184 protein-coding genes (1 of these 184 cut by a window edge) are annotated in these 230686 nt (G+C 45.4%); 83 read left to right on the top strand and 101 right to left on the bottom strand.

The annotated features are described in order from the left end of the window. Positions 1-780, top strand: partial view of a LacI family DNA-binding transcriptional regulator gene (locus L0659_RS09110; RefSeq protein ID WP_235125565.1) — the 3' portion only. Its footprint begins 282 nt before the window's first position; the window shows 780 of its 1062 coding nt (coding positions 283-1062); the start codon falls outside the window, past its left edge; it ends in the stop codon at positions 778-780. A 23-nt stretch (positions 781-803) separates the two neighbouring features. Here L0659_RS09110 and L0659_RS09105 read toward each other — a convergent pair whose 3' ends face one another. Genes L0659_RS09105 through rbfA form a run of 3 tightly spaced genes read right to left on the bottom strand, consistent with a single transcriptional unit; the run spans position 804 to position 5098 of the window. After that, entirely contained in the window at positions 804-3428 is a 2625-nt protein-coding gene (locus tag L0659_RS09105; protein ID WP_235125563.1) for a M1 family metallopeptidase, read from the bottom strand. A gap of 43 nt (positions 3429-3471) precedes the next feature. Beyond that, positions 3472-4698: an FtsX-like permease family protein gene (locus L0659_RS09100; RefSeq protein ID WP_235125561.1), complete on the bottom strand. Its 1227-nt coding sequence runs from the start codon at positions 4696-4698 to the stop codon at positions 3472-3474. A gap of 16 nt (positions 4699-4714) precedes the next feature. Further along, the gene (gene rbfA, locus L0659_RS09095; protein WP_026632313.1) at positions 4715-5098 is read right to left on the bottom strand and encodes a 30S ribosome-binding factor RbfA; all 384 of its coding nucleotides are present in this window, start codon (positions 5096-5098) and stop codon (positions 4715-4717) included. A 101-nt stretch (positions 5099-5199) separates the two neighbouring features. Here rbfA and L0659_RS09090 point away from each other — a divergent pair, with 101 nt between their 5' ends. After that, entirely contained in the window at positions 5200-6612 is a 1413-nt protein-coding gene (locus tag L0659_RS09090) for a hypothetical protein (protein ID WP_235125559.1), read from the top strand. Here L0659_RS09090 and rpiB read toward each other — a convergent pair. Beyond that, complete coding sequence (rpiB, locus tag L0659_RS09085) at positions 6609-7040, bottom strand: ribose 5-phosphate isomerase B (RefSeq protein WP_234607969.1); 432 nt, start codon at positions 7038-7040, stop codon at positions 6609-6611. The genes L0659_RS09090 and rpiB overlap by 4 nt on opposite strands. A gap of 129 nt (positions 7041-7169) precedes the next feature. On the opposite strand from rpiB, the gene L0659_RS09080 reads away from it, so the two are divergent. Next, positions 7170-7940 (top strand): TIGR00730 family Rossman fold protein, encoded by a 771-nt coding sequence (locus tag L0659_RS09080; RefSeq protein WP_409018883.1) that lies wholly within the window; start codon positions 7170-7172, stop codon positions 7938-7940. Between the two features lie 38 nt (positions 7941-7978). On the opposite strand, the gene L0659_RS09075 is transcribed toward L0659_RS09080, so the two are convergent. Both L0659_RS09075 and L0659_RS09070 read right to left on the bottom strand, forming a co-directional pair. Further along, a complete protein-coding gene (locus L0659_RS09075; protein WP_235125557.1) occupies positions 7979-8956 on the bottom strand; it encodes a helix-hairpin-helix domain-containing protein in 978 nt (325 codons plus the stop codon). Between the two features lie 105 nt (positions 8957-9061). Continuing rightward, complete coding sequence (locus L0659_RS09070) at positions 9062-10105, bottom strand: DUF4097 domain-containing protein (RefSeq protein ID WP_235125555.1); 1044 nt, start codon at positions 10103-10105, stop codon at positions 9062-9064. Positions 10106-10208: 103 nt separating this feature from the next. On the opposite strand from L0659_RS09070, the gene L0659_RS09065 reads away from it, so the two are divergent. After that, positions 10209-10439 (top strand): hypothetical protein, encoded by a 231-nt coding sequence (locus tag L0659_RS09065; RefSeq protein ID WP_235125554.1) that lies wholly within the window; start codon positions 10209-10211, stop codon positions 10437-10439. Here L0659_RS09065 and L0659_RS09060 read toward each other — a convergent pair. The 3 genes from L0659_RS09060 to L0659_RS09050 form a co-directional block, all read right to left on the bottom strand. Next, entirely contained in the window at positions 10429-11817 is a 1389-nt protein-coding gene (locus L0659_RS09060; protein WP_235125553.1) for a GH1 family beta-glucosidase, read from the bottom strand. The genes L0659_RS09065 and L0659_RS09060 overlap by 11 nt on opposite strands. Positions 11818-11918: 101 nt before the next feature. Then, positions 11919-13898 carry a T9SS type A sorting domain-containing protein gene (locus tag L0659_RS09055; RefSeq protein WP_235125551.1) on the bottom strand — a complete coding sequence of 660 codons (1980 nt, stop codon included), beginning with the start codon at positions 13896-13898 and terminating at the stop codon, positions 11919-11921. A gap of 891 nt (positions 13899-14789) precedes the next feature. Beyond that, on the bottom strand, positions 14790-15359 hold the full coding sequence (locus L0659_RS09050; protein WP_235125549.1) for an RNA polymerase sigma factor: 570 nt from the start codon (positions 15357-15359) through the stop codon (positions 14790-14792). 144 nt (positions 15360-15503) lie between these two features. Between L0659_RS09050 and L0659_RS09045 the strand changes: the two genes are divergently transcribed. From L0659_RS09045 to L0659_RS09035, 3 genes are read left to right on the top strand one after another with little or no spacing between them, the layout of a single operon-like run. Then, positions 15504-16826, top strand: a complete 1323-nt coding sequence (locus L0659_RS09045) for a hypothetical protein (RefSeq protein WP_235125547.1) — start codon at positions 15504-15506, stop codon at positions 16824-16826. A gap of 5 nt (positions 16827-16831) precedes the next feature. Further along, entirely contained in the window at positions 16832-17668 is an 837-nt protein-coding gene (locus L0659_RS09040) for a carbohydrate-binding family 9-like protein (protein WP_235125545.1), read from the top strand. Then, the gene (locus tag L0659_RS09035) at positions 17665-18591 is read left to right on the top strand and encodes a serine hydrolase (RefSeq protein WP_235125543.1); all 927 of its coding nucleotides are present in this window, start codon (positions 17665-17667) and stop codon (positions 18589-18591) included. The genes L0659_RS09040 and L0659_RS09035 overlap by 4 nt, the downstream gene beginning before the upstream one ends. 40 nt (positions 18592-18631) lie before the next feature. Here L0659_RS09035 and L0659_RS09030 read toward each other — a convergent pair whose 3' ends face one another. From L0659_RS09030 to L0659_RS08940, 19 genes are all read right to left on the bottom strand, one after another. Beyond that, positions 18632-19840, bottom strand: coding sequence for a hypothetical protein (locus L0659_RS09030; RefSeq protein WP_235125541.1), 1209 nt, complete (start codon positions 19838-19840; stop codon positions 18632-18634). Positions 19841-19944: 104 nt separating this feature from the next. Next, positions 19945-20232 carry a hypothetical protein gene (locus L0659_RS09025; RefSeq protein ID WP_082213557.1) on the bottom strand — a complete coding sequence of 96 codons (288 nt, stop codon included), beginning with the start codon at positions 20230-20232 and terminating at the stop codon, positions 19945-19947. A 57-nt stretch (positions 20233-20289) separates the two neighbouring features. After that, positions 20290-22689: an ABC transporter permease gene (locus L0659_RS09020; RefSeq protein ID WP_235125538.1), complete on the bottom strand. Its 2400-nt coding sequence runs from the start codon at positions 22687-22689 to the stop codon at positions 20290-20292. A 150-nt stretch (positions 22690-22839) separates the two neighbouring features. Next, positions 22840-24342 (bottom strand): capsule assembly Wzi family protein, encoded by a 1503-nt coding sequence (locus L0659_RS09015; RefSeq protein WP_235125537.1) that lies wholly within the window; start codon positions 24340-24342, stop codon positions 22840-22842. 100 nt (positions 24343-24442) lie between these two features. Then, complete coding sequence (locus L0659_RS09010) at positions 24443-26827, bottom strand: FtsX-like permease family protein (RefSeq protein ID WP_235125535.1); 2385 nt, start codon at positions 26825-26827, stop codon at positions 24443-24445. 45 nt (positions 26828-26872) lie between these two features. Beyond that, positions 26873-29254: an ABC transporter permease gene (locus L0659_RS09005; protein WP_235125534.1), complete on the bottom strand. Its 2382-nt coding sequence runs from the start codon at positions 29252-29254 to the stop codon at positions 26873-26875. Between the two features lie 182 nt (positions 29255-29436). Further along, positions 29437-29847: a hypothetical protein gene (locus L0659_RS09000; protein ID WP_235125533.1), complete on the bottom strand. Its 411-nt coding sequence runs from the start codon at positions 29845-29847 to the stop codon at positions 29437-29439. A gap of 118 nt (positions 29848-29965) precedes the next feature. Then, entirely contained in the window at positions 29966-32398 is a 2433-nt protein-coding gene (locus L0659_RS08995; RefSeq protein ID WP_235125532.1) for an ABC transporter permease, read from the bottom strand. Positions 32399-32425: 27 nt separating this feature from the next. Then, positions 32426-34837 (bottom strand): ABC transporter permease, encoded by a 2412-nt coding sequence (locus L0659_RS08990; protein ID WP_235125531.1) that lies wholly within the window; start codon positions 34835-34837, stop codon positions 32426-32428. Positions 34838-34861: 24 nt separating this feature from the next. Further along, the gene (locus L0659_RS08985; RefSeq protein WP_235125530.1) at positions 34862-37264 is read right to left on the bottom strand and encodes an ABC transporter permease; all 2403 of its coding nucleotides are present in this window, start codon (positions 37262-37264) and stop codon (positions 34862-34864) included. A 175-nt stretch (positions 37265-37439) separates the two neighbouring features. Further along, on the bottom strand, positions 37440-39875 hold the full coding sequence (locus L0659_RS08980; protein WP_235125529.1) for an outer membrane beta-barrel protein: 2436 nt from the start codon (positions 39873-39875) through the stop codon (positions 37440-37442). A 289-nt stretch (positions 39876-40164) separates the two neighbouring features. Then, positions 40165-40536 carry a hypothetical protein gene (locus L0659_RS08975; protein ID WP_235125528.1) on the bottom strand — a complete coding sequence of 124 codons (372 nt, stop codon included), beginning with the start codon at positions 40534-40536 and terminating at the stop codon, positions 40165-40167. Positions 40537-40834: 298 nt separating this feature from the next. Then, on the bottom strand, positions 40835-43213 hold the full coding sequence (locus L0659_RS08970; RefSeq protein ID WP_235125526.1) for an ABC transporter permease: 2379 nt from the start codon (positions 43211-43213) through the stop codon (positions 40835-40837). A 25-nt stretch (positions 43214-43238) separates the two neighbouring features. Next, entirely contained in the window at positions 43239-45653 is a 2415-nt protein-coding gene (locus L0659_RS08965; RefSeq protein WP_235125524.1) for an ABC transporter permease, read from the bottom strand. Positions 45654-45824: 171 nt separating this feature from the next. Beyond that, positions 45825-46376: a hypothetical protein gene (locus tag L0659_RS08960; protein WP_235125523.1), complete on the bottom strand. Its 552-nt coding sequence runs from the start codon at positions 46374-46376 to the stop codon at positions 45825-45827. Beyond that, positions 46376-46546 carry a hypothetical protein gene (locus tag L0659_RS08955; protein WP_235125522.1) on the bottom strand — a complete coding sequence of 57 codons (171 nt, stop codon included), beginning with the start codon at positions 46544-46546 and terminating at the stop codon, positions 46376-46378. Before L0659_RS08955 ends, L0659_RS08960 begins: the two co-directional genes overlap by 1 nt. Before the next feature lie 112 nt (positions 46547-46658). Next, entirely contained in the window at positions 46659-49079 is a 2421-nt protein-coding gene (locus L0659_RS08950; protein WP_235125521.1) for an ABC transporter permease, read from the bottom strand. 23 nt (positions 49080-49102) lie between these two features. Next, positions 49103-51559, bottom strand: coding sequence for an ABC transporter permease (locus L0659_RS08945; protein WP_235125520.1), 2457 nt, complete (start codon positions 51557-51559; stop codon positions 49103-49105). Between the two features lie 287 nt (positions 51560-51846). Beyond that, positions 51847-52257: an ABC transporter permease gene (locus L0659_RS08940; protein WP_235125519.1), complete on the bottom strand. Its 411-nt coding sequence runs from the start codon at positions 52255-52257 to the stop codon at positions 51847-51849. A gap of 76 nt (positions 52258-52333) precedes the next feature. On the opposite strand from L0659_RS08940, the gene L0659_RS08935 reads away from it, so the two are divergent. Then, the gene (locus L0659_RS08935) at positions 52334-52582 is read left to right on the top strand and encodes a hypothetical protein (protein WP_235125518.1); all 249 of its coding nucleotides are present in this window, start codon (positions 52334-52336) and stop codon (positions 52580-52582) included. Beyond that, entirely contained in the window at positions 52575-52976 is a 402-nt protein-coding gene (locus L0659_RS08930) for a PIN domain-containing protein (protein ID WP_235125516.1), read from the top strand. Before L0659_RS08935 ends, L0659_RS08930 begins: the two co-directional genes overlap by 8 nt. A gap of 10 nt (positions 52977-52986) precedes the next feature. Here the strand turns inward: L0659_RS08930 and L0659_RS08925 are convergent, their stop codons facing one another. From L0659_RS08925 to L0659_RS08910, 4 genes are all read right to left on the bottom strand, one after another. Then, complete coding sequence (locus L0659_RS08925) at positions 52987-55416, bottom strand: ABC transporter permease (protein ID WP_235125514.1); 2430 nt, start codon at positions 55414-55416, stop codon at positions 52987-52989. A 21-nt stretch (positions 55417-55437) separates the two neighbouring features. Beyond that, on the bottom strand, positions 55438-55866 hold the full coding sequence (locus tag L0659_RS08920; protein WP_235125513.1) for a DUF1129 domain-containing protein: 429 nt from the start codon (positions 55864-55866) through the stop codon (positions 55438-55440). Between the two features lie 30 nt (positions 55867-55896). Then, positions 55897-56574, bottom strand: coding sequence for an ABC transporter ATP-binding protein (locus tag L0659_RS08915; protein ID WP_026632278.1), 678 nt, complete (start codon positions 56572-56574; stop codon positions 55897-55899). An 86-nt stretch (positions 56575-56660) separates the two neighbouring features. Then, entirely contained in the window at positions 56661-57908 is a 1248-nt protein-coding gene (locus L0659_RS08910; RefSeq protein ID WP_235126832.1) for an efflux RND transporter periplasmic adaptor subunit, read from the bottom strand. 361 nt (positions 57909-58269) lie between these two features. Here L0659_RS08910 and L0659_RS08905 point away from each other — a divergent pair, with 361 nt between their 5' ends. Together L0659_RS08905 and L0659_RS08900 are read left to right on the top strand one after the other, a co-directional pair. Next, positions 58270-59637 (top strand): sigma-54 dependent transcriptional regulator, encoded by a 1368-nt coding sequence (locus L0659_RS08905; RefSeq protein ID WP_235125512.1) that lies wholly within the window; start codon positions 58270-58272, stop codon positions 59635-59637. 63 nt (positions 59638-59700) lie between these two features. Further along, positions 59701-61650, top strand: coding sequence for a glycoside hydrolase family 127 protein (locus L0659_RS08900; RefSeq protein ID WP_235125511.1), 1950 nt, complete (start codon positions 59701-59703; stop codon positions 61648-61650). Positions 61651-61693: 43 nt separating this feature from the next. Here L0659_RS08900 and L0659_RS08895 read toward each other — a convergent pair whose 3' ends face one another. Continuing rightward, the gene (locus L0659_RS08895; protein WP_235125510.1) at positions 61694-62617 is read right to left on the bottom strand and encodes an LEA type 2 family protein; all 924 of its coding nucleotides are present in this window, start codon (positions 62615-62617) and stop codon (positions 61694-61696) included. A 253-nt stretch (positions 62618-62870) separates the two neighbouring features. Here L0659_RS08895 and L0659_RS08890 point away from each other — a divergent pair, with 253 nt between their 5' ends. Next, positions 62871-63410, top strand: a complete 540-nt coding sequence (locus L0659_RS08890) for a ferritin-like domain-containing protein (RefSeq protein ID WP_235125509.1) — start codon at positions 62871-62873, stop codon at positions 63408-63410. Between the two features lie 81 nt (positions 63411-63491). Here the strand turns inward: L0659_RS08890 and L0659_RS08885 are convergent, their stop codons facing one another. From L0659_RS08885 to thiD, 4 genes are all read right to left on the bottom strand, one after another. Beyond that, entirely contained in the window at positions 63492-63992 is a 501-nt protein-coding gene (locus L0659_RS08885; protein WP_235125508.1) for a pyridoxamine 5'-phosphate oxidase family protein, read from the bottom strand. 66 nt (positions 63993-64058) lie between these two features. Then, positions 64059-64334 carry a 2TM domain-containing protein gene (locus L0659_RS08880; protein ID WP_235125506.1) on the bottom strand — a complete coding sequence of 92 codons (276 nt, stop codon included), beginning with the start codon at positions 64332-64334 and terminating at the stop codon, positions 64059-64061. A 161-nt stretch (positions 64335-64495) separates the two neighbouring features. Beyond that, positions 64496-66814 (bottom strand): TonB-dependent receptor, encoded by a 2319-nt coding sequence (locus L0659_RS08875; protein ID WP_235125504.1) that lies wholly within the window; start codon positions 66812-66814, stop codon positions 64496-64498. A 67-nt stretch (positions 66815-66881) separates the two neighbouring features. Then, positions 66882-67703, bottom strand: a complete 822-nt coding sequence (gene thiD / locus L0659_RS08870) for a bifunctional hydroxymethylpyrimidine kinase/phosphomethylpyrimidine kinase (RefSeq protein ID WP_235125503.1) — start codon at positions 67701-67703, stop codon at positions 66882-66884. 79 nt (positions 67704-67782) lie between these two features. Between thiD and hxpB the strand changes: the two genes are divergently transcribed. Both hxpB and L0659_RS08860 read left to right on the top strand, forming a co-directional pair. Next, positions 67783-68457 carry a hexitol phosphatase HxpB gene (gene hxpB, locus L0659_RS08865; RefSeq protein ID WP_235125501.1) on the top strand — a complete coding sequence of 225 codons (675 nt, stop codon included), beginning with the start codon at positions 67783-67785 and terminating at the stop codon, positions 68455-68457. Between the two features lie 28 nt (positions 68458-68485). Next, complete coding sequence (locus L0659_RS08860) at positions 68486-69826, top strand: PAS domain-containing sensor histidine kinase (RefSeq protein ID WP_235125499.1); 1341 nt, start codon at positions 68486-68488, stop codon at positions 69824-69826. Here the strand turns inward: L0659_RS08860 and L0659_RS08855 are convergent. Further along, on the bottom strand, positions 69823-71508 hold the full coding sequence (locus L0659_RS08855) for an amino acid permease (RefSeq protein WP_235125498.1): 1686 nt from the start codon (positions 71506-71508) through the stop codon (positions 69823-69825). The two genes, L0659_RS08860 and L0659_RS08855, sit on opposite strands and share 4 nt — an antisense overlap. Before the next feature lie 206 nt (positions 71509-71714). On the opposite strand from L0659_RS08855, the gene L0659_RS08850 reads away from it, so the two are divergent. The 7 genes from L0659_RS08850 to L0659_RS08820 all read left to right on the top strand — a co-directional run bounded on the left by L0659_RS08850 (position 71715) and on the right by L0659_RS08820 (position 78208). Next, positions 71715-72500, top strand: coding sequence for a phosphatidylinositol-specific phospholipase C/glycerophosphodiester phosphodiesterase family protein (locus tag L0659_RS08850; protein WP_235125496.1), 786 nt, complete (start codon positions 71715-71717; stop codon positions 72498-72500). Positions 72501-72609: 109 nt separating this feature from the next. Continuing rightward, positions 72610-73959 carry an ethanolamine permease gene (eat, locus tag L0659_RS08845; protein WP_235125495.1) on the top strand — a complete coding sequence of 450 codons (1350 nt, stop codon included), beginning with the start codon at positions 72610-72612 and terminating at the stop codon, positions 73957-73959. 193 nt (positions 73960-74152) lie between these two features. After that, entirely contained in the window at positions 74153-74887 is a 735-nt protein-coding gene (locus L0659_RS08840; protein ID WP_235125494.1) for a LytTR family DNA-binding domain-containing protein, read from the top strand. 428 nt (positions 74888-75315) lie between these two features. Next, the gene (locus tag L0659_RS08835; protein WP_235125493.1) at positions 75316-75804 is read left to right on the top strand and encodes a hypothetical protein; all 489 of its coding nucleotides are present in this window, start codon (positions 75316-75318) and stop codon (positions 75802-75804) included. Next, positions 75792-76493 carry an NRDE family protein gene (locus L0659_RS08830; RefSeq protein ID WP_235125492.1) on the top strand — a complete coding sequence of 234 codons (702 nt, stop codon included), beginning with the start codon at positions 75792-75794 and terminating at the stop codon, positions 76491-76493. The genes L0659_RS08835 and L0659_RS08830 overlap by 13 nt, the downstream gene beginning before the upstream one ends. Positions 76494-76511: 18 nt before the next feature. Continuing rightward, complete coding sequence (locus L0659_RS08825; protein ID WP_235125491.1) at positions 76512-77555, top strand: hypothetical protein; 1044 nt, start codon at positions 76512-76514, stop codon at positions 77553-77555. A 5-nt stretch (positions 77556-77560) separates the two neighbouring features. After that, entirely contained in the window at positions 77561-78208 is a 648-nt protein-coding gene (locus tag L0659_RS08820; RefSeq protein WP_235125490.1) for a hypothetical protein, read from the top strand. Here L0659_RS08820 and L0659_RS08815 read toward each other — a convergent pair. Genes L0659_RS08815 through greA form a run of 5 tightly spaced genes read right to left on the bottom strand, consistent with a single transcriptional unit; the run spans position 78199 to position 82632 of the window. Then, a complete protein-coding gene (locus L0659_RS08815) occupies positions 78199-79467 on the bottom strand; it encodes an exo-beta-N-acetylmuramidase NamZ domain-containing protein (protein ID WP_235125488.1) in 1269 nt (422 codons plus the stop codon). The genes L0659_RS08820 and L0659_RS08815 overlap by 10 nt on opposite strands. A 17-nt stretch (positions 79468-79484) precedes the next feature. Next, complete coding sequence (locus L0659_RS08810) at positions 79485-80537, bottom strand: PA0069 family radical SAM protein (RefSeq protein ID WP_235125486.1); 1053 nt, start codon at positions 80535-80537, stop codon at positions 79485-79487. Positions 80538-80594: 57 nt separating this feature from the next. Further along, positions 80595-81665, bottom strand: a complete 1071-nt coding sequence (locus tag L0659_RS08805; RefSeq protein ID WP_235125484.1) for a M42 family metallopeptidase — start codon at positions 81663-81665, stop codon at positions 80595-80597. A 47-nt stretch (positions 81666-81712) separates the two neighbouring features. Further along, positions 81713-82129: a hypothetical protein gene (locus L0659_RS08800; protein WP_310590692.1), complete on the bottom strand. Its 417-nt coding sequence runs from the start codon at positions 82127-82129 to the stop codon at positions 81713-81715. Positions 82130-82149: 20 nt separating this feature from the next. Next, positions 82150-82632: a transcription elongation factor GreA gene (gene greA, locus L0659_RS08795; protein ID WP_235125482.1), complete on the bottom strand. Its 483-nt coding sequence runs from the start codon at positions 82630-82632 to the stop codon at positions 82150-82152. Positions 82633-82890: 258 nt separating this feature from the next. Between greA and fmt the strand changes: the two genes are divergently transcribed. From fmt to L0659_RS08780, 3 genes are read left to right on the top strand one after another with little or no spacing between them, the layout of a single operon-like run. Beyond that, positions 82891-83784 carry a methionyl-tRNA formyltransferase gene (gene fmt / locus L0659_RS08790; RefSeq protein ID WP_235125480.1) on the top strand — a complete coding sequence of 298 codons (894 nt, stop codon included), beginning with the start codon at positions 82891-82893 and terminating at the stop codon, positions 83782-83784. A gap of 20 nt (positions 83785-83804) precedes the next feature. Next, positions 83805-84302, top strand: coding sequence for a dihydrofolate reductase (locus tag L0659_RS08785; protein WP_235125479.1), 498 nt, complete (start codon positions 83805-83807; stop codon positions 84300-84302). Positions 84303-84343: 41 nt separating this feature from the next. Continuing rightward, positions 84344-85132: an alpha/beta hydrolase gene (locus L0659_RS08780; RefSeq protein WP_235125478.1), complete on the top strand. Its 789-nt coding sequence runs from the start codon at positions 84344-84346 to the stop codon at positions 85130-85132. A 77-nt stretch (positions 85133-85209) separates the two neighbouring features. On the opposite strand, the gene hslU is transcribed toward L0659_RS08780, so the two are convergent. Continuing rightward, positions 85210-86607, bottom strand: coding sequence for an ATP-dependent protease ATPase subunit HslU (gene hslU, locus L0659_RS08775; RefSeq protein WP_235125477.1), 1398 nt, complete (start codon positions 86605-86607; stop codon positions 85210-85212). Between the two features lie 202 nt (positions 86608-86809). Here hslU and L0659_RS08770 point away from each other — a divergent pair, with 202 nt between their 5' ends. The 5 genes from L0659_RS08770 (at position 86810) to L0659_RS08750 (ending at position 94445) form a co-directional block, all read left to right on the top strand. Next, a complete protein-coding gene (locus L0659_RS08770) occupies positions 86810-89092 on the top strand; it encodes a GH92 family glycosyl hydrolase (protein WP_235125476.1) in 2283 nt (760 codons plus the stop codon). Between the two features lie 127 nt (positions 89093-89219). After that, complete coding sequence (locus L0659_RS08765) at positions 89220-90215, top strand: aldo/keto reductase (protein ID WP_235125475.1); 996 nt, start codon at positions 89220-89222, stop codon at positions 90213-90215. Between the two features lie 83 nt (positions 90216-90298). Continuing rightward, on the top strand, positions 90299-91465 hold the full coding sequence (locus L0659_RS08760; protein WP_235125474.1) for a PQQ-dependent sugar dehydrogenase: 1167 nt from the start codon (positions 90299-90301) through the stop codon (positions 91463-91465). Further along, positions 91465-91872, top strand: coding sequence for a cytochrome c (locus L0659_RS08755; RefSeq protein WP_235125473.1), 408 nt, complete (start codon positions 91465-91467; stop codon positions 91870-91872). The genes L0659_RS08760 and L0659_RS08755 overlap by 1 nt, the downstream gene beginning before the upstream one ends. Positions 91873-92066: 194 nt before the next feature. After that, entirely contained in the window at positions 92067-94445 is a 2379-nt protein-coding gene (locus L0659_RS08750; protein WP_235125472.1) for a TonB-dependent siderophore receptor, read from the top strand. Positions 94446-94507: 62 nt separating this feature from the next. Here L0659_RS08750 and L0659_RS08745 read toward each other — a convergent pair whose 3' ends face one another. Next, positions 94508-95968, bottom strand: a complete 1461-nt coding sequence (locus L0659_RS08745; RefSeq protein ID WP_235125471.1) for a gluconokinase — start codon at positions 95966-95968, stop codon at positions 94508-94510. 157 nt (positions 95969-96125) lie between these two features. Here L0659_RS08745 and L0659_RS08740 point away from each other — a divergent pair, with 157 nt between their 5' ends. Then, positions 96126-96317, top strand: coding sequence for a hypothetical protein (locus L0659_RS08740; protein ID WP_235125469.1), 192 nt, complete (start codon positions 96126-96128; stop codon positions 96315-96317). A gap of 30 nt (positions 96318-96347) precedes the next feature. Here the strand turns inward: L0659_RS08740 and L0659_RS08735 are convergent, their stop codons facing one another. Continuing rightward, the gene (locus tag L0659_RS08735; RefSeq protein ID WP_235125467.1) at positions 96348-97577 is read right to left on the bottom strand and encodes a metallophosphoesterase; all 1230 of its coding nucleotides are present in this window, start codon (positions 97575-97577) and stop codon (positions 96348-96350) included. Between the two features lie 94 nt (positions 97578-97671). On the opposite strand from L0659_RS08735, the gene L0659_RS08730 reads away from it, so the two are divergent. Further along, positions 97672-98187 (top strand): DinB family protein, encoded by a 516-nt coding sequence (locus L0659_RS08730; RefSeq protein ID WP_235125466.1) that lies wholly within the window; start codon positions 97672-97674, stop codon positions 98185-98187. A 35-nt stretch (positions 98188-98222) separates the two neighbouring features. Here the strand turns inward: L0659_RS08730 and L0659_RS08725 are convergent, their stop codons facing one another. After that, a complete protein-coding gene (locus L0659_RS08725) occupies positions 98223-99209 on the bottom strand; it encodes a glycosyltransferase family 2 protein (RefSeq protein ID WP_235125465.1) in 987 nt (328 codons plus the stop codon). Positions 99210-99420: 211 nt separating this feature from the next. Here L0659_RS08725 and pgeF point away from each other — a divergent pair, with 211 nt between their 5' ends. Then, a complete protein-coding gene (pgeF, locus tag L0659_RS08720; RefSeq protein WP_235125464.1) occupies positions 99421-100197 on the top strand; it encodes a peptidoglycan editing factor PgeF in 777 nt (258 codons plus the stop codon). 53 nt (positions 100198-100250) lie between these two features. On the opposite strand, the gene L0659_RS08715 is transcribed toward pgeF, so the two are convergent. From L0659_RS08715 to L0659_RS08700, 4 genes are all read right to left on the bottom strand, one after another. Further along, positions 100251-100676 (bottom strand): histone H1/H5 family protein, HCT subfamily, encoded by a 426-nt coding sequence (locus L0659_RS08715; protein WP_235125463.1) that lies wholly within the window; start codon positions 100674-100676, stop codon positions 100251-100253. A 132-nt stretch (positions 100677-100808) separates the two neighbouring features. Continuing rightward, positions 100809-101345: an RNA methyltransferase gene (locus L0659_RS08710; protein ID WP_235125462.1), complete on the bottom strand. Its 537-nt coding sequence runs from the start codon at positions 101343-101345 to the stop codon at positions 100809-100811. Between the two features lie 92 nt (positions 101346-101437). Next, on the bottom strand, positions 101438-105760 hold the full coding sequence (locus tag L0659_RS08705) for an FG-GAP-like repeat-containing protein (protein ID WP_235125461.1): 4323 nt from the start codon (positions 105758-105760) through the stop codon (positions 101438-101440). 205 nt (positions 105761-105965) lie between these two features. After that, entirely contained in the window at positions 105966-106586 is a 621-nt protein-coding gene (locus tag L0659_RS08700; protein ID WP_233795532.1) for a response regulator transcription factor, read from the bottom strand. A gap of 338 nt (positions 106587-106924) precedes the next feature. Here L0659_RS08700 and L0659_RS08695 point away from each other — a divergent pair, with 338 nt between their 5' ends. Then, positions 106925-107785 carry a GNAT family N-acetyltransferase gene (locus tag L0659_RS08695; RefSeq protein ID WP_235125460.1) on the top strand — a complete coding sequence of 287 codons (861 nt, stop codon included), beginning with the start codon at positions 106925-106927 and terminating at the stop codon, positions 107783-107785. Here the strand turns inward: L0659_RS08695 and L0659_RS08690 are convergent, their stop codons facing one another. Continuing rightward, positions 107786-108430 carry an FkbM family methyltransferase gene (locus L0659_RS08690; protein ID WP_235125459.1) on the bottom strand — a complete coding sequence of 215 codons (645 nt, stop codon included), beginning with the start codon at positions 108428-108430 and terminating at the stop codon, positions 107786-107788. It abuts the gene before it with no gap. Then, a complete protein-coding gene (gene wecB, locus L0659_RS08685) occupies positions 108430-109563 on the bottom strand; it encodes a non-hydrolyzing UDP-N-acetylglucosamine 2-epimerase (protein WP_310590706.1) in 1134 nt (377 codons plus the stop codon). The genes L0659_RS08690 and wecB overlap by 1 nt, the downstream gene beginning before the upstream one ends. A 130-nt stretch (positions 109564-109693) precedes the next feature. Here wecB and L0659_RS08680 point away from each other — a divergent pair, with 130 nt between their 5' ends. The 5 genes from L0659_RS08680 (at position 109694) to L0659_RS08660 (ending at position 114253) form a co-directional block, all read left to right on the top strand. Beyond that, complete coding sequence (locus tag L0659_RS08680) at positions 109694-111214, top strand: lipopolysaccharide biosynthesis protein (RefSeq protein WP_235125457.1); 1521 nt, start codon at positions 109694-109696, stop codon at positions 111212-111214. A 41-nt stretch (positions 111215-111255) separates the two neighbouring features. Beyond that, positions 111256-111870, top strand: coding sequence for a methyltransferase domain-containing protein (locus L0659_RS08675; RefSeq protein ID WP_235125456.1), 615 nt, complete (start codon positions 111256-111258; stop codon positions 111868-111870). Then, complete coding sequence (locus tag L0659_RS08670; RefSeq protein ID WP_235125455.1) at positions 111870-112772, top strand: glycosyltransferase; 903 nt, start codon at positions 111870-111872, stop codon at positions 112770-112772. Before L0659_RS08675 ends, L0659_RS08670 begins: the two co-directional genes overlap by 1 nt. An 84-nt stretch (positions 112773-112856) precedes the next feature. Continuing rightward, positions 112857-113594, top strand: coding sequence for an FkbM family methyltransferase (locus tag L0659_RS08665; protein ID WP_310590691.1), 738 nt, complete (start codon positions 112857-112859; stop codon positions 113592-113594). A 158-nt stretch (positions 113595-113752) separates the two neighbouring features. After that, positions 113753-114253 (top strand): ORF6N domain-containing protein, encoded by a 501-nt coding sequence (locus L0659_RS08660; protein ID WP_235125453.1) that lies wholly within the window; start codon positions 113753-113755, stop codon positions 114251-114253. A 5-nt stretch (positions 114254-114258) separates the two neighbouring features. Here L0659_RS08660 and L0659_RS08655 read toward each other — a convergent pair whose 3' ends face one another. Continuing rightward, positions 114259-115167, bottom strand: a complete 909-nt coding sequence (locus tag L0659_RS08655) for a class I SAM-dependent methyltransferase (RefSeq protein ID WP_235125452.1) — start codon at positions 115165-115167, stop codon at positions 114259-114261. 135 nt (positions 115168-115302) lie between these two features. Here L0659_RS08655 and L0659_RS08650 point away from each other — a divergent pair, with 135 nt between their 5' ends. From L0659_RS08650 to L0659_RS08635, 4 genes are all read left to right on the top strand, one after another. After that, a complete protein-coding gene (locus tag L0659_RS08650) occupies positions 115303-116556 on the top strand; it encodes a glycosyltransferase family 4 protein (protein WP_235125451.1) in 1254 nt (417 codons plus the stop codon). Beyond that, on the top strand, positions 116549-117325 hold the full coding sequence (locus L0659_RS08645; protein ID WP_235125450.1) for a glycosyltransferase family 2 protein: 777 nt from the start codon (positions 116549-116551) through the stop codon (positions 117323-117325). Before L0659_RS08650 ends, L0659_RS08645 begins: the two co-directional genes overlap by 8 nt. Before the next feature lie 215 nt (positions 117326-117540). Further along, positions 117541-120630 (top strand): TonB-dependent receptor, encoded by a 3090-nt coding sequence (locus L0659_RS08640; RefSeq protein WP_235125449.1) that lies wholly within the window; start codon positions 117541-117543, stop codon positions 120628-120630. Positions 120631-120660: 30 nt separating this feature from the next. Continuing rightward, positions 120661-122034: a RagB/SusD family nutrient uptake outer membrane protein gene (locus tag L0659_RS08635; RefSeq protein ID WP_235125448.1), complete on the top strand. Its 1374-nt coding sequence runs from the start codon at positions 120661-120663 to the stop codon at positions 122032-122034. Positions 122035-122134: 100 nt separating this feature from the next. Here L0659_RS08635 and L0659_RS08630 read toward each other — a convergent pair whose 3' ends face one another. From L0659_RS08630 to L0659_RS08610, 5 genes are all read right to left on the bottom strand, one after another. Next, positions 122135-123439 (bottom strand): DUF4302 domain-containing protein, encoded by a 1305-nt coding sequence (locus tag L0659_RS08630; RefSeq protein ID WP_235125445.1) that lies wholly within the window; start codon positions 123437-123439, stop codon positions 122135-122137. Between the two features lie 22 nt (positions 123440-123461). Continuing rightward, positions 123462-124388 (bottom strand): putative zinc-binding metallopeptidase, encoded by a 927-nt coding sequence (locus L0659_RS08625; RefSeq protein ID WP_235125443.1) that lies wholly within the window; start codon positions 124386-124388, stop codon positions 123462-123464. A gap of 18 nt (positions 124389-124406) precedes the next feature. Continuing rightward, a complete protein-coding gene (locus L0659_RS08620; protein ID WP_235125441.1) occupies positions 124407-125927 on the bottom strand; it encodes a RagB/SusD family nutrient uptake outer membrane protein in 1521 nt (506 codons plus the stop codon). Further along, entirely contained in the window at positions 125924-129280 is a 3357-nt protein-coding gene (locus L0659_RS08615) for a SusC/RagA family TonB-linked outer membrane protein (protein WP_235125440.1), read from the bottom strand. The genes L0659_RS08620 and L0659_RS08615 overlap by 4 nt, the downstream gene beginning before the upstream one ends. Positions 129281-129464: 184 nt before the next feature. Next, positions 129465-130043 carry a bifunctional precorrin-2 dehydrogenase/sirohydrochlorin ferrochelatase gene (locus tag L0659_RS08610; protein WP_235125439.1) on the bottom strand — a complete coding sequence of 193 codons (579 nt, stop codon included), beginning with the start codon at positions 130041-130043 and terminating at the stop codon, positions 129465-129467. Positions 130044-130152: 109 nt separating this feature from the next. Between L0659_RS08610 and L0659_RS08605 the strand changes: the two genes are divergently transcribed. Continuing rightward, entirely contained in the window at positions 130153-132108 is a 1956-nt protein-coding gene (locus L0659_RS08605) for an ABC-F family ATP-binding cassette domain-containing protein (protein WP_235125438.1), read from the top strand. A gap of 53 nt (positions 132109-132161) precedes the next feature. Here the strand turns inward: L0659_RS08605 and L0659_RS08600 are convergent, their stop codons facing one another. Continuing rightward, the gene (locus L0659_RS08600; RefSeq protein WP_235125437.1) at positions 132162-132749 is read right to left on the bottom strand and encodes a Uma2 family endonuclease; all 588 of its coding nucleotides are present in this window, start codon (positions 132747-132749) and stop codon (positions 132162-132164) included. Between the two features lie 104 nt (positions 132750-132853). On the opposite strand from L0659_RS08600, the gene L0659_RS08595 reads away from it, so the two are divergent. Further along, on the top strand, positions 132854-134137 hold the full coding sequence (locus tag L0659_RS08595) for a DUF5103 domain-containing protein (protein WP_235125436.1): 1284 nt from the start codon (positions 132854-132856) through the stop codon (positions 134135-134137). A gap of 57 nt (positions 134138-134194) precedes the next feature. Here the strand turns inward: L0659_RS08595 and ychF are convergent, their stop codons facing one another. Both ychF and L0659_RS08585 read right to left on the bottom strand, forming a co-directional pair. After that, a complete protein-coding gene (gene ychF, locus L0659_RS08590; protein ID WP_235125434.1) occupies positions 134195-135295 on the bottom strand; it encodes a redox-regulated ATPase YchF in 1101 nt (366 codons plus the stop codon). A gap of 158 nt (positions 135296-135453) precedes the next feature. Next, entirely contained in the window at positions 135454-135801 is a 348-nt protein-coding gene (locus L0659_RS08585) for a DUF3276 family protein (protein WP_082213641.1), read from the bottom strand. Between the two features lie 239 nt (positions 135802-136040). Here L0659_RS08585 and L0659_RS08580 point away from each other — a divergent pair, with 239 nt between their 5' ends. The 3 genes from L0659_RS08580 to L0659_RS08570 are packed head-to-tail and all read left to right on the top strand — an operon-like array spanning position 136041 to position 138616. After that, positions 136041-136493, top strand: a complete 453-nt coding sequence (locus L0659_RS08580) for a septal ring lytic transglycosylase RlpA family protein (RefSeq protein ID WP_235125433.1) — start codon at positions 136041-136043, stop codon at positions 136491-136493. Between the two features lie 12 nt (positions 136494-136505). Then, entirely contained in the window at positions 136506-137420 is a 915-nt protein-coding gene (locus L0659_RS08575; RefSeq protein ID WP_235125432.1) for a DUF58 domain-containing protein, read from the top strand. Positions 137421-137467: 47 nt separating this feature from the next. After that, entirely contained in the window at positions 137468-138616 is a 1149-nt protein-coding gene (locus L0659_RS08570; protein WP_235125431.1) for a hypothetical protein, read from the top strand. Between the two features lie 16 nt (positions 138617-138632). Here L0659_RS08570 and radA read toward each other — a convergent pair whose 3' ends face one another. Then, positions 138633-140006 carry a DNA repair protein RadA gene (gene radA, locus L0659_RS08565; RefSeq protein WP_082213645.1) on the bottom strand — a complete coding sequence of 458 codons (1374 nt, stop codon included), beginning with the start codon at positions 140004-140006 and terminating at the stop codon, positions 138633-138635. 167 nt (positions 140007-140173) lie between these two features. Here radA and L0659_RS08560 point away from each other — a divergent pair, with 167 nt between their 5' ends. Further along, the gene (locus L0659_RS08560) at positions 140174-140893 is read left to right on the top strand and encodes a porin family protein (RefSeq protein ID WP_235125430.1); all 720 of its coding nucleotides are present in this window, start codon (positions 140174-140176) and stop codon (positions 140891-140893) included. Between the two features lie 173 nt (positions 140894-141066). Here L0659_RS08560 and L0659_RS08555 read toward each other — a convergent pair whose 3' ends face one another. Beyond that, on the bottom strand, positions 141067-141465 hold the full coding sequence (locus L0659_RS08555; RefSeq protein WP_235125429.1) for a LytTR family DNA-binding domain-containing protein: 399 nt from the start codon (positions 141463-141465) through the stop codon (positions 141067-141069). Positions 141466-141762: 297 nt separating this feature from the next. Between L0659_RS08555 and pheS the strand changes: the two genes are divergently transcribed. Beyond that, on the top strand, positions 141763-142803 hold the full coding sequence (pheS, locus tag L0659_RS08550) for a phenylalanine--tRNA ligase subunit alpha (protein WP_235125428.1): 1041 nt from the start codon (positions 141763-141765) through the stop codon (positions 142801-142803). Between the two features lie 74 nt (positions 142804-142877). On the opposite strand, the gene L0659_RS08545 is transcribed toward pheS, so the two are convergent. After that, positions 142878-143609, bottom strand: a complete 732-nt coding sequence (locus tag L0659_RS08545) for an esterase family protein (protein ID WP_235125426.1) — start codon at positions 143607-143609, stop codon at positions 142878-142880. A 116-nt stretch (positions 143610-143725) separates the two neighbouring features. Further along, positions 143726-145156, bottom strand: coding sequence for a circularly permuted type 2 ATP-grasp protein (locus L0659_RS08540; protein WP_235125424.1), 1431 nt, complete (start codon positions 145154-145156; stop codon positions 143726-143728). Positions 145157-145390: 234 nt separating this feature from the next. Here L0659_RS08540 and L0659_RS08535 point away from each other — a divergent pair, with 234 nt between their 5' ends. The 3 genes from L0659_RS08535 to L0659_RS08525 all read left to right on the top strand — a co-directional run bounded on the left by L0659_RS08535 (position 145391) and on the right by L0659_RS08525 (position 150047). After that, complete coding sequence (locus L0659_RS08535; RefSeq protein ID WP_235125423.1) at positions 145391-146938, top strand: DUF5723 family protein; 1548 nt, start codon at positions 145391-145393, stop codon at positions 146936-146938. Positions 146939-147013: 75 nt separating this feature from the next. Next, positions 147014-147406 (top strand): peptide-methionine (R)-S-oxide reductase MsrB, encoded by a 393-nt coding sequence (gene msrB, locus L0659_RS08530; protein WP_235125422.1) that lies wholly within the window; start codon positions 147014-147016, stop codon positions 147404-147406. Between the two features lie 82 nt (positions 147407-147488). Continuing rightward, the gene (locus L0659_RS08525) at positions 147489-150047 is read left to right on the top strand and encodes a penicillin-binding protein 1A (RefSeq protein ID WP_235125421.1); all 2559 of its coding nucleotides are present in this window, start codon (positions 147489-147491) and stop codon (positions 150045-150047) included. Between the two features lie 43 nt (positions 150048-150090). Here L0659_RS08525 and L0659_RS08520 read toward each other — a convergent pair whose 3' ends face one another. Then, positions 150091-151869, bottom strand: a complete 1779-nt coding sequence (locus L0659_RS08520; RefSeq protein WP_235125420.1) for an ABC transporter ATP-binding protein — start codon at positions 151867-151869, stop codon at positions 150091-150093. Positions 151870-152037: 168 nt separating this feature from the next. Between L0659_RS08520 and L0659_RS08515 the strand changes: the two genes are divergently transcribed. The 12 genes from L0659_RS08515 to L0659_RS08460 all read left to right on the top strand — a co-directional run bounded on the left by L0659_RS08515 (position 152038) and on the right by L0659_RS08460 (position 162735). Then, a complete protein-coding gene (locus tag L0659_RS08515; RefSeq protein ID WP_235125419.1) occupies positions 152038-152961 on the top strand; it encodes an AraC family transcriptional regulator in 924 nt (307 codons plus the stop codon). Positions 152962-153053: 92 nt separating this feature from the next. Continuing rightward, positions 153054-154436, top strand: coding sequence for a glycosyl hydrolase (locus L0659_RS08510; protein WP_235125418.1), 1383 nt, complete (start codon positions 153054-153056; stop codon positions 154434-154436). Continuing rightward, the gene (locus L0659_RS08505) at positions 154433-155266 is read left to right on the top strand and encodes a sugar phosphate isomerase/epimerase (protein ID WP_235125417.1); all 834 of its coding nucleotides are present in this window, start codon (positions 154433-154435) and stop codon (positions 155264-155266) included. The genes L0659_RS08510 and L0659_RS08505 overlap by 4 nt, the downstream gene beginning before the upstream one ends. A 10-nt stretch (positions 155267-155276) precedes the next feature. Then, positions 155277-156422 (top strand): Gfo/Idh/MocA family protein, encoded by a 1146-nt coding sequence (locus tag L0659_RS08500; RefSeq protein WP_235125416.1) that lies wholly within the window; start codon positions 155277-155279, stop codon positions 156420-156422. Continuing rightward, positions 156419-157189 (top strand): 3-ketoacyl-ACP reductase, encoded by a 771-nt coding sequence (locus tag L0659_RS08495; protein WP_235125415.1) that lies wholly within the window; start codon positions 156419-156421, stop codon positions 157187-157189. The genes L0659_RS08500 and L0659_RS08495 overlap by 4 nt, the downstream gene beginning before the upstream one ends. A 24-nt stretch (positions 157190-157213) precedes the next feature. Next, positions 157214-158455 (top strand): MFS transporter, encoded by a 1242-nt coding sequence (locus L0659_RS08490; RefSeq protein ID WP_235125413.1) that lies wholly within the window; start codon positions 157214-157216, stop codon positions 158453-158455. 284 nt (positions 158456-158739) lie between these two features. After that, positions 158740-159120 (top strand): hypothetical protein, encoded by a 381-nt coding sequence (locus tag L0659_RS08485; RefSeq protein WP_235125411.1) that lies wholly within the window; start codon positions 158740-158742, stop codon positions 159118-159120. A 162-nt stretch (positions 159121-159282) separates the two neighbouring features. Continuing rightward, positions 159283-159621: a type II toxin-antitoxin system HigB family toxin gene (locus tag L0659_RS08480; protein ID WP_235125409.1), complete on the top strand. Its 339-nt coding sequence runs from the start codon at positions 159283-159285 to the stop codon at positions 159619-159621. Then, complete coding sequence (locus L0659_RS08475) at positions 159594-160193, top strand: transcriptional regulator (RefSeq protein WP_235125407.1); 600 nt, start codon at positions 159594-159596, stop codon at positions 160191-160193. Before L0659_RS08480 ends, L0659_RS08475 begins: the two co-directional genes overlap by 28 nt. 26 nt (positions 160194-160219) lie before the next feature. Next, positions 160220-161332: a Gfo/Idh/MocA family protein gene (locus L0659_RS08470; protein WP_235125406.1), complete on the top strand. Its 1113-nt coding sequence runs from the start codon at positions 160220-160222 to the stop codon at positions 161330-161332. 21 nt (positions 161333-161353) lie between these two features. After that, positions 161354-162349, top strand: a complete 996-nt coding sequence (locus tag L0659_RS08465; RefSeq protein ID WP_235125405.1) for a glycosyl hydrolase family 18 protein — start codon at positions 161354-161356, stop codon at positions 162347-162349. A gap of 32 nt (positions 162350-162381) precedes the next feature. Beyond that, positions 162382-162735 (top strand): hypothetical protein, encoded by a 354-nt coding sequence (locus tag L0659_RS08460; protein WP_235125404.1) that lies wholly within the window; start codon positions 162382-162384, stop codon positions 162733-162735. A 348-nt stretch (positions 162736-163083) separates the two neighbouring features. Here the strand turns inward: L0659_RS08460 and L0659_RS08455 are convergent, their stop codons facing one another. Then, positions 163084-163299 carry a helix-turn-helix transcriptional regulator gene (locus L0659_RS08455; protein WP_235125403.1) on the bottom strand — a complete coding sequence of 72 codons (216 nt, stop codon included), beginning with the start codon at positions 163297-163299 and terminating at the stop codon, positions 163084-163086. 104 nt (positions 163300-163403) lie between these two features. On the opposite strand from L0659_RS08455, the gene L0659_RS08450 reads away from it, so the two are divergent. The 11 genes from L0659_RS08450 (at position 163404) to L0659_RS08400 (ending at position 173447) form a co-directional block, all read left to right on the top strand. Next, entirely contained in the window at positions 163404-163637 is a 234-nt protein-coding gene (locus L0659_RS08450) for a SymE family type I addiction module toxin (protein ID WP_235125402.1), read from the top strand. A 17-nt stretch (positions 163638-163654) separates the two neighbouring features. Then, a complete protein-coding gene (locus L0659_RS08445; RefSeq protein WP_235125401.1) occupies positions 163655-164113 on the top strand; it encodes a DUF433 domain-containing protein in 459 nt (152 codons plus the stop codon). Between the two features lie 15 nt (positions 164114-164128). After that, positions 164129-164359, top strand: a complete 231-nt coding sequence (locus L0659_RS08440) for a hypothetical protein (RefSeq protein WP_235125400.1) — start codon at positions 164129-164131, stop codon at positions 164357-164359. Beyond that, positions 164341-164733, top strand: a complete 393-nt coding sequence (locus tag L0659_RS08435) for a type II toxin-antitoxin system VapC family toxin (protein ID WP_235125399.1) — start codon at positions 164341-164343, stop codon at positions 164731-164733. The genes L0659_RS08440 and L0659_RS08435 overlap by 19 nt, the downstream gene beginning before the upstream one ends. A 127-nt stretch (positions 164734-164860) precedes the next feature. After that, positions 164861-165781, top strand: coding sequence for an SMP-30/gluconolactonase/LRE family protein (locus tag L0659_RS08430; protein WP_235125397.1), 921 nt, complete (start codon positions 164861-164863; stop codon positions 165779-165781). 70 nt (positions 165782-165851) lie between these two features. Next, entirely contained in the window at positions 165852-167906 is a 2055-nt protein-coding gene (locus L0659_RS08425; RefSeq protein WP_235125396.1) for a M3 family metallopeptidase, read from the top strand. A gap of 141 nt (positions 167907-168047) precedes the next feature. Then, entirely contained in the window at positions 168048-170456 is a 2409-nt protein-coding gene (locus L0659_RS08420; RefSeq protein WP_235126830.1) for a TonB-dependent receptor, read from the top strand. Positions 170457-170466: 10 nt separating this feature from the next. Beyond that, complete coding sequence (locus L0659_RS08415; RefSeq protein ID WP_235125394.1) at positions 170467-171417, top strand: DUF4249 domain-containing protein; 951 nt, start codon at positions 170467-170469, stop codon at positions 171415-171417. A gap of 303 nt (positions 171418-171720) precedes the next feature. Continuing rightward, on the top strand, positions 171721-172134 hold the full coding sequence (locus tag L0659_RS08410) for a hypothetical protein (RefSeq protein ID WP_235125392.1): 414 nt from the start codon (positions 171721-171723) through the stop codon (positions 172132-172134). A gap of 149 nt (positions 172135-172283) precedes the next feature. After that, complete coding sequence (locus L0659_RS08405) at positions 172284-172976, top strand: DUF421 domain-containing protein (RefSeq protein ID WP_235125391.1); 693 nt, start codon at positions 172284-172286, stop codon at positions 172974-172976. Between the two features lie 69 nt (positions 172977-173045). After that, positions 173046-173447 (top strand): DUF1398 family protein, encoded by a 402-nt coding sequence (locus L0659_RS08400; RefSeq protein WP_235125390.1) that lies wholly within the window; start codon positions 173046-173048, stop codon positions 173445-173447. Here the strand turns inward: L0659_RS08400 and L0659_RS08395 are convergent. Beyond that, the gene (locus L0659_RS08395) at positions 173444-174463 is read right to left on the bottom strand and encodes a low specificity L-threonine aldolase (protein ID WP_235125389.1); all 1020 of its coding nucleotides are present in this window, start codon (positions 174461-174463) and stop codon (positions 173444-173446) included. The genes L0659_RS08400 and L0659_RS08395 overlap by 4 nt on opposite strands. A 64-nt stretch (positions 174464-174527) precedes the next feature. On the opposite strand from L0659_RS08395, the gene L0659_RS08390 reads away from it, so the two are divergent. Next, positions 174528-174725, top strand: coding sequence for a hypothetical protein (locus L0659_RS08390; RefSeq protein ID WP_235125388.1), 198 nt, complete (start codon positions 174528-174530; stop codon positions 174723-174725). Here the strand turns inward: L0659_RS08390 and L0659_RS08385 are convergent, their stop codons facing one another. Next, the gene (locus L0659_RS08385; RefSeq protein ID WP_235125386.1) at positions 174726-175874 is read right to left on the bottom strand and encodes an FAD-dependent oxidoreductase; all 1149 of its coding nucleotides are present in this window, start codon (positions 175872-175874) and stop codon (positions 174726-174728) included. 216 nt (positions 175875-176090) lie between these two features. Here L0659_RS08385 and L0659_RS08380 point away from each other — a divergent pair, with 216 nt between their 5' ends. Both L0659_RS08380 and L0659_RS08375 read left to right on the top strand, forming a co-directional pair. Further along, the gene (locus L0659_RS08380) at positions 176091-176936 is read left to right on the top strand and encodes an MBL fold metallo-hydrolase (RefSeq protein ID WP_235125385.1); all 846 of its coding nucleotides are present in this window, start codon (positions 176091-176093) and stop codon (positions 176934-176936) included. Between the two features lie 3 nt (positions 176937-176939). Beyond that, positions 176940-177707, top strand: a complete 768-nt coding sequence (locus L0659_RS08375; RefSeq protein WP_235125384.1) for a patatin-like phospholipase family protein — start codon at positions 176940-176942, stop codon at positions 177705-177707. A gap of 19 nt (positions 177708-177726) precedes the next feature. Here the strand turns inward: L0659_RS08375 and L0659_RS08370 are convergent, their stop codons facing one another. From L0659_RS08370 to L0659_RS08355, 4 genes are all read right to left on the bottom strand, one after another. Further along, positions 177727-179031, bottom strand: a complete 1305-nt coding sequence (locus L0659_RS08370; protein ID WP_235125383.1) for a vanadium-dependent haloperoxidase — start codon at positions 179029-179031, stop codon at positions 177727-177729. Next, positions 179015-182401 (bottom strand): VCBS repeat-containing protein, encoded by a 3387-nt coding sequence (locus tag L0659_RS08365; RefSeq protein ID WP_235125382.1) that lies wholly within the window; start codon positions 182399-182401, stop codon positions 179015-179017. The genes L0659_RS08370 and L0659_RS08365 overlap by 17 nt, the downstream gene beginning before the upstream one ends. 94 nt (positions 182402-182495) lie before the next feature. Further along, positions 182496-184370 (bottom strand): RagB/SusD family nutrient uptake outer membrane protein, encoded by a 1875-nt coding sequence (locus tag L0659_RS08360; protein ID WP_235125381.1) that lies wholly within the window; start codon positions 184368-184370, stop codon positions 182496-182498. A gap of 11 nt (positions 184371-184381) precedes the next feature. Further along, positions 184382-187639 carry a TonB-dependent receptor gene (locus L0659_RS08355; protein ID WP_235125380.1) on the bottom strand — a complete coding sequence of 1086 codons (3258 nt, stop codon included), beginning with the start codon at positions 187637-187639 and terminating at the stop codon, positions 184382-184384. Between the two features lie 485 nt (positions 187640-188124). Between L0659_RS08355 and L0659_RS08350 the strand changes: the two genes are divergently transcribed. Continuing rightward, complete coding sequence (locus L0659_RS08350) at positions 188125-189474, top strand: vanadium-dependent haloperoxidase (protein WP_235125379.1); 1350 nt, start codon at positions 188125-188127, stop codon at positions 189472-189474. Positions 189475-189540: 66 nt separating this feature from the next. On the opposite strand, the gene nadB is transcribed toward L0659_RS08350, so the two are convergent. The 6 genes from nadB to L0659_RS08320 all read right to left on the bottom strand — a co-directional run bounded on the left by nadB (position 189541) and on the right by L0659_RS08320 (position 196080). Further along, positions 189541-191118, bottom strand: coding sequence for an L-aspartate oxidase (gene nadB / locus L0659_RS08345; protein ID WP_235125377.1), 1578 nt, complete (start codon positions 191116-191118; stop codon positions 189541-189543). 79 nt (positions 191119-191197) lie between these two features. Further along, on the bottom strand, positions 191198-192193 hold the full coding sequence (gene nadA / locus L0659_RS08340) for a quinolinate synthase NadA (RefSeq protein ID WP_235125374.1): 996 nt from the start codon (positions 192191-192193) through the stop codon (positions 191198-191200). A gap of 169 nt (positions 192194-192362) precedes the next feature. Beyond that, positions 192363-193784, bottom strand: a complete 1422-nt coding sequence (locus tag L0659_RS08335) for an inorganic phosphate transporter (protein ID WP_235125373.1) — start codon at positions 193782-193784, stop codon at positions 192363-192365. Positions 193785-193888: 104 nt separating this feature from the next. Next, positions 193889-194941, bottom strand: a complete 1053-nt coding sequence (rlmN, locus tag L0659_RS08330; RefSeq protein WP_235125372.1) for a 23S rRNA (adenine(2503)-C(2))-methyltransferase RlmN — start codon at positions 194939-194941, stop codon at positions 193889-193891. A 129-nt stretch (positions 194942-195070) separates the two neighbouring features. Next, positions 195071-195634, bottom strand: coding sequence for a CvpA family protein (locus L0659_RS08325; protein ID WP_235125371.1), 564 nt, complete (start codon positions 195632-195634; stop codon positions 195071-195073). Beyond that, on the bottom strand, positions 195631-196080 hold the full coding sequence (locus L0659_RS08320; RefSeq protein ID WP_235125370.1) for a GatB/YqeY domain-containing protein: 450 nt from the start codon (positions 196078-196080) through the stop codon (positions 195631-195633). The genes L0659_RS08325 and L0659_RS08320 overlap by 4 nt, the downstream gene beginning before the upstream one ends. 216 nt (positions 196081-196296) lie before the next feature. Here L0659_RS08320 and L0659_RS08315 point away from each other — a divergent pair, with 216 nt between their 5' ends. Continuing rightward, positions 196297-197016 carry a pyridoxine 5'-phosphate synthase gene (locus L0659_RS08315; protein ID WP_235125369.1) on the top strand — a complete coding sequence of 240 codons (720 nt, stop codon included), beginning with the start codon at positions 196297-196299 and terminating at the stop codon, positions 197014-197016. Here L0659_RS08315 and L0659_RS08310 read toward each other — a convergent pair. The 3 genes from L0659_RS08310 to L0659_RS08300 all read right to left on the bottom strand — a co-directional run bounded on the left by L0659_RS08310 (position 196962) and on the right by L0659_RS08300 (position 199052). Continuing rightward, positions 196962-197201 (bottom strand): hypothetical protein, encoded by a 240-nt coding sequence (locus tag L0659_RS08310; RefSeq protein ID WP_235125368.1) that lies wholly within the window; start codon positions 197199-197201, stop codon positions 196962-196964. The two genes, L0659_RS08315 and L0659_RS08310, sit on opposite strands and share 55 nt — an antisense overlap. 19 nt (positions 197202-197220) lie before the next feature. Then, the gene (locus L0659_RS08305) at positions 197221-198675 is read right to left on the bottom strand and encodes a Gfo/Idh/MocA family protein (RefSeq protein WP_235125367.1); all 1455 of its coding nucleotides are present in this window, start codon (positions 198673-198675) and stop codon (positions 197221-197223) included. Positions 198676-198749: 74 nt separating this feature from the next. After that, positions 198750-199052 (bottom strand): SCP2 sterol-binding domain-containing protein, encoded by a 303-nt coding sequence (locus tag L0659_RS08300; RefSeq protein WP_235125366.1) that lies wholly within the window; start codon positions 199050-199052, stop codon positions 198750-198752. A gap of 214 nt (positions 199053-199266) precedes the next feature. Between L0659_RS08300 and L0659_RS08295 the strand changes: the two genes are divergently transcribed. The 3 genes from L0659_RS08295 (at position 199267) to xylA (ending at position 203346) form a co-directional block, all read left to right on the top strand. Beyond that, complete coding sequence (locus tag L0659_RS08295) at positions 199267-199698, top strand: hypothetical protein (RefSeq protein WP_235125364.1); 432 nt, start codon at positions 199267-199269, stop codon at positions 199696-199698. A 57-nt stretch (positions 199699-199755) separates the two neighbouring features. Continuing rightward, positions 199756-201873, top strand: coding sequence for a SurA N-terminal domain-containing protein (locus L0659_RS08290; RefSeq protein WP_235125363.1), 2118 nt, complete (start codon positions 199756-199758; stop codon positions 201871-201873). A 144-nt stretch (positions 201874-202017) separates the two neighbouring features. After that, positions 202018-203346, top strand: a complete 1329-nt coding sequence (gene xylA / locus L0659_RS08285) for a xylose isomerase (RefSeq protein ID WP_235125362.1) — start codon at positions 202018-202020, stop codon at positions 203344-203346. Between the two features lie 115 nt (positions 203347-203461). Here xylA and L0659_RS08280 read toward each other — a convergent pair whose 3' ends face one another. The 18 genes from L0659_RS08280 to L0659_RS08195 form a co-directional block, all read right to left on the bottom strand. Next, complete coding sequence (locus L0659_RS08280; RefSeq protein WP_235125361.1) at positions 203462-203962, bottom strand: hypothetical protein; 501 nt, start codon at positions 203960-203962, stop codon at positions 203462-203464. Between the two features lie 144 nt (positions 203963-204106). Further along, on the bottom strand, positions 204107-205612 hold the full coding sequence (locus L0659_RS08275) for a RagB/SusD family nutrient uptake outer membrane protein (protein WP_235125360.1): 1506 nt from the start codon (positions 205610-205612) through the stop codon (positions 204107-204109). Between the two features lie 29 nt (positions 205613-205641). Next, positions 205642-209112 carry a TonB-dependent receptor gene (locus tag L0659_RS08270; protein ID WP_235125359.1) on the bottom strand — a complete coding sequence of 1157 codons (3471 nt, stop codon included), beginning with the start codon at positions 209110-209112 and terminating at the stop codon, positions 205642-205644. 19 nt (positions 209113-209131) lie between these two features. Next, positions 209132-210142, bottom strand: a complete 1011-nt coding sequence (locus L0659_RS08265) for a FecR family protein (protein WP_235125358.1) — start codon at positions 210140-210142, stop codon at positions 209132-209134. 57 nt (positions 210143-210199) lie between these two features. Beyond that, positions 210200-210865, bottom strand: coding sequence for an RNA polymerase sigma-70 factor (locus L0659_RS08260; protein WP_235125357.1), 666 nt, complete (start codon positions 210863-210865; stop codon positions 210200-210202). Between the two features lie 166 nt (positions 210866-211031). Further along, complete coding sequence (locus tag L0659_RS08255) at positions 211032-212744, bottom strand: GMC oxidoreductase (protein ID WP_235125356.1); 1713 nt, start codon at positions 212742-212744, stop codon at positions 211032-211034. Between the two features lie 29 nt (positions 212745-212773). Then, complete coding sequence (locus tag L0659_RS08250) at positions 212774-213295, bottom strand: gluconate 2-dehydrogenase subunit 3 family protein (protein WP_235125355.1); 522 nt, start codon at positions 213293-213295, stop codon at positions 212774-212776. Positions 213296-213336: 41 nt separating this feature from the next. Then, positions 213337-214578, bottom strand: coding sequence for an MFS transporter (locus L0659_RS08245; protein ID WP_235125354.1), 1242 nt, complete (start codon positions 214576-214578; stop codon positions 213337-213339). 120 nt (positions 214579-214698) lie between these two features. Then, positions 214699-216360, bottom strand: coding sequence for an FAD-dependent oxidoreductase (locus tag L0659_RS08240; protein WP_235125353.1), 1662 nt, complete (start codon positions 216358-216360; stop codon positions 214699-214701). Positions 216361-216392: 32 nt separating this feature from the next. Further along, a complete protein-coding gene (locus L0659_RS08235) occupies positions 216393-217832 on the bottom strand; it encodes a RagB/SusD family nutrient uptake outer membrane protein (protein ID WP_235125352.1) in 1440 nt (479 codons plus the stop codon). A gap of 26 nt (positions 217833-217858) precedes the next feature. Beyond that, positions 217859-221170, bottom strand: a complete 3312-nt coding sequence (locus tag L0659_RS08230) for a TonB-dependent receptor (protein WP_235125351.1) — start codon at positions 221168-221170, stop codon at positions 217859-217861. 212 nt (positions 221171-221382) lie between these two features. Next, positions 221383-222507, bottom strand: coding sequence for a FecR family protein (locus L0659_RS08225; RefSeq protein ID WP_235125350.1), 1125 nt, complete (start codon positions 222505-222507; stop codon positions 221383-221385). A 116-nt stretch (positions 222508-222623) separates the two neighbouring features. Beyond that, positions 222624-223232 (bottom strand): RNA polymerase sigma factor, encoded by a 609-nt coding sequence (locus tag L0659_RS08220; RefSeq protein WP_235125348.1) that lies wholly within the window; start codon positions 223230-223232, stop codon positions 222624-222626. 110 nt (positions 223233-223342) lie between these two features. Then, on the bottom strand, positions 223343-224377 hold the full coding sequence (locus L0659_RS08215; protein WP_235125347.1) for a T9SS type A sorting domain-containing protein: 1035 nt from the start codon (positions 224375-224377) through the stop codon (positions 223343-223345). A gap of 68 nt (positions 224378-224445) precedes the next feature. Further along, the gene (locus L0659_RS08210; protein WP_235125346.1) at positions 224446-225987 is read right to left on the bottom strand and encodes an arylsulfatase; all 1542 of its coding nucleotides are present in this window, start codon (positions 225985-225987) and stop codon (positions 224446-224448) included. A gap of 385 nt (positions 225988-226372) precedes the next feature. Beyond that, positions 226373-227530 (bottom strand): cellulase family glycosylhydrolase, encoded by a 1158-nt coding sequence (locus tag L0659_RS08205; RefSeq protein ID WP_235125345.1) that lies wholly within the window; start codon positions 227528-227530, stop codon positions 226373-226375. A gap of 85 nt (positions 227531-227615) precedes the next feature. Next, the gene (locus L0659_RS08200; RefSeq protein ID WP_235125344.1) at positions 227616-229694 is read right to left on the bottom strand and encodes a hypothetical protein; all 2079 of its coding nucleotides are present in this window, start codon (positions 229692-229694) and stop codon (positions 227616-227618) included. Between the two features lie 8 nt (positions 229695-229702). Continuing rightward, a partial coding sequence (locus tag L0659_RS08195) for a sugar phosphate isomerase/epimerase (protein ID WP_235125343.1) occupies positions 229703-230686 on the bottom strand: 984 nt, incomplete at its 5' end.

Genomic DNA, 230686 nt, shown 5'->3' with positions numbered 1-230686 from the left:
CAATATGGTGTGTACATTACCCTCTTCATTTTCAATTCGCATGAGGAACAGTCATTTATCGCCAAGGCTAAGGAAGTTTCAAAGGAGCATCCTGACGGGCTTTTGATCGCGCCGGTTTTTTACAAAGAAGCATTGCCGTTTTTCGACGAATGGTCAAATCTGAACATTCCTTATGTGCTTTTTAACACGCAAATCGAGCACGTCAATCCGCTTTGTTACATTGGACAAGACTCTTACAGAAGTGGTTCGTTGGCGGCAAAAATCCTGAGTTTCGGTTTGCAATCACCGGGGACCGTTTTGGTGGCGCACGTGAATGAAGATATTTCCAATTCTGCGCATTTGATTACCAAAGAGGCTGGTTTCAGGGATTATTTCAAGACTAATGACGAAGCGACTTACAAAGTGATCAGCAGGGAGATCAATTTCCCGGATGGCGAAACGCCCGATGACCAGCTGGATGCGATCTTAAAAGAAGAACCTGAATTGAAGGCCGTTTATGTGACCAATTCCAAAGCATTTGAAGTGGCTTCCTATTTGGAAAAAAACGCTTTAAAACACATTAAATTGGTGGGTTATGACTTGTTGAAGCCTAACCTGAACTTCCTGGAAAAAGAGATCATTAACTTTCTGATCAACCAAAACCCGCTCGGGCAAGGTTACTGGGGAATTCACCAGCTGGCGAACTTCCTGGTTTTCAAAAAGGACATTCAGCCAATCAAATTCCTGCCTTTGGACATTATAACCAAGGAAAACCTGGATTATTACCTGGATCCGCAATAAGGGTTTTTGTAAAACAATGTTGTCTATAAATCGCCGAACTGGCTGTACATTTCTTTCAGCTTAGGCTCTGTTTCTTTTGCGCGAATATCTTTCCGCAAAGCAGCCACACCCTGAATGTCGGTTAGTAAGCCCAAAGCCTGGAATGCGCCGAATCTTACGAAATACGAAGGATTTTCACGCGCTAATCCTTCCAAAACCGGAATGCTTTTACGCTGCACATCTTGCTTGGATTTGATCAGATACTTCCCAAAAACCTGCAAGAAATTATATTTTTCGGTAGGTTTCATCGATTTCATCTTATCTAGAAACCAATCAAAACGCTCGGGCTGGGCGAGTCCGGCGTAGTAATTTCCAACTGATGTGACGATAGCATCATTGGGGCTGTTTTCGAATTGGGCGGCAATTTCATTGGCATCGGTCGGTTGCGCCATCAGGTATTTCTCAATGGCCACGGAAACGACCTGGTAGGAACTGTCACTCAATGCTTCCCGGAAAATGGAATCGCTGTTGTTGTCTCCAAAAGAAGCCAATGTGATCATTGCCTCCGAGCGAACTTGCGGATGCGCATCCTGCCTTGCAGCACTTTGGATCACCTTTTCAATGTCTGCAAAACCATCACCATCATATTCAGAAAAATTACTGATCGCCATCTGGCGGAATTTCCAGAATGGATCCGTCATGGCTTTTACCAAAATGCCACGTGCCAATGTATCCGTAAGGTTTCCTTCAAGAGACGCCAGCGCTTCATATTTGTGTAAAAAACGATCGCTATGCGTGTATTGGAATTCCATTTCCCGCCTGTTCTTTTCGTGCTCTACAATGCCCAACAATTGCGCTTCTGCATCGAAAACAACCAGGTCGGGCTTTTTGGCGGCCGGGAATTCAAGTGTCTGGTTTGCCTTGTCGACCAACACATTATACTGACTTTTCTTACCGTTAACCCAGACATCCACTTTTAGCGGAAGCCTGTAAACCGTTGTGGCCAGCGTGTCCTGTGTTTGCTTTAATTTCAAAAGCACCTTACCCGTAGCAGCCGCATATTCCTGCTGGATTTTAATGGTCGGATGTCCCGGCTTGTGAAACCACTGATCAAAAAACCAATTCAGATCTTCTCCTGTCACTTTTTCAAATGACATTCTCAAATCATCGATCTCAGCCGTTCCGAAAGCGTGGCTTTTCAAATAATGCTGAAGCGAAGCAAAAAAAGCATCGTCACCCACGTAATTGCGCAGCATATGCAAGATACGTCCGCCTTTCGCGTAGGAATGGCTGTCAAACATATTTTCCCGATCCTTATAAAAATAGCGGATCATAGGCACTTGCTTTGTCTCGGATTCGGCCAGATAAGCTTTCATTTCCTGCAAATTCTGCCAGTCCGCCTCGTATTTTCCGTTGTTATATTCACTCCACAGATACTCCGAATAGTTTGCAAAAGATTCATTTAAAGGAAGTTGCCCCCACTCTTCTGCCGTTACATAATCCCCGAACCAATGGTGCGCCAACTCATGGGCGATCACGGCATCCGAGTTTCCATCCACCAGCGAGCGCGCATCATTCTGTACGCCTTCCTCGTGAACCGTTGCAGTGGTGTTTTCCATTGCGCCTGCTACAAAGTCCCTTACCGCAATTTGCGCGTATTTTTCCCATGGATATTCTATTCCAAAAACATTGGCAAAAAAGCCCATCATTTCGGGTGTACGGCCAAAAATCGCATGCGCATCCTGTCCGTATTTAGGCTCTACATAATAACTAAGCTCCAAACCGTTTGGCATCATGTCCTTGGCAACGACAAAGTCGCCAACCGCCAACATCGTAAGGTAAGGTGCATGCGGAAGCGTTTGTTTCCAATGGTCGATCCTCAAACCTTTTTTGCCTTCATTCTGGGCAACTAAGAGACCGTTGGACAGCGTTTTATAAGTGCTGTCAACGGTAATATAAATGTCCTGGGTGAATTTTTGATTAGGTGCGTCAATGGTAGGAAACCAGCAGCTGCTTCCTTCGGTCTCACCCTGCGTCCAGATCTGCTTGGGCTTGCCTTCATCCATGCCATCGGCATTAATAAAGTAAAGGCCTTTGTCAGATGCGCTGTCGCCGGGCTTATCACGCGGAACGTCGTTCGGACGTGCTACGTAATCTATTTTAACAAAAACCGTGTCTTTTCTGGTGTAACTCTGATCCAGCTTGATCAGCAATTTCCGCTTGTCGTAAGTGTATTCCAGCTTCTTTTTGACTTTCCCCTGAATCTCCTCTGTTGACAGTGACCCGTAATCGCCCACTGTGTCCATTAATGCAATGCCTTTGATCTCAAAGCCTTTGGCATCCAGCTCCAATGTATTTTGCGGATAAAAATGCGGCTTGAACATTAAAACGGCTGACGCGGGAACCTGTTGCTTTTCCCAGTCGAATGCCACATCCAGGCGTGTATACAGAATATCACTTTTCCTTGGCTGCTCGGGGCGATAATTGCCTTGGGAAGAAACTGCTCCCGGGTTCCTTCTTCTCAGCGTATCAGCCAACTCGGCAGCCTGCGAAGGAACAGAAAACAATAGCAATACTGTGCTGATAACAAAGATCAAACGGCCCAAAAAAAGCCCCCTATTGTGGCCGGAGACGTCTATTTTCAAGTTGATTGTGTGGATGTATGTCAAAATGATTTTGTTAGTATTTTTCGTTCTTCTCTTAAAATAAATATCAAGTCGGCAGGATCCTTCCTGCTTCTGCTGCTCTCCTGGCAGGGATATATGACACCAGCATTGTTATGATAACGACAATAATGCCTGTATAGAGTATATCTTCCCATATTAATTTAACGGGATAGGCGTCCACCAGGGATGTGGCCATTCCCATCGAAACGAATCCATATTTCAGCTGCAACAGGCAAAGCAAAATTCCACCGCCAAGCCCCGCTAAGGCACCAGAAAAAGCAACAATTGCGCCTTCTGCCAGGAAAATCCTGCGGATCAGCCCGGGCGTTGCGCCTAATGCGTAAAGCATGGACACGTCCTTCTTTTTCTCAATGGCCAGCATGCTGAGCGAAAAGAAAATGTTGATCGCAGCTACTAAAATAATGAAAGACAAGGTTATAGCTACAAAAAGTTTTTCCAGACGGATAGCCCTAAGCAAGTCCGAATTAAGCGAATCGCGATCTCTGACCACAAAACGGGCACCCAATTGCTCTGCAATTCTCCTGCTCACTCTTCCTTCTTTATAACCCGGCATGATTTGCACTTCCAGCGACGACCTTTCGCCTTCATATCCCATCAGTTTTTCAACCACTGCGATCGGAGCAATCACATAATCGTCGTAGCGTGTCTCTATAAAAAATATGCCGCCGGGCCGCAGCAGAAGATGGTTGAATGCTTCTGAGGAAGTCAGGTTCAGTGTCTTGGGACCTGTTTTAGGATACATTAACTGTAATGGCGTGAGAATATCTTCCAGGGAAATGGAGAGCGCATTTCTGACGCCTTCCGCGATGATGCCATACGGTGTGCCGCCCCGGCCGTAAAGCTTCAATGAGCCTTCAATGATAGCCGTATCCAGCTGGCCCTGGCGCTCGAATGTGCTGTCGACACCTTTCAGCCGTATAATGATCTGCTGGTTTCCATATTGGGCGAGCGCATTGTCTTCCACAACCTGCGTAACGAGCCTGACGCCTTCAACGGATTTGATCTTTTGAATAAATGCAGGGTCCACTTTGAACCGCTTGCCTTCTGCCGGAGTAACTTTTACGTCCGCATCAAAGGTTTTGAAGATCTTCCGGTTCAGGTCTTCCATTCCGTTGAACACAGACAGTACAACGACCATTGCCATGGTTCCAACGGCCACACCAGCCATAGCGATGCGGGCTATGACGCTGATGAAGCTGCGTTTGTTCCGGGAAAAAAAATAGCGGACAGCGATCCTGTACGAAAGATGCATTAGGCAGGAGCTTTAATCAATTGGATTCGTCGTCCTCGTCCGGTTGAGCTGGTGGAATAACAATATCCGAAAATAACAGGTCCATTTTGGCCGCATATTCGGCAGTATCGTCCATATAAAACTGTAAATGAGGCACGATCCGAAGCTGGTGACGCACCCTTTCGCCTAATTTCTGGCGTATAAATTTGGTGTTTTCCTGGATCGTTTCCAGTAAGATCGATTTATTTTTATCGGGCAAAAAACTCAGGTATGCTCTTGCAATGCTCAGGTCGGGCGTAACACGCACGGCTGTAATGGTAACAAAAGAGCCATTCGTCAAATGATGTGCGTCCTTTTGAAATATCTCCCCAAGATCCTTCTGAATCTGCCTCCCTACTTTTTGTTGTCTTTTAGATTCCATGTTTCAAAAGTACAAATATCCGGACTTATTTTGTTTTTGTAGAATGCGGAGTTGTAATTTCGTGAAAGTTATTCTGATAAGATATATAATCCGCATACTTCTTGTTAAGTTTTTTTCGCGTCAACGCACGGTATCAGAGCATCAGTCTGGTCGTATTTTTCCTGCTGCTCCGGCTTCCATTTTTCCTGGGTGGTGCGCCGCTGCTTATCCCGGAACTGAGCTGGATGCTGGTGGGCGAGCAAATGGGGCGCGGCTTTATGCTTTACCGGGATGTATGGGATAATGTGAGCCCCTTTTCAGGCCTTACTTACTGGCTTATAGACACGCTTTTCGGCCGCACGCAATGGGTTTATCAGCTCGCCGCGATCACCGTTTCCGTCGTTCAGATCCTTTATTTTAACTATGTGATACATTCCCGGGAAGTGTTCCCCGAGCGCACATTCCTGCCCGGCGCTTTATATGCATTATTCCTGAACATTTCTTTTGATATGGGCACGCTTTCGCCCATGCTGATGGCGAATACATTTTTGCTTTTTGCATTCGGCGCCATTGTTAAGATCCTCGTCAGAAGGGAAGTAACGCCGCAGGTTTTTGAAATGGGACTGTATATCGGAATTGCGACATTGTTTTATTTGCCGGCTTCATTGTTCATGATCTGGGCATTTCTGGCGTTGCTTTTTTATACGGGCTCAACGGTGCGCCACCATTTGTTGGGATTGTTCGGTTCTGTGTTTCCATTATTAATGGTCGTACTGTTCTTTTATATGAACAATGGCATCGAAAGCCTCAACAGAAACCTGCTAACCTCTGTTTTTCAGGTTAAACAATATAATCTGAATGATTTTGCGTCGCTGATCGCGTCCCTATTGCTCCCGCTGGGCTTTGGGGTGATGGGTTTTATGCGCATTTTCACCACGTTACGCTTCGTCAATTATCAAACGCGGATCCAGCAGGTGATGGCGCTCTGGTTTATTCTTGCGGTGTTCACCATTCCACTGATGCAGTTTATGGCGCCCATGCAGTTTGTGATTTTCATCCCTCCTGCTGCATTTTTTGCAACACATTATTTCCAGAGTTTCAGAAAAAAAAGCTGGGCTGACGAATTTCAGTTTATCACCATGGGGGCTGTGATCCTGATGATCCAATATCAGGGTTTACGCGGCATTATACCCGGATTATCTATGGGTAAGCTTGAAAATTTACGCGCGAAGCAAGCGGCGCTTCCCGAACAGATCCAGAACAAGCGCGTGCTGGTGCTTGGGCAGCATTCAGGAGAATATATCAATAATTATACAGCCACGCCTTACCTCAACTGGGAGCTTGCCAGCTACGATTTGCGCAACCTCGACAATTTCGACAGCGTGATCCATGTCTATGACAACTTCAAAAAAGACCCGCCGGATTACGTCATCGACAAAGTGAACATTATGCCGAAACTGCTTTACCGCGTTCCGGCATTGAGAAATCAATACGAACCAAGCCCCTGGAAAGGGATTTATCAGCGTAAGATCTAGCAGGCAATTTTATCAACGCGCGTTTGATGACGGCCGCCTTCAAATTCCGTTGCCAGAAATGCGCCTACGCTTGCCAGTGCCGTTTCCAGTTCAATAAACCGAACGGGTAAGCAAATAATATTTGCATCGTTATGCTGGCGTGCTAATGCTGCTAATGGCAGGTCCCAAACAAGCGCTGCACGGATTCCCTGATGCTTGTTGGCCGTAATGCAAACGCCCTGGCCGCTGCCGCAAAGCAACACGCCTTTTTCAAATTCACCGCTTTCAACACCACTCGCCACCGGATGGGCAAAATCTGCATAATCAGCAGAATCGGCGCTGTATGTGCCGAAATCCTTCACTTCAAAACCGTTTGTCGTTAACCAGTTAATGACTGGCTCCTTATATGGAAAACCCGCGTGATCCGAACCGATAGCAATTTTTCTCATTACTTTTTTGTTAATTGTAACCATCCGCTTTATCATCAGCGGCGGTTAAAGTTAATATTTTATATTTTTAATGATGCAGTAAGCAAAGTTACAATTATCTACTTCAACAACTAAATTGAACACCCTAATATGAGTGAAGAAGCAAAACCGACGAATGCTGAACTAATAGATGTTTCCCTCATGAACCCCGCAGTTCCCGAAGATGAAAAGCGGATCAAAGAGGCTTTTGAAGACCGGAACTGGAATGAAATAAAAAGTGCCGATTCCTGGGTTGTATTTAAAGTAATGGCCGAATTTGTGGAAGGTTTTGACAAGCTGGCTAAAATTGGCCCTTGCGTTTCAATCTTCGGATCGGCGCGGACGCTTTCTGATAATCCGCATTATAAAACAGCCGAAGATATTGCGGCAAAGCTTGTCAGGCATGGATACGGCGTGATCACAGGCGGTGGGCCCGGGATTATGGAGGCGGGTAACAAAGGTGCGCGTGAGCAAGGCGGAAAGTCAGTTGGATTAAACATCAAACTCCCTTTTGAGCAGCATAGCAACATTTACATTGACCCGGACAAGAACATCAATTTCGATTTTTTCTTTGTACGGAAAGTGATGTTCGTGAAATATTCACAGGGCTTCATCGTCATGCCGGGCGGATTTGGAACTTTGGATGAAATGTTTGAAGCGATGACATTAATCCAGACCAAAAAGATCGGCCGCTTCCCTATCGTGCTGGTAGGAAGCAGTTACTGGGTAGGTTTGCTTGACTGGATCAAGGGAACCATGCTCACAGAAGGCAACATTAATCCGGAAGATCTCAAACTGATCAGCATTGTAGACACGCCGGATGAAGCCGTGAAAGTGATCGACAATTTCTATAATAAATATATGTTGAAGCCAAACTTCTAAGCATTGAAGCGATCCTCAACATTAAACAGAGCCGTATCTCAATCAAAACGAAGATATGGCTCTATTTTTTTGATCATTGCATCATTCACAACCCGAACTTTCCGAAGCTCGTCCATGGTCCGGAAAGGCCCGTGCTGGTTGCGGTAATTGATGATAGTAGACGTAATTTGTTTGTTTTTGAAATACGGATGTTTTCCTAAATCCTCAACATTCACGCTGTTCAGGTTGATTTTCTTCACAGCGCTGTTAATCTTTCCATACCGGTAAAGTTCTCCCAGTGCAAGGGAATCCAGCCCAAAAATCTCCGCATATTGATCCGTAGAATGAAATCCGCCCAAAGCATCCCGAAATTTCAGGATGCGGATGGAAAGCTTGCTTCCTATCCCACGCAATTTTACGAGTTCGGTTGTATCTGCCGTGTTAATGTCAAATGCTGTTAAAACCGATTTTGCGGGTTTACTGAATGCTGGATGCGGTGGTTTATCTTTCCCAATGTTTTTTTCCATTTTACCAACGCTTTTTTCTGATGTTTCCGGGGAGGCAAAGACGATGTGTTTTTCCAGCTTATGGAACAGTTCGGACGGAAAATCGTAAATATTCAGCAAATCGTTTTTCTTTCGGAATTTTCCTCCTTTGCTGCGAAACTTATCAATTCTGTTGGCAATAAATGCAGGAATGCCGAGGGTTTCCAGCTGGTCCACAGAAGCCGAGTTAGGATCAAAATCAAACAATCTGACCGGCCTTGCGGGCTTTTTTGGAAATGTTTTTTTAGCAAATGGTTTGAATTTCCGGGTTTTGGACTGATTCGCCTTTTCCAGTTCAGCGGCCAGACTGTCAAGCATTCTTATATTAACCGGCCGCTCCTCAATGGGCAGATTGGGCAAGAGATACCTTCTAAAAAAGAATGGTAACCATAACAAAAGCAAACAAAGCACCATGAGCACCAGCGCGCCCCTTGCTTCCTTTTTTGAAATACCAAAATACGATTGCAGCAATTCTGCGATTTTCCGAAACATTTGCTAAGACATTGATTTGCCTTTGGACGCAGGTTTCAGGTTTTGGTCACAAAAAAAACTGCGAAGACGTTTTCACACCTTCGCAGCCAGATATTTAGTCAATAATTACTGATTCACAGAAACGCTTCCGCTGCTGGCTGACAGTGTTACCGGAATGCCGCCGCCATTCATTTTACCTCGAACACGGTCTTTTGCTGCCTCGCCATCAAAGTTTTTGAGTGCAATGTTGACCTTGTTGCCTTTCAGGTCCAGATCCACACCCTTATCCATCGGCATGGTGACACGCACGCTTCCTGCTGAGCTTGACAGGTCCACATATTCGCCCAGCTTAGCGATTTCCACCTCAATGCTTCCTGCACTTGTGCTCGCCCGCAAACTTCCCGAAACATTGGCCAGCCTTACCGAACCGCCCGATGTGCCCGTATTCAATGTGCCTTTTATATCCTCACCTTTTACGCTCCCGCCGCTCGTGCGTGCTTCAATGTCGCCTTCAAGACCGTTCAGCGCAATGCTGCCGCCGGAAGTTTTGAGCTGGATTTTTCCGGTTAATTCGGTTGCCTTAATGCTTCCGCCGCTGGTGTGCAGGTCAATGTCTTTTCTGCAATTCATCACATCAATGCTGCCTCCGGAAGTCCTTCCGCGGATTATGCCGTCGAGGTCGTTCACTTTAAGGCTTCCACCGCTGGTTTCAAAATTCTGCTCACCGCTCAGCGATGCAATGTGAATGCTTCCGCCGCTTGTTTTCAGGTATGTTTGTGTATTTCTTGGCGCCGACACTTTGAACCCGATGGAAATGCTTTTTTTATCATTCCATTTTACATTGTTTTTCCGCTTGGCTGTTGCCACGACCCGGTCTCCTTCTGTTCCAATGAGTATGTCGTAGTCTTCCAGGCGGTCTTCAATTTCTTCCTTGTTCAGGTCACTTTTCCCGTTCCAATTGTTAGGTCTGACATACATTTCCACCTGGAACCCGCTGTTTTGGCCGCCATCCACCGTGATGGAGCCGCCGGACGTTTCAACATTGAGTTCTTTCAGGTTTGCGCTGTTGAATTTTTTGGTAACATAAGGCTTATCGCTATCCACCTGGGCAGAAACGGCCCCTGCTGTGAAAAGCGTAAACATCAATAAAAGTAGTTTTCTGTTTCTCATGTCTAATATGATTAGGTTTTGCTGAATGATGCCAGATTTGGCTGCGAGGTTGCATGGTCGGTACGATTTTTGAAATAATATTCTCAAATACAAAAAGACAACTATGAAAACCTTTCACATTGAAGTGGCGAATGATTCGGAAGAGGAACTGATCACTAAAATCCTTGAAAATCTGCAACAAAAAGGAATGATCCATTTTAGCGAAGTACAAGCACACGAGGGCGAAGGAAAGCGCGTGCCAGCTTCCGAAGAACAAGTCCAGGAAATCATTGACGAAGCCGAGCTTGGGCCCTACTATTCTGACAAAGAAGCCAAGGACATTCTTAATTTATAAGTTTTTGCGACTCAACCCGGGTCGCATTTTCGTTTTTCAGGAAAGATGAAAACCATTTCCCTGAATCCTTAATCGTGCGTTTCTGCGTCGTGAAATCTACATGTACCAGCCCAAATCTGGCAGAGTAACCTTCTGCCCATTCGAAATTGTCCATCAACGTCCAGGCCAGGTAGCCTTTTACTTTTACACCTTCATTTTTGGCTTTTAAAATTGCGGCCAGATATTCCTGATAGAATGATCTGCGTTCAGGATCATGAATCTTTTCTCCTTCCACATTGTCGTCGAAAGCTGCCCCGTTTTCTGATACAATGATCTCGCGGATCCCGTCATAAGCATCAAATTGTTTGAGGATGTCATACATTCCCTTACCGCTTACCTCCCAGCCCATTGCCGTCACCGGCACATTTCGGAGCTTTGCGGGCACATCTTTGAGCCATACCACCGGCGCAAAATAGGAATGCTTCACCACTACGCTGAAATAGTTTTGTATACCAATAAAATCAAAATCAAATTTCAACCGTTCGGCATCACCAGCCTGCATGTAACGCTTCATGTTTCCTAAAAAACTGAATGCATCCTTCGGGTAACCCAGACCCAATGCCGGCTCGATAAAAAGCCGGTTCATCAATGCGTCGGCACGCTTTGCAGCGCGTACATCCCTAATGCTTGTGCTCGCTGCGTGTACATATGAACATGAAATGGCCGTTCCTATATAAGCATTGGCAACATTGCGCCTGATCACTTCACCGCCAATGGCCTGGCACATGGCCAGATGATGCACAACGGGCAAGAAGTTGCTGATACTTTTCCGGCCCGGCGCGTGCAATCCCGTGGTGTAGCCCAGTCCCGCAACGGCCATCGGCTCGTTCAGCACGATCCATTTTTTAACCCTGTCACCAAATGCATTTGCACAAATGGCTGCATAGGACGCGAACCAGTCGAGAATTTTACGGTTCTTCCAGCCGCCCAGGTCTTCAAGCGCCTGTGGAAGGTCCCAATGATAGAGCGTGATCCAGGGAACGATATTGAGTGAAAGGCATTTGTCAATCAGTTTATTATAAAATAAAATCCCGGCCTCATTGACGTCACCGGATCCTTTGGGCAAAATGCGTGACCACGAAATCGAGAACCTGAATTCCTTAAAACCCAATGCGTGGACCAGCTCAATATCCGCTTCATAGCGGTTATAAAAATCACAGGCAATGCGTGCATCGTCGCCATTCCTGATCTTTCCTTTGACCAAAGCAAACTTATCCCAAACACACGGACCACGGCCGTCCATATCCACCGCTCCTTCGATCTGGTAAGCTGCCGTAGCAACTCCCCAGCTGAAATCATCCCCAAAATCCTGCTTGCTCAATCGAATGTCCGTAGTCACTGCTGCCCTTTTATAAGCCGGAAAGTTAAAAACATATTGCAAAAGAAAAGCCCTTCATCCGATAATTACGGATGAAGGGCTTTCAAAATGATACGCAACTTTTATCTTACGATAAGGATTTTGCGCGTCAGGGTTCCGTCGTTGATTTTAACGAAATATGTTCCCTGGCTTAATTTCGTGACGTCGATCGCGTTCGATGCGTCGGGCAATGCGTTCATAACCAGCACACCTCTCTGGTCGTAAAACTTAACACTTGAAATGGCCTGGCTGCTGTTCAGTACGATGCGATCCGTCGTAGGGTTTGGATAAACGCTTAATTGAGCATCACCATCAAACTTCAAGCTTTTGATCGTACTAAATGCAAATGTGCCGTCCAGATCAACCATTCTTAACCGGTAAAGGTTAGAAGCCAAAGGATTAGTGTGGGTATAGCTGTATGGAACCAATGATTTGCTTTCGCCTTGCGCTGCCACAATATCAAGCACTTCCCATTTCTTGCCGTCACCGCTGTGCTGCACTTCAAAGTGATCCGAGTTCGTTTCCGAAGTTGTTGACCAGGATAATGTTGCAACAGTTCCTTCTTTCTTTACATTGAAAGCCGACAATGTTACTGGAAGCGGAGGGCCTGAGAATGTCAGACAGCCACCGTCAACCGCCAGGTAATCTTCTGATCCTGAGCCTTTGATGCGGATAATTTTAGTCGTTACAGGGATTGAACCTGCAATAATGTATTTCTGCATACCCCATGGATCGCTGCTTATCAATTTGTCGATCTGTTGTGTTAATGTTCCAAGCACTTTATTAGAACCATCCAGGAAGATCACTTCGATTTTCTGATCTCTGTTTTCTTTCACTGCTGCGAAAATGTTCAATGTAACCGCATTTCCAAGTGACGATTCAAATGCAAAATCCTGAGTAAATGAACCATTACCAGCCAGGATCAGGCTTTTGGAACCACATACAGCAATGGTAGCATCTGCAAATACGTTTCCTACGGTTGTCCAGTCTCCTACTCCATTTTCAAAGCTGCCGTTAACCAGTTTATTGTCGGTACAAGTTTCGCATGGCGGGGTTGTAGGCGGGGTTAACGTCATACATACCACATCTACTTTGAAAAAATTACCACCAGAGATTACGCTAATACGCACTTTGGTTGCACCAAGAGGAGCTCTTTCTGACAAGTTGTATTGTTGTAATTTGTGCTCCTGTGTTACCTTATAATTCATTTGAACCAGGTTTTGAGGCGTTTCAGCAACCGGGATCAAAGCACCTGCGCTCGAATAGAATTCAAGCTTGAACTGATGGTTTTGGCCAGTGTCATGCGTTCCACCGTAAACGCTTACGTTCACTGTTGTACCGGATGTCAGGCTCGCTTCCTGGTAAATTGTTCCTGCGCCTTCGATCAAACCATTTTTCTTACCGCAAATGCTATATGGATCATCTTGTCTGAAATTCGTACCCTGCGTTTTCACCCAGTAGTTCGTTCCGTCTTCGAAACTTCCGTTTTTCAGGGAATTTTCCGAATCCTTGCAGCAATCTGCTGTTGTAGGAGGAGGAGTTATTGACATACACGCCACGTCGATTTTGAAATAACCACCGCTGGCAGAAAATCTGAATTGAACCTTAACCGCATTGGCTGGAACCGAAGCCTTTGATAATGTGAATTTTTTCAACCTGCCATTTCCAGTCACTTGATAATCCATATCAACAGTCACGCGCTCGTTCTCGATTTCGTAACCGTTCCTATCATAAAAGCGAAGCGAAAATTTGTGGCTCTTGCTGACATCATGGGTACCACCATATACAGACATATTAATGGCGCTTCCGCCAGTGATCGCTACTTCCTGGTACACGTAACCCGATTGATCAATCAAACCATTGTAGCGACCGCATTGGTTATACGCTTCATCCAAGCGGAAGTGAGTGCCGTCCGCTTTTTTCCAATAATCCAATGATTCAAAATTTCCGTTTTTAAGCGCATTCTCTGAATCCTTGCAGCCACAATCGTCTGTGGCATTGGCCGTTCCGGCAAATCCTAAGGTTAAGAGTAAGAAACAGATGAGTAAAGTAAAGTTTTTCATAACATAATTGATTTGTAATTAATTAGCTGTAAGAGCAAGACGTTTAAGTAAAATCTACGATGCAAATGTATGGTTCAGATCAACTAAAAATATCACTTTTTTTATATTACATTATGACCAAACTTATATCTATTGCAAATTTTAAAGTAATTTTACATTTCAATTATAAAGTATTATTACAGCAAAAATTTTATTAATTCACTTTTTATGAGTGAGTTAATTTTGTCTCGTTCTGGTAACTGGTTGGAACATCACCACGGGCAAGACAAAAACCAATATATAACTATTTCAATCCAGGCCTTAGTCAAACGCTAATAGCTACACGTTGGAAGATGCAGTAAAATGATTGGTGCACGAAATGTGTATAAGGGTTACAACCACTGCGAAAGCCATTTATTAAATCAAATAGAACTGAGGCCATCAGATAAGTGATCTGCGTTTGATAAGCGAACCGTTTCTACAACTGGCATAAACGGTCGTGTGAAAAATTTCGAAGAAAAGCCTTTGCAAGCTCGTTTAAGCTTGTTTTGACAATGATGTTAAAAGTGTAGCAGAACCTTAAAATGCATTGAGAAAATTCGACAAAAAAAATTTTGATCTTTTTTCGGGTTCTACAAATTTTCCAGCGGTTTTCTGGTGTGTAGAATATAGTTTGGCCGGTAATCCCGCAGATAAGCCGATATGCCGTTAAAAAAGTGGTAAGAAAGATAAACAGAAGATTATGAACCGAGTGCGTTTAACTTATTAACCGCAGGCTCATTTTTAAGGACACACAAAGATTGTGATAAAACATCGCCAAATGCTCAAAACGGTCTATTCACAAACCGCACTCGTGTTCAGCGAGTTAAAAGTATAAAGTGGGATAATGTAGAAATACTGTGAGGGCAGGCATCAGGCGAAGATGGGTTTCGGCGTATAAACTTCAAAAACCTCCCGCAGCTCCTGCAATGCTTTCCTGATTCTGGATTTAACAGTTCCCAAAGGCAAACTTAGCCTTTCCGAAACTTCTTCATGCGTATAGCCCTGGAAATAGACCATTTCAATAAGCAATTTGCGCTCGGGAAGCAGGCGCTCCACGATTGAGCGAATATCCATTGTAGCAGGGAGCGGATTAAAAATAGACGAGGAAACAAGATCACCGTCTCGGACAAGTTCAAGCTGGATAACCCGCTCTTTCTTCATTTCCACACGCAGCTTGTCTATGGCTGTGTTACGGGCAATGTTCAAAATCCAGGTAAAAAGCGTCCCTTTCTCAGGATTGTAGTGACCAATATTTTTCCAGATTTTCAGAAAAGTATCTTGCATAGTGTCACAGGCACGCTCCTCATCTTTCACAATCTTGACAATAATACCATACAACGCCGAAGAGTAGTTATCGTACAAATATTCAAAGGCACTACGATCGTTGGATTTCAGAAGAGATACAAGCGTTGCTTCTGTGTAGGTATACTTGGCAGTCATGTAGGTCGCTATTTGTCTGGGTTTTTGATCCGGCTGTATCCGGCTTTTCTAATTTTATTAATATTGTTCCAGTTCGGTTTACAATCAATCTGTGTAATTTACACCCAATGTGGGGATCGGCATTTTACCTAATCATTCATTAAAATGACCTCTAAAAGCATTTTCGTTTACATTTTTGTGTGGATTTTATTCGCCTGCTCGTCGGATCATCAGTCATCCGGTGATGCGGAAAAATTGAAACAGATCGGGCGGGAATACGTGACCCTTGGCCTGACCATTGGTCAATACGACCCCGACTTCGTAGATGCATTCTATGGGCCAGATTCACTGCGCCCGGCGCCAGTGAAAGACTCTGCCGATTTCCCGAAAGACAGTCTGATCCTCAGGATTTCAGAGCTTAAAAAAGAGGTTACCGAACTGCTTGCCACGGAAAAAAACGATACAATCCGCCACCGTGCTGCGTGGCTGGGATCACAGCTTACGGCTTTTGAACGCCGGGTGAAAATTGTTGCCGGCGAGCGCGAGGCATTTGATACAGAATCCCGCGATCTGTTTGATGCCGTTGCGCCGGTTTATGGTGAAAAACATTTCCAAGACCTGATTGCAAAAATGGACGGCATATTGCCGGGCACCGGCCCGCTTCCGGGCCGTTTTCAGCGATTAGCGTCCAGGTTTTTAATCCCAAAAAATAAGATTGACACCGTCTTCCAGGTTGCGATTGCAGAGGCCAGACGACGAACAAAAGAACATTATACATTGCCGTCCGGGGAAAATTTCAAGCTTGAATATGTGACTGACAAACCCTGGTCGGGATATAACTGGTATAAGGGCAATTACCAAAGCCTGATCCAGATCAACATTAGTCAGCCTATTTTTATTCAGAGGGCAATTGACCTGGCTTGCCATGAAGGTTATCCGGGGCATCACGTGTTTAATGTGCTTTTGGAAAAAAATATTTACCACGACAAAGGTTCACAGGAAATTTCGCTGTATCCGCTTTTCAGTCCGCAGTCGCTGATTGCCGAGGGAAGTGCCAATTATGGCATTTCAATTGCTTTCCCTGGCGACGCTCAGGAGCAATATTGCAAGCAAGTCCTGATGCCTTTGGCGGGTATAGATACGACCGGCGCGCATCTTTATTTTGAAGCGCTTAAAATCAGCTCGGCGCTCAACTATGCACGGAATGAAGTAGCCAGAGGCCTTATCAATAAATCCATGGATGACAAGGAAGCATTGCGCTGGCTGACAGACTATTGCCTGCTGACAGAAAAAGGCGCTACGGACTATCTCAGATTCATAAAAAAATATGGAAGTTATGTGATCAACTACAATTACGGACAAGACCTGGTCAAAAATTACATTGAAAAAACGTTCGGCCAGGATCCGGATAAACGCTGGAAAGCATTTGAGAAATTATTAAGTAATCCAATGAAAGCCAGCGACCTGCTGGCGACCGACAAAAAATAATCCAAGTGAAATCAAATTACCTAAACCTAACAACCTTAATTCTTCTCACCCACTTAATCACTCCCAACAAAGGATTTGCCCAAACCCAAAACCCGAAAAAATACATTTGTCAAAAGACACACAGCCCGATAGAAATCGATGGCAAGCTCGACGAACGTGTTTGGGCAAAAGCGCTGTGGACTTCCCGGTTCGTTGACATTGAGGGAGACGTAAAACCGCTTCCCTACCAGCATACGCAGGCAAAAATGCTTTGGGATGACAAAAATTTATACATCGCCGCGATCATCGAGGAAGAGCACATTTGGGCATATCAGCAAAAGAAAGATCAGATCGTTTACCTCGAAAATGACTTTGAAGTGTTCATCGATCCCGATGGCGACGGTGAGAATTACTATGAACTTGAAATAAATGCCATCAACAATACATTCGATCTGTTCCTGCCGAGAACTTACAAAAATGGCGGTCGCGCGCAACTTAAATGGGACATTAAGGACCTGAAATCGGCAGTGAACATTGACGGGACTCTGAATGATGCCAGAGACAAGGATAAGCGCTGGATCCTTGAAATAGCGATTCCGTTTGCATCGCTTTCCCATGAGAACGTGCCTGCCATCATGCCCGAAAGCGGTTCTGAGTGGCGGATCAATTTCTCCCGCGTGAACTGGCAGCATGAAATCTCGGACGACGGCAAATATGCGAGAAAGAGAAATCCTGAAACCGGCAAAGTTTTACCCGAATACAACTGGGTATGGTCGCCACAGGGAATCATTAACATGCATTTCCCTGAATACTGGGGTTACCTTCAATTTGTTGACTCAAAAGAAAAGAAGAATAAAAAATGAAAAATTATCTGCTTTCACTCCTGATCATTGCCACGACATTCGTTCACGCACAGCCCGCGGCGGTTGGCAAAACTGCTGTGGATCATAAACTTGTAAAAAAGCTGGAAGCTGCAATGGTGGGCTTCAACGGACAAGCCGGCATTTATGTCAGAAACCTGAAAACAAACCACATAGCCGAGGTGAATGCAGATTCGATATTTCCTACCGCAAGCATGGTGAAGGTGCCGATCCTGTGCGGGATTTTTGATAAAATCAACCGGGGCGAAATCGCATTTACGCAGGAACTGGTTTATCGCGATTCTCTGAAATACGACAATGGAATCGTTGGATCATTCAGGGACAGTACGAAAATCGCTTTGCCGAAAATCATACATTTGATGATCTCGCAGAGTGATAACACAGGCAGTTTATGGCTGCAAGCGATGGCGGGCGGCGGTGCGGCGATCAACCAATGGCTGGATTTGAATGGATTTGCCAACATTCGCGTGAATTCCCGCACGCCTGGAAGGAAGGAATATCAGGCTAAATATGGCTGGGGACAGACCACGCCGCGGGAAATGGCTGAGCTGGTGGCAATGATCCGTAATGGTAAGGCAATTTCTCCTGCCGCGAGCGAGCGCATGTATCGCTATCTGGGCATGCAGTTTTGGGACGGAGAATCAATTTCCCAGGTCCCGCCGCATGTTAAAGTGGCTGCTAAAACGGGCGCTGTGAATCAGGCACGGTCGGAAGTGATGGTTGTCCACGCGCCGCACGGAGATTATGTGGTTTGCGTGGCGACAAAAAATCAGAAGGACGAATCGTGGCAAAAAAGCAATGAAGGCTTTGTGCTCCTCCGCACGCTCTCGGCCATCATCTGGAACCATTTCGAACCTAAAAGTGACTGGAAACCACTGCCTGAATCCGACAAATTCTGGTTTTAAAACCTTCCGGACCATTCAGGTCCGAAAGGTTTTGTCATGGCTAATGACTTTCGTCTGACTCAATGCCCAGCACACTCAAACGATATGGTGTAGCTGAAACTTTGATTTTTTCAACTTTTGAAAAATCGTCGGTGCTGATCCGCAGCAATTCTCCGCTTTTAGGTTGGGTAATGTAGATAAACCGTGTGGTTGCTTCCAACTGCGGTTTTTGTGTTTCATCTTTGGCGGTTGCAGGAATGACCGATCCGGTTTTCTTGGCTTCATTAGTTTTCAAATCAAAGATCCGCACTTCACCGCTATGCATCAGAACAACCAGGTTGTTGCCCGCATAATCTACTTTGACCTGCATAATGTCAGCATTGGCAAAAACCGGTGTCACTGTATTTGCGGTTATATCAATCAGGTAAGCGCCTTTTGCAGCGGTGTAGCCAATGAATTTACCAGCTCCTTTCGCTTCCAGTATTGAACCAAACCACGCATCGCCGAAGTCAGCAGGATGTGCGATAAGCCTTTGTTTTCCGCTCGGTTCCACAACCAAGATCCCGCTGGAAGAACCGAACAGGGAAACCGAACCGTTTGTAGCATTGCCGTGAATGCCCTTTGTTTGAAGCGAAGAAGCAAAAAGCGTTTTGCCGGAGGCGTCGATAATTTTCACGCGCTCGGGCAAAGAGCCTGCTACCGACCCGTCTTTTTCTGTAATAGCGTAAGTGCCGTTATCAAACTTGGTCATTGCGCCGTGATGGGCAACCTTTCCTGCATTAATAATCGTCATTTTTGCTCCTGCTGTGTGGAATTCCGCTTCCTTGGCGATGGCCAGCGTTCCGTCCCCATCATTGAAAGTGATAATTTCATCGCCTTTGCTCTTAAAATGCGTTGGCTTGTTTCCGGTTCCTGTTAATGCGCCGAATTTTGGAGTCCCTTTCACGTCAACATGGTCGCCGTGGCCTTCAAAACCTGTATCAAAAAGTTGGACAAAATTATTCGCACCATTAACCAATGCACCGAAACGTCCCGCCTGCGTTCCATATAATGCTGATTTCGGAAACTGCGCTTCGAATTTTTCAACTGTCAGCTTAACAGGATCAACCAGCGAGATTTCCCTGCTCAGCTCATCATTGACCAGGATCCGGATGAATTTGAATTCGCTTTGTGCTACCGGGTTAACAGGGTTGTCGTCATCCTTATCGCAGGAAGCGAGCGCGAAAACCAGTCCGAGTGTCAAAAGTGTTTTGGATAAATGCTTTTTCATAAAAAAATCTTTAAATGCAACATTGATGCAAATATAAAATCATATGATTCAATAATGCAACAATGATGCAAATAAAGATTTTTCCGGGATGCTGATTCTCGAAGCTAAGCGATCGCCTCTCTAAGCAGATTTCGGCTTTCTTTTTTCACAAATGTGATGGGTACGAAATCGTCATTTGGCGCGCCTATGTAGTAAACCGTCCATTCCGGGTCGTGATGCGACAGCATTTCGCTGATGCAATCGGCACGATGCGCGACCGGATTTGAGCAGTCTTCCCAATAAAAAAGCTCAACACGGTAAAACAAATTTTGTTTGATACCATTGATTGTTACTTCAACTTTAATCTCCTGCTTTCCTTGAAGCGGCGGGATTGGGATGGCGATATGGCTCATGGTTTTAAAGATTAGAAATGCGACATAGCGGACGTTTTAGTAATGAAATACAGATTTTTACTCGCTTCGTAACGACTTGACGGGATTTGTTAATGCAGCCTTAATGCTCTGAAAACTAATGGTAAGCAATGCCACCACAACCGACAGTGCGCCAGCCAGCAGGAAAATCCACCATTCAATGTCGATGCGATAGGCAAAATCTTTAAGCCAGGTGCTTACGGCCCACCAGGCAATGGGAGAAGCGATGAGGATGGAGGCGATGACAAGTTTCAAAAAATCCTTTGATAGCAATGCGACAATGCCTGCAACCGAAGCGCCCATCACTTTTCGCACGCCGATCTCCTTGAAACGGCGCTCCGCGGAATAAGAAGCGAGTCCGAACAAACCCAGGCAAGAAACGAAAATAGCCAGCGCGGCCAGTATGCCAACGATTTCACTAACCTGACTGTCGGCCTTATAAAGCGTAGCAAAATGATCGTCCAGGAATGAATACTTAAATTCCTGCTGCGGTACAATGTTATTCCAGACAGCCTGAATGCCTGCGATCGCCCGCTTGGCATCATTGCCTTTTATACGCACCGACATTTCCTCGTAACCCCAGTCCTTTTGGTTAAAAAGGCAAAGCGTTTCAATTTTATGGTGCAGCGAATTGAAGTTAAAATCCTTTGCTACACCCACAATTACGCCCGCCGAATCCATCCCGGAGAAGCCAAAATGCTTCCCTACCAATGTTTGGAGCGTTAATTTGGGCTGATCTTTCAAAAGCTCTTTCGCCAGGGACTCATTAACAATGTAAGCCTTAGCATTATCCGCTTCATCATCCCGGAAATTCCTTCCGGCGATGATCTTGATTTTATATAACGACAAATAATCGGGATCGACAACCACTTGCGACGACGCAATCTGTTTCTGAGGCCCGTCGCCATGAAATGTCACGCCGGTCTGGTGTAAGTTATTGCCCAGGCGCTGCTGCGAACCAGTTACGCCGGACACAAATGAGCTGGACAACAACTCTTGTTTAAGCGACTGATATTTAGGCCCTGACTTGGAATCCAACGGGATGATCACAACCTGCTCCCGCTCAAAACCCGGATCCTTTTGCTCCATATAACGCAGCTGCTTAACTGCAAAACCGGTCGCAATGATGAGGAAGACGGCGCTCGAAAACTGTGCAATGACAAGCAGATTTCTGAAATTTGCCTTTCCGGTTTTCAATGTGCCTTTCAAAACCGCGATAGGCTGGAACGCGGATAAGAATACTGCGGGATACAATCCGGAAAATACGCCGATCAGGACCGTTCCGAGCAAAATGCTGCCCAGCAGTGAAGGATTGGTAAAAAATGCAAAGTCAAGATCACGCTGACTGAAATTGCTCACAACCGGAATTAAAAGCTTCACCATCACGATTGCCAGCACCAGCGCTACAAATGATAGCAGAACGGATTCTCCGATAAACTGTCCCGCAAGCTGAAAACGCTGTGCCCCAATAGACTTCCTGATCCCAACCTCCTTCGCCCGGCCTGTGGAACGCGCTGTGGACAAGTTCATAAAGTTGACGCAAGCGATAACCAGCACAATAATGCCGATCACAGAAAAGATGTAAGTATAACTCCGGTCGAACTTTTGATAGTTGATATAGTCGTGCGTGATTTCTGTGGATTTGGCATGGACATCGGCGAGTGGCTGCAAGAAGAGTTCGTAATAGCTGGCGCCTTCTTTGCTCATATGCCTGCCCAGGTAGGCAGGGAATTTCTTTTCCAATGCGGCTATATTGGCACCAGGAGCGACTTCCAGGTAGGTTACCAGCCAGTTGCCGCCCCAATTATCCATGTAATCCGGTCGCGTGACGGTGCTAAATGAAAACAATGCATCAAATTGCAAATGGGAAGTGGCCAGAACATTTTTGAGGATCCCGGTTACTTTGAATGTTAATGTATCATCGCCATAATGAATGACCGATTTCCCGATCGGGTTTTGTGCTCCGAATAGGCTGGCAGCACTTTTTTCCGAAAGCACCACTGTATTAGGCTCTTTCAGCACGCTTTGCTTTTGCCCTTCAAGTAGTTTAAAATCAAACATTTCCAGGAAATTCGGATCTACCCAAAGCGCCTTCGCAAGCTCAGATTTTTTTTCCTCATAAAGCAACGGGACATTGTCAAACTTCCTGATGCGGACAAAGTCCTTTATTTCCGGAAATTCATTTTTAAGCGTCGGCCCCATCGGAAACATGGAAAGGGCCACTTTTTGAGGGGCCACCATGCCTTTGAACTTCTGGACTTCGTCAAGCCGGTAAATGTTTTTAGAATGGATTTTGTCAAAACTAATTTCGTAAAAAACAAAAACCATAATGAGGATACAGGCAGCCATCCCGATCGCGAGGCCGACAATGTTGATTCCGGAAAACACCTTGTTTTTCCAGATATTGCGAAAAGCAATTTTCAGGTAGTTTTTGAGCATAGCAGAGATAGGGATAAGATCTCTGTCACCAACAAACTTATGCCACGGAAATCAAGATATTGATTATCAGATTCTTATATAGCAAAAAACGAACAAAATTGTTCGAAATCGGACAATTTTGTTCGCCTTTGAACAGCCTAAAATAAAGCCTTACCAAGTTCTCTTAATGCCGAAATAGCCACCGGCAGAATTCACGAAAAGATCACCGTTGTCCAGTCCGAATTTTGCTATCAAACTGGTTTTTTTCAAATGCGGAAATACATATTCGCCAGCTAAATAAGTGGATAACTGACCACGAACGGGATTAAAATTCTCTCCCGGCATCCCGAAGTTCTGGCTGTATGAGACCTTCAATGTCAGCGCAAGAACATTTCGCCAGCCCCCCTGTAACCCTGCGTACCAGACATTGACGCGGTTACCAGGGAAATAACGTTTGCTGGTCGGCTTTGACTGGTCCATATCCTTCCCTGGGACAATAAACGGCGTACCCACTGTTCGGTCGAAATATGACCAGCCTTTCGAATATTGAGAATGATTGAAATAGTTATCAGCACCCTGATACGTGCTTCCGGGAATGTAGAATGTTGATCCCGACTGGTCTTTTGTAGACAGGAATTCCAGTGTTAACCGGGTCAGGCCAAAGCCAGCGCGATTTTGTAATGGATTCATTTTAAGATTAATACCAAACAATCCATCCGGCACATTCTTGAAAAGCATACTGGAAACGTCTTCGAACGGATGCTGATGATAAATAAACAGCTGCTTATCACCCACTTTTGTTTCAAATCCGAAATCGTAGCTTCCCAAGTGATTGCCTAAACGATAACTGTCAAAAGAACCATAGCCATTTTTAGTGAACCAATTTTTAGAAGTGTAAGCCAGTACAACGTTGGGGTAGAATTTCCAGGATGATGGCAATTCGCCATTTAATGCCAATTCAGGATGGTTTTTGAGCTCTTCTGAATGTCCTGCCCAAAGCACATTATGATTCAGGCCCAAATAAAATTTATTTTTTGACTTGACCTTACCCAATCGGAAATACAAAAATTTCTGATGGAGCCGGACGCCTTTTATATAATCCGTATCGAACCAGCCATGTGCGAAACCTGCGTGTACGGCGAGAAAATTGTGTGTAAATTTTAAAGGGACAAAGGTTACAGTTCCAATCTGCACCTTTGGGATCGGCAGCGCATTGCCCGAGCCTGCATAAAACCCGGAAGACAATGTTGTATCACCCAAGCCCATCACCTCGCGCCTTCTTCCCGCATAAATTTCGAGCATTTTGAACCTTGCCTTCAAATGCGCTTCCGGCAACAGCACCTGAAACTGATTCTGATCATTATACGTAAGGACCGGATTCACTGCAAATCCCCAGTCAGTTTTCTGCGGACGATTGGAGAGGCTGTCAAAGAACACGTAATCTTTTCTAAGCGTGGCTTGCATTTGTCCTGCGGGTCCGGTCTTCGGCACAATGCCGAATTGGTTGGTACGCAGCCAAAAAGGTGTGGTTTCAGGAGACGAAATGTATGCACCAGCTTCAAGTCCTGCTTTCAAACCTAAGGGCAAAGCATTCCTGTCTTGCGCATTAACAAGCAGACATTGAAATATCAAAAGGCAGGTAGCGGTGTAAAAAACGAGTTTAAACCTGAGCATAACGCACTTATATGAAGGATTACCTTGCAAGATAAAGACGTTTGCACGAAAATTTTCTACCTGGAAATTAATTCAATGTTATTAAACGGTGCGGCCTACCCTACTCGGTTTTCAATGTTTTCACAGGATTCGCAAGCGCGGCCTTGACGGACTGATAGCCAACGGTAAGGCAAGCGATGGCGATTGCAAGGAGGGCGGAAACGGCAAAAATCCACCATTCAATGTCGATCCTGAATGCAAAATCCTGCAACCATTTGTTCATAAAAAAATAGGAAACCGGGCTCGCTATAATGATCGCTATGGCAACGAGCCGCAAGAAATCCATTGATAATAATGTAGTTATACTGGCAATGGAAGCCCCTAAAACTTTGCGAATGCCAATTTCCTTGGTGCGTTGCTCGATGGAAAACAGCGCCAGACCGAAAAGGCCAAGACAGGACAGAAATACAGATAAAAGCGCAAACATGGAGGTAAGATTGGAAGCCAACTCTTCCCTTTTGTAAAATCCGGCGATCTCCTCGTCGTAAAAACTATATTGGAACACATATTCCGGAAAGTGTTTCTGCCAAACCTTCATAATGTCCGGAATCGTAGAAGCGCTGAGGTTTTGCAGCTTAATCCCGGCGCTGCGATAATGCTTCTTTGATGCATAAATGACCGTCGGTTCGATGGTGGAGTAAAGATCCGCATTGTTGAAATCTGACAAAACACCCACAATCACGCCTGTCTTGTTATCCATGTCACCGACCACCAGACGCTTATTCAATGCTTCCTCAGGCGATTTCAACCCTAAGGATTTAGCTAACTTATTGTTAATCAATAACTCATGAAGTGTATCTGACTGAACAGCATTGCGCCCGGCAATGAGTTTCAATCCATAAGTGGCTATATAATGGTTGTCTGCAACCCTGGACCGGGCTACAAACTTTTCCCAATCGCGGTTTTCAAATTTAATGCTGCCGCCGTTTCCTGCCTGTGAAGAAGGTGGGTTTCTGAAAAATGAAATGCTGGCGACTTCTTTAATTCCTGGAATCTCATTGCTCAGCGCTTCAATTTTTGCGGTTTCAGTTTCCGGCAAACCTACATGCAGGATCAAGTCTTTATTCAAGCCCAGATCTTTGTTTTTCAGATATCTGGATTGGAGGATGATCACCATTGAAACAGCGATTAAAACAAACGAAATGCTGAATTGCGCTACTACAAGGCCTTTTCTAACTGAAAACGAGCCGCCGTCATTGGCGAGTGTCATACCCTTGATCGCCCGGATTGGATTCAAATTTGAAATAACCAATGCAGGATAAATGCCCGCCACGCACACGACAAAAAACAACAGCAAAAAGCTGAATGCAAGCAGGGTGAAATCAGTAAAAATGTTCACTTCCACAATGATTTCCAGCCAGTTACTAATTACAGGAGCCAGCAGTTTGGAAAGCAAAATTGATAAAACGAACGACATGCCCGAGAAAAGAGCGGCTTCGTAAATAAAAAGCCAGAACACCTGCCATTGCGAAACGCCCAGCACTTTTCTGATCCCCACTTCCTTGCTCCTCTTAAATGACTGCGCCGTGGAAATGTTGATAAAATTGAAACAGGCTATGAGTATCAGCAGCAAACCGACCGTCGCCAGCATTACGATGGTGTAATATTTGATCTTTCCCCCATAATTCATGTTGAAATGAATGTCCGAAAGCGGTTGCAAATGATAATGGAATACATTGCTGTCGGCACCGTGAATCTTCTTAGCAAACGCAACGAGCTGATTTTCCAATGCCGCCTTATCCTCTTCCGAACGCAGGCTCACAAAAGTTTCCCTATTACTGTCGATCCAGCCCCAATCCTCATATCCATACTCAGGAATCAGCTTTTTTAATGTTGGAAGCGAAACGAAAACGTCTTTTTTAAAATCGGTTTGCTCCGGAAAATCTTTGATAACACCTGCAACAGTCACATTTTCGGCATTATTAAGCCGGATCAGGCGGCCCATTGGATTCGATTTTCCGAAATATTTTTGGGCATAACGCTCCGTAATAACAATGTGCCCCGGCACATTCAGAACCGCCGCATTACCCGCTAAAAATTGATAATCAAATATTTTAAAGAACTCCGAATCTGTAAATGCTGCCGATGATTTTTCGAAAAATTTTTTTGAATTATTGGCTTGTTCTATGCTGATAGTCAATTCGCGCTCGGCCAGGTAAGCGGCATGTGAAACATTTGCAAACTCCTTCCTGAGCGCCGTATGCAAGGCAAAAGCCGAGCCCTTCTCATGCTCGACAGAGCCATCTTCCAAATGCAGATCCACCACCATACGGAAGATCTTATCCGCCTGCGCATGATGCTTATCAACACCCAAATGGTAAGAAACCAGCTGGAAAATAATGATCGCCCCAGCCATACCAATGCCCAAACCGGCCACATTAATAGCCGAGTAAACCTTGTTCCTCACCAAATTCCGCCAGGCAACCCTAAGATAATTCCGGAGCATAAAAAGAGATTTATTGACGCATTCATCGCAGAGGCGACCGCTCACTCATTCACTCCTAAGACTCTTCACCGGATTCATCAACGCTGCCCGGATACTTTGAAAACTCACTGTCGCGAATGCAATAGCGGCTGATAAGAAGGCTGCAACTGCGAAGATCCACCAGTAAATGTCGGTCTTATAAGCGAAGTTTTCGAGCCAGCGATACATTCCATAGTATGCTATCGGTGAAGCTATTACAAATGCAATGAGCACCAGTTTCAGGAAATCTTTGGATAGTAGTCCTACAATGCTGCCCGTTGATGCGCCCATCACTTTCCTTACGCCAATTTCCTTTGTGCGCTGCATTGTGCTGTAAGAAGCCAGGCCGAGTAATCCGAGACATGAAATGAAAATGGCGAGGATAGCGAAATTGAAGAATAGCTTTTCAAAACGCTCTTCACTTCTGTACTGCCGGTCAAAGAACTCGTCCATAAAATAGTAACTAAACGGCCGGTTTGGCATGACCGTCCTCCATTTTTGCTCTACAGCCGCAACAGTTTCTTTAATGTTACCGCCGTCGATTTTGATGGAAACCAGCTCGCTGCCGCCAGGCTCAATGCGCATGGTCAGCGGCTTAATGGTTTCCTGCAACGACCGGAAGTGAAAATCTTTAATCACACCAACGATCTTCCCTTCGCGGCCCCATTGCTTAAACCTGCGGCCTATGGCTTCTTCCGGCGAGCTGTAACCAAACAACTTTACAGCGGCTTCGTTCATCACCATTGCCTGCGTTGTATCCGTTCCGAATTCCCGTGAAAAAGGACGTCCGGCAGCCATTTTCAAGCCAAATTGCTGGATATAATCAAAGTCAACAAAATACAAATCCAGGTTTGCAATCTGTAAATCCCCGCTTTTGTTTTCAATTTCTGAATATGCTCCGGGATTACCACTGCCCGGCACGCTGGATGATGTTGCCGTTGACTTTACGCCCGTCAGGTCCGCCAGGGACTGCTTGAATGCGTCTTTTTTGGGATCACCCTGCGAGTTAACGATCATCATCTGGTCTTTACTAAAACCAAGATCGCGGTTCCGCATGAAATCCATTTGAATGTAAACCACAATGGTCGCAATGATCAGCGCAATCGAAATGGCAAATTGAATGGTTACCAATGACTTTCTTAACAAAATCCCTTTCACACTGGTCGTAAAGCGCCCTTTCAAAACAACTACGGGTTCAAATGAAGACAACACCAATGCAGGATAAATACCCGCCAATATGCCAATAAGGATAGCGGCAATGAACATTCCGGCCACAAAAGGCAGGTTATCCATAATTCCGGTGCTGATAACTTTGCCTGAAAGGTTATTAAAAAGGGGAATCAATGCAGTTGAAAGCACGACGGCAAACACAAATGCGATCAAACACAAAAGAATGGACTCACTGATAAATTGCCGCGCAACGAGCATCTTAGGCGCACCAACAACTTTCCGGATCCCCACTTCCTTGGCCCGTTCTACTGATCTTGCAGTAGTAAGGTTTATAAAATTAATGCAGGCGATCAGCAGAATGAATATGGCTACAACCGAGAATACATACACGTTATTCATGCTTCCGGATTCGGCCGTATCTCTGGTCGATTTTAAATAAACATCCCGCAATGGCTCCAAGAAGAGCTTATAATACATTTGCGATTCCTTCATTGTTTTGCCCGCACGCCTTTCAAGAAATGCCGGAAACTTGTTTTCAAGTGCCGTTTTGGTGGTTCCGGGAGTGAGAAGTAAATATGTTGTAGCGCCAAAATTGCCCCATTGATCGTCCAGTCCTTTGTTGAACCGCTGCGTCATGGTGGTCATCGAGACGAACATATCGCCTTTGATCTGGGAATTTTCAGGAATGTCCTGCATTACGCCTGTCACTTTCGCCGGTAAACCATCGCCCGAAAGCAGCAATGTTTGCCCTACCGGATCCGCATCACCAAAATATTTCTTAGCAGCCTTTTCCGTAAAAACAATGCTTAATTGATCCTTTAATGCTGTTTTCGGATCCCCTTTAATGAGTTTGAAATCAAAAACCTGAAAGAGCGTCGAATCAGCAAAAACCGTTTTGTCTTCCTGGAATTTGATGTCGCCCTTTCTGACCAGAAAACTCCCCCCGCTAACACGGGTGAAAGCCTCAACTTCGGGAAAATCACTTTTAATGCTTGGTGCAAAAGCCCAGGAAGTTATACCCGCATTAATGGTTTCAGAAGGTGTCTTAATATCGGTTACCAGCCTGTAAATGCGGTCAGACTTGGTGTGGAACGCGTCATAACTCAACTCAAAATTCACATAAAGAAATATCAGAAAACAGGCCGACATCCCGACAGTCAGTCCCATAATGTTGATAAAAGAAAAAACTTTGTGCTTCCACAAGTTCCGAAGGGCAATTTTAAGATAGTTTTTCAGCATGGTTATCGGTCGAAGGATTGTTGTTGCAGCGCGGGCTGAGCGCTCTGTGCACTTTCAAAACATATGTGCCAATTTTGCGATCACTTATAATTTTCTCATTATCAAACATTTGTATTTTAAAACAAAAAATCAGCTGTCCGAAATCGAACAGCTGATTTTTTAGTCTGGACAGTAAGACAGCCCTAATTATAGTTGAAAGCTATCTCGTTTCCGTAAACGACGGAGTTATCTTCCATGATAGCATAAGCTCGATAATATACATTGCCTCCGCAAATCTCACCGGATTGCTTGTGTTTAGGGCCGGGTAAAAACGGCAGCGGGAAAACTTCTTTCACATCATTTTCTACGACAGGATTGCCCACACGCGGATTTCCAACTCCGATTGTCGTGTAAACGATTCCGTATTCCTTCACAGTCTTCGTCCCGACGTCCTTAATGTCCAAATGCAAAGTGTAACTACACTTCCAACCGTTGCCGGAAGTCCATTTCAGCGTTTCCAATTGAGGCGGATTTCCAGGCAGCTGATGATCCACACAGGCTTGCGCAAAAAGCATGAATGCAAAAATCAGGGAATAATAGAGCGTACGGCGCATATAAATAGTAGTTTGAGGTAGTTAAATATGACCATATAAACTACAAATATTACTAAATATTCCGATTAATTTCAATAGATCTATCCTTTGAAATTACTAATCGGTCTGCAATATACGTTTAGTCACTCTTCAACGACTTAACCGGGTTCATCAATGCGGCCTTAATGCTCTGGAAACTTACGGTTGTGAACGCAATTAAGATCGCCGTTACCGCACTCACAGCGAACATCCACCAACTAATCGTAATCTTATACTCAAAGTCTTGCAGCCATTTATTCATGAAATACCAGGCCAGCGGCGATGCCAGCACAATTGCGATAAACACCAGCAGCAAGAAGTCCCGGGAAAGCAACCCGACAATGCTTGTTACCGACGCTCCAAGCACTTTTCTTACACCAATTTCCTTCATGCGCTGCTGCGCCATGAATGTGGCAAGCCCAAATAAACCCAGGCAGGCGATAAAGATGGAAAGTCCGGCAAAAATTTGATACAGTAAGCTCAGCTGACGGTCCTGATTATAAAACTCCTCAATGCTCTGATCGAAAAACTTTCCTTGTAATGTCACCTCCGGAAATACGCGCGCATATATTTTCTCAATCTCACCTACGGCACGTGACACGTTTTTAGTTTCGATTTTTATTCCCGCCAGCCAGTAATATTTTGGCATAGGCATGATCATAATCGGCTTGGCTGCGTCCCTTGCTGAGTTCGCCTTGAAATCCTTCACGACACCCACAATAGGCTGCCAGTCGCCGCCGCCCATCCGGAGGTTTTTACCAATGGCCTGTTGCGGATCTTTGATCCCCACCTTTTGCAGAAATGTTTCATTTACGACACAGGATCCAATGGAATCCCCGGCCTGATAGGGGCCGCCAGCAGCAAACTCCAAACCATAAGCCTGGAAATAATGATGATCGGCGAATTTGTTAAAAAGCTGAAAATCTTCGTCTTTTCCTTTGTTATCAAAAGCAAAATTGCCGGACCAATTATCATCGGACGAGGGAACATCGGATGAAAAGCTGACGGAAGAAATGTCAGGACTTTGCAGAAGTTCATTTCTTAATGTTTCAAAACGCGTCTGGTAGGCCTCATCCAGATTCACGGAATAGACGCCTTCTTTGACAAAACCCAGATCAAGGTTACCAATGTATTTCATTTGTGCAATGGTCACAATGGTACCCACAACGAGAATTTGAGAAATGCCGAATTGAACGATAATAAGCGTTTTTTGTAAAGAAACACCCCCCAATGACCGGTTCGCGATCTTGCTTTTAATCGCCTCAATCGGCCGGAAGCCTGACATTACGACTGCTGGATAAAACCCTGCGACAAAGCTTACTATAATAGCCAGCGCACCAATAAAAAACCACAGCTGCGGATTTTGAACGACCGGAAGCTCTGCGGGAACACGCGAAATTTTGCCAAGCAAAGGCATGCTGAGCATGGCAATCACCACCCCAAGAACAACTGCAAATCCAACGATGAGCACAGTTTCACTCAAAAACTGCCGCATTAGCTCCGACCGGCCGCTTCCAAGCACTTTCCGCACACCCACTTCCTTCGAGCGACGGACTGATTGAACAGTGGCGAGGTTAATGAAATTAATGCAAGCCATTGAAATGATCAGAATTCCGATCACTACCAGGGTCCAAAGCACGTTTTTACTAATGATATGGTCGGAATAGTTGGGATAACGGTCGTCGTAATGCTGATCGGCCAGCGGGCTTAAAAAGTGTTTGATCTTGAAATTGTCTTTCTTGTTGTTATAATGTTTGGCAACAAATTTTCCCAACAACCGATCAATGGTTGCTGGCGCAACATGTTCGGGCAGAAGCACAAATAACTGATCATTGCTGCTCGTGCCGCCCCAACTTTCAAAACCTCCAAAGCCAAATAGCAACGGTTGCTGCCGCTTGGATTCGTACGAAACGACGATATCGACCGGAAAATCTGTATTGACCGGCGGATTGGCCAGGATCCCGCCCACTTTCATCACCGTTTTGTTATTGATTTTAATAAACTGCCCTACGGCCTCCTGCCAGTTCCCGAAATATTTTTCAGCCCTTCTCTGCGAAAGCACAATGACATTAGGGTCTTTCAGAACGGATTTAGAGCCAGCTAAAAATGGAAAATCGAAAATATCAAAGAACTCAGGGACAGTGAGTAAGCCGTCATTATCTTCATAAAATTTCTTGTCGGACGCTTGATTGTTCGCATCTTTTCCCAGAATTGTTACCTGTGGTTCCAGCGTGCCATAAATCGGCACCAGCTTTTCAAACTGGGGGATATCCACTTTCAAAGCCGCGAAAAATGGCAGCGGGCTCCCGGGTGTGAAATCAGTTTGCCCTGTCGCGTAGTCCGTTTGCTTTACTATGCGGTAAATGCGGTTGTACTTGCTGTGAAATTTGTCAAACCCTGACTCATAGGAATATACGACGTAAAGCAGCAAACAAGCGGCTACGCCCACAGACAGGCCTAATACATTCAGGATGGTGTAATTGCGATATCGGAGAATGGTCCGCAGCGCAACTTTGAGATGATTTTTAAGCATAAGTTCAGGTTTTTGGCCTAGGCCTGCTCATTCATTTTTTAAAGACTCAACCGGGTTCATCAACGCGGCTTTAATGCTTTGGAAACTAATTGTAAATAAGGCAATTGCAATTGCTCCAAGTCCGACATATATGAAGGTAATAGGACTGATTTTAATCTGATATGCAAAGTCGGAGAGCCATTTGTTCATGCCATACCAGGCTGCCGGAACAGCAATAGCGATCGCGATCAGCATGAGTTTCACAAAATCTTTTGAAAGCAGCAGGACAATGCTTGCTATCGAAGCTCCCAACACTTTCCTGACACCGATTTCTTTCGTTCTCTGCTCTGAAATAAATGCGATCAATGCGAATAATCCCAGGCAGGATATAAAGATTGTTATGCCGGAAAACAGCCCAAGGATGGATGAAACGCGGGTTTCGGCCTTATACATATCGTCAAATTCCTGATCCAGAAAATGATACTCGAACGGCCGCATCGGAAAGTTTTCTTTCCAGCTCTTTTTCAGCAGCTCTACTGCTTGTGCACTTTCGTTGGCGCCAATTTTCACCATCACCTTTCCAAAATAATTGTATTCGGGAATGATTGCAATCGGGCCTATTTTCTCGTGCATTGATCTGAAATGAAAATCCCTTGCAACTGCTTTCACTGCCCCTTCCCGACCATTCATATTTACCAATTTCCCTATGGCAGTTTCCGGAGTCCAGCCCAACGCCTTCACAGCTGATTCGTTTAGTATGAATGCAAATTTTCGCAATGCAGCGGAATCGGTGGTTGCCTGTAAAATATCCGTATTGCTGAAATTTTGGCCTGCAACTAGTTCCATCCCGAGTGTTTGGACAAAATCCTTTTCCACCGGGATTGCGGTGATATTCAGCTGGAAATTCTGCGGCTTGTCGCTCGCTGAAATGGTATAACCGCCTTGCACATTCACTGGCGAATCGTAAGATGCGGTCACCGACTTTACGATTGGATGGCTCAGCAAATCATTCTTGATCGCCGCAAGTTTTCCGGCGGAAATGCCCGAGCTGATGTCCATTACAATGATTTGTGACGGATTCAAACCGAGATTTTTATTTTGAATGAATTGAAGTTGCTGATTGGCAATAATCGTCCCAATGATAAAAAGGATTGAAGTGGTAAACTGAAAAACGACCAGCGAGCTGCGCAAACCGCTTCCTCCCTTCGTGGCAAGCACTTTTCCTTTTAAAACTTTGATCGGCTCAAACCTGGAAAGCACCGCAGCCGGGTAAAGCCCTGACAGCAATGTTACGCCAATGCCCAGCGAGAACAGTAGCAGGATCACATAAACGGCCGGCCATATCTTAAAGCCAAGCGCGTTTCCGGAAATATTGCTAATGATGGGAAAGCCCAGAAGAGCAATGAGCAGCCCCACCAAAATGGCACCAAGCGTAATGAGGCCACATTCAAAGAGATACTGACGAAAAACTTGCGTCCTGGCCGCGCCCATCACTTTGCGCACGCCTACTTCACGTGCCCGGACTGCGGAACGGGCAGTGACCAGATTAATGAAATTGATGCAGGCGATGATCAGGATAAGTAACCCGACACCGGATAGAATGTAAACGTATTTGTAGTTGCCGGAAGCCTCCAAGCCAGCGGAAACATTGGAATAGAGGTGAATGCGGTTAAATGCTTCGAGATCCAATTTCACTTTCGTGGACCGATCCTGCGGATTATTCAGGTTTTTGGCAGCGAATTTATCGACTTTTGCTTGTAATGTCCCGATTTTCGCCTCCGGTTGCAACAGCAGATAAGTGTAGTCGTTTGCCGAGTCAAATGCTTCGGTTTTGGAACGGGGCAATGTGCTGTAACTGCCTAGCCAGTTGAATTTTATATGCGAATAAGACGGAATATCGGAGATCACGCCCGTCACTTGCATTCTCAGGTTCTCATTCATCGTCACCGACTTCCCTATCGCGCTTTCCTGTCCGAAATATTTCCGGGCAGTGGTTTCGTCTATAACTACGGAATTAGGCTGTGCCAATGCCGTTGCCTGATCGCCTTCAATAAATTGAGTTGGAAAAATTTTGAAAAATGATGCATCTGCGAAAAGGACCTTTTTCTCGTTGAACAGCGCTTCATTGTATTTCACGGCAACCGGTCCCCCGGCGCTAAAAGGATAAATCCGGACGGCTTCTTTGATTTCAGCAAATTCACGGGCAAAAGCAGGCCCCACCGCAGTGGGTGTAACAGCAATATGGACCGGTTCACTATCACCGGATTGGTAGAAAAAGTTGACCCTTACAATGTGGTCGCTATTGACCTGGAAGCGGTCATAACGAACTTCATGAAGCACATAGGTGGCTAATAACAGCAAACAACCAATTCCCAGGGCAAGCCCCATGATGCTGATAAAAGAATTGGTTTTGTACTTCCAGAGGTTACGGACGGCAATTTTAAAATAATTTTTAAGCATGTGTTATGGTTTTATTGTAAATCTTTATTCACTTTTTAGGGACTTCACCGGATTCATCAGCGCAGCTTTAATGCTTTGGAAACTGATTGTAAATAAGGCGATTGCAATGGAAATGAATGCGGCAAACATGAATACGCCCCAATTAATGTTTGTATGGTAGGCAAAGTTTTGAAGCCAGTTGTTCATAGCATACCAAGCTATGGGTGAGGCAACTATAATCGCTATAATCACCAGTTTAAGAAAATCATTGGATAGCATGATCACAAGGCTGGCGATGGATGCGCCAAGCACTTTCCTTACGCCTATTTCTTTGGTGCGGATCTCAGCCACGAAAATCGACAATCCAAGTAAACCCATGCAGGAAATAAAGATCGCTATGCCCGAAAAAATGCCGAACAGCAGCTGCTGGGTTTGTTCTGTGGCATACAAAACGCCGAATTTTTGATCCAGGAACTCATATTCAAATGGTCTGTCAGGAAATTGTCTTTGCCAAACCGATTCAATGTGCGCCAGGGCTTCTTTAATATTCCCACCCGAAATGTGCACCGACATCCAGCCCAACCGGTCTGTTTGCGCAAACATCGCGATAGGAGCCACTTTCTGATGCAATGATTCGAAATGATAATCCTTTGTCACACCCACGATCTGGCCGCGGATCTCGCCATAACCAAATCGAGCGCCGATGGCGTCGCCCGGATTTTTCCAGCCCAGCTGCTTCACAGCGGTTTCATTCAGGATGAACCCATTGGTTTTATCCGTTGAAAAAGCCTTCGAAAAATTCCGGCCGGCGGCCATTTCAATTTGATATGCGGGAATAAAATCTTCGTCCACCGACAATGATTTTACACCAATATCAGCCGGTGCCATTGAGTCCCCTTTCATGACATAAGCTTCCCAGGAATCCAGCAACCTGCCCGAAGGAACGCGCGACGACCTTCCTACTTCAACAATGTTGCTGTTTGCCTTCAACTGCTGCTTAATGCTCTCGTAGTTGATGACCGAATCACTTCCTGCACGCAAAAGCACCATTTGATCTTTGGAAAAACCAAGCTTATAATTTTTCACATACTTCATTTGATTGTAAACCACAGCCGTACAAATGATGAGCACAACCGCGATCGCAAATTGCGTTACCACAAGCCCCTGACGCAACTTTCCATTCTTCAATGCTGACGCGACCCGGCCCTTAAATACACTCAATGGCTGAAAAGATGTCATAAAAAACGCCGGATAACTTCCTGCGATCACGCCCGTGAACAACGTGATTGCCAGCACAATGCTCAGGAATAAGGGATCCAGTAAAGCATTGAAAGAAAGTTGTTTCTGGGTAAAGTCATTCAAGAAAGGAAGGCATATCACCACGAGCACAATGGCAAAAAACAACGAGACAACGACCAGCAAAATAGATTCACTCAAAAACTGCCGGATCAGCTGATGCCTTACCGCGCCGATCACTTTGCGCATTCCCACTTCTTTGGCCCGCGTGGCAGAACGCGCGGTGGCCAGGTTCATATAGTTAATGCATGCAATAACCAGAATGAAAATTGCGATGGCTGAGAACAGGTAAACATATTGGATATCACCATTAGACTCAATTTCCGAATCAAGATGTGAGTGTAAATGTATATCTGTAAGTTTGGTAAGATTAAGGACCGAATATGTTGATGCATTGGTATCAATATGGCGGTTCTGAAATGCGGGAAACGCTTTGACCAGCTTTTGCGGATCGTAATTTTTAGGTAAAAGTAAAAATGTTGAGAACGAATTGTTCCCCCAGTTTGACCTCAAACCTTCGGCTCCATAAACACGGCCGTCATTTAATGTGGAGAAGGAGATCAAAGCTTCCGGATGAAAATGCGATTGGGACGGCAAAGACTCAAAAACGCCTGTTACGGTGCAATCAAAGTGATTTTCCAGCTTAACAGTCTTTCCGATCGGGTTTTCTTTTCCAAAATATTTTTCCGCCATCTTTTTTGAAAACATGATGGAGAATGGGTTTTCCAGCGCTTTGTCGGGGTTACCCTGGATTACTTTAAAGGAGAAAAGCTTGAAAATATTAGCCTCGGCTGCGAACACATTACCTTCATTATAAATATTTTCACCATACTCAATGAGACCACCCATTTCCAGCATACGCACAACCTGCTCAACCTCAGGAAAATCCTGCTTTACCAACGGTCCAAAAGGCGGTGCCGCATGTCCCAAACGAAGCGATTCTGTGCCGTCTTTGGATAGGAATGTCCGGTTCAAACGATAAATGCGCTCAGCATTTGCATGAAACCGGTCATAGCTGAGCTCGTCTTTGACATAAAGGGATAAAAGCAAAAAACAAGCAAGACCAATAGCAACTCCGGATATATTGATGAAGCTGAATGTCTTGTGTTTCAGCAAGTTCCTTACTGCAATTTTGAGATAGTTTTGAAACATGGCTATTGAGGCTTTTGGTTTTCAGGACAACAAAGTTATGCCATCACCACAAACAACTGAATGTCAGCGTTTTGTAATGATGGCAATTGTTCGATACCGGACATGCATGTTCGCCTGTGCGTTAAGAATCCTTCTCGTGTATTAGCGACTTTGGAAGGAATCTTAACCCAGCAAATCAATTTTGAACATCGTCATTTCTGATGCTGCGCTTGTTTTTCTTGATGGCTTCTTTCAACCGCCCAAATTTGTAATTTAAGCTCATATTGAAATATCGGAAGTAATCTCTCCTGTCATTAAAGGATGTAAAATTCGGCCCGGACGTTTCCGTATGGTATTTTCTGAATTTGGTAAAAGGGTTATTAGCGGCTGCCGAAAACGAAAGTTTATCCCTTATAATGTCCTTGTTTACACTGAAAGACTGGCTGATCATCGAATTGGAGGTGCCTTGCAAATTCACGCTCGGCCCCATGCTAACCAGATTTGCATTGATACGCCAGTCGTTTTCCAGTTTGTAGCCCGTAGAAGCAGACAATTGATACATTACGCCGCTATTAGTGATTGTCGCGCCGTTCACAATGCCGGTAACTTTTCCGTGTGCAATGCGCAGGTTTGCACTGAAATTCCATTTTTTCGTGATTGGATAATTCGCATTTAGATTTCCATTAATGAGCCTGGCTTTCCCTGTGTTTCCGTATGATGTGCGCGTAATTTCGGTCTCCGGATTGTAAACCGCAACGGCAAAAATCAGGTCTTTGAACTGTGTAAAGCCTACACCAAAATTAATAGAGCCCTTTTTTGACTTGCTATAACCCAATTGTAAATCGTGCACAAACGCAGGCCGCAGATCAGGGTTACCGGTTCTTTCAAAACTTGGATTGGTGCGGTCGATGAATGGATTGAGCTGGTAAATTCCGGGACGCTGAATGCGTTGGGTATAACCAAAATTGAGGCCAGCATTATCTTTGAATTTCCTGTTAATTGAAACCGACGGGATGACATTGAAGTAATTTTGCCTCACTTCTGAGTCCGTAGAAACAAAATCGGCATCAATCACAGTTTGCTCAATCCTTGCACCCGCCTTAACGCCCCAGTTTTTGAAGTTGTATTGATAAGTGTTGTATGCGCCAAACACATTCTGTGTGTTATTGAACATATTACTCATATCGGAATTTACTATAAACGTCTTGCTTTCTGCATCATACGTGCTGTATTGGAAATCACTTTTGTTATTCCGCATAATGCCTTTTAAGCCAGCTTCAATGTTCAGTTTTTTGACTGGATACACATAATCCACCTGAAAAGTCTGCTCAGAAAAACTTTGGTCGTTGATTTGCCTGTAATCGGGCGTGTCGTAATTGATCCGCTCTGAGATCAGCAGATTGCTATTTTGGTTGTTATCAAAACCATAGTAACGGTAAGAGAATGTCAAAAGCCTGTTTTTGTCTGCTTTAAAACCTTTCTGATAATTCAATGCAGCATCCATTCCATTGCCGTGACCATCGTTATTATTTCTGACACGGTAACCCTCCACGACTGCGTCATCTACATTAATTACCGAAGTCTGGTTACCCGAACCATCGGATTTGCTTCCGTTAAAATTCACCTGTGCACTCAACAAATTGAGGCTATCCACTTCATAACTAACCTCATAGCCGACGTATCCGTTCCTGTTTCCCGATCTTGCAAAACTTTCCTGAAATAATTCCGAAGGTTCTGTTCCCAATGCAGTCCGTCCCACCTGAGTGCGTGTCAGCGGCGTGTCGTAAATGCTGCCGCCAGCCAGCGCCGTCATCCCGAATTTTCCCAGCTTTGCCGAAAATGTCCCGCCAAAACCTGGTCCGCCTACCCGGAAACGCTCGCTTACATTCAATGTGCCGTTGTAGCCGTTATCCACTTTTTTGTTGGTAATAATGTTGATAATGCCCGCCAAACCTTCGGCGTCATATTTTGCTGGCGGCGTTGTGATTACTTCAATGCGTTCGATGGAAGAAGCCGGCATGCTCCGCAAAACCTCCTTGTAACTGCGCTCGACCATGCTGGAAGGTTTTCCATTGATCAGGATCTTGAAATCCGCATTGCCTTTCAGGTAAATGTTCTCATCACCATCCACAGACAGAAAAGGCACTTTGCGCATCATTTCGAGCACACTGTAAACCTTGCTTTCCGGATCGGCCTGCAGATCGTAAGTAATGCGGTCAATCTCATGTTTTACAATAGGTTTGAAAGCAGTTACTGTGACTTCCTTCAAGCCAACAATAGATGGACTAATGTAAATTGCGCCCAAGTCGACTGTGTTTTTTAAGCTGTCTGAAAGATCCGCGTTAATGGTTTTTGAAAGATAACCCACGCCCACGATCACCACTGAATATTTCCCGGGTTTCAGTTTTTCAAAAGAAAAGGAGCCATTGGTTTTCGTAAAATCAGCTTTCACAGCACCATTTCCGAGCATGAGATTAACGGTCACAAAATCAAGCGGTTTATTGCTCGCAGAGTCAATTACTATCCCTGAAATTTTACTTCCTGATGATAAAGATTGACCAACAGCAGCGGAACTCATGCAGACCAGCCCGGAAATCAGGGCCGCAAGAATAGTTAAGAATAAAGTTTTCATGGCTAACATTTTTATGGCTAATAGATTTAAAAAGCATAGGAATTCCCGCAAGAGTTTTCACTCTTTTAAAATTTTCCGGATCCAAATTTTTGAGAATATTACCTGCGACACGAACAATTATGCACCCCAGCAGTAACGCAACAAATGTATTGAAAGGTACTTTGCGATGCAAGGTACTATGCTAAATTATTTTAAATCTTTATGCTATCAGCTTTCTTATAAAATAAAAAGACTTGCCAAGCCCCGAGGACCTAGCAAGTCTGATAAAATGCAATTGAAATTCCCTTAATTATCCTCTGCGATTGTAACGTCCGTTATTGTAGTTGTTTTGGTAAGCAAACAAACGTTGACGTTGAACCGGTGTCAGCACTTCCAGAATGTCATTTTGTTTTGCTTTTTCCAACTTTTTTGTATTCTGGAAACTGCCATATCTTCTGTTAGACATTAATTGGTCGTAGTGGTTTTCGATCTTTTTGATCTTATTTTCCTGTTTCCGCGTCAGCTTTACAATTTGGTCTAGCTTGTTGATCTGGTATTCTTCAAAAGCATTGTCGCTGCGTGAGTTGTTAACAGCTGGAACCTCATGGCGGTAACGTTGCGCGAAGGCATTTCCAATGGTTAATGTTACTATGGTTGCGATTGCTAAGATGGTCTTTCTCATGGTTTCTAATAATTAAATTGTTTGTTTTATGTAGGTTAGAGGCCCTTTTCGGACAAACGTTTAACGCACTAGAAAAGCAATCTGCAAACTGTAACAATTACCAGATCATCTGCCAATCCGCACCGATGAAATGCTTTATATATACAGAAGCCGGGTTGAAACCCGGCGCCAGGAAATCTTTCGTGCCTGACGGCACTCGTCCTGACAAGTGCCGTCAGGCACGTATATTTTTAACCCCGGGTTTCAACCCGGGGAGGGGGAGGGAGACCGAGTGAGCGAGAGAGGGATAGATAGAGCACTACTCACTCCTAAGCGACTTCACTGGGTTCATTAGTGCTGCCTTAATCGCCTGGAAGCTGACGGTCATTAATGTGATCAGGATGGCGGTGATGGCTGAGATGGCGAAGACTACCCAGCTTAATTCAATGTGATATTCGTATTTATTCAGCCAGTCGCTCAGGAAATAGAGTGCGATGGGCGATGCGATCGCGCAAGAGACGATGACGAGATAGACAAATTCTTTTGAGAGCATAGCCCACATTTGCGCGACACTGGCGCCCAGGGCCTTCCTGATACCGATTTCCTTCGTTCTTTGTTCAGCCGTGTAAGCGGCAAGTCCGAATAACCCAAGGCAGGATATAAACACTGCTAGCACCGCGAAAACCCGGGCCAACTTACCAATCCGCTCCTCAGCCCGGAATTTAGCTTCATATTCCTCATCCGCAAACTTGAATTCAAACGGAGAATCAGGATCGTGTTTCCTGAAAATCGCTTCAACTTTTTTTAGTGACTTTTCCACAGGAGTGCCAGGCAATAGCTTAACATTGATCAGGTTAGCCCATTCATAGTCCATCAAGAAAACTGTCGGAACGGCGGGCTCATATGGAGATTGCATGACCATGTCTTTGACAACACCAACAACTTGTCTGGGTTTTCCGTTGAAGCGGATCGTTTTACCGATAATGTCCTTTATACCCGTCAGTTTTACAGCCGATTCATTCAAAACAAATGCTGCCGTGTCGGTCGAGAATTCCCTTGAAAAGTCACGTCCTTCGACAATTTTCCAACCAATTGTTTTACCAAAATCGTGCGTACAGGCAATTGTCCCGAACAAAGGAAGAGAACCTGCTTCCATTCCGTCCCATTCAAAACCGATCTGATTGGAATAAATGCCGGTTGTCGGACTGGACGATTCGCTCATTTCATACACCACGCCCGATTTGAGCAAATCGTCACGCAGCGGATAATATTTACCAAAAAGATTCGGGGAAATGTTGATTTGTAAAAGCCCTTGCCTGTCATAGCCCACGGGCCGGTTTTTGGCATGCTGGATTTGCTGGAAAACAATGATCGTTCCGATAATCAAGGTGATCGAAACCGTAAACTGCATGACAACCATCACTTTACGCGGCACAGCCGACCATTTACCCACTTTAAATGTTCCTTTCAACACAGAAAGCGGATTAAATGATGACAAATAAAATGCCGGGTAACTTCCTGATATTAAGCCTGTAAACAATGAGAAGACAACCAGCATTAACCAGAATTGAATATACTGCCAAGGAAAGCTCACGTGCTTGCCCGACAGATTATTGAAAGCAGGAAGCGAAACCAAAACAATGATTATAGCAAGAATCAACGCGAAGGAGACAACCAAAAACGATTCGCTAAGGAATTGAAATATCAGCTGACTGCGCAGTGATCCGATCGATTTCCTGATACCAACCTCTTTGGCGCGCTTTTCAGAACGGGCGGTGCTGAGGTTCATGAAATTGATGCAAGCCAGCAGCAAAACGAAAACCCCGATAATGCTGAATAGCCAGACAAACTGAATGCCTCCGCCCACATTTTTGCCATTCTTAAAATCGGAATACAAATGCCAGCGGCTCATCGGATGCAGAAAATATTGCGGCTTGTCCGTTTTTGAAAAAGCATGCGGCAATTCAACATCCCGAATTTTTAATGATACTTTTTCTATATCAGCATGGTCGGCAACCTGCGCGTAAAACTGGAAAGAATGGTTACCCCATTGCGTTTGCGCTTCTTTTACCCAATTCTCGGCCAGCAGATAATCATTCCAGGTCAGGAGCAGATTCAGCTCATTGAACTCGGAATTGAATGGAATGTCTTCATAAACGCCCGTCACTTTTACATCTTTCTTAATGTCCAGTTTGAGGGTTTTATTCAAAGGATCTTCATTACCAAAAAGTGCCTTGGCAACCGATTCGGAGATGACGACCGAGCCGGACTCTTTCAATGCTGTTTTCAAATCACCTTTCAGCATTTTCAAAGAAAGCATTTCGGGAAGGGCGGGTTGCGCCCACATGCCTGGCTTGTTGATTTTTTTATCACCATTGGCCAGCAAATGCCCGAAATTCCATGATGCCATGGAAGTGTTTTTAAAATCGGCCGAGTATTTATTGGCCATTTCTGCCACAGCCGGAAGCGACACCGCCCTTCCGCTGCCGGTTTGACCATTGAAAGTCTGGCTAATGTACGCCTGCGTGAGCCGGTCGTAGTTTTTGTGATATTTATTAAAAGAAAGCTCGTCCCACACCCAAAGTCCGATCAGCATGGCAACCGCGATTCCTACGGCCAGTCCGGCAATGTTAATGAAAGAATAGATCTTGTTTTTTAGGAGATTTCGGAATGCGATTTTGAAATAATTCTGGATCATGGCTGTGCAGTTTTGGGGTGAATTGTTACTCGCTTCTTAAAGATGTAACTGGATTCACAAAAGCTGCTTTAATGCTCTGAAAACTTATTGTAACCAGCGCAATAATGACTGCTCCAATGCCTGCAACCACATATAACCAGGCACTGATTTCTACCTGATAAGTAAAATCTTCCAACCAGCCCTTCATAACATACCACGCAATAGGAGACGCAATCACCAACGCGATCACGACCAGTTTAATGAAATCGACCGAAAACAAACTGAAAATATTAAACGCCGACGCCCCTATCGCTTTGCGAATGCCCATTTCCTTGGTACGCGATTCGGCCATAAAAGCAACAACGCCATACAGTCCAAGGCAGCCAATGAAAATGGCGATTCCAGTCAATATTTTAAACAAATCAAATAGTTTAGACTCCTTTTCGTAAAAGCTGTTGAGCGTCTGATCCAGGAATGTGTAGCTGAATAAATAATCGGGGAATGTTGCAGACCATGCCTTTTCGATCCTCTCAATTTGCTTACTATCCGCATTTGCAGCCAGCTTAATGCCTAATGTGCCATAATTGCCGCGCTCGGTGGTAAGTACGCATGGGATAATTTCACGGTGCAGGCTATATGTATTGAAATTTTTAACCACGCCCACGATCGGCAGCTTATACTCCGATCCACCAATGGTAAGCCGCTTCCCGATTGCGTCGGCCGGGTTTTTGAAACCTAACTTTTTTACAAACGCCTCATTAACAACATATTCCCGCATAGTATCTGCGGGCAAATACATGCGACCGGCCACCAGCTTCAAACCATAAGTTCTTACATAAGCCGTATCCGCAGGGCGCATCACAATCTCGTAATCAAGAAACTCAGCATCATTTTCATACTTGAAGCCCGTTTGCCAATTGCTCCTCGACATGGGTGTAAATGCACTAAAACTCATGGATTTAATGCCCGGCTCGTTCACCAATTTGGCATATAAACCTTCCAAAACACCCGGATCCTGATTTGGGATCTGCATACTAATGATCTCATCTTTCTGAAAACCAAGGTCCAGCGTGCGGAAATATTTCATCTGGCTGGAAGCGATCAATGTCCCGATAAGCACAATCTGAGAAATCGTAAACTGCAGCACGATCAACCCGGAACGTAAATTTGCCTGCCCGCTTCCACTAGTCCGCATTTTTCCTTTTAATGCTAGAATTGGCTGATAACCCGACACCACCATTGCGGGATAAAAACCAGCAAGAATGGTCGTAACGATTGTCAGTACAGCCAGGAAAGCCATAACCGAAGCGTCCGTTACAAAAACGACGCCCTCTGCCTTAATGTTCAGAATGTTGGCAACACTTGGGAGCACAACTTGCGCCACAATCAATGCGAGAATAACTGATAGAATGGTAATGACAGCCGTTTCAGAAAAATATTGTCTTAATAACTGCCCCCGCGTGCTGCCCAGTACTTTTCTGACACCTACTTCCCTGGCGCGCCGGAGTGCCTGTGCCGTTGCAAGATTCACGAAGTTTACGCAAGCAGTAATTAAAATAAACAGCCCTACCAAAACCATTGCCCAGATCATCCCTTTGCTGATCGTCCGGCCTGTATAATTGGAAGTTTTTGTATCAAAATGAATGTCGCTGACGGGTTGCAAAATGAACTCTTCCACCGCCGCTTCCTTCGGCTCTCTGTATTTTTTGACAAAAGAAACCAATTCCTCTTCCATTTTTTCTTCACTTACATTTTCCAGCAGCATCATATACATTTGTCCGCCGCCGTAAGTGCTCTGCCAGTCGTCCCAATTCGTAAACGAGCCGTAATCTTTCAGCGAGGCAAACGAGAGCATGGTTGTAAACGGGAAGTTTGTCGTCGCAGGCGGATCCTGGATGATGCCGGTAACAATGAAATTTTTATGGTTTTCAACCCGGATTGTTTTTCCCATCGGATCAGCATTTCCAAAATACTTTTTGGCCTGGCTCTCGGAAAGCACCACAGCGCCCGGATTGTTCAGCGAAGTGGCGGCAGAACCTTTTATCCACTTGTAGTCGAAGAGTTTGAAATATTCGGGATCAATAAATGAAACCGCATTATTTTGTTCAACATGTTTTTTTCGGTTTGGCCCTTCGCCGATCGTAACCAGCGCGCCGCGCAATGCATAGGTGCAGGAAACCTGATTCTTTATTTCCGGAAAATCATTCCGCAAGGCAGCCAAAGCCGGAAGCGGCATTCCTGTATTGTAACCCTTATCCACCTCCCCTTTTGTATGTTTCAGGATACGGTAAACGCGATCAACATGTTTATGCTGCCGATCAAAACTAAGCTCATAGCGGACCGTAAAAAAGATCAGCAAGCAACAAGCCAATCCCAGCGTAAGCCCGGTAATGTTAATCAAAGTATAATTCCAGTTACGCCGTAAATTCCTAAAAGAGGTGATGAGATAGTTCTTGATCATGGCTGTTCAGTTGCATTTATTGGAGAATTCAAATGAAGAGCACTAATTCTTATACCAGGATTTTTGTTTATTGACAATCAGACTTTTACCTCAATAAATCGCAATACTAACGTTCGCTTTCGAACACTTTTGTACGGCTATGAACAGCTTAAAAATTCATACATAGCACGGTTATGCACGTAAATACTTTGCCAAATCATTATTCAACACCCAAAGCGGCATATTTTCTTTGCTTACCTCCTCAACCTCCGCCCCGGTCACTGAAACAAACGATATTGAGGCAAATAGATTGATATTTTGTCTAAGGAGCGGAATTGTATTTTCATACATTTCATCAATGATATCATAGCTTACCAAATGCCCGCCATTCTCGAACCTCGCTTTTGCCCGGATCTTGCATAAATCGACATGATCGGTAAAAAACAAGATCAAATGAATCGCCCGGTTCTTATGTCTAGGCAAGGACAGGGTTTTGAGATAATCATAGTGAGACTGATAGCCGAGATTCAGTTCCAGCTCAAAATCTGCGTGTGCACCTAATCTTTCTTCAATGAATTGGTTTGCTCTGATAGAAGCAACCTGAGAATAATCTGCAAAGCCTCTCTTTTTGTACTGATAAGCTGCCAGATCGTGGTCAACAATTGGGATATGCTTTGGCACAAGCTCCCGGCCGTATGTACTCTTGCCAATTCCGGGAGGGCCAGCAATAAAGTATATATTCATTAAAGGTTTTCAATCCTTCCGTCAGGATATTCAGCCACTGGTGTGCCATCTTTTTTGTAGTAAACCAATGGCTGCCCTATCGAAAAAAGATATTCACGGGCTCTTTCATAAGATTTTTTCTTCCATTCACGGAGCTCCGTAGCGTCCATCTTAGCTGGACGCTTTACCATAATCCCGGTTTTACTAGCTACATCATTCATAAAAAAAACTTACTTAGGCATCTGATACAAAGATAACTTTGACCGAATCAAATTCCTATAAGGAACTCTTATAACCTACAATTCACTCGCTTTTCAGCGATTTTACCGGGTTCATCAGTGCGGCTTTGATGCTTTGGAAACCTACTGTTGCTACGGCGACCATGATGGCTGCCAGGCCTACTAAAACGAAGATTAGTGGATTAATTTCGATGCGGTAGGCGTAATTGTCGAGCCACTTTTGCATGAAGAACCAGGCTAGTGGTGTGGCAATGACAATGGCAATCAGGACCAGTTTTACGAAATCTTTGGATAACACAAAAACCAGACTGCCAATGCTGGCTCCAAGGACTTTGCGGATACCAATCTCTTTGGTGCGTTGCTCCATCACGATTAATGCAACTGCGAACAGGCCCAGGCATGAAAGGATGATCGCTATTGCAGATGCCAGGCTGAAAATTTTGGACAAATGTCCTTCTTCTCTATACCAGGAATTGATATTCTCGTCCACAAATGTTCCGGTAAATTCCGTTTCGGGTGCGACTTCTTTCCAAACACTTTTCAGCTTGTCCATGGCAATGCGGAGGCTCTGCGGTGTAACCCTTATAAAAACATAATTCACTGAGCCTGAACCGCCCAAATGCATCGTGATAGGCTTTTTCTCATTTTTGGAAGAGTATAGATTGAAATCAGGAACCACCCCGATGATCCGATATTTGACACCCGCTGTATCAGTTTGAAAATATTTGCCGACCGCGTCCTTTTCCTGGATCATCTTAGCCATACTTTCCGTAATAATTACCCTGTCGAGCGTGTCACTCGGGAAACCCGGGTTGAATTCCCGACCGGCCAGCAGTTTAATATTCAAAGCTTTCAGATAATCATAATCAATTGACAACCAGTCGGCAGTAATATCCTTTTCTTTATAAGTAAACCCAATTACGCTTCTGGACGTGCTTCTGTCCATACCAACACCAAGGTTAACCGCGCTTCCGCTGATGGCAAGCACATTCGGATCTCCTTCGAGCTCGTTTCGCAGCCTGCGCAGGACTTTATTCCCATTGATCTTGTTGCCAACCGGGATGCTGATCACCTGCTCCTTTTCAAATCCCAGAGGTTGTGTCCTCAAATGATTCACCTGCTGAACAGCAATAATAGTGCTGCAAATCAGCAGGCTAGACAATGTAAACTGGGCAATAATAAGCGAATTCCGAAGCACACCCGGCTTTTTCAATGTCACTTTGCCTTTTAACACTTCTACTGCATTGAACTTGGACATTTGCCACGCCGGATAACCGCCAGCAATCAATGTTACCAGGATAAATAACCCCAGTAGCAGCGCAATTTTGTCTGGTTCCAGCATATAATCCAGGCTAAGCTTGCTTTGGAAAGTTGCATTAAAGCTGGGTAACAACAAGACAGCGAGTACAATGCCAGTTAAAAAGCCCAAAAAACAAATGACGGCCGCTTCTCCCCAAATCTGGAAAAACAGCTGATTTTTTAATGCTCCAAGCGATTTGCGGACACCAACTTCCCTCGCGCGAATAAATGACCTTGCAACATTCAAATTAATAAAATTAATGCAAGCGATCAGCAGAATGAAAAGCCCGATGCCCATCAGCGCATACACCAGCGCAATCGGCGCCGCACCTCCGCCGGACACTCGCGAATCGAAACGGAGCTTTTCCAGATTTTGAATTCTAATCGCAAAAATATCTCCTTTTTCGTCCGGCTTTGCGCCCTGTCTTTTCAACGAGGTAATGTTATCTGCGAAATATTTGGCAGTAAATGGTTTTAGACGCTTTTCAAATGCTGCCTGATCCGCATTAGGTGTTAACTTTAAATAAACCCGGTGCGAATGTGCATCCCATTGCTCCTTCGATTGCCGATATCCCCGGTCGTTCTCAGTCCGCACAAATGCATCGTATTTGATCGTCGAATTTTCAGGAAAATCTTTCAAAACGCCTGTAACCACATATTCCTTGCGATCGGAATCCAGCCCTACCTGCAACGACTTGCCCATCGGATCCTCCTTTCCAAAGATGGCCTTTGCCATGTTTTCGCTGATAACGATGCTGCTCAGATCCCGTAGAGCACTTTCCGTATTGCCTTTAACAAGCGGAAAAGTAAAAGTTTTCAAAAAATCAGGATCGGCGAACATCACCTGTTTATCGAAATATTTCCCCTTGTATTCCAACACATCACTTCCATTCACTAATCTGGTTATGCTTTCTATTTCAGGAAATTCTGCTTTTAGTGCAGGTGTAAGCGGAAATGGCATTGAGCTGGACGCTTGTTCCTTTTCCGGATCATTGGAAATGAAATAAGTCTGATAAATGCGCTCTTTATCTTTATGAAAGTTATCAAACGACAGCTGAAAGTACGCCGTCAAAAACAGAAAAGCGCTCATGCAGAATGCAACAGACAGGCCAACGATATTAATAAAAGCGTAACCCTTGCTTTTCCAAAGGTTACGCATCGCGATTTTAAGATAATTTTTGAACATGGGAATGTCAGCTAATCGTTATTTTATTCGCTTTTCAAAGATTTCACCGGATTGGTCATCGCCGCTTTGATCGCCTGAGTGCTCACCGTGATCATGGCAATCACCACTGCCAATGCGCCTGCCGCTATAAACATCCACCATTGAATGCTGATTTTATAGGCAAAATCCTGCAACCATTGATTCATAATGTACCAGGTTAGCGGTGTTGCAATCAGCATGGATATGATCACCAGTTTGATAAAATCCCCTGAAAGTAACCCCACAATGCTGCCAATAGAAGCGCCCAGAACCTTCCTCACACCAATTTCCTTAATCCGCTGCTGCGCCGCAAAAGCTGCCAGACCGAACAATCCCAAGCAGGAAATAAGAATAGAAATGATGGTAAAGGAATTCACAATTCGCGCCGTACGTGCATCAGCGGCATAATTGCTCTGAAAATCCTGGTCAAGAAATGTATATGAAAATGGTTCACCCGGCAGCAGGGATTTCCATTTGGTTTCCATGAAAGGCAGGACACGGCTTACATCTTTTGTATTGACGTGGGCAATGATGTAATTGTGATCCGCATTTGCGCTCAGAAAAAAGGCATATGGTTCAATGGCCTTGTGCAGATCCTGATAATGAAAATCTTTAACCACACCTACAATTTCCAGCGAACCAATTTGATTTCCATCCATATTAAAGTCCAGATGTTGTCCCACCGCCTTTTCCAGCGGGATCGCAAACTTCCTTAATGTTGCTTCGTTAACCACTATTTTAGAGTTCGTATCACCTGGAAACGATGCTGAGAACATTCTCCCGGCCGCCACTTTGAAGCCCATTGTTTCCATGAAATCCGGCGAAACCCAATTTGTTTTCACCAATCCATCTTCATTCACACTTTGTCCGGGAAGAAAAACGGACATATCACTCGGATTCAGAATGCCCGGATAATAGCTTGTTCCCGACGCAGCCGTGATCTGATTATTTTCAAGCATTTCGTTACGGAGGGCAGTATACGCTTTGCGGGATTCCTCACTTCTGAATGGAATGACAATCTGCTGTTCTTTGGTAAAACCCAATGGTTGCTCCTGCATAAACTTGATCTGTCCCTGAATAACCATCGTCGCCACAACCAGGCCAATCGAGATCACAAACTGGAAAACAACTAACCCTCTCCGCAACGCAGTAGCAGATGCGGAATTGACAAATTTCCCTTTAACAACATCCAGCGGATTAAATACAGACAGATAAAACGCAGGATAACTGCCTGCAAGCAAGCCTGTAATGAATGCCAAAACCACAAATGAAGCAATGATTTCGGGCCTGAACAATTCCGACAAAGACAACGCTTTATCAGCAAGCTGGTTGAAAACAGGAAGGAACAAAACCACAAAAACACACGCAATGATCAGTGCCAGAAATGCGAGCACCATGGATTCAGCCAGAAACTGACCGATCAGGCCACTTTTCCCTGCACCCATCACTTTTCTCATCCCCACTTCTGCGGCGCGCTTTGCCGAGCGGGCAGTTGCGAGGTTCATGAAGTTAATGCAGGCGATCAGTAATGTAAATATGGCTATTGAAGCAAGCACATACAGGTAAGTCGTGCTGGTGGTGCTCGTTACAATTTTATCTATCTTGCTGAAAAGGTGAATGTCCTTCACCGGAAGCAATGCAAGCTTTTTATCAAAACCAGCAATTTTTAAATCTTTACGGGCATATTTATCAATGAATGAAGGAAGTTTCTGACTAAATTTTTCTGCGCTCGTGCCTGGTTTCAGACGCAGATAATGGTAAAACATGTTGTTACTCGTAAAATTCAGATCTGGCTGCCGCAGGTAATCGCCCACCCATCCTGCACGCAGCGAGACAAAATAGTTGGCATCAATGTGCGACTTCTCTCCCTGACTTTTAAAAACGCCAGTTACCCTGAAATTTTCGTTATTCCCTGTTTTACCACCGATTCGGACCGTCTTGTCCAGCGCCGGCCCGCTTCCAAAAATCTTTCGTGCAACTGCCTCCGAAAGCACAACAGCGTGCGCATCATTCAACGACGTTTGCGGATCGCCTTCAACGAATTCATAAGTAAAAACATCAAAAAACGTTGAATCCGCATGAATTCCCTTGATTTCGTAAAATGACCTCTCTCCTTGGCCTGCCTGGTTTACAGTAAAGAGCGACTTGTCTTCCAGAAAATTTTGCCAGAGCCTGGTTACCTGCACCACTTCCGGAAACTCCATTTTCATAGCCTGTGCATATGGTGCCGGGCCGCGCGGGTTATCCATTTTCTCACCACTGGACTGCACATTCTCGCTGCGAAGCAGATAAAGGTCGTCAATGTGTTCGTGATGTTTGTCAAACGAAACCTCGCTTTGAATGTACAGCAGCAGCAACATGCAGCAATTCATCCCAACGGATAGCCCAAACACGTTAATGGCGGAAAAGAGCTTACTTTTAAGCACATTCCGCCAGGCAATTTTTAAATAATTTTTAATCATGGCTAACTTTCCTTAATTAACGTTGATACCCGCAAACGCACCAATATCAGCAGGTGAAGAAGAGGATATTTTATTTTTCATAGCTAAATAGATATTCGGGTCTATTGAATAATTATACCAAAGCGGAAATACAAGACACATCAACCTCAATATCAGAGATTTACATATAAATAAAAACAACAAAAGTGTCCGGTTTCGGACACTTTTGTTCGGTAATGGACTGGTTGGATTTACTTACCCTGCAATCCGGAAAAATAAAATCAAGATATCATTCACTCCGCAACGATTTAGCCGGATCCAGCATGGCCGTTTTCAGGCTTTGGTATCCTACTGTCAGCATGGCTACGGTGATTGCTAATAGTGCTGCATTCCTTGTACGTCCAGCATCTTGCAACCTGCAACTCAAATGGGATCACAGCTCCAAATTGAACCGAAGAATTCTGCGGGCTTTTTTTGGCTACGCCGGATACAACCAGTTTTTCAAAATTATCACCGATTTTCAGCTCCATTGCCAGATTAGTCCGAAAAAGCCGATCCTTATGCTCCTGGAACCGGTCAAAATTGACTTCATCTTTCGTATAAAGCACAATCAGCATGCAACAAGTAAGTCCCAGCGACAAGCCCGCGATATTGATAAAGGAGAAAATCTTATTCCTGGTCAAATTACGGATGGCAATTTTCAGATAGTTCTTGATCATGGCGGATTGACTGGAAATAGTGGCTGATGATTGTGCTTTTTTACTTAACTTTGGTAATACATAAATGCAATTAGCTATGGAACTGATCAGAGAAATCATAGTGCCAACCGGCAATTCCTACACCCTAAATCTGCCCGACGAAATGATCGGAAAGCAGGTTGAGGTTATTGCTTTTGAAATTGACAACGCTTCTCAAAATGCCGATGTTGAGATTATGGCGAGAGAACAAAAAGTCAATCAGATTCGTGAAGTCTTTAAAGATTGCCTTGTTGATCTGAGCAATTTCAAATTTGATCGTGACGAAGCAAACAACTACGATGGCTAAGGTTGCATTAGATACTAACATTTTGATATATCTATATGATGTCTCTGATGAAAAGAAAAGGCACATTAGCAAATCGTTATTAGCAGTTAATCCGGCGATAAGTTCACAGGTGATATCCGAATATCTGAACGTCACCAAACGTCTACATAAATTACCTAAGCTGGAAGTTTTGGAGAAATGCATCAGATTATTGGCATTTTGTGAAATCACCCCTCTAAATGCTAAGACAATGACAAAAGCATTATCTCTACTTAAACAATACGACTTCCAAATGTTCGACAGCATTATTGTTGCGTCAGCGCTGGAAGCCAATTGTACCATCCTTTATTCCGAGGACTTGCAACACAACCAAGTGATCGATAATAGGCTGACCATTATAAACTCCTTTCTTTAACTCTTCCCCCCTACTCGCTCCGCAAGCTCTTTACTGGGTTCATCAATGCGGCTTTAATGCTTTGGAAACTGATGGTGAGTAATGCGATGGTGATGGCGATTGCTCCTGCGGCGAGGAACATCCACCAGGCCAGGTCTACGTGATAGGCAAAATCGTTGAGCCATTGGTTCATTCCAAACCACGCGATAGGAATCCCGATCAGGATGGCGATGATAATGAGTCTTAAAAACTCTTTGGAAAGCAATGTCACAATGTTGGCCACACTGGCACCCAGCACTTTCCGGACGCCAATCTCCTTTGTCCGGCGCTCGGCCGTATAAGCGGATAAACCGAATAATCCAAGACAGCCAATAATAATAGAAATCACTGCAAATGTGACAAAGATCTGCCCTACGCGCTGTTCGCTGCGGTAAACCTGATTGAAATCTTCATCCATAAACCGGTAGTTAAACGGCTGTCCGGGTGCCATCTTTTTCCAGAGTTGCTCAACCTGTCCAACAGTTTGCGTTACATTTCCTCCGTTCAGCTTGAAGACCACGGTTCCGTTGCTTTTGTAAAGTATCAAGCTTAGAGCCCCAATATTTCTCTTCAAAGACTCAAAATGAAAGTTTTTGACGACACCAATGATCGTATAAGTAACTTTTTTGGTCAAAGCAGCATCATCATATCCAAAGATCTTTTTGCCGACTGGAGCAGCATAACCGAGCACTTTTGCTGCGGCCTCATTGATCAGGATCCCAGTTGAATCGGATGGAAATTCTTCCTGAAATGCCCGGCCATTGGCCATTTGAAGGTCCATCGTTTTGACGAAATCGTAGTCAACAGTCCATTTTTGCATGTTGATGCCTTTATCCTGCTGCATTTGACCCACTGGAAAGAATGTGTGATCGGTGCGGGACGAAGGTGTTGGCAGAAAACTTGTTACCGTTCCACTCGCGACATTCGGCATGCGCAGAACCTGTTCTTTAAATGCTTTTACCTGATTATCCAGCGCATAGGCGTCATCAACAATGAGCATCTGATCCTTGTTGAAGCCCAATTTTTTGGTTTGAATGAAATTCAGCTGGCGGTAGATCACGCCTGTGCCAACGATAAGCATTACGGAGATAACAAATTGAAAAACAACGAGTGCATTGCGCAGATAGCCTCCCTTTCCTTGTAACTCCACGCTGTTTTTCAAAACTTTTAATGGTTTGAAGGCAGAGAGAAAAAATGCAGGATAACTGCCTGCCAGAACGCCAACAACACCGCCAGTTATCAGCAATGCTACCCAAAACCAAACATTCTGAATAGGGAAATTGACCTGCTTACCTGCCAGGTCATTAAAAAACGGAAGCGCCAGATAGGCCAGGATGACAGCTAATGCAAGGGAGAAAAAGCTCAGCATCAGCGATTCGGTGAGAAACTGGCTTACGAGTGACGAACGCTCCGATCCCAATGCTTTCCGGACACCAACCTCTTTTGCCCGGTTGGAAGACCGCGCTGTGGCCAGGTTCATGAAGTTTACGCAGGCAATTGTCAGCAGGAATAAAGCGACAACCCCAAAAATATATACGTACTGCACATTCCCATTCGCATTGATCTCGGCCTTACGGTCGGAATGCAGGTGGATTTTGGTCAGCGGCATTAATGTATAACTTAAAGAACTTCCTGATTTGCGAATTTCTTCCAGCGATGAACCCAAAAAGCTGACGAGCCACTTAGACGTATATTTTTGCAGGACCGTTTCAAAATTGCGCTCAAATTGTTTCGGATCAACGCCCTCTTTAAGCAATAAATAAGTGTTAAAATTATGGCTTCCCCAACCATCCATGCGGCTTTCGTCATTGGAACTCATCGAAAGCAACATATTTACCCCGCGCAAATGTGACTGCGTGGGAATGTCCTGCATGACGCCGGTGATCGTGTATGTATCCGCGTTATCCAGGATCAGCGCTTTGCCCATAGCATTTCCACTCCCAAAAAACTTTGCTGCGTCGCTGGCCGAAATAACAACTGTGTAAGGAGCTTTGAGCGCTTTTTCCGGATCGCCCATTAATAAAGGAACCGAGAACACTTTGAAAAAAGTGGAATCGGCATAAACGACGTGATCTTCTTTGAGATTTTCAGCGAGTTCGGCACGGCGTACAAGCAGGCTGCCGGTATCCCGCAACCTGACAACCTGTTCTATTTGCGGATAATCCTTTTTTAATGTAAAAGCAAGCGGATCGGGTGCCACCGCAAGCGACATGTCTGCGCCGCCAAAACGGATATCTGCATTGACCCTGTGAATGCGATCGGCATGGTCGAAAGACCTGTCGTAACTCAGTTCATCAATCACATACAGCGTGATCAACAAGCAGCTTGCCAATCCCAAAGCGAGGCCGAAGACATTCAGGAACGAATAAAACTTATGCTTGCGCAGGTTCCGCCAGGCGATCTTAATGTAGTTTTCCAGCATGTAATTTGGAGTAAAAGATTGTCAAATGCCTCTTCCCGGCAATTCTATTTCGATCTCGAAATCATCAATAATATCCTGACGCTCTTCCTCGGATTTGTCCGCAGCATTTACAGTCTTTTCGTAAATGAACTCTTCATTCCTTTTGTTAAACTTATATTTCAGAAACAGCTCGCCGGATTCAGAGTTATATCTTACCAGTTTGGTAACACCATTTTCGGCATGAATTGTCGAGGTTTTCTCCTGATGATCGTCCGAAAACCAGATGTGGCCCCGGGCGTCACTGGAAGAGTAAATGACCGGTTCAAGTGGCTCCACCGGTGTTGGTGGAGCGGGAGGCCTCACCACTACTTTGCCATCATTATCATCGTTGCACTTGCTCAGCTGATTTTTCTTCTGGGCAATGGCCAGCGTACTGACACCGGCAAGTAAAATGGTAAGGAGTTGTTTCATGGTCAGGTTTGGTAATTGGCTTCGGTTGTTCTAAACGTGCACTTTTTCCGTCACGATCTTTCCATCGAAAAGGTTGACGATCCGGTGCGCGAACCCGGCATCGTATGGGGAGTGCGTTACCATCAGAATGGTAGTTCCTGCTGCATTAAGCTGGCTCAACAGGTTCATTACTTCTTCCCCGTTTTTAGAGTCGAGGTTACCCGTAGGCTCATCCGCAAGTATTGTTTTTGGTGTGGCTACAACGGCTCGCGCGATGGCAGTTCTTTGCTGCTGTCCCCCGGAAAGTTGCTGTGGAAAGTGATTGCGGCGGTGCATCATGTTCATGCGCGTTAATGCTGCTTCTACTTTCTCTTTACGTTCGGCAGGAGGTGTTTTTAAATAAAGCAATGGAAGCTCAACGTTCTCATAAACAGTCAGTTCGTCGATCAGGTTAAAACTTTGGAATACAAATCCAATGTTACCTTTCCGGATCTGCGCACGCTGTCTTTCCGACATTTTGGCTACTTCCGTCCCGTAAAATTCATAAGATCCTTCACTAGGGTTGTCCAGCAGACCAAGAATGTTCAGTAATGTAGATTTTCCACAACCGGATGGTCCCATGATAGCGACAAACTCGCCGTCTTTTACATCCATGTCAATGCCGTTCAGGGCGGTGGTTTCTACTTCCTCGGTAGAGAAGATCTTATGAAGGTTGCTAATTTTAATCATTGGGTTTTCTTTGGCTAACGGCTTTCAGCTGAGGGCTATGGGCCAGTTTATGATTGATTAAATTGATTACTGATAGAGTCTGATTCTTAAAATTCCAGCACTTCATTGTCTCCAAAGTTCTCGTATGAGCTGGTGATCACTTTTTCACCCGGCTGCAAACCTTCCAGAACTTCGAAATATTCAGGGTTTTTGCGGCCCAGTGTGATTTTGCGTTTCGAGGCACGCTTGCCATCGTCGCCCACCACATATACCCAGTTTCCACCGGTTTCGGAGAAGAATCCACCCACTGGAAGCAATGTTGCTTGTGAAGGTTGTCCAAGTTGCAGGCGGATCGGAGCAGACTGGCCTCTTTTGATCAGTTCAGGAGCACCTTTGTCAAACTGCATATCCACTTCAAATCTTCCGCTCAGAACCTCAGGATATATTTTGATGATCTTCAATCCGTAATCTTTTCCATTAAATTCCATAGAACCCATTAAACCTGCAAAGATCCTCGAAATGTAATGTTCGTCCACGCTTACCCGCATTTTGAAACCATTCAAGTCATCAATTTGTCCGATGTTCTGGCCCTGGTTAATGTTGGATCCCACTTCCACATTCATAGAAGAAAGCAAGCCGGAAACGGGCGCCTTAACAGAAAGGTTTTCAAGTGTTTGTCTCCAAAGGTTCACGTTTTTCTGTGTGCTGGCCAATGTTCCTTCCAGCTGTGTGATCTGCATTTTAGAGTTTTCTTCCTGGTATTTCTGAGATTCAACTTCGATATCGCGCTGCTTGGAAAGCCTTTCGAACTCCCTCTTAGTTTTCAGATAATCCGCATCAGGGATCACCTTATCCTTGTAAAGCTTGGTGTTACGGTCATGCGCATCCTTGGCCTGATCGATCTGAAAGTCAAGTTCACTTAATGTTTTTTGCAGGTTAAATCTCGCAATACGCAAGCTCTGACGTGTATTTTGAAGATCATTCACCAGCCGGCTCGCTTCCGTTTCAGATTGCAGGAAGCTCAGTTTCAGGTTTTGATTTTCCAGCCTTAAAAGCACATCGCCTTGTTTGACCATATTACCGCCTTCAATGAGTTTCTCGGTAACATAACCGCCTACTATCGCATCCAATTGAATGGTTTTCAATGGCTGCACAACCCCGGTAACAACGATAAATTCATCGAATTTGCCTTGTTTAACAGTTGACACCGTCAGTTTATCCTGCTCAACATTCAGTTTGCTGCGTTTATCTGCGAAGAAAAATTGGTACACCAAAAATGCGATCAGCAGCGTGCTTCCGGCGATTATACCAATGCGTTGTGTGTTCCAAAATTTCTTTGGTTTGATTTTATCCATTGTCGAACCCCCGGTGAAACCGTTGTTACTGGTGCTGGATGAGTTAGGTGTTTTGACTTCCATTATATTGTTGGTGATTGGATTCGCTGTTAAACTTTGATCTATTCTATCCAATCCCTATGCCAAACGAGGCTATGCCCTACAAACAATTAAATATCAATACTTTAAGCTTATTTAAAACCATTTTGAATGTCCGATAACGGACAATTTTGTTCGGGTGCGGACAAGCCTTTTTTGAGCTTATAAGGGTAAAATACTGACTTTTTAGCTTGTTATAAAATTAAATTTCAAATTGCATCTGCTATCTTTCCAAACAATTGCCAATACAGGGATTTAGCCCTTAGCAACCCCAAAACCAGCCATGCAACTCTCCGAAGCAAAAATCCTGATCATCGATGACGATGTCGACGTACTAAGTGCGGCTAAACTCCTTTTGAAGCGCCATGCCAAAACGGTCGACATTGAAAAAAACCCGCAAAAACTGCCTTTCCTCGTCACCAACGGCGATTATAACCTGATCCTGCTGGACATGAACTTTACCCGCGACGTGAACAGCGGCCGCGAAGGTTTTCATTGGCTGGACCGTATTCTGGACATCAAGCCGGCTTCCAAAGTGATCATGATCACGGCGTATGGAGACATTGAAATGGCCATTCGCGCGATTAAAGCTGGTGCAACGGATTTTGTACTGAAACCCTGGGAAAACGATAAGCTGCTGGCAACAATAAGCGGTGCCATTGAGGGCGGCAATGAGAAAGTACAGGTCGTTGCGGAGGAAAAAGCGAAGGACGACGGCAAGAAAAGTAAATCGACCGGCGAAGCGATTGTGGCGTCCAGCGATTCGATGAAACAAGTGCTGGGAACTGCCGAACGCGTTGCAGCCACAGACGCTAATGTGCTGATCCTGGGCGAGAACGGGACGGGTAAAACCCAATTAGCCAAGCATATACATCAGCATTCAAAGCGTGCGGATAAGCCTTTCGTGGTTGTGGATCTGGGCGCGTTAAGTGAGAGTTTGTTTGAAAGCGAGCTTTTTGGTCACGTTAAGGGCGCATTTACGGATGCGAAAGAAGACCGTGCGGGCCGATTTGAAGAGGCAAAGGGCGGGACTATTTTTCTGGATGAGATCGGAAACCTTACACTGGCGTTACAAGCCAAGTTGCTGACGGTGATTCAGGAAAGGCGCGTTACACGCGTAGGATCAAATAAACCCATTGCATTGGACGTGCGGCTGCTATGCGCTACAAATATGAACATTGAAAAAATGGTGACTGAAAAAACCTTCCGCCAGGATTTGTTATACAGGATCAACACTATTGAGCTCGACCTGCCGCCATTGCGCGAACGCCCGGAAGACATCAGCGCTCTTGCCGAATATTATCTCAAACAATACGGCAAAAAATACAATCGCCCGGTTAATGACATCAGCAGCGCATTGATCAAGAAAATGCAGCAGTACAACTGGCCGGGAAACATCCGCGAATTACAGCACGCCATTGAACGCGCCGTGATCCTTTCACAGGAAAAAACATTGCAGCCCGACGACCTTTTCCTGAAAAGCTCCGGCGGAACACCGACCACTGCAACCGGCTTTGATCTGGAAGATATGGAGAAGACTTTAATCGTGAAGGCGATGAAACGTTTTAACGGAAATATTACAGATGCAGCGCGTGAGCTCGGCCTCAGTCGTGCAGCACTTTACCGGAGAATGGAGAAGTACGGCCTTTAATTGGCATGTTTTTTGGGTCATATCGAATAAAGTTTCTCAGGTTAATCTCAATTTATTCATATAATGACCAAATATTTCTCGCTGTTGTCGCTGCTCTTTTGTTGCCAATTGTCATTTGCACAGAACAACAAAATCAATGCTGTTCCGCTTAAAAATGTAAAAACCAAACAGGGTTTCTGGCACACACGTGTGGAAGCCGCGCGTGAAGTAACTGTTCCGCATGCTTTGCAACAATGTGAAGAATCGGGCAGGATCGACAATTTTGCGGTCGCTGGCGGGCTTAAAAAAGGAAAGTTTGAAGGTGTCCGCTTTAATGATTCAGATGTTTTTAAAGTGGTGGAAGGCGCCGCTTATGTGCTGCAAAATCAGTATCATCCCAAGTTAGACCATTATCTGGACAGCCTCATTACACTTTTTGCAGCCGCACAGGAGCCGGACGGCTATTTATATACAATCCGAACCATTAACAAAGACACAACCGGTTCCTACGACTGGATCGCCGGCCCTTATCGTTACGGTTTTGAAAACGGCAGCCACGAGCTCTACAATGTGGGGCACCTTTATGAAGCGGCCATTGCCCATTACGAAGCCACCGGCAAGAAAACGCTCCTTGATGTTGCTACCAAGAATGCAGATCATCTTGTCAAAACTTTTGGCACAAAACCCGGACAATTGGTGGTCGTTCCCGGTCATCAGGAGATTGAAATCGCATTGATCAAACTTTACCGAACAACAGGCAAAAAAGAATATCTCGACCTTTCGAAATTCTTTATCGACATGCGCGGGCGATCAGACAAGCGCGCATTGTATTTGGATGAGCACAAACTTGGCCCCGCATATTTCCAGGATCAGGTGCCATTCGTGAAACAAAAAGAGGCGGTTGGTCATGCCGTTCGTGCGCAATATTTATATACTGCGGTTGCAGATATGCTCACCATTGAAGACGAGCCCGAACATAGCCATGCCATTCACACCATATGGGACGACGCCACGGAGAAAAAGCAATATGTAACCGGTGGCGTAGGTGCCCGCGAAGACGGCGAAGCTTTTGATAAACCTTACATTTTACCGAATGATAATGCGTATGCCGAGACTTGCGCAGCAATCGCAAACATGCTCTGGAACCACAAAATGTATTTATACACAGGCGAATCCAAGTATATGGATGTATTTGAACGCGTGCTTTACAACGGGTTTTTGGGTGGAATGTCAGTGAAGGGAGATAAGTTTTTTTATGTCAATCCAATGGCTTCCAATGGTGTGAATGATTTCAACAAAGGCTCGGGCGCTGAAAGACAGTCGTGGTTCGGGACTGCTTGCTGCCCTACAAATGTATCGCGATTTCTGCCTTCAATGCCTTCTTACATTTATGCCACAAAAGGCAATGAGCTGATCGTGAATCTTTTCGCTGACAATGAAGCGACATTATCAGTAAATAAAAATACTGTAAAACTCGCTCAGCAAACCAATTATCCCTGGGATGGGAATGTCAAAATATTAGTCGATCCTGAAAAAGCTGGGAATTTCACTTTGTCGGTGCGGATTCCGGGCTGGGCAACGGGTGAGGCCATTCCGGGTAATTTGTATGCATATACCAATAAAGATTCAAAGCCGGTAACATTGCGGGTAAATGGCAAAAACATGCCTGCAACGATTGAAAAAGGCTACTTGAAGCTTGCCCGGAATTGGAAGAAAGGCGATCAGGTGGAGCTGGCTTTGGAGATGCCGGTCAGGAAGATCATTTCCAATGAAAACATCACTGCTAATAAGGATAAGATTGCCATCGAGCGCGGCCCTGTTTTGTATTGCGCAGAAGGACACGATAATAACGGAAAAGCGCTGAACATCCCCATTTCTGAAAGCCAGAACTTCGCTGCCAGTTACCAGCAAAGTTTGCTGGGCGGCATTAATGTCCTTAAATCAGAAACCGGTAATGTGACGCTTATTCCCTATTACGCCTGGGCGAACAGGGGCCAGAATGAAATGGTGATCTGGTTCAATAAGGCCCAGTAGCAAGCCCATTTTATCAGCCTTTCGGAGTTTGAACTTGAATGTTTTACTTCGAAAGGTTTTTTTGTACGGTTTCCAGATCCTTCAATGTTCCGTTGACGATAATATTCACGTTGCTGTTTTTGAACATTTCGTTTTCCGAAACCAGCTTACTTTTGAAATACAAAACAAAAGGCAGCTCCTTCCCTTTCGTAACCAGTTGCCCGGCCGCTTTCAGCACTTTGCCCATATCAATCGCCAAAGGAATTTCATAAATCTCGCTGCTCTTCCCTTTTACTTTGGTAACGCCTTTTACGCTGCCTTCTGCAAGCCTGTCCTGCTTACCCAGGCCAACGACATATGCTGGATTTTCGAACTGAACGGGAAAAGGATTTTGATTGGAGAATTTCAGTTTCAACACAATTTCCGACTTGCCCAAACTGAATTTTTTCATATCATAATCTACAATCTCAACCTTAGGAAGCCTGTATAGCGGCAGCCGTTTGTCCATGTCTAATACAATGCTGTCTTTTCCTAAAATAGGCTTTTTCAAATGGAAATGCCCCTCGAAATGATAGTCCGCACTATCTTCACCCGCAGCGTTTTCTGAATCCCCTTCTTTTTTCAGTTTAGCGATTTTCAATTTTGCAGGGAGGGTTATCACTGTGCTGTCCCGGGGATTGATCGTCAGCGGATTTGCATATTCATCCTCGACAATGGTCACTCCGTTCATCTTCACAAAATAATTAAAGCGCTCTACATCAACGCCTACGGGCAGCGGATTATCCACCAGAAGTTTCAGCGAAAGGTCAATGGTGCTATCTGTAATGTTGCTGATCTGGCCTATGCCCATTTCAACGCGCGGTTTGAGCCCGGAGACAGGATTAGCATTGTCATTTTTGTATTTTTTGAAAAGAAACCATCCTAGTAAGCCGCATGTAATAACGACAAATAAGATGAGCACGATTTTGAGCGGGCGAGTGGACTGCATAGATAAATGAGGGTTGAAATGAAAATGTGCTTGACTCAAAAATCATTCCAAAAAACATCCTGCTCATATAAACATGAGATGCGAACTTCCCCAAAACTGGATTTTACACAGTTATATGTGTATTTAAGTCTTCATGAAAACAGGACGGCCTGCAATGCTGGGCTATAATGTTGCTGGTACGGTTTTTAGTAATGGTGGGGGCTAGGATGATATCAGATCCTTCACATAGAACAAACTATTAAAACTAAGAATCATGAAAGCGACTAAAAGTAAACTTGTTAACAAAATTACAGGAACAGACAGCGAAAAACTGAAAGAACTATTTGTAGACGGCCTGAAAGACATTTATTGGGCAGAAAAACATCTTGCAAAAGCATTGACGAAAATGTCCAAAAATGCAACTTCGGAAGAACTGAAAGCTGCTTTTGAACAACATACAACAGAAACGGAGGAACACGCAGCCAGATTGGAAGAAGTTTTTGGTCTGATCGGCGAAAAAGCACAAGCCAAAAAATGTGCTGCCATGGAAGGACTTATTGAAGAGGCAGAAGAAATTATCAGCAGCACCGATAAAGGAACAATGGTTCGCGACTGCGGATTGATCATGGCTGCCCAAAAAGTAGAGCATTACGAAATCGCATCTTACGGAACATTAAGAAATATCGCCAGAACATTGGGTCACAGTGATGTAGCAGATTTGTTGCAACAAACACTTGATCAGGAAGGCGAAACAGATCACAAATTAACAGAACTGGCTGAGACATACGTGAACGAAGAAGCCAGCGCTGAATAAGTTATTACACTTCATCATCAGATTGAAAATAAAAAAGGTTGACCAAATGGTCAACCTTTTTTACGGGATTTAGGGGAAAACTTATGCTAAATCCAATTTCCCATGATCGCCACCATCCGGCGTAGTGCCGGTCAGGACGGCTTTCACCATAGAAAAGAAAACCACCATTTTCGACGACGTTGCATCCCAATAAGCGGCTTCCCCGGTTGTTACTTTTAACAGGACCAGGTTCGGATCTTCCTTGCCTGCCGGAAACCATGCTTTCGACATTGGATTCCATAACTCTTCTTTTTTCGCCTCATCTTCAACAATCTCCGCTTTTCCGGAAACGCTGATGTAGGTGTTATTTTTTGGCTCGGAATAAATTAGTGTAACCGGCTCGCCTGGATGTGAACCGTCTCCGATGTCCGTATTTCTACTCGTAAAAAACCACACATTACCATCTTCATCAATTTGCTGCGTAGTCATAGGCCGCGATTCGATTTTTTCATTCGCATATGTGGTGTACATGCAAAACCGGATATCCTCGGCCAGTGATTTCAATTTTTTTATCGCTTCTGTATTTTGAAGGTCCTTTTCCATAGTTGTTTTGTTTTAATCTAAGATCTTATTCATCCGGGATTGTAAAACAACTATTCCAAGGCCTGTTCAGCCACGCATTAATTTCTCGTATTCCCGCTCGGCCAATTCCTTTTCGCCCAAATTTCCGTACGCAGTAATGTAATGCGAAGCTATGCCAATTCCCCATCCTATCATTGGAAATACAGGCCATGGCAAATGACCATTGCCGAAATGCGGAAAAGCAGTAACAGCCCATAGCAGCCACAAACCTGCATTAATCACCAGGTAAGTGCTCAGGTGAACCTTGAATGACGCTCTCTTCTTCGCTTTTTTCCAGATAAATTCATTACGCGGCGTTTCCATTTTTGTATCGGTTTATAAGTATGGTTATGCTTCAATCAATTGTTTTTGAATTGATATAACCAAATTACACGACCGCCATCCTTGCCAGAAACGAATGCAGACGGACTTAACTATTTTCACGATGAAGAAACAGATTACACAGATGAAATGTCCGCTGGTTTTCAGAATTCCAAACGATAGTTCAACACCGGGATCAGCCCGGTCTGCGTTGTGTTCCTTATTGCTTTATGAGTAGGGTCGTAGGTTTGATCATATGCATTCAAACGATTGGTCACATTCTGGATGTCAAGAGAGATCGTTGATGCCGTGCGTTTTTTGTTTTTTGTATAACTTACCCGAAGGTCTGAGCGGAAATAGTGTGGCAATTGTGCCGAATAGGCTTTTGTCCAGTCGCGCTCTGTTCTTCCTGTTTCGTTTGATTTTTCAAGATCAATGGGTGTTACCCGGTTTCCTCCCGAAGCAAGCAACTTAATGTTGGCTGCGAACACATTGGTTTTGTTTTTACCCACTTTCCATTCTTTCCCAGCCAGAATATTCTGAACAAACCGGCCATTAAACCTGCTGTCGCGCTCAATGCCGTCGCGGCCGGTGAATTTGGCCTGATATAATGATGTGGTGCTCATCAGGTAAATGCCGCCGGTAAGCGATTTTTCAACTGTAAGTTCCACGCCATAGCTGCGTCCGGTCCCGTCGCTTGCCAGGGAATCATTGGTAAAACCGCTGATCTCATTAATTTGTGAATTATGCAGCAGATATGGTTTGGCTGTATTCGGCGAACCGATCGGCACGTGGTAATGATGCTGGTAATACGCTTCGGTCAGAATGCGCCAGCTGCTGGTTGGGCGGAATTCATAACCCGCCACAAAATGCGCCGATTTCATTAGTTTAAGATCCTTATTGGCGGCGGCCGTTTTTCCGCTCTCTGCATTAACCTGGGCGAAATAGGTGGAAATGGATTCAGTCTTGCTGTGCAACCCTGCCCCGAAACTGACGGTCGACTTGGATGCCACAGCCCATTTCAAGCCTAATCGCGGTTCGAGAGAAAACTGGTTATTAAGCCCCAATAACATCCCGTGAACGCCCGCATTGATCGTAACTGTTGGCGATATACGCGATTTAAGCTGACCATATGCCTGATAAAGCTGAGTGCTGCCCTTTTGATCCAGAAGAGTACGAAAAGGACCATTTTCATTGTTGCGGTCGAAAAGGTTGAAATCCAAATGGTTGATAATAAACCCGCCCCGTAAAGTGTTTCTTGCATTCATTTTGTAGTTCAGCAGGGAAGAAATTCGCAGTGTTTGGTTAATGAAGCTTTGCTGATACGAAACCTGCTTACCAAGGTTATCCGAGTCATCTGTAACCTTGGTGCCGGCGTATGAAATGATGCTTTCGACGTAAGCTTTGTTACTGATGTAGCGCAGGTAATTGATCCCTAAAATGCCCCTATTCGATGTAAAAACCTCTTTTTCCTGGTTTGTATTCTCTTTGGAAGTGCTGATCCCGCCAATGCCCCACACCGTTACCACCGACCGATCATCCGAAGGGACGTGGATTTTAAAAGCGCCATCCTGGAAATCCGTGGATGCATCGCCCTGAATGTTCAATCCCAACTTGTCGAGCACTGATAATGTGGAATAGCGATAATTGGCCAGGTAGGAAGCGCCGCCTTTCGCTCCAATGGGACCTTCTGCCGCAAAATCAAGACCCAAAACGCCGGCTTGCAGGGCATACTCACGCTTTTCATTATTTCCGTTTCGTAATTTCAGGTCAAAAACCCCGGAAGTTGCATTGCCATATTCAGCCGGGAAAGCGCCGGTCAGGAAATCAGAATTACCCAGCACATTGGCACTTAATGCACTGATCCCGCCTCCGCTCGACCCTTCTTCACCGAAATGGTTGGGGTTGGGAATTTCCACGCCTTCCATTCTCCATAACATTCCTTTCGGGCTGTTACCACGGATAATGATCTGATTACCACCATCATCATTGGTTGCCACACCGGCAAAGGACAAGGCCATCCGCGCCGGATCATTTACGGAAGCTGCGAATCTTTTGGTTTGGTCCACCGTGAATGAACGTCCGCTCACGCTCACCATATCATTCAGCGGAGCGCCGTTTTCCTTCTGCGCCTTCACCACCACTTCATCCAGCGACTTGAATGATTCCGTCAGTTTGATCGTCAGTTCCACTTCCTTACCCGACCCGACACCAATTTCCTGCAAGAACGCGTCGTCATAACCAATGCTTGTAATTTTAATAGCATGCCGTCCAACCGGCACATTCTCAATGCGGAATGAGCCTTCTGCATCCGTGGCGCCGCCCATAATGGGGTTAAGCGTAGTAATAATGACATTGGCACCAATCACAGGCTGCCGCGACTCAGCATCAATAACATGGCCTTTCACAAGTTGAGCCGGTTGCTGGGCATAAGCCAGCGAAAAGACCGCCATCGCGATCAGCGAAAGAATAAAATTTTTCATAGCTAATAGTTTTCCTTCCAGACAACCTAGCTATTACTTACCCTAAATTTTTTTGGAAAAATTTATTTTAAACCAAAACCCGCATCGGCACGGGGTCGAAGAAATGGTTCAGCGGGCCGTTGCCGTTTCCGGTTTTGGCTTCTTTTCCTGCTTCGATGGCGGCGGAAATGTATTCTTTTGCGAAAATGATGGCTTCGGGGAGGGAATTTTTCCGGGCTTTGAATGTGGCGATGGCGGAAGATAATGTGCAGCCGGTTCCGTGGAGATTGGGGCTGGCAATGAAGGACGTTTCGAAAACCAGCAATTCCTGATTTTTTTGGGCCAAAACATCAAATAACTGATCGGAAACCATATGCCCGCCTTTGAGCAGGACAGCCTGGCAACCTTTCGCAATCATTTCCGAAGCCGCTTCCTGCATGGATTCGAGGGAATCTATTTCCCGGCCCAGCAGCAACCCGGCTTCATCAATGTTGGGCGTAACCAGATCGGCCATAGGAAATAACCTTTCCCAAAACACATTGATCATTTCAGCCGCCGCAAGCTTTGTTCCGCTGGATGACGCCATAACCGGATCAATAACAACGAATCCCGGCTTGAACTGCGCAATAATGTCAGCGATTACCCATGCATTCTCAACCGTCCCGATCATGCCGATTTTAACCGCATCTACCTGAATATCTTCTAAAACGGCCAGCAACTGTTCCTTTAAAAAATCAGCTGGAACCGGAAATATCGCCCTCACTTCCACTGTGTTCTGAGCTGTGAGTGCTGTTATTGCGGATAAACCGTTCCCGCCCAGAGACCCGATCGTCTTCAAATCTGCCTGAATTCCAGCGCCACCGCCGCTGTCTGATCCCGCAATGGTAAGTATGGTTGGATATCGGTTCATGAATGGTCCGCGATTTGTAAATACTTATCAGTGAAAGTAGTAGTTTTGAATAGTTTAAAAAAAACAGACCCACTTAATAATGATTAAAGCTGCCATATTTGACATGGACGGATTGCTGATAGATTCCGAGCCAATCTGGACAGACGCTGCGCGCAAAGTGATGCAAAGAGTAAATTTTACGATTTCCGATGCGCTGAAAAACCAGACGACCGGTCTTTCCATCAAACTTTTCCTTGAATATTGTCACAAAATCCAGCCCTGGAATACGCCTTCTTTTGAGGAATTAGAGCATGAAATCCTTGAATATGCCCATGAAAACATTCTGGCACACGCGGTGGCGATGCCAGGCGCGATTGAACTGGTCAAAAGCCTGAAAGCGCAGGGATTGAAACTGGCCGTGGCTTCGGCTTCGCATATGGACCTGATCGAAGGTGTGCTGAAAAGGCTCGAAATTATTGATTACTTTGACACCTGGCATTCGGGTGAGCTTGAAGAGTTCACAAAGCCGCACCCGGCAGTTTACCTGACGACGGCCGCAAAATTAGGGTTACGTCCCGAAGAATGCATTGCTTTTGAAGATTCGCATGCAGGCCTCAGATCGGCGCACGCGGCGGGGATGATCACGATTTCGGTGCCGGCAATGGAAGTTTATGAAGATGCCAAATTTGATATGGCACATTATAAGATCAATTCTCTTGAAAAATATATATTGAGCGAAATGTCCGGCGTGCCGCAGAGCGCGATCGAAAACTAATATCCCACCCCTTCTATTTGATTCATTAATGATCGGATTAAGACATTTCAGCATTGTGATCATGATCAGGATAGTAGTTATTATCCTGAGCGTCATTGCCCTGACCTGGCTCGCGGCCAGGCACACGAACGAAGTGCTCGTATATGTGCTGGGGACCATTTTCATCTTCGTCCAGGGATCATTACTGTATCAATATGTTACCAATGTTAACCGTAAACTGACTTATTTTCTTGAATCGGTTCGCTATTCGGACTTTACGATCAATTTCCGTTCGGACAATAAAATGGGCCGGACATTCAAGGAGCTTAACCAGCAATTCAATGAAGTGCTGCACGCATTCCGGCAAGCGCGGGCGGAAAAGGAGGCTAACCTGCAATATCTGAACACCATTGTGCAGCATATTGGAACCGGGTTGATCACATTTGACAGCAACGGACAGGTTAACCTCATTAATAATGCCGCCCTGCGCATGTTAGGCATTTACCGCCTCCATCAATTAAGCGAGCTAAAAGACAAGCACCCAAGACTTTACGAACTACTCTCCACGCTCGACAGCGGCGTGCGCGAGCTTTACCGGACGCCTTCCGACCAGCCGCTGGCATTGCAGGGCGCTGCTATTCAGCTTCGGGGAACGTGGGTCAGGATCGTCGTTTTGCAGAATATCCAGACGGAACTTCAACAGCAGGAAGTGGAATCGTGGCAAAACCTGACGCGGGTTCTGCGGCATGAAATTATGAACTCCATGACGCCGATTGTCTCGCTGGTAGGCACCATGCGACTGATTGTAAATGAGGACATTGAGAAATCAACCAGCGATCAGGAAGCGGTGAATGATTTGAAAGAAGCATTGCATACGCTCGAAAAACGCAGCAAAGGCATGATGCAGTTCGTGAATGCTTACCGTGATTTTACCACATTACCAAAGCCTGTTTTTGCCAATCTCAGTGTGGCTGAACTGTTTCAGGAAGTGATCCAGCTACTGCAAACGGACCTTACGGGCTCAGGTGTTTTGTGGAAAATTTCAGTAAAACCCGAAACGCTTACTGTGAAAGCGGACGCCAGCCAGATCCAGCAAGTGCTGATCAATCTGGTAAAGAATGCTTCGGAGGCATTCTCAAATCAAACCAACAGACTGATCACATTAAGCGCACATCAGTCTGATAGTGTGACTATTATTGATGTTGAGGACAATGGTGACGGCATTGAGCCAGAGGCGATTGAGAATATCTTTATCCCGTTTTATACCACCAAGAAAACAGGCTCCGGTATCGGGCTCAGCCTATCACGACAGATTTTACAGCAACACAATGGTCAGCTGAATGTATCCTCTCAAGTAGGAAAAGGAACCGTTTTTACATTGATTATTTAAGCTAACTTGCTCTTCCGGTATCCGTAGCTGAAATAGATCACAAGCCCGATCGCCAGCCAGATCACAAAAATCAGCCAGTTGGATGATCCCAGCTCGGTCATCAGATAAAGGTTCGTCAGAATTCCGGCAACAGGTAAAACTGAAAAATTGTGTTTATAGCCTAAAACGGCCAGAATGCACCAGGTAATCCAAAAAATGATCGTTAGCAGCTTATGCTCAACGATTTCCATGGCCGACATGGCCTTCCATTCCTCAATTACACTTTGCCCGTAAATACCTAGCCCGACAATGGCCAGGATGAGCACAATGCCGATCAGATATTTCCCGTTCAGGTAAGGAACACGGAATTTGGATTGTGCGGAAATGCCCGTGTGGTCCAGATAAAGGACGCCGCCGCAAACGAGGATGAATGCAAAGAACGTTCCTACACTGGTCAGGTCCACGAAGAAATCCATTTTGAAAAACAATGCAGGAATCCCTACAACAAAGCCAGTAACAATGGTTGCAAAGGATGGGGTCTGGTATTTTGGGTGGATTTTCGAGAATTTCTTCCAGAGCAAGCCATCACGGCTCATTGTCATCCAGATACGCGGCTGGCCAAGCTGATAAACAAGCAATGCACTCGTAATGGCAATCACGGAACTCACGGAAATAACGCCTGCCATGAAATCAAGGCCATTTTTTTCAAAAACAAATGCCAACGGATCGCTCACTTTCAGCTCCGTGTAATTAACCATTCCCGTCAGCACCAAGGTGATCAGCACGTATAAAACTGTACAAATGACCAGACAGTAGATCATGGCTTTGGGCATGTCGCGCTGCGGATTTTTACATTCCTCAGCAGTTGTCGATATCGAGTCGAAACCAATGAAAGCGAAGAAAACGGAAGCAACGCCGCCCATCACGCCTTTGATGCCATTGGGTGCAAATGGCGACCAGTTTTCGGGTTTTACATAAAACGCCCCCGCAAAAATCACCAACAATACAACTCCGATCTTCAACACAACCATAATGTTGCTGGCTGTCCTCGATTCGCGTATCCCAATGTAAACCAGCGCCGTAATGAACAATGTAACAAGTCCGGCGGGCAGATTCAGCATAATGTGCAGGTCGCCAATTACCGGAGACGTTTCGTAGGCAGCAGCTGCAAAACGCTCATAGGTGCTCATTTCCGAGGCTGCGGCGCTGTGTAATTTTGCAAATGCATCGGAGGCCGTTTCATAATTGACAGTAAGCCAGCCCGGCAAAACAATACCGAAACCTTTGAGCATTCCGGTAAAATATTCCGACCAGGAAATGGCCACAACCATATTCGAAACCGCATATTCCAGAATCAGCGACCAGCCAATGATCCAGGCAAACAATTCACCAAAGGCGACATATGCATACGTGTATGCACTACCGGATACCGGCACTGTGCTCGCGAACTGCGCATAAGATAATGCTGTGAAAACGCAGGCGATGGCCGTGAAAACGAACAATAATGACACGGCCGGCCCGCCATTGTAACTTGCAACGCCGATTGTACTGAAAATCCCTGCCCCAACAATCGCCGCGATGCCCAGGGAAACCAGGTCCCTTACGCCCAGGATCTTGGCTAATCCGCCGTTCTCAGCGGAATCGGCGTCTTTAAGTATTTGGCTAACTGTTTTTTTACGAAAGAGAGAAGAATTTTGTTTCATGCAAGCGCTGATTGGCAAAGATTCATTGTGTAATAAGTTGGCTAAAATAATGATATTCTCAACGCATCCTGCCAACCGTTGAAATTTTGTTCAATAAAATGCAAGTTTCCCGTAGAAAATTCTCCTGCATGAAATCAAACGCCCAAACAATGTGTTTGAGACCATATAATTACTTAATTTTCCGACTGGCAACCCCACCACTTTCCATGAAAAAAAACATTACACTACTCGTCCTCATGCTGCTTTCTGTCAGGATGTTGGACGCTCAGGACATTAAAGCTTACACCACGGCGCAGGCGCATTCGCACAATGATTATGAACGGCGCGGCGCATTTCACGATGCCATCGATCAGCAGTTCGGCTCCATTGAAGCGGATTTGTTTTTGGTGAATGATACGCTTTTCGTTGCGCACAACCTCAAAGATATTCATCCAAAAAGAACATTACATACGCTTTACATTCAGCCTATCCTGGCCCGAATTGAAAAGAACGGCGGCAGCATCTATCCGCAAAAAGATGTCCCGCTTCAATTTTTGATCGATTTAAAAACCGGCGCCACGGAAACGCTGGCGGCGCTGGTGAAAGAACTTGAACCGCATAAGCAACTTTTGGCCCCAAGCGGCAACCTGATGATCGTCGTCAGCGGCAACACGCCCGATCCCACGTATTTTGAAAAATATCCCGATTTCATATTTTTTGATGGCCGTCCAGAGATCACTTACACGCCCGACCAGCTCAAACGCATCGGCCTGATCAGTCAGGGGTTTGGAAAGTATTCAAAATGGAACGGAGAAGGCCCTATTCCCGAAAAAGACAAAAAAGCCATTCAGAAAGTGATTAAACAAACGCATGATCTTGGTAAAAAAATGCGGCTCTGGGCGACTCCCGACAATATTAATTCCTGGAAGATCATGATGGTTTTGGGTGTGGATTATCTGAACACCGACAAAGTGAGGGAAATGGGCGATTACCTGAGAACTGCCCCGCGCTGACATTTCAAAATAAAATTTAGGCATTTTTATAATTTTCGATAGTATCGAATGGCGTTTGAGGAGTTATAGGTTATATTGTATTGTTTTCTGATTCACCAACCTATCCTGCATGTCCTCCGATCAAAGCTCATCAGCGTCCGGCACCGCGCTCAAAAAAGTTTTAAAACCAATTCACCTCTGGGCCATTGCCGTCGGGCTGGTGATTTCCGGTGAATATTTTGGCTGGAACTATGGATGGGGTGTTTCAGGCACTGTGGGTTTTCTGATCGCGACCCTCGTTGTGACGCTGATGTACGTCACATTTATTTACAGCTTTACCGAACTGACAACCTCAATCCCGCAAGCCGGTGGCCCTTTTTCGTATTCACAAAGAGCTTTTGGCTGGTTTGGCGGTCTCATTGCCGGTTATGCAACCCTCGTGGAATTTCTGGTAACGCCGCCCGCTATTGCGTTTGCGCTGGGAAGTTATGCCCATTTCCTTTACCCGTCCCTGGAAGTGCTGGACGTTGCTTTTGCCTGTTATGTGATTTTTATTCTGATTAATTTACTGGGAATCAAGGAGTCGGCTATGTTTTCTCTGGTGGTAACGCTGCTTGCCGTTGGTGAGCTGCTTATCTACATTGGCATTGTAGCGCCCCATTTCTCATACGAAACGTTTGTAACCGAGCCGATGCCTTTTGGCTGGCCGGGCGTTTTTGCCGCATTGCCGTTTGCAATCTGGTTTTACCTGGCCATTGAAGGCGTGGCCATGGTAGCCGAAGAAGTGGAAGACCCTAAGCGGACCATTTCAAGAGGATACATTTACGGGATTCTTACATTGGTTGTGCTGGCGCTTTCCGTGATGATCTTTACAGGCGGCGTGGCACACTGGCGACTGCTCAGCGAGATCGATTACCCGCTTCCCGCTGCGCTTGGGATTGTGCTGGGCCGCGACAGTGCGCTTACACAGCTCTTCGCCAGCCTGGGATTATTTGGATTGATCGCTTCATTTCATGGCACCATTATCGGTTACTCTCGTCAGATCTTTGCATTAGCCAGGGCCGGTTTGCTGCCGTCGTTTCTGGGAAATGTAAATGCCAGATTTCAAACGCCGCACTGGGCATTGATCGCAGGCGGCATTGCGGGATGCGTTGCGCTGAAACTTGGGACCACCGATCAGGTGATCATTCTGGCAGCACTGGGAGCTGTTGTCATGTACATGATCAGCATGGTGGCGCTTTTTGAACTTCGGCGTAAAGAACCCAAATTGGAACGCCCGTTTACGGTTCCGGCCTACCCCTATTTTCCACTTATTGCACTGTTACTATCCACAGTGTGCCTCATTGCGATTGTTTATTACAATGTGGTGCTGAGCTTATGGTTTTTTGGAGGGCTGATCTTGGTAACCGTTCTGTATATGGCAACAGGCAGGCACAAAGTAGCTAAAAACGTAACGGTGGGAGAAGGCGAAATGAAATAAATATTTTCATATAGTATCTACCGGTTACTCAATTGTTTGGAAAATTTGGTCGCGACTGCCAACTAATTCGTATATTAAACTGGAATTCTTACTCAACGGTTAACTTAAAGTTAAAGCATCATAAAAACGCTAACATTGTCCTTGCGCTCATACCCTGGTTTTCCGGGCGCGGGTCTCCATTTTAACATCAAGAATGAATATTTTAATTGTTGAGGACGACCTGATTATTGCAAAACATCTTCAATATCTACTTAATGGCTTCGGTTACGATGCGAATGATGTCGCAACAGATTACAGCTCCGCTGTTGAGCTTCTGAACAGCAAGGTTTTTCATCTCGCGGTTCTGGATATTAGTATAAACGGTTACCAAACCGGGATTGATCTCGCGCATTACATCCGGGAAAATTTTAAGATCCCTTTTCTGTTCCTTTCAAGTCATGAGGACATTGCGATTGTCAATGCGGCTTTGCAGGCTTCTCCGCATGCATTTCTGCAAAAACCCTGTCAGAAAATTACCGTCTACACAGCCGTAAAGCTGGCTTTGACCAACTATCGCCTCGCGGCATTGGCGGGAGAATCCAACCAGGAAGAAAAGCAAGATTCGACGGTGATTAAAGACGCGCTTTTTATCAAAGAGAAGCATATGTTTACCAAAATCCTGCTGGCAGACATTCTATACATCCGCAGCGACGACAATTACCTTGAACTCCATACCAAAAAGAAAAAATATACGATCCGCGAAACATTGAAAAACATGCTTCAGCAATTGCCTCCCAATTATTTCTTCCGCGTTCACAAGTCCTTCATCATTAACCTCAATGCCATTACATCCATTAATTACATTCATGTGATGATCAATGACATTGAAATTCCGATCACGAATGACAACCGAAACGAGCTGCTCAGCCGTGTGAAGACATTCTCATGATTTCCGACTTTCACCCCGGAAAATGAATGCTTCACCCCATTATTTTGTCGGCAAAACAACTACGAATTATTATTACATCACGTAAGAGCCCTCTTCTATTTTATAATCATTATTTCGTTACAGAAGCCTGAACTTCAACCGCTAAGAAAAAAAATTGAAGTTCAGGCATCCATTTAGTTTGCAAAAACGTAAGTGGTATAAAATTGACATTTTTTTGCATAACGTCGACCATTATGCGCCGATATAACCTAAACTAAATCATTACCATTAGTATTTTTTTATTTTAATATCGTTGAGAATAATTAGACATCCCCGGGATTCAGTCCCTGGGATGTTTTGTTTTTTAATGTTGTTTTAATGTGTGGAATAATATTTTAGATAGAACGTTCTCAAAGTCCTATTCCGAATTTTAAACTCCGCTTTTTAGTATGCTCATCCAGGCAGTAAGACACACTTTGGACGAAATCGATCATTTTCTAAGTCAAGTTTCAGCCGATCAGTACACATATCCTTGTCCCGAACTAAGCGGTTCCACCATCGGGCAGCATACCAGGCATATCATTGAGCTTTTTGAATGCCTCATCAATCAATATGATGAGGGAACGATCAATTACGACAGCCGCTGCCGCAACCCGCTCACCGAAACATTGCCTGATTACGCCAGGAATTGCATTGAAAACGTTAAAAAATCTATTCATAGGCCTGATAAGGAGCTTATCCTGACCCAACAAATGGCAGGCGAACACATTACACTTCAATCAAACTATCATCGGGAACTGCTGTACAATTTTGAACATTGCATTCACCACCAGGCGCTGATCAAGGTTGCGACGGTAAGCATGCGCGATTTGCAGGTTCACGAAAATTTTGGCGTAGCGCCTTCTACCATTGAATTCAAGAAGCAATGTGCACAGTAACCTACATTTGGGCGAATGGCAAAGCGATCATCACGTCAAACCGCGACGAGCATGTGAACCGGCCCGCCTCCCTGCCGTTACAGCCGTATATCATTCATGGTAAGCGGGTAACGTTCCCAAAAGATCCTCAGGCTGGCGGGACCTGGTTTGCTGTAGATGAGGCTGCCAATGTAGGCGTTTTGCTGAATGGCGCAGCAAGCCGGCACATATCAAAAGGAAGTTACGCGAAAAGCCGGGGGCTGGTTTTGCTCGACATTATCACCGGCCGTTCGCCTATCGAGAGCTGGGATTCCTACGATCTGACTGGTATTGAGCCATTTACCATTGTGTTGTTACAGCAGGGAGATCTTTATCAGCTCCGTTGGGATTTTGTCAAAAAAGAGACCATTAAGCTCAATGCAAACGGAAACCACATCTGGTCTTCCTCAACACTTTATGCAAAAGAAATACAAGAAGAGAGAGAGCAATGGCTGCTGAATTTCCTGGCGGATAAGGAAGACATTCATGCCGAGGATATGAAGCATTTCCACATGTACGCAGGCAATGGTAATGAGGAAAATGGACTGGTCATTAACCGGAGCGACATCATGAAAACTTTCAGCATTACGCAGACCGTTATTGAACAGAATGAAGCAGAACTCTTTCATTACGACCTGCTGGAAGAAGAGTCGTTTCCATCTCATTTGTAATTATTTAACTTTTCTTTTTTGAAAAAAATATCACTCCTGATTCATAAGATCACGCATTGGGAATACTGGCCATTCGGGATTGTTTACATTCCGATGCATTTTGTCTGGTTCTATTATTCGTTCAGGGCGCGGTCATTTTTTTTCTTTAATGCAGCCAATCCGTCCATCAGAAATGGCGGTTTTTTAATGGAATCGAAAAAGGAGATTTATGATATTATCCCTGCCCAATTTTACCCTAAAACCATTTTAGTGACGCTGGGCAACGCTTTTGAAACGGCCAAAGAAAGCTGTATCAAAGCAGGTTTACATTATCCCCTCATTGCGAAGCCCGACATTGGAATGCGCGGAATGGCCGTGCAAAAGCTGGAAAGCGATTCTGATCTTTTAGCCTATTTCCATAAAGCCAATTTCAATTTTCTGATCCAGGAGTTTGTGGACTTGCCCAACGAAGTAGGGATATTCTACGTCCGTAACCCAGGCCAAAGCAAAGGGAAAATTACGGGAATCGTCGCCAAGGAATATCTGATCGTTACCGGCGACGGAAAATCGAGTTTGAAAAATCTGGTGGAAAGCAATCCTCGTTACCATTTACAATTGGGCGCGCTTGCTAAAATGTATGGGGAAAAATTGCTGAATGTTCCTGCACGCGGCGAAATGGTTAATCTGGTTCCATATGGCAATCACGCGAGAGGTTCAAGGTTCATCAATGCAACGCATTTGGCGACGGAGCAGCTTACGGACACCATAAACCGGCTCTGCACGCAGGTTCCGCATTTCTACTATGGCCGGTTGGACATTAAGTACGACACGTGGGACGAACTGGAAATCGGACGGAATATTTCCATCATCGAGCTTAACGGCGCCGGTAGCGAGCCTACCCATATTTACGATCCCGGACAATCCATTTTTACAGCCTGGAAGGAAATCAGCAGGCATTTCGGAATGCTTTTCAGGATCAGCATGATCAATTACAGGAATGGCTTTCCTTTTTTGAAATTCCGGGAAGGCCTGGAAATGTTCAGGCAAAACAGCCGGCACGTGCGGAAATTAGAGAGTTTTTGAAATAGATGAAAAGTCTGAAAAATTTGGGCGTTGGATTTCTTGTAAGCTTAGTAGGCTCATTACCAATGGGCTACATCAACATTGTGGCGCTCAAAATATTCGATACACAAGGCTTGCCCTCATTGATCTCCTTTTTGCTGGGCGTGGTAACAATCGAATTTTTCCTGATCCTGCTAACCCTTAAAGGAGCACAATGGCTGCTGGATCATGAAAAATTAGTAAAAGCGGCCGAGTTGCTTTCGATTGTATTCATTGTTCTTATTGCATTGTCCTTTTACGCGGAACCGGCTAATTCGTCTGGCAGCAACATTTCAAATCATTTTCTGGTCGCCTATCCGCCATTGGTCCTCGGGCTTTTTCTTAATACGATCAATTTTATCCAAATCCCTTTCTGGACTGGCTGGAATGTGTATCTGATCAACGCAGAGCTGATTCATGTGAAAGGAAAGCGAAAGTATGCTTACGTTACAGGCACATCAGCGGGCACATTCAGCGGAATAATGGTCTTTGTTCTATTTTTCCAACAACTTTTCCAGAAAGCTTCCGGGTTCAGCTCACAGCTGGCTTACCATTTCTTTCCGGCTATCATGTTGCTACTGGCCGTTTTTCAAGCATTTAAATTTTACAAAAAGCATTACAAAACTCAGGGATAAAGCAGATATTTTTTGCGCATATCCTTATAATTCCCCAAGCCCGGCTCCCAGCTTTTCCTGATTTCTTCTTCGGAAACACCTGCTATGATCTGCTTTTTAAGGTTTTCTGTGCCCGCTAACTTGTCGAAGCTGCCCATTTGCTTGCTTTGGCTCATGTCAAAAAACCGGGCTTTGTCGGGATACGCTTTATACATATCCATGATCCAGGCGAGATGCAGCTTCCCGGACTTTTCGAGTTTGGCAATGTCATACTTCCGAAGATCATGCCCAAAACATTCCTGGTCCATATGCAATGGCGATTCGCTCATTCCTTTGATGCTTTTTGGCGTAAAGACGAAATCAAATTTCCCTTTCAGCAGAGGCGCACCAAGCACTGTAAATGGCATATAAGTCCCGCGTCCCTGGCTTATGATGGTGCCTTCAAACATGCAAATGTGCGGGTAAAGCATCACCGATTGCTGCGTGTTCAGGTTTGGAGAAGGCATAATGGGCAATGTATAGGGCGTTTTGTGATCATAATTGGCTACTTTAATGATCTTCAATTTGCACAGCATTTTATTGGGCAGCCACCCCTCGCCGTTGATCATCTGTGCCAATTCTGCAATCGTCAAACCATGCGCAATGGGAATTTTATACATGCCAATGCCAGAGCGCAATTGATCTTCGAGTATCGGGCCGTCCACTAAAAAACCGTTCGGGTTAGGGCGATCCAGAATCAGCATTTCCTTATTTGTCTCGGCGCAGGCTTCCATGACATGCCCTAATGTATTGATATAAGTGTAAAAGCGCGCCCCAACGTCCTGAATATCAAATATCATCAGGTCAATGCCTGCCATTTGTTCCTTAGTAGGCTTTTTTTGCTTTCCGTACAGCGAAATCGCGGGGATGCCTGTTTTTGGATCCACACTGTCGCTTACTTTATCACCATTGCTTGCCGTTCCGCGAAAACCGTGTTCCGGGCCGAATATCATCACAACATTCACACCCAATGCCACCAGGCTATCCACAATCGGCGTTTTTCCGATAATGGAAGTCTGGTTAACCAATATTCCAATCTTTTTTCCTTTCAGATAATCCAGATATTCCGAAACCTGATCCGCTCCCGTAACCGGCGACTTGGCAGGCGAAATGGTGTTTTTACCAACATTTAAGGAATCGCCTTCTGTTAAGGCGGGCGTCTTTTGAGAGGAAGAGTTAACGCAATTGCTGAACAAGCAAATGCATAGTGTGAGGCATAGCCATGTGGAAATTGATTTCATTGGACTTTGGATTAATTTCAAAACAAACGCATTTGCCCGGCCCGCATAAATTGGGTTGTATCAAGTCCGGGTAACTCTTTATCTTTAAAATATTTGCGGCAGGCATGGGCGTGAAGTTGCCTGATGTTCTCTGCAAAATTCCCTTCTCCTACCATTCTGTGCCCGAATTGGGAATCGTTCAAATTGCCACCGTGGCATTCCGAAATCTGGTTCAAAACTTTTGCAGCGCGGTCAGGAAAATGATGATGGATCCATTCTTCAAATAATGTCGAAATGGCGCCATTCAGTCTCACGATCGTATAATTCGCCCATAATGCGCCGTTTTCGGCAGCGGCCTGCACAATCGCCGGGATTTCGTGGTCATTCAGCCCCGGAATGATCGGCGCTGTCATGACGCCCATCGGCACCCCTGCTTCGTGCATGGCCTTTACAACCTGTAACCTTCTTTTTCCGGTAACGGTCCGGGGTTCCAGTGCACCGCGAAGGTCTTCATTAAGCGACGTGATGGAAATGGCGCCATGCACGAGGTTCAGCTTCGCGAGCTTTTCGAGCACATCCAAATCCCTCAGTACCAAAGCATTCTTGGTCAAAACACTCACCGGATTCCGATAGCGCAGACAGATTTCAAGCATTTGCCTGGTTAACCGGTATTTCTTTTCTCCCGGCTGATAGCAATCCGTGTTTCCTGAAAAATGAATGACCTTAGGCTCCCAGGTTTTGGAATTAAACATCTTTTCCAGCAGCTGCGGGGCGTTTTTCTTAACAATAATCTTCGTTTCAAAATCCAGCCCTGCGGAATAGCCCCAATACTCGTGAGAATTGCGGGCATAACAATAAATGCAACCGTGTTCGCAGCCCCGGTAAGGATTAATCGAATGGAAATGACCCAGATCCGGGCTATCCGAAACGCTGAGTAATGTTTTGGAATGCTCTTCGATAAACTGTGTTTTAGGATTCACCGCCGGTTCTTCCCATTGCTGCCAATCTTCGGATATGTATTCTATTTCATGCTTGAAAAATTTGTTATGGGTATTGATAGCAGCCCCACGGCCCCGCGCCCTGTTGTCCATTGTTGGTTGATGATCATAATTTGTTGATGAAATTGCTAACGATGCTGTGTGAAGAAATTATTTAATATACCGGAAGTCTTCATCTCCTTTCAAAGACAGCAAGACGTCGTACATTAATTGAATAACATTTTTAACATCCTCTTTATGAACCATTTCCACTGTTGTGTGCATGTATTTTAGCGGAAGGGAAATCAATGCTGACGCGATGCCTTCGGTTGAGTAGGCAAATGAATCCGTATCGGTTCCTGTTGAGCGGCTTACGGCCTGGCGCTGAAATGGGATCTTTTTCTCGTCGGCGATACGGATCAGCAGGTCGCGCACATTGTTCTGTACAGCGGGTCCGTAGCAGATTACCGGTCCGCCACCGCTTTTCAGGTCACCTTGCTCCTTTTTGTTGTACATCGGCGACTGCGTATCGTGCGTGACGTCGGTTACGATGGCCAGATTTGGTTTCAAACGACGCGCGATCATTTCCGCTCCGCGCAATCCGATTTCCTCTTGCACCGCATTCACCACATATAATGTAAACGGCAGGCGAACATTGTTTTCATGCAGCATCCGCGCCACTTCGGCGATCATAAAACCACCCATTCTGTTATCTAGCGCGCGTCCGAGGTAGTATTTTTCGTTCAGTTCGTCCAGTCCGTCTGCAAATGTGGCCACTGTTCCTACGTGAATACCCATTTCCAGCACTTCGTCTTTTTTAGACGCGCCAACGTCGATAAAGAGTTCGTGCACCTTTGGTACAGAATCCTTTGCGACGTCCCTGACGTGGATCGCTGGCCAGCCGAACACGCCTTTTACAACGCCTTTTCCTGTATGCAAATTCACCCGCATGGAAGGCGCAATGATCGCATCCGAACCTCCATTGCGACGCACGTGAATGTAACCGTCATCCGTAATGTAATTGACAAACCACGAAATTTCATCGGAATGTGCTTCAATCACCACTTTGTAATCCTGGCCTCCGCCGATCACGCCCACAGCAGTTCCGTAGACGTCCACAATCGTCTCTTCAATGTAAGGCTTAATGTAATCCAGCCATATTTGCTGACCGCTTGCCTCGAACCCGGTCGGCGATGCATTGTTCAGGTATTTATAAAGAAATTCTCTGCTTTGATCTGACATATTTTTTTTAATTACTTACTTAAAATGCTGTTGTCCGACGCTAAATGTTACGTCTTTTTTTGTTTTAAATACCCCCAAAAAGCCCATAATGGCCTTTTTCTGAGATAATCCAGATCGCCCTGATGCTGATAAGCTTCCCGCTCAAATGAAATGTGGAGATAGGCGAGAAAATGTTTTTTGTACTGGATCAGCCGGACTAAATACTCGGCAAAATACCAAATATAAAAGACAATCAAACCCAATTCAAGCTGTTGCTGCAAATGGATTTGCTCGTGGTTGATCAGGAAGCGGCTGCATGGTTTTTTTCTTACCAAAATGAACGGAAACAAGGCCATTCCCTCCACCCGAAGGAAAGATACATTCAATAAAATGCCTTTGAATTTCATAGCGGCGACTCCTGTTACAAACCAATTTAAAACAAAAATGTTGGATTGCGAATGATCAAACATTCTCCAATCCAACATCCTATTTATGCATTGCGAAATTACTCGCTGAACCTGCTGATATCCAGAACTTCAAATTCCATCAATCCCGCAGGCACCTTAATTTCCGTTGTATCTCCAACTTTTTTACCAAGCAAACCTTTTCCGATCGGCGATCCTACCGAGATCTTACCCGTTTTAAGATCTGCTTCTTCTTCCGAAACCAAAGTATATGTAACTTCCATTCCATTCTTACGGTTTTTGATTTTCACTTTGGAAAGCACCGCAACCTGCGAAGTGTCAATCGACGACTCGTCGATCACCCGCGCATTCGACATGATCTCTTCAAGCTTGGCGATTTTCATTTCATGCATTCCCTGCGCATCCTTTGCTGCATCATACTCTGCATTCTCGCTCAAATCACCCTTATCCCGCGCTTCTGCAATCTGTTTTGCGATCTCCGTGCGGCCTTTTGTTTTCATATCATTCAGCTCATTCTTCAGCTTATTTAATCCTTCTTCCGTATAGTATGAAATTTTAGCCATGACCTTAAATTGGTTAATAAGTCTTTTAAATTTTGAAAATTGGGTAAAAAAAAAGAACGGCTCTAAGACCGCTCTACAAGAGTTACAACACTCGTAGTAGAAGGCTAGAAAACCCTATCTTTTCGGTTCGTATATGATTTCGTCTGTATCATAATTTTCTGTTAAGAACGACAAAAATAACAATATTTGTAAATGGTATCACCATTTTTTATCCAAAAGCGGTAACAATCTATGTCAACCCCATTAAGAATAATTTTCATGGGAACGCCCGAATTTGCGGTCCCAAGTTTAAAAAGTCTGGTCGAAAGCAATTCTAATGTTGTGGCTGTCATAACTGTTCCCGACAAGCCCGCAGGCCGCGGCCAAAAGCAAACCGCATCCCCTGTGAAAATTTATGCAGAAGCCCAGGGCATCCCCGTTTTGCAACCTGAAAAACTTAAAAATCCTGAGTTCCTGGAAGAGTTAAGATCCTATCAGGCCGACTTGCAAGTGGTCGTTGCATTCCGTATGCTGCCCGAAGTGGTTTGGAGCATGCCGCCGAAAGGAACATTCAATTTACACAGCTCACTTTTACCACAATATCGCGGTGCCGCGCCTATCAACTGGGCCATTATCAATGGAGAAACCGAAACCGGCGTTACTACATTCTTTATAGAAAAGGACATTGACACCGGGAAGATCATCTTCCAGGACAGAGAACCCATCCATCGGGAAGATGACGCGGGATCTTTATATGAACGCTTAATGGAAAAGGGCGCAGAACTGGTTGTAAAAACGGTGCAAGCCATCGAAGCCGGTGACTATCCGCAGGAGCCGCAAGAAGAACCAGCCGAAATCCGCTCGGCACCCAAAATCTTCCGCGAAACCTGCGAAATCAATTGGCATAAACCCGCAGCAGAGATCCACAATTTCATTCGCGGCCTCTCCCCCTATCCCGCCGCCTGGACCACCATCAATGGTCTTTCCTGCAAAATCTTTAAATCCAAAGTGGTTGACTTCGAAGAAAACGATGCGCCGGGCCAGTTCCGCACAGATGCCAAATCCTACCTGCACTTCAAGACCGGCGATGGTTGGCTATCCATTGAAGTTTTGCAACTGGAAGGCAAGAAGCGAATGGAAATTGGGGATTTTTTAAGGGGGAACAGGCTTTGACCAAAATTTAACATTACGTAATGCTAATATCAATCATCGTTGCCGTTTCTGAAAACGGCGTTATAGGAAAGGATAATCAGTTACTTTGGCGATTGCCGGATGATTTGAAACGGTTTAAGCAGCTTACGCTGGGGCATCCGATGATCATGGGACGGAAAACTTTTGAATCCATTGGAAAACCTTTGCCCGGCCGGACGTCCATAGTCATCACCAGTCAGAAGGATTATGATGTGGAAGGCGTTCTCGTTGCACATTCACTGGATGAGGCGCTGGACATGGCCAGGAACGCGGAGGAATCCGAGGCCTTCGTGATCGGTGGCGGGGAAATTTACAAGCTGGCGATGCCACTTGCAGACCGGCTATATGTGACGGAGGTCGAAACAAATATCGATGGCGACACATTCTTTGCAATCACCGATCCGGATGCATGGAAAGAATCGGAGCGGATTGGGCATGAGGCAGATGAGCGGCATAAATGGAAATTTGCGTTTGTAAATTACATTAAACAAAAATTTTAATAAGTACCTTTGGGGCATAACCCACAGTGATTATCAGCACAATGCAAGTTTTAGAAGAAAAAACAGCACTATCACCTATCATCGAGGTGCTTTCGGAGACATTTGAAATTCCTCAGCTCAAAAAAAAGCGGCGTGTCCACGTTTTGCTTCCCCACGATTACTACGAGAATCAGGAACAGCGCTATCCGGTCCTTTATATGACGGACGCGCAAAACCTTTTTGGCGAAGGCTCTCCTTATGGCAATTGGGAAATTGATAAAAGCCTTACCCAGCTGGCGAAGGAGGAAAAAGCCGGCGTCATTATTGTAGCCATTGACCATGGCGATGAGGAGCGTATCAATGAATTTTCTCCTTATGACAATCCACGGTTGGGAAAAGGTCTTGGTTCATTATTCCTGCGCTTTGTTGCGGAAACGCTCAAACCGCATGTAGACGCCACCTACCGCACGAAACCCGAGCGCCTGAGCACAGGCATGGGCGGAAGCTCGGTGGGCGGATTGCTCAGTATTTATGCGGCGCTCATGTTTCCACATGTGTTTGGACGTCTGATGATCTTCTCGCCTTCGTTATGGATTTCGCAAAAGGTTTATTTCGATGCGATTCACTTTTTCGAGCCTTTTGAGACACGCATTTATTTATATGCGGGTGGAAAAGAAGGAGCCAATATGTTACCAAACTTCGAAAAATTACATAAAACGCTTGAAAACCAAGGCTTTGGTTACAAGCGTGTAAAAATCAAAAGTTCAATCGATCCGGAAGGAGCGCACGAGGAGAAGCAGTGGAACAAAGAGTTTCCAATAGCATTGAAATGGCTGTTTTTTGAAGAATAATTTATTAACGCATTAAAATAGAAAAGGGAGAGCGGCGCATGGCCGGCTCTCCCTTTTCTATTATCGAGAAACTCTCTTTACAAAATATACTGACTCAGATCCCTGTTCTTCACCAAAGCAGAAAGCTTTTCCGAAACCAGTTCGGCAGTGACAACAATGTGTGAATCGGCACCGATCACATCCGGAATGTCAAACATAAAATCATTGAGCAGCAAGCTCATAACCGTTTGCAAACGGCGTGCGCCAATGTTTTCGACCTCGCTGTTCACTTCAAAAGCAATTCTGGCGATTTCCTTCAATGCGCCGTCTTCAAACTCCAACTCCACGCCTTCCGACTCCATCATGGCTACATACTGCTTGGTAAGGGCGTTTTTTGGTGTTTTCAGGATCTGGTAAAAGTCTGCTTCTGTTAAGCTGTTGAGTTCAACGCGTATCGGGAAACGTCCTTGCAACTCCGGGATCAGATCGGAAGGTTTTGCAACATGGAATGCACCGGCTGCAACGAAAAGAATGTGGTCCGTGTTGATCACGCCGTGTTTTGTATTTACGGCACTTCCTTCCACGATCGGAAGCAAGTCGCGCTGAACGCCTTCGCGGCTTACATCCGGGCCTCCGCCTCCGCCTGAGCGGCTGGATGCCACTTTATCAATTTCATCAATAAATATGATCCCTAAGTTCTCCGCTTTTTTGATCGCCTCCATTTTCACTTCATCCATATCGATCAGCTTGGAAGCTTCTTCGTCCAGAAGGATTTTTCTGGCTTCTTCAACGGTCACTTTGCGTTTTTTGCCTCGGCGCGGCATCATGTTACCGATCATTTCCTGAATGTTCATCATCGAAACATCGTCCATTGCGCCGCCGATCATGCCCACATTGGGGGCCTGGTTTTGCTGCACTTCAATATCGATCTTGCGGCTATCCAGCTCGCCGTTACGGATTTTTTCACGAAAACGCTCTCTTGTGCGCTGGTTCAGTTCCGCATCGTTTTCAGGCATCACTTCGGATGTATTATTGTCTGGCTGGATCTTAACTGAACTTGAACCGTGAACGGGCGGGATCAATGCATCCAGGATAATGTCTTCCACTGCCTGCTCGGCTTTGAGCTTTACTTCTTCTTTTTTCTGCGTCCGCACCATGCCCACAGCCTGCTCCACCAAATCGCGGACCATGCTTTCCACGTCCCGTCCTACATAACCGACTTCTGTGAATTTGGAAGCTTCCACTTTTACAAATGGCGCATCTGCAATCTTAGCCAGCCGCCGCGCGATCTCGGTTTTACCGACACCCGTTGCGCCGATCATTAATATATTGTTTGGAATAATTTCCTTTTGTATGTCCTCCGGACTATTCATTCGCCTCCAACGGTTCCTTAATGCGATAGCGACATTGCGCTTTGCGTCATTTTGTCCGATGATGTATTGGTCAAGCTCGAAAACGATCTGACGCGGGGTTAGGCGATTTAAGTGTTCAGTCATGTGATTTAATATCGATACGTATTATAATTGGTTTTATCTCGAAAAAGGGCCTTGCTTTTTAACAGCGGTGAAAAGAATTATGCCGGTACAAAATGTCATGCTGCCGGGTTTCGGGAAATCTTTTGGCTGTTTACATTTTGTACATAGCCTTCCATTACCTTTGTTTTCTCTTCAAGTTTCTGTAAAAAGATTTGTTTATCATATGAAAAAAATCCTGCAAGCCCTTTACATTCTGGTTGCAACTACTCCTCTCCTTTTCGCCCAAACACCCGCCGGGAACGATCTGGTGGACCTCGTGAACCCGCTGATGGGGACGCAGTCTAAATTCAGCCTTTCCTCGGGAAACACTTATCCTGCGATTGCATTGCCCTGGGCGATGAATTTCTGGATGCCGCAAACAGGCAAAATGGGCGACGGCTGGGCTTATATGTATGACTCCGAAAAAATCCGTGGCTTCAAGCAAACCCACCAGCCAAGTCCCTGGATCAATGATTATGGCCAGTTTTCAATTATGCCTGTCACAGGAAAATTAAAAATTGATGAAGAGAGCCGCGCAAGCTGGTTTTCACACAAGGCAGAGGTTGCAAAACCACATTATTACAAAGTTTACCTGGCCGATCACGACGTTACTACGGAGATCGCACCGACTGAAAGAGCAGCGCAATTCCGCTTCACATTCCCACAAGCCGACAGCTCATTTGTGCTTATCGATGCATTTGACAGGGGTTCTTACATTAAAATTATCCCGGCTGAACGCAAGATCATTGGTTACACAACCAAAAACAGCGGCGGCGTTCCGGCTAACTTCAAAAACTATTTTGTAGTCATTTTTGACAAAGCATTTACCTTCTCGTCTGCCTTCCACGGCAAGACATTGGCCAAAGATACATTGGAACTGAAAGCCGGCCACGTGGGTGCGGTTGTTGGTTTCAAAACCAAAAAAGGCGAACAGATCGGCTTGAAAGTGGCTTCTTCATTCATCAGCCCGGAGCAGGCAGAACTGAATTTGCGGCGAGAAATTGCCAGCGACAACTTTGAGGCAACCAAAGAAAAAGGCCGCAATGCATGGAACACGGAGCTGTCGCGTATACAGGTGGAGGGTGACAACAAGGACCAGATCCGTACATTCTATTCATGTTTGTACCGCGTGCTTTTGTTCCCAAGAAAGTTTTACGAATTTGATAAAGCCAACAAGATTGTACATTATAGTCCATATAGCGGCGACGTAAAACCCGGTTATATGTTTACGGATAACGGCTTCTGGGATACATTCCGGGCGGTTTTCCCCTTCTTTACATTAATGTACCCAACGCTTAATGCGCACATTATGGAAGGTTTGGCCAATGCTTATGACGAAAGCGGTTACCTGCCCGAGTGGGCCAGCCCCGGCCACCGCGATTGTATGATCGGTTCCAATTCGGCATCGTTGATCGCAGATTCTTACATTAAGGGAATCCGAGGTTATGACATCAACAAGCTGTATGAAGCGGTGATTAAAAACACCGAGAATGCAGGCCCTGTAAGTTCAGTGGGCCGTTTTGGCCATGAATATTACAATGAGCTGGGTTATGTGCCTTATGATGTGAAAGTAAATGAAAATGTGGCGCGTACGCTGGAATATGCATATGCAGATTTTTGCATCGCCCAACTGGGAACCGCATTGAAAAAGCCTCAGAAAGAGGTTGATCTGTATCTCAAAAGAAGCCAGAATTACCGCAATGTATTTGATCCTGAAACGAAGTGGATGCGCGGAAAGATGAAGGACGGACAGTTTCAAAAGCCATTTAACCCGTTCAAATGGGGCGATGCATTCACCGAGGGAAACAGCATTCACTACACCTGGTCTGTTTTTCAGGATGTGAAGGGCCTAATCGGCCTGGTTGGCGGCAGGGAAGCATTTGTCCAGAAACTGGATACGGTTTTCACATTGCCTCCTATTTTTGACGATAGTTATTACGGATTCCCCATTCACGAAATCCGCGAAATGCAGATCATGAACATGGGTAATTACGCGCATGGAAACCAGCCGATCCAGCATATGATTTACCTTTATAACTATGCAGGAGCACCTTATAAGGCTCAATATTGGCTGCGCCAGGTGATGAACAAGCTTTATCAGGCAGCGCCGGACGGTTACTGCGGGGATGAAGACAATGGTCAGACTTCGGCCTGGTATGTGTTCTCTTCGCTGGGCTTTTATCCGGTAACACCCGGAACAACGCAATATGTGATCGGCTCGCCGCTTTTCAAGAAAGCCACATTGACGATGGAAGACGGTAAGAAATTCACTGTCCAGGCTCCGGCTTCCAATGATGCCAATATGTACATTCAGGGTGCATCGCTGAATGGTAAAACTTACGGCAAAACATTCCTAGAACACGCCGACATTCAGAAAGGCGGCACGGTGCAATTCAACATGGGCGCACAGCCTTCTAAAACCTGGGGAGCCGGTGCAGACGCAGCGCCGTTTTCGCTGACCAAATAGAAGTCGTTTTCTTATTAAAACTGGCAATGGGCCAGGGCAATTCCAAATTATTCCACTTTTTAGGTCTGGCAAACCGGGAAGTGGAATAGTTATTTGAGATAAACCAAAAAAACTAAATCAATTCACAATGCAATACAGGAAACTAGGAAACTCTGACCTGGAAGTTTCGGTGATCACTTTTGGCGCCTGGGCAGCAGGCGGCTGGATGTGGGGCGGAACAGAGCGAAGCGAGGCTGTTAAGGCCATCCAGGCTTCATATCATGCCGGAGTTACTTCGATAGACACTGCGCCGGTTTACGGACAGGGATTAAGTGAGGAAATCGTTGGGGAAGCAATCAAAGATCTGCCGCGGGATAAAGTTCAAGTCCTGACCAAATATGGCATGCGCTGGGATCTTGCAAAAGGAGATCTGGCCATGCACAGCAAAAACAATGCAGGCGAGGACATTGACATTTATAAATACGCAGCCAAAGACAGCATTATCAAGGAATGTGAAGACAGCCTCAAACGCCTCGGAACGGATTACATTGACCTTTATCAGATTCACTGGCACGATAAGACCACTCCGATCGAGGAAACAATGGAAGCCGTTTCGCAGCTCATACAGCAAGGGAAAGTTCGGCACGCAGGCGTTTGTAATTATGATGCAGACCTGATGCGCGAAGCAGCGCAGTACATTGATCTCGTTTCGGACCAGGTTCCTTACAGCATGGTGAAGCGTGAAATTGAGAAAGAATTGGTGCCTTACTGCATTGAAAACAACAAATCCATATTGGCATACAGCCCGTTGGAACGTGGATTACTGACTGGAAAGATGAAGCCGGGCCACAAATTCGCTGCGGACGATCACCGGGCTTCCATTCATTTTTATAAAGATGAAAACCTGGAAAGGGTTAATGCATTTCTGGATAAGATCAAGCCTATTGCAGACACTAAAAATGCAACACTTGGCCAGCTTGTACTGCGGTGGACGGTAGAGCAGCCGGGCATCAGCATTGCGCTGGTGGGTGCGCGGGACGCAACCCAGGCACTACAAAACGCAGCAGCCATCGATATTTTGCTGAGTGCAGAAGAAATCAACACGATCACGGCGGAATTGGATAAGCTCCAATTAGTTAAATAATCAGGGAAGGCCGCAAGGCCTTTCTTTTTGTTATCTTTGACAGGTTCACCACGAATTAAATCAGGCATATTTTATCCAACTTTATGAACAAAAACATTCCTTTCCTTAAAAAATATCTTCCCGTCGCATTGGGAGGTTTATTGCTTACCGCCTCTATCGGATTAATGAGTAACAGCGGTCTTGAACCCGGCAAACTCTCAGAAGCAAACCTGAAAGTGGACACGGTTGCCTCAGGGCTTACCATGCCATGGGCTTCTGCATTATTACCAAATGGCGATATGCTGGTTACCGAGCGCGGCGGAAAACTGCGGCTGGTAACAGGCGGAAAACTTGATCCACAAGAAATTACGGGCGTTCCCGAAGTCTTCTACAAAGGACAAGGCGGCTTGCTGGATGTTGCATTGCATCCGGATTACAAAACCAACGGCTGGATTTACATTAGCTATTCATCCCCGAAAGCAGCGGGCGAAGAAGGGGAAGATGGCGGCGCCAACACAGCCTTGATGCGTGCAAAATTGAAAGACCATGCATTAACTGACATTCAGCCATTGTTCAAAGCCATTCCGAATGTGAAGGGAAGCCCGCATTACGGCGGACGCATTGTGTTTGATAAAAAAGGTTACGTTTTCCTTTCCCTGGGCGAGCGCGGACAGAAACAAAATGCGCAGGATCTTGGAAAAGATCAGGGCAAAGTGATCCGTTTGCATGAAGACGGCAAAGTTCCGAATGATAATCCGTTCGTAAAAACGGCTGGCGCGAGACCGGAGATCTGGACTTACGGCCACCGCAATCCGCAGGGAATGGTTATCCACCCGACCACGGGCGTAATCTGGGAGCATGAACATGGTCCACAAGGGGGCGACGAGCTTAATATCATTGAAAAAGGAAAAAATTACGGCTGGCCGCTGATCACTTTCGGGATCGATTATGACAACAGCATTATTTCAAAAGATACTGCACGTGCAGGTTTGGAACAGCCGGTTGTTTACTGGAAACCGTCCATCGCGCCTTGCGGAATGACATTCGTTACGAGTGATAAATTCAAGGATTGGAATGGCGATTTGCTGGTTGGCTCGCTCAAATTCATGTATCTGCAGCATTTGGTGGTTAAAGGAAATAAAGTGATCAGCCGCGAAATTATTTTTGATAAGATCGGTCGTGTGCGGGATGTGCGCCAGGCGTGGGACGGCAACATTTACGTGGTGCTCGAAAATTCAGGAAAAGTAGTCCGCATCAGCCCAAAATCGTAATGAAAAGTATTTTCGCATTACTAACGGTCGCTGTATTCTGCTCGGCCATGTTACCGCAGGACGATGAGCTTGCCAAAAGCATGGAGCGGGGCAAAATGGTGTATTCCGAAAACTGCATAAGCTGCCACATGGGCACTGGCGAAGGCGTAACGGCTACGTTTCCGCCATTGGCAAAATCGGATTATCTGATGAAAACGCCGGAACTTGCGATCAAGGCGATCAAATATGGTCTTATAGGCAAGATAAAAGTGAATGGCGTTGATTATGACAACATGATGCCAAACCCGGGGATAGGCAATGATGAAATTGCCGATGTTACAAACTACATTATGAACACCTGGGGCAATTCGTCCGAAAAGAAAATGATTACGGAGAAAATGGTTGACGAAATCAAGGAGAAGAAATAAGTTGACCAAAAGCTTGATATAGAACAGGATCGCCATAAACGATCCTGTTTTTTTTGTTTTTATATAAATCCGAATGCCTGTGACATGGCAACCAGCATTACTATTTTAAATAAATCTAAATAAACGCTTGGTTCAAAAAAATTGCCGTACGATATTTGCCACCCAAAATACTATTTAGACCAATTTTAAATACAATGCAAAAATTTTACGCTTTTATCCTGTTCATGCTTGCTGCCACCGCTGCGTTTGCACAGAATGGCAGAATTACAGGCCAGATACTCAGCTCAGACGGCCAGGCCGCAGAACAGGTTTCGGTCGGCATTAAGGGAAGCTCCAAAGGCTCCGTTTCCGATGCACAAGGAAAATTTGTGATTGAAAGAGTGAAACCAGGCACTTACACCCTTCTTGTGAGCTTCGTAGGACTGGAAACGCAGGAAAAATCAGTAGACGTGGTTGCCGGAGAAACGGCCAATGTTACATTCACGCTTTCGGAAAGTGCTAACCAACTTTCGGAAGTGATTGTAAAAGGTGGAAACCCTTACAAATCCGATCAGGTTTCTTCGAGTTTGAAATTGCTTACTCCTATTTTGGAAACACCTCAAAATGTGCAGGTTGTAACTTCCAAAGTCCTGGCTGATCAACAAATCATCAGCATGAGCGACGGCTTGATCCGTAATGTGAGCGGCGCGACCCGTCTGGAACACTGGGGCGATATGTATGCCAACATCACCATGCGCGGCTCGCAAATCCAGGCTTTTCGCAATGGGTTTAATGTTGTGAGTTCGTTCTGGGGCCCGCTTACGGAGGATATGAGCTTTGTGGACCACATTGAATTTGTAAAAGGCCCAGCCGGTTTTATGCTCGCAAACGGTGATCCAAGTGGTCTTTATAATGTGGTTACCAAAAAACCTACGGGTGAAACCAAAGGAGAAGTCTCGCTGACAATGGGCAGCTTCGATTTTTACCGCGCAACATTGGACCTGGACGGAAAACTGGATAAAAGCGGCAAGCTGCTTTACCGCCTAAATGTAGCAGGCCAAAATAAAAACTCGCACCGCCCTTACGAATACAACAACCGTTACAGCATTGCGCCGGTGATCTCTTACCAGATTGACGACAAGACAAAACTGACGGCAGAATACAACATGCAGTACGCAAAAATGTCGGATGTAGGCTCCTATTATGTGTTTACAACCGATGGTTATGCAACATTGCCAAGAAATTTTACAGCAATGCCTCCTGGTCTGGACCCTACGAAAATTAAAGATCAGAGCATGTATGTAAACCTGCAACACCAGATTAACAGCGATTGGAAAGTTACTGCGCAAGTTGCTTACTTTAATTATCAGCAAACAGGTTCCAGCATGTGGCCCGACTCGGTGAGCGCGGATGCGCGACTCGTTCGCGGTGTGGGGATCTGGGATGCAAAAAGTGAAATGACACTTGCTCAGGCGTTTGTCAATGGTTCGGTAACAACTGGCGGCGTGCAGCACAGGATTTTGGGTGGTATCGACATTGGTACAAAAAATTACTTTGCGGACTGGGCACAATCACACCCATTGGATACGCTCGGCGGCTTGTTTAACCCGCGCAACCCATCTTACGGAACACCCAATAACGGATATCCGGTGTGGGACCGCACGCTTAACCTCGAAGCCAGAGCTGTCATCGGCGGTGGAACAATGGATCAGAAATACACCGGGTTGTATTTGCAGGACGAACTAGGCTTTATTGATAACAAGATCAGGCTGACATTGGCCGGGCGTTACACGCATGTGAGCCAGTCTGCCTGGGGCGGATCTCCCGATAAGGCGAGCCATTTTACGCCCAGAGTTGGATTAAGCATTTCAGTGGACAAAAATACCTCGGTTTACGCCTTGTATGACGAAGCATTTTTGCCACAATCCGGAAAATTGCGTGATGGCAAAGCGGCCAAACCAATTACCGGAAGCAACCGCGAGCTTGGTCTGAAAAGAGAATGGGCAGAAGGTCGCTGGAATACAACATTATCGGTTTACCGCATTGTAAAAAATAATGAAGTGACGGCAGATCCATTGAGCCCTCCAAATGCCGGCCTTAGTGTTGTTTTAGGTCAAAAGCGTGCGCAGGGAGTTGAATTTGACATTCGTGGGACCATTGCAAAAGGACTCAACCTGACTGCAAACTACGCTTACACGAACTCCGAAGTAACAAAAGTGACTGAGGGCGTTCAGACAATTAAAGTTGGGGACATTATCCCGGGATTTGCCAAGCATAATGTGAATAGCTGGCTTAGCTACAAAATCCAGCAAGGCGCTTTGAAAGGCGTAGGACTTTCGGGTGGATTTACTTACCTGATCGACCGCGCTACGTCCAACTGGAGCACAACCAACAACGAGCAAAACTTACCGAATTATTTCAAGCTGGACGGCGGACTCTTCTGGGAGAAGGATAAGATCAGGCTTACACTCAACGTGTTCAATGTTCTGGATGAATATCTGTACAGCGGAAGTTATTACAGCTATTTGAATGCATATTACACGCAGTCGGAAGCGCCAAGAAACTATCGTTTGGGATTAACTTATAAGTTCTGACAATCTTTCGTGCAACATTCTTTGGGCATTCAGCGATTATTTGCTGAATGCCCTTTTTATTTTCAGACGGCATGGGCCAGCATTAACCGTGCTCCCTTCACGAATTTATCACTCAGCGCATCATAGGATTTATGCACTTTTGCATTGGGATCAAACTCCTGACCAACCGTTGTAAAAGCCTTCATATCTGCATAATGTTCAAAAATTCCGAGTGCCTTCAATCCCATCATAGCAGCGCCCACTGCTCCGGTTTCAACCGTTTCATTTAATTTTACTTCTTTCCCAAAAACATCTGAAAGCATCTGCACCCAGATCGGGCTGCGCGCGAAACCGCCGTTGGCATAGATCATATTGACCTGCTGCATTTCCATCAGAATTTTACCAATTCCGAACAGATTTAACAGAATGCCTTCCATGACCGCTCTCGCAAAATGTGCCCGCGTGTGTTGAATGTCAAGCCCGGTAAACCCACCACGAACGGTAGAACTCCAAAGTGGTGCACGCTCTCCGAGCAGATACGGATAGAAAAGCAGCCCGTTCGAGCCTGCTTCTATTTTATCAGCTTCTTCAAAAACCGTGTCAAATTCTTCTTTTGGAAAAAATGTATTCATTAACCATTCAAAAATAACTGCCCCGTTGTTGGAAGGGCCTCCTATGATGAATGTATGCTCGTCCAGCACATAGCAGAACGTTTGCATCTGGGGATCTGAGTAAGGTTTATCAAAACAAATCCTTACCGCGGCGCTGGTGCCGATGGTAACAGCCATAGAGCCGGTCTGAACCGCTCCGCTCCCTAAATTCGCCAGGCAGCCATCGCTGGCGCCCATGATCAAGGCTGTTCCTTCGGGTAAACCCGCATCGTTTTTCGCGGGCGTTTCTTCAATGTGATACGGAGAAACTGCGGTCGATAATTTCTCAGCCGTCAAACCCAGCTTTTTGAGTGTGTAAGCGTCCCATTGCAATTCTCTGATATTGAACATCCCTGTTGCAGACGCGACAGAATAATCAATGACGAATTTGCCTGTCAGCCGATAAATGATGTATTCTTTGATGCCGACAAACCGGTCTGTCCGTTTATAAATTTGCGGCTCATGTTTCCTTAGCCAGAGCAATTTGCAAACCGGTGTCATGGCATGAACAGGCGTTCCGTTGTTGTAATAGATTTTTTTCCCAACTCTGGAAGTCCGTAGTTTAAGTGCAATGTCCGAGCTGCGGTTATCAGCCCAAATGATGAGTTGCGTAAGCTGCTTTCCATCTTTGTCCAAAGCCAGCACGCCATGCATAGCCGCACTGAAACTGATTCCCAGCAACTTATGCCGTCCTGCGCAAGCTTTTACTACGGTTTTGATAGTTTTGCAAGCGGCATCATAAATCTCATCCGGGTTCTGCTCGCTCCAATCCGGGTGTGGATGGTACATTTCATAACTTTCACTGTGTGAGGCTAAAATGTTGCCTTTCACCGAGTTGAAAGCAACGCATTTTACATTAGTCGTACCAATATCACAACCTATGATGTAGGGCATTTTGTTAAATTTAAAAAGCAATGGTGGACAAAAACCCAGTCAGGCAGCCCAATTATTTAATTAAAACAAATCAAAAAATCTGAAATCTTGCCAACAACTTGGCACGGATTTGTTATTTTCGCAGAAATAAACGCATTAAGATTTTATACATCCGACCATGTCCGATACAACACATAACGAATCCAGTTCACTTTCAAGCGGAGTTTACATCGCAGCATTTATCATTCTGTTCCTTGTGCTGGCTGTACTTGCAGATCTGTTTACCTTTATCTTGGGAACAATCGGATTGGTTGTGACTTTCGCAGCATTTTACAGAGACAACAGCCACCACGGTGATGATCACCACTGATATTTTGAGCTGATCACTCGCTTATAAGTTTTAACGAACGGCCATTTCGGGCATGGATTGTAATATTTTCCATTCCAATTGGCCGTTTGTCATGTCAGTAGTCCAGGATTCTTCAAATACACATTGATCCTCCAAGTCGCGATATTCTGCTGTAACAACATTGTCTTTCAGTAACAATCTGACAAAGCCATTATAACCTAGCTGGTGTCGTTTGATCACTTTCCGCACCCGGCGGTCGTAATAACCTATTTTTTCCAGATCTTTTCCGACAGGCATTGCCGTTTCGACAGGCAACCCGCCATGTCCAATGCAGCGTCCGTAAGCCTCGGGGCCTTTTCCGTTGGTGCCCCGGTTATATAGAACCAGCCTGTGGTCATGCCCCCAGAACCAGACAACCGGGCGCACAACATCACCCATTAATTCCCGGATCTGCTCGCCAGGCTTTGCATAATCTTCCCTGAATGAGGATATGTATGGATGATGGCTTAGGAAAACAATCCCTCTTTTATCTTCCGGGTTTCCCAATTGAACCACATCCCTGAGCCACGCCACTTGTTCATCCTTTAAATGGCAATCGGGAGGCGAAATGATTTCTACAAACGGCCTGCCGACCGATGTGTAACCCGTATCGATCCCTATAATGCGCCAATGTTCGTTTTCGAGACAAAAGAACCCGGCTTGTTGCGATTTTTTCACATCCCCTTCCTGAATGTACATAGCAGGCAACAGGTGCTGGAAAAAGGCATTTCCATTCGAATACATTTCATGATTGCCCGATAAAGCCAGACTTCCCGAAGCTCCGTAATACCAGGAAGCATGTGGGGCGGTGAAATTGTCTTCAATCTCTTTCGGTGCACCTACGAAGTAAATGTCACCCATATGTATCGTATAATCAGGCGCATAGCGTGCAACCAGATGCGCGACCGCATCGGATTCCGCTGTATCACTGGCCCAATCGGACAGCAATACAACGCTTATTTCTTCCCTCGACGGAATGGATGATTTCAACTGATACACACCCGTATCGCCATTTCTTGGATAAGCCTGATAAGGATGCCGCGGCCCGAACCGACTTTTCAGATAATGCCAGGCAAACCCCAGCAGGTTGGTTTTGAAGAAGTTAGAAACAACATTGGTTGCACTGGAAGTATCCTTAACGTGCTTTTCGTAGAGTTCAAGCTGGGTTTTTGCATGATTTTCGGCTTCGCTGTGACCAAGGTCCAGATATTTTTTGGTTCGGTCTTCTGCTGACTCGGGCATAGGTGATTCGCTGATATTCGGATGTTACCGGTAAATAAAATGATTATTGATTACCTTTCCCAAAAAAATTAAACCACCATAAACACAGGATCAAATGAAAAAATTGACTTTTACACTCATGTTGTTTTTTGCTGCAAGCGCTGCGTTTGCACAAACGATGATCGCTAAGCAGGTTGCTGATTGGGAAAGAGCAAAAAAATACACCCAGGCATATCTGGATGCGATGCCGGAAGCAGGTTATGCTTTTAAGCCAACACCTGAAATCCGCTCTTTCGCGGCACAAATGGACCATATTGCAGATGCCAATTTTGCATTTATCTCAGCAGCATCCGGCAAGAAAAGTCCTTTTGAAGGTTCAGCAGAAAAAATGACCGATCAATCCAAAGCCGCCGTTTCCAAGGCCGTTATGGACAGCTATGATTTTGTTATCAATACATTGAAAAGCATGACGGAAGCTGATCTTGCGAAAGACGTTAAAGTATTCGGGATGGATATGAAGGCTGGTGTTGCATTCGAAAAAGCATTCGAACACCAGACACACCACCGCGGGCAGACAACGCCTTACATCCGTTTGAAAGGTGCTACGCCTCCGAATGAAATGTTATTCTAAACGAAAAAGGGATCTTACGATCCCTTTTTTTATGGCTATGCTTTTGCTTTTGACTTAATATTATAAAGGCTCAAAGCAAAAAAGCTGTACATTTTCATGAATGCCGGTGGTATGACAAAGTCGCGGATCACTTCTTTCCTCCGTTCGGGTGAAGGATCTCCATCTGACAGATATTTAAGGGCATACTTCAATCTTGGCCAGTAAGTTTTGCCATATTCCCTGGAAAACAGCAACTTATAATAGTAAGTAGCAATGTTTTTCTTCAACTTATCATCGTATTTATAATCCAGCTCTTTGTTAATGTTGGAATAAAGCTGAATACGGTTGAAAAGAAAATCGGCGCCGTAATGGTTGTCTGCGAAGCTTGCTCCTCCCCTGTTTTTCCTGTAAACCGACATTACTTCGTCGATATAGCCGATCGGGCCGCGGGTTGCGAACATGATATTTCTCGGAATATCGCCGCTGGTCGAAAGGTTAGTCCATTCAGGATCAGGATGTTTTGCGAAATCTTCTCTACGGAACATTAAGCTGGAAGTCGCTATGAAACAAAGCTCGTCCTCCCCTACCAAATCCTCCACAGTTACTTCTGGTTTCGAAAGTGTATTTACGAGATAAGGCGGCGCGGCATTGTCGTCAAAAATCACGCGGGCGTTATGGTAACAAGCTGAATAATGCGGATTTGCGTCCATCATTTCAACCTGTTTTTGAAGCTTATGCGGAGAAATCAGATAATCGTCGCCGTCGAATTGCGCTATATATTCCCCTTTGGCGGCTGCGAATGTAGCAAGTGCATTAAATTTTCCATTAAGCCCCATATTTTTCGGATGCAGCAAAAGCCTGATCTTATCGGGAAACCTTTGCTGGTAATCCTTTAATATAGCGGCCGTATTATCCTTGGAGCAATCATCCCCCACAACTATTTCAAAAGGAAATGTAGTCTGCTGCATTAAAATCGAATCCAGCATTTGCGCTACAAACTTTTCGTGGTTGTAAGTGACAACACACACACTCACTTTTATCATATTCATTAGTCAATTGATGCACATCAGGCTGCAAATTTAATTTTTTATTCCCGTTTTACCCGAATCGCGAAATTTCCGGGAAGGATTGTCACTGCTGCCAGCTCGTCAGTACAGACACAAAACTTATAACCCGATGAAATAAATTCCGTTAACCGACATTAATTTCCTATAATCTACCTTTGTGAAAGTTTGATCACGACCATTTTGTTCAATGTCTTCAACAGAAACCAACATTACCAAGCCACTTTTCAGGGCTCCTGATATATTTTCCGGGTTTCCCGGACTTGTCGCGGCCGAAAGCACCAGGCACGGCGGCGTAAGCAAGGCGCCGTATGCAACATTAAACCTGGGCGGTTCGCAGGACGATCCAGCAGACGTTTTGGAAAACAACATTCTATTTTTCAATGCATTGAATGTTCCGTTCGAAACGGTTGCCAAGTCGCATCAGGTGCATGACGATAAAATTTTGAATGTTCAAAATCCAGGCCGGTTCGATGGCTACGATGCGCTGATTACCAACAAACCGAACATTCAGTTGGCCGTAACCATAGCCGATTGCACACCTATCCTGATATTTGATCCGGTTAGCAAAAGCGTGGCGGCCATTCATGCAGGCTGGCGCGGAACTGTGAAACGCATTGTGGCCAAAACCGTTGCTATGCTGCAAAACGAGTTTGGGTCGGTTCCTGAAAATTGCTTGGCTTACATTGGAACCTGCATTGATGAATGTTCTTTTGAAGTCGGTGAAGACGTTTCCGAACATTTTGATGAAAAATATAAGCGCTTTGATGCTGTTAAGCAAAAATATTTTGTGGATTTGAAAGCAGCTAACCGGCACCAGCTGGTAACATCCGGCCTGCGCGAACAAAATATCGAAATTTCTCCTTTCTCTACGGTGCTCAACAACGAAGATTACTTTTCCTACCGGCTGGAAAATGGTTTTACCGGAAGGTTATTGGCAACGATTGGAATAATCGACCGGGGCTAAAAGCAGAAAGACAGCACTTTGGGGTGCTGTCTCGTCTTTCTTTTCAATGTATTTTATTGAGCTGGTGTTTCTACAACTGGATTTTCAGTTTCCGAAGGGGAATTCGTGGCAGGTCGCGCAGCAGTGCGGCCTATGGCTGGCTTACCAGCTGTCGCTTTTAGAGCAACAGGCTTGGCGGGAGCAGCCACAGCAGCTTTTGTTGACGCCGCGGCAACAAGCGCAGCAACCTTAGCCGCCTTTTCTTTTTTGCCTTCTTTTTTCCCCTTGTCTTTCGATTTCAGCTTTTTCTCCTCATTCTTAGCGTCCTTGGCTTGCTTTTTAGCCGTCTCTTTCTCAAACTTCGCTACTTTCTTAGCCAGTTTTTCAGCCGCCTTTTCGATTGACTTTTTTATTTGCTTGGAACCTGCAGAAACTGCAGCGATTTTGCCGGAAAGCGTTTCTGCAATTTCGGTCGATAATTTTTTTGTAGCAGATTTCATAATGTAGTTTTAAATACTAGTAAAGTTTGCATCCGGTTGAACTAGCAAACAGGATGTGAACGTGAGGATATATCAATGCATTTATAACCTGCAATTAATGCTTTATAAGCGATAAACACCAAATATCTCATATTATATTTGTGTTATCTTTTTGCTGACAAATTCCCAGAGCACGATTCCAGCCGATACGGACACATTAAAGGAATGCTTTGTCCCAAATTGCGGGATTTCAATGCAGCCGTCTGCGGCCGCAATCACATTATCCGCAACGCCTTCCACTTCATTTCCAAATACAAACGCGCACGGTTTCTCACTATCCGGAACGAAGTTTTGCAACATAACACTGCCCTCAGCCTGCTCTACACACCAAACTTCATAACCCTCCGCCTTCAACTGCCTCACCGCATCTTCTGCACTATCATTCTTTTCCCAATTCACGGACAATTCCGCGCCTATAGCGCTTTTGGTGATCTCTCTGTGCGGGGGACTTTGGGTATAACCGCATAGTATAATCTTGCGTGCCCGAAAAGCATCTGCCGTCCTAAAAAAAGAGCCAATGTTTGCCATACTCCTAATGTTGTCCAGCACAATAACAAAAGGAAATTTCTCTGATTCCTTAAATTCCTCAACCGTCAACCGGCCCATTTCTTCAATCCGCAACTTGCGCATGCGTGTTTTTCATTGATGTTTTAGCAAACGTACGGGAAAGAAGCAAAACGCCCTCAAAATTGAGGCCGTTTCTACGAAGTTTTGATAGCTCTTTACTTACTGATTGCCACTTGGTGGGAAGTTTCTGCGCCATTGGAATAAATGATCCGTAAAAGGTACATCCCTGTTGCTAAACCTCTTACGTCAATCTCTGTTGTCAAACTTGATGTTTTATATATTGTTTTGCCTTCCATAGTGAGTAATTGTACATTGGCAACATTGTCTCCATTATTTGCTTGTATAAACAGCTTTTCGAACACTGGATTTGGGAAAACTTTCACTTCTGCCTGCATACTGCCTGCTTCAAATTTTACAACCCGGATCCTGCTTATGGCAAATGTACCATCGTGATCAACCATTTTAAGCCTGTAATGATTGTCGCCGCCTTGCGGGCTACCATCTGTAAATTGATAGCTGATTTCAGCATTTGAAGAAGTTGAAGCATTTACAAGACCAATGGTCTGCCAAGTCTTTGCATTGGAACTGCGCTGAATTTCAAAATGCCTGCTATTTATTTCCGAAGACGTTACCCACTCAAGCTCGACCACATGCTCCGACCTTACAGCCTGAAAATCAACTAACTCAACGGGCAACACTGCACCACCATTCAGCATTGAAGTAGAAGAATAATGCCAAGGGCCATAAACCTGGCCGGTAATTGCAAGAACCGGGTCATATTTGATCCTCACGCGGACCTTTGTAGCTTTTCCAGTTTTCGCAATTGCATTTTTGTATTCAATTGGCGCTTGTCCGGTGCTGATGTAACCGTTTTGTTGTCCGGTAAATTCGGTGCTGCCAGCTATTGAAGGAAATAGCACTGGTGTGGAAAATGCCTCCCCTTCTTTCGCTGTTTCCCAGACAAGCTTACCTCTGTTTCTTCCCAGAAATGATTTTTCGAAAAAGCCGACGCCGAAACTATTTTCTGATATATTATTATGATCCAGGATTGTGCTTAAATCCACGTTATATAGTAGGATATTATTTTTCGTACCGGTTCCCTGGTTTCCATGAAAGGTGTACGCTTCGCCCACATTCACATTTGCTGCATCAAAAGGAGCGCCGGCAATGACATCGCTATAACCGTCGCCATTTACATCCCCTGCGCTGGCAACCGCAAAACCCAGTTGCGTCATCCCCTGATTTTTCTCAATTCTGAACGCTGCTACGGGGTTAATGCCGACAGAAGAACCGTGATAGACAAACAAGGCGCCTTCTTTGGCCTGACCTCCATTATATTGAGGCGCTCCCACAACTACGTCCGCATAACCATCTCCATTCACATCACCGGCACCGGAAACAGCGTAACCCATAAGGGCGGAAGCCTGATTACCAAGCAGTTTTGTTTTATAAACCGGATCAATACCGGCTGCTGCGCCGTGGAAAATAAAGGCCGCCCCTTGCATCAGATTATTGGAAATGTAATGATCTGCACCAACGATGACATCGCTAAATCCATCTCCATTGACATCACCAGCGCATGAAACGGAAACGCCCAACGCCGCCTGTGCTTCGTCGACCTGCAATATGTCTGAGGTCTGCGGATCAGCGCCGGATTGTGAGCCATAATAAATGAAAGCCGCACCTTCCAAAACCTGTCCATCATTGTAAAAGTGCGCACCAGCAATGACATCGCTATAACCATCTCCATTCAAATCCCCGGCACCCGACACTGATCCTCCCATGAAGGCGTTGGCTTTGTTACTTTCAAAAATCGTGGCATTATCCGTAATTCCGGAGGATGAGCCATAGTAAATGAAAGCCGCGCCTTCTTCATTTTGAATATTATCATATCCGGGAGCGCCAACAATGATGTCGCTAAACCCATCCCCATTAATATCTCCGGCACTGGCAGAGGCGTGTCCGAACCGACATCCCAGTTGATTAAAAGTCAAAGTTGCAGCAGCTTGCTGGCTGAGTCCACCAGGTGATCCGTGAAAAACGAAGATTCTTCCCGTATTGGTTTGCGCATCATCAAACATAGGGGCGCCCACAAGAACATCAGCATAACCATCGCCGTTAATATCGCCAGCACCGGCTACCGAAAATCCAAAGTTTGCCTCTGCTTGATTGCCTTCTATCGTGACAAAACCATTTACTGAGATTCCAGTTGCAGAACCGTAATAGAGAAACGCAGCGCCTTCGTTGGTCTCACCTTTATCAAAATAAGGTGCACCAACGATCACATCAGCAAAGCCATCGCCATTAACATCGCCCGCGCTTGAAACAGAATACCCCATCTGACTGCCATTCTGGTTAGATTGTAATGTAGCACTTGAAATGTAATTTAGCCCGGCCGCGGAGCCATGATAAATAAATGCAGCACCTTCATTTGTTTCAGGACTGTCATAAAAAGGAGCACCAGTTATAATATCACTAAACCCGTCTCCATTTACATCTCCTGCGCTGCTTACCGACCACCCTAAATGGGAATTGCTTTGTTCGCTCCTGATGTTTGAAATGGATGTTGAGCTAATGCCGGAAGCTGACCCTGGAAAGACCAGTGCAGCGCCTTCGTTTATTTTTCCGGAATATCCGGGTTCTCCGATTATTACGTCGCTATACCCATCGCCGTTCACATCTCCCGCACCGGCAACCGCTTGTCCCATCCATGCTCCTGGTTTTTCACCTGTGATTTTAACAGAGACAGCATTATTGATTCCGGATGCTGAGCCATGATATATGAAAGCCGCTCCATCATCTGTATTCTGGGCGCCTTTGTCGTAGTATGGTGCACCAATGACGACATCGCTAAAACCGTCGCCGTTCACATCACCGGCACTTGCAACTGACCGGCCAAAATATGCAGATGACTCATCAATTTCCAGAAGGGCGTCGTACTGAGCCGTCAGACCAGCGGCCGATCCATGGTAGATGAATGCAACCCCTTCATTTGTCTGCCCGTGATCATATTCATGCGCACCGATAATCACATCACTGAATCCATCTGCATTCACATCACCTGCACTGGCGACGCACCATCCAAACGTTTGATCTTGCGGAATATCCTGCAACACGATCTCAGGTACATTATCAACCCCAGTTGCCGAACCATGATAAACATAAGCCTGCCCACTATTGGGAGAACCAATGATGACATCGCTATAACCATCATTATTAATATCACCAGCAGTAGCCACAGAAAAGCCGAAATTCGCGTTAGCGGCATTGCATGTAAGTACGGTGGCAGCAACAGGTGTAAGATGCAGATTACCACCGTAATAGATAAATGCAGCGCCATTACCAGATCCGTTGTAGTTAGAATTTGGATCTCCCACAATCACATCACTGAATCCATCGCCATTCACATCACCCACACTTGCGACAGACCAGCCATATCCAATGTTCTGGTCCTCGTCCTCTGTTAGTAAGGTGGGAGGCTGGCTCACAATCGGATTTATACCAAGCCCTCCTCCATAGTGAATGAAAACCTGACCGTCATTTGCTGGGGGAGACGAATTGTCACTGTCTTCTTGAACAGCGCTTACTATCACGTCGCTGAATCCATCCCCATTCACATCTCCAGCGCTTGCGACCGACCAGCCTAGATTTGCATAGTCTTGATTATTCTGAATGATTGCATTCGCATTACCCGGATTGCCATTTATAACGATCGGGTCGATTGTGACCGGATATGCCGCGCCTGTAACATCGACTGATAACAGTATGTTTTGATCTTTGTGAGATAGAGATGCTAAGAGTTCCTTGCCATTTGCGTCCCAGCATCTTAAATCGCTGTAAGTAAGCTCTTTCGTCTTTGATCCATCCTCATGTTCCGTATAAAAAGCAAGCTCGTTTCGTGCGAGATCCTTTACTTTCAGTCCTTTGGCTGTCACATGAACTTCCAAGATTTTAGTATCAACCGGCGCCTTGTGAATGATGAAATTTTGCCGGATTCCTTCCTCGTCATTGATATACTCCTCGGTAAAATGCTGATGTTTGATTTTCAGCTTATTATCCGCTTTTTCTGGAACGGCATTAGCCTGCGGGCCGAACAACTTTTGCCCGTTTGCGTATATGTCGGCAGTTATGAGCTCTAATTTGAAATTGTGATCCAGGGAATCGACCCGGTTTTGAATCGTGAAATGTCCTGGCTTGAAATAAGCTCTCAGGTTTTGTTTCCTGTTCGGGCTCTGCAGGGATTGTTTCCGACTGTCGTAGGTAATGTGGTATTCGCGCTTTGCAAGATTTTGCTGAATATTCCCTAAAAGGCTTGGTTCTATCTCCTTTTCCAGCTTTTTGCTGAATACGGGCTTGACCAGTGGTAAGTTAGTAGCCGACTTGGGCACAGCGTAATCCCTGGTCGTTTTTACATAAACATCAAAACAAGCGGCGAAGGCAAGCAGAAAAAAAGGAACTGACTTGTAATATTTTCGCATTTTGATCTTGGTAACGGTGAAAATTGGATTGAATAAGGCATGTCAATGGCCTAAACCAAATTTCACTTAACTAAGACTGCAATGCATAAACCATTTATTTGAAGGTGGACCTGAATTATTAGAAGGTCAATCATACCTTACCCCAAACCCCACAAAAAAACCCCACACAGCCAAGTGCAGGGTTCGAATGCTTTTCTTTCTAAGATTACTTGATCTTCGTGATCAGTTCTACGATATTTTTGACGCCCAATTTCTCAAAAATTCTTGCTTTGTAAGTACTAACGGTCGAGAGCTGTAGGTTGAGCTTTTCGGCTATTTTGGCGGTTCCTAATCCTTCTTTCAGCAGATTCATTACGTCCGTTTCCCTTGGCGAAAGACTCACGATCGGATCAGGAAGGAACTCTCTCGGATTGATGAGCCTGTTGATATTCATTTGCTGCATATCTTCGCTCATGTATTTTTTATTGTTCAGAACGCTCATTACGGCTGTTTTAAACTCTTCCTCAGGCGCGTCTTTGGATAGATAACCATCCGCACCGGCTTGGAGATACATCAGACCGTACTGTTGTTCGTCATAGCTCGAAAACATCAATATCCTGATCCCGGGCGATTTTTGACGAATGGTTTCAACCATCTTCGTTGTATTGCCACCTGGAATGTTGATATCCAGAATCAGAAGGTCGTATGATTTTACCTCAATTTCCTGAAGTATCTTGTCAAAATCGTCGACGTCCGAAATGGTAGAGTCCGGTATCAGTGATTTGAGGAGGTGTTTGGTGCCTATTCTCACTACTGCATGATCTTCGGCAATAAGTATGTGTTTCATGTACGGGTTTAAGTCCAATTAATTAAAAAATGCAGGTGCCAGTCTGTACGAACCGGAGAATCAACAAAAATAGCAATCAGCATTGTATTAAACATAAAAAATATCAAATTAGTATCTCAATTTTTCACAAATTTGAATAAAATTGTCCTTAAACAGTCTACCGTAAAGTAAACTGTAAGTTACATACGATTATTAGGTCGGTCATCTTTTAGGTTATTTTTCACAACACACATTATTTAAAGAAAACAGATAAACTGGAAGTTTGTCTCTCTGACGGAAAAAGTCATTTTTCTACGGCCCCGTCTTTCCCCACCTTTCTATATCTGACGCCGGAACATTTGTCAACCCAAACTACCGGTCATGTATATGCATTTCACCTGCTCCGCCGCAATCCACAGTGCACCATTGCGATTTTTCACTGTGCAGAAACGTCTGATACAACCTGGTTCTCACCTGCTTGCGCTCCGTTTGGCGGTATTCAGTGCGCCGACGATTGCCATGAAAATGAGCTTATCTTTTTTATAAATTGTATCAAAGATTGGATTCATGATCGCTCGGGTATCAAGTTGACGATCAAAACTGCTCCATTTTTCTATGAACCTGAACAACAGGTTTTACTGCAAAAAATTTACCTTAATACTGGATTTGCCCTCGTTGAGGCCTGCGTTAACAGCTGTATTTTTGTGGATGACAATGACTTCATTGCTCACATCAAACCGGCTGAAAAAAGACGGCTTAGAAAATCGGTTTTGGCGGCGTTTTATGCAAGGCTAGCATCCGAGATTCCATCCGTAATCGTTCATGAATTTTTAACTCAATGTCGTGACAGTAAGGGTTATCGGATGCCGTTAACCTTATCTCAGATCGAAAAATTAAGACAAAGATTCCCCGAAGAATGTCAGATTTTCGGGGTTTTTGAACGGAAAAAAATCCTTGCCCTTACCATGACAGTGCGCGTTAATGACCAGATACTTTATAATTTTTTGAGCGGAGATTTGCCGGAATACCGTGTTTATAGTCCCGTTGTCATGTTAATGGATTGTGTTTACCAATATTGTCAGCGGGAGAAAATCAGGATGCTGGATCTTGGGATTTCGCTGGATGAAAACGGAGTCTATAAGCCGTCGCTTGGCCGGTTTAAAAGAAATATCGGAGGACAGGAATGTTTAAAAATGACTTACGAAATAAATTTCCGCTGATCAGATGCCGAGACAATTTCCATCCCGGTAAAACACGCTAGTGCAAGTCTCAATGCCCACGATCGGTGCCATGCCTATGAAATCCAATCTCCTGAAACCTCTTTCTTTCAGGTATTCCTTCGCTTTCAGATACCATTCACGTTCGGAATTATCCAGGATCAAGACGCCATCATTTGTCAGATAATCCACCGCAAAATTGGCGCATTTCACCCGGTTGCGTCCGTCTACGATGATAATGTTATAGCGTTCGCCAGCATCCTTAACCGCCTGAATGTAAGCATCACCTAAGGGTTTTTCGATCACTTTTGCATTGCTTGGAAGTTTTGGCCTGATCAGTTTGATCCATTCTGCATCGTGTTCAACAGCCGTGATTTGCTTCACACGGGTACCATACCAGCGGGTGGAATTACCTGAACCATATTCAAAAACAACGAATTCGGGCTTCAAACGGGGTCTTAGAAATAATATAAATGGATAAGTGTACCAGGGTAGCGGGTCACCATTGGCGTCAACGGATTGTTTGGTATGAAAACTCCTAAACCAGCCGTATTGCTTCAACGCACCATCCAGAAAAAGCTGCACACTCCCACCCAGACCGATTCCATTGAGTAAATCCCAGGTGTTATTTTTTATTTTTTTAATCATTACAAATCCGACGGTTGACGCTTATCCGCACAAACGTACGAATTAATGTACTTTTCTCGCAGAATTGTCACGATGCGATCTGCGGCGCAACCATCCCATAATGCCGGGATCCGGCCTCTTTTACAATGCCCTTCCATCATGCTATTGGCCAATTGAGCAACGGATTCTGCATTCCAGTCTGGCAGTAAATAATTTGTGCCCACCTCAACCGTGACCGGCCGCTCGGTGCTTTCTCTTAATGTAATGCAAGGAACTTGTAAAAATGTCGTTTCCTCCTGAATGCCGCCGGAATCCGTGATGACCAGCGATGCATTTTTAATGAACGTCAAAAATTCACGATAACCCTGCGGTTCGGTCATTTCCAGGTTTTTGATTTCCTTCAAATCATCCAGTAACCCTTGCTTTTCGAAGTTTTTCAATGTTCTGGGGTGAACCGGAAAAATGATGCAGTTTGATGTTGCCAATCTTTGGATCATAACCAACACTTCACGCAATACAGCCGCATTATCCACATTGGCTGGCCTGTGCATGGTTAATAATATGTAATTCCTTTGCTTTTCAGATTCGTCGTTCGAGCCAACATTTTTAACAATTTGATTCAAGCAATGCAGCAGCGAATCAATCATTACATTGCCAACAAAATGTATTTTTTCGTGCGAAATGTTTTCGTTCAAGAGATTGAACATCGCCGATTTTTCCGTCACAAAAAGCTGATCAGTAATGGCATCGGTCAGAATGCGGTTAATTTCTTCGGGCATTTTCCTGTCGCCACTCCTCAGCCCGGCCTCCACGTGAACGACCGGAATGTGCATTTTTACAGCCACTAATGCACATGCCAGCGTAGAATTAACATCACCCACGACCAGCACCAGATCAGGTTTTTCAATCAAAATCACTCTTTCAAATTCCACCATGATCGCCGCCGTTTGCTGCGCGTGCGAACCATTGCTGACGCCCAGAAAATAATCCGGTTCGGGAAGTTGAAGCTGTTCAAAAAAGATCCCGGACATCCGGAAATCATAATGCTGGCCGGTGTGGACGATCAGGGATTGAATGTCCCGGTAACGGACGAAAGCGCGGTGTAGCGGAGCAACTTTCATAAAATTGGGGCGTGCCCCAACGATATTGATCACTTTCAAGAAATAGTGTGTTTAATTAAGGAAGCAAAGTTATCATAAACATTGGGAGGAACTAATCGGCCGGCACGGTTAGGCTATCTTCTGGTTTTTGTCTTAATTTCGCCTAGTTAATCATTGCACCTTCATGGGGATAATTGTACGTCAGGGTTTTAAAAGTTCAATCGTTTCTTACGTTGGGGTTGTCATCGGCATTTTCAACATCCTGATCCTCTACAACCAGTTTCTGACCCAGGAACAATTGGGTTTGTACGCTTCCACCCTGCTGACTTTCCCTGTTATTTATATGTCTTTTGCCCTCTTGGGCGTTCCGTCCGTTGCCGTGCGCTTTCACAGCCGGTTCCAGGACCACGAGTCCCGAAGGCAGCTTTTTACATTTATTATCATTACCCCGCTCGTAGGCCTGGCGGCTTTTGTGGCGCTATATCTGCTTTTCAAGCCCCTTTACCTCAAATTTTACCTTGACCATTCTCCGATGCTGGTCAAGTATTACTACGTTTTTATCCCGCTGACCGTCGGAATGGTTTATCTGCTGGCGTTGGAATCTTATTCCCGAATTAATCTGCGCATTGCGGTCCCATCGCTGATCCGCGAGGTTGGATTGCGGCTGTTCAACAGCGCGGTGGTGATTATGTTTGGTTACAAAATCATCACTTTCGACACGATGGTGAACCTCACCGTGCTAAGCTACGGACTCGCCATCGCTGCCATGCTGATCTATCTGCACTTCCAAAAACGCCTTTATACCAGGCTGGATTTTGGTTTTGTAAAGCATCCGGCGTTTAAGGAAATGTATCGTTACGGACTTTGGGTTTTGCTGGGCGGAGCCAGTGCCGCATTGCTGCCGCATATTGAAAAAGTCCTGTTACCTGCATTCAAAGGGGGCTTAGGCAGCACTGCGATTTTTGACATTGCCTCGCGCATTGCATTAGTGATTTCAATTCCCAGGAATGCCATTGTCATGATCAGCGCGCCCATTATTTCAGAAGCATATACGCGGAACGACATTGCGCACATTGATACCATCTATAAAAAATCCTCCCTTAACCTCTTCATTATCGGCTCATTCCTATTCCTGGGGATATGGACCAACATTGATGCTATTTTTGGTATTATTCCAAAATCAGAAATTTACTCGCAAGGCAAATGGGTGGTGTTAATGGTCGGCATTTCACGCATCGCAGATATGATGACGGGGCTGAACACGGAAATCCTGACCAACTCAAAATATTATCGCTACGACATTGTTTTCATGTTGTTTTTCACGATCCTGATTTTATTCAGCAGCCAGTTCCTGATCCCGCGATACGGCTTCAATGGGGCAGCTGCGGCGGCGCTGTTTTCTACGGTCGTTTATAATTTTGTCAAACTGTTTTTCATCAGACAAAAACTTGGTATACAACCCTTTACACTGGGAACATTCAAGGTAATATTGTTGGGGACTGTTGCCTACCTGGTCGCTCACTACATGCCGTTTCCCGAATCTGATGACCTGATTTCCACCGTAATGATCATTCTGGCCCGTTCGGTTATTGTAACAGTGATTTTTGGGGGCGGAATCCTGCTCTGGAATGTATCGGAGGACATTTCAGTGGGCTTCGGAAGTGGCTGGAAATTAATTAAGACAACTATTCTGAGGATAAAATAAGAGACCGCTATCTTTGAAGCATTAAAACAGATCCATTTCTGATGTCGTTAAAGGAAAAAATCATTGCAGGCGTTCTCAAACAGCCATATAGTCTATATCAATTGACAACGTATGATCCGGCCAAACCGGTTAATATGGTAGTCGGTTCCATGTATTCACTTTACAAAGGCTGGATTCACTCTGATATTGAGACGCTTAACCTGTTGAAAGAAAGCGATTGGAAAAAATATTTTACCGAAAATTCAATTGACAAAATCCTGGCCGAGCACGTTTGGGAACATTTGACACTTGAAGAGGGACAGCTTGCATTCAAACATTGCCATACTTATCTCAAACCCGGTGGTTTTCTGCGCGTTGCAGTTCCGGATGGTTTCAATCCGAGCGAAGAATACATTAATTATGTGAAGCCCGGCGGCACCGGAAACGGGGCAGATGATCATAAGTTGCTTTATAATTATCAGATCATGTCGCAATCGCTTGAAAATGTTGGCTTTACCGTCAAACCCCTTGAATATTTTGACGAAGAAGGCCAGTTTCATAAGTCGCCCTGGAAACCCGAAGATGGCATGATCAGGCGCTCGGCCGACCACGACAGCCGCAATGCAGGCGGGAAACTGGGTTATACATCTTTGATAATCGATGCTTTTAAAAGCTAATGAGTTTGCCCGCCAGCCTTGCCCCTATCGTTTTGTTTTGCTTTAATCGGCCTGCACATTTACGGCAAACGATTCAGGCGCTGCAACAGAATATGCTGGCAAAGGAAAGCGAGCTGATCATTTATTCAGACGGGCCTAGGAACCAGTCGGACGAGCTATTAATTGCAGAAGTAAGGAGTTATTTAGCCTCAATCAGTGGTTTTCAAAGCATTAAGATCATTCAATCCGAGACAAATCACGGCCTTGCAGCCTCTGTTATCAAAGGTGTGACCGAAGTGCTGAATGGGTTCGGAAAAGTGATCGTGCTGGAAGATGACATGCTCTGTGCACCGGATTTTTTGGTTTTCATGAATGAGGCATTAACCGCCTATGAGTCTCGGAAAGACATATTTTCAGTAACCGCTTACGGCCCACCGATCTCTTTCCCAGCACATTATAAAGCGGATCTTTACCTCGCACCGCGCGCGAGCTCGTGGGGCTGGGGAACATGGTTAAGCAAGTGGAATAAGGCAGACTGGAACGTTACTGCACTCCCGGAGCTGGAAAAGGACAGAAATAAAAGAGATCAATTCAAATCGGGCGGTGAAGATCTTTGGCCCATGCTGGTAAAGCAGCAACGAAAAGTGATCGATTCCTGGGCGATCCGCTGGACTTACAGCCAGTTTTTGAACGATGCATACGGCGTTTATCCGGTGCATTCGAAGATCAGGAACATTGGCACAGACGGCAGCGGGACGAATTTCACGTTCAAAACGGGTTACTATGGTTCAGAAATGAGCGACAGCAAAATCCGGATTGATCCAAACATTACGCCCGACCATCAAGTCATTCAAGCATTTGCGGATTATTACAAACTTCCGCTCGCATTAAAGATCAAGAACCGGATCAAATACCGGATCTGACGAAACAGAAATTATATGTACTGGCTGCGCTATTTACTGAAAGAACCTTTTAACGCCTTGCGGAACTCGACAAACCGTGAGTTTATGGGTTTGCTGTTAAAATATGGCAACAGTCGCAGACATACGCGTACGCAGGTTGAGTTTGGGAATTTCAAACTGACGGTGCCTGATACAATGTCATTTCTCTGGCAGCATAAGGAGATTTTTGCTGATGAATTTTACTTTTTTGAATCAAAAAACCCTGAGCCTGTCATTTTCGATTGCGGTGCCAATGTTGGGATGAGTGTTTTGTATTTCAAAAAGCTGTTTCCAAAAGCGCGCATCACGGCGTTTGAAGCAGAGCCTGAAATTGCCGCATTGCTTCAAAGCAATCTCAGAAATAACAACATTAGCGATGTCCGAATCGTTGATAAGGCCGTTTGGCAGGATGATCAGGGCATTTGGTTTGGGAGCGAATCAGCGGATTCTTCTTCTATTTATTCCAATGCAGAAAAGAAAAAAATCGCCTCGATCCGCCTAAAAGACTTCCTATTAGCAGAAAGCCATATAGATTTTCTCAAAATCGACATAGAAGGTGCTGAAAAAGAAGTCCTCAATGACTGCCGCAACGCGCTCGGCCACGTTCAAAACCTCTTCGTAGAATTCCACTCGTACATCGGCAATCCGCAAGGGCTAGCCGAAATCATCCAAATCTTCGAAGAAAACGGCTTCCGCTACTACATCGACACCAACCAGCACCGTCTAAAACCCTTCACAAATCACCGCTACCGAGGCAATGACATAATGGATTTGCAGCTGAATGTTTTCGGCTGGCGCAAGTGAGGCTGATCAAAATGGTTAGAATTTTCGCTGAAAACTTGAGATCACAATTTGTGATCTCAAGTTTTATAAAAAGCATCAGAAAATTTTTCGGTTTTTTTCGTGACCAATCCTGAAGGCCCGCGTAATGTATACAATGACTAAAAAACAATTGTATGCATATGGAAATATCACTCATCCAAAGTAAAGTTCTTTCGATACGCGGACAAAGGGTCTTGCTTGACTCTGATCTTGCCGCATTATATCAGGTTGAGAATAAAGCGTTGAAGCAAGCGGTCAGACGAAATCTTTCCCGATTTCCACCGGACTTTATGTTCGAACTGACCAGTGAAGAACTGGAAAACTTGAGGTCACAAATTGTGACCTCAAGTTTTGGAGGCAATAGATATTTGCCGTTTGCATTCACCGAACAAGGCGTTGCTATGTTGTCGAGTGTGTTGCGAAGCGAAAAAGCTGTTCAGATGAATATTATGATCATGCGGGCATTTGTGATGATAAGGCAATATCACGTAGACTATAAAGATATCACCGATAGGCTTGACAGCTTAGAGAAAGAAATGAATGTCAAATTCAGTGATGTAAACGATGCATTGAATTTTTTGATCAGTCCAGACGGCCGCCGGAGAGCTTTAATAGGTTTTAATCGAGAAGAGGCTGAGTAGTTAACCTACCTCGCATAAGGGTTCGGTGGAAAGATGTGCACTTGGAAACCTTCTCTCTCCATCGCTTCCATTACTTTTTGTGAGGGTAACTTCTTGAAAATTACGGCGCATAGAACTTGTGAGGGCATGAGCGAGAATTTGGTCAGGAAGTTGTGCAATGCCAGTTTCCGTTTGATTTTGCGGAACGCGGGGGACGAATCGTCGGCTTTGTCTTTGGCGTAGGATGGATGGTAATAGTTGTTGTTGATGCCTTTGAATGCGACGGCCGGCAGGCCCATTCCGTTCGCCAGTTTATCCATTTCCCGCTCCGAAAGCTTGAAAACGTAATTTCCAACTTCCTCAAACGAATAGCGGTTCTTCCAATATTTCTGCAAAAGTTTGGTGTCAAAACGATCGAAAATGTTCCTTAATGCTAATAAAAACGGCATTTTAGAAATGGGATCGTGTGGCTCTACGAGGATAATGGCTTCTCTAGCTACGCGTAACATTTCATAAACGCCCAGATACGGCCGCGGAAAATGGTGATACGCCTCTTTGCAAAAAATATAATCGTAAGAATCATCAGCAAAGCTTAGCTTCTCAACATTCTCAATAGAATAATGATCAAAAAAGCCCCTGGCTTGCGACAATGGCAGAAATGTGCCTGAAATGTCCGTTGCAGTTGTATCCAGGCCCTGGCGGAAAAAATAGTTGGCGTCGAAACCGTACCCATCGCCAATGGTTAGCCAGGATTTTTTTTCCGAAGTAAAAGGTGTCGTCAGTTCGAGTTGCCGGCGATGGATCCAGTGATTGATCGTTTTGTGCTGCTCATCGTATTCCCAGTTCTCAATAGCCTTATCTTTTGCCTCCTGAGTAGCATACTGCACCTCATACCAACCCGAATGCGCCTCATGGCTCTGCTTTTCCGTAGACATTTTACCTTGATTACTATTTTTTGATAAAGATACTTTTAAGCATAAAATTTATTTAACCACAGAACTATTTAATTTTACCCTTTCAGAATCGCAGGGCATTCAATTCTTAAAATTTCCAATCAACGATCGCAGTCAATGGTGCTTCACCTCAGTAATTTTCACCTGGAAGGAGGAGCAGGAGTGGCGGCCACGCGATTGCACCGGGCATTGTTGAAATCAGGGGCTGAATCGAGGTTATTGGTGCCGAATCTGTCGGCCGAAGAGCCCGGGGTTGCCGGACTTTCAAACACAGCACTGCAATCCAAACTGGCCTGGGCCCGGTTTGTTGGCGAACGGCTTTATTTTTATCCACAAGAGAAGAACGCATCCGTGCGATTTGCCTTTTCCCCGGCTGAAATCGGGGCCGACATTAGCACAAATCGCTGGGTTCAGGAAGCTGATATCATTCATTTACACTGGATTAACTTCGGGTTTTTGTCCCTGGATTCATTGGATCAGCTTTTTTCACTGGGAAAACCAATTGTTTGGACGTTACACGATATGTGGACGTTTACAGGCGGATGTCATTACAGTCGCGGCTGCGAAAATTTCCTTACGCATTGCCATTATTGCCCATATCTTGCTAAACCAGACGCATACGACATTTCGTTTCAGCAATTTGAAAGAAAACAGTCCATTTATAAGAATGCACAAATGGCACTGGTTTCTCCAAGCCAATGGCTGAATGATCTGGTAAAAAGAGCAGCATTGACACAGCAAATCAGATCGCTCAACATTCCTAATTGCATTGATACTGAACTCTTCAGGCCGTATGATAAGCTTACCATAAGAGGAAAACTCAACCTGCCCGAATCAAAAAAGCTCATCCTTTTTGCGGGTGCAAACATTGCTGATCCACGGAAAGGTTTTACTTTTTTCAAACAGGGTTTGGAAAAAACAGGCTTGCTGGCCAACGAAATTGAAATATTGGTCCTCGGAAAGGCTAATCCGGAAATGATGGCTTCGTTTCCTGTTCCGGTGCATTATTTAGGGAAAATTTCAGATCCGAATGCTATGGCCGAAGCCTATAATGCTGCTGATATGATCGTGGTGCCTTCTCTGGAAGACAATTTGCCTAACACCATTATGGAAGCCATGTCCTGCGGAACGCCTGCTGTGGGATTTGCAACAGGCGGAATCCCTGAAATGATTGACCACCAGACAAATGGATACATTGCATTGCAAGGCTCGGCGCAGTCACTTGCGGAAGGAATTGAGTGGGTTTTGAATAATGGACACAATGCCGGATTACCCGAAAGAGCGCGTGCAAAAGTCCTGGAAACTTACAGCGAAACCATTGTAGCAGCTCAATATCAACAATTATATCAGGAACTGCTCGCGCATGAATAACTCCCCGCTGCTCACGATCATCACGATCACGTACAACGCTGAACAGTTTCTCGAACGCACCCTTCAAAGTGCCCAACATGCGCTGAACAACATTACCAATCGGGAAGCTGTGGAATACCTGATTATCGACGGAAAATCCAAAGACAACACGCTGCAAATCGCTGAACGATATCCGTTTATATCAAAAATAGTTTCAGAACCCGACCGTGGTCTGTACGATGCGATGAACAAAGGGCTTGCGCTTGCCCGGGGAAAATATGTTTGGTTTTTGAATGCTGGCGATGAAATTTTCGACCCTAATGTCTTGAAAACCCTATTTTCAGCATTTGAGTCAGATGCGGATGTTTATTACAGCGATGCCATGCTCGTTCGTGAAAATGGCGATGAAGTGGGTTTGCGAAGTGAATTTACGCCACATTCGCTGCCAAACGATCTGAAATGGCAGGACTTTGCGTTAGGGATGAAAGTTTGCCACCAGGCATTTATTGCGAAAAGGTCCATTGCCCCTACATATGACATTGACAATCTCAGCGCAGACATTGACTGGGAAATTGAATGTTTGAAAAAATCCGGCAGTCCATACTATATAAAATCTCCTCTTTGCCGCTATCTCATAGGCGGAGTTTCCATTCAAAATCACCGCCGCTCCCTGATCGACCGGTTTAAAGTTTTACACAAACATTTCGGTCTGATTCCATCCATTTTCAACCACCTCCGGATTTTCTGGAGAGGAGTAATTTTTTCGCGGACGCACGGCAAGTATTGGTAGGAATATTATAATTTTTATATTTGTAGCCTCTACTCCGAAACATACTCCGTTCCACAGCGCAAGATTATTACCATGTGCACAATGCTAGTGTCGGCGCTGTGTGCCTCCATGCATTGTAAACATTACTCCTGGAATGGCTTTTACAAAATTTTGTTATCAGGCCGAAAACAATATATTTGTTTTAGTGAATTTTGAATTAACCAAATCTAGCAATTATGAAAAAAGTTCTGCTATTAGCAATGTTTTGCTTGCTTAGCACATGGATCTCCGCCTATGGGCAGAGTGTTCAAGTCACTGGAAAAGTTACAACGGATAATGACTCATCTCCGTTGCCAGGCGCCACTGTGCAAGTCAAGGGTTCTACGGTTGGGACGCAGACGGACGCCGACGGGAATTACAGCATCAGTGCTCCTTCATCAACATCTGTCCTTATTTTCAGCTTTGTGGGTATGACGGCCCAGGAAGTGACTGTTGGAAGCCAGAGCGTTATTGACGTAAAAATGTCGAGTGATACGCGTAGTCTGAGTGAGGTGGTGGTAACAGGTTTTGGATCGCAGATCAAGCGTGACCTTACCGGAAACATTGCCCAGGTGAAAGGAACGGAAATTCAAAATATGCCTGTTGCGAGTGTGGATGCTGCCTTGCAAGGCCGCGCGGCTGGCGTTTATGTCAATAGTGGATCGGGAAAGCTGGGACAGGCGATCAATGTGCGTATCCGCGGAAATTCTTCTATCAGCGCAAGTAGCCAGCCGCTTTATGTGGTGGATGGGATGCCTATCACAACTTCCGACCAGAGCAACAGCGATGGCGGAGCGACGAACCCATTGTCTGATATCAATTCAAATGACATTGAGTCTATTGAAATCCTGAAAGACGCTTCTGCGGGTGCTATATATGGTTCCCGTGCTGCAAACGGGGTTGTTTTGATCACAACAAAACGTGGTAAGGCCGGAAAAACGAATGTCAGCATCAATTACCAGCTTGGAACCTCTGAGGCCACACGACGTGTGAATTTTTTGAATGCAGAACAATACGTGAAGTTCTACACTGCTGCTGCATTAAACAGTGACCGCATTGATGAAATTGAGCCTAGCGATCCCGAATCAAGCACGGCGTATTTCCTGGACCGCCTGGATTATTACAGTTTGGGAACGGCCAACACACCTCAGCAAAAGGATTATCCCTGGCAGGATCAGGCATTCAATAAAGGTGCTATGCAACAGCTTGACTTTCAGCTAAATGGTGGCAGCGAGAAAACGAAATTTTTTCTTTCGGGTCAATATTTGGATCAAAAAGGGACTATTATCGGCAATGAGCTGGACAGGCTTTCGACCCGCATGAACCTGGATCATCAGGCATATAACTGGTTGCAGATCGGATTATCGATGGGTTTGGCGAGAACAGTAAACAAGCGCTTGCCGGGAGATAACTCATTCTCCAATCCGCTGCAAATGGCCGCATTAACGCCCTTGACGCCATTTACAGATCCGGAAACGGGCCTGCCTATTGGAACACCTCCCGGGGATGTGAACCTGCCTCTGTATTTCAATCCAATGATCTCGATCAATTATGCGAGCTTTACGGCGACCTCGTTCCGTAACCTGACCAATGCTTATGCGCAGATCAACCTTTTGCCTGCGCTGAAATTCCGCAGTGAGTTGGGTATTGACTTGTTAAACCAGAATGAAGAAAGCTATTATCAAAGCCAGAACATCCGGAATATCGATCAGGCGACAAATGGCTTGGGAGAGAACTTTGGAACATTTGTAACGAACTATAATACCAACAACTTTCTGAGCTTCGATAAAACCTTTGGTGTGCATGCATTAAATGCAACGCTGGGGATGTCGTATCAGCAATCACAAACAAAGATAAGCTCGACTGCCGGAACGCAATTCCCTTCCAATTCTTACAAGAAAATCGCCAGTGCTGCTACCAAGTCGGACGGAAGTTCCAGCGAGACCAATTACCGTTTCCTTTCTTATTTCCTGCGTTTGAACTACAAATTTTCGGAAAAATATTTGTTTGCTGCCAGCGCGCGTATTGACGGATCTTCCAGATTTGGTGCCAACTCCCGCTACGGATTTTTCCCTTCCGTATCCGCCGGCTGGGTTTTGACAGAGGAATCTTTCCTGAAAAACAACACTACGCTGAGCTTTCTTAAACTGAGGGGAAGCTATGGAACAACAGGAAACTCTGAAATAGGCGACTTTCCGCAGCTGGGACTGTTCGCGGGAGATGCGGGTTATGCAGGTGCTGCCGGTCAGCGCCCATCTCAGCTTGCTAACCCTAACTTGAAATGGGAAACCACGAATCAGGCAGATTTCGGTCTTGATTTTGGATTATTTAACAACCGTATCAATGGTGAAATTGATTACTATGTGAAGAAAACCAATGGTTTGTTGCTCGAAGTCAATGTGCCTGCTACTTCGGGTTTCGCTGTACGGGTGGATAATGTTGGTAAGCTTGAAAACAAGGGAGTTGAATTTGTTTTAAACACCCAAAACATTGTCGGTAAGTTCAAATGGAATACTTCGCTCAACATTGCTAACAACAAAAACAAGGTTACCGACATCCAGGGACAAATTATCGAAGGCGGTATCCGCAGCATGAGCCGCGTGATGGAAGGTCAGCCGGTGGGTGTGTTTTACACTGTTGAATATGCAGGAGTCGACAGAGCCAACGGGGATGCGCTCTTTTATAAAAATACGGAGGAAAATGGGGTAATTGACAGATCCACTGTCTCGAACTACAACAGCGCGCGCCGTGTAGTTGCAGGAAATCCAAACCCAAAATTCGTTGGCGGGATCACGAATACATTCTCCTTCAAAGGATTTGACCTGAATGTATTCTTCAATGGTGTTGCCGGGAACAAGATCAACTTCTACGGTGTAGGCCAGTATTCTTCTGCCAATGGTATTTATGAGGACAACCAGACAGCCGACCAGCTCGATGCATGGACTGCCGAGAATCCAGACACTGACATTCCGGAAGCACGTTTTTACAAAGGAAATGGTAACCAGGCTTCCTCACGCTACATTTATGACGGTTCATATCTGCGTTTGAGATCCATGACATTGGGCTATAACCTGCCATCCAGTGTAACGAACCGCCTGAAAATGGACCGTGTGCGCCTGTATGTTTCTGCTATGAACCTGGCAACATTTACCAATTACAAAGGATGGGATCCGGAAGTTAATACCGATGACATTTCCGAAAGGGACTTGAAATTTGCGCTTGGAAACGACTTTTACACAGCTCCGCAGCCACGGACGATACTGTTCGGCGTGAACATCGGCTTCTAATCGTATTTCCGGTCATTAAATTGAAAAATCATGAAAAAGAAAATCTTCATATATAGTGTAGCGCTGGCTACGGGATTGTTTTTTACGAGTGCCTGTAATAGTAAGCTGGATGTTGATCCAACCCAGAGCATTGACGAAACGGACGCATTGAGCACGTCAAAGGACGTAGAAGTTACGCTCATCGGCTGCTATGATGCAATCCAGGATGTGGATGTTTATGGTGGCGCATTTCAGTATTCGTCTGAGCTTCTCGGGAATAATGATGAAATCGCTTTCGGCGGAACATTTCAAAATATGCTCGAGATCTCGGAAAAGCAGCTGACGACAGTCAACCTGGCGGCTGAATTGACCTGGCGTGATTCATATGTGGCAATAAACCGCTGCAACAACGTTTTGTCTGCATTGGACATTGTGGATGAAGAGAAACGTGCCCGCATTGAGGGTGAGGCAAGATTTATTCGCGGATCCGTTTATTTCGACCTGGTGAGGTTATACGCCAAAACCTGGGGCGATGGTGATAACGCAGCAAACCTGGGCGTTCCGCTGGTGCTGGAACCAACCCGTGTGGTTACGGACGAGAATAAGCTCGCCCGTAACTCGGTTGCAGAAGTGTATGCACAAGTTTTGGAAGACCTTAATGCTGCGAAATCGCTACTGCCGGAAACCAACACCATTTACGCTAACAAATATGCTGCTTCGGCCCAGCTTTCACGCGTTTACCTGCAACAAAGCAACTTTGCCCAGGCACGTGCAGAGGCTAATGCTGTAATTGAATCGGGAGCATACAGCCTCAACAGCACATTTGAATCATTGTTTTATACATTTATCAACAATGGCGGTGCCAATCCGAGAGAATACATTTTCTCTATTATCGTAACCTCGCAGGATGGAACGAACGACCTGAACACATTCTTCGGGACAACGATTGATGACATTCCGGGAACAGGCGGTCGCGGCGACATCCGTATCCTGGCTAAACACAGAGCTCTATACGAAGCCGGGGATAAGCGTGGTGCATTCTTTCTGACGCCAAACAATACTTACACGCAAAAGCACCTGGACAACCTGGGCAACGTGTTGCAGTTCCGTCTGGGCGAAATGTATCTGACGCGTGCCGAAGCTAACTTCCGCCTCGGAACGGTTGTAGGCGCGACGCCGTTGGCTGACATGAACCGCATTCGCGTGAGAGCGGGCCTGAAAGCTGCTACCGCAGTAACATTGCCATCGATCCTGAAAGAACGTCACCTGGAACTTGCATTTGAAGGTTTGGCACTGCACGACGCGAAACGTAACAAGCAAAACATCGGCACGATCCCTTACAACTCACCGAGGCTCATTTTCCCGATCCCGCAACGTGAAATCGATGTGAACAAAAAGCTGGTTCAGAATGAAGGTTATAATTAAGCGGATATTCAGCTGACATTAAGATCTTTGAGATAACAAAAAAACCACTCCGTTATGGTAGTGGTTTTTTTGTGCTTTTAGACCAATTTATTCAATGTATTTACTGCCAGTTGATCCAGGACTTAGCATCCTTTGCACTGACCATATCATACGTTGTTGAAGAAGTTTGGATAAGATAATATCCGCTCGGCTCATAAAGCAACTTGGCAGTTTCTACTGCTGGGCCTGTTGTAGGAACTTTGCCGAACGTTCCTGCATCACGGAAAATGATACGGCCATCGCTGGCAAAAGTCGGTGTAGCGGGCGCAAAACCGTAAATAAGCCTTAGCGCATCATCTTCGAAAAATATTGGACCGAAAAGGTCAAAAGTTGCACCATATCCGGGCTGATAAATGACAAATGCATATTGTGCTTCGTCCACTTTCAAATCTTGCACTTTGAATGCATCATCGACACCATTCACATGAAATCCTTGCAGTGAACGCCAGTCGCCACCGGATTCAATCGGCTCCTGCCACCATCTTCTGGAAGCTGCCAGATCCACCGACAGCGGCTTAATCGCGCTTACCACTGTCCCTTTTAATCCACCGGCCGTAACCCCTACCTGAACAGCATTGGCATTCCAGGTGATATTTGTAAAGCCGGTGATGGTTTGCGAACCGTTCACCAATGGCGAGGCGAATGCTACGCCGGCCTCTGTAAAGTAATAATTGGTTGTAAAAACCTTTGGTATGCTTCCATCCAGCCAGGTCATTTTGATGGTGCGCGTGCTTGGGCTTAATGTGATTTCATAAGTTACATTTCCCAAAGTGACCCGTTTGAAATATGCCAGGTATTTGGTGATGTTATTGAACAAAACTCCTTTTGCCAAATTGCCAGCGGCGTAAGATGCGGCCTGGGCCTGTGTTGCTTTGGTGAGGATCAATCTGCTATTATTTTTCCGGCCAACAAGCGTGATCGACTCAGCTTTTACCGAATCAGGGAAGATGCTGAACTCGAAGTCGGACAGCAGTCCTTCGCCTCGCACGCCGCCATTCACTTCCTCATCCGGATCAGAAAGAATGTGCAGATAAGAATAAGTGTCAAAGATCAGCACCGGCGTTTGCACTGCTTTTAACCGGTAACTGCTTTCCTTTGGCTTGGCAGCGGATTCGTCTGAAAAATCCGAGAACATGGTCACACGGTTCTTTTCATCGAATTTAAAATGAAAACCATAAGTCCCGCCACCGCCAGGGTAAACGACGGCATTCCAGCCATTAGGAGCTTCTACCAGTTGCTTTTCGTATGACGCAATGGCCGCATTTAACCGTGCATCGGCTGTTTCTTCAAAAAGCGTGTCATCGCTACTTTCACAAGCAGTAAGAAAGGCGCACAAAAACAGCAGATATAAAATGGAGTTTTTCATCCGAAAATATTTTGAAATACAATTAAAAAAGCTTGTTCATTGATCCCCTAACCCCGTTTTGCAGGCTGTAAAAGTCAATTTTCCAGGTGTTTTTGTAATAAGCAACCACAATTGCTTCTTTTTGTCTTAATGCCGCTTGCGCCTGCTCTCTGGTTGTTCCACGGGGACTCGTGCCTTCGGGAATAGAATTGACGATTTTATCAAAACCTGCCTTTCCTTCCGTCAACATCATTGCGATCATTTCTACAAAATCCTCGTCAAAATTCAATGAACTGTAAGCCGTAATAAACCCGTCCCGGCGCGCATCCGTATCCGACCAGTTGATCCAGTTACCGCCTTGATACAATGCTTTGGAAATCGCTTTGTATTCAACCGGATAGAGCACAGTCTGGTGCAGAATATGACCAAATTCGTGATGGATAGTATGTAAAAACCAGTCTTTTACGAAAGACGAATCCCGCGCAGCATCGTACCCGGCCATTCCTTTTATCTTGAACAGATTAACCCCAAACAGGACGACCTTACGCCCACCCTCAGCCGTTCCCAGCGTGATCGATCCTTCGGCATTGTACTCGTTACTGCCTGAGAGGATGAAGAATTTTGGCGAAAATTTGTTGTAAAAAACTTTCCCGGCTTCCTGCACGTAAGGAACGGTCCACGCTTTTTTGATGGTGCTCAGCAACGGGATAACCTGTGATTCATCCGGTGGAACGAGCGTTTTGGTGATGTTACCAAATTCAAACTGGTCCCATTTGTACTTGGCTGAGATGTTATAAGGCGTTACAAGGCTGTCCAGGATCCATTTATCAACTGGCCCCTGCACCCATTCGTCACCTCCAAGGCCGGGAATGTCTTCCACCTCCCCTATCTCTTCCTCCTTACAGCCGCTTAGTCCGATGGACAGGAACATTGCTGCGAAGAATATTTTATGTAATTGTTTCATCATCATATCATTAAATGCTTAGGGTCAACGCTTATTTTGTTCAATTCCTGCTAATGTAGCTGACTGCGGAATTTGCAAGATCCGTCTCGGATCATCCGCCGGAACCGTGATTGTGCCGCCATTAACCGTTTCATGCGTTACCGGCACCGCATAACGCTGCAAATCAAACCAGCGCATGCCTTCCTGAACGAATTCGACACGTTTGAAAGACAGGATTGTATTGATGATCCCGTCCCTGAGATTGCTCGTTCCAAAGAACCGCCGGATACTCGCAGCAGTAACCATGTGTTTTCCGGCAACATAGTTGTCTACACGTTTGCTTACAAATAAATTCAGGTCGGCCAGGGACGCCGCTGTGTTGCCCATGAATGCATTGGCCTCGGCGCGGTTGAAAAGCACTTCTTCGGCCGTGAAGATCGGCAACATAACATAAGGCTGTCCAATCTCCGCATTAACCGATTCTCTCACAAAATACTCATTCAATTTCGGGATCAGATAATTATTATCTCCCTGGGAATAAAGCGGATATGACCAGCCAGGCGACTCAGTGATTATGCCTTCTCCTTCTGAAATTTCCTGCCATTTCCGGAAATTCATTCCAAAACGATATCGCGCAACGTGCCTGCCAAAAAGCGAAGCAGTTTCCACAAGCATCAGGTTTGCATTCTGACTGGCCCTGGAATATGTGTTGTACAATTCCTGGGGTGAAAGACTGGAATATGTTGTATTCCAAGGCCTTAGATTATCCACAATGCTGCTGCCCGGGAAAACGTCATTGGCATACTGTATCACTTTGGGATAATCCCTTTTAACCAGATAAAAACGGGCTGCAAAAGCATTTGCGGCTGCACGGTTAAAATGGTATTTCGGAATCGTGTATGAACCGTCACTGATCAGCGGCAAACCTTCAAGCAAATCCTGCTCAATTTTTTGATACACGCCGGAAACAGTTCCTCTTTCATATTTTTTCAAAACAACTGTTTCGGGCTCAGTAACATAGGGAATGCCCGGCTCCGTGTTGGGCTTGCTTGGATCGAAAAACTTGCTGAAAAAATTGACCAGCATAAAATGCGCATAAGCCCGTGCCACCAATGCTTCACCGCGCTGTGCATTATATTGCGATGGGTCCGGAGACTTGCTGATGATGTCCAGGGCCTGATTGGCGACAGAAACAGCCCGGTAACATTCAGCCCAATATTGGTCGGGAGAATCCTGCTCATCGACCGTGGCTTCCACTTCTTCAAAAAGAAATGATGCCCGGTTAGTTTTATCATCTTCGCCAATGCCCTTGTCAGCAACATTATCGCTCATGGATTCTGCAAAAACAACATAACCTCCTTGCGGATAGGCTGTTGTTAGTAACTGAGAAACCTGCTGGGGCGTGTTGATCGTGGCCCGCGTGCTGTCCGGTTCTGTCGAAAGAAAATCCTCGCAGCTTGCCAGCATGAAAAACGGCAGAACGAAAAGGATCTTTTTTAAAATTTCAGCTTTGTTCATATTCAAAAACTTAAAATCATCCATACTGATTACCTGCTTCACGATCATAATGTCAGTTTGAGCGCCACTGTGAATTGCTTCTGGATTGGCTGAGCCACACCACCCGAGTTGAAGAATTCGGGATCCTGTCCTTTCAATTTCTTATCCGCATAAATTAACCAGGGATTAATGGACGACACCTGAATGCTCGCTCCTTTGAAACCATATTTAGAAGCAATAACCAAAGGCACCTTATATGCCAGCGAAACCGATTTTAATCTGATAAAATCCCCTTTTGCAACCCGCTCGGTTGAATAATTGTAAATGTTGTAGGGATATGTTCCCGAGAGATATTGTTTTTCAAGCATATCACTGATCGACGGAACCGTCGTCACACTTTCGTCACCGGCCATTACCCAACGATCCAGGAATTCCCTGGGCATTGCATCCAGGTCGCTGAATGTGTCTTTATAAAGCGGGTTAAGCCTGATTTTGTTACCAGCCTGATATGTCAGAAACACATTTAATGACAGGTCTTTGTATGTCAATGTATTATTGAAACCACCTGTAAATGGCGGATCGACCGGGCCTTCGTATTTGAGGTAACCTACATTCTGATCTTGCAGATAAACGTCCGAACTTACCTCGCCGTTTTCATTAACGAAAATCGGCACACCGGTTGTCGGATTCAGCGCGTCGTATTTGATAGAAAATAAGCTCCGAACCGGCTTTCCTTTTACATTAGCGCCTTCTGCTTTGACAAGGTCAAAAATTCCCGGGCTATTGTCCACATTCGTGATGCGGGTGCGTGCATAACCCACGGTCACACGCCAGCGGAAATCCCAGTCTTTGTTTTTGAATAAAACCCCATCCAAAGAAAAGTCAACCCCATAGGATTCCATATCTGCGTAGTTGGCCACTTTGTAGATCTGCCCGCCGATCCCTGAGGTCTTGATTTCATCGATCAGATCAAAACTGTTACGAATATAACCGTCCACGCTCAGGTTGAGCCGGTTGGCCAAAAATCCAAGATCCAGACCTACGTTTCCGCTGTAAAGTTTTTCCCAGGTCAGCTCTGTATTTTCAAGAGAAGCAAGTTGTATCGCAGACTCTTTTTCGTCACTATAAGGACGTCTGGTAATGATGCTCTGGAACAATGCGGCCGAATTGGTTGCCGGGCCCGTATCAGCTGAAAGCCCATAACTGGCGCGCAACCGCCCCATACTCAACCATTTAAATCTTTTTATAAAATTCTCGCGGTCAAAATTCCAGGAACCTGCCACAGTGTACGTCGGCAGCCAGCGCGCAATGGCCGACTTTCCGAAACCGTTGGAACCGTCGTAGCGGACATAGCCTGTGAAGTTGTACTTATCGTCTAATGTATAACCGGCGCTTCCGTAAAATGCGGCAAAACGCTCGTAATCCATACGCATGCCGTAATATTGGAAATTGGCTTCAATTGTTTGTTTCAGGATGCGGTAATCCACAAACGGCGTCCCACCCTGACCATATTGAAATCCGTAACCGGTGTTATTGGAATTTTGCCGGTTGGTATATTTGATCTCCTGTCCCGCCAGCACGTTCACTGCGTGCCTCTCATTAAATGTTTTATTGTATCTGATGTTGTTACGAATGTTATAAAACAACATTTGATCCTCATTCCGGTTGTAGAAACCACCGCTTGGGAGCACAACCACGGGATATGCATTGGGCACATCGGGATCGGTGTACAGATATTTGTTGGCTAATGCAATTGTGGAGTTATCAGCCGCGCGATATGCGTTGGCCATATTGGAAATTTCGGTGATAATGTGCTCGCGACCCGTTTGAATGTAGCGCAGTGCACCTATAAAATCGTAGGTAATTTTGTCCGTAATTTTGTAAGAAAAATCTCCCTGTAACTTTATATCGGCCAGATTCAGCTTGATGCGGTTATTTTCCAGCTCCGATACAATGTTAAATGGCGCAAAGTTTCTTCTGAAAAATTCCAGGTTCCCATTCTCGTCATACGCAGTAAGCGTCCGGCTTGTGTTGAGCGCGTAACTGAACGGATTAATGTCAAAATCCCTGTCGAATTTACCTTCAACCGGGTTACTCCTGCGGCTCAGCGAGCCGGGCGCTTCCTGGCGTCGCACAGAAGCAAGCGTCAGCAAACCGAGCGTAATTTTGGGAGAAAGCTGGTAAGTATTTTTAAAATTCAGTGTGTAACGTTTGACCTTATCTGCAATGGTCCAGCCGCTATCATCCAGATAACTCGTTGATACATAAGACGTAGATTTATCCGTTCCGAATGAAACGCTTACCGAATGTTCCTGGATAAAGTTTTGTTTGAATAGGACATCAAACCAGTCTGTATTGGCCCTGGCATATCCTAACAGAAAATTTCGCTTTGCTTCTTGCGTATTGCCAAGGGGAAAATTCCCCTGTTCATCACCTGCGAGTGAATTGTAATATTTACCATAAACACCATAATCCGGCTTGGAAAGGACGCTGGAAGTAAGAAAACCCTTCCTTTCAAGCTCGCCCAGGACGGACATTTGCTGAGCAGAATTCATGATGTTGAAATCCCTGTAACTAGGCGTCAGCTGCGTGCTGAAATTTCCGGAATAAGTGATTACAGGTTTGCCGCTTTTACCTTTTTTGGTTGTGATAACGATGACGCCGTTCATTGCGCGTGCGCCGTATAATGCAGCCGCGGCAGCATCTTTCAGAATGTCAAATGTTTCAATATCAGCCGGATTAAGTCCTGCAACGGCGGAACCGAGCAATGTGGTAGGGTCACCGCTGGAAAGCTGATCATTGGAAATGTTCACAATATCTTCCTGCACAACACCGTCAATTACCCACAAAGGCTTGTTATCCCCATTTAATGAAGTTGCGCCGCGGATGCGGACTTTTGGCGCTGCACCGAATGTCCCGGAAACGTTCTGGATAGAAACCCCGGCAGCCCGGCCTTCCAGCATTCGGCTTACATCGGGCAGACCGTCGATTCTGACATCGTCCGTTTTTAATGTTACCGCGGAACCCGTAAATTTATTTTTATCAATTTGCTGAAAACCAGTCACAACCACATCCTGCAATCCAACCGCGTCTTCTGCCAGTTCGATGGAAATGCTTTTTGCAGCTTTCACTTCTTTGGGCAGGAATCCGATCATTGTCACCACAAGCGTGGCCCCATCATTCACCCCTTGCAGCACAAACTCGCCTTTTTCGTTCGTTACCGTGCCTTTTTGCGTTCCTTTCACACGAACCGTAGAGCCGATAAGCGCTTCGCCGGTCGCACTTTTGACAACCCCTTTAATGTCAATATCCGCAGCAGATATTGTATTTGAAAAAACAGAAAATGAACTGGAAAGAAAAACTAAAATAGCAAGCAAGACTGAAAGCCGACTCAGGCCACTGATCCGATAGAGAACATCCATATAGAAATAAGTATAAGTCTAATGCAAAATTAATGGGTTTCCGTCTGGACGGATTTAGTTGTTAATGATATCAATAATACGCAGAAATACGAAACGATGCGGAGGGTGACGCCAAACTTTTGGTTTACAACTAATAAAACATTCAGAGCATTAAAATATTGTGGCATTATCAGGCCTTTTTCGCCTAATTTTTTTTGTCTGTTAAAACGGAAGTAATACGGTTCAACTCATCGACTTTTGAAGCAAAATCACCCTTTAACATATCTCTGACGGCTTTCAATTGTTCCATAGCCGTTTCAAGATTATCCGGCAATGCTTCGCCCAGAACTTCCTTCAATCGCTTCGCAAGCGTGGGTGACATTCCGTTTGTGGAGATCGCCACTTTCAGATTGCCCTTTCTAACCACGGAAGAAAGGTAAAAATCGCATATGGCGGGCGTATCGGCCACATTTACAAGCATATTTTTCGATCTGGCGACCCCGGCGATCCTGGCATTCTCTGGTTTATCATTCGTTGCCACGATTACCACGTCTTTACCGGCCAAATCGCTGTCTTCAAACCTGCGTTCAATTAAACTTATCCGTGAATTTTGATCGGCCAGTTCCCTGATTTCGCTGCGGATGTCGGGTGAAACCAGGGACACCTTTGCGAGCGGGGAATTGTCCAGCACAGCTGTGATTTTTTCGAGCCCTACATAACCTCCGCCCACAATAAGCGTATGCAGGTTTTCAAGTTTAAGGAAAATCGGAAACAGATTGTTCATGTATCAAATCTACATTAAATCCGGCAATTACCCGGTTATGGATCGTCGTTTATAACTATTCCAACAATTACACTTTTTCTATCTCCTTCTTTCGGCGTACCTTTGCGGCATGATCGCGATTACAAACCTCAGTTACTTTCTTGGCGACCGGGCACTTTACGACGGTGCTTCGCTGCATATCAAGCCAAAACAAAAGATCGGCCTTATCGGTCTGAACGGCACAGGGAAGTCTACACTGCTCAGAATGATAAACGGGGAATTTCAGCCGGACGGTGGAAATATCTCCAAATCGGGCGACTGCACCATCGGTTTCCTGAACCAGGATCTGCTTTCTTACCAAAGTGATGATTCCATTTTATCGGTGGCCATGCAAGCTTTCGAAAGGCAAAATATCTTGCAGGTTCAAATGGACAAGATCCTGTACGACATGGAGCATAACTATACAGATGCACTTGTTGACAAGCTTGCAAGGGTTCAGGATGAATTTGAAGCATTGGATGGTTATACAATTCAATCCAAGGCGGAAGCGATTCTGGAAGGTTTGGGTTTTGTTACAGATGATCTACACAGACCATTAAAATTGTTTTCCGGAGGTTGGAGAATGCGGGTAATGCTGGCCAAGCTGCTTTTGCAAAAACCATCATTGCTGATGCTCGATGAGCCAACCAACCACTTGGACTTACCATCGATCCAGTGGGTTGAGAAATATGTGCAGAGTTATGAAGGCGCGGTGATCGTGGTTTCTCACGACAGGCAATTTTTAGATAACACCATTGATACAACGGTTGAAGTTGCGAATGGAAAGCTGAATTACTATGCTGGAAATTATTCCTACTATATGGAGGAAAAAGAGGAACGCAATGAAATCCAGCGCGGTGCCTATGAAAACCAGCAGGCTAAAATTCGCCAAACGGAGCGATTTATCGAGCGTTTCAAAGCCAAAGCAACCAAATCCCGCCAGGTTCAGAGCCGGGTGAAGGCATTGGATAAAATGGATGTTGTGGACCAGGTGATTGATGAAAATGCAAAAGTGCATTTCCGTTTCCAGTTTACAACACAGCCTGGACGGCACGTTTTCCAGTTAGAAGAAGCGTCGAAAGCATATGGCGACAAAGTCATTCTGGATGGCACCAACATTAGTATGGAGCGCGGCGATAAGATCGCACTGATCGGAGCGAACGGACGCGGAAAATCCACAGTGCTTCGCGTTGTGGCTGGAACTGAGCCAATTGAAGGAAAAAGAAGGCTAGGACATAATGTTTCCTTTACATTTTACGCGCAGCATCAGCTCGAATCGCTGAATGTGAACCATAACCTGATTGAAGAGCTTAAATACGCCAATTCAAACAAAACGGAGACAGAGTTAAGGACGGTTTTGGGATGTTTTTTATTCACCGGGGATGATGTTTTCAAGAAGATCAAAGTCCTTTCGGGAGGAGAGAAATCACGGGTTGCATTGGCTAAGGTTTTGCTTTCACAAGCCAACTTCCTGCTGCTCGATGAGCCTACCAACCACTTGGACATGCAGTCGGTGAACATTCTGATCCAGGCCTTGCAGCAATATGAAGGAAGTTACATTGTGGTTTCCCACGATAGATATTTTGTTGAGAACATTGCGAACAAGATCTGGTACATTGAAGATCATGAGATTAAGCAATATCCGGGAACATATCAAGAATACGAAGTTTGGGTTGAAGAGCGTGGATTACAGTCTGCGGTGAGTGATAAGGCAACGGTAAGCAGCGCACCTCCGCAAAAAACCGCTCCGCAACCTGCTTCCAATGGTAATGCACAAAAGAACAATGGCAAATCAGTTTCCAATGAGGATTCTCAGAAAATAAAAAAGGCGCAAAAGCAAATCGAGGAGCTTGAATCGACGATTAACAACCTGGAAATCAAGAAAACGGAAACAGAAGTAAAACTCGCTGATCCAAAGATTTACAATGATTCAAAAGCTCTGGCTGATCTAAACCGCTTCTATGCCGACATCAAGCAGAAGCTCGATCAAAGCACGGAGACTTGGGAGAACCTGATGCTGGAAGTGGATGCGCTGGCTGGGAAGTGAGATTTAATATTATGACATAAGAAAGGGAAATCAAACGATTTCCCTTTCTTATGTCATCTGGGCTTAATTAATCCGCTTGTCTGCGCATAAATATCACGCAATCTTAATTGTACATTAATAGCAGATATCGGAATGTGATCTTCAATATTCTCGGTTTCTGATGCTAAATACCAAGCTCCGTTGTCATTTTTCCGCCAAACCTCAACGGAAATAGATAAGGAGTCTATGAGAATATATTCCAGTAATGTCGGAATAGATCTGTAAAGCCGAAATTTGTCGCCTCTATCATAAGCGCTGGTTGATTTGGATAGCACTTCAATGATAATAGAAGGATTAACTAACGTTTCGCTGTCCTGTTCTGCAAACTCCAACCTGCCGCAAGCCACGATAAAGTCCGGATAAGTATAAAGCCCATTTTCAGGGATGTGCAGGCGCATGTCACGTGAGAAACTTTGACAGGATTTACCTTTTAAATAGCCGCCAATCTCGATGGACAAGTTCTCCACAATCCGATTATGATTGCGTCCAGCCCCAGCCATCGCAAATATTTCCCCGCGGTAATATTCGCTCTTGTATTCTGCTTCCCTTTCCAGTTCCAAATACTCTTGTTCTGAATACATTTTAATAGTCTGTGCGATCATGTTTGATAATGTAAGTTAAAAAATAGTTGTTAGCGTGCAAAACACGTTTCGTTATTCAGACGTACATTAGTTAGAAAATCACAGTATTATTTCAATGAATTATTATGAGGTCGATTTCGCTTTTTTTGTGGTTAATTCTGATAGGGGGAAATGCCAATGCACAATCGCAGAACATCAGGCTGGAAGATTACATATATAATGATAAGATCAAGACGGTTTTGCTTTATCCGGCGCTTGAAGATCCTGAAAACCCTACCAGACTTCTCACACCTGCAATAAAACCATTAACCAGCCCTGCCCCACTCGTTTTGGAATTTGATGATCTTTCGGGCCAGTTCGCAGGTTACCGGGCGAAAATCATCCATTGCAATGCGGATTGGACCAAATCAAACCTGAACGACATCGAATTTACATTTGAATTCAACGAATATCCGATCAATGATTATCAGCAGGCATTCAGCACCAAAGTGCCTTATTTTCATTATAAACTGGAATTACCAAAACTCAAATTATCAGGCAATTACGTGATTTATGTTTACTCTGACCGCGACAGGAAACCTGTTCTCAGCCGCCGTTTCATGCTTTATGAATCGCGGGTGAACATTGATGCGAAAGCGCGTTTTTCCCAAGGCATTCAACAGCAGTTTTCTGACCAGCAAATCGATTTTTCGGTTGATTATAAAGGATACCCATTAAATGCGCCGCAAACGGATTTGAAAGTGGTGCTCCGGAAGAACTTCCGGTTCAATGAGATAAGGGCCAATTTTAAACCGACCAATGTCAGACCTTTTGATCAGATTTTGGAATACACATTCTTTGATCTCGAAAACACATTCCCCGGTGGAAATGAATTTCGCTATTTTGATAGCCGAAGCCTGACAGGCAGGGGTTTTGGTGTCAATGAGATCGAGCGGTCGGACGAATTCACGCGGCTAATGTTATTCCCCGACAAATCACGGGCAATCAATGCATACATTCAAACGGACGATTTCAATGGTCAATACATTGTGGATCAGCGCGAATCCGGTAATGGAAGCGTGGAAGCAGATTACACGCCCGTGCTTTTCACATTAAAAACCCAGCAAGATCCGGAGGCTACATTTTACGTAAATGGTGCCTTCAATCTGTGGCAACTCAATGATGCCAACAAAATGACCTACAATGTTGCAACCAATGCATATGAAGTCGAAATGATGATTAAACAAGGCGTTATCAACTACAATTACACGACGGTCAGGGGTGGCCAAAAAGCGGACGAGGGATACATTGAAGGCAATTACGGCGCGACAGAAAATGATTATGACATCCTCATTTATCACCGCCCGCATGCTGGAAGAGCTGATTTGCTAATCGGTTACCGGACTGTGGAATGGAACAGAAGGCGTTGAAATACACAAAAAAAGGGAGCGACCGGCGGCCGCTCCCTAACCAACAGAAAAGTTATTTTATACATTAAAACGGAAGTGCATAATGTCACCATCCGCAACAATATATTCCTTGCCTTCGACAGCCATTTTACCAACTTCTTTCACACCGGCCTCTGTCTTATATTGCTCATAATCAGAAATTTTAATAACCTCTGCGCGAATAAATCCTTTTTCAAAATCACTGTGAATGACGCCGGCAGCTTGTGGCGCTTTCCAGCCCTTTTCAATGGTCCAGGCTCTTACTTCTTTCACACCAGCTGTGAAATATGTGATCAGGTTCAATAGCGAGTACGAAGCCTTGATCAGCTTGCTCAAACCGGATTCTTTTAAACCATATTCTCCCAGGAACATTTCATGCTCTTCCGGATCTTCGATTTCCGAAATCTGTGATTCGATGGCTGCACAAAGGACAATGACGTCTGCACCTTCATGTTTTACCGCTTCGCGCAATTTTTCAGAATACTCGTTGCCGGTCAGCATTGAATTTTCATCCACATTGGCAACATACAGAACCGGCTTGGCTGTAAGCAATTGCAGATCACCAATAACAGCTTCTTTTGTTTCTGCATCAATCACCACGCTTCGGGCATTTTTGCCTTCTTCGAGCGTTGATTTATATTTTTTCAACCATTCCAGCTCCGCTTTTGCTTTTGCATCACCGGCGCGGGCTCCTTTTTCTGTTTTCTGAATTTTTTTCTCAACAGATTCAAGGTCTTTCATTTGCAACTCGATGTCGATGATCTCTTTATCAAAAACAGGATCTACACGCCCTTCCACGTGCACGACGTTTTCGTCCTGAAAACATCTTACAACATGCACAATTGCATCTACTTCCCGGATATTGGCAAGAAATTTATTTCCCAAACCTGCTCCCTGGCTGGCGCCTTTCACAAGTCCGGCAATGTCTACAAATTCGATGATGGTTGGTATAACTTTCTGCGGGCTGACCAGCTTTGTAAGGATATCCAAACGTTCGTCAGGCACGGTTACCACGCCTACGTTGGGTTCGATTGTACAGAAAGGATAATTGGCGGCTTCGGCTTTACCGGTTGAAATGGCATTAAAAAGAGTGGATTTCCCTACGTTCGGCAATCCCACGATCCCACATTGAAGACTCATGTTATAATTTATGCAGTTAAAAGCAGGTAGTTTTCCATGCAACAATGCAAAGAGCTCCTGTCTGCCAGATGATAATTTACAAAATTACCACTTAGCGAGTAGAAAAACCAAAAGCCTTCGTAATTGATTGCGAAGGCTTTTTCATTCTGTTAATTTTTTTAATCCCACTTAAGGTCCGACTCTCCAACTACGTCCACCTCATCGGCCTTGGCTTCGAACTGAGAAAAGTCAACTTCCGGCATCAACTCTGTTTTCACATGATCCACGGCATCCTTCAAAGCATCAACGAACTTATCAAAATCCTCTTTGTATAAAAACATCTTGTGTTTTTCATACGTAAAACCGTCTCCCTGTGGATGGCGGCGGCTTTCTGTGATGGTAAGATAATAATCGTTGGATCGCGTCGAGCGAACATCGAAGAAGTAAGTCCTTTTTCCTGCCCTGACCCTTTTGGAGTAGATTTGCTCTCTGTCTTCCACTATGTTAAGTTTTAAATAGGTTTTCAAACGCTAAAATATAAAGTTTATTGCTGCTAACAAAAAAACAGGAACATATTAGCAATTTGTTAGTACTGACTAGTACATTTTTCATGTGGCGTTTTCAATTTTGCCTTCAAAAATGCTCTTTTCTAAAATCTTTTTATTAGTTTTGAAATTCGTGGGTTTCCAATTTCCCGGCAAACTCCAAATAAATGGTATGAAATAAGGACTTTTACCTTATTTATGTTTCACCTAAAACCACAGATATGACTTATAATCGTATCCTGATTCTTATCCTGTTAGCTTTCGCTTTCGCGCCTGAAACCTTCGCACAGGTTAAACTCGGCAAAACTGAAACTGGTCACGCATCTTATTATGCAACCCGGTTCAACGGCAAAAAAACCTCCTTTGGAGAAGTGCACAAAAGCACAGAATTGTCAGCAGCTCACAGGAGCTACCCGCTTAATACGATGCTCGAAGTAACGAATCTAGATAACGACGAAAAAGTAATTGTAAGAGTTAATGATCGCGGACCTTTCGCAAAAAACCGATTGGTCGATCTTAGCAACGAGGCCGCCCGCTTACTGGGCATCATTGCAAAAGGCGTTGCCAATGTTTCCATCCGCGTAGTAGGCATGGAAGGAATGGTGCTCCTTGATCCTAATGAACAAATTGACGCCAGATCGGGAAAAGTAGTCGCCATGCGCGGCAACAGATAATGTAATTTCAGAATGAACAGCCGGCAACTTGATCTAGCAAAAGTAAGGGAGTTCGGCAATCTGGAATTTCTGGCAAAACAACTTGTGGAAGGCTTTATCACAGGCCTCCACAAATCCCCGTTTCACGGTTTCTCCGTTGAATTTGCCGAACATCAGCTTTATAACACAGGGGAATCCACCCGTAACATTGATTGGAAGGTCTACGCCAAAACAGACCGCCTTTATGTAAAACGTTACGAGGAAGAAACCAACCTCCGCTGCCATTTACTGCTCGACACTTCCTCTTCGATGTATTATCCCGAAGAAAGCTATGGTAAAATGACTTTCAGCGTCATGGCAGCAGCAAGCCTTACTTATCTTTTACAAAGACAAAAAGACGCAGTAAGCCTCTGCACATTCTCCGAAAACATTGAAATCCAGACGGCCGTGAAATCCACGCCGTCACACGTACATAAAATTATCCTGGAACTGGATAATGTGCTGCAAACTAAACGGCCATTGACAAAGACTTCCGTGGCCAATGTTCTTCACCAGATCGCGGAAAAGATCCATAAGCGCTCGCTGGTTGTGATTTTCAGTGATATGTTCGATAACCTGGAAGAGGCGGATAAGATTTTCTCCGCACTGCAACATTTAAGACATAATCTGCATGAAGTGCTGCTGTTTCATGTAACCGACCGCCAAACCGAAGAGCTCTTTGCATTTGAAAACCGGCCTTATGAGTTTATCGATCTGGAATCTGGCGACCGGGTGAAGGTTCAACCGGATCAGGTTCGGGATTCCTATAAGGAGTTTGTGGGTGACTTTTATCAAAAACTCAAACTGAAATGCGGTCAGTATAAGATCGATTTTATTGAGGCGGACATTGCAAAAGGCTTCGATCCGATCCTGATGGCCTATTTGGTAAAACACTCTAAAATGAGGTAATTTTTTCAGAAATTTGATCGCAGGTCCTTCCCTATCTGCTGTCAGATATGAAAAAATATTTTACTCCCTTCTTCTATTTTGCCATTAGTTTATTTTCGCTGGCAGGCTGTAAATCTGCTGAGAAATCGCTTAAAAAGGGTGATTTCGACGAATCTGTCATCCGGGCAGTTGATAAGCTCGACAACAATGCCACGCACAGCTCCTCCATCGATGCAATTAAACAAGCCTATCCCCTCGCGCTTGAACAACATTTGAATGATATCAAGCAGAATAAAGAATCTGATGACCTGTTTAAGTGGGAAGCTGAATTGCAATCCTACGTGAAATTAAACAGGCTTTTTCAGGCCATTGATCAATGTGAGTCCTGTTCCAAATTGGTTACCGCCAGGAATTTCGAAAATGAGGAGAAACTGGCAAGGCATAATGCTGCAAATGTCCGTTACAAGGAGGGGCAAACATTGCTGGCAATAGGCGACCGGGAGAATGCGCGAAAGGCTTATGAGCATTTTGAAGTGGTCAATAACGTGATCCCCAATTTCAATGATGTGGAGAAAAAGCTGGAACTCGCTTATGAGGTGGCTTCTTTCAAAGTGGTTGTAGAGCAGGTTTTGGTTACTTCCAGGACTTACCAGCTGAGTAATGAATATTTTCAGGAAAGGGTCAATGAATATCTGCAAACTAATAAGCGGCTGAATAAATTCGTGCGGTTTTATATGCCCGAAGAAGCAGCCGACCTCAAACTCGAACCCGACCACATTATCCGACTGCAATTCGACGATTTCGTCGTAGGAAATACGCTCGTTGAAAAAAATACGGAAGTCTTCATTAGTAAAGACAGCGTAAAAGTGGGTGAGAAACAGGTTGGCAGAACGAAAAAGCCTGTTTACGATAAAGTAACAGCCAAATTAACCCAAGGCCGCAAAACCGTTCTTTCCGCAGGGTTACTGGATATGCAGATCATGGATTTCAAGACAAAACGCGTGGTAACCCAGGAAAAATTCAATGGTGAATACAACTGGATGTGTGAATGGGCCTATTTCACCGGCGACGAACGTGCGCTGACTGCGGCTCAGCTTCGTAAATGCAAAAGCCAGGAATTAATGCCGCCTGCGCCGCAGCAACTATTCATTGAGTTCAGCAAGCCGATCTACGAGCGCCTTACCAACAAGCTGCAAAGTTATTATGCAAAATACTGATAAGGTATTCTCTCTATTAAGTGTTGAGAAAGAGCGACATAAACAGCTCATCCAGGCTTGCCACCGCAATCACTTCGATCCTGAATTTTTTCAGGTCCAATCCTCTGCTGTTGTATTTTGAAATATAAACTTTTTTGAAACCCAATTTTTCCGCTTCAAAAATCCGGTTTTCGATCCTGCTAACTGCCCTTACTTCACCGCCAAGCCCCACTTCTGCCGCAAAACAGACGGACGGCGGGATAAATTTATCTTCATAGGAAGAAACAATGGAAGCGATCACAGCCAGGTCAATCGCAGGATCTTCCACTTTTAATCCGCCAGCCACATTTAAAAACACATCCTGGACGCCTAACCGAAAACCGCCGCGCTTTTCGAGCACAGCCAGCAACATTTGGAGCCGCTTTCCGTCAAAACCCGTGCTGCTTCGTTGCGGCGTTCCATAATTGGCGACGCTTACAAGGGATTGTATTTCAATTAATAATGGTCGGTTGCCTTCCATCATGGAGCCTATGGCAATGCCGCTTACCGGTTCGTCTCGCTGCGAAATGAGAATTTCGGATGGGTTACTGACCTGCCGCAGACCAGAACCATGCATTTCATAAATACCAAGTTCCGAAGTGCTTCCGAAGCGATTTTTGACCGTTCTGAGAATGCGATAGGTGTTGTGCCGGTCGCCTTCGAATTGTAAAACGGTGTCCACCATATGTTCCAGCACTTTCGGCCCTGCCAGCGATCCGTCTTTGGTAATGTGCCCGATGAGAAAAACGGGAACGCCCATTTCTTTGGCATACTTCATAAACTCAGCCGTACATTCCCGCACCTGCGAAACGCTGCCCGCGCCCGACTCGATGTAGGTGGATTGCATGGTCTGGATGGAGTCGATGATCAGGATCTCGGGTTGGAAATCTTCTATTTGCCGGAAAATGTTCTGCGTATGCGTTTCGGTGAGAATGAAGCAATTGTCACTTTTAGAATCCATCCGCTCCGCCCGCATCTTGATCTGCTGATCGGATTCCTCTCCTGAAACGTACAAAACCTTCTTGTTAGATAGCGTAAGTGCAATTTGCAGCATTAATGTTGACTTCCCGATTCCCGGTTCGCCGCCTATCAAAACCAGCGAACCCTGCACAATCCCACCTCCCAGCACGCGGTTCAGTTCTCCATCAAATGTTGTGATCCTCGGCTCGTTCTGATATTCAATTTCAGCAATAGAACGCGGCCTGCTGGCCAGATTGACGCCTTTCCAGGCAACTGCTGTCTTTTTATCCTCTTTTTCAATAACTTCCTGAACAAAAGTATTCCATTCCCCGCACGACGGGCAGCGACCCACCCATTTGGGTGAATTATACCCACATTCCTGACAAAAATAAGCTGTCTTGGCTTTGGCCATAAGTAGAAAAGTAATATTTATATATCCTTAAAGACTAACACGATTTACCCAATAATTATCTAAATATTTGTACGTTTCAGTCACAAAATCAAAAAAAATATAGGCTGGGTATAGTTTTTTATTTTTTGGCGTTATTAACCGGTTTTACTTAAAAAATTATATTATCCATGAACATCCTGAAAAAAGTAGCTTGTCTCTGCCTGTTATGCTTTATTGCCGTAACATCCGCGCAAGCACAGAAAAAAGGTTTTGCGTTCGGTATTAAGGGTGGTGTGAATTTGTCACGCCTGACGATGGGAAATGTTTTTACGACGAGATACGACGATGCGGGGAATCCTTACCTGGGATATGATGGTAAAGAAGTGAAGGATAATTTAAAACAAAGCTTTGATACAAGAACCGGTGCAGTGGGCGGGATTTATGCAAGATTCGGCCGCACATTATTTATCCAGCCAGAAGTTTTGGTATCAACGAAAGGCGGATCATTCGAAATTATTAAAAACGATCTTGAAACGCCTGTAACAGAAAGAGTAAATATCAAATACAGCAACATTGACGTGCCATTGCTGATCGGTTTCAAAGGCGGTCCGTTAAGGATTCTGGCCGGACCTGTAACTTCATTTAGAATTGGTGATAATCAGCGGTTAAGAGATGCTTTTGAACATTACACCTCGGATCTGAACAATGCAATGTCGGAAGCCACATTCGGATATCAGCTGGGCGCTGGTCTGGACATCGGCAGTTTCAGTCTGGATGTAAGAAGGGAAGGTTCGTTTACCAATCTTGCCTCGTTTCAGGTGAACGGTCAGAATGTTGGAAATGGAAATGATACTGTGAAGCAAAAGATCAGATCCTGGCAGGTGACGCTGGGATTGAAGATTTTTTAATGAGTGAATGAGCGAGTGAGTGAATGAGCGAATATTCTTAACCAGCATTTATTAATAATTCACTCATTAACTCATTCAATCACTCACTCATTAAAACGAAACAAGCAGCCTTCGATCTATGCGATGGCTGCTGTTTTTATGAATAACCCACTAATTTAATTCACCAAAAGCTCTTATGCGGAAATGCGAAGATTGGTATGATCCAGCATTCCGGAAATCTCTTTAATTTTTCTGCGCGATACCATTACTTCTTTGCCGCAGGACAATTTGAGCATCCGGTCATCTTCCAGGCGTGCAACCACATAATCCGAGTTTACAAGGTAGGATTTGTGGACGCGCATGAAATTCGGGTTCAATTGGCCTGCCAATGATTTTAAGGTCTTGGAAACCAGATATTTCTTGCCAGTGTTAGTGTATATAAAAGTGTAATTACCTTCACCTTCCAGGAAAGTAATAACCTCAGGAGCTAAGTAAACGGTCCGTCCCATTGATTGTACGGAGATGAAGGCGGCGCTGCCATTAATTGATTTTGATGACAGGTTGGGGTGTGTAAAGCTTGAAAAGTTTTTCATGGTAACAGAGACTAATATGTTTTGTTTTCTTGTATTCAAAATTAGCACATAGCGTATATCCAGAAAATACGTAGAAGTACGCATTAGTTTACAACTAACTCATCAACAGCTACTTAACATTAGCATAAAACGGAAAAGGCGTAACTAAACTTAGTGAAATGCGTAATTCTACCTACTCCCAAAAATCTTAGCGGCAATCAATTCACATCACTAGGCCGAACTTTAATTATCTTTGCACCGCTTTTGGTGTGAATCCTGAGTCATACCAGCCTCAATCATTTGATAACAACAACAGTTATGGTTACCGAACGCGTTAAAGAATTAATTTCGGAAATAGAACAAATCACAGTCACCAGCAAGGACCAGCTGGAAGCTTTCCGCCTCAGATATATCAGCAAAAAAGGCGTTGTAACAGAACTGTTCGAGGGGTTGAAGAACATTCCTCAGGAAGACCGCCGCGCGGTTGGCCAGGAACTGAACACATTGAAAAATCTTGCACAAGACCGTTTTCAGGAATTCAATGCAGCCATAGAAAGCGCTTCGGATGCGAATCCGGAAATGGTTTTTGACCTGACGTTACCAGTTGTTCCTAACCAGCAGGGAAGCTTGCACCCATTGACCATTGTAAGAAGACGGATTATTGAGATTTTCGAAAGAATGGGTTTCAATGTTTCCTACGGACCTGAAATTGAGAAAGATTGGTATAATTTCAGCGCGCTGAATTTTGCGGATAATCACCCTGCGCGTGAAATGCAGGATACATTCTTTATTTCAAAAAGCCAGGGTGAGGTGAAGGACGATGTGCTTTTGCGCACACACACTTCCAATGTGCAAGTGAGATTAATGGAAAGACAAAAACCGCCGATCCGGTCTATTATGCCTGGACGCGTTTTCAGGAATGAAGCTATTTCGGCCCGTGCGCACTGCGTTTTCCATCAGGTTGAAGGACTGTATGTGGACCGGAATGTGAGTTTCAAAGATCTGAAAGACACATTATATCATTTTGCCAAAGAAATGTTTGGTAAGGAATCCAAAATCCGTCTGCGCCCCTCCTACTTTCCTTTCACGGAACCAAGCGCCGAAATTGACGTGACGTGTTTTATATGTAAAGGAAAAGGCTGTAACATTTGTAAATATTCCGGCTGGGTAGAAATCGCCGGTTCCGGAATGGTTGATCCTAATGTGCTTACAAACTGTGGGATCGACAGCGAAGAATATACAGGTTTCGCGTTCGGGATGGGCATTGAGCGGATTACAATGCTCCGTTACGGAATCAATGATCTGCGTTTGTTTACAGAAAACGATGTGCGGTTTTTAAGACAGTTTGAAGGCGCTTAATCAGATAGAGTTAAAAGAAAAAAGCTCAAAGTTGCTGGACGCTGTGTCTGCTGCTTTGAGCTTTTTTTGATTTCCTAAAATCTTGTTTCTAAGTAGTAAGGAAGCATTCTTTTCCAAACCCACCATTCGTGTGGCATATCCGGCCCCCAGATGTCCAGCTCGTGCGGAACATTCTTTGAAGTGAGGATCGATGAAATAGCCCTTGAATACTCAGGAACCTCATATGCACCCGAACCTGTCACGAAATGAATATGGCGGCTATCGCGATACATCGAAAGATGCCATTCGGCCTTCAATTGCGGTAAGTAATGCACCGGCGAATTGAAATACACATTATCATCATAATAACCGTCCGTATACTGGCTCAGATCGTAACATCCGCTCATGGCAATGATGCCGTGGATATAATCGGGATGCTTAAAAAACAGGTTAGCAGCATGCATAGCACCAAAAGACGCGCCTACTGCGATAATTTCATTGTCCTGGCTCGAAGTATCCTTGATAAAAGGGATTACTTCTTTAATTACATAATCATTAAACAGCTGGTGCCGCACGGCCTTATCGTAGCCATGCATGTACGAGTTCATCCAGCTTTCGGAATTGATACTGTTAATGCAATAAACTTTTACTTTTCCTGCCTCTATAAAAGGTGCAATGCTCTCTATTAATCCATTTTGTTCGTATTCCAAATAATCCGAAGCTGCTGTGGGAATCATTAACAAGGCTATTCCATAATGTCCGTAGACCGCAATATCCATATTCTCATTCAGCGCCGGACTGTACCAACCGGTTACTTCACGTTGCATTGTTCTATCATTTAAGTTGCTTTATATTTTGATAAAAATCAGGCAATCAACAATTCTGGTTTAAAATAAAATAAACCATTATCATTAACAGCCTGCCAGCAACTGTTAATGATAAATTAATATAAAACCCACGTATCCTTGCCCCCTCCGCCTTGTGACGAGTTTACGACCAAAGAACCTTTACGCAAAGCCACGCGCGTTAACCCGCCAGGAATTACACTAATGTCATCCCCATATAATATGTACGGACGCAGGTCCACGTGCCGGCCTTCGGCGTGCCCGTCCACCATGCAAGGCACCCGCGATAATGAAATCGTGGGTTGGGCAATGTAGTTCCTCGGGTTATCACGTATTTTTTGTCTGAACAACTCGTGTTCTTCTTCCGTTGCTTTCGGCCCGATGAGCATGCCATAACCTCCTGCTTCATTTGCTTCCTTTACGACGAGCTGAGAAATATTTTCGAGCACATAATCGAAATCTTCCTGCTCACCGCAGATGTAAGTTTTCACATTCGGAATGATCGCCTCTTCTCCCAGATAATACTTGATAATACGCGGTACGTACGCATACACAACCTTATCATCGGCCACACCAGTTCCCGGAGCATTGGCCAATGCTACACGTCCTTTCTTATAAACCTCAAAAATTCCCGGAATTCCAATCATAGAATCAGGATAAAATGCTTCCGGATCCAGGAAAGTGTCGTCGATCCGGCGATAAATTACGTCCACGATTTGCAATCCGTTGGTCGTCCGCATCTTCACATATCCATCCGAAACAACAAGGTCGCGCGCATCCACCAGCTCGACGCCCATCTGCTGCGCCAGATAAGAATGTTCGAAATAAGCGGAATTATAGATCCCGGGCGTAAGCACAGCCACAGTCGGATTCGGCCTGTCGGCCAGATGCTGTAACATTTGCAGCAAACGCGTAGGATAATCTGAAACGGGCCTTACGCCGGTCCGGGCCAGTACGTCCGGGAAAATTTGCTTGGATAACTCCCTGTTTTCCAGCATATAAGAAACACCCGACGGACAACGCAGGTTATCTTCCAAAACCATAAATGTGCCATCGTCCCCTTTAATGAGGTCGGTTCCGGTAATGTGGCACCAGATCCCTTTTGGCGGTTTCAGGCCGATACAAGGTTTCAGAAAGCATTTACTTGACTCGATCAGTTCTCTTGGAACAACGCCGTCATTCAGGATATTCTGCTCATTATAAACATCGTCAATGAACATGTTTAATGCCTTAATACGCTGTTTAAGACCGGTTTCAAGCCATTCCCATTCCGCATTGGAAAGCACGCGCGGGATAATATCAATGGGCATGATCCGCTCAGTTCCCTCGCCTTCGGAATACACATTAAATGTTATCCCCATTGAAAGCAATGCACGCTCGGTGGCCAGCTGGCGGTTGGTAAGGTCGTCGTGTGTGAGGTTTTCAAATTTGTTCTTTAAATGTTCGTACCCCGGCCTTATCTCCCCATCAGCTGTGAACATTTCATCGAAGAAATTTTCGCTTTGATAATTAGAAAATGAAAAATTCATACAATACAAAATTTGAATAAGTATATATCAGTTGTTTACAAAACAATATATGGTCAATCTTTCAACTAACAAACAAATAAACTGATAAATACGAGGTAATGCTAAATATTAAAATCATGCCGTTCGTTTAATGCAAACATTATTTTTCCAATCCATAAACATTGGTTGCAAGTCCGTGCACTTAGGCTTTTCTTTGCAAGCGAATTGGCCCCGCATCAACGTCTTCATTATAATATGTTTAAATATAGTTTACCTGTAATTGCACTTATTCTGGCACTGGCACAGGCCGCCAAAGCCCAGCATTTGCCAGGTGTCGCAATGGGTAACTATGCAGGAACCAACGCATTATATCACAATCCGGCCTTCGTTTCAGACAGTCGTTATAGCTTTTATGTAAATGTTGTCGGCACCCAGTTTTATACGGCCAACAACCACGTCAGATACGAAGCGCCTTACTCGTTTTTGAACCTGCTTACCAACACTGTATCCGACGAATACCGTAACGAAAGAGGTGTTTTACAGTTTCCGCGTTCCTATCTGGGGGAAAAACTGAATGGAAATCAAAAGTATCTGAATGCTGGCGGAGATACCCGTTTGCCTTCGGTCATGTTTAATTTATTCAAAGGAAAGATCGGCGTAGGCATTTCAACACGGGCCCGGTACATTCTCAACACATCCGGCGTGTCGGAACCGCTGGCAAGGTTGATCAGCAAAACCACGCAGCTCGAAGAACTGCAAGGACCTTTTTTTGATAACCAATCGGGCAAGCTGCATTTGAACGGAATGGCCGAAGTAGCATTCACCCTCGGCGGGACGGTAATGGACAATGAGACGGATTTTCTGAAAGTCGGATTTACGGTTAAAAGGCTTATCGGACTTTACAATGCGCACGCGATCATTGATCAGTCTTCCTATGACATTCAGCCGGATGAAACCTGGGAAAACAAGCGCCAGTTTATCCGCGTGGAACAAATCAATATGCGATACGGGATCACCCGCGACGAAGGTTTTCAAAATATAAAACCTTCACCTGCATGGCTGATCGGCAACGCGCCTCCGGGAAGCGGCTGGGGATTTGACCTGGGTGCCGTGTATGAATACAGGCCGGACATTAACAAATTTACATACACCGAAAAAGGCGAAAGAAAGCGCGACGCATCCAAAAACAAATATTTATATCGCGTTGCCGTTTCACTGACAGACATTGGCCGGGTTCATTTCAAAAATCCAGCTTATGTTTTACAACAGGAAATCCATACAACCAATAAGGAGCTCCGTTACGATTCGTTCCAGAAACTGGAAGGTTCCGAAGGAATTTTTAATGCCATTAACAGCTCGCTGGACGGCGGACCGACGTTGGCGCCCAATTTTAAATCGGTTTTGCCTACGGCTTTTCAGGCAAGTGTCGATTACCATGTGCAGCCCAGGGTTTACGTGAGCGGGTTATGGGTGCAGAATCTGATCCCTCAAAGTGCATTTGGTATGAAAGCCGAATCTGTTATTTCGGTAACGCCGCGTTATGAGCATAAATGGTATGAAATTTCCGTTCCTTTAACATTAATGAACCGTTACAGATCACCCGCCATTGGCCTTGCAGGTCGCATCGGGCCAGTCTGGATCGGAACAGATCATTTGACAGGATTATTAAATATTGGCAATCCAAAAGCATTTAACTTGTATTTTGGCGTCTCGGCAGGACTTTTCCGTCGCCCGCCCGAATCACAAAATCAATGCTGGCCACCCGAAGATTCGTGGATAAGACGCATTTTTAGCAAACGATAAATACGCCCTGCGCGTTTAATATGGATATGGCACAATTTCTTATTTGGTGTCTGTATCTTTAAAACACAAACTGAAATGAGAGAAGTAGAAAAAACAAAAGAAGAATGGCAAAAAGAGCTGACCGGACAACAATGCTTCGTGCTCTTCGAAAAAGGAACGGAAAGGCCTTTTTCGCACCCATATAATGATAATAAAGACGAAGGAACCTATGTTTGCGCTGCTTGCGGCACACCATTGTTCAGCTCGGAGACCAAATACGAGTCCGGCTCGGGATGGCCCAGTTTCTTCCAGCCGATTTCATCCGGAAATGTGGAAGAGATCGTGGACAAAGGGCATGGCATGATCCGCACAGAAGTGGTTTGCAGGACCTGCGGCGGGCATCTTGGTCACGTTTTCAATGATGGGCCAAAACCAACAGGCCTCAGATATTGCATGAATGGCGCGGCGTTGAAATTCAACAAAGCCTGATCAAATAATTCATAAAAAGCCGGACGAAGTCAAAAATGTCCGGCTTTTCTTATCTTTGAATTCTTACGAACCTTACCGTTTGATGGAAGTTATCAGATCGTTTTTTAATAAAATAAGAGCCATGTTTCATTTCATCGGGACACAGCTTTCAACATTCATCAACCGTGTTGCATACAAGCTAACTTCACTGGTTACGGGTAAGAACCGCGCCGATGCTTATTTTCAGTCCTACCGAAACAGGAAGAGATCGATGCGGGATTGGTGGCATAACACGATAGACGTTAATGCGCCTTACTACCGGCCGGTAATGATCATCTGGAAAACTTTCGTTTACGGATTCGTCACATTTGCCCTTTATATTTTTTGTGTGGAAACCAACTTCCTGTGGCTTATGGGCAGTATGCCCAGCGTGGAAGACCTTCAAAATCCGAAAGTCGCCCAGTCTTCTGAAATCTACACTTCGGACGGCGTCATGATCGGTAAGTTTTATACAGAAAACCGGACGCCGGTTACAGCTAAAATGATCTCTCCTAACCTGGTTAAAGCACTGATAGCCACGGAGGATGTACGTTTTTACAAACATTCCGGAATTGATTATAAGGCCATGGCGAGTGTGGCCGTGGGCATTATTACGGGCGCAACAGACCGCGGAGGCGGCAGCACGATCACACAGCAATTAGCCAAAAAACTTTTCAAAACGAGAAAAACCGGAGCACGCGGGGTGCTGGGCTACGTTCCCGGGTTTGGAACATTGATTTACAAAACCAAAGAATGGCTTACCGCCATTAAACTGGAAAGAAATTTTACAAAAGAAGAGATCCTGACCATGTATTTCAACACGGTGGATTATGGTAACAACACTTACGGGATCAACACAGCCGCACAATCCTATTTCAGTAAATCACCCGATAGCCTGAACATTCAGGAATCTGCCGTTCTGGTCGGTCTGCAAAAGGCAACAACAACTTACAACCCGATCCGCAATATGAAGCGGTCGCTGGAAAGACGCAATGTGGTGATCAACCAGATGCAGAAATATGGATACATTTCGGCGAAACAGGCGGATTCTATCAGCGCTTTGCCCATCGTTTTAAAGACGAAGTTCGAAACGCCTTATGATGGTAATGCCAATTATTTCAAGAATGCGGTTGTCGATTTTGTAAAAAAATGGGGCGATGAGAACGGTTATGACCTTTATACTGATGGACTAAAAATTTACACCACGATCGATTCCCGCATGCAGGAAGCCGCAGAAGAGGCTATGGTGCAGAAAATGAAGCAATTGCAACGCGTTTTCGAGGACCACTGGCGTAACCAGAATCCGTGGCGCGACGAGCAGGGAAAAGAAATTCTTGACTTTCTGGACAATGTGGTCAAACGCACCAGCAAATACAAGTCACTTGCCGCCAAATTCCCTAACCAGCCGGATAGTATCAAGTATTATCTGAACAAAAAGGACACGATGACCGTGTACGACTGGAAGAACAGTGGCGAAATGAAGAAATACTGGAGTTCGATGGACTCTTTGGAATATTATAAAAGGGTTTTGCGCGCGGGAATGATGGCTATGAACCCACAAACCGGCCAGATCAAGGCCTGGGTGGGCGGTTTGGATTACAATTATTTCAAATATGATGCGGTAAAACAAGGAAAAAGACAGCCCGGATCAACATTCAAACCGTTTGTTTACACCACGGCAATTGACGATTCATCATTCAATATGTCGCCTTGTGACCAGATTGTGGATAAGCCATTTGAGAAGATTTACATGGAAGATGGTGAGCAGAAAGAGTGGCGGCCCAGAAATGCAACGGGCACATTCTCCTATTCGAGCATGACATTGCGCAGGGCATTGGCACAATCCATCAACTCCGTTACCGCTGAACTGACGGATCAGGTTGGGCCTGCTAATGTGGCCCGTTATGCCAAAAAAATGGGCATAACCACACCATTGAAACCATTGCCCTCCATCGGGCTTGGGCCATTTGACGTCTCGCTTTATGATATGGTTGCAGCTTATGGCGTTTTCGTCAATAACGGGACATATACGCAGCCGATTCTGGTCACCAAGATCGAGGATAGCAACGGAAAAGTGATCGAGGAATTTCAGCCGGAACACCGCCAGGCTATTAGCGAAGAATCCGCTTTTTTAATGGTTCAAATGCTGAAAGGCGGCGTGGAAGAGCCGGGTGGAACTTCGGGAAGCATTCGCTGGAAGTTTGATGTGACCCGTAATGGCAATGAGCTGGGCGGCAAAACCGGAACAACGTCCAATAACTCCGACGGCTGGTTCATGTGCATTACGCGCGACCTCGTTGTAGGCGCCTGGGTTGGTGGCGATGACCGGAGCATTCACTTTCGGTCCACCGATCTGGGGGAAGGTGCTAAAACGGCCTTACCGATCGTAGGTAGCTTCTTAGAGAAAATTTACAGGGATAAATCGCTGGCCTTGGAACCCGGACCATTCCCCAAGCCGACGTTCAAGATCTCGAAAAATTATAACTGCCCCACACAATGGGCACCAGCAGCAAGCGACTCGCTGGGCATTGACGGCGACAGCACACCGGCCAAACGAAATGATGAAGATGACTTCCTGATCGGGCCGCCGCCGATTCCGCTGGATACCGGAGGAAGAAATTGATTGAATTTAGAAGACATTTCGGATTAACCGGAATGTCTTTTTTTTATAAATCCGTTCCAATCTTTAACACTTCCTTGTACTGCATCCGATAGAGGTTTGCATAAAAACCTTCTTTTTCAAGCAGTTGCTCGTGGTTACCTTCCTCCACAATCTCGCCTTTATCCACAACAATGATCTTGTCCGCTTCCTGAATTGTGGAAAGCCTGTGTGCAATCACGACAGCCGTCCGGCCTTTCATCAATTTTTCAATAGCCTTTTGGATCAGTTCCTCCGTTTCGCTATCCACGGATGATGTAGCTTCATCCAGAACAATGATCTCCGGTTCGTGCACCATAGCGCGCACAAACGAAATCAGCTGCCGCTGCCCAACTGAAAGCGTGGCGCCTCGTTCCATTACATTGTAACTGTAACCTCCCGGAAGTCTTTCTATAAAGTCATGAACGCCAACGAGTTTGGCAGCCTCAACGATTTTCTCATGTGTAATGCTCGTGTCGCCCAGGCGAATGTTGTTTTCAATCGTATCAGAAAACAAAAAGACATCCTGTAAAACAACGCCTATGTGCTTCCGGAGCGCATTGAGGTCATATTCATGCACTTCAACGCCATCCACATAAATGTGTCCTTTATTGATGTCGTAAAAACGCGTTAAAAGGTTGATAATGGATGATTTACCTGCCCCAGTCGCGCCGACAAAAGCAATGGTCTGCCCGGAATTAACGGTGAAATTGATGTTTTTCAACACATATTCCTCCTCATTATAAGCAAACCAAACGTCTTTAAATGTCACATTCCCCTTGATCGATTCCGGTGCGAATGTGCCCTCATTAGAAGTATATTCGTCACTATCAAGCACTTTCAGGATCCTGTCGGTGCTTACAATGCCCATTTGAAGCGTATTAAAGCGATCAGCAAGCTGGCGTATCGGCCTGAAAAAGAGGTTGATGAACATAACGAATGCAGTTACTGTCCCAAAGGTCACTTCTGCATTCAATATCTGTTTGGAACCATACCAAACCACCAGACCCGTTCCCGCAGCCGCAATGACGTCCGCAACCGGAAAATAAATGGAGTAATAAAGGATGGACCGGATGTTCGCGTCACGGTGAACCTTGTTGATTTCCCTGAATTTCTTAAACTCGATGTCTTCACTGCTGAAAATCTGCACGATGCCAATGCCCGTCAAATGTTCCTGGACAAAGGAATTGAGGTTAGAAACAGCCGCCCGCACTTCGTTGAAAGAATCTTTGATCTTCTCTTTAAAGATATAAGTACAAATCAACATTAAGGGAATGGTCGATAAGCTGATGATCGACAATTTCCAATCCGTATAAAACATGACCGCAATGATGAGCACCAGCTGCAAAATATCTCCTGCAATGGCAGCCATACCATCACTGAAAACGTTGGAAAGTGTTTCTACATCAGAAATTGTGCGGGTTACCAGCCTTCCGATCGGCGTGTTGTCAAAGAATTTAAGCCTTAACCCAATGATCTTTTCATACAACTGAACCCGGATATCCTTAATGATATATTGCCCCAGCCACCCCGACATATACGTGTTCCAGAACTGCGCAATGCCTTGCACAATTGTCACAATGATCATAATGCCCAGCATTACAGTCAGTTGCCCATAATCTCCGTTCGCAATGGGCGTATCAATGGTGTATTTGATCAGAAGAGGCGTTAGCGGGGCGAGCAATGCATTGAGTAAGATGATGATAATCAGCAGATAGAACTGCTTTTCATACGGACGTACGAATGTGTATAAACGCCGTAATGTAGGAAGATCGAATATCTGGCCGCTTTTGGTTTCCTGATTCACCTGCTGAAATTAAATTGACAAAGTTTCTGACTGTGTTATTGACCAACAATGTAAAAGTAAAAAATGTCACCCGGGGATTAAAAATTCTGCCATTATCATCGGCATGGTGGTAGTTCTGTGGGTTTTACGCCTTTTATAAAGGTTATTGAGTTAGTAAAATCACAGTCCATGGCTTTCGTTCCCGATGCAATTCCTGTACATTCTCTGCCCAAAACACCCAGCCAGGTTCCTGCATTAAAGATTTTTAGGTTCAAGAACAGCGAAGGAAAATTCAAAGAATCACCAGTTTCGCTGCCAATTACGCCTTTGCCTACCGACACGCCGCACCGCCACACTTACTATGAGATCCTTTTTATAGAAGAAGGCATAGGTTTTCATGAGATTGACTTTCATTCGTACAACATTCAGGGCGCCGGCCTACATTTCCTCACGCCCGGACAAGTGCATTTGCTGACATTCTCGACTTCTTTCCAGGGTTACATTGTCGCATTTTCGGAGGATTTTTACACTTTTTATAACCCTGTCAATCCGTCTCTTTCGCAGCTTCCCTTTTTCCAGCCCGCGCGCAGACAGCCCATTATTACGCTCTCGGAAACTGAAAAGCGCTATTTTCATAACATTATGGAAAACATGGTTTCCGATCATTTGACATCGGAGACGGATCAGACCATGATTGGGAAATACCTGGGGTTAATGTTGCAGAAATGTGCTTTCCTTGCTCCAAAAAACATTCAGCCCGCCGAGTCGGCTGTGCAGACTGTTCCGGAACTAGTGGGAAGATTTCAGGAATTGGTAGAGAAAAATTTCCGGCAAATGCATGAAGTTCAGCAGTATGCGCAGGAACTGGCCGTTTCGCCGGATTATTTAAGCAAGATTATCAAAAAATACCTCGGCACGCCTTCGCAGGAATACATTCTGGACAAATTGTTACTGGAAGCGAAACGGCTGCTGGTTTTTACCAATCTTAGCAGCAAAGAAATAGGTTACCACATTCACATGGACGACCCTTCCTATTTCAGCAGGATCTTCAAAAAGAAAACCGGCCTAACACCGAACGAGTACCGCGACCATGTTCGGAAAAGTACCATTTAATAGCAAAAATGTACCTTGCTCACGCCTACACGGGCGGATATCTTTGTATTATCCAAAAATAAAATGGCTAAATAATACTATCGATATCTATTATGCAGATTCGCAACGATCTTACCGCCGCTTCGCTTCAGCCTAAACTTGACAAGCTCTGGCAGCTTTCCGCCGAAAAAATCAACCTCATTTCAAGGGAATACGACAACTCGAAAGGAACGCCCGTTTTCACCGTCAACGGCAAATACACATTGCGGGGCTGGACTGAATGGACACAAGGTTTCCAGTATGGTGCCGAAGTTTTGCAATTTGATGCAACCGGTGAAACGCAGTTTTTGGAAAGCGCCCGAAAAAACACGGTGAGCAGCATGGCGTCCCATGTAGGCCATTTCGGCGTGCATGATCATGGCTTTAATAATGTGAGCACTTATGGAAATTTATTGAGATTAATGAATGAAGGCCGCATTCCTGAAAACGACTGGGAACGCAACTTCTACGAGATCGCGCTGAAAATTTCCGGGGCAGTTCAGGCTAAAAGATGGACTAATACAAAAGACGGTCAGGGTTTTATACATTCATTCAATGGACCGCATTCCTTATTTGTGGATACAATTCGCTCGGTGCGTGCGCTGATGGTTTCGCATTTGCTGGGCCACAGTTTGATGGGTGAAAATGATGTAAAAACAAGCTTACTGCAACGCGGGACATCACACTCCATCGCAACTGCCAAATATGCGGTTTACTATGGCGAAGGCCGCGACAGTTACGACGTCTGGGGCCGTACAGCACATGAAAGCGTTTTTAACACCAATGACGGCAATTATCGCTGCCCCAATTCCCAACAAGGTTTCTCAGGGTTCACAACCTGGACACGCGGATTAGCCTGGGCCATGGCCGGTTTTGCAGAACAGCTGGAATCGCTTTCTGCGTTTTCTGATGAAGAACTTACACCCTTGGGTGGCAGAGCGGAAATTGAGAATATATATTTAAAAGGTGCCCAAGCCACCTGCGACTTTTACATTGATAACACCGCCTCCGATGGAATTCCCTATTGGGACACCGGCGCGCCTCAATTATATAAATTAGGCGATTATACATCCAGAACTTCCGATCCTTACAACGAATTTGAACCCATAGACAGCTCAGCGGCCGCAATTGGTGCGCAAGGTTTACTTCGATTGGGAAAATACTTGAAGGATAAAGGGCAGACAGAACAGGGAAATAAATACTGGCAGGCAGGCTTAACCGCGTTGGATTCGCTGTTTGCAGAACCTTACCTATCCACCGACCCGACGCACCAGGGATTGATCCTGCATTCGATTTATCACCGTCCAAATGGCTGGGACAACATTCCTGCCGGACAGAAAATCCCTTGCGGCGAATCCAGTATGTGGGGCGATTACCATGCGCGGGAAGTAGCACTTTATGTGGATCGCATTAACAAAGGATTGCCTTACTATACTTATCTGGGCGCTGTAAAATGAACATTATCAACGACATAACACTAGACCGTTGCTGCATTCACACCATTACCACGAAACCCTGGGAGCTTTCGGAAGCAGTGGAAAATTACGCGGCGGCAGGGGTTAAAGGAATAAGTGTCTGGCAGAACGCAACTGAACGGATCGGCCCTCACCGTGCCGGAGAGCTGATCCGATCTGCCGGGCTTGAAATCGTCTCTTACGTTCGCGGCGGGTTTTTCCCGCATACGAGCAGCGCAGGACGCGCGCAGGCCATTGATCATAACCGGAAGTTACTCGAAGAAGCCGCAGCTTTGGGTGCTCCCATGATCGTGCTGGTTTGTGGCGCGTCGCCTGATCAGTCATTGGAAAAATCCCGCGAACAAATTAAGGAAGGCATTGCTGCGATTTTGCCATTGGCCGAAAAACTTAAAGTAAAACTGGCTATTGAGCCACTGCATCCCATGTATGCTGCTGATCGATCAGCGATTAACACGTTGGCCCAGGCCAATGATATGGCTGAGTATTTCAATTCGCCATACGTAGGCGTGGCGGTGGATGTGTATCATTTGTGGTGGGACGGCGATCTGGAAAAAGAGATCGCCCGCTGCGGCGCAAACGGAAATTTGCTTGCTTATCATGTCTGTGATTGGAAAGTCAACACCATCGACTTGCTCAATGACCGGGGATTAATGGGTGAAGGCTGCATTGATTTGAAAAAGATTCGTGGCTGGGTGGAAGCGACTGGTTTCCAAGGCTTTTGTGAAGTAGAGATTTTCTCGAACATTCATTGGGCGAAGGATCAGCATTTGTTTTTGGGAGAAATTACAGAGGCATTTTTGAAAACTGTTTAAAATAAAAAACATGACTACACATAACATTGGCATTATCATGAACGGCGTGACGGGCCGTATGGGGACAAATCAGCATTTACTAAGATCCATCAAAGCCATTATCGAACAAGGCGGCGTGAAAATCTCGGCTGACGAAGTAATTATGCCGGATCCGATCCTGGTTGGGCGTAACGAAAGCAAGCTGCAATCGCTTTGCAAACAGTCCGGAATAGCGAAATACACAACGGATCTGGATTCTGTAATGTCTGATCCGCAGTATCAGATTTATTTCGATGCCCAGGTGACGGGTCGCCGCGCAGCTGCTGTGAAAAAGGCTATTCTTGCCGGGAAACACATTTATTGTGAAAAACCAACCGGAACCACTACTGAGGAAGCGCTTGAACTTTACGAGTTGGCAACGGCCGCAGGTTTGAAAAACGGTGTTGTTCAGGATAAGCTTTGGCTGCCCGGGATGCTGAAATTGAAGCGGTTAATGGAGAATGGCTTCTTCGGAAAAATCCTTTCTGTGCGCGGAGAATTCGGTTACTGGGTCTTTGAAGGCCACAGCATTCCGGCGCAGCGTCCATCGTGGAATTATAGAAAAGAAGACGACGGCGGCATTATTGTGGATATGCTTTGCCACTGGCGCTATGTTCTGGACAACCTTTTTGGCAAAGTAAAAGCTGTTTCCTGCCTCGGCGCCACGCACATTCCCGAGCGCATCGATGAAAATGGCAACCCATACAAAGCAACAGCGGACGATGCTTGCTATGCCACATTCGAACTGGAAGGTGACGTCATCGCGCAATTCAATTCATCCTGGACAGTCCGCGTCCGTCGCGACGATCTGCTCACATTGCAAGTGGACGGCACACACGGCTCGGCCGTGGCAGGCTTGCGTGATTGCTACACGCAACATTACGGAAACACGCCGAAACCCGTCTGGAACCCGGATATTCCACAACCCATTCCATTTTTCGAAGGCTGGTCCAAAGTGCCCGAGCAAGAGATTTTTGATAATGCATTCAAAGCGCAATGGGAGCTTTTCTTAAAACACATTGTAAAAGACACACCGTTCCCATGGGATTTGAAAGCGGGTGCGCGTGGCGTGCAACTGGCTGAAAAAGGCATTGAAAGCTGGGAAAAGCGGCAGTGGGTTAATATCGACGAATTATGAAAAATACCGCATTAATAACCGGTGGAAGTCGTGGAATCGGTTTTGGCATCGCTAAGGCCCTTGCCAAAGAAGGCTATAACCTCGCCATCAATGGCGTACGTGATGAAGAAGGCGCAGCTGAAGCGCTGAATGAACTTAGGGAATTAGGCGCAGAAGTGGTTTATTGCCAGGGAAATATTGCCAATCCCGCTGACCGAGAGGCTATTATCGAGAAAGCTTATTCGGTTTTTGGACAAATTCATATTCTGGTTAATAATGCAGGAATTGCTCCGCGCGAACGACTGGATATTCTGGAAACGACACCGGAAAACTTTCAGGAAGTAATGCAAACCAACCTGGAAGGCCCATTTTTCCTGACGCAGGCCATTGCAAAACGAATGGCACATGCAAAGCAGAATAACCATGCATTCGAGGCGACGATCATTTTTGTAACGTCGATTTCGGCAACGGTCGCGTCCATTAACCGGGGAGAATATTGTATTTCAAAATCAGGTCTGGCGATGACAAACCTGCTATTTGCGGTCCGTATGGCGGAGTTTAATATTCCCGTTTTTGAGATCCGGCCGGGCATTATTGCAACGGATATGACTTCCAAAGTGCAGGAAAAATATGATACCCTTTTCCAAAGCGGCATAGCATTGCAACCTCGCTGGGGAACTCCGGATGACGTCGGAAAAGCCGTTGCATCGCTCACAAGAGGTGATTTCCCCTACTCCACCGGCCAGGTGATCGGTGTGGATGGTGGAATGTTGATTGACAGATTATAGCTTTCAAAGTAAACCAAATCACTTATGTCCGAACATCCTAACCCTCGCCCGAGCTTACTCTCACAACTGCTTCAAGTGCCGGTCATCGTGGCTGCGCTGGGCTATCTGGTTGATATGTACGACCTGTTTTTGTTTAGCGTAGTGCGCGTCCCCAGCTTAAAAGCGCTGAATGTGCCCGCAGACCAGTTGCTGGGTGAAGGCATCAGGCTGCTTAATTATCAAATGGCCGGAATGCTCATTGGCGGCGTTCTGTGGGGTGTTATCGCAGATAAAAAAGGTCGTCTTTCTGTGCTTTTCGGATCTATTATCATGTATTCTCTTGCCAATATTGGAAACGGGTTTGTCACTTCGCTGGACCAATATGCATTGCTCCGTTTCATCGCAGGTGTGGGACTTGCGGGGGAACTAGGAGCGGGAATTACATTGGTAACGGAGGTTTTGCCCAAAGAAATACGGGGTTACGGAACAACATTGGTGGCAACATTAGGCGTTCTGGGAGCTATCCTGGCGTATTTTGTGGCGGATATGTTCGCATGGCGGATTTCCTATTTCGTTGGCGGCGGAATGGGCTTGCTACTGCTGATTCTGAGGTTCAACGTTTTTGAATCAGGGATGTTCAAGCAGGTTAAGGAGAGAACTGTGGACCGCGGCAACGTCATGATGATCCTTACGAACGGAAAGCGTTTCGCAAAATATTTGATGGCGATCCTGGTGGGGCTGCCCATCTGGTTTGTGGTTGGTATCCTGATCACTTTCTCCCCGGAGTTCGGCGCTGCAAAAGGAATTGAGGGAATTAATGCTGGTAAGGCCGTGATGCTGGCATTTTCGGGACAAGTTTTTGGTGATATTTTCAGTGGTTTATTAAGCCAGTATCTTAAAAGCAGAAAGCGTGTGATCGGCTTGTTCATCATTCTTTCCCTGACCATGATGATCGGCTACCTGATGATCCCGGCGCTCGATTTGTTTACATTCTATTTAATGTGCGCATTACTGGGATTCTGCAATGGTTACTGGACATTATTTATCACGATCGCCGCAGAACTTTTCGGAACCAACTTGCGCGCCACTGTCGCGACGACTGTCCCCAATTTTGTGAGAGGAGCGACGATCCCGTTAGCTGCATTGTTTGTCAGTTTCAAACCGGACCTCGGCGTGATTCAAAGTGCGCTGCTTATTGGTGTTGCAACATCCATGGTTGCATTACTCGCCTTATACTTTTTGGAAGAAACATTTACCAAGGATATGGACTTCGTTGAAAAGGAATAGTTCGTATGTTGATCTATAATTTAAAAAAACGGCTCCTGCATCGCAGCGAGCCGTTTTTTTTAACACTTATTAACACATCAGGATGCAACATACAACTGCAACAATCCATCATTGAACCAAATTGCAACAACCACTTAATTACTCATGAAAGATATAAACCATTCATTCACGTAAAGTTTCCACTCCTGTACTTTGTATTACATAGTACCGGGAAATGCGCCACCTTTGTTATGTCCTCAGAGACAAAAAGTAAATTAAAAATTAGCCATAAAAATAAAATAGCCATGAAAACTACAATCAAAACCTTCGCATTTGCCTTCGCATTGATCGCCTCTACATTCGCTGCCAACGCCGAAGACAAAGAAACAAAAAAAGCTTCGACGTTCGGAACAGGAATTTACCCTACCAAAAATGGCAAGATCAATGTCTTGGTTAACAAAGCAACCAACGACGCGAGCACAGTGATTTTGCTTAAAAACGAAGCCGGAAGTGTTGTATACCGCGAAACGGTAAGCAAAGACAACCAAAAATTTGGCCGCACATTAAACATGGACCAAATGGATGCCGGTAAATACGAACTGGACGTCATCAGCGGCAAAGAAATCCAATCAAAATCTTTCAAACTGTCAGAACAAAAATTAGAACGTTCACTAACCGTCAAATAATCAAAGCGTAAACCATAAATCAGTAGGCCTCCGGAAACCCGGAGGCCTTTTTTGTGTAAAAATTTTGGAAACCGTTACTTTTTCGGAGATCAGCGTCAAAAGGATAAATACCATGTAGATAGTTCTACTTTATGTAGAACTTTACTTAAATTTGATCGGTCGATGAAGCTTCTAGGAAAACACATTTTATCAAAGCTAAAAAAGAAGAATCGCGGAAACACTAAATTATCAGACGAAATTGATCGACTAGTTTCAGACCTTGAAAGTACAAGAGTGCAATCCGATGCAGATTTCAGGGCAATAAGAAGCGATGCGGAAAAGGTGCAAAATTCAGGCTTTTACTTTCTAGATATCCATATTCACCGCGCCCTGTTGTTACTGGTTATCAAAGATGATGAAGCAAGTATCGTTTGGGTGGGAACTCACTCTGAGTATGAGAGAATATTTAAAAACAACAAAAACAGCATAGAGAAATGGCTAAGAAACAAGGATTTGCTGTAACAGCGTTTGATGCCCGAGAGATCGTAGAAAGAGGCAAGATTTCGTCAGAGCTTGAAATGGAAAGAGCAATACAAAGTGAGAGGCTACTTCGGCTCATGAGCAAGGATCAGCCGGAACTTGAACCCTTGCGAAAAGAAATTCGAGACATGGTCATTCAGTATGAATCTGAACATTGGTCGGATGCCGACTTGGTAACAGATGCTCAAGTGCACGAAAGTGATCTGGCGGAAAAGCAGGTTGATAAGGAACGCTTGTTTTTTAGGAAACGAAAAAGTCTAATTATTAAGCATTTGAAGCAAAATGGACTCAATCAAAATGACCTATCCGCAATACTGGCACATAGCAAATCGTACACTTCCGAGCTTCTGAACGGGATCAGGTCTTTTTCAATGAATGACTTGATCATCATTCATAAGCTATTCAAAATAAAGTTGGAGGATCTTATTTTCACAGAGATAACTCCGGATGTGGAACTGAGGATAAGGGAAACATTTGAAAAGGCTGCCGAAAATACTTCAAAATCAAAAAAACCAGCACAGGTAACTTCTTTAATGAAAGCGCTTTATTCGTAAACACAATCTTGTTATCACTCATTACTATGGACTCACGTCGCGATTTTCTTCAAAAATTAACCCTGGGAATTGGTGCAACCGCACTGACCGATCTGCCCGCAGCCGCAAGAGAGCTTTATGCCGGTCCGAAAGCCGACAAACAACTACGCGTCGCGATCATGGGACTGGGCAGTTACGGAACACGCGTTGCGGATGCCATGAAAGACTGTAAAATGGCGACACTCGTAGGAGCCGTTTCGGGCACGCCGGCGAAGCTTGAAGATTGGAAAAAGAAATACAACATTCCCGAAAAGAACACTTACAATTACGACACCGTCAGCAAGATTAAGGATAATCCGAATATCGACCTTGTATACATTACAACACCTAACTCGCTGCATCACAAGCATGTGTTACAAATAGCTGCTGCCGGAAAACACGTTCTTTGCGAAAAACCGGTTGCCGACAATGCAAAACAAACCCGTGAAATGATCGCAGCTTGTGAGAAGGCCGGAGTGAAGTTTTACATTGGTTATCGCATGCATTTTGAACCGCACACACGCGAGCTGATCCGCATGCGGGAGGCTGGTGAGCTGGGTAAGATCATGCATGTAAATAATTACATGGGTTTCAAATCCGGCGATCCCAATCAATGGAGGCTGAAAAAAGCACTGGCTGGCGGCGGTGCCATGATGGACGTTGGCATTTACGCATTAAATGGCGCACGTTATGCCACCGGCGAAGAGCCGATTTGGGTGACAGCGCAGGAAACGAAAACTGATCCGGTGAAATTCAAGGAAGTGGACGAAACCATCATGTTCCAGCTTGGCTTCCCCAGCGGCGTGGTTGCGAGCTGCGGCACGACTTACAATTTCAATAACTACGAAAGACTTTATGTGATCGGTGAAAAAGGCTTTGTAGAGCTAAGCCCGGCATTCAGCTACGGCCCGATCAAAGGCCGGACGCACAATGGCCCGATGAACCAGCCCATAGTCACGCACCAAACCCTGCAAATGGACGGCATCGCCGACATTATCCTCAACAACAAGCCCGATCCAAATGTGAGCGGGGCCGAAGGGTTAAAAGATATGATCGTAGTTGACGCCGTTTACGAATCCATCCGCAAAGGCGGCGCGAAGATTATGTTGGCAGGTAAATAAATATTCAAAACAAGCATCACCATGGAAGTTTCGAAGTTGTTAAAGCCATGCATCTCCGTTTTCATGGTGATTCTTGCATTAAATACCAGTTGCAGTAAAAAAAGCATCACCGCTTCCGGCAGCGGCAATGCGGATACTAAGTTTAAAGTCATTGGCTATCTGCCAAACCGGATGGACCTTCTCGCATCTGCCAGACAAATTGATTTTACCAAAATCACGCATCTCTACATTGCATTCATTAACCCCGATTCTCTCGGAAACCTTACAGGCACCGAAAACCTCAAAGAAGTTGCCGCGCTGGCCCATTCCAGAAATGTCAGGATCATGGCATCCATCGGCGGCGGCGGCGCTCCGGAATATTATCCTTCTTTTTTAATTGGAGAAAAGAAAAGTAAACTTATCAATGATCTCGTTAATCTGGCAGTTGACAATGATCTCGACGGCATTGACGTCGACCTCGAAGGCGCACTAATCGATGCCAATTACGAAAGTTTCGTAACTGATCTTGCAGCCCCGTTGAAAAAGCAAAACAAACTGATCACAGCCGCCATCGCCACCGTATACAAGGATCAATTTACAGACAAAGCATTAGCCCAGTTCGATTTCGTAAACATCATGTCCTACGACCGCACCGGACCCTGGCGCCCCGACAAACCCGGCCCGCATGCCCCCTACTCCATGGCCGAAGAAGATCTCCAATACTGGCTTGAAACACGAAAAATCCCAAAAAATAAACTCACCCTGGGCGTTCCCTTCTACGGCTACGGCTTTGGCGGCACCGCCCCGGAAAGCATGTCCTACAAAAATATCCTCCGCCAATATCCAGATTCAGTTAAGGAGGATCAGATGCATTTGAATGGCGGAATGGTGTATTACAACGGCCTGCCCACGATTCGCAAGAAAACAGAGCTGGCGAAGCAGAAGGTTAGCGGAGTGATGATCTGGCAATTGTTGCAGGATAGTACTGGGGCGAAGTCGCTGCTTGGAGAGATTGATAGGGTTGTGAAAGGGAGATAATCGACACTTTATAAGGCCTAAATTTATTCATAATGGACGGTAAGTTTGTTCACAAAGATTTCTCAGTCGATTTTGATTTATTTAATCGCGGGGATGATATCATAGTGAGGTTTTTTGATAAATCTCGGGAACACGAAGCCAACAGAATTGTCGATTTGGTCCTTGTCGATCCCGGTTACGGCTACATCTGTTTAAAATTTAAAGGTGACGATTCTGCTTTGCTCAGTGGTTTTTTAGATTCTGACGTATTTTTATCAGATGAATCGATTGCTGCTGCCATCGCATTTGTTCAAAATTTATCCTCGCTTACAAGGCATTGCTATACCCCTTACCACATTAGAAAATTTAAGACAACCGGGTATATCGAATATAATGGAGAGTATTAGAATTTCCTGGCATATTATATAGAAAATATTTTGAACAAAATCATGATGGATGAGGACTTTGATATAACATCTGCGGAAGAATATTTCACTTGCTACCACGGAGCTCCTGGAACAACAGAGCGATGCGAAATTAAATTGAGGCGAAGGCGTTTCTTGTCGGTAAATTAAATTGACGTAAGAGAGCAGCATGTCGGCGAAATCGGGGCAAAAAAAGCATCATTGCCAGATTTGAGAAGGGCCATAAAGACTTTCAGCACTCGACTTTTATCGAGTTTTAGAATTTCTTAGAGAAGATAATTGAATTGTCGCTGGATTGAAGTAGTCAAATATTGTCTTTCAGACTTCAAACTACAATTTGACCAACTCCTCCAGGCGAACTTCCAGCGCCAAAGCAATTTCATATAATGTATAAAGAGATGGCGAAACCCTACCATTTTCTATCCTCTCAATCGATTGCCTATCTTTTTCACAAGCCCGGGCAAGGTCGGATTGACTCCATCCTTTTTCTATCCGGAGCTGAATAATTCTTTTACCTACAATTTTTTGAAGCTCTATTTTATCCACAGCACAAGCTGCCGTATTGTTGTGAAAAATTTGTCATCATAAGTGTTGACATTTCGTCTGATCCTTTATCTTTACAGTAAACATCACTACGACAAACAAATGTTATGACATTATACAAAGCACGGACACGCCAATTAAAAATCTATTCAAAGTTCCAAAGAAGCTCTCAATGGAATAGCAAGTTTGTTCCGGAAATTAAGCTGTGTGGCAAGTGGCTGAAAGATTTGGGATTTGATCACGGGGAGCACATTAAGGTCCACTTTGAAGATGGTAAACTAATTTTAGAACCTGTGGGAGAATTACAGAAAAGTCCGCAGTTGGAGATTTGGGAAAATTAACTGAACGTATAGAAACCATGACGAAGAAGCGAGCAAAGGGCTTGGGTATTAGGCCCTTACCAATTGAAAACAATTCACGGGAGGACAAATCACAAGACTCAATACTATCAGAGATAAATGCGATACCAAAAGATGCCTTTAATATCTCAAAGTCATATCAAGAGTTTAGAACCGCCGACGACTGGTTGCAGGTTCGATATGGGAAACCTGGATCAGAGACGAGGAAGAGATTTGAAGCACGAGCACAAGCCTTTCTTGCAAGTGAGATGCCTGAAAGCAGCGCAATCACAGTTGATCCCGAAATCTTAGGTGGCACTCCGGTTTTCTCAGGAACGAGGATACCTATTCAAAATCTCGTAGATCATTTGACTACCGAGGAATCTATTGAATCTTTTTTAAACGATTTTGACGGTGTCACAAAGTTACAAGTTCAAAGAATAGTGAGAAAAATTCTTCGCTTCCTGATTGAATCATAAATATTATATTTGGGCATGAAAGCAAAAACACACATTCCATTTCAAGAATTGGTGACGATTGTAAAACAACTGTCACCTACCCAGAAGGCGCGGCTTCAAAAAGAGCTTGCCGCAGAAAGTACACCGGAGCCAAAACGGTCAAGGCTTACAGAATTGTTGCTGAACGGCCCGGTGTTTTCTGACGAGCAGATTAAAACTATTGAAGAAACCCGCAAATCGATCAATCAATGGCGGAAAAAATCTTGATGATTGATACGTGTGTTCTAATCGACTATTTCCGAAAAAAAGACAAATCAAATTCTAAACTAGTACAGATTGCTGATCGCTTTGAACAAATAGCGATTTCCAGTATTACTGAGTTTGAGATTTATACAGGTGCCACGCCCGATCAGAGAAGTTTCCGGAAAAGCATGCTTTTCGAAGTGCTTGTCATTTCCTTTGACAGCTCAGCAGCTCATTACGCGGCCGAAATTCAACAAGATCTAAAAAGAAGGCGTTACGCAATAGACAAAGCAGATTTATTTATAGCAGCCACTGCCATAGCAAATGATACGCTCTTTTACACGCTTAACCGAAAGCATTTCGACAAAATTAGTGAGTTAGATTTGTTAAGCCATTGACTTATGGATCGCTTTACTCTGTTTATAAAGCCCATCGCGTCGCACCTCCGCAAGTAACATAAGTAACTAACCATCCCCCACCTACTTTTACAGCAACCGGGCAAACTTCATCCGGCATTATTTTGATATGAAAAAGTCGATAGGTTTTTTTTCAATTTTATCCGGGGTGGTGGCTTTGCTCTTCCCGGCTTTACTTTCAGCACAGATAATGGATTCAAAATCGATAGTTGCGCCGGGCGCACAGGTTGAGAAGCTTGGCGACGGTTACAAATTTACAGAAGGCCCCGTTGCCGATGAGGATGGGAATGTGTTTTTTACAGACCAGCCCAACAACAAAATCATCCGCTGGGATGCGGAAACGAGCAAATTCTCAGTTTTTTCCGACAAAGCAGGCCGCGCAAACGGCATGTATTTTGACAAAAAAGGGAATCTGGTGGCTTGTTCGGATGAAGACAACCAGGTTTGGTCTTTTGATAAAAATGGTAAACCAACGGTTTTGGTAAAAGACTTCGAAGGCAAGCTTTTGAATGGCCCTAATGACCTCTGGATTGATCCGCAGGGTGGCATTTATCTGACAGACCCTTTGTATAAAAGGGATTACTGGAAGCGTGATCCAAAAATGCAGCAGGATGGCGAACACGTGTATTACCTTGATCCAAATGGCAAGGATCTGACAAGAGTTGATGCCAATATCAAAAAGCCAAACGGGATCATCGGCACAAAAGACGGCAAGACATTATATGTTGCGGACATTGGTGACAATAAAACTTACAAATACGACATTCAAAAAGACGGAACATTAACCAACCGGACGCTTTTCGTTCCCAAAGGTTCCGACGGGATGATCCTTGACGCAGAAGGAAATCTCTATATTACGGGCAAAGGCGTTACTGTTTTTGATAAATCAGGCGAACAAATCGCTCACTTCCCGATCCATAATGGTTGGACTGCAAATGTTTGTTTCGGAGGAAAAAACAATGATTTGCTTTTTGTAACCGCGGAAACTGCCGTTTACGGGTTGAAAATGAAGGTTAAGGGTGTGAAATAATCTTGCAAACTACATTGCAGGCGCTTTATTGAAACCATAACTTGCAAGCTGAAAAACATTTGATATCAATATGTCTCAGCAAGCTAATAACCCTTTTTTAACGCCATATAACACCCCACTTCAGGTTCCGCCATTCGATCAGGTGGAACCTGAACATTTTCTACCCGCTTTCGAGCAAGGCATGGCCGAGCAGCAAAGAAGCATTGAGGCAATCCATTCGAACGAAGCGGAGCCGACTTTTGAAAACACCATTATTGCACTGGAACGCACCGGCGAGCTGCTTAACAAGGTTAGTTCGGTATTTTTCAATCTGGCGTCGGCCCATACGAACCCCGAAATCGAAGCGCTTTCGAAAGAAATTGCACCAAGATTGTCCAAGCATAGCGACGATATTTTCCTTAATCCAGCTCTTTTTCAGCGTGTCCAAAAAATCAATGACGCGCTGGATACGCCTGGTCTGGATGCAGCGAAGAAACGCCTGTTGGAGAAAACGTATAAGGCTTTTGTCCGGAGCGGCGCTAATTTAAGTGATGCAGATCAGGCAGAAATGCGGGACATTAATAAGCAATTGTCGGTGTTAACAGTCCGTTTTGCGCAAAACTTGTTGGCTGAGACCAACAAATATGAACTCCTCATTCATGACGAAGCTCAACTTGCAGGCTTACCTGAGTCCATCAAAGCAAATGCTGCACAACTGGCAAGGGAAGCTGGAAAAGAAGGCAGCTGGAAATTCACATTGCATCAGCCTAGCGTGATGCCTTTTCTGCAATATGCCGAAAATCGTGCGCTCCGGGAGGAAATTTACAACGCATATATCACTCGCTGCAACCACGACGACGAACTGGATAATAAGGAAATTATTGTACAGATTACTTCGCTGCGGGCCAAGAGGGCCAGTTTGCTGGGATATTCGGATCATGCGGAGTATGTTTTGGAGGAAAGTATGGCCAAAAGGATCCTGAATGTATTGGATCTGCTGGACCGAATATGGGATGCGGCATTGCCAGTGGCGAAATCGGAAGCATTGCAGATGCAGGAACTGATGAACAAAGAAGGCGACGCAAATGAGCTCGAAGCGTGGGATTGGTTTTACTACGCCGACAAAGTGCGAAAGGAAAAATACAACTACGATTCCGAGTCCTTAAAGCCTTATTTCCAACTCGCTAATGTTCGTGACGGCATTTTTAAAGTTGTCCAAAACCTCTACGGGTTAACATTCACAGAGATCAGGGACATTCCTAAATACCACGAAGATGTCATGGCCTATGAAGTAAGGGAAGCAAATGGTGACCTTACTGGCATTTTTTACATGGATTTCTTTACACGAAATTCAAAAAGAGGCGGCGCCTGGATGACCTCTTATCGCAAGCAAAGCATTAAGGATGGCCAGCGCGTTGCGCCTATCGTGTCCATTGTTTGCAATTACGCCAAACCAACTGGTGAACATCCTGTTCTGCTCACTGCCGAAGAAGTTGAAACATTCTTTCACGAATTTGGCCACGCGCTGCACGGTTTGCTGTCCAATGTGGAATTTGAAACATTGTCCGGCACTTCGGTCCCACGTGACTTTGTGGAACTGCCTTCCCAGATCATGGAACATTGGGCCTTCGAACCGGAAGTCCTGAAATTTTACGCAAAACATTACCAAACCGGCGAAACGATCCCCGACGAGGCCATTGCCAAAATGAAAAATGCCTCTAAGTTTAACCAGGGTTTTGCTACGGTGGAGTATCTGGCGGCTTCCAGGCTAGACCTCTATTATCACATTCTCTGGCCGGAAAAGCGCATTGAGCCCAATACATTTGAACAAGGATGGATGCAGGACATGGGTTTGATCAAGCAGATTGCGCCGCGTTACCGGAGCACTTATTTTCAGCACATTTTTGCAGGCGGTTACTCAGCGGGTTATTACAGCTACATTTGGTCAGAATTGCTGGATAGCGACGCATTTGCGGCTTTTAAAGAAACCGGCAACATTTTCGACCCGGCAACCGCCCTTTCATTCAGGAAAAATATCCTTGAAAAAGGCGGCACAGAGGAGCCTGCTGCACTTTATAAATCTTTCCGGGGGAAAATGCCCGACGAAAAGTATTTGCTAGAAAACAGGGGTCTGGCCAAAGCATAGCATCCGTATTTGATCCAACAGCCACAAAAAGGAGTATATACGGCTAAGCGGAAGGTTTGTCCATTGCGTATTTTACCCTTTACTATGATCCATACTTTATCGTCGAACGAGTCGTTACAAAAATTACCCAGCCCGCTGACCATGCGTTTTATTTTTGTCGTCTCATTGCTGCTGTTTTCCATGGCCGTTTCCGCTCAGGAACGCGTGACAATCAGCGGTTTTGTGAAGGAAAAAGGCAGCCAGGAGCAGTTGCCAGGGGTTAATGTATACATTGAAGGCACACCTTACGGCGCGGTTACCAATACTTACGGCTTCTACTCGCTGACTGTTCCGGCAGGCGACAGCGCAATGGTTTCCTTTTCATTTGTAGGCTACGAAAAAACAGATTTAAAGGTTAGTATTGCTAAAAACCTGGAACTGAGCATATTTTTGGCGACCATTAACCAGTTGGACGAAGTGGTCGTTTCTGCGCGCCGGCAGGAGGATTATGTAAGCCGCTCGGTGCAGATGAGCCAGATTGAAATCCCGATTGCGCAGCTGAAAAAAGTGCCTGCTTTTTTTGGTGAAAAAGATGTTTTACGCGTGCTCCAACTCATGCCGGGCGTTCAGAAAGGAACCGAAGGACAAACGGGACTTTACGTACGCGGCGGCGGGCCCGACCAAAACCTTATCATTCTCGATGATGCGGTTGTTTACAATGCCAACCACCTTTTTGGCTTCTTTTCCATATTTAACAGTGATGCATTAAAAAGTGTGGAGCTGACCAAAGGCGGGTTCCCGGCACGCTATGGCGGCAGGCTTTCTTCGGTTTTGGAAATGAATATGAAAGAAGGAAGCAAGGACAAGCTCCACGGCGAGGGCGGGATCGGGCTTATATCATCCAGGCTAACATTAGAAGGGCCCATTTCAAAGGAAAAATCCTCATTCCTGATCTCAGGACGTAGAACTTACATTGATCTCCTGGCTTCGCCATTCATTAAGCAATCGCAAAAAGGGGACGAAAGCCAGGTAAAACCTGGTTATTATTTTTATGATCTTAATGCCAAGATGAACTACGATCTCGGCCCGAAAGACAAGCTGTATGTAAGCGGATATTTTGGCAGAGATAAATTTTATGCAGAAGAAAAAAGTGCCGATTCCGAGACAAGGGCCGGCCTCGACTGGGGCAATGCAACGGCAACAATGCGCTGGAACCATTTGCTGAGCCAGAAACTCTTCGTTAACACATCGTTCATTTTCAGCAATTTCAATTTCGGCGTTTCCAGTTATTCCAAGGACATTAATGGCGATGGAACAGTCCAGGATGAGTTTAGCCTGGAATACGATTCACGGATCAGGGATTTTGGTCTGAAAACCGATTTTGACTTTTACCCGTCTGCCAAGCACGCAATCAAGTTTGGGGCGCAGGTTACGCAGCATAAATTTATCCCTTCAGCACTCGCTATCGAAGGTTCTTTTATTGATAATCCCATCGAAAGATCTGTTAAGCCGATCAATACATTTGAGGCCGGAGCTTATGTGGAAGACACCTGGCAGCCGTTTGAATCACTTAAAATGAATGCTGGCTTCCGGTTAAGCGCATTTCAAACCCAGACAAAAACCTATATCCGGCCAGAGCCAAGATTTTCGGCGGCATTAAGGCTTGCAAAGGATTTCTCGGTAAAAGCCTCTTACGCCCAGATGAACCAGTATGTGCATTTGCTTTCCAACACCGGTTTAGGCCTGCCGACGGATCTCTGGGTGCCCACAACCGACCGCGTTGCGCCGCAGCAGTCGCAGCAAGTGGCGTTTGGTTTTGCCAAAGATCTTGAACGGCCTGCGCTTACATTGACATTGGAAGGCTACTATAAAGACATGGATCACATTCTTAATTATAAAGAAGGATCGTCGTTTTTAAGCATTAATGGTGAGAATGCCAATGAGTTAAGCTGGGAAGACAATGTTACCGCCGGAAAAGGCTGGTCATACGGAGGCGAATTTTTAATACAGAAAAAAACAGGCAGACTCTCGGGCTGGGTGGGATACACACTGTCGTGGACTTACTGGAAATTCCCGGAATTGAATTTTGGTAAAACATTCTTCCCTCGTTACGACCGTCGCCATGATCTTTCTGTGGTGGGAATCTACGAGCTTACCAAGCGCATAACCATCTCTTCCACTTGGGTTTACGGAACAGGCAATGCATTAACATTGCCCATCGCAACCTACACAGGCGTGAGCGATAATTTTATCACCAGAATAAATCCAAATGGCAAACCGGCCATCGGCTGGAACGGGCCGACGGTGAGCGAATATGGAGAAAAGAACAGTTTTCGTGCGGAGCCTTTTCACAGGATGGATTTCGCCATTCAATTTCGTAAACAGAAGAAACGGCACGAACGGACCTGGGAATTTGGCGTATACAATGTCTATAACCGCAGAAATCCGTTTTTCTATGACATAGACGCAGATGACTCAGATACGGGAGCCGGCGTCAACAACAAAAACACGCTGAAACGTTACTCGTTATTCCCAGTCCTTCCGTATTTCAGCTATAATTTCAAATTCTAATTGCGCCGCCATGAAGTTGCATCATATCATCATTTTACTTATCTCAATCTGCTTCTCAGCCTGCGAATCGCTGATTACGGATATTCCTGCGGATAAGCTGCCGAGAACAGAATCCAAGCTGGTCGTGCAGTCATTCATTTCGCCGCAGTCTGCTTACATTAATGTGGTAGTGACGGAATCTGTTCCATTATTTACAGAATCCGGAAACTCGGGTGGCGTTGTAAGAAATGCATTGGTTAAGATCTCTGATGGAATAAAAGAAGTTGAGATTCCATTTGATTCTGCAAGCACATTGTACAGCATTGACAAAAGTGTTTTTCCCATCATTGCAGGAAAAACTTATTCACTTTTCGTTTCCGACGGCAGCCGCGTAGCCACGGGCGTTTGCACTGTTCCCGCGGGGCAGGTTTTGGCCACTTCCTATAAGCTGGACACTTCCTTTTCGAGCAGCATTTTTGAGCAGGATACGGTATTAACCGTTCAAATGAGCTGGACAGATGCTTCCCGCGACACGAATTATTACCGCGTGAGGAGCTCGGTTGATCTGGAATACAGCGTTGCAGAAGGTTTCAGTGCAGAAACATTCAAAGAAAGACGGGTGAAAAACCGCTTCAATTTCAACTGGGACGAAACCATTGGCCGCAATGATTACCAGAGCGACGCAAATCTCGACGGTGCCGCATTCACCTCACCCATTGGCCGCACGGTTTTGCCCAATGTAATCGTTTACGATTATGGAAACGGCAACAAATTCACGGTGTATCCAAAGGCAAAGATTGCCATGGTCATGCTGGAAATTTACAACACCGACGTCCATTATTTCAAATATCACCGGTCACTGGAAATGCGGGGAACTTCGGACAATCCGTTCATTGAACCGTCTTTGATTTATAGCAACATCAGCGGCGGGTTGGGCTGCTTTGCGGCCTATAACTCCGGGCAGGTTACTTATCGTCCGTAATCCCAAAAACGGGCTGCATTCTACATTTTTGACAAATTGAGGTCAAAGCACCTCAAAATGTTCGTGTTCATTTTACTACGATTAGAAGAAATCTGTGCATTAATTGAAGCAGGCACAATTTACCGGCAGTGACGCTGCAAGGCATAATTTTTTCGTGCATACAAGTCAAACATCACTATCAGTTTCAGCCGTTTTGTAACAGCTGCACATGACGCAGCATTCTTCGGCTTTCAAACGACAAAAATAATCGATGTCATGGAAGACGGGCATCTAAAAGAAATACTAACCTTAAACCAATTTATTATGGACTTGCAAGGCTCAGATCAGGATAAAGAACAGAAAAGGCGTCCGTCCAATAAGAATATGGACGAACCCGATACGCTCATTGAAACCCTTGAAGATTTACAGGCAGAGGGTTATACATATGATTTCAATATGACCGCACACGCATTGGAACTGCACAAAGAGGATGGCATCTGCCTGACGCTTTCGCCGGAAGATTTTGACATTATTAAAGTGTACCGCTTCGAGGGAATGACAAATCCTTCCGACATGTCGATCCTTTATGCCATTGAATCAAAAGATGGCCTAAAAGGCACGTTGGTAAGCAGTTACGGCGTTTACGCGGATGCAATGTCCAATGAAATGATCAAAAAGCTGGACACACGCAGCTCATTGATTGTGCATCATCCGGAAGAAGATGATATGGCACATTAAGCCATTTTTCAGCGCAGCGATCAATAGTTCGGATTAAGATGTTACTTTGCCATAAAGATGGTCAGGTAGCATCTTTTTTTGTCGAAAGGAGCTAATTCACTAATTGGTCCAGAAGTCCAAAGCCCGTAAACCTCGTTATTAAGCATTGCATGAAAGAGATTTTTGAGTTGGAAAGGTTTCTGATGAACGACCTGCCTTACAAGTTCCTATTGGAAGTGGTGGTGCGTTCCATGATCATGTTTGTAATTCTCTTGACTGCGCTCCGGGTTACCGGCAAACGGGGAGTAAGGCAGCTTTCTGTTTTTGAAACCGTGATAATCATTGCATTAGGCTCTGCGGCAGGCGACCCGATGTTCTATGAAGATGTGGGTGTTATTCCCGCCCTGGTCGTATTTACCACCATTATCATGCTTTACAGGTTTGTGACCTGGCTTACGGGAAAAAGTGTTTGGTTTGAAAAATTGATTGAAGGAAAAACGGTTTGTCTGATTCATGAAGGCCGGTTTTCGATTGGCGCGTTTAAGAAGGAAACACTGGCGCAAGATGAATTTTTCTCCGAACTGCGTGTGAAAAGCATCTCGCATCTAGGACAGGTTTCCAGCGCCTACCTGGAACCATCAGGAGAAGTAAGTGTCTTTTTTTACCCGGACAATGAGGTTAAATACGGTCTGCCGCTGCTGCCGGACCTTTATAATGCAAAGAGCAAAAAGATCTTCAAAGACGGAGTCCATGCCTGCGCTTTTTGCGGAAATGTTGAAAAATTATCCATAGGGGGGGCTGTTTGTCCGGTCTGTAAAAGAGAAGAATGGGTTTTTGCCATTAAGACATCCAGATTAAGTTAGTCAAAACAGGCCTGTGAGCTGGCACGGGTATTTAATCATGTTTAACAAAAAATTTAAACGCATACTATTATGCATATGGTAGAATTGACCGACGACTTAATAAAATCTGCCGAAGAGCGATCTGTCGGGCAGGCTTACCCTTATTTCGTCAAAAACCTGAAAGCCATCGGTGTTGACAATTATGAAATTAAGGTAGGAAACCACAGACGTACTTATACATCCGTTATTGGTGATAAGCTGGTGATCGAAGGCGACATTCCGGAATTTGAATGCGCTGAAACATTCGAGCTGGAAGCTGTGAAAACAGCTATCAAACGCAATCAGGAAGGTGTTACGGACTACCCGACATTCCTGCGTGAGATAGGTGCGGCAGGCATACACACGTATGTGGCCGATCTGGCGGGTATGAAGGTGATTTATCAGGGACCCAATTCTGAATACGAGTACGAAGAAGTGATTCCGGAAGTTTAAATTGACCTGATCCGTGTAATCAATTCATGCAAATGATCGTCCGTGAAATCCAGGTGAGTGACAAAGCGGACGAGATTTTTACCAAAAGTGACTGCCAGTATGCCGTGCCGGGCCAGTTTATTTACATAATCGATCTCTGAAATGCGCTCCGCAATTCGGATAATGACGATATTGGTATCAACGGGAAAGATCTCTTCCACTTCGGGCAAATGCCGAAACATTTCACCGATTGCCCTTGCCCGCTCGTGATCTTCTTTCAGCCTTTCTACATGATTATCCAGCGCATAAATGCCAGCTGCCGCCAGAAAACCAGCCTGACGCCAGCCGCCGCCCATTACTTTGCGAAAACGTCTCGCTTTTTTGATCACTTCATGTGTCCCCAAAAGCAATGATCCAACAGGACAACCCAGTCCTTTTGAAAGACAAATACTGATGCTATCGAAGGCCTGACCATATTGCAAAGGACTTTCGCCCGTTTCCGCCAATGCATTAAAAAGCCGCGCGCCGTCCAGATGCAAGGGAATGTTCCTTTCCAGACACACTTTCTTGATCGCTTCAATCTCAGCGAAATCGTAATAACAGCCGCCGCCTTTGTTCATTGTATTTTCCAGTGAAACAAGACGCGTTACTGTCGAATGAATGTCGTGCTCCGGGCTTATCGCAGCTGCAACCTGTCTGGCTGTGAGCCTGCCACGATCGCCGTCGAGGAGTTTTACGGACGACAGCGCATTGAGCATGATGCCGCCGCCTTCATATAAGTAAATGTGTGAATATTGATCACAGATCACATCGCTGCCCGGTTGCGTGTGCACGCGGATCGCGAGCTGATTGGTCATTGTTCCCGAGGGACAAAACAGCGCTTCCTGCATTCCAAACAGCTTAGCCGCCTTTTCCTGTAAAGCATTTACCGTAGGATCGTCGCCCAATACATCGTCACCCACTTCCGCCGCCCACATGGCTTGCTGCATCTCTTTCGTTGGCTTGGTGACTGTATCGCTGCGCAGGTCAATTTTCATATTCAAATTCAGATTTTAAATGATATGCAAAAGTATGCGCATATATTGCGAAAAAATCGGGATAATGGAATTTGAAGAGTATTTAAGGTTAAAAAAAATTGATCAGCAAACATTCAGCACCGTAGATCCGGCCCGGTACGCGGAATGGAAAGAGCTGTTCACCACCATGCACCCCGACAGTTTCACTGCCCAGAAAAAATTCCTGGTCAATGAGATACGGAGACGTTATCATTTGAAAGAAGAGGTTTCGAAGCCGCAGTAACTATCCCTTCATATCTTCCATGAGCTTCATCAGTATCCCAACCGTTTTTTCAGTTTGCTCCTTACTCGGCGTCGTATCCCAATTCCCGACGATCCCATTGCTGCCGATGTAAATGCCGTCTTTGCGTGAAATGAAGTTTGCGCCCTGGGTATATAGTTTGTAATTCACGTCACTTTGCGGGATTAAACAAGAAAGCTGGCCCGAAACCGGCGTCAGTTCCTGATCGTTAAACACCGGTTTTGCGCCCAATCCCATGCAATTCACCACCACTTTTTCGGGTAATGCATCAATATCTTCCAGTTTTTTGATCTCCTGGATTTTTACTTTTCCGCCAAACATGACAAAATCTTCCAGCTGATGCCTGAGATAACTTGGAATGTTAAACATTAAATTCGTCCGTCTGGTCACATGATCCGCTTTGAAGGGATGTTCCTTTGCTTCCAGTTTTACCCGTTCGGGAATCAGACCGTGGATCTCGAAATCCTCTCCCCCGGCGCCGGGCGTGTAAACGGGCATTTGTTTAAAAACCCCATATTCCTCAGCCCAGCAGGCAATGTCATTTAGTCCCAGAAAAAACTGAAACCGACGAAACGAAAAGCGCGTTGCTTCTTCCCAAACTGCCTTAAACTCAGGCTTGGCCACCTTCACATCACAAACGCGTGAAGCGGGCGACCATGTTCCCGTTGCCAGGTTACTCGTAATGTTTGGCGGAACGTCTTTGGTATAAATGGTCACTTCACAACCGCTTTCCTGCAAGAGGCGCGCCGTTGCAATCCCCACTGTCCCGCAGCCGATCACAGCCACTTTCTTCTCGTTCGTAGCCAGCACATTGTTCCGCGCAATGTTCCCGGTTCCCCACGAAAGCGACCAGCCGCTGCCGCCATGTCCGTAATTATGCACAATGGTCTTGTTGCCCAGCTGCTCCACATCCAGTCGCGGACCAGAAGCACGAAACGGGCGTAAACCAACTGTTTCTTTAACGATACGGTCCATTGAAAGCCTTAATTTAGGAATCTGATGATAACCTCTTCCGATGTGAAAATGTTTATCCGGATAAAATTGCTGTGTTTTGGGTGCACAGGAAGACGCAATGGTGCCCAATGCAAAACTGGCGGGAATTGCCTTTTCGAAAAAATTTCTGCGGTTCATTAAGGTTGGAATAGTAGATGATACAATCGAAAAGTAGCGAGGAACATTAGTTTTTACAAATATTCTATTGATGGATTTAGCATCACCAAAACATTATTACAGTTATTACAAATTAATACAATTATAACGCCCCATTGTCATACGTGACATTCAATTTAAACATGGATTAACTCGCCGAAAATTTTGAAGTGCGTTTGATTTAGGTAACTTTCCGATATGAACATTCACATTATAGACACTGGATTCTTTAAACTGGACGGCGGCGCAATGTTCGGAGTGGTTCCCAAATCGCTTTGGAACAAGCATAATCCGGCCGATGAAAAAAATCTCTGCACCTGGGCTATGCGCTGCCTGCTCGTCGAAGATGACGGAAAGCTTATTTTGATCGATACCGGACTCGGGGATAAGCAGGATCAGAAATTCTTCGGACATTATGATCTGCATGGCGATGCAAGTTTGATTTCCTCCATCAGAAACTGCGGCTATGATGTTACTGACGTTACGGATGTCATCTTAACCCATCTGCATTTTGATCATGTCGGCGGCGCCGTGCAATATAATCAAGAACGGTCGCAACTGCTTCCCACATTTCCGAATGCTGTTTACTGGTCAAACGAAGCACATTGGGAATGGGCTATTAGGCCTAATCCGCGCGAAAAAGCTTCTTTTTTGAAGGAGAACATTCTTCCCTTGAAAGAATCATGTCAGTTGAAATTTATAAACAGATATCAGTCGCCATTTTCCAACATTGAATTTATTCACGTGGATGGGCATACGGAGCAAATGATGTTGCCGGTGATTCGTTATCAGGATAAGAAAATCATTTATGCTGCGGATTTGCTGCCATCTTCCTACCACATCCCGCTGGCCTGGATCATGAGTTACGATATGCGGCCGCTGGTTACAATGCAGGAAAAGCAGGAAGTTTTGCAAAATGCTGCCGCTGATAAGCACATTATTATATTCGAGCACGATCCTGTTTTCGAAGCCGCCGTCGTGGAGCGAACTGAAAAGGGAATTGTGATCCGTAAGCGCGGTGCGTTGAGCGCTTTTATCAGTTAATGTATGAAAATCGGTCTGGTTTTATCCGGGGGCGGGGCACGCGGCATTGCGCACATTGGCGCTATAAAAGCACTGATGGAACGAGGGATCAGGCCCAACATGATCAGCGGCACCAGCTCCGGGGCGTTTGTTGGCGCGATGCTCGCACACGGGTACGCGCCAGACGAGATCATTGAGATGATCATTCAAACCAGTTTTTATCCCTACATCAGGTTCGGGTTTGGTGCAAACGGACTTTTGCATATGAATAAGCTGGAAGCTGTGCTTCGCAAATACATTCCTGAAAACACATTTGAATCCCTGAAAACACCCCTCATTGTAACAGCAACCGACATTGTTTCCGGGGAAGAATTACAATTCAGAAGCGGCGAACTTGCTATTCCGGTGCTTGCTTCCTGCTGCATTCCGGGCCTGTTCAGTCCCATCCGCTTTCAAGGCCGCGAACTTGTCGATGGTGGCGTGCTGAACAATCTGCCCGTCGAACCCATTATGCAAGAAGCAGACTTCATCATTGGCATTCACTGCAACCCATTCACCCTGGACAAGCCCCTAAAAAAAACCACAGAACTCGTCTACCGCAGCCTGATCCTGGCCATGCACAGCAAAACCAAGGAACGCTTCAAAAAATGCAACCTCCTGATCGAACCACCAGAACTAAGCAAATTCAGCATTTTCGACTTCCGAAAAGCCGGGCAGTTGTTTGAGATTGGTTATGGTTATACCAAACGCTTGCTGGAAGAGACGGACATTGATCTTAATGCACCAGCCTAGTAAATCCAATAAAAACCACTCAATCACCAAGCTTCCTAACAACCCATTCGCCGACTTGAACGCCTTGCTTCTGGCCGTTTTCGATGGCGTCCATGAAGTGGATTCCTCCGTAGAAACGGGACATGCCGGACTCTTCTGCGGCGGCTATGAATGAGAGGAATGTTCGGGCTTTCAGGCCGAAACGCTCTTCGACCGTATCAGTGTATTCGAATTTATTGCCGAAATAATGGGTCAGGACAATGGCTGAGGCGGAGGATATGACGGAATGGCCGCTTAGATATTCCGGGAAAGGCGGCGTCTGCAAAAACGGCGTCCAGGTTGGATCAATGTATTTGCGGATGGCCGTTTCCGGGCGGATGCGGTTGCTGCGGAATTTTTCTTCCCAGCAAGTCATGAAGCCGTCCATTAATGCGATGGCGACGGAAGCATTTACCAGCATTGTTTTTGAGAAATCGGACTTTGCTTGTTTGCAGGCAATGTTGGTAATCCCCATCCAATGTGCTCCCGGGGAGATTTTTTTCATTCCAACCAGCAAATGCCCTTTATTCTCCAACGCAAACGGGTTACAATCCCAAAACGCCGCCATAACCCTGTGCGCAGGCTCTTTTTTATCATCATAATTGAGCTTCATCAGCTTGAAAAATGCAGAATTCTTGTCTTCTGAAAAAGCAACCGGCGGCTCAGGACGGAATTGTGCTGCGGAATCGAGCGTAAATGGGCGGACGGTTTTAAAATAAGGCTCTACGGGCGGGAAATAGCCCGGAGGCGTCGGATACCAGGTTCCAGGAGTCTGTTTGGGTTCGTAGCGCGGGAAATTGCTGATCAGATTGTATTTGTCTGCTTTGGCATATTTCAAAATCTGCTTGCTGATCGCCAATGCATATTCCTGCGAGCCTGCGATCATTTCTTCACTGACGCCTTCGTTCCTGCATGAATCCAGCAGCCTGGCTTGATATGTCTGTAAAAGTGCGCCGGATGGCTGCATCTTTTTGGCCGTTTCCAGCATGGCCAGAACGGCGCTGAGCTGGTAAGAAAACGCAGCAACCGCAGGCTTTTCCATTTTTGGATAATCATTCAAAATGCCGTGCATGCTTTTGTAAGCTGTGTCGTTTTGTGACACCACTTCGTAACCTGCAAGGCACGCATACGCGAAAAACCGTGCGCTTAGCGGCGGATTGGTCACGTCGTGGATCATGACGTCTGTCATTTGCAAGGTCACATTTCCGATCGCATCCGGACTGATCTTTGCGGAGGAATCCTTCTTGCAGCTTGCAAAAAAGCACAGGCCCGCCATGACCAGCCAGCCTTTAAAGAACTTTGCCAATTTGATATGCTTTAATTTCTTGTTGATTTATCCCAAACAGAAGCTTGTCGCCAATCGGCAGTACACTTCTCACATCGCCCTTCAAGTTGAATCCGGACCTGTCCTGTTTTATGTAAGCAAACTGACCCTTGCCATTTCCCTTTAACAAAACACCAAAATTTGCATCATACTTGCCAAACCGCAGCCGCGCTTTGCTCACATTGCCGCAAAGGAGCAAATCTTTGTTCCCGTCCTTGTCAAAATCAACGGCAGTAATGGTATATACGGGTGAGATCTGCGACTGGAAAGGGAGTGGTTTCTCTGCGAATTTGCCATTGGCACCTTGTTCGAAATAGGCTGTTTTCAGATAATTGGCTTTCAATTCCTTGGCACCTTCGAGCTCATCAGCTGTAAAGATTTCCTTCGTAGTCGCATCCGCATAGCCTTTGTAATCCTGAAAACGCGTCCGCATAATGCTCATTTGATCGAGCATTTCATCACGCGTCACATAAGGATAGCTTTTGCCCTGAATGTAAAAACTCATGATCGGATCTACGGAACCATTGTCGTCAAAATCCTTGTAAATCATTTCAACCGGCTCATTGTCAGAAGCTTTGCATTGGCTGTTCAGACCTAAGTTACCGATTACAAGATCTTCCTTACCATCTCCATTCAAGTCGGTTAGCAATATTTTGTTCCACCAGCCGCTGTATGGTTTGTCAAAATATGTGGTCGTTTTGTTTTCCAATTTGCCATTGACATGGATATAAACTGTGATTGGCATCCATTCTCCTACGACGATCAGATCTGGTTTTTTGTCACCATTCAAATCTGTCCAAGCCGCATCGGTTACCAGGCCAATGTTGGCGAGTTCAGCAGAAAGCTTAGCGGTTTGGTCGGAAAATTTGCCTGAGCCATCATTGATTAAAACGTAGCTTCTGGGCGTTTCGGGATATCGTCCCGGGATCACGCGACCGCCTACGAAAAGATCGGGCTTGCCGTCCCCATTAATGTCTGCAACGCGTACGCAGCTTGTGCTGGTGATCATTTTGGGCAATGCACCAGCGCTCTTGGTAAAATTACCCTTGCCGTCATTCAAATATAAACGGCTTTGCAACAGTGGATCCTCGGGCATAAATGTCGCGTAGCCGCCGCTGCAAACGAACAGATCCTGAAAACCATCGCCATTTGCATCAAAGAATGCCGCATCCGTGTCGTCACTCTGCTTGTCTGCTTCAAAAGCCGGCACTGGTTTGCTGGTGAAAGAACCGCTTTTCTGCTGCAAATAGAGCTTTCCGGCTTCTCGTGAACCTCCTCCTGCATACACATCCTCTAAACCGTCACCATTCGCATCGCCCTTTACCAGGCAAGGCCCGGAAAAAGAAATCGGGTTAATCAGCAATGGCTGACGTTTGAAATCATTCGTATTACTCGCTTTTCCATAATACGCGATCGGCGATTGAACAGCATTATAAAGCGGACTGGCCGATCCTGCGTTTGATTTGACCACTTTGGCATTTTTTTCACTTAATGTCAAAACTGCATTCACCTTGGGTTTGAGCACGCTTTCACGCTTACCGCTGAGCCACACAATTTGCAGGGAATCAATGCTTTCCTTACCCAAACCAAAATGCAAAACCGGCGAAACGCTCGATTGGTAACCACGCGTCGGCATCTGTTCAAGATATTGTTTTTGGTCTTTACTATAAATGGTAACCTTCGCTCCTACTCCGAACTTGTTGGCTCGCTCGCCTTCCAGTTTTATTTTCAAATAATTGTTTTTCAGTAACTTATCGCCATCATTTTGGTAAATAAATGCGGGCTTGTTAATGTTGTTGACGATCAAATCCAGGTCACCGTCATTGTCCAGATCTGCGTAAGCGGCGCCGCCGCTGTTTGAAATTTCCCCTAATCCCCAATTGTCGGCCACGTTGGTAAATGTCAGGTCTTTTTTATTTTGGAATAAATAATTTTTCATGTTGGACGAAGGCATTTGATACACCATATTAAGCACATCTTCACGCTTAACCTGTCCTTCAATGCGCTTCAAGTGGTCGCCCATGAACTTTACGAAGTCCATATTGGTGAAATCACGCAGGTTACCGTTGGTAATAAAAAGGTCTTTCCAGCCATCATTGTCGTAATCCGCAAACAGCGATGCCCAGCTCCAATCGGTGTTGGAAACGCCGGATAATTGCCCTACTTCCGAGAAAACCGGCAGTTTGCTTTTTCCGCCCTGTCCCTGGTTCAGTTGCAGCATATTCCGCATATACTGATGGTTAAAACCCATTTTGACATTAAAATCAAAGAGCTCATAGTTATCCAGCCCGGCGAGTAATTTCTGTCTGCGGTTGTCCTCAGGCAACATATCGAGCGTAAAAATGTCGGGCAGGCCATCATTATTAAAGTCTGCAATGTCGTTACCCATGGAAGAATGGGAAGTGTGACCGATGGAAGCATTCAGGGCGTCGGTGAATGTGCCGTTTTTGTTATTGATATATAAAAAATCAGGGACAGAATAGTCGTTTGAAATATACATATCCTGCCATCCGTCCTGGTTTACGTCGGCGATTCCTATGCCCAAACCGTAAGTCAGGGGCGAGCTTTGGATGCCTGCTTTTCTGGTAATGTCGGTAAAGTAAGGCGTTCCGTCTGCTTTCGGATCATTTTTAAAAAACCTTACGCCTGTTACAGGATCGTCCTTTTTAAGTATATCTGCCGTGCTGGCCTCATCCAGGATCGGGAGCGATTTTGGATTGTGGTTTAGTAAAAACATATCCAGGTCACCGTCTTTATCAAAATCAAAAAATGCAGCTTGCGTGCTGTTGCTAGGCGCACCCAGACCATATTTTTCAGCAGATTCTTCAAACTGCGGAACGCCGTTTGCATCATTTCCTGTATTAATAAAAAGCTGACCTTTAAGACTTTCCGGCGAAACATTTCCGGAATAGCACACATAGATATCCAGCTTACCGTCACCATTTACATCCGCCATAGTAACGCCTGTTTTCCAAGGTCTTTCACGGCCTCCAACGCCGGCTGTCGCGGTAACATCTTCAAAAACCATGCGGCCTTTGTTGAGATATAGCTTATTTGGCACCATGTTTCCCGTGAAGTAAATGTCGTCCAGCCCATCGCCATTCAGGTCGCCTGCTGCCACGCCCCCACCATTGTAAAAGTATTCGTACATCAACACATTGGTGTTCAGGCCCTCGGTTAATGTATTGGCAAAGTCAATTTTGGTTTTTTCGGCGGGTAAAAGGGTGAACAAAGGCGTCTGGCTTTTACCGTCTTTGGGTTTATCGGAATCTGCGGTTTTATTGCATCCCGTAAAACCAAGACTCATTGCCAGCACGATAACTCCTGGGATCCAGGATTTTATTCGCTTCATAATAGGGTCACGAAGGTTGAACTGTATAAAAAAGAAACTATGCCTTCATAACGAAGACATAGTTTCACAAATTTACTAATAAAGCGAGGACTAACTATTTATCATATCCCGGATTCTGTGTCAGCTTGGAATTTCTGTTGATCTCATCCCGGCTGAACGGACGGAAATACATTTTATCAGCCCACGTGCGGTTTTCATGCGATTTCTCGATGATCGGCGTGTAGGTGTAGTCGTAAACGGTCGTATCGTAATGATATGGCTCTTTCATCGACTTGCCTGGCTTAAATTTGCCCAACACATTAATGTATTCCAAAGGCCTCCCTAATGTTTCCTTCGCGATCATCCAGCGGCGCGCGTCATGATAACGGTGCTCTTCATAAGCCAGTTCGATCCTTCTTTCGTGGCGGTATGCTTCTTTAAGTGCAGCACCGCTCACTTTCAAAGCAGGCATACCTGCACGGAACCGGATCTTGTTAAGCCATGCCAATGCTTCCGCATCCTGGCCCAGCTCGATGCTCGCTTCAATGTAGGTGAAAACCACTTCTGTTGTGCGGATGAAAGGCCATGGAATGTTCTGGCGGTCGGTGTTATCGTACAACGCAGGGTTTGGATCAATAAACTTGCGCATATAGTAACCTGTCCGGCTTCCGTTCCAGTCTTCGATTGAGCTGCTGCGCGTATCCAATCCTTTACGGTTGATCAATGCCCCTTTGTCGTCCAACAGGTCATAAGCACCGGTCTGAATCTGGTTTGCAGGGTCTTTCGCATCCGATGGACGTGGTTTCCAGTCTGCTCCGTCATACATAATCGTTGCATATAAACGAGGATCACGGTTTTTGTACGGGGCATTGGCATGCGCAGGATTTGTCCAGCTGAAAGGCGTTCCGTCCATCAGTTCGTAATCATCAACCAATGTTCCTATCGGCGTATTTCCAGCCCAGTTGTGGTAACCGTTAGGGCCGTTGTTCAAACCTGTCTGGCGAGCGCCTTCTGATAAGCTTGGCGTAAAATAGCGTCCGAAAAGGACTTCACTGGCGGCGGACGGGTCGAGCGTTTTGTCTGCGCTCGCACCTGCCATAGCAATGGATATATAGTTGGCCCTTCCTTCTGCTGCTGTTACCGGAGCAGTTAAATTCAGCTTGTATGCACCATTGCCACCATCCACAACTGCCTTGGCAGCAGCCTGTGCAGCTGTCCACCGCGCCTTGCGGTCACCGGAAACAGATCCAAGGAATTCAGGATTCGGATATGCAGCCAGCGCAGCAGATTTTGCTTTCGCAGTAGGCATATCATGCAAATCACTTGCAGCATACAATAACACCCTCGATTTAAGCGCCTGTGCCGCAACTTTCGTTGCGCGGCCTTTTACCGTTGTTTTTCCATCCAATAACATTGCCGCGCTATCCAGGTCACTCACGATCAACTGGACACATTCATCCCATGTGTTACGGGGAACGCTGTAATCCTCGTTCAATGCATACACCTTTTTAATGATAGGCACTGAACCGTAATAGCGGATCAACTGATGATAATAATAGCCTCTCAGGAAGTATGCCTCTCCTTTCAGACGTGCTTTAAGCGTTTCGTCTGTGAAAGATGCCGTGGCTAGTTGCTGAATGGCCAGGTTGGAAGCGCGGATGTAAGTGTACATCTGGCCCCAGCCGTATGTTGCGTCCACCCAACCCAGGTTAGAAGGGCTTAAACTTCCTTCATTAACCGTGTTAATGTTACGTCCTGTGTGGGTGAAAACAGCTTCATCGGTCAGGGAAGCAAGCATTTGCTCACTGAAACCACCTTGTTGAAGGCCTGCATAAATTCCCGTCACAAAACCTTCTGCCAGCGGTCCCTCTTTCCAGGCTTCTTCACTTGGAATTTCGGTTGGCGGTGTTACATCCAGGAAATCAGTGTCGCAGGACCATAACCCGGCCAGCAGTGCAATTAAGAATATACTTTTATATTTCAATTTCATATCGATTGTCTTTAAAATGCTACACGTAGACCGGCGTTGATAATTCTTGCCTGTGGATAGTACTGGCCACTGGTGTTAGTGGATTCCGGATCCCAAACCTTGATCTTATCAAAAGTGAACAGGTTCAATCCGTTTACATAAATCCTGAATTTGCTCAAACCAATTTTCGATCCCAGGTCAGATGGCAGGTTGTAACCCAGCTCGATGTTCTTCACACGCAGGTAATTGTTGCTTTTCAGGAAGTAATCGTTGATACCCGCTTGTCCCGTGTTGGTATAATACCGGTTGTTACGGTTTGTCAGACGTGGATATTCGCTCGTTGGGTTATCAATGGTCCAACGGTGGTCGAAGTCGTATTTCAAGTAGTTGCCAATGTCACCGGATTCAGTAAGGCCTACGACTTGAAGCCCGCCCAGCGTTCCCTGGAACAATACAGAAAGGTCAAATGCTTTGTAACCCAGATTGATAGACGCACCGCCTGTGAAATACGGACGCTGCACTTTTTCTGTTCTCAAACGGTCATCAGCGCTGATCTTTCCATCGCCGTTCACGTCTTTGAACTTCATATCACCTGGTCTCAGGTTACCTGTAATAGGCGAGTAATCCAGTTTGTTGGCATCAATTTCGCCTTGGTCCTTGAATGCTCCGTCAAATTGGTAAACCAGGAATGAGTTATAAGGCATTCCGGTTGAACGCTGGTAAGCTGGTGCACCAGGTGTTTCATCCCAGTATTTGATCTGGTTTTTGGCATAACCACCATTCACACTTACGGAATAGTTGAAATCGCCCGCATTGCCATCATAGCTTACCTTGAACTCCCATCCTTTGTTTTGCAGCTTACCCAAGTTTTGAGGAGGCAGTTTTCCGTCGATACCCGCAGAAGAAGGCGTAGAACCCGCTTTTGGGATCAGGATGTTAGAACGGTTGTTTATAAAATAATCGAATTCAAATGCCAGTTTGTCGTTCAGCAATGTTCCTTCGATACCGAAGTTGGAGTTATTCGCAACCTCCCAGGTAAAGTTTTTGTTCGCCACACGTGCTTCCAGCAAGGTTTTAGCAACCTGATCGTTGATAATGTAGCTTCCGAAGCCCATTGTGGACAGATATTGATATTCCGCAAGTGTTTCTGTTCCAAGGAAATAAGGCTCAGCACCCATTTGTCCCCATGAACCGCGAAGCTTCACGTTATCAACAAAGCGCGACACGCTGTTTTTCCAAAAAGCTTCTTCCGAAATACGCCATCCCGCCGAAACCCCCGGGAAGAAACCGAAACGCCCTTCTTTTGGGAACACATAAGATCCATCAACGCGCCACAGGAATTCAGCCAGATACTTTTCTTTGAAGTTATAACCAGCGCGACCAAAATAACTCAAACGCGCTCTGCTAAACAGATCCGTATTATTGTTTGTTACACCATTCACAGTAACAGAACCTGAGTTTCCGATGTTCTGCTCAGGCGTTCCTCCTGCAAATAGCTGATCCACAACCGGTGAAATGTAGTAGCGACGGAATGCGAAGAAACCATCCCCATCCACTTTTTCACGTTGCACACCCGCCATTACATTGAAGTTATGCGAACCGATCGATTTCTCGTAGGACATCTGGCCAGTCAACTGAATGGACAATTCCTGATAAGAAGATTCCGTCAAACGCGGATCTTTGAATGTCGAACGAACTGTTCCCGTCAGCAAAGGCGATGTGCCGTCCGCTTCAAAAGTTTTCTTATCCCAGAAATACAATGTCCAGGGCGTTTCAAAGTTTTTCTGACGGCGGATTTGCTTGTCCAATGCAGCCATTGTATTGATTTTCAACCCCGGAACGCCAGGAATCTGAATTTCAAGACCTCCGTTTGTTTGGATATAATCTCTTCTGTCGCGCTCGTAACCTGTTGTATTTGTAGTGATTACAGCTGGGTTTTGACCATTTTCGATGTCAGGACCGGCTTTTCCGTTTGGCCAGATTGCGATTTCAGTCGGCTTACCGCGCATCAGCATCCGGAAAATCGGACCTGCGTCATTGCCACCACTTGGGTAGTTACGATCTTCTTCACGCAATGTCAGACCGACGTTCGCAGAAATGTATTTGTTGATTTTTGTATCCAAATTGATACGCATATCATACTGCTTGTAAGCCGTCGCCGTGTTCTTGTAGTAACCTTCCTGATTGATATAACCCAAAGAAGCCAGATATTTAATGTTTTCGCTGCCACCTGTCAATTGCAGGTTATGGCGTTGCTGCGGCGCCCATTTGCGGATTACCGAGCCATACCAGTCTGTATTGGGGTAAAGAAGCGGCGAAGATCCGTCTTTGAATTTCTGAATATCCTCAGGCTTGAAAACGGCATTAATTACGTTTCCGTTATCCTGCCTTTTATAAGAACCTGTTGTGTTAAAGCCAGTTAACGCATTACCCCACTCGCCTACCGGCAAGTTGTCATAAATCTGCAATTCATTTCTGATGATCGCATATTCTTCGGCGTTAGCCATTTCCGGCGTTCTGGTTGGTTGTGAAGCCCCGAAGTTCATGTCGTAAGATAATTGCGGCTTGCCTGTTTTTCCACGTTTTGTCGTGATCAGGATTACACCGTTACCCGCACGCGAACCGTAAATAGCAGCCGCAGCATCTTTCAAAACAGAGATACTTTCAATGTCCGCAGGGTTGATACGATCCAAACCACCGCTCCGGTTGGGAACGCCGTCCACAACGATCAGTGCATTGCTGTTACCCAGTGAGTTAGTACCGCGAATACGGATGGCAGAACCATCATTACCCGGCTCGCCGCTTGCCTGTACAGCCGAAATACCGGGCAGACGACCGCCCAGTGTGTTGGATAAGTTGGCAGCCGGCGCTTTTTCAAGTTCTGCTCCCTTTACGGCTGTTACAGAACCGGTTAGCGTCGCTTTCTTGGCCGTACCATAACCTACAACAACCACCTCGGTCAATGCCTTGGTGTCGGAAATAAGCTTGACGTCAATATTTGATTTATTGCCAATAGGAAACTCCTGGGTCAGGTAGCCGATAAAAGAAAAGACTAATGTGCCCTGCTTGTCGGCAGCCACGGAGTAAACGCCCTCATTGTCAGTAACTGTGCCGGCTGTGGTCCCTTTCACCACGACGCTAACGCCGGGTAAGGCCACTCCTTGATCATCTTTGACTGTTCCTTTAACCACATTCTGGGCATAAGCCCCTAAAACGGCGATCAGAACCAGTAAAAGAGAAGCAACAGATCGCGATACAGCACGAAATGTCCATCCAGTAGAAATTCTCATAGATTAAAATTTGGATTGAATAGTAGAAATTAAAAAAGTTGCTTAACCGTATAATCACGGAACGTGAGACAGTCACTGGTCACTAAAAAGAAACCAGACATCAGGAAAGAAAAATGGAGATCGGAAAGTATTTACATAGGTTCGATTTATGGTTGTTTTGGTGAGTTAGGGAGTTTTTGTTCGGATTTGTTATGCGTGTTATTTGTACACAATTCAATGTGCGGTCTTTGGAAAACTCATTGGATAAGCTTCTGATTTTCGGTTTTACTCATTCATTTGTACAAAAAGATATTAAATTTTTTACAAAAGAAAACATTCTAATTTTTAGCATATGCATTCTATGAAAATAACAATTTTATGCACTATAAATTCGAATAATTATAACAATGTATACCAAAAGTTACATGTTATGCTTCCAAAATGTGGCAGATGTTTACTAACTTCGCGACATAGTAATGTTGTATTTGTTACCTATTGTCTACATAATGAAATTCCCTTTACTCTCCCTGATTTGTATGTCGTTCGCCTTCGGCTGCACCAAAAATGTATCACCTGAAGAATACAATGCGAAAGCAGCTGATCCTAAAATATTTCATGAAACAGCCACGCACCTCACCGACGTGATCATTCATGACATTTTCAAACCACCCGTTGCCAGCCGGATTTACAGCTATTCATTCCTTGCAGCTTACGAAGCCCTTGTGCCGGCATATCCTGAATATCAATCACTTGGAGGCCAACTTGTTAAATTCACCTCACCGCAAAAACCGGATTCTTCCCTGGCTTACTGCTATCCGCTGGCCAGTATCAAAGCATTCGCAACCGTGGGCCGCACGCTTACGTTTTCAGGGAATATGTGGGATGATTATGAAAAGGATCTTTTCAAGAAATATCGTGATATGGGCATCCCGGACGATGTTTTCGAACGCTCTACTGCATACGGTGACTCTGTGGCCAAGCATGTGCTGGCCTATTCTGCAAAAGATCATTACAAAGAGATTCGCGGTTATCGCTATACGGTGACAAATGCGCCGGGAACCTGGGTGCCTACGCCGCCTGCTTATGCCGATGCGTGTGAGCCTATGTGGAACACCGTTAGGACTTTTGCCCTGGATTCTGTCACGCAGTTCCGCTGTCCGCCGCCCGCCAAATACGACCTCGACAAGAAGAGCAAGTTTATGGAGCTTGCGATGGAAGTTTACAACACCGGGAAAACATTAACAGACGATCAGAAAGCGACTGCCTATTTTTGGGATGATAATGCATTTGTAACCAATGTTGTGGGCCATGCAATGTTTGCAAATAAGAAGATGACCCCGGCCGGACACTGGTTGGCGATCATCAGAACGGTCGCTTCGGACAAGAAACTCGATCTGATGCGTTCAACAGAAGCTTATACACTGGGAGCATTATCACTTTTTGACGCATTTTCGGCGTGCTGGGATGAGAAATACAGGACGGTAAGGATCAGGCCTGAAACGGTGATCAACAATAACTGGGACCCTAACTGGAGACCGTTTTTGGAAACGCCTGCCTTCCCTGAATATGTAAGCGGCCACAGCGCGATCTCAGCAGCCTGCGGAACGGTGCTGACACATTTGATCGGTGATAATGTTGCCTTTACTGATACGACCGAAAAGAAATACGGCCACGGTATCAAATCATTTAAATCTTTTGAAGCAGCGTATTGGGATGCTTCCATAAGCCGTGTTTACGGCGGGATACATTACCGCGACGGTGTAGAGCAAGGGACTTACCTGGGTCAGAAAGTAGGTGAAAATGTTTGGAAACGCGCCGTTACTAAAAAAGGCCGGCACGAAATCGCTGCGAAATAGTGCATGATGAATGGGTTGGGTTCGGCTCAGCCCAACTCAGAATTATTTCAATATAAAAATCCCCTATTAATTAACGTGATCTGAATTGTAATGCAGCCCGATGTTTTCGCGTCGGGCCATTGCCATTTTAATGATCAGATACGAAACCGAGATCATGTTACGGAGCTCGCAAATGGCTACCGAAACTTTGGATTCTCTGTAAAGCTCTTCATGCTCCTGATGAAGCAGTTCCAGGCGGTCATAGGCTCGTTTCATACGGCGGTTTGTGCGCACGATCCCCACATAATTGGACATAATGCTATTCAATTCCCGCGTCATTTCCGTTACCAGGACCTGCTCTTCGGGATGCGTCGTACCAGAATCGTCCCATTCGGGAATGTTTTCAGGTGTAATCGCCTGATTAAAACTCTCAACCGTGCTTTCATAAGCCCTGTGCCCGAACACAACCGCTTCGAGTAATGAGTTGGAAGCGAGACGATTGGATCCATGCAAGCCTGTGCAGGAACATTCCCCTACTGCGTACAGGAAGTTGATGTTGGTTTTACCCCATTCATTCACCTTAATCCCTCCGCACATATAATGTTGTGCAGGAACAACCGGGATCATGTCTTTTCTGACATCAATGCCGGATTTAAGGCAGTATTCCGTAATGTTAGGGAAATGCTCTAAAAATTTCTCGTAATCCAGGTGGCGCACATCCAGGTAGACGTGATCGACACCATTCTTTTTCATTTCCGAGTCAATGGCTCTGGCTACAATGTCGCGCGGGGCCAGAGAAAGACGGTCATCATAAAGCTCCATAAAAGTGCTGCCGTCTGCACGCTTCAAAATCCCTCCAAACCCTCTCACCGCTTCTGATATCAGAAATGAAGGTTTCTGCCCTGGCTGATAAAAACTCGTGGGGTGGAACTGGATAAACTCCATATTATCACAAAGACCTTTCGCACGATACGCCATAGCGATTCCGTCTCCGGTAGCAATGGTAGGATTTGTTGTGCTTTGATAAATGTTCCCGATTCCTCCTGTGGCCAACATGGTGGTTTTTGCAAGAAACTTCTCCACTTCGCCGGTCTGGCGGTTCAGCACATAAGCGCCATAGCATTGGATATCTTCGCGGTAACGGTAAACGGTTTCCCCCAAATGATGCTGCGTAATGAGCTCAACAGCATAATAATGCGTGAAAACCTGAATGCTTTTATGCCTGTTAACCTCTTCCAAAAGTGCGCGCTCGATCTCAGCGCCGGTAATGTCCTTAAAATGAAGAATGCGGTGATCCGAGTGTCCGCCTTCCTTGGCCAGATCATATTCCCCGCCCTTTTCCTTGTCAAATCGGGTTCCGTAATCGATCAGTTCCTGGATCCGCTGCGGTGCTTCGCGCACCACGATCTCGACAATGTTCCGCTTATTCACCTCATCCCCCGCATCCATGGTATCCTGAATGTGCTTTTCAAACGAATCCGATTCGGCCCAAACCACCGCGATTCCGCCTTGCGCGTACTTGGTGTTGGTTTCGTCTGCCTGCACTTTGGTAATGACAGCAATGGAAATTTCCTGCTTTAATTCGTCAAAATGTCTCGCCAGTTTGGCTGCATAACTTAATCCGGCAATTCCGGAACCGATAATCAGGAAATCGAATTGGGGCATTTTATATCAATTAATAATGAGTGGTTAAATGATGGCCGCAAACGGATTTCTTAAAACCGCCAGGTCACATTTAACTTGACTAAATTCCTTTGCTCAGTTCAAGCATACGCGCCACAGATTTGTACGCTTTCAGCCTGATGTCTTCCGGAACAAAAATCTCCGGTTGTTCATACAAAAGCGCATTATACACTTTCTCTAATGTATTCATTTTCATATAAGGGCATTCGGAGCAGGCGCAGGTGTTATTATCCGAGCCGGGAGCTGGGATCAGTTTCTTGTCAGGAACCGATTGTTTCATTTTATGCAAAATTCCTGCTTCGGTCGCCACGATGAATTTTTCGTGCGGGGATTCTTTTACAAATTTCAACAAACCGGTAGTTGAGCTCACGAAATCAGATTGCATCAGAATGTCTTCCTTGCATTCCGGGTGCGCAATCAGCAATGCGTCCGGGTTATCGTCACGCAGTTGTTTTAATTTTTCTCTTGATATATCAATGTGGACAATGCAGGCGCCGTCCCACAGCACCATTTCACGGCCTGTTTTATGGGCAACATATCTTCCTAAATTGGCATCAGGAGCAAAAATAATCTTCTGATCCTTGGGTAAGCTCTCTACAATCTGCAATGCGTTGGAAGATGTACAGACAATGTCCGTTAATGCTTTGATTTCAGCCGAACAGTTGATGTAACTGATCACAATGTGATCAGGATACTGCGCTTTGAATGCTGCGAATTTGTCTGCCGGAGCAGAATCGGCCAGCGAGCAGCCCGCATTCAGATCAGGGATGACAACCTTTTTATTCGGGCTTAGAACTTTGGCCGTTTCGCCCATAAAGTGCACACCGCAGAACACGATCATGTCCGCTTCGGTAGCGGCTGCCTGCTGCGAAAGCCCCAGACTATCACCAATATAATCTGCGAGGTCCTGAATTTCGGCATCTACGTAATAGTGCGCCAGGATTACCGCATTCTTCTCCTTTTTTAATCGATTTATTTCAGCAATTAAATCAATATCATCAGCAACAGCTTCGGTAACATAACCGTAACGGTTGACCTGCTCTTCAATAGTTGTCATTATGGTGAATAATTGGCTTTTAGTTGATCATAAAAATTCCGGCCACCGCGTGGACCCGAATTTACACTAATAAACCAATGAAAAGCAAAGAAAGTGCATTGGCATAAAAATGAAAGGCCGCCGGAAATGTTTCCAGCGGCCTTTTCATGCAATTGTTTTAAATCTGCTATTATAGTATCCAGCGGAAGAAAACGTAAAGTGTCCCGGACAAAAGCATGGTAACCGGCAATGTCAGCACCCATGCGATCACGATATTCCGGATCGTCCCGCCCTGCAAGTTCTTCACCCCTTTGCTCGCCACCATCGAACCCGCGATCCCGGAAGAAAGCACGTGCGTGGTGCTTACAGGAAGTCCCAGATAAGATGAAACGCCTATTGTACTCGCCGCAACAAGCTCAGCAGAAGCCCCTTGTGCATACGTTAGGTGTTGTTTTCCAATTTTTTCACCAATGGTCACCACAATCCGTTTCCAGCCCACCATTGTGCCGAGGCCAAGTGACAGAGAGATCATTAAAATCACCCAATCCGGCGCATAATCCGTATATCTTCTGATCCCGCCTTCGCTTCCCGACTGCATTTTCAGGAATGCCTTATCGTCTGTATTCAGGTTAGCATGTCCGTTATCCAGGATCGTTTTCAGGTTACGGCTGATCAGTAACAATGAGCGACGGGCGTTCATCCGGTCTTCCAGAGGCAATTTATGGTCAACGAGCGGCTTGGTGATCTGTGCGTTGAGTGTATCAATTTCAGATTGAATGGTAAAAAGATGGTGACGGTCCGAAACCGATAACCTGGAAGAATCAATGGTGCTCACTGCACGCTCAATTCCGGCCAGATCCGCTTTCATGCCGGCAGGGTCAATGCTGTTGTCCAGAGCAAAATGTGCAGGAACAATGCCGATCAGGATCAGCATGACGAGGCCCACACCTTTTTGTCCGTCGTTCGACCCGTGGAAAAAGCTTACCAATGTACAGGTTGTGATCAAAATGGCGCGAATCCAGAGCGGAGGCGGCTGATTTTTCTTGGGTTCACTAAATACAATTTCGCGAAGCGGCTTGGAAAGCATTCTCCGCAAAATGAACATAATAATGATCGCCAGTGCAAAACCGAAGATCGGGGATGTAAGCAAGGAAGTGAAAAGCTCCTGCGCTTTGGACCAGTTCACACCCGCCCCTTCGGAATTTTCCGGCATAAATGTAAATGCAAGTCCAACGCCCAAAATCGAGCCGATCAATGTATGCGAACTTGAACTGGGAAGACCGAAATACCAGGTCCCGAGGTTCCAGATAATGGCGCTGATCAGCAATGAAAAAACCATAGCAGCGCTATGGTAGACATTCTGATCAATCAATAATTCAACAGGAAGCAGGTTGACAATCCCCATCGCAACGGCAATCCCACCCAGGAACACACCGCAGAAATTCATAAAACCCGACCAGATTACGGCCACATTGGGTTTGAGTGAATTGGTATAAATAACTGTCGCAACTGCGTTGGCTGTATCGTGGAAACCATTTACAAACTCGAATGCACAAGCCGCTAAAATACTGAGAGCGAGGAGAATAAAAATGTCGGTTTCAAGACCAAACATAAAAGAAGAATATAGGTTTATTTAATAGGAGACAAAACTACTTATTCCTTGCCGTTGCAATATTACCAAATTGTTAATTCAAGATTGAGAATAAGTATCGGAGATTATGCTGCTTCTTTATTGGCCAGCTGGCCGCAAGCCGCATCAATATCCTTTCCGCGGCTCCGGCGCACATGCACAGAAACGCCCCTGTCTTCCAGATATGCCGCAAATTTGTCCAGTCTGTCTGCTTCCGTGTTCTTAAAATCGGCCTCAGCGATTGGGTTATATTCGATGATATTAACCCGGCCAGGGACGCGTTTTGTGAATTCCCACAATTCTTTCGCGTCCTGCAAAGTATCATTGAAATTGTTAAAAACAATGTATTCGAACGTGATCCGGTTACCGGTTTTCTTATAAAAGTAGTTTAAAGCCTCCGCCAGGTTGTCCAGTGAATTGGACTCATTGATCGGCATGATCTGGTTCCGCTTTTCATCATTAGCTGCGTGCAATGACAATGCTAGCCTGAACTTAACCTCATCATCCCCAAGCTTTTTGATCATTTTCGCGATCCCGGCAGTGGAAACCGTGATGCGCCTGGGCGACATGTTCAGGCCTTCGGGCGAAGTAATGTGTGCGATGGATTCCAGCACATTCGCATAGTTAAGCAAAGGTTCGCCCATGCCCATGTACACAATGTTGGTCAATGGTGCCTTGAAACTTCCTTCGGCCTGGCGCGCTATGGCTACAACCTGATCGTAAATTTCTCCTGCTTCCAGGTTGCGTTTGCGGTCCATATAACCCGTTGCGCAGAATTTGCAGGTTAAAGAACATCCTACCTGGCTGCTTACACAAGCCGTCATGCGGTCGGCGGCGGGAATCAATACGCCTTCAACCAGATTCCCGTCAAAAAGTTTGAATGCAGATTTAATAGTCCCGTCATTGCTTTGCTGCTGCTTAGCAATGTCCAGCGAGTGGATCAGGAAATGCTCGTTCAGCAACTGGCGTGTAGCGAGGGATAAATTGGTCATTTCATCGAATGAATGTGCAGATTTTTTCCAGATCCATTCGAAGACTTGTTTGGCACGAAAACCCTTTTCTCCATGCGTGGCCAGCCAGCTTTTGAGCTGTTCCACATCCATTTTCCGGATATCCTGCCGCTTATTGATTTCAATCATTATTTTCTTTCTGTTTGTCCGGCGCGTGAAGCTTTTGGACGATTTATGCGCAAAGTTACTGAAACTCAATCAGGGAAGGTAACCTTTACGGAATTTTGAAAGTTCAAATCGCGGGAGTTTTTGTACAAATCACAGATCCTCCTGCGAAACCTCTTCCTTTTCATCATCAAGATATTCCTGCTTCCATTCTTTAATCAACTCGGTTCCAGATGGCATCCAGGTGAGCGCTTTGGTAATCAGGTTTGGGGCAACCGGCACGACGATTGGATAAAGATAAGTATCATCCGTCCTGTGCGCGGGGATTTTGACACCAATCGCATTCACCAGCCAAAAGAAAACGCTGATCCCGAAAACCCAAGTCAGCACGCCCACCATTCCGCCCGCCACACTATCAAATGTTCCTAGAATAGAAAAGCGGAGCGAACGACGGATGGAATAGCCGAATTGGTTTAAAAGAAAAATAGTAGGAAAGAAAATGGCAGAAAATCCTACATAAGGCAGGATTTTCTTGGCCACACTATCACTAAAATATGGCGTAAGGATTTCCATTCCCAAGCCTAAAAATTTGAAACCCAATATCATGGCGATCACAAGACCGGCAATGCCGATAATTTCGATCAAAAGTCCTTTGCGATAACCATGCAATGCTCCCCAAAGGAGAGGAAGGAGGATGAGAACATCCAATAATTTCATGCTAACAAGCTCTTTACCAAAGTAGAAACCACACGTCCGTCTGCCTGACCTGCCAATTCCTTGGTCGCCACGCCCATCACTTTGCCCATATCTGCGGGCGAGGATGCACCAATTCGAGTGATAATGTCCTGTAATTTGGCCTTAATCTCGTCTTCGGCAAGTTGTTTTGGAAGGAATTGCTCAATAATGGCCAATTCCGCTTCTTCTTTTTCCAAAAGGTCCGGACGGTTTTGGGTTTTGTAAATATCGGCCGATTCCCTGCGCTGCTTGGCTGCCTTGGTAAGCAGTTTAAGTTCGTCATCCGCAGTGAGTTCGCCGGTTGCACCGCCTTTTGTTTCTTCCAAAAGTATCAGCGATTTAATCGCGCGCAAAGCCCGCAATGTATCCTGATCCTTAGCACGCATGGCGTCCTTAATGCCTGATTCAACTTGGGTTTTTAGTGACATGGTGTCTAATTTTAAATGACTGAATGAGTGAATGAGTGAATGTATTTTTAATTTTGAGTATCAAAGGTTGAATTTAAAAATTGCCAATGGGGCTGCAAAGTTAAAGGAAAGCTTATAAATTGTCCTATCCGGCGCAGACGCACACAAACATTAATCGCACCCGCACAATTCACACATTCAGTCATTCACTCATTCACTCATTCACTCATTAAAAACATGACCCGACTAAGCGTTAACATTAATAAGATAGCAACACTCCGCAATTCGCGTGGGGGTGATAATCCTAATGTGCTGAAAGTGGCGCTGGATTGTGAGCGTTTTGGGGCGCAGGGCATAACCGTGCATCCTAGGCCCGATGAGCGGCATATCCGTTATCAGGATGTTTTTGATTTGAAGGAAGTGGTCACCACGGAATTCAACATTGAAGGAAATCCTTCTGAAAAAAAATTCGTGGAGCTTGTGCTGGCGAACAAGCCGGACCAGGTAACATTGGTGCCTGATGCGCTGCACGCCATCACCTCCAACGCAGGCTGGGACACGGTTACCAACCGCAGCGAGCTTACGGACTTGATCCAAACATTTAAATCTGCCGGCATCAGGGTTTCTGTTTTTGTAGATCCTGATGAACGCATGGTGGAAGGCGCAAAACTCTGCGGCGCCGACCGGGTAGAGCTTTACACCGAGCCTTATGCCGCACATTACTTCGAAAACCGGCAAAAAGCAGTGTTACCCTTCGTTTTAGCTGCTGAAAAAGCCAGAGAAGTTGGATTAGGATTGAATGCAGGCCATGATCTCAGCCTCGATAATCTCCATTTCCTGAAACAAAGCATCCCCTGGATGGACGAAGTTTCCATCGGTCATGCCTTGATATCGGATGCGCTTTATCTGGGATTGGAAAATACGATCCAGATGTATTTGAGGGAATTGGAGTTGTAGGTTTCGACTCCGCTCAACCTGACAACGCTTAGTGTGACAGGGTTTCCGTCACGGATCTTCACTTCGGCTCCGCTCAGTGTGACAGACAAGTTACCTGTCACACTGAGCGGAGCCGAAGTGAAGATCCGCAACGCATCTGTCACACTGAGCGGACCGGGCCGCCCGACGGCCGAAATGCCTGTCACACTGAGCGTAGTCGAAGTGTCACCACCCCGTCCTATACTCCCTCTTCACAAACTTGTTAGCCACATCGAAATTAGTAATCTTCATATTCGCACCGTCCCAGATGAGCTTTTGCCTTCCGGGAAAGTTAAATCCCCCTTTCCCATCCGCCTTAGGTTCGCGGTGGAGGTAGGAACGCACTGCGAGGTTTCCCATGAGCACAATTTCCGTTAAAGGGCCGGATTCTTCAAATGCAGAACTCGTGTAAGTGCCGTGGCCCTTTTTGCAGGCTTGTACAAATTGCTGCTGATGCCCTTCCGAGCCGCCCGGGACCAATGCACGGGGTTTTATATTGGGTCTGACTGTTTCAAATTTCTTTTCCGGCCATAAGCGCGGGTTGTTCCCGAACATTTCAGCGCTCAAAATTCCCTTTGTTCCGGTGAAAAGCATGCCGCCATCCACACTGCCAAAAACGGTTTTGTAATCACAGCCTTCGGGCAATTGCGGACGCATGCCGCCGTCGTACCAGGAAAAATTGATGTCCTTACCAGGCGTTTTGGAAGCGAATTTCATGTGAATGGAAGCCGATGGCGGTGCAACGTCATCGAAAAATGCCTGCTCGAAAAAATCTGCATAAACGGAACCCACGCTGCATTCCACGGAAGTTGGGTAACCCAGCTTCAATGCGCGGAATGGCACGTCGATGAAATGGCAGCCCATATCGCCCAATGCGCCGGTGCCGAAATCCCAGTAACCGCGCCACCTGAACGGCATATAGGCTTCGTGGTAATCGCGCTTGGGAGCGTTTCCCAGCCAAAGATCCCAATCCACACCTTCCGGAATGGGCTGCGATTCGCCCTTGTCTTTCGGGGATTGCACCCCTTGCGGCCAAACCGGTCGATCCGTCCAGACTTCGATTTTATGCACATCACCGATAATGCCGGATTGAACCAATGCTTCGGTTTGCCTGGTGCCGTCGCTGCTGCTTCCCTGGTTGCCCATTTGGGTTACCACCTTATATTTTTTGGCTGCGGTTGTAAGGTTACGCGCTTCCCAGATGTCTTTTGTAAGCGGTTTTTCAACATATACATGCTTACCAAGCTCCATGGCAGCCATCGCAATCGGAAAGTGCATATGATCCGGCGTGGTCACGATGACGGCGTCGATGTTTTTGGCTTCCTTTTCGAGCATTTTCCGGTAATCCTTATAATAAGGTGCATTCGGGAATTGCTTGCGGTATTTTACAGCCTGGCGGTCGTCTACATCACATAATGCGACAATGTTCTCAGCACCTTCGTTATAAGCTAGCCTTATATTCGTGTCTGCTTTTCCACCGCAACCCACGGCTGCAATGTTTAGCTTATCGCTGGGGGCAATGTATCCTTTTCCCAAAACATGACGCGGGACAATCATGAAAGTTCCTGCTGCCAGCGCACCGGCTTTGATAAAATCCCTGCGCTTAATGCCAGTTTCGTTCAGCACTTTTTGCTTTTCCATAACACGTCATGATTTTGGTTTTGGTAAAAAAAATGGACCGCCAGGAGTGAAAAGGAATTGCTTTGGGAAGACTACTATTTCCCTCCGAAAGTTTCAGCGATTTTCATAGCCACACCCATATCGCCATCAATTTTGAGTTTGCCCGTCATATAAGCCATCATGGCGTTCAGGTCGCCGTCGATGAGTTTAAGCGCATTTTTGGTAGAAACTTCAAAAGTGCAGTCTGCTTCCAGATCGTCATTCGAAACGGAATTAGGGACTGATTTGCTATCTATAAAAACGGTTCCTTCTTCGGTTTTGAATTTAACCGTAGCATTGAGGCCGCTGTCGGTTCCCAGGATATTTTTAACGCGATCGGTCAGAATTTGTAAGCTCATAACAGTTGGTCTTTCGGTTGTTGTAATATTATCGGACTAAAAATGACAAATGTATGTTCCCTTATAAGAATATTCAAATGGCTTTGGTGTTTTCAGCTAAAACCACAAATTTTACATCCTTCATCAGAAAACCCTGCTGATATTATTGACTACCCAAATGAGTGAAACAGTAAATCGTCCTACGTTCCTTACCATATTATGTATCCTCACTTTTATGAGCTCCGTTTCCGGTCTCTGGACCCAATCGGAAAGGTTATGGAACCCGGAAATCATGGCCGATAAAACGCGTGAAACATTCGAGGGCGTCCGCGAAAACCTTAAAAACCAGGCCACAACGGCAGATACGAAGACCATGGACAAGATGTTCGAAGCTGTGATCGAGCAGACAACCGCCGGGTCCATCAAAACCGGGGCTATCATTATGCTGATCTTCGAATCACTCTCCTTATTTGCGGCGTATTTGATGTGGAATCTGGACAAACGAGGGTTCTACTTATATATGGGCGGCATAGCCGTTGCATTTCTTTTACCGCTCTTTCTTATCGGTGGGTGGTTAGGGGTTATTACATCAATGGCTGGGGTCTTCTTCAGTATTTTTATGCTAATTATGTATGCTTTCAATTTGAAACACATGCATTCGGCATAACCTCTTGCATTCCACGAAGAAAAGATTTTATTTTGCGGACTAATTTGAATCGAGAAAATGGCTTTAATTACAAAAATCAGAGAAAAATCCGGGATCGCTGTGACGGTTATCGCGATCAGTTTAATTCTTTTTATGGTGGGGGGCGATTTAATGGGCCCAAATTCCATGCTTGGAGGAGGAAATGACCAGACTGTAGGTGAAATCGCCGGCAAGGACATTAACATTAAAGACTTCCAGTCCCGGGTTGACGGCTTTCGTCAGAACTACGAGGCACAGTCGGGACGCAGCCTGAACGAAAATGAGCTGGCTTCACTGAGAGATCAGGCCTGGAACCAGTTTGTAGTTGATATCGCCTACAAAAAAGAATTTGAAGATCTTGGACTGACTGTTACCGATCAGGAATTGGTTGAAATGGTTCAGGGAAATCACATAAGCCCATCGATTCTACAAGCTTTTTCTGATCCTACCACTGGTAAATTTGATAAAAACGCCGTTGTTAACTATCTGAAAAATCTTAAAACGCTTCCTGTTGAGCAACAAAAATCATGGGAGAATTTTGAGAAAAGCCTTCGTGAGGAACGCACACGCGCCAAATATGAAAACATGCTGAAACTTTCGACTTACATCCCGAAAGCACAAGCTGAAAAAGAATATGTGGCTCAAAACAGCAAAGCAACATTGCGTTACCTGTATGTGCCCTATTTCTCGGTTGTTGATACGACGATTAAAGTTACAGATAAGCAACTTGAAGATTACCTGAGCGCACATCGCACGGAATACAAAGGAACGGATACGCGTTCAATCGAGTACGTTACTTTCCCGATCCAGCCTGCAAAAGACGACAGCGCTGCATTGTATACTGAAATTAAAGAACTTGCACGCGGCCTTGCCACTGCACAAAACGATTCGGCTTTCGCGAGCATGAACTCGGACATTCCTTTGCCGATCAATATGTCATTGGGAACAATGTCTGATCAATTGAAAGAAGCTGTGAAAACATTCGTTCCGGGTGGTGTTTATGGTCCGTACCGCGAAGGAAATACTTATTACATTTATAAATACGGCGGAACACGCGTTGATACAGTTGCTTCTGCAAGAGCCAGCCACATTTTGATCCGTCCTGAAAACCAATCTGATTCAGCAAAAGCTGCTGCTCGTACGAAGGCGGAAGGCATCCTTGCACAGATCCGTGCAGGAGCTAACTTCGAAGCATTGGCAGCAACAACCAGCGCTGATCCACAGTCTGCACAGCGTGGCGGAGATCTTAGCTATTTCCAGAACAATGGTCAGATGGTTAAGCCTTTCGAAGAAGCCGTTTTCTCTGCAACTGCTCCTGGTTTGATCCCAAGATTGGTAGAAAGCCAGTTTGGTTTCCACATTATTAAGGTTACCGATCCAAAATCAAACACATTATACCGCATTGCAGCCATTGGAAAAACGATCGCCCCAAGCCAGGCAACACGTGACGAGGCTTACAGAAAAGCGGATGAGTTTGCAAATACTGTAAAAACAAAAACTGCATTTGACGAAGCAGTTAAGAAAGATAAAGCATTGGTTGTAGCCAACGCAAACCGCATTCCTGAATCTGCAACAAACATTAATGCCATCCAGAATGGCCGTGACATTGTAAGATGGGCATTTAAGGATGATTCGGACATTAACGAAGTATCGCCGGTTTTTGAAACTGAGGAACAATATATTGTAGCTGTGCTGGTTGGCAAGTCGGACGCGAAGGATGTAAAAGTTGCTGACTTCCGCGATGAATTGACAACGAAGGTGCGCAACCAGATCAAAGCTGAGCAAATCACTGCCAAGCTGAAAGGCGCAACTGGTGATCTTCCTGCCATTGCTGCCAAGTATGGCGCTGGTGCATTGGTTGAAAACGCAACAGACATTTCCCTTGCAACTGGTTTCCTAACCAGCGCAGGATTTGATCCGATCGCATTGGGTAAAGCATTCGGCTTGAAACCAGGTCAGAAATCAGGTGTTTTCACTGGCGAGAATGGGGTGTTCATCATGGAACTGGTTAGCAAATCAGAAGCGCCAAAAGTGGCTGATTACACGCAGTATAAGACGCAGCTGACCCAATCTTTGGAAAGCCGCATGTCGTATCTGGTGAACGAAGCCATCCGCGAGAACGCGAAAATCGAAGACCGCCGCGCGAAGTTCTTCTGAGACATTCAAAATTTTTATCAAAAAAGAGGAGCAGAAATGATTTCTGCTCCTCTTTTTATTTTCACTGCAAATAATTCAGAAAAAAGTGATAGTATTGCAGCATGAAATGTCAATCTTACACTTATTAATAAAGAACAAATCACAATGAGCATCTTACTCGGAGAACAGGAGTATTTCAAAGGAATCGGGAAAATCGCGTTTGAGGGTCCTGAATCAGACAATCCACTGGCTTATCGCTTTTACGACGAAAACCGGATCATAGCAGGCAAAAGCATGAAGGACCACCTTCGTTTCGCCGTTGCTTACTGGCATACATTCTGTGGTTCAGGTCTTGATCCATTCGGTGGACCAACCCTTTTTTACCCTTGGGACAAAAAAGCAGATGCCGTTGACCGCGCAAAAGACAAGGCTGATGCAGCATTTGAGTTCATTACAAAATTAGGCGTTCCTTACTATTGCTTCCATGACCTGGACGTTGTGGATTATGACGACGATGTGAAGACAAACGAAAAACGTTTGCAGGCATTGACAGCTTATCTGGGCGAAAAACAAAAAGAGTCAGGCGTAAAATTGCTTTGGGGAACAGCTAACCTGTTCAGCCACCACCGTTACATGAACGGCGCTTCTACAAACCCTGATTTCGACGTGCTTACGCATGCAGGAGCTCAGGTGAAGATGGCATTGGACGCAACCATCGCATTAGGTGGAGAGAATTATGTATTCTGGGGCGGTCGTGAAGGTTATATGACCTTGCTTAACACAGATATGAAGCGTGAGCAGGAGCACTTCGCTCAAATGCTGAAACTTTCTGTGGCTTATGCACGTGCAAATGGTTTCAAAGGTAAATTCTTCATCGAGCCAAAACCTTGCGAGCCTACAAAACACCAGTATGACTACGATGCAGCAACCGTTGTGGGTTTCCTACGTCAGCATGATTTATTAGGTGATTTCTCATTGAACCTGGAAGTGAACCACGCTACATTGGCGGGACATACATTCGAGCACGAATTGCAAGTGGCTGCGGACGCAGGCATCCTGGGCTCTATCGATGCCAACCGTGGAGATTATCAAAACGGATGGGATACCGACCAGTTCCCAAATGACCTTGCAGAATGGACCAAAGCACTGCTGGTGATCCTGAAAGCAGGCGGATTGCAAGGCGGCGGTATCAACTTTGACGCTAAACGCCGTCGGAACTCAACCGACGTTGAAGACGTGTTCCACGCACACATCGGCGGAATTGACACAGTAGCAAGAGCATTGATCGTTGCTGATAAAATCATCCAAAACGGCGAATACGACAAAATCCGCACCAACCGCTACGCAAGCTTCGACGGCGGAAAAGGAGCAGAATTCGAAAAAGGACAATTGAAACTGGAAGATCTGTTCGACCTGGCTGCCAGCAAAGGCGAGCCGGCAACTATCTCCGGAAAGCAGGAGTACTTGGAGAATTTGATCAATCGGTTTATCTGATTTGCTGAGTCTCTGTCAGCCTGAGCGTAGTCGAAGGCACGTTACCCAGGAGTAACGCGCCTTCGACTACGCTCAGGCTGACAGAGCATTTACATCAAAGGTTGACAACGTACCCTTACTCCTCACTCAACTCCTTATTAATAGCAACAATCCGTTGCTGCACTTCTTTCTGCACGGTTTCGAGGCGTTTATCTTCCATGGGTTTCGCCATTTCCAGAATGTTGGCTTGCAGCAGATCGCGTTCTTTTACTGCTTTATCCATTTTAGCGGTCAAGCGCTTTTTGGAATCTCCATCTGCGGATTTAATCTTGTCGTTTAGCTTGGCAATGCGCTCCTGTAAGTTGGATTCTTCTTTTTTGAGCGAAGCCATATAGTCGCGCTGCTTTTCGTTAAGCTTATCGTTCGCTTCCAGCAGGTCTTCTTTTGCATCGGCCATGTCCGTTGTGTCGGAAGTGTTGGCAATCTCCTGGCTAGCTTCGTCGGCTGTTTCCAGCGCTTTTTCTTCGGCGTTTGCCAGCTCTTTTCTATCCTTTTCTGCCCCTGAATTACAACCTACCAGCAATGCGCCTGCGGCGATTGCGAAATTTGCAAAAACGATCCTCGTTAACTTCTTCATATTAAATCAAGTTTGGTGATGATAGTCCGGACGAGTAAAATACAATGCCAGCAACAAAGAAGCCGCTGAAAAATTTCCAGCGGCTTGCATATCTAATTGCTTAACATTTAACCTATATAGCCTAATTCCGGGTATCCCGACAGCTTAATATCCGTTGTTCTGACGCAGATTCGTGTTGTTACGGATTTCCGAAGTTGGGATCGGGAAAAGCAATTCCCTTTCTGTTACGGTTGGTCCGTAAGTGAACTTATGGCCTACGTAATTTTCAAATGTTTTCGTTTTTACGTTGAATGCTTTCCGCAATCTTACCATATCAAACCAGGTAACGTTCTCGAAACACAGCTCGTGCCACCGCTCTTTCCAGATGGCTTCACGCAATTTATCTTTGGCTAAGCCGGCCAATGCTGGCAATTGTGCACGTGTCCTGATTGCATTAACCGCTTCTAAAACCTTGGCAGACGGTCCGGTTGCTTCGTTAGCAGCTTCGGCGTAAGTCAGTAAAACATCGGCGTAGCGGATAACCGGCCAGTTCAGGTCGCTGTTGGCTGTGCTGGTTTGAGCTACATTATCAAAATGTTTGTAAATAAAATAACCACCCAGGTCCACTTCTTTGCTGCGATCTGCCTCATTGGTGAATTTGGTAAAGAAAAATTGCTTTTCCTTAATCCGCAGATCGGCCGCATCGTACGATTTTACAAAGTCTCCCGTCGAGTAAATCCCGCCGGTTTCATCCGAATACTGGGAAATGTTCTTGTTGTAAGGAATGATTGAAACCTGCCAGTTCGAAGGAAGCAGCTGCGTGCGGAACTGGATCATAAAGATGTTCTCTTCCACATTCTTTTTAGCCGGGTTATGCAGGTCATTGTAAGTGGTGAAAAGTTTGAATTGTTTAGAATCAATTACTTCTGCCGCTTTTGCAGCCGCTAATGCATAATGTGTAGCGCCTTTTTGCAATGGATAACCCGCCATCGTAATGTAAACCTGAGAGAGCAACGATTTCACAGCGCCCATGCTTACCTTTCCTGTCGCATCAACCCAAGGCAAACCGGATTCTTCCGCAAGCTTCAAATCCGCTACAATCAGATTATAAACTTCCTCAGGAGTGGATGCGGTTGGTTTCAGTTGTTCCGAAGTCAGGTTAACAGGCTCGGTAATCAACGGAACATTGCCAAACAGCCGGACAAGGTTGAAATAATAAAATGCCCTCAGGAAATATGCTTCGCCAAGCAATTTCTTCACTTCCGCTGCATCCATAGCCGGAATAGTCGGCACTTTTGAGATGGATAAATTGGCATTGGCAATCCCACGGTAATATGCCCCCCAGTAAGTCTGGCCGTAACCATTATCAGAAGTGTTGCGCAGGTCTTTCACAAAATAGCTGTTCACAGCCTGCCCCAAATCGGTTCCTGCCAAGCCGGTTGCAAATTCGGTCATCATCCATGGGCCACCGCCAAATCCACTGGCCAGCGGATCACGCAAAGACGAATAGATCGCATTTACGGAGCTTCTGCCATGAGCAGGTTGTGTAAAATAGTTTTCCTGGGTAAAGTTGCTGGGGTCCGATTCGTCCAGGAAGTCACTGCATCCCGTTGCCCAGAATACGCTCAAAAGTGTTGCGAGCAGGCCGATTTTTCTTGATATCTTATTCATTTTACTTCAAGTAAGAGTCTGTAATGATGTTATAAACCAATGTTCAAACCGAGCATGAATACGCGTGGCTTCGGATAATCGTACAAGCCAAATCCCTGGTCAAACGGAGATCCTGAGTTGGACACTTCCGGATCATAACCTTTGTATTTGGTCATCACGAAGAAGTTCTGAACCGAACCATATACCCGCAAACGATCTAGTTTAAGCCTTGAAACCACCAAAGCAGGGAATGTATAGGCAAGCAGCAGGTTGCGACCGCGGATAAAGGAAGCATCGGTCACCTTATGGCTGTCATTATTCGTCGTATAATAAGCATTGATTGGACGGACTTGCGCGATTGGCGTGTTCTGATTGGTTTCTGTCCAGGCATTCAGCACCGTTTTGTAGCTGTTTGCAATGCCTTGTCTGTCTTCCGCAGAGTGGATACTTCTGTCGAGCACATCATTGCCATACATATATTGCAGATCCACGGTCAGAGAAAGCGCTTTGTACTGGAATGTGTTCAGGAATGTCCCGAAACCGTCCGGAATCCCTTTTCCGATAATGGCACGGTCGTTATCATTGATCGTTCCGTCTTCATTGAGGTCTTTGTATTTCACGTCACCCGGCAGCATGTTGTATTTTTTAGCTTGTTCAGCTTCCGCAGTAGACCATGTTCCCTCATGAACCCGTCCAAAGAATGACCCAACCGGCTCTCCTACCCGCACAATGGTATTTCCTGAAAAAATGTCACTGCCACCTGAAAGCGCCAGCACCTTATTTTTGTTTACAGAAATATTAAATGTTGTGTTCCATGAAAAATTATCAGTCTTGATATTGGTTGAGTTCAATGCAAATTCAACGCCTTTGTTCTCCATGCTGCCCACATTGGTAAAAATGCTTCCGTAACCGCTGCTTAACGGAAGCGGCGCATCCAGCAACATTTTATTCACTTTTCTTCTATACAAATCAAGCTCGAAGCTAAGTCTGTTGGAGAGTATGCCCAGTTCTATACCGAAATCCACCTGCTGGGTTTTTTCCCATTGCAAATTCGAGTTCGACATACGGTTTACGCCAATTCCAATGTTACGGACACCGTCGAAGATGACATCATAGCTTTGTAAACCAGCCAATGCGCGGTAAGCTGGGATTTCGGAGTTTCCTGTTGCTCCGTAACTCGCACGGATTTTCAGGTTTGAGATGGCAGGAACATTTTTAAGGAATTCCTCTTCGCTAACCCGCCACGCAAGTGCCGCCGATGGAAAGAATGCATAACGGTTGGCATCCCCGAATTTGGACGATCCATCGATACGACCGGTGAATGTTACCAGATATTTGTCCAACAGGCTATAATTCAGCCTTGCAAAGTAAGAGTTAAGTCCGTAGGCTTCGGTGCTGGAAGTTGGTGCCAATGCTGTTGCGCCCGCGCCCAGGTTATTAAACTGGAAATACGTGTCCGTAAAATTCTGGCTGCGTGCCAGATTATCAAACCGGTCCATATGCTGCCAGGATAAACCAAGAACAGCATTCACAGAATGTATTTTACCAAATTCCTTTGCATAGGTCAGGTAATTTTCAAACTGCCATGAGTTAAATCTTCTGTTCGTCACGGAAGCGTCGCCATTGTTGGAAATGTATTGCAGACCTGCCGCCGCAAAATAATCTTCACGCTGATTGATCACATTCGTCCCGATTGTTGATCGCAATTCAAGTCCGTCTGCCAGTCTGATGCTTGCATACATATTGCCCAGCATGGTTTGCGTCCGAAGGTAAAAAAGACGTTCTGCCACAACCCTGAGCGGGCTATCGCCTCCCTCCATGCCTGGATAATCACGGTTACTGGCCCATTTGCCGTTCGGATATTTGACAGGAATGATAGGCAATGCTTCCAATACCTGGCGCATTGCGGTGATCCCGCCGCCTCCCAACTGGTCGATCTGCTTTTCGTTTTGGTCCGTGTATCCCAGTGTTCCGCCCACTTTAAGCCAGCTTTTAATTTGGCTATCAAATACAAAACGACCTGCAAAACGTTTCTGCCACGATTCCCGGGCAATCCCGTTTTCGTTGCGGTAATTGACGAATGCCCCGTAACTGCCCTTTTCGCTTCCGCCGGTTAAGCCCAGCTGGTGATTTTGGGTAAATGCCTTTTGAAATGTTTCATCCTGCCAGTCGGTGTCATACAGCGGATTGCCACTCGAATCGAACAACAGCGGATTGGTCCGTTTTAACTTTGGATCTGTATATTTTGTGCCTGTTGCCCAGCCTACCGGGTCATATTTCGCTGCATTGGCATAAAGTGTTTCTTCAACTTGCAAAAATTCCTTCGAATTGAGGACAGGCAGTTTTTTGGGCACAACACCAATGCTGAAATCGCTGTCATAAGTCACTTTTCCACCTGCCGAAGTTCCGCGCTTAGTCGTTACGAGGATAACACCATTGGCACCGCGCGCTCCGTAAATGGCTGTGGATGAAGCATCTTTGAGCACTTCGATAGATGCAATGTCATTAGGGTTAATGTAATCAATGGGCGTACTTCCGTTTCCGAGCTCCACTGCATTCAAAATCACCCCGTCGATCACATAAAGCGGGTTATTGGATACAGAAATGGAGCTGGCCCCGCGGATACGAATGTTGGCACGACCACCCGGACGGCCCGAGTTGGAGGAAACATTTACCCCCGCAATGCGGCCCGAAAGTCCCTGGTTCAGTGATGAAGCCGGGCGTTCCTGCAAAACTTCACCTTTAATGGTTCCCACCGCACCCGTAAGGTCAGATTTTTTAACAGAACCATAACCTACAACCACAATCTCGTCCAGTGCATTTTCGTCCGGCAGCATCGCAACATCGATTGTAGACTGGCTTCCCACGGTTACTTCCTGTGATTTATACCCTACGAAGCTCAATACAAGCACATTCTGGCTTCCGCCTTCGGGGATTTCCAATGAAAAACTTCCATCAGCCCCTGTTGAAGTTCCGCGTTGCGTTCCTTTCAAAACCACGCTCACGCCTGGCAAGCCGGCACCAGCTTCATCAGAAACTTTGCCTTTAACCGTCCTGTCAACCGCACTTTGCTGTGAAACGGTTTGGAATGCTACGGTCTCATTATTAACAGTTTGTGCAGGAAGCGCGCTGGTTTCCCGTGCCTCGTCCTTTACAGGAACAACTTCTTTTGCCTTAACCTCAGTAATGACAAATGTGTTTTTTCTCGTTCTTTTATAGGTCAATCCATTCTGCTGCAATAGTAACCCCAGGTTTTTTTCAAGCGGCTGGTTAAAATCCAGCATACCCGGCGACACATTGACGGACCTTACCAGGCGGTCTTCAAAAATAATTTCCACTCCGTAATGTTTCTGCAAGTCAAGCAGCACATTCTTCAGCTTCATTTCCTGCCCGAAACTGGTGTGCTGGCGTGTGGGAATGGAGGCGTAAGCGATAATCTGGGAGTGGGCAACCAGCGACGACTGCGTCATCAGCACAATCCCGATTGCTACCCATTGCTTAGCTGATAGCGTTATATTCATAGTTAATTGATTTAGGTATTTATTGATTTTTTAAAAGGATCGTATCTCCGTTCTGCTCTACTTTCATGTCGAGAACCTCTGAAACTGTTTTCAAAAGCTCGTCGGCGTTCTTCGTTTTGAAGTTTCCTGTAATAGTCCGCTGCGCCATTTCAGCATTGGAAAGCTTCACTTTCTGACCAAAATTCTCCTCGATCATGGCCACAATGTCCCTTACGGCAGTGGCATTGAAAACATAACGTTGCTCTTTCCAGGTCGCAAACGTGTTGGTATCCTGCTTCTTAGCCAGCTGAACAGCCCCGGCCGGGTCTACCACCGCCAGATCGCCCGGCTCCATCATGACTTCCTTGCGTTCGTTGTTTTGGGAATAATCAATGCGTACGCTGCCACTTTTCAGAGCCACTTTCGTTCCCCTCGGACGGGCAAACACAGAGAATGTTGTCCCAAGCACTTCCACTTGAAAATTATCTGATGTTTTCACCACAAACCGTTTATTATCAATGGTATGGCTCACCGAAAACTCCGCTTCACCTTCGAGATCTACATTTCTTACTTCATCATCAAATCCAAAACGGGGGACTTTCAGCTTCGAGTTAGAGTTCAGCGCAACGCGGCTGCCGTCTTCCAGATATACGTCCGTTGTTTGCCCGTAAGCAGTTTGGTAGGTTTTATATTGCAGCGGTTCGCGAAACCACCAGCCGAAGCCGACAACAAATGTCACAGAAGCAGCCATGAGCCAGAAACTGTTGGACCTGGCCGAAAAGAAGTTTGGACGGGCGCTTTCGAGAGCTGTCCTGGAAGGCTCTGCAACCGGCACAATGTCGGTTTCCAGGCGATGCAGCAGGGATTTGATTGCGGCATCCTGGTCAGGAACAAATTGCGGGCTTTTTGTTTCGTATTCCATCAGCCATTGACTGAATGTTTCCGTGTTGTCTTTGTCCCGGATCCAGTCTTCCACAAGCTGCCGTTCCAGCGGATTGGCGCGTCCCGCCAAATACTCGAACAGCGTGTATTTTGATATAATTTTTTTCATGATGTTTTTAGTTTCGAAGTAGCGGTCACGGCCTCTTTTCGCGCGTGATATTCAGGTTTAAATAAAGCTTATCAGCGTCAGTCCCGCAGAAATCATCCATTCACCGCGCAGTGCCAGCCGAAGATGTTTCAATGCTTTTGAAATGTGGACTTCCACCGTTTTGGGCGAAATATGAAGCTCAGCCGCGATCTCGTGATATTTTTTATTCTCAAAACGGCTGAGTAAAAACACTTTCTGACATTGCATCGGCAAGCGGGCAATTACTTCATTGACTTTCAGAAAGAGATTATTGTAATGGATTTCAGCGTCGGGCTGCTGGTGGTAAGTGGAAATGGTGTTCTCTTCATTCGCTTCAAGAGAAGCCATTTTCCCGAACTCTCTACGCATATACGTATAACATTCATTCCGAACGGACCGGAACAGATAGCTGGTGTAGGACGACGTAATGTTCTCGTAGGCCCTGGTCCGGTAAAACTGGAAAAATACTTCACTAACCAAGTCTTCCGCGATTTGTTTGGAATAGACAAATCGCACTGCGTGACTGCAAAGCGGGTTGTAATATCGTCGGAATAGCAATTCAAGACCTTTACCGGGATCTTGTTCAAATGTTGCCTTTAAAAAAACAGCAGAATCTATTTCATTGACATTACTTTTCCCTTCCTGTAAAGGAGACACAAACGTATTTGTGCGCTTTGATTCCTGGTTAAGCAAAGGATCGTGCATCGAGTCTCTATTTAATGTAATAATTAAAAGACTTTCTTGTACTGGAATCCCCTTAGTCTAAAATAGAAAAAACTAAAACTTTTTTTAATTATATCCATTGCAGCATCAGGGCAACAAAAAAACCGCCACGGTAGGGTGGCGGTTTTCAATGTATTCATTTATCAAATTATAAATTCTTTGCCTTCATTTCCTTCACCGCGTGGTCAACAGCACGGGCGGACAAGGCCATATAGGTTAGCGACGGGTTTTGCGTAGATGTCGACGTCATGCAGGCGCCATCAGTCACGAACACATTTTTGCAGGCATGCAGCTGGTTGAATTTGTTCAGCATGGAAGTTTTCGGGTCTTTGCCCATGCGCACGCCGCCCATTTCGTGAATGTCGTTACCCGGATTTCTGTGTCCGTCGTGTGATTTTACATTCTTGAAACCGGCTTGCTCAAACATTTGACTCACCTGTTCAATGTAATCCTTGATCATTTTCTCATCATTATCATCATATCCGACCGATATTTTGAGCTGAGGCATCCCAAAAGGATCTTTCATTGTCTTATCGAGCGCCACGTAATTGCTTTCTTTCGGAATCGTTTCCCCCATCATGTGTGAACCCACGCTCCAATTGCCATATTTTGTTTCCAAAAGTCCGGCTTTCAGTGACTCGCCCATTCCGTCCCTGTCATTGTAAGTCTGGCGGTTGGCACCGAATCCTGCTGCATAACCTCTCAGGAAGTCTGTTTCCTGCTTGTACACATTGCGGAACCGTGGAATGTAGCCACTATTCGGGCGTCGGCCATCGGTTGTCGAGTCCAGGAAGCCCTCGTACTCGCCGGAAATGCTTGCGCGGTAATTATGGAAGGCTACGAATTTGCCCAGCACACCGCTATCATTGCCCAGGCCATTCGGGAAGCGTGATGATATGGAGTTTAATAAAATCAGATTGCTGTTCAATGCGGCGGCATTAACGAAAATGATGTCCGCGTAGAAATCCATAGTTTCCTTGGTGTTGGCATCAATTACCCGCACGCCGCTCGCTTTTTGTTTTTTATCATCATAAATGATCGAATGAACAACAGAATGCGGACGTAAAGTCATATTCCCGGTTTTCATAGCCCAGGGAATGGTGGACGAGTTGCTGCTGAAATAACCTCCAAACGGACATCCACGCTCGCAAATGGTCCTATGCTGACATTTCGCACGGCCCTGATCCAGGTGAATCTGTTGCGGATCGGTAATGTGCGCTGCACGACCGATAATGATGTGGCGGTCTTTATATTGCTTTGAAACAGATTCTTTGAAATATTTCTCCACACAGTTCAGATCGTGCGGAGCGAGAAATTCGCCGTCCGGTAATGTATCAATGCCATCTTTATTTCCGGTTATGCCCGCAAATTTCTCTACGTGACTGTACCAGGGCGCAATGTCGTCATAACCGATCGGCCATTCAACGGCGAACTTATCACGTGCCGGCCCCTCGAAATCATACTTGCTCCAACGCTGCGTCTGGCGTGCCCATAGCAGCGATTTTCCACCCACCTGATAGCCCCGGATCCAGTCAAACGGCTTTTCCTGCACATAAGGATGCTCGTTATCCTTCGCGAAGAAGTGCGCAGACGATTCCTTGAAATTATAGCATCTGCTGGCAATCGGATTGGCATCGGTAATCTCTTTCGGAAGCCTTTCGCGGTGCTCGAATTCCCACGGCATCATGTTCGTCGTAGGGTAATCCTTAATGTGCTGCACATCGCGGCCGCGTTCCAGCACCAATGTTTTCAAACCTTTTTCTGTCAGCTCCTTCGCTGACCAGCCGCCACTGATTCCTGAGCCAATTACGATGGCATCATAGGTGCGGGCTTTTTTACTGTCAATATTAAAATTCGCCATAGTTTTTTTGTGAGATAGGAAGGGATCTCCTAGCCTTTTGTAACCGGAACGCAGCCGTGGTAACGTGCCGGGATCATTTCATAATGGGTCAGATTGGTCATCACATATTCCGACGACATATAACCTTGAATCGTCAGGTTTTTAACCATTCCTAAAAACGCTTTCTGTCCTGCGTCACTGCCTTTGTCCATATCCTGCAAAAGCTGCATGCGCTGATCTTTGCCTGCGTCGGCAAATGATTTACCGAAACGCTGAATGCTCTGCTCGTCGAGGTTGGAAATGCCGCTTTTAAGGCTTGCCTGCGCTTTGCTGTCGTAGCAATCTGTCACCATTTTTTGAACAAAACCACCTACGCCCAGTTCGCCTGCACCCGGCGTGTCTGTTTTTGGAATAATGGTTTCCACCATTCCGGTTAGTATTTTAGACTGGTCGGCTGTAAGCAATGTGCCTTTTTCCAAAGTGCCTTTGCTCCATCCGGATGCCCATGCAGGCAGTCCCGCCATTGCGCCCATGGCCAGTGCCATGCTTTTAAGCGCTACGCGTCTTTCCATTGTTTTTATGTTTTGAATGTTGTTGTTACGCTTTTGAAAGCTTATTCTTCCAGAAAGTCAAGGTCCCTGCCGTGTGTTTCGGGAATGGTCAGAATGCAGAAAAGGCCTATCGCAAAGCATATGATCCCGACCAGCGCTCCTGAGTTAATGACTGAAAAAGTGTCTTTAAAAGTAGCAAATAATGTTGTCATAAGCACTACCGTTCCGCGCACCATATTGGGGACTGTTGTGGCTGCCGTTGCCCTTAAATTTGTCCCAAATTGCTCAGCACCAATGGTTACGAACATGGCCCAGTAACCAATCCCAAATCCCAGCAATGCTGCCACGCCGTAAAATGTTGACACAGATTTAATCCCTGCATACAAATAAACGACGCTCCATATTAACGTAAATATCATCAGATAAAATACAGCCTTCTTGCGCGATTCTAGCCAATGACTCAAAAAACCGCTGCACAAGTCACCCATGGACAATCCCACGTAACACCACATGATTGATAATCCGGGCTTTACGACTTCTGACAGGCCCAGCGCTTTACCGAATTCATTGCTGAAAGTGGCCAGGATCCCGATCACAAACCAGGTCGGAAGCCCGATCCCGATGCATTTGAGATAACGGATCAGCCTGTCTTTATTTGTAAAAAGTGCAAAGAAGTTTCCTTTTTCAACATGCTTCTGATTCTTGATATCCTTAAAAATCCCTGATTCAAAAACGCCGATGCGCAGCAGCAACAACGAAATTCCCAATCCGCCGCCAATGAAATAAGCATAACGCCAATCGAAATATTCTACGGTAAAATAGGCTACTACTGCGCCCAAAAGGCCGATCCCGGCAACCAATGATGTGCCTATGGCGCGTAAATGTTTTGGTAAAATTTCAGAAACCAATGTGATCCCCGCTCCGAGTTCTCCCGCAAGGCCTACGCCCGCTATAAATCTCAAAAGCTTGTAAGTAGTAGGGTCCTGCACGAAACCGCAGGCAATGTTTGCAAGAGAATAAGTGATAATAGAGCCAAAAAGCACAGATAAGCGTCCTTTTTTATCGCCCAACACTCCCCAAAGAATCCCGCCGAGCAGTAAGCCGGTCATTTGCCAGTTCAGGATGCTGGCTCCTGTTAACGATATTTCTGTTTCAGAAAGTCCGAGCGAGGCGAGGCTGGGCAAGCGTACAATGCCGAAAAGCAGCAGGTCATATATATCAACAAAATATCCAAGGGCAGCGACGATGACGGGGGCACTAAAAAGATGGGAAAAGTCTGATCGCTCAGCAGTAATGGTAGCCATTCTGATTATTATCGGGTTAGGAGTTACTATCGTTTCAAATAAATAGCCGGATTTTCACCCGGCTATTGACCATTTATACATCGAAAATTAGGCTGCAAATGTAATTGACAAAATAATATATTACAATTCTAATTTTTGTTTGTCTTTTAAAAGCTGCTCTTTCAATTTCGCATAATCCACGTCCTGAACGGCCACTTTTGTATCAATCGCCTGTACAGCAGCAGCGGCTGCGCTCTGTCCCAGAATCATGAAAACAGGCTCCATACGGATCGATCCATAGGCAATGTGCGAGCTGGAAAGGCAAACCGGAACGAACAGGTTTTCACACTCCTCTTTCTTAGGGACGATAGAAGCATAGGAAATGCTGTAAGGCGATTTTGGGTGCACGCCAATGTCCCCTTCATTTTGCACATACCCATCTTTTTTCACATAACGTTGCGCATTATGCGAGTCCAGTGCATATGAACCCATTCCAACCGGCTGCTCTACCGGCGTGATGCCCATTGTATGGTTTTCGTTCATGACTGTGGCTGAGATCATCCGACGCGCTTCACGCACGTAAATCTGGTGCGGCCATCCGCCGTTGTCTTTGAATTCGTCCTTGGGTAAACCCCACTTACTCATCTCTTTACGCACATCCGCAGGCACTCGGGGATCGTTGGTCAGGAAATACATCAAGCCTTTCTGATACAATTCATGCGCCTTAATGATCTCTTTTCTGCGTTCGTAGGTTGCCTCAGGATAATCATAGTTTTCACCAATGAAATCCGTACTGAATGGGCCATGGTTGTTTGTATCCGTCTTTTTGTTGGGGATCGGGTCGTATTTATCAAATGTTTCGTCCCAGCCTGCTTTGTAAACCCTTGCCAGCAATTCGTAATTGGCAACGTCATAGCCCTCTGGTTTTTCGAAAGGAATGCGGTTATCGGGGTTGGACGAAAGGCACATACGGAAGCAGTAAGCCTGGATTTTTTTGTCACCCGTGCCGTTTTCTGCGATAGGTTCATCGCTAATGTAAGGCAACAGGCCGCTTTTCGGGTCGCCTTCCACTTTGTAAGGGCTAATATTTTTCTTGAAATAATGTCCGTGCTGGAAAACGCCCGCCTGCACACCATTCCATTTTTCATTGTAAACGCTGTTTGCTTCCCGACCCACATGGTATTTTACGCCCGCAGCTGCCATCAGATCACCTTCATAAGTTGCGTCAATGAACATTTTGCCTGCGAATGTCTTACCTGAAAGTGTTTTGATTGAAACAATTTTTCCGTCTTTTTTCTCTACACCTTTATCTCTGTCCAGCCACTCGTCGCGGTAGATTTTAATGTTGTTTTCTTTTACAAAATCCTCAAAAACCTGTTCAGCAGCATGCGGCTCGAAGATCCACATGGTGCGCTCAGCTCCGTCCATCGCAGGAGTTCCCTGGCCTTTGTTGCCATATTCGTCTTTTTTCTGCCATTTCCAGGCTTCGGGCTTGTCGTAATGCTGGTATAACCTGTGGTAAAATTCTCTTGCAAGTCCGCCAATCACGGATTTATTGCCCGTATCCGTGAATCCAAGACCTCCCGCAGAGAGCCCGCCCAAATGTTTATCCGGCGAAACGACCAGCACTGTTTTACCAGACTTAATCACTTGAACCGCAGCTGTAACCGCCGCGGAAGTTCCTCCGTAAATGATCACGTCGGCGGTAAGGGCGTCTTTTGCTTCTTCATTCTTCTTTTCAGAGCATGAAGGGCTGGCGGCTATTAAAAAAAATGCAATCAGATAAATCAAATACTTATTCATTGTCATCAATTGTTGGTTGGGAATAGGAATAATCAGTAACCTGGATTTTGATCTTTGGCAGGGTCAAGTGCCTTATTATAAAGCAATTCTGAATTCGGGATCGGCCACATCATGTGCTTGTCGGCAATGTCGATGTTCTTCACTTCCTTAATACGCTTTTTGGCAATGCCCAGGCGTTTCAGGTCGAGCCAGCGCTTGCTTTCGTACATGGTTTCGTAGCCGCGCTCACGCACAACAAGGTCGATAAATGTGGTTAATGTTTGTCCTGCAAGCTTGAAATCCACTGGCGAAACGGTTTCCGCATTGTAGCCATAAGCCCTGCGGTGCACTTTGTTCAGACTTTCCAATGCATCGGCTGTGGGCGCGCCATTCGCCCTGGCTGCGGTTTCGGCGTGGAAAAGCAACAGATCGGCATAACGATACCATGGATAATCATTTCCGCCGCCGTCCGTTGCTACGGGGTCGCGGAACTTCCGGTACAAACAGGTGTTCGGGCCAAGTCCTACATCCACATTATACAGGATATGGGTTTTACGCAAGTCCTTCATATCCCAGGTTTTGATAAAAGAATTGGAAGTTGAATCTGTATACTGCGCATATACACCGCCCGGGCCATAATAGCGATACTGACCAATGGCGCGGTGTGCGTAGCCGACCAGTCCAAAGCCCTGCTGACGTGAGAATTTGAAGTAAAAGATCTCTTCGGGCGTGGATACTACTTCCGGACCGTAAATTTTCTGAAAATCTTCCGAAACGCTTACAGGCACCAATGAATATTTACCCGATGCGATCACCTCTTTGGCCCGTTCGCTGGATTCTTTCCATTTTTCCTGATACATATAGATCTCCGAAAGCAATGTTTTCGCAGCCCATTTTGTAGGACGGCCTATTTCCGAAGGGCTATCCGGCAGGAACTGCTCTGCGTTCAGTGCATCACTCAGAATCTGATTGTACACTTCCTCAACACTCGCACGCTTTACGTCGGTAACTGTCATATTCGCTTCAGTACGCAACGGAACGCCGCCCCAGTTGCGGACCATCGCGAAGTAGATCAGCGAACGCAGATACTTGGCTTCCGCGACGAATTTTGCGATATCGCCTTCGGATATCTCGGTTGCTTTCGGCACATTCTCGATCACAATGTTGGCATTCCGTATGGATTGGTAAAAGGCATCCCAGATTGCCCCCACGCGGGTAATGTTCGTATTATCCAACCCTTGATACAAGCTTACCGGCGTTTGGCTGCCTCTTGAATTTCCATAGTCAGGCAAGCCTTCCTGCTGCGCCGGATAATTGACACTAAAACCATTAGGACCGCGCATAGGGCCGTAAATGGCATTTACCGCCGCGCGAGCTTCATCGGGCGTGTTATAAAACACTTCCGCAGCCAGCGATTTGGGCTGTTCTTTCAGAACGTCTTCACACGCCGCGAGGGAAAGGGCGAGTATTAAACAGATAGCTATATTTTTCATTACAGAGAAATTTTAATGTTTGATGATCAGAAACCTACGCGCAAGCCAATGGTAGTCGTTTTTGCAGTAGGATAGCTGTAATGGTCAATGCCCGTGCGGATCGAGTTGGCGCTGCCATAGGAACTGATTTCAGGATCAAACCAGGAATATTTGGTGAATGTGATCAGGTTTTGTGCGCTCACATAAATTTGTGCGTTGGTAAGCCATTTGATGTTTTTCACCGGCACATTGTAGCTCAGCTGAATGTTCTTGAAACGCAGGTAAGATCCGTCTTCTACGAACCGGTTCGAAACCTGCGCTTGCGACACTTTGCCTGTTATCAGGGGATATTTGGCATTGGTATTGGTTGGCGTCCAGTGGTTTTCAAAAACTTCACGCGGCATATTCAGCGCCTGCCCGTAATCCATCGTCTGGTTTACAGAGCTCAGATTGAATATATCATTGCCCTGAGAGCCCTGGATGAACACATTCAGCTCAAAATTCTTGTAATTCATGCTTGAATTGAAACCGTAGATGAATTTTGGGTTCGGGTTACCAATGATGCGTTTGTCGCCAATGTCACGCGTGCCGTTTCCGTTGAAATCTTCGTAAACAATCTTGCCGGTTTCATCATAGCCTTTCTCAATGTATCCGTAAAAAGCACCGATAGATTCGCCTTCGCGCAGCACATTCACATTGTCATTGATTACCGAAATATCAATCGCCTGACCCAGGACATCATTGCCTCCGTATAATTTCAAGACTTTGTTTTTATTGATAGATGCATTGGCAGACACATTCCACTTGAAAGCGCCGGTGAGCACACTCGCATTGGCCGAGATTTCAAAACCTTTATTCTGCACTTTTCCAACATTATCAATTGTATAAGCATATCCCAGCGACGAAGGCAATGGCACATTGTTGAGCAGGTCCCGCGTATTTTTGATATAATAATCCAATGTCAGCGAGAAGCGGTTTTGGAAAAATCCAATATCTAATCCAATGTCAGATTGTGACGTTGTTTCCCATTTCAACGGCCCTGCGAGGCGTAGACCAGGTGCGTACGCAGTTGTTAAGGCATCGCCAAAAACCACTTTGCTTGAAGACAATTGATTTAATGTATAGTAAGGATCGATCGCCGTGCTTCCCGTTTCACCATAACCAACCCGGATTTTCAGGTCGGAAATGAATGGAATATTTTGAATAAATTTCTCCTCAGACAAACGGTAAGCAATCGATCCCGACGGAAAGTAACCCCATTTCTGGCCTTCGGTATAACGGGACGAACCATCGGCACGGAAACTGACCGTTGCCAGGAATTTATCATTAAAGGAATAGTTTAACCGCCCCAGGTAAGACAAAAGTGACCATTTAAGATAACTGGATCTTGGTACCCCCTGCGTAGCACCCGCTCCCACATCAAACGATTCCTGAATATCACTCACAAAGCCGCTCGCAGACGTATTAAGCTCTGTCTGGGTCAGGTCCTGATAAGTGAAACCGGCCACCGCAGAAATATTGTGCTTGCCAATTTCCTTCACATAACTTACCGTATTCTCGTTCAGCAAGCTGGTTGTCTGCATGGTATTAATCGACGCAGACCCCAGGGAATTCACGAATTTCTTGGTCGTATAAAGGTCCGCTCTGTCGTCCGTGTTTTCAATGCCGCCCGAAATTTTGATAGAAAGGCCGTCCAGCGGCGTGTAAGTAAGCGCTCCGTTGGCAAGCACTTTATTGGAACGAAGGTGATCCGATTGCTGCTCGATGAAGTTCAGTGGATTGGTGATCACGTTGGAACCCCAGGAATAAACCGTGGCCAAATTAGAATAACCACCCTCCGGTAAACGCGCACCAACGGTCGGATAACCCGAAAGCATAGCCGAGATCAGCGAGTTACCCCTGTTTCCGCCGCTTGAATTCTTGCGGTCTGTGTCAATGCGGGTTAAAATCGTGTTGATATCGAACTTAAACTTTTTGCTGAAATCGGTGCTCAGATTGGCGCGGATGGAGTTGCGCACATAATCGCTTCCAATAATGATCCCGCCCTGATTGAAATTGCTTCCCGAAACCGAAAAGCGTGTTTTCTCATTCCCGCCATTCACAGAAACCGAATGATTTTGAATGGCTGCTGTTCGAAGTGCAAGGTCCTGCCAGTCGGTTCCGGCGCCGAAACCATTGATTTCATCTTGCGTAAAATGCGGTGCAAGTCCGTCATTGGCAGCTTGTTCGTTGTAGAATTGTGCATATTCTTTTGCATTCATCATTTCAATTTTCTTCCTGGCGGTCTGAAAGCCTACATAGCTGTCCAGATCCACGCTGATCCGCCCCGACTTTCCTTTTTTGGTCGTGATCAAAACCACGCCATTCGCTCCTCTGGAACCATAAATAGCTGTGGCAGAAGCATCTTTCAAAATTTCAATCGATTCAACGTCTGCATTGTTCAGCAATGTTGGGCTGCCGGAATAAGGGAAACCATCCACCACATAAAGCGGCTCGTTACCACCCTGAACCGAGTTAGTTCCCCGGATCCGGACGCTGATCGGGCTTCCCGGCGCGCCAGTATTTTGCGAAATCTGCACACCGGTTGCGCGTCCCGCAAGTGATTGCATCAGGTTTGTGGCGGGGTAAGCATTCAGTTCAGTGCTTTTGATGGAAGCCACCGAGCCGGTCAAATCTGACTTTTTCACGACACCATAACCTACTACTACAAGCTCATTCAATGCTCTTACGTCAGCTTCGAGCGTAATATTGATCGTGCTTTGGTTTTCGACCGGGATTTCTTTGGTTGTATAACCTACAAAACTTAGGACAAGCGTCGCATTATCAGGCACATCCAAGGTGAAGCCGCCATCCGCGTCAGTGGTGGTGCCGGTTTGCGTCCCTTTCACCACAATGCTCACGCCTGGAAGCGGCGCGTTCATTTCGTCCACCACTTTTCCTGTGAGGTTGCGTTTCGGAGCAATGCTTTTTGAGGGGATTTCCGCAGGTGGAAGTGCATCTTGTCTTTTCAGGATGATTATTTTCCCCGAGACTTCGTATTGAAGCTCCAAAGGTGTTAATATTTGGTCAAGGACTTCATATAATGGTTTGTCGGTCGCATTAACCGTCACTTTTCTGGCCGATTTGATCAGTTTGGAACTGAACACAAACCGGACATCGGCTTGTTTTTCAACCTGGCCCAGCACTTTCTTGACTTCACTGCCGCTGGCCTTAATCGTAATTTTTTGAGATAGAAGCGACTGCGCGTTGCTGTCGTGAGCTTGGCCGGTTCCAATGAACCATATGGCAAATATCAATTGTGTAGCTGTTATTCGCATCGTCCAAAGTAATACCTGGCGGTATTTAAAGGGTTTTTTCATAGATTTGATTGTTTTGTTATGATTCAAAAGCTGGCAAAACGGTCCCTGCCTCCGCATAGGAGGAAAAATGGCGACAACCAAAAGGGATTCATTCGGAGCCGGTGATGCGGGAACATTGCCGGCTCTTTTTTATGGATTATTCTTTCTGTTTCTTAGTCAGAGCGTTTAGGTGTTTGGTTTAAAGTATAATCTTGATTTACAATGTGGTCATGTCAATTTTTACAACCTCTGCTGTGGATCACAACTTGTCCGTCAAGGATTTCGTAGCTGGCTTCAACAGCCTGGCAGATGATAAAAAGCTTTTCATGAAGTGTCTGGTTATCCAGCGTTGCTGTTAGCGGGCAGTCTTTCAAAATTTCCGCATCGTAAAGGATTTCAATGCCATAGGCCTTTCCAACGGTTGCAAACACATCGCTTGCGGGTGTGTCTTCAAACTGGAATTGCGAAATTTCAGCCTTAGGAACGACTATTTCCGGTTTTTCCACCAGCGTCTTCACCATTCTCACTTCTTCCCTCGAATAAATGATCTTCTGATTTGGGCTTAGCACAATGCCTTGCAGTTCCCGACCGGACGTTTTTTGTGCCACATCAGGATCTGATTGTGCGAAAACAGAGACACGCCCGGTTTTCACTTCAACTGTAACTTCATTGGAATTTCCGTATGCTTTAACAGTAAAACTTGTGCCCAAAACCTTGGTAACCAAGCCATTGGAATACACAAAAAACGGACGATCGGCGTCTTTGGTGATATCAAAAAATGCCTCACCTTCCAGGTAAACTTCACGCCTGGCGGCAACAAACTTATTGGCATAACGGATGCGGCCATTGGCCGACAATGTAACCTTGCTTCCATCCTCCAAAACCACCGTCATAGGCTTCATAGAAGCATTCCACTTCTCGGTAAGGCTATCCTTATGCTCCTGAATGGGCTTTTCAAATGTGATTTTCTGTGATTCTTTCTTGGTCGAAAGTGAGAAAATGATCCAGCCTGAAACGAGCACCAAGGCAACCGTTGCAGCGATGCGAAACCAGGGGAAATTATAAATTTTGGTATATTTTGCAGGTTCGGCGGGTGCAGGATATTTTTCAAAACTATTGATCCGGCCGACCGTATTTTTAACGATTTCCGTAATCTCAGGATCGCTTATTTCGGGTTCGTGCATGCTTAACGACAGCACGATGCTCCTGGCCTGCTGGATTTTTTGATGGGCATCTGCATTAGTTTCGATCCATGCTCCCCAAAGCTCGTCTGTTTCGCGCGTGGGTGACAGCATCCATTGCCGAAAAAAAGTATCCCAGACAAAATCTTCGACGGTAAAATCCTTATAGTGATCCATATGCAGCTTGCTTCTAACATATGATAGACACAAACCGGATCGGGATACCAATAAATTTTAAATTATTTCTAAAAAAATCAACAAAACCGCATTTTCAGTGGCATTATGACCCTTTTTTATATAAATAAATGGATCAAGAAGAAGGTGAGGAATTCGGACTTCCAATGCTTTTTCAGCTGCTTGATGGCGATTTGGAGTAAGTTGGAAACGGTTTGCGGGGACACGGCCATGATTTCCGAGATCTGCTCACGGCTCAGTTCCTGGAAAAATTTAAGATAAATCACTTCCTTCTGCCGCTTGGGAAGTTCCATCAGCAGCTTTTCGAGCTGGCGCGTGCGCACAAGCGTGGATTCGTTGATAATGTATTGTTGCTCAACAGAAAATTCGAGATCAAATGCTTCATCAGCCTGTTCCGCATTTCCTTCCCCTACCCACGATTTTGATGATGTGCTTCTGTGCATTAGCCGGCGCAGCGAAGCCATCAGATAAGGTTTAACGGCCACTTCCGTCCTCAGATTTTCACGTTTTTCCCATAAATGCAAAAACAAATCCTGCACCGAGTCCTTTACAAACTCCTGGTCTTTGGAAAATTTGCAGCCATAACGGAAAAGCACCCGGAAATGCGACGACATTAATTGCTCAAACGCAGCCACATTTCCTGACAAAAACTGTTGCCAGAGCGCATGGTCATCAGAAGATTGAGGAGGCTGAGAATGTGGTTTCATAACATTGTAAAAGTTGCCGCAGGTTACAAATGCAAGCCTGCCTGATTACAACGATTAGTCAAACTTAATCCAATTTTCATCCTATACCAAAAAATCTTGCACCCTCAACATTACTCTATCATTACTCTGACCGATTTTTTCTGTCGCTGCTTATTTTGAAAATGCACGATATACATACCCGACGCCAGTTCCTCGGCAGGATGGATTTCGATTTTATCCAAAGCAACTACATTGGTCGAAATGTTCACATTCCGTCCCCACATATTAAAAAGCCGAACCGAAGACTTCTCCACATTTTCAGCACGTAATGTGATCAGTTGTCGCGTTGCCGGATTCGGCGCAATCAGCACTGCTCCTGCTTTCAGCTCAGAGACGCCGTCGCGGATCATCATGTCATGAATGCGGACCTTACCTTGCCCATTCCGGAACCGCATTTCGAAGTTTGAAAGCTTGGTATTTGAATAGACTGAGTTGCCTGGATAAGCGGGACTGCTGAGGCTTACCGGCTCATTATCAACCCATAAATCGTAAGTGCCGGGTAATGCGTTGTAGGTGACGACGTGAGTGGGCAAAAGTTTGTATTCGAGCGATTTCTTTGAATTATTCAGGATCCAGGTCAGTGTAACCTGCTTCTTTTTAGCGATGACCTTACTGGTGTTTTGCGTGGCAAAATCCTTGATACTAAACCCACCTTCCTGAAAATTCAGCGAAAACTTGCCGAACATTAACGCATTACCCGGAAAGGAATGGTTGTCCGGATTGAAATTCTCACCCACATAAAAATACATTGCATTCAACGCCGCCGACTGCACCGATTCAGCGCTGAGCGTGATCCGGATAAACAATGTTTCAGGGTTTGGAGTAAATGGCGTCGCCCGCAACACCCGAATGATCCCACCCGTAGCAGAATCTTCCTGGGTCCGCACGAGATCCATGTAATCTTTGGAAAATTTCGAAAAAGAAAGTGCAGGAACCGTTTCAACAATGTGGCTAAACTGCCCGGAATCAGGATCAGCATGCACAAATGGCCCTGATCCGGAAAAGTCCGGGTGAAAATAAACCATCTGCCCGAACGCATTCTGAAACAGCACCGACAATAAAACAACCGCAAAAACTCTTGAAAACTGAAAGAAATGTGACGTCATAAAACATGGGTTTTATGCGTTTAGACGTCAGGTCTTTGTAATGGTCACAAAGTTTTTTTGGGAAATTTTTACCTGCTCCTTTCAGCCTCCCTTATTTTCGCCAATTCCGCTGCCATAGCCTTTACTTTTGCAGGATATTTATCGGCCAGGTTTATTTTTTCTCCTAAATCTTTGCTGAGATCATAAAGTTGAGGGGCTACATTATTTCCCGTTTCTGTGTTGGTGAGTTCCTGGATCGCTTTGCCTTGTCTTGGCTCGATATATTTCCAGTTTTCTTTGGTAATGGACAATGCGCCGCCTTGCTTGATCAGATACGACCTGCCGGTTTTTGATTTTCCCAAAATCGCGTCAATGCTGTTGAAACTATCCGGTGCATCATCGACCTCCATTTTTTGCTGAAAGAAGTTGGCGAACGATGCAAGCATATCGATCTGGCAAATCACTGCATCCGAAACTGTTCCAGGTTTGATCGTCTGCGGCCAGCGCGCGAGCCAGGGCACACGGCTTCCACCTTCGAAAGCGCTGTATTTCCCACCCCGCAATGCACCCGCAGGCTTGTGTCCTTTGGCCAATTCGACTGCTTTATCCGCATAACCATCATCCAAGACGGGACCATTATCGCTGGAAAAGATGATCAGTGTGTTTTCAGTCAACTTCAAATCATCCAGCTTTTTCAGGATCTCGCCAACGGTCCAGTCCATTTGAAGGATCACATCGCCGCGCAAGCCCATTTGGCTTTTTCCCTTAAACTGGCTGCTGGGCATTCTTGGAACGTGAATGTCGTTTAATGAGAAATAGAGGAAAAACGGGTTCTTCTGATTGTCCTCCATAAACTGCTCCGCTTTGCTCAAAAAAACATGTGCAATCTCCTCATCCGTCCAGCGCGTTTGCTTCCCGCCCGTCATCCATCCGATGCGGCCAATGCCATTCACAATGGTGTTGTTATGCCCGTGATTTGGTGAAGCCGGCAATTTTAACAGCTCCGGATTTTCCAGGCCTGTTGGCTCATTCCCTATTTTTTTCGAGTAATCCACTGTGATGGGATCTGATTTATCCCATCCCTGCACTTCATGATTTTCAATAAAAACGGTTGGGACACGGTCGGAGGTTGCCGGGAAAAAGTAGGCGTAGTCGAAGCCGGTTTCGTTCGGGCCCGTGGTAATGGGCTCATTCCAGTTGATCTGCTTGTTTTTTTCACCCAGCCCCAAATGCCATTTCCCAACTGATGCAGTTTTATAGCCCGCATTTTGAAATACTTTCGGCAAAGTCAGCCGGTCTGTTGGAATGATGAGCGACGCGTCTCCCGGCAAGACACCGGTTCCTTTCTGCCGCCAGGGATATTTCCCGGTCAGCAACCCAAATCTTGAAGGCGTGCAAGTTGCCGAAGTCGTATGCGCATTCGTAAAACGGATCCCTTCCTTCCCGATCCGGTCAATGTTGGGTGTCGAGATTTTTGAAGCACCATAACTGCTCAAATCACCATAGCCCACGTCGTCGGCGTAGATGAAAATGACGTTGGGTTTTTGCTGACGCTTTTGGGCGAATGCATTCACACACAACAAAATAGCCGTTGATAGACCAAGTAAATTAATTGTGAAGGTTTTTCTCATGGGTGGGTCCTGTACGATCGTCTTTGTGAAGATATTGCAGGAGTTTGATGTTTATGGAGCATTAGAAAGCGATAACTTTCCAGAAAGCTTTTGCAAGAATAAGACGTATAAAGGTTTTTTTATTTGCCGGAAAAATCTGAAATTCACATGGCACTAACATACATCAGTAATGGATCATAAAACTAAAAATAAGTCTTCAAAACCCCAACGGCCAGAAGGAAGGCGGTTTAAGACAGTAGAAGAACTGGGGAAATTCAAAAATGACCAATTGATGGAGATCCTCAAAAATGTCGATTTATCCTTTCTAAAACAGAAACATACTCATTAAAAAAGTAAGACCTGCCAAAACAAATCTGGGAAGTCTTACTTTTTAATTCAATCTGAGTTACTTCGCCGCAGTCAAGTTCTTTATCAACTCAACTTCATCCTTCTTGTAAGGTGTTCCGTCTTTGCGGAAGATGTCGTGGAACCATAGGTCGGGTTCTTTGGTGTAGGTTTTTTTCCAGCTGTCCCAGGGATAGATCGTTTGGGATTTGCCGTCTACGAGTCCCCAGTTGATAGCACCTACGTTGTATTTCTTGGCAATTGGCAATGAGCCTTTGAAAAAGCTGCCGTTCCCACGCGACATATATTCGGTACAGATCATCGGGCGGCCATATTGCTGCAACTGCTTAATGCGTTTTTCAAAGTCCGCTGCATCTTCGTAATTATGGAAAGTAACAATGTCGGATTGGTCGATCATTACTTTTTCGATCGGTTTCAAAGTTTCGTGGGAAGTCCAGTCGCCATTCCAGACACCTGCTGTTAACGGCTGCGAAGGACCAACAGAACGCGCCCAAACGAATGCTTTGGAAAGCAATGGAATCACATAATCCACTTTGTTGGGCAACTCAACCTTACCATAAGAACTTGTATTCGGGTTATCCGGCTCGTTCCAAATGTCCCAGGCAAGCACACGGTTGTCGCTCGCAAAGGATGCAACAGTTCCCTTTACATATCTTTCCAAACGCGGATATTGCGTACTGTCTTTTAATGCATTCAGTCCCGGGCTCTGCACCCAGCCCGAATTATGCACGCCAGGTTTAGGCGCACGTTGCTTTCCGAGCTTAGGAAAAGGGTCCCAGCAAGAGTCAAATAATACAAGTACGGGCTTGATCTTGTGCTTTTCAGCAATATCCAAGAACACATCCAGCCGCTGTACAAAACCGGCAGAATCTTCCTGAAATAACAAATCATGCAGATAAACCCGCATCGTATTCATCCCGATGTTTGCGGCCCAGCCGAGTTCTTTGTTAATAGTGGCCGTATCAAAATCAGCGGCCTGAAACATTTCCAACTGGTTAATAGCAGTGCTCGGCAGAAAATCGGCACCTACGAGCCAGCCTTGTTTGCCATACCATTCATTTGCCTGTTCTTTTGTCCAAATCTGGCGTGCAACCGGTTTTTCAGTGGCTGCGCTCTCATCTTTCTGCTCCTTTTTGGCACAATTTTGAAATGAAAGGCAAATGAGGATCGCCCAGACTGTTGTTTTTAAAAATTTCATTCAGTTAAGGATTTTGTTTACAATTATTTTAAAAGAGGGCAGCCGTGTTTTCTATACTTGGCTGCGCATTTTGTTGAAACAGATCTTAGTCGAGCCAGACAATTTGCGTGAATGCACCATTTGCTGCAACATCCCAAACTTCAACCCGCACCCATTTCCTGTTTTTCAGATTTTTGGTAAATGTAAACGACTTCTCACCGAATGCTTCCGTATCATTCAAATTGATCACATCGTGGAAAACCTCTTTTCCATCACCAGAAATTACTTCGGCACGGTTCAACGGAAATGTCCATTTAGCATTCAGCTTAATTTCAACATTCCCTTTTGCATCCACTTTGGTAGTTTCGCCGGATGTAACATTGTTCACCGTGAATGCCGGCAGCAAAACTTCACCTGTTGATACAAAAAATTTGCCCTTTTCCATCGCATCCAGCAACGGTTGCCAGCCATTTTCAAACTCCGGCATTTGGTCCAGCTGCATGTAATTTACATTCAAATGTCCGTACAGCTCATAATTTGGCTCAATTCTGAACAAGTCCGCTTCTGCGATCACATATTTTTTCTGTCCCCAATTGGCCATATCGTCCATCAGGTCCAGCACGCGCTTGCCTAACTTTGGCTGAGACAAATCCGCTGGCATTGCTTTCCAGGCCGCGCCCAAAAAACGGTCCGATTTGTAAAATGCCTCGTCCTTATATTTGTCGGGAAAGCCAGTTGAGCCTTTTGTTCTTGCATGAGCAGTCCAGGCAAGGCCTTTTTCCAATTCCAGCAGCTTCAACATTTCCTCTTTATTGCCAATGCGGTAAAGCTTTCCGTAAGTTGGATTTTCCTCAACAAATGGCTGGTTCTTTTCACGCGACATTAACCAGTAAACGGGTTTTGGAAAGATATTCATCCAATGTCCGCCGAAAAAATTGTTTGGTTCTTCGCCCGGTAAGAGCAGAAAATTTCCATCGGAAAGCCGTTTGCATTCGTCAAACATCATTTTCAGTTCCGGCCAGCGCTTCGCTTCCGGGCCGCGCGGACTTCCCGGCCCGTGAAATTCGCCCAGATGGACAATGTTGACGCCGGTGTTCCGGAATGCTTTCACAAAACCGGGCATTTCCGGAATGGGCCTCCGCGTAAGCACCTCATCCACATGCTCCTGGTGAAAGTGGCTCGACATGGTGTAATAGCCTGGCAACGGCTCATAAGTATCATTATGCGTGAAAGCTTTTACTTTTTCGAGCACTTTTCCATCTTTTTCAGCGCTCAATAAGCAGAAAAAATTATAGCGTTGCTGTGTCTTAGGCGGCGCATTGAACCAAGGAACCCAACGGCGGTCGCCAAGCAGGTCGTGCCGGAGACCTATGCCAAAACCCGGAAACTGGTTCCGGTAATTGTTGCCATACCAAATGTGTTCGAGGTTATAAGCATTATCAAGCGGGTAAAAAAACTGGTGCGGCGCTGGGAAAACGGCCAGGCTGCCTTCTTTTCCTTCTCCGATGATAGTCCTGTATTTCACAGCCATCATGTTGACCGTATCCATTTTAATCACCTCTTTGCTCCGTACATTATTCTCAGTATCAGACCAAAACAGCTTTTCCCAGGGTGACTGTTGGCTCACCAGTCCCGCGTCGTAAACCACTGCCAGCGAATCTACATCTGTGGACATTACAGCCGCAACATTCATTAACGAGCTGCCATTATAGAGGGTGAAATTATAGGAGCCGGAAAACGGCCCACCCGTGGCGCCAGAGACGATTATTTCGGTCTGGGAACCGGAGCTCACGACCTTAACGCCCGTTTTATCCAGCTTTACCGGGTACGTTTTGTAGGGTAAATAGGCTGTTTTATCAAAGAAAATATTCCAACCGTTTTGCGAAACAAGATCACGTTTTCCGACGGTCAGAATAATCGCAGGGTCAAGGTTTTTGACGATGGTTTTGTAAGCATTATTTTTTCCAATCAGCAGACCATTAATAACAGGCTGCCCCTTGCTCAGATCAATTACAATTTTACCGGATTCTGCATTTCCGGCGGGCCATTCTACGTGCAGCAAATTGCCTTCGGTTATTACCTTAACTCCTTTCTTTTTATCAAAACCGGTCAGATCAACGGGGATCTGAGCAAGAGCCAACACATTTGAAAAGACAAAAAGGAACAGCAGGACTTTACGCATCATTGAGAATTTTAAGAAAACATTTTTTTATAAAAGGCCAAACCTTCTTCGGCCAGCTCATCGGCACTATTGGCAAGCGGACGCCAGATGCAAGCGGCACGCGCAAGCTCTTTCGAAGGCTGACCAAAAGTTTCGATCACAACCGCACCGTCATAACCGATTTCGACCAATGCATCCCGGATTCCTTCCCATTCCAAATGTCCCGTTCCAGGCGTTCCCCGGTCACTTTCATTGCCCTGCACGTGGCATAGCAAGTCCTTTCCGATCATCCTGACCGATGCAGCAATGTCTTTTTCCTCAATGTTGGAATGGAATGTATCAAGGACAATTTTCAGGTTAGGGCTGGACACCTCGCGCACGATCGAAAGCGCCTGATCCACGGTGTTAACCATGTCTGTTTCAAAGCGGTTAAGCGGTTCCAGGCCTACGACAACGCCATGGTCGGCAGCAATTTGTGCAATCTCGACAAGCGTTTCAATGCACCAAACGCGTTCTCGTTTTTTCTGTTCATCCGAAACGATCCGGGTCTTACCCACTGCGGAATAAACGGGCCCGCCAAAGATCGGGCTGCCTACGTTTTGTGCAATTTTAATACAGTCGATAATGTATTCCTTACCAAGCTGGCGATGCAGGGGCTCTGTACTGGAAATGTCTCGTTCGGGCCCAAATGCGCCGCTGATCGTGATCTTCAAATCCAGATCTTTCGCAACACTTTTAATCAAATCCCAATCAATGATTTTAGTGTCTTCCACGGCTATTTCGATAATGTCATAGCCCATGTTTTTGACTTTGGTTAGCAGGTCAATATTCCGCGTTGAGAATGGGGAAACCCATATAAACGTGCTTGCTCCGAATTGCATTGGGTGAAGTTTATGGATAAATGGACTTGTCAGAGTAAGGCGTAGCCCTGTCAGCCTGAGGCTTAGCTCTGTCAGCCTGAGCGGACCGGGCCGCCGGGCGGTCGAAGGCGCGTTACCAAGGAGTAGCGCGCCTTC

The sequence above is a fragment of the Dyadobacter sp. CY347 genome, assembly GCF_021502655.1.
Classification (GTDB): Bacteria; Bacteroidota; Bacteroidia; order Cytophagales; family Spirosomataceae; genus Dyadobacter.
Note: the sequence above shows the minus strand (reverse complement) of the source record. Positions and strands in the feature narration are given on the sequence as shown.

Coding starts and splice junctions, on each gene's coding strand:
- L0659_RS09100 (WP_235125561.1), bottom strand. CDS start 4,698: ATGCATCTTTCGTACAGGATCGCTGTCCGCTATTTTTTTTCCCGGAAC.
- rbfA (WP_026632313.1), bottom strand. CDS start 5,098: ATGGAATCTAAAAGACAACAAAAAGTAGGGAGGCAGATTCAGAAGGAT.
- rpiB (WP_234607969.1), bottom strand. CDS start 7,040: ATGAGAAAAATTGCTATCGGTTCGGATCACGCGGGTTTTCCATATAAG.
- L0659_RS09080 (WP_409018883.1), top strand. CDS start 7,170: ATGAGTGAAGAAGCAAAACCGACGAATGCTGAACTAATAGATGTTTCC.
- L0659_RS09075 (WP_235125557.1), bottom strand. CDS start 8,956: ATGTTTCGGAAAATCGCAGAATTGCTGCAATCGTATTTTGGTATTTCA.
- L0659_RS09070 (WP_235125555.1), bottom strand. CDS start 10,105: ATGAGAAACAGAAAACTACTTTTATTGATGTTTACGCTTTTCACAGCA.
- L0659_RS09065 (WP_235125554.1), top strand. CDS start 10,209: ATGAAAACCTTTCACATTGAAGTGGCGAATGATTCGGAAGAGGAACTG.
- L0659_RS09055 (WP_235125551.1), bottom strand. CDS start 13,898: ATGAAAAACTTTACTTTACTCATCTGTTTCTTACTCTTAACCTTAGGA.
- L0659_RS09050 (WP_235125549.1), bottom strand. CDS start 15,359: ATGACTGCCAAGTATACCTACACAGAAGCAACGCTTGTATCTCTTCTG.
- L0659_RS09045 (WP_235125547.1), top strand. CDS start 15,504: ATGACCTCTAAAAGCATTTTCGTTTACATTTTTGTGTGGATTTTATTC.
- L0659_RS09035 (WP_235125543.1), top strand. CDS start 17,665: ATGAAAAATTATCTGCTTTCACTCCTGATCATTGCCACGACATTCGTT.
- L0659_RS09030 (WP_235125541.1), bottom strand. CDS start 19,840: ATGAAAAAGCATTTATCCAAAACACTTTTGACACTCGGACTGGTTTTC.
- L0659_RS09025 (WP_082213557.1), bottom strand. CDS start 20,232: ATGAGCCATATCGCCATCCCAATCCCGCCGCTTCAAGGAAAGCAGGAG.
- L0659_RS09020 (WP_235125538.1), bottom strand. CDS start 22,689: ATGCTCAAAAACTACCTGAAAATTGCTTTTCGCAATATCTGGAAAAAC.
- L0659_RS09015 (WP_235125537.1), bottom strand. CDS start 24,342: ATGCTCAGGTTTAAACTCGTTTTTTACACCGCTACCTGCCTTTTGATA.
- L0659_RS09010 (WP_235125535.1), bottom strand. CDS start 26,827: ATGCTCCGGAATTATCTTAGGGTTGCCTGGCGGAATTTGGTGAGGAAC.
- L0659_RS09005 (WP_235125534.1), bottom strand. CDS start 29,254: ATGCTGAAAAACTATCTTAAAATTGCCCTTCGGAACTTGTGGAAGCAC.
- L0659_RS09000 (WP_235125533.1), bottom strand. CDS start 29,847: ATGCGCCGTACGCTCTATTATTCCCTGATTTTTGCATTCATGCTTTTT.
- L0659_RS08995 (WP_235125532.1), bottom strand. CDS start 32,398: ATGCTTAAAAATCATCTCAAAGTTGCGCTGCGGACCATTCTCCGATAT.
- L0659_RS08990 (WP_235125531.1), bottom strand. CDS start 34,837: ATGCTTAAAAATTATTTTAAAATTGCCGTCCGTAACCTCTGGAAGTAC.
- L0659_RS08985 (WP_235125530.1), bottom strand. CDS start 37,264: ATGTTTCAAAACTATCTCAAAATTGCAGTAAGGAACTTGCTGAAACAC.
- L0659_RS08980 (WP_235125529.1), bottom strand. CDS start 39,875: ATGAAAACTTTATTCTTAACTATTCTTGCGGCCCTGATTTCCGGGCTG.
- L0659_RS08975 (WP_235125528.1), bottom strand. CDS start 40,536: ATGAGAAAGACCATCTTAGCAATCGCAACCATAGTAACATTAACCATT.
- L0659_RS08970 (WP_235125526.1), bottom strand. CDS start 43,213: ATGATCCAGAATTATTTCAAAATCGCATTCCGAAATCTCCTAAAAAAC.
- L0659_RS08965 (WP_235125524.1), bottom strand. CDS start 45,653: ATGATCAAGAACTATCTCATCACCTCTTTTAGGAATTTACGGCGTAAC.
- L0659_RS08960 (WP_235125523.1), bottom strand. CDS start 46,376: ATGAATATATACTTTATTGCTGGCCCTCCCGGAATTGGCAAGAGTACA.
- L0659_RS08955 (WP_235125522.1), bottom strand. CDS start 46,546: ATGGTAAAGCGTCCAGCTAAGATGGACGCTACGGAGCTCCGTGAATGG.
- L0659_RS08950 (WP_235125521.1), bottom strand. CDS start 49,079: ATGTTCAAAAATTATCTTAAAATCGCGATGCGTAACCTTTGGAAAAGC.
- L0659_RS08945 (WP_235125520.1), bottom strand. CDS start 51,559: ATGATTAAAAATTATTTAAAAATTGCCTGGCGGAATGTGCTTAAAAGT.
- L0659_RS08940 (WP_235125519.1), bottom strand. CDS start 52,257: ATGATCAAGAACTATCTGAAAATTGCCATCCGTAATTTGACCAGGAAT.
- L0659_RS08935 (WP_235125518.1), top strand. CDS start 52,334: ATGGAACTGATCAGAGAAATCATAGTGCCAACCGGCAATTCCTACACC.
- L0659_RS08930 (WP_235125516.1), top strand. CDS start 52,575: ATGGCTAAGGTTGCATTAGATACTAACATTTTGATATATCTATATGAT.
- L0659_RS08925 (WP_235125514.1), bottom strand. CDS start 55,416: ATGCTGGAAAACTACATTAAGATCGCCTGGCGGAACCTGCGCAAGCAT.
- L0659_RS08920 (WP_235125513.1), bottom strand. CDS start 55,866: ATGAAACAACTCCTTACCATTTTACTTGCCGGTGTCAGTACGCTGGCC.
- L0659_RS08915 (WP_026632278.1), bottom strand. CDS start 56,574: ATGATTAAAATTAGCAACCTTCATAAGATCTTCTCTACCGAGGAAGTA.
- L0659_RS08910 (WP_235126832.1), bottom strand. CDS start 57,908: ATGGATAAAATCAAACCAAAGAAATTTTGGAACACACAACGCATTGGT.
- L0659_RS08905 (WP_235125512.1), top strand. CDS start 58,270: ATGCAACTCTCCGAAGCAAAAATCCTGATCATCGATGACGATGTCGAC.
- L0659_RS08900 (WP_235125511.1), top strand. CDS start 59,701: ATGACCAAATATTTCTCGCTGTTGTCGCTGCTCTTTTGTTGCCAATTG.
- L0659_RS08895 (WP_235125510.1), bottom strand. CDS start 62,617: ATGCAGTCCACTCGCCCGCTCAAAATCGTGCTCATCTTATTTGTCGTT.
- L0659_RS08890 (WP_235125509.1), top strand. CDS start 62,871: ATGAAAGCGACTAAAAGTAAACTTGTTAACAAAATTACAGGAACAGAC.
- L0659_RS08885 (WP_235125508.1), bottom strand. CDS start 63,992: ATGGAAAAGGACCTTCAAAATACAGAAGCGATAAAAAAATTGAAATCA.
- L0659_RS08880 (WP_235125506.1), bottom strand. CDS start 64,334: ATGGAAACGCCGCGTAATGAATTTATCTGGAAAAAAGCGAAGAAGAGA.
- L0659_RS08875 (WP_235125504.1), bottom strand. CDS start 66,814: ATGAAAAATTTTATTCTTTCGCTGATCGCGATGGCGGTCTTTTCGCTG.
- thiD (WP_235125503.1), bottom strand. CDS start 67,703: ATGAACCGATATCCAACCATACTTACCATTGCGGGATCAGACAGCGGC.
- hxpB (WP_235125501.1), top strand. CDS start 67,783: ATGATTAAAGCTGCCATATTTGACATGGACGGATTGCTGATAGATTCC.
- L0659_RS08860 (WP_235125499.1), top strand. CDS start 68,486: ATGATCGGATTAAGACATTTCAGCATTGTGATCATGATCAGGATAGTA.
- L0659_RS08855 (WP_235125498.1), bottom strand. CDS start 71,508: ATGAAACAAAATTCTTCTCTCTTTCGTAAAAAAACAGTTAGCCAAATA.
- L0659_RS08850 (WP_235125496.1), top strand. CDS start 71,715: ATGAAAAAAAACATTACACTACTCGTCCTCATGCTGCTTTCTGTCAGG.
- eat (WP_235125495.1), top strand. CDS start 72,610: ATGTCCTCCGATCAAAGCTCATCAGCGTCCGGCACCGCGCTCAAAAAA.
- L0659_RS08840 (WP_235125494.1), top strand. CDS start 74,153: ATGAATATTTTAATTGTTGAGGACGACCTGATTATTGCAAAACATCTT.
- L0659_RS08835 (WP_235125493.1), top strand. CDS start 75,316: ATGCTCATCCAGGCAGTAAGACACACTTTGGACGAAATCGATCATTTT.
- L0659_RS08830 (WP_235125492.1), top strand. CDS start 75,792: ATGTGCACAGTAACCTACATTTGGGCGAATGGCAAAGCGATCATCACG.
- L0659_RS08820 (WP_235125490.1), top strand. CDS start 77,561: ATGAAAAGTCTGAAAAATTTGGGCGTTGGATTTCTTGTAAGCTTAGTA.
- L0659_RS08815 (WP_235125488.1), bottom strand. CDS start 79,467: ATGAAATCAATTTCCACATGGCTATGCCTCACACTATGCATTTGCTTG.
- L0659_RS08810 (WP_235125486.1), bottom strand. CDS start 80,537: ATGGACAACAGGGCGCGGGGCCGTGGGGCTGCTATCAATACCCATAAC.
- L0659_RS08805 (WP_235125484.1), bottom strand. CDS start 81,665: ATGTCAGATCAAAGCAGAGAATTTCTTTATAAATACCTGAACAATGCA.
- L0659_RS08800 (WP_310590692.1), bottom strand. CDS start 82,129: ATGTTGGATTGGAGAATGTTTGATCATTCGCAATCCAACATTTTTGTT.
- greA (WP_235125482.1), bottom strand. CDS start 82,632: ATGGCTAAAATTTCATACTATACGGAAGAAGGATTAAATAAGCTGAAG.
- fmt (WP_235125480.1), top strand. CDS start 82,891: ATGGGAACGCCCGAATTTGCGGTCCCAAGTTTAAAAAGTCTGGTCGAA.
- L0659_RS08785 (WP_235125479.1), top strand. CDS start 83,805: ATGCTAATATCAATCATCGTTGCCGTTTCTGAAAACGGCGTTATAGGA.
- L0659_RS08780 (WP_235125478.1), top strand. CDS start 84,344: ATGCAAGTTTTAGAAGAAAAAACAGCACTATCACCTATCATCGAGGTG.
- hslU (WP_235125477.1), bottom strand. CDS start 86,607: ATGACTGAACACTTAAATCGCCTAACCCCGCGTCAGATCGTTTTCGAG.
- L0659_RS08770 (WP_235125476.1), top strand. CDS start 86,810: ATGAAAAAAATCCTGCAAGCCCTTTACATTCTGGTTGCAACTACTCCT.
- L0659_RS08765 (WP_235125475.1), top strand. CDS start 89,220: ATGCAATACAGGAAACTAGGAAACTCTGACCTGGAAGTTTCGGTGATC.
- L0659_RS08760 (WP_235125474.1), top strand. CDS start 90,299: ATGAACAAAAACATTCCTTTCCTTAAAAAATATCTTCCCGTCGCATTG.
- L0659_RS08755 (WP_235125473.1), top strand. CDS start 91,465: ATGAAAAGTATTTTCGCATTACTAACGGTCGCTGTATTCTGCTCGGCC.
- L0659_RS08750 (WP_235125472.1), top strand. CDS start 92,067: ATGCAAAAATTTTACGCTTTTATCCTGTTCATGCTTGCTGCCACCGCT.
- L0659_RS08745 (WP_235125471.1), bottom strand. CDS start 95,968: ATGCCCTACATCATAGGTTGTGATATTGGTACGACTAATGTAAAATGC.
- L0659_RS08740 (WP_235125469.1), top strand. CDS start 96,126: ATGTCCGATACAACACATAACGAATCCAGTTCACTTTCAAGCGGAGTT.
- L0659_RS08735 (WP_235125467.1), bottom strand. CDS start 97,577: ATGCCCGAGTCAGCAGAAGACCGAACCAAAAAATATCTGGACCTTGGT.
- L0659_RS08730 (WP_235125466.1), top strand. CDS start 97,672: ATGAAAAAATTGACTTTTACACTCATGTTGTTTTTTGCTGCAAGCGCT.
- L0659_RS08725 (WP_235125465.1), bottom strand. CDS start 99,209: ATGATAAAAGTGAGTGTGTGTGTTGTCACTTACAACCACGAAAAGTTT.
- pgeF (WP_235125464.1), top strand. CDS start 99,421: ATGTCTTCAACAGAAACCAACATTACCAAGCCACTTTTCAGGGCTCCT.
- L0659_RS08715 (WP_235125463.1), bottom strand. CDS start 100,676: ATGAAATCTGCTACAAAAAAATTATCGACCGAAATTGCAGAAACGCTT.
- L0659_RS08710 (WP_235125462.1), bottom strand. CDS start 101,345: ATGCGCAAGTTGCGGATTGAAGAAATGGGCCGGTTGACGGTTGAGGAA.
- L0659_RS08705 (WP_235125461.1), bottom strand. CDS start 105,760: ATGCGAAAATATTACAAGTCAGTTCCTTTTTTTCTGCTTGCCTTCGCC.
- L0659_RS08700 (WP_233795532.1), bottom strand. CDS start 106,586: ATGAAACACATACTTATTGCCGAAGATCATGCAGTAGTGAGAATAGGC.
- L0659_RS08690 (WP_235125459.1), bottom strand. CDS start 108,430: ATGATTAAAAAAATAAAAAATAACACCTGGGATTTACTCAATGGAATC.
- L0659_RS08680 (WP_235125457.1), top strand. CDS start 109,694: ATGGGGATAATTGTACGTCAGGGTTTTAAAAGTTCAATCGTTTCTTAC.
- L0659_RS08675 (WP_235125456.1), top strand. CDS start 111,256: ATGTCGTTAAAGGAAAAAATCATTGCAGGCGTTCTCAAACAGCCATAT.
- L0659_RS08670 (WP_235125455.1), top strand. CDS start 111,870: ATGAGTTTGCCCGCCAGCCTTGCCCCTATCGTTTTGTTTTGCTTTAAT.
- L0659_RS08665 (WP_310590691.1), top strand. CDS start 112,857: ATGGGTTTGCTGTTAAAATATGGCAACAGTCGCAGACATACGCGTACG.
- L0659_RS08660 (WP_235125453.1), top strand. CDS start 113,753: ATGGAAATATCACTCATCCAAAGTAAAGTTCTTTCGATACGCGGACAA.
- L0659_RS08655 (WP_235125452.1), bottom strand. CDS start 115,167: ATGTCTACGGAAAAGCAGAGCCATGAGGCGCATTCGGGTTGGTATGAG.
- L0659_RS08650 (WP_235125451.1), top strand. CDS start 115,303: ATGGTGCTTCACCTCAGTAATTTTCACCTGGAAGGAGGAGCAGGAGTG.
- L0659_RS08645 (WP_235125450.1), top strand. CDS start 116,549: ATGAATAACTCCCCGCTGCTCACGATCATCACGATCACGTACAACGCT.
- L0659_RS08640 (WP_235125449.1), top strand. CDS start 117,541: ATGAAAAAAGTTCTGCTATTAGCAATGTTTTGCTTGCTTAGCACATGG.
- L0659_RS08635 (WP_235125448.1), top strand. CDS start 120,661: ATGAAAAAGAAAATCTTCATATATAGTGTAGCGCTGGCTACGGGATTG.
- L0659_RS08630 (WP_235125445.1), bottom strand. CDS start 123,439: ATGAAAAACTCCATTTTATATCTGCTGTTTTTGTGCGCCTTTCTTACT.
- L0659_RS08625 (WP_235125443.1), bottom strand. CDS start 124,388: ATGATGATGAAACAATTACATAAAATATTCTTCGCAGCAATGTTCCTG.
- L0659_RS08620 (WP_235125441.1), bottom strand. CDS start 125,927: ATGATCGTGAAGCAGGTAATCAGTATGGATGATTTTAAGTTTTTGAAT.
- L0659_RS08615 (WP_235125440.1), bottom strand. CDS start 129,280: ATGGATGTTCTCTATCGGATCAGTGGCCTGAGTCGGCTTTCAGTCTTG.
- L0659_RS08610 (WP_235125439.1), bottom strand. CDS start 130,043: ATGAACAATCTGTTTCCGATTTTCCTTAAACTTGAAAACCTGCATACG.
- L0659_RS08605 (WP_235125438.1), top strand. CDS start 130,153: ATGATCGCGATTACAAACCTCAGTTACTTTCTTGGCGACCGGGCACTT.
- L0659_RS08600 (WP_235125437.1), bottom strand. CDS start 132,749: ATGATCGCACAGACTATTAAAATGTATTCAGAACAAGAGTATTTGGAA.
- L0659_RS08595 (WP_235125436.1), top strand. CDS start 132,854: ATGAGGTCGATTTCGCTTTTTTTGTGGTTAATTCTGATAGGGGGAAAT.
- ychF (WP_235125434.1), bottom strand. CDS start 135,295: ATGAGTCTTCAATGTGGGATCGTGGGATTGCCGAACGTAGGGAAATCC.
- L0659_RS08580 (WP_235125433.1), top strand. CDS start 136,041: ATGACTTATAATCGTATCCTGATTCTTATCCTGTTAGCTTTCGCTTTC.
- L0659_RS08575 (WP_235125432.1), top strand. CDS start 136,506: ATGAACAGCCGGCAACTTGATCTAGCAAAAGTAAGGGAGTTCGGCAAT.
- L0659_RS08570 (WP_235125431.1), top strand. CDS start 137,468: ATGAAAAAATATTTTACTCCCTTCTTCTATTTTGCCATTAGTTTATTT.
- radA (WP_082213645.1), bottom strand. CDS start 140,006: ATGGCCAAAGCCAAGACAGCTTATTTTTGTCAGGAATGTGGGTATAAT.
- L0659_RS08560 (WP_235125430.1), top strand. CDS start 140,174: ATGAACATCCTGAAAAAAGTAGCTTGTCTCTGCCTGTTATGCTTTATT.
- L0659_RS08555 (WP_235125429.1), bottom strand. CDS start 141,465: ATGAAAAACTTTTCAAGCTTTACACACCCCAACCTGTCATCAAAATCA.
- pheS (WP_235125428.1), top strand. CDS start 141,763: ATGGTTACCGAACGCGTTAAAGAATTAATTTCGGAAATAGAACAAATC.
- L0659_RS08545 (WP_235125426.1), bottom strand. CDS start 143,609: ATGCAACGTGAAGTAACCGGTTGGTACAGTCCGGCGCTGAATGAGAAT.
- L0659_RS08540 (WP_235125424.1), bottom strand. CDS start 145,156: ATGAATTTTTCATTTTCTAATTATCAAAGCGAAAATTTCTTCGATGAA.
- L0659_RS08535 (WP_235125423.1), top strand. CDS start 145,391: ATGTTTAAATATAGTTTACCTGTAATTGCACTTATTCTGGCACTGGCA.
- msrB (WP_235125422.1), top strand. CDS start 147,014: ATGAGAGAAGTAGAAAAAACAAAAGAAGAATGGCAAAAAGAGCTGACC.
- L0659_RS08525 (WP_235125421.1), top strand. CDS start 147,489: ATGGAAGTTATCAGATCGTTTTTTAATAAAATAAGAGCCATGTTTCAT.
- L0659_RS08515 (WP_235125419.1), top strand. CDS start 152,038: ATGGCTTTCGTTCCCGATGCAATTCCTGTACATTCTCTGCCCAAAACA.
- L0659_RS08510 (WP_235125418.1), top strand. CDS start 153,054: ATGCAGATTCGCAACGATCTTACCGCCGCTTCGCTTCAGCCTAAACTT.
- L0659_RS08505 (WP_235125417.1), top strand. CDS start 154,433: ATGAACATTATCAACGACATAACACTAGACCGTTGCTGCATTCACACC.
- L0659_RS08500 (WP_235125416.1), top strand. CDS start 155,277: ATGACTACACATAACATTGGCATTATCATGAACGGCGTGACGGGCCGT.
- L0659_RS08495 (WP_235125415.1), top strand. CDS start 156,419: ATGAAAAATACCGCATTAATAACCGGTGGAAGTCGTGGAATCGGTTTT.
- L0659_RS08490 (WP_235125413.1), top strand. CDS start 157,214: ATGTCCGAACATCCTAACCCTCGCCCGAGCTTACTCTCACAACTGCTT.
- L0659_RS08485 (WP_235125411.1), top strand. CDS start 158,740: ATGAAAACTACAATCAAAACCTTCGCATTTGCCTTCGCATTGATCGCC.
- L0659_RS08480 (WP_235125409.1), top strand. CDS start 159,283: ATGAAGCTTCTAGGAAAACACATTTTATCAAAGCTAAAAAAGAAGAAT.
- L0659_RS08475 (WP_235125407.1), top strand. CDS start 159,594: ATGGCTAAGAAACAAGGATTTGCTGTAACAGCGTTTGATGCCCGAGAG.
- L0659_RS08470 (WP_235125406.1), top strand. CDS start 160,220: ATGGACTCACGTCGCGATTTTCTTCAAAAATTAACCCTGGGAATTGGT.
- L0659_RS08465 (WP_235125405.1), top strand. CDS start 161,354: ATGGAAGTTTCGAAGTTGTTAAAGCCATGCATCTCCGTTTTCATGGTG.
- L0659_RS08460 (WP_235125404.1), top strand. CDS start 162,382: ATGGACGGTAAGTTTGTTCACAAAGATTTCTCAGTCGATTTTGATTTA.
- L0659_RS08450 (WP_235125402.1), top strand. CDS start 163,404: ATGACATTATACAAAGCACGGACACGCCAATTAAAAATCTATTCAAAG.
- L0659_RS08445 (WP_235125401.1), top strand. CDS start 163,655: ATGACGAAGAAGCGAGCAAAGGGCTTGGGTATTAGGCCCTTACCAATT.
- L0659_RS08440 (WP_235125400.1), top strand. CDS start 164,129: ATGAAAGCAAAAACACACATTCCATTTCAAGAATTGGTGACGATTGTA.
- L0659_RS08435 (WP_235125399.1), top strand. CDS start 164,341: ATGGCGGAAAAAATCTTGATGATTGATACGTGTGTTCTAATCGACTAT.
- L0659_RS08430 (WP_235125397.1), top strand. CDS start 164,861: ATGAAAAAGTCGATAGGTTTTTTTTCAATTTTATCCGGGGTGGTGGCT.
- L0659_RS08425 (WP_235125396.1), top strand. CDS start 165,852: ATGTCTCAGCAAGCTAATAACCCTTTTTTAACGCCATATAACACCCCA.
- L0659_RS08420 (WP_235126830.1), top strand. CDS start 168,048: ATGCGTTTTATTTTTGTCGTCTCATTGCTGCTGTTTTCCATGGCCGTT.
- L0659_RS08415 (WP_235125394.1), top strand. CDS start 170,467: ATGAAGTTGCATCATATCATCATTTTACTTATCTCAATCTGCTTCTCA.
- L0659_RS08410 (WP_235125392.1), top strand. CDS start 171,721: ATGGACTTGCAAGGCTCAGATCAGGATAAAGAACAGAAAAGGCGTCCG.
- L0659_RS08405 (WP_235125391.1), top strand. CDS start 172,284: ATGAAAGAGATTTTTGAGTTGGAAAGGTTTCTGATGAACGACCTGCCT.
- L0659_RS08400 (WP_235125390.1), top strand. CDS start 173,046: ATGCATATGGTAGAATTGACCGACGACTTAATAAAATCTGCCGAAGAG.
- L0659_RS08395 (WP_235125389.1), bottom strand. CDS start 174,463: ATGAAAATTGACCTGCGCAGCGATACAGTCACCAAGCCAACGAAAGAG.
- L0659_RS08390 (WP_235125388.1), top strand. CDS start 174,528: ATGGAATTTGAAGAGTATTTAAGGTTAAAAAAAATTGATCAGCAAACA.
- L0659_RS08385 (WP_235125386.1), bottom strand. CDS start 175,874: ATGAACCGCAGAAATTTTTTCGAAAAGGCAATTCCCGCCAGTTTTGCA.
- L0659_RS08380 (WP_235125385.1), top strand. CDS start 176,091: ATGAACATTCACATTATAGACACTGGATTCTTTAAACTGGACGGCGGC.
- L0659_RS08375 (WP_235125384.1), top strand. CDS start 176,940: ATGAAAATCGGTCTGGTTTTATCCGGGGGCGGGGCACGCGGCATTGCG.
- L0659_RS08365 (WP_235125382.1), bottom strand. CDS start 182,401: ATGAAGCGAATAAAATCCTGGATCCCAGGAGTTATCGTGCTGGCAATG.
- L0659_RS08360 (WP_235125381.1), bottom strand. CDS start 184,370: ATGAAATTGAAATATAAAAGTATATTCTTAATTGCACTGCTGGCCGGG.
- L0659_RS08355 (WP_235125380.1), bottom strand. CDS start 187,639: ATGAGAATTTCTACTGGATGGACATTTCGTGCTGTATCGCGATCTGTT.
- L0659_RS08350 (WP_235125379.1), top strand. CDS start 188,125: ATGAAATTCCCTTTACTCTCCCTGATTTGTATGTCGTTCGCCTTCGGC.
- nadB (WP_235125377.1), bottom strand. CDS start 191,118: ATGCCCCAATTCGATTTCCTGATTATCGGTTCCGGAATTGCCGGATTA.
- nadA (WP_235125374.1), bottom strand. CDS start 192,193: ATGACAACTATTGAAGAGCAGGTCAACCGTTACGGTTATGTTACCGAA.
- L0659_RS08335 (WP_235125373.1), bottom strand. CDS start 193,784: ATGTTTGGTCTTGAAACCGACATTTTTATTCTCCTCGCTCTCAGTATT.
- rlmN (WP_235125372.1), bottom strand. CDS start 194,941: ATGATTGAAATCAATAAGCGGCAGGATATCCGGAAAATGGATGTGGAA.
- L0659_RS08325 (WP_235125371.1), bottom strand. CDS start 195,634: ATGAAATTATTGGATGTTCTCATCCTCCTTCCTCTCCTTTGGGGAGCA.
- L0659_RS08320 (WP_235125370.1), bottom strand. CDS start 196,080: ATGTCACTAAAAACCCAAGTTGAATCAGGCATTAAGGACGCCATGCGT.
- L0659_RS08315 (WP_235125369.1), top strand. CDS start 196,297: ATGACCCGACTAAGCGTTAACATTAATAAGATAGCAACACTCCGCAAT.
- L0659_RS08305 (WP_235125367.1), bottom strand. CDS start 198,675: ATGGAAAAGCAAAAAGTGCTGAACGAAACTGGCATTAAGCGCAGGGAT.
- L0659_RS08300 (WP_235125366.1), bottom strand. CDS start 199,052: ATGAGCTTACAAATTCTGACCGATCGCGTTAAAAATATCCTGGGAACC.
- L0659_RS08295 (WP_235125364.1), top strand. CDS start 199,267: ATGAGCTCCGTTTCCGGTCTCTGGACCCAATCGGAAAGGTTATGGAAC.
- L0659_RS08290 (WP_235125363.1), top strand. CDS start 199,756: ATGGCTTTAATTACAAAAATCAGAGAAAAATCCGGGATCGCTGTGACG.
- xylA (WP_235125362.1), top strand. CDS start 202,018: ATGAGCATCTTACTCGGAGAACAGGAGTATTTCAAAGGAATCGGGAAA.
- L0659_RS08280 (WP_235125361.1), bottom strand. CDS start 203,962: ATGAAGAAGTTAACGAGGATCGTTTTTGCAAATTTCGCAATCGCCGCA.
- L0659_RS08275 (WP_235125360.1), bottom strand. CDS start 205,612: ATGAATAAGATATCAAGAAAAATCGGCCTGCTCGCAACACTTTTGAGC.
- L0659_RS08270 (WP_235125359.1), bottom strand. CDS start 209,112: ATGAATATAACGCTATCAGCTAAGCAATGGGTAGCAATCGGGATTGTG.
- L0659_RS08265 (WP_235125358.1), bottom strand. CDS start 210,142: ATGAAAAAAATTATATCAAAATACACGCTGTTCGAGTATTTGGCGGGA.
- L0659_RS08260 (WP_235125357.1), bottom strand. CDS start 210,865: ATGCACGATCCTTTGCTTAACCAGGAATCAAAGCGCACAAATACGTTT.
- L0659_RS08255 (WP_235125356.1), bottom strand. CDS start 212,744: ATGGCGAATTTTAATATTGACAGTAAAAAAGCCCGCACCTATGATGCC.
- L0659_RS08250 (WP_235125355.1), bottom strand. CDS start 213,295: ATGGAAAGACGCGTAGCGCTTAAAAGCATGGCACTGGCCATGGGCGCA.
- L0659_RS08245 (WP_235125354.1), bottom strand. CDS start 214,578: ATGGCTACCATTACTGCTGAGCGATCAGACTTTTCCCATCTTTTTAGT.
- L0659_RS08240 (WP_235125353.1), bottom strand. CDS start 216,360: ATGAATAAGTATTTGATTTATCTGATTGCATTTTTTTTAATAGCCGCC.
- L0659_RS08235 (WP_235125352.1), bottom strand. CDS start 217,832: ATGAAAAATATAGCTATCTGTTTAATACTCGCCCTTTCCCTCGCGGCG.
- L0659_RS08230 (WP_235125351.1), bottom strand. CDS start 221,170: ATGAAAAAACCCTTTAAATACCGCCAGGTATTACTTTGGACGATGCGA.
- L0659_RS08225 (WP_235125350.1), bottom strand. CDS start 222,507: ATGGATCACTATAAGGATTTTACCGTCGAAGATTTTGTCTGGGATACT.
- L0659_RS08220 (WP_235125348.1), bottom strand. CDS start 223,232: ATGAAACCACATTCTCAGCCTCCTCAATCTTCTGATGACCATGCGCTC.
- L0659_RS08215 (WP_235125347.1), bottom strand. CDS start 224,377: ATGACGTCACATTTCTTTCAGTTTTCAAGAGTTTTTGCGGTTGTTTTA.
- L0659_RS08210 (WP_235125346.1), bottom strand. CDS start 225,987: ATGAGAAAAACCTTCACAATTAATTTACTTGGTCTATCAACGGCTATT.
- L0659_RS08205 (WP_235125345.1), bottom strand. CDS start 227,530: ATGAAATTTTTAAAAACAACAGTCTGGGCGATCCTCATTTGCCTTTCA.
- L0659_RS08200 (WP_235125344.1), bottom strand. CDS start 229,694: ATGATGCGTAAAGTCCTGCTGTTCCTTTTTGTCTTTTCAAATGTGTTG.